The organism is Bacillus cereus group sp. N6, assembly GCF_016483705.1.
GTDB lineage: Bacteria > Bacillota > Bacilli > Bacillales > Bacillaceae_G > Bacillus_A > Bacillus_A wiedmannii.
The window spans coordinates 1-230,686 of record NZ_JAEHBI010000005.1; the positions used below are offsets into that span (position 1 = coordinate 1).

The following is a 230,686-nucleotide window of genomic DNA, read 5'->3' on the forward strand; positions in this document are numbered from 1 at the left end:
CTTTTTATCAGTGTTGACACATAAAAAGAGGTTCAGACACAAAAACAGGCTGTGGAGAAGACTTTCTCCACAGCCTGTAAAGAAATAAAAAAACAGCTGCTATGTAGCTGTTTTTTTATTTCTTATGCAGACTCTTCGTTTGTAACCGTATTCAAATTTGTTTCTGGGTTCCAAACATAAAAATCACCATCAGGTACTGATACAGGCTGGAAATTTAATTTATCCCAAAAACCAGCTGAATGGATACGTGCGATCGTTTTAATTGGGAACTGTAGCCCCTTCGCATAATTTACAAGCATTTCTCCGAATCCTTGTTTTTGGAAAGTTGGTAACACTTCAAGTTTATAGAGTTCTAGGTAAGTACCTGTAATTTCGAATGGTTCTCCGCCGTTCCTTTTCATATATAGACTCATACGTGCAATTAGTGATCCGCCATAATAAATACCGTAAAATGGAGATTCACTATCGTTTTCAATAATGTTTGCCTGTAATTCTTCTAACATGGATAGTTCTTGAGCTCCGCAACCTTTAAATTTTTTAAATTCGTCTAATGTTTTATAATTGATGAGCAAGCGCTCAACTTTTGGGAATCCCATAACATCACATCCTTTTTTTGTCTCGTTGAATGCAGAAAAGTAAAAATATTTACAATAATATTATAACTCATTTTTTTATTTTTATGAAGAAGATAGTATATTTCTTTTATTATTTTTTTGAGGATTTGCTAAACTAAGAGTAGAAACATATTAATAGGTAGTATATACATATTGAAAGTAGAGGTTGCATTTGTTTGTTAAAGAGTAATGAAATTGTAAACTATGTTCATGGAATTGAGAAAGGTAAAGTGAAACTGTAATCAGTGGGATTTGTTCACCTTTAGTTAATTATGATTCCGCACCAATCAGGCGTTTGCGGGATAAAAAGGGGGAGGGAAAAGGGACTTGTGTAACGTATTTATATGAGTTCCTTGTGTGAAAATGAAAATCGGAGTTGTGGGACCAGGAGCTATCGGTCTGTTATATGCATTTTATTTACAAAAAAGTAATCAAGATGTTACGTTGTTTACAAGGACAGCTAAACAGGCTGAGGAATTGAATAGAACGGGTGTAACTTGTATGAGGGAGGAAAAACGTGAAACCGTATTCCCACCTGCTTTACCAATAGAAAGTATGCTAGACCAGAAGCTAGACTATATATTTATTGCTGTTAAGCAATATCATATAACTGACATACTACCTTTTGTGCGAGGGGAATCCTCATTAATCTTTTTGCAAAACGGAATGTCGCACCTTCATGCTATGCAGCAAATAAGGAATGAAAATATTGCGGTTGGGATTGTAGAGCATGGTGCAAAAAAAGAAGAAAGACATATCGTTTATCATACGGGGATAGGTGTAACGAAGTTTGGAATCGTGCACGGCCAGTCTATACATTTTGAAAAAATATTTAATTGCTTTCCATTTCCTCATTTTCCGATTCAAATAGAAGATGATTGGAAGGATGTCATGCACAAAAAATTAGTAGTTAATGTATGTATCAATCCATTGACAGCATTATTACAAGTCCAGAACGGAGAGTTGATTACGAACCCGTTTTTTTATCGATTGATGGAGCAAGTTTTTCAGGAAGTCGTTTTTCTTGTTAAAGAAGAAAAAGAAATGGTATGGAAAATGGTACGTCACGTATGTGAAAGAACGTCTCGTAATACATCATCTATGCTGGCAGATGTAAGGGCAAATAGACAAACGGAAATCGGTGCGATTGTTGGATATGTATTAGAAGAAGCTAAGAAACAGCAACGATCTGTTCCGACACTGCAATTTTTGTTCGATGCAATAAAAGGATTAGAAGTAAAAGAATAAGTGTAATTCTTTGCTTTTACGTGCAACATTGACTACAATGTGGATTGGTGAGAGAACAGGATACGAAAGGAAGAATTATATGGAGATAAAAGAAATCTCTGTTCCGCAACAAGGTGTTGTAGCGGACTATATGAACGGTAAAAAAGAGATACAGTCGTGTTTTGACTATATGTTAACAGAAGATGCTTTTAAACAGCGTGTACATGATTTGCGTGAGAGGGAGTTTTTCCGCCAAGGTTTAGTAGCGCATTTATTAGAATATAATACAAAATTACAAGCGGGAGAAGCTACGATTCAAAATGTAAAAGCGCTTGGAGATGAAAATACATATGTTGTTATAGCTGGACAACAAGCTGGGTTATTAACTGGACCACTTTATACAATTCATAAAATTATTTCAGTTTTACAGCTTGCGAGGGAAAAGGAAGAAAGTTTAGGTGTTAAAGTCGTTCCTGTTTTCTGGATTGCTGGTGAAGACCATGATATGGATGAAATTAATCATACTTTTGTAACGAAGAATAAAAAAATAAAAAAGACTATTTTTCATGACCGTAATCCGAAAGTGGCGAGTGCTTCAGAGTCCGAGCTTTCTTTGGAAGACTGTAGAAAGTGGATTGAAGAAATTTTCAAAACATACCCTGAAACGAATTTTACAAAGGATGTACTGCAATTTATTGATGATTCTTTGGGGAAATCGAATACGTATGTAGATTTCTTTGCCCATCTTATTATGAAAATGTTCGTTAATTCTGGTTTAATTCTTGTTGATTCGCATCATCCTGAATTAAGAAAATTAGAAGTGCCGTTTTTTAAGCAAATTATAGGTAAGTATAAAGAAGTGCAAGAGGGGCTTCATAACCAACAGGAAATAATTAAAGAATTAGGATATAAACCGATTATTGAAACAAAGTATAATGCAGTACATATATTCATGGAAATTGATAATGAGCGAGTATTACTTGAAGACGATCAAGGGAAGTTTGTAGGGAAGGATGGAGCGTATTCCTTTGCATATGAGGAATTGATGGAAGAGATGGAAAGAAGTCCGGAACGCTTTAGTAATAATGTTGTAACGCGCCCTCTTATGCAAGAGTATCTATTTCCTACGCTCGCGTTTATTGGAGGACCAGGGGAATTAGCTTACTGGAGTGAATTGCAACAAGTTTTCCATACGATTGGTTTCCAAATGCCGCCTGTCGTTCCGCGTATTACAATCACTTATGTAGAGAGGGATATAGCGACAGATTTATACGATTTGCAATTGCAAGACAGTGATCCGTTTTTAAATAACGTAGATAAGTTGCGTGAAAACTGGTTATCTAATCAAATAGAGGAACCGATAGATGATCGATTTGTAGAGGCGAAAAAAGAAATAATTGATATCCATACGTCATTACAACAGTTTGTGAAGAAAATAGATCCTGGATTAAGTGCGTTTGCAGGGGAAAATGAATTCAAAATTAATGAACAAATTGAACTGTTGGAAAGAATGTTGAAAAGAAATGTTGAGAAAAAACATGAAGTACAGCTAAATAAATTCCGTCGCATACAATTTGCACTTCGTCCATTAGGGGCGCCGCAAGAGCGTGTGTGGAATGTATGTTACTATTTAAATCAGTTTGGTTTGGATTTCGTTGATCGTGTAATGGAAAAACCATTTTCTTGGGACGGAAAACATCATGTTATAAAACTATAGAATCTTGCTCTTAGGAGCAGGATTTTATTTTTGTCTTGTTGAATTTACTGTGAAGTGAAATTTTTCTGAATTATCAATTTTAAAAAAGTGAATATCGTAATTATGCAGGATACTTAAATATATGACAAAATAGCACAAAATGTAAACGTATTATCATCTTTTTCGACAGTTTTTTATTTAAATTCCCGCAAAAGATGATAAAATTTAGTATATAATAAAAGAAAATAGCGATTTGTATAGTATGCTGCCTTTGTAGGCAAGTTAAATGAGTCGTTCTTTCATAGTATTTCGTTCTCTAATCGTGAAATATGCGTTTGGAGGAGGAGATGCATTCAACATAATTAATTGGAAAAAGAGTAGGTGCAACAATGTTTAAACACGTAACAGTGCTTTTGAAGGAAACAGTAGACGGCTTAGATATAAAGCCAGGTGGTACATATGTAGATTGTACACTGGGGGGAGGAGGACATAGTTCTTATTTATTATCCCAATTAACTGAAGGTGGAAGATTAATCGCGTTTGATCAAGATGAGATAGCGATTCAAAATGCGAAAGAAAGATTCTCTTCATACGGTGAGCAGTTCATAACAGTAAAAAGTAATTTCCGTTATTTATCTGAAAAACTACAGGAATTAGGTATAACAGAAGTAGATGGTATTTTATTTGATTTAGGTGTTTCATCCCCACAATTAGATACACCAGAGCGTGGCTTTAGTTATCATCATGATGCACCGTTAGATATGCGGATGGATCAAGATGCCCCATTAACAGCATATGATGTTGTAAATAGCTGGTCATATGAGCAACTTGTAAGAATTTTCTTCCAGTATGGTGAAGAGAAATTTTCAAAACAAATAGTAAGGAAAATTGAAGCGTATCGTGAGAATAAAGCTATTGAAACGACAGGAGAATTAGTAGAACTAATTAAAGAGGGTATTCCAGCTCCTGCTCGTAGAACGGGTGGACACCCTGCGAAGCGAGTGTTCCAAGCAATCCGTATTGCGGTAAATGATGAATTGAAAGTATTTGAAGAAGCGTTGGAATCTGCAATTGAGATGGTCAAGCCGGGCGGAAGAGTTAGTGTTATAACATTCCATTCTTTAGAAGACCGTATTTGTAAAACGACGTTTAAACGAAATAGCACAACGCCACAATTGCCACCAGGATTACCGATTATTCCTGATGAATTTAAGCCAAAATTAAAGCTTATTACGAGAAAACCGATTTTACCTTCTGATATAGAGTTAGAAGAAAATAATCGAGCGCGTTCTGCGAAATTGAGAATCGCTGAAAAACGATAAAAAGGGGAGAGAGGTATGAGTAACTTAGCTGTAAAGTACAAACAACAAGCGCAAGAAGAGATACAGATTCAAACGCCCCCACAGCAGATGGTTCAGCCAAAAGCTAAAGCGAAGATTACAAGAATCGAAAAACTGTTGTATGTAGCATTTATTGGCTTTTTATTGTATGCCTGTGTAGCGTTTATTGGAAATAAAGCAGGCCTTTATCAAGTTAATGTAGAAGCAGCGACGATAGAACAAAAAATTGTACAGAAGCAAAAAGAAAATCAAGAGTTACAGGCTGAAGTAGAGAAGTTAAGTCGCTATGAACGAATCGCTGAAGTTGCAAAAAAACACGGGCTAGAAATTAATGCGAATAATGTGAAGGGCCTCAAATAAGGCAATAGGTGTGAAGGGAAAATGAAGAGAAATATGACTAAATTTCATACCAATAAGGGAGCAGGGTATTTTATGATTTTATTCCTCCTGCTCTTTTTGCTATTATTAGCCCGATTTTTTTACATACAAGCAACAGGAACAGTGCATAATCAAGATTTGGATAAACTCGCTCAGCAAAAACATAGTAAAGCAGGAGTTCTCGAAGCAAATCGAGGAACGATTTATGACCAAAATGGTCATGTATTAGCGCAAGATGCAAACTCTTATAAACTTGTAGCGGAATTAAAAGGTGCGAAGCCGGTTGAGAATAAAGAGGACACTGCAAAGAAAATTGCAGGAGTACTTGGAAAAGGCGAAGAGGATATTTTAGCTGCGTTAAATAAAGATAAAAGTCAAGTGGAATTCGGGAAATTAGGTAAGGGCTTGACGAAAGAACAGAAAGATCAAATAGAAGCATTAAAATTGCCAGGTATATCTTTTATTACTGAAAATGCCAGAGTATATCCAAACGGTGATTTCGCATCTTATGTCGTAGGTCATGCGAGACCTGATGATAAGGGGATTGCTATAGGACAATTTGGTTTAGAAAAGAGTTTGGATAAGTATTTAGGAGCTTCTAACGGAGAAGTAGCTTATACAGGCGATCGTAGAGGCGTATCTCTTGACGGCGGAAAAGTGAATGTAAAGGCACCTAAAAATGGAGATAATGTATATTTAACGCTTGACCAGCGTATTCAAAGTTTTTTAGAAGACGCAATGAAAGAAGCGAGTAAACATTATGAACCAGAAAGCTTAATAGGGATTGTTGCGGATCCAAAAACAGGGAAAATATTAGGAATGTCTACTAAACCTAGTTATGATCCGAACCGAGAGGATATTAAATATTTTTATAATGACGCAATTGCAAATGCATTTGAACCTGGATCAACAATGAAAATTTTCACGCTAGCAGCAGCTATTAATGAAGGTGTGTACAAAGGACAAGATTATTATCAGTCTGGTACATATCAAGTCGGAAACCGAAAAATAAAAGATCATAACGGTGGCGCTGGATGGGGATCTATCACATTTGATGAAGGGGTAGAGCGCTCTTCCAACGTAGCGTTTGCAATTTTAGGGGATCAAAAACTTGGACCAGAACGATTCCGAAAATATATTCATAGTTTTGGATTAGATGAAAAAACGAAGATTGATTTACCTGGTGAAGGTTCAAATACAATTATATTCGATCAGCAAATACAGCAAGTAACAACAGCTTTTGGACAAGGTTCTACTGTAACACCAATTCAGCTTGTGCAAGCTGCAACTGCTATTGCAAATGACGGAAAAATGATGAAGCCTTATACAGTTGATAAAATTGTAAATCCAATAACAGGGGAAGTAAAATTAGAACATAAGCCAGAAGAAGTGGGAAAACCTGTTACAAAAGAAACAGCAGCGCAAGTAAGACAGTTATTAGAACGTGTTGTTACATCGCCGAAAGGAACAGGAACCGCTTATAAAGTCGATGGTTATTCAGTTGGTGGTAAAACAGGAACAGCCCAAATTCCGGATGGAAAAGGTGGCTATATGACAGGGAGAGAGAATTATATATTCTCGTTCTTAGGTATGGCACCTATGGATGATCCGCAACTTGTTGTATATGTAGCTGTTAAACAACCGAAATTGAAAGATGATGAGAGTGGCGCACAACCTTTAGCTGATATTTTTAAATATGTAACGAAGAATAGTTTAGAGTATTTAAAGATTAAGCCTAATGAAGTGAAAGATCCGAAGAAATATGTGAAAGAGCAGCAAACTGCTGTTCCAGATGTAACCGGAAAAACGATGGAAGAAGCGAAAAAAGCTATTGATAAAGCAAAACTTCGTCCAATCGTATTAGGTGAAGGGAAAGTACAGCAGCAAGTACCGAAAGCGACTGAACAAACATTGAAGGGTGACCGAGTCTTCTTAGTGGGAGATAAACCTACAATGCCAAATATACAAGGCTGGGCGCTTCGTGATGTTATGAATTTAGCAAAAACATTAAAGCTTAACCTAAAACCTACTGGTACCGGATACGTAACCGAACAAAGTGTGGCAGAAGGAACATTGTTACAACCTGGTACAGAGTTAGGTGTAACGCTTGTACCGCCACTTGAACCACAACAAGAAGCAGAAGAACAGTAATGGTAAAAGAGAAGAAGTTCTAATTAAATAAGTACAAGCATATATTGGAACAAGCTAGGCGTAAGGGAGGTTTGTTCCAATATGCGTGTATCAAATGTAACGGTTAGAAAACGACTTATTTTTATACTCATATCAGGTATACTTATTTTCACTATCATCGATATTCGTCTTGGATATGTGCAATTTTTTCTTGGCAATATGTTAACGGATCGTGCGAAGGATTCATGGAGTCGAAATATTACTTTTGAACCTGAACGTGGGAAAATTTTAGACCGGAATGGTGTGGAACTTGCTACGAATAAAAGTGCCCCAACTGTCTTTGTTGTACCGAGGCAAATTGAAAAACCAGCAGAGACTGCAGAGAAGTTAGCTGCAGTATTAGGTGTGGAAAAAGATGAGATTTATAAGAGAATTACAAAAAAAGAATCAATTGTAAGGTTAGATAAAGGCGGAAGGAAAATATCACATGATAAAGCGAAAGAGGTACGAGGATTAAGTTTGAAAGGTGTTTATATCGCAGAGGACTCTATCCGGTACTATCCATTTGGCAACTTTTTATCACACGTATTAGGGTTTGCAGGTAGTGATAACCAAGGTCTTATGGGACTGGAAAAATATTATGATAAAGAGCTAAATGGTGATGAAGGTCATGTGCGTTTTTTTGCAGATGCAAAAGGACAAAGGATGCCTAATGTTGGCGATGATTTCAAAAAACCAGAAGCTGGTTTGAATTTAGGTTTAACAATTGATGCACGTATTAATAGAATTATGGAAAGAGAAATGAATATTGCAGAGTCGACATATAATCCAGATGGTATGATTGCGATTGCAATGAATCCGAAAAATGGTGAAATTTTAGGTATGTCGAGTCGGCCGAGTTTTGATCCAGCAGATTTTCAAAGTGTTTCTCCAGAAGTGTATAATAGAAATTTACCAGTATGGAGTACGTATGAGCCTGGTTCAACATTTAAGATCATTACGTTAGCAGCAGCCTTGAATGAAAATTTAGTAGACTTAGAGAAAGATACGTTTTATGATGATGGAGCAGCTGAAGTGGGTGGAGCTAGATTGAAATGCTGGAAAGCGGGAGGCCATGGTAGCCAAACGTTTTTAGAAGTAGTTCAAAACTCATGTAACCCAGGATTTATTGAACTTGGTGATCGTCTTGGTAAAGACCGATTGTTTAAATACATTCGTAATTTTGGCTTTGGACAGAAAACCGGAATTGATTTGCAAGGTGAAGGTAGTGGGATTTTATTTAATTTAGATAAAGTCGGTCCAGTCGAGCAAGCAACTACTTCATTTGGTCAAGGAGTTTCTGTAACACCAATTCAACAAGTAGCAGCAGTAGCAGCGGCTGTAAATGGTGGGACATTGTATCAACCGTATATAGCTAAGGAATTTATTGATCCGAAAAATAATCAAGTTGTAAGTAAAAAGACACCTGTGGAAAAAAGAAAAGTTATTTCCAAGGAAACTTCAGAAAAAGTTCGGTATGCATTAGAGAATGTTGTAGCAAAGGGATCTGGTAAAGGTGCTTTCATTGATGGGTATCGTGTAGGTGGAAAAACAGGTACGGCTCAAAAGGTGAAAGATGGTAAATATTTAGAGAATAATTATATAGTATCTTTTATCGGTTTTGCTCCAGCGGATGATCCGGAAATTGTTGTCTATGTTGCTGTTGATAATCCGAAAGGTGTAACGCAATTTGGTGGAGTAGTAGCAGCTCCAATTGTTGGGAATATTCTTCGGGATGCACTTCCTGTTATGGGAGTGAAACCGAGAAAAGAACAAGTTGAGAGAGAATATAAATGGGGCGATACACCAACTGTGGAAGTTCCGAATTTAATTGGTATGAAAAAGAAAGACTTACAGACTCAACTCGTCGATTTGAAGCTTGATATAAGTGGAGACGGAGAGAAAGTAATTAAACAATCCCCAGAAGCAGGAGCTAAAGTGAAAGAAGGCTCAAAAATTAGAATTTACTTCGGGAATTAAAGGTAACCTAGTACGTTTTATGGTACAATTGGTGGAAGTGAGTTCTTTATAGAAGAGTTACTTAATTTGAGGCTGTAAGAGCCCCAATTATAAATAAGTCTATTTATTAGACACAGTAGCACTTACCTCCTATTTTACATATTTAGGAGGTAACGTGTTGCTTATTAAAAAAGAGATAAATACACAATGTAGAGAGGGTTTAGTGAAATGAAGTTGCATACACTTTTATCATGTTTGCATGATTTTCCAGTTGTTCCAAAAGAAAATCCAGAAATCACATCTATAGAAGCTGATTCACGTAAAGTGAAAGAGGGAAGCTTATTTGTATGTATGAAAGGATATACGGTTGATAGCCATGATTTTGCTAAGCAAGCAGCGGCACAAGGAGCGGCTGCTATTGTTGCGGAAAGACCAATTGATGTTGACGTTCCAGTTGTACTTGTGAAAAACACTTTTCGTTCGTTAGCGGTTTTAGCTGATTATTTTTATGGTCAACCAACACACAAGTTACATTTAATCGGAATTACAGGTACAAATGGAAAGACAACAACATCGCATATTATGGATGAGATTATGCGCGCACATGGTCATAAAACGGGGCTAATTGGAACGATTAATATGAAAATCGGTGATGAAACATTTGAGGTGAAAAATACAACACCAGATGCACTAACACTTCAACAGACATTTTTAAAAATGGTTGAGCACGGTGTAGATAGTACAGTAATGGAAGTTTCGTCACATGCTTTAGATCTTGGTCGTGTACACGGATGTGATTACGATGTAGCAGTGTTTACAAATTTAACACAAGATCATTTAGACTATCATAAAACGATGGAAGAATATAAACATGCAAAAGGGTTGCTATTTGCACAACTTGGCAATAGTTATAACCATGGTCGTGAAAAGTACGCGGTACTGAATAACGATGATGCTGTAACTGCGGAATATATGAGAAGTACTGCGGCAACTGTTGTAACGTATGGAATTGATACAACAAGTGATATTATGGCCAAAGATATCGTTATGACGAGTGCTGGAACTACATTTACGCTTGTAACACCGTATGAAAGTGTAAATGTTACGATGAAATTGATTGGGAAATTTAATGTATATAACGTACTAGCGGCAACAGCGGCAGGACTTGTTTCTGGTGTAAGTTTAGAAACGGTTATTGATGTAATAAAGCAACTAGCTGGAGTTCCAGGACGTTTTGAAGTAGTTGATGGTGGACAAAATTATACAGTTATTGTTGATTATGCACATACACCAGATAGCTTAGAGAATGTATTAAAAACAGCAAAACAGTTTGCAAAAGGCGATGTATATTGCATCGTCGGTTGTGGTGGAGATAGAGATCGAACAAAGAGACCAATCATGGCAAGTGTTGCAACAAAATATGCAACTCATGCAATTTACACTTCAGATAATCCAAGAAGTGAAGAGCCAGGGGCTATTTTAGATGATATGGTGCAGGGTGCAAATGGGAATAATTATGAAGTAATTATTGATAGAAAAGAAGCGATATACCATGCAATTGCTAACGCGAAAGCTGAAGATATCATCATTATTGCTGGTAAGGGTCATGAAACGTATCAAATTATTGGTAAAGACGTTCATCATTTTGACGATCGTGAAGTCGCTAAAGAAGCAATTACAGAGCGTTTAAACAACGAAGAGTAACAACGTGAGAGGAGGACTACATGTGCTTGAGCAAGGTTTATTAGTAACGGCTGGGGTAGCATTCTTAATTTCTGTTGCCCTTTCGCCATTGTTTATTCCATTTTTAAGGAAATTAAAGTTCGGACAGAGTATTCGTGATGAGGGACCAAAGTCACATCAAAAAAAATCAGGGACACCTACAATGGGTGGTATTGTCATATATGTATCTATGATGGTAACTTCACTTATTATGGCGATTAAGTTTAATCATTTAGGTGCAGAGGTTTCGTTATTATTATTAGTGACATTTGGCTACGGATTAATTGGATTTTTAGATGACTACATAAAGGTAGTTAAGAAGAGAAATCTTGGTTTAACATCAAAACAAAAATTAGTAGGTCAGCTTGTTATTGCTATTGCGTTCTTTTTAATTGGAAAAGGGCAAGCGTTCCACACATACATCATGATTCCGGGAACAGATGTTAAGTTTGAACTAGGTTGGGCGTATTTTGTACTTGTATTATTTATGCTTATTGGTGGATCAAATGCAGTTAACTTAACTGACGGTTTAGATGGTTTATTATCAGGAACAGCTGCTATTGCATTTGGAGCTTTTAGTATTATTGCAGTAGCGCAAGAGCAATTTGGAGTAGCGATATTCTGTATGGCAGTTGTAGGAGCTGTACTTGGATTTTTAGTATTCAATGCAAATCCAGCGAAAGTGTTTATGGGAGATACAGGTTCCTTAGCTTTAGGTGGAGCCATTGCAGCTGTAGCGATTTTATTAAAACAAGAATTACTACTTGTAATCATTGGTGGAGTATTCGTAATGGAAACTTTATCTGTTATTATTCAGGTCATTTCTTTTAAAACAACAGGAAAACGTGTCTTTAAAATGAGTCCATTACACCATCATTATGAATTATGTGGTTGGTCAGAGTGGCGTGTTGTTGTGACATTTTGGTCTGTAGGATTTTTATTAGCTGTGTTAGGAATTTATATCGGGGTGTGGATGTAATTGAAAACTGTAACTGAATTTCAAAATAAAAATATTCTTGTATTAGGCATTGCAAAAAGTGGTTATGCAGCAGCTACGTTGTTACAAAAATTAGGGGCAAATGTTATTGTAAATGACGGAAAGCCTTTAGCAGATAATGTACTTGCTGCAGAATTACAAGCAAAAGGAATGGACGTTGTATGTGGTGGTCATCCTTTAGAATTGTTAGAGAGAAATATTTCTCTTGTAGTAAAAAATCCAGGAATCCCGTATTCTAATCCAATATTAGTTGCTGCGAAAGAAAAGCAAATTCCAATTGTTACGGAAGTTGAATTAGCATATCGTATTTCAGAAGCGCCATTTGTTGGGATTACGGGGTCTAACGGTAAAACGACGACGACAATGCTTGCATTTGAAATGCTAAAAGAAGGACAAAAGCATCCTATAATTGCAGGGAACATAGGAACTGTAGCGTGTGAAGTAGCACAGGGTGCAAAAGAAAATGAAGTTGTAGTTACAGAGCTTTCATCGTTCCAACTGATGGGAGTAGAATTGTTCCAACCTAAAATTGCTGCGTTTTTAAATTTATTTGAGGCCCACTTAGATTATCACGGGACGAAGAAGGAATATGGTTTAGCAAAAGCAAATATTTTTAAAAACCAAACAGAAAATGATTATAGTGTAATAAATGCAGATGATGCAGATGTGATGGCTTTATCTGCTTATAGTAAAGGGCAAAAAGTACTATTCTCGACAAAGAAAGAAATTGAAGATGGTGCGTGTATAAAAGAGAATGCTCTTTGTTTTAAAGGTGAAAAAGTTGTTGAAGTAGGCGATATCGTTTTACCTGGTCAACATAATTTAGAAAATATTTTAGCAGCGATGAGTATCGCAAAATTATTGGGTGTTTCTAATGAAGCGATTACGGTGGTATTAAAACGTTTTACAGGTGTAAAACATCGTTTAGAATATGTAACAACTATTAACAATCGTAAGGTTTATAATGACTCAAAAGCAACGAATATGTTAGCGACTGAGAAAGCTTTATCTGCGTTTACACAACCGATTGTGTTATTAGCAGGTGGGCTTGATCGTGGAAATGAATTCGATGATTTAATTCCATATTTCAAAAATGTAAAAGCAATTGTAACATTTGGACAAACAGCTCCAAAACTAGTAAGAGCTGCAGAAAAAGCGGGATTAGATACAATTGAAAGTGTCGATACTTTAGATGAAGCGGTAGTGAAAGCTTATGCTCATTCTACAGATGGCGATGTAATTCTTCTTTCTCCAGCATGTGCAAGCTGGGATCAATTTAAAACATTTGAAGAAAGAGGAGACATTTTTATACAAGCTGTGCATAAACTTATATAAAGTAAATCAAAACATCAGTAGGCTAACACCTACTGATGTTTTGTTACATAGGGCAAAAGTTTCTGCCTAAAGAGGTGGTGTTTATGGGTAATGAAGAAAACGCCTGATTTTATTCTCATCATCGTTACACTTGCGTTGTTAACAATCGGAATGGTTATGGTGTATAGTGCGAGTGCGGTTTGGGCCTCTTATAAAATGGGGGACTCATTCTTTTTTGCAAAAAGGCAATTGCTATTTGCAAGTATTGGTGTAGTGGCTATGTTTTTAATTATGAAAATTGATTATTGGGTGTGGCGTACGTATTCAAAAGTAATTTTGCTAGTTTGCTTCATTCTTCTTATTCTTGTTCTTATTCCTGGGGTAGGACTTGTTCGAGGAGGAGCGCGAAGTTGGATTGGAATCGGGGCATTTTCCATTCAACCGTCAGAATTTATGAAGTTTGCGATGATTATTTTCTTAGCAAAATTTTTAGCGGAACGACAAAAATTAATTACCTCTTTTAAACGTGGTTTACTACCAGCTCTTAGTTTTGTATTTCTTGCTTTTGGGATGATTATGTTACAGCCAGATCTTGGCACAGGAACTGTAATGGTTGGGACATGTATTATTATGATATTTATCTCGGGAGCAAGGGTATTTCACTTTGCAATGTTTGGTTTGCTTGGTGTAGCAGGATTTGTAGGGCTAATTGCATCAGCGCCGTATCGAATGAAACGTATTACATCATATTTAGATCCGTGGTCAGATCCGCTTGGAAGTGGATTTCAAATTATTCAATCGTTACTCGCAATTGGACCTGGTGGATTATTCGGGCTTGGACTTGGACAAAGTAGACAAAAGTTTCTTTATTTACCTGAACCGCAAACAGACTTTATATTTGCAATCTTATCCGAGGAATTAGGTTTTATTGGTGGTTCATTTGTGTTATTATTATTTAGTCTATTATTATGGCGTGGGATTCGTATAGCTTTAGGAGCGCCAGATTTATATGGTACGTTTTTAGCAGTAGGTATTGTGGCGATGATTGCGATTCAAGTAATGATTAATGTTGGTGTTGTAACAGGATTGATGCCTGTAACAGGTATTACTTTGCCGTTTTTAAGTTATGGTGGATCAAGTTTGACATTAATGTTAATGGCAGTAGGTGTATTATTAAATATAAGTCGCCATTCTCGCTACTAAACCCTGTTTTATAAGACAGGGTTTTTCGTATGTGCGCGAAGAAACATGATGTATATAGAAATAAATACAACTGAAATAAGAAAAGAGAAGCGGAGGAGTTAGTAGTGCGTGTATTAGTAAGTGGTGGGGGCACTGGAGGTCATATTTATCCGGCTCTTGCTCTAATAAGAGAAATAAAAAAATTAAATCCGGAAGCAAGGTTTTTATATATTGGTACGGAGAGTGGATTAGAGAGCACAATCGTTCCAAAAGCAGGCATACCGTTTCAATCTATTGTTATAAGTGGATTTAAGCGTAAAATATCGTTAGATAACGTGAAAACGGTGATGCGTTTCCTAAAGGGTGTACAAGATAGTAAACGATATATTCGTCGTTTTAATCCTGATATTGTGATTGGAACGGGTGGATATGTATGTGGACCAGTTGTATATGCTGCAGCAAAATTAGGTATTCCAACCATTGTACATGAACAAAATAGTGTACCTGGTGTAACGAATAAATTTTTAAGCCGCTATGTTGATAAAGTTGCGGTTTGTTTTGAAGCGGCTGCAGAACATTTTCCACAGTCAAAAGTGGTGATGACAGGGAATCCAAGAGCATCAGAAGTAATGGATCAGAATGGAATGAAAGGAAAACGTTCAGTAGGTTTATCTCTTCCTAAAAAATCGGTACTTATTTTTGGTGGAAGTCGTGGGGCTAGACCGATTAACGATGCTTTCGTAGAGGCAATTGAACAGTTTGGAAATAAAAGTTACGAAATATTGTATGTAACAGGTGAAGTTCATTATGACAAAGTGATGGAAGCAGTGAAGCAAAAAGGGAATCCGAATAATGTTATTATTAAACCTTTCATTCATAATATGCCAGAGGTACTTACTGGTGTAGATCTTGTTGTTTCAAGAGCGGGGGCAACAACACTTGCAGAATTAACCGCGTTAGGTAAGCCAAGTGTGTTAATACCGAGTCCTTACGTAACAAATAACCATCAGGAAAAGAATGCACGTTCCGTTGTCGATAAAGGAGCAGCAAAAATGTTGCTTGAAAAAGATTTAACAGCAGAAACGCTTATTCGTGATATTGATGAGATTTTATTGGATGCACAAACATTACAAAATATGAAGCTGGCTGCGGGGCAATTAGGTATTCCAGATGCAGCAAATAAGCTGTATGAAGTAATGAATAAGCTTGTAAAAAAATAACGTTAGGTGAACGCCCTGCATACTACTGTAATAAGGATACTTAGTATGGGGGAGATTGTTTATGGAGCAATTAGTAAATGAGCTTATAGAAGCAAATGTTGGTCGCGTGTTAGTGAATGAAGCGTTAGCGTGTTATACCACTATGAAAATAGGTGGACCAGCTGATATTTTAATTGTGCCAAAGCATGTTGCCAGTATTGAAAAAACGTTGCAGTTAGTAAAAAAATATAAAACAAAGTGGACTGTAATTGGTCGAGGTTCGAACCTTCTTGTATCTGATCTAGGTATAGAAGGTGTCGTTATTCGTTTAGGAGAAGGATTAGACCACTTAGAAGTCGAAAAACATAGAGTAAGAGTTGGTGGTGGGTATCCCCTTATTAAATTATCAACTTTACTTAGTCGTCAAGGGTTATCCGGCCTGGAATTTGCCAGTGGTATTCCAGGAAGTGTTGGTGGTGCAGTGTATATGAATGCAGGAGCACATAAATCGGATATATCAAACATATTATCAAAAGCTCTTATTTTGTTTGAAAACGGAACAATTGATTGGTTAACACATGAAGAAATGGAGTTTTCCTATCGTACTTCTGTATTGCAAACGAAACGTCCTGGTATTGTTTTGGAAGCTGAGTTTCAATTGCAGGTAGGGGAGCGTGAGGGAATCGTAAGCGTCATGCAAAAGAATAAAGACTACCGTCGTGAAACACAGCCGTGGAATCATCCTTGTGCAGGAAGCATATTTCGGAATCCAATCCCATACTTTGCAGGAGACTTAATAGAAAAGGCGGGGCTTCGTGGTTATCAAATAGGCGGAGCTCAAATTTCTGAAATGCATGGGAATTTTATTATTAACACTGGGGGAGCCAGTGCGCAAGATGTCTTATCTTTAATTGCATTAATAAAACAAACAATCGAGGATAAATTTGGCGTAGAAATGCATACAGAAGTAGAAATCATTGGAAGATAACGGTTATTCGTTCCGCTCATTATCATTTATGTTATAATAAGAAGATAAGAACGGCATGAGGAACATGCCGTTTTTTATGTTACGTAGGGGGATCGTACATGAAAAATAGTAAAGTGATTAAACTACAGGATCGTGTACCAAAGTTAAAAAATCAACAGAAGAAAAACAAGAAAAATGTTAATCATCGGTTGATTTTATACATATCAATTTTATTTTTATTAGTGCTCTTTTTAATTTATTTTCGGTCTCCGCTAAGCAATATCAAAAAGATAAGTGTGTTTGGAAATCATTATATGACAGATGAACAAGTGATGAAGGAATCAGGTGTGACGTATGATACAAGTTATTTCCGAGTGACAGCACATAAAGCAGAAGAAAACCTAACGAAACGAAAAGAAATTAAAGCAGTAAATGTAAAAAAACGTTTTCCAAATAAAATTGATGTTCATATTGAAGAATATTTAACGATTGGTTATATAAACAAAGATGGGAAATTACAACCGTTACTAGAGAACGGGAAAACACTTGATGTACTTCCGAACGGAAAACTTCCTGTTGCAGCACCAATTTTTGAACCTTTTAAAGAGGAAAAAATGAAGGAGTTAATTGCTGAGCTTGAAAAATTAACACCAACTATTTTAAGGTCTATTTCTGAAATTCGTTATTCACCGACGAATGCGAATGAAGATCATCTTACTTTATATATGAACGAAGGGTACGAAGTGAGCACTACGATTCAAAATTTCGCAAAGCGTATGGAAGCTTATCCGCTTATCTTAAAAACAATTGAGCCGGGTAAAAAGGTATTAATTGATTTAGAAGTAGGGGCATATACGAAAGAATTAGGAGCGGAAGAAAAAAAGAATAGAACGATAGTTTTTACTACGTTCCTGTAGAAAAAACGAAACGAACGTTCTATTGAATGCATCTGAATTTACAAGAATGGTTCATTTGATGAAAAAGATGTAAAAATTCTTAGATTCATACTAGGATTGGTACAAGTTTCACTTTTCTATGAGTACATCTTAGTGTAGACTTATACTTGGCGGTAATCTTTACACTTGAAATAGAATTATTTCAAGATAAGCAGTTATTCACAGTTTACTGCGATATTCTTAAATGAATGTTAAATAAAAATAAGAAAAATATAGGGTTAAAAAAGGGAAACGTATAAAGACGTTGAATATTTTTCTTATAAATAGTAAAGTTGCGATTGTTGTTCCATATATTGAGTTGTATGGTATAAATAAAGAAGGAGGTGCCAAAGAATGAACAGCAATGAAATATATGTTAGTCTTGACATCGGTACATCCAATGTTAAAGTCATCATTGGTGAAATGGTTAATGACAGCTTAAACATTATTGGTGTTGGAAATGTAAAATCAAATGGTTTAAAGAAGGGATCGATAGTTGATATAGACGAGACTGTTCGATCAATTAAAAAAGCAATTGAACAAGCTGAGCGCATGGTGGGAATCCACATTGAGCAAGTTGTAGTAGGTGTCAATGCAAACCAGGTACAGCTACTTCCTTGTCACGGAGTAGTCGCTGTTTCAAATGAAGATCGTGAAATCGGGAATGAAGATGTCTTACGCGTTCTAGATGCAGCACAAGTTGTGTCAATTGCTCCAGAGCGTGAGTTTATTGATGTGGTACCTCGACAGTTCATCGTAGACGGTCTTGACGAGATTAACGATCCACGCGGGATGATCGGTGTAAGATTAGAAATGGAAGGTACACTTATAACAGGCTCGAGAACTTTACTACATAACCTACTTCGTTGTGTAGAAAAAGCAGGTCTTGAAATAGTTGATATTTGTCTTCAACCTTTAGCGGCTGCAACAGTTGCTATATCTTCAGATGAAAAAAATAGAGGAGTAGCCCTTGTTGATATGGGGGGAGGATCTACAACTTTATCTATTTTTAAAGATGGAGAGTTACAAGCGACGAGCGTATTACCGTTAGGTGGAGACCATATAACGAAGGATATTGCGATTGGGTTGAAAACTTCAACAGACAATGCAGATCAAATAAAATTGAAATATGGACATGCTTTTTATGATACAGCATCTGAAGAAGAGATGTTTACGGTTCCTATTATGGGAAGCGATCAAACAGAACAATATTCTCAGTTGGAATTATCGGATATAATAGAGGCTCGTGTAGAGGAAATTTTAATGTTTGTTCAAGATGAAGTGCGTAAGTTAGGAGTAAAGCAAGTAGCTTCTGGCTATGTACTAACTGGTGGAATTGCTTCTATGCCGGGTGTTCTTGATCTTGCATATGATATTTTACATGAAAATGTTCGTATAGCGACTCCTGATTATATTGGTGTGCGTGAGCCCCAATATACAAGTGGAGTAGGATTAATTAAACATTCTTATCAAAAAGCTAAATTACGTGGAAAAAATGTGCAGGAAAAGCAAGAACATTTTGAACCAGTACCAGCACCAGCACCAACGCCGGTACAACAGCAACCTGCGAAACAAAAAACTCGTAATCAAAACAATAATAATCAAAATGATGAACGTATGATGTCAAAAGTAAAACGTGTATTCCGTTATTTATGGGATTAAAATTGGACACGAAAAATGAGGTTCTAGGGGGATTTCGACATGTTAGAGTTTGATACTACTCAAGATCAATTAGCGAATATAAAAGTTATCGGTGTCGGCGGTGGCGGAAACAATGCTGTAAACCGTATGATTGAACACGGTGTACAAGGTGTAGACTTTATCGCTGTGAATACTGATGCACAAGCATTAAATCTATCAAAAGCTGAAACAAAAATGCAAATTGGTGGAAAATTAACACGTGGACTTGGTGCAGGTGCAAACCCTGAAGTAGGGAAAAAAGCTGCAGAAGAAAGTAAAGAACAGATCCAAGAAGCACTTCGTGGTGCGGATATGGTCTTCGTAACTGCTGGTATGGGCGGCGGAACTGGAACTGGTGCAGCTCCAGTTGTTGCTCAAGTTGCAAAAGAATTAGGTGCATTAACAGTTGGTGTTGTGACACGTCCATTTACATTTGAAGGACGTAAACGTGCAACGCAAGCAGCATCTGGTATTGCGGCATTTAAAGAAAATGTAGATACACTTATTGTAATTCCAAACGATCGCTTATTAGAGATTGTTGATAAAAATACGCCGATGTTAGAAGCATTCCGTGAAGCAGATAACGTATTACGTCAAGGTGTTCAAGGTATTTCTGATTTAATTGCAACACCAGGTTTAATTAACTTAGACTTCGCAGACGTAAAGACAATTATGTCTAATAGAGGTTCTGCTTTAATGGGTATTGGTTCTGGTAATGGAGAAAATCGTGCTGCTGAAGCTGCGAAAAAAGCGATTTCTAGTCCATTATTAGAAACATCTATTGATGGAGCTCAAGGTGTTATCATGAACATTACGGGTGGAGCTAACTTAAGCTTATATGAAGTACAAGAAGCGGCAGACATTGTAGCTTCAGCTTCAGATCCAGAAGTAAATATGATCTTCGGTTCTGTTATTAATGAAGGATTAAAAGATGATATCGTTGTAACTGTAATTGCAACTGGTTTTGATGATAGTGCTTCGACGCAGCCACCAAAACCAATTATCCGTCCGACTGCGAATCACACGCAACAACAGCAAGTAGCTCAACCTTCAAAACAACGTGAAGTTAAGCGTGAAATGAAACGTGAAGAGCCGGTTGTGCATGAGCGTCATACAGATTCAGATGACATCGATATTCCAGCATTCTTACGTAACCGTCGTAGACGATAAAAGAAAAGGAGCTTTTATGCTCCTTTTTTGTTTTATACAGGGAAAAGATCTGCTAAGCAGGTCTTTTTTTATTTTATATATTTCGATTTAGCCCGCTATTTGCTGGGCAGCCTGATTGGTGCGGGGTGATTAAAGTTTCACTTAATATATAAGTAAAAAGATATAGTATTCTATGAAACATATACTTTTATTTTTTACCGACAGATTTTGTCTAGAAAGCACAAAATAACAAAAAAACACCTCCGCAAATTGACACACTTTCCTATTGGATATGCATTATACTAGTCTCAACTTAAAAAAAGAGGTGAATTGTTTGGTTGTTTACGCCGACGTTGTTTGGTTGTTAAACGCCTGCATTGATTTTCTTTTACTTTTATTAACAGCAACCGTGTTAAAAAAGAAGATCAAAAGATGGAGGCTTGTGTTAGGGGCATTTATAGGTTCAACCATTGTTATTTTTGCCTTTACTCCTTTTGCTTCTATGATGACACATCCAATTATGAAACTACTGTACTCGTTACTTATTGTGTATACAGCATTTGGGTTTACAACGTTTAGAAACTATGCACAAACTGTTTTTACTTTTTACTTTGTAACCTTTATGGTTGGCGGAGGGTTAATTGGGACTCATTTCTTTTTGCAAACGAATGAAATGGTAAATGGATTGGTTCAATCTCAATCAATTTCTTACGGTGATCCAATTAGCTGGCTGTTTGTTGTTTTTGGTTTTCCAGTAATTTATTATTTTTCTAAAAAGCGTATTGAAAGCGTAGAGGTTACAAAAATACACTATGACCAAATTGTGAAATTGAAAATTCAATTAGCTGAAGAGGAACTAGAACTCGCAGGTTTAATTGATAGTGGGAACCAACTTTACGACCCGTTAACAAAAACACCCGTTATGATTATGCATATTTCATCATTAGAGCATTGCTTGCCAGCTTGGTTAACAGAACAAATTTATTCCAAAACAGAGATTCCTCAAATACCAGAAAATGATTCTGGCTGGGCGACAAAATTACGCTTAATTCCTTTCAGAGCAGTAGGAGTAGAGAATCAATTTTTATGGGCAATTAAGCCAGACAGTGTGCAAATTTATCATGAAGGTAGTTCTATTGTAGTCAGCAAAGTATTGATTGGATTAAATACACAACAGTTGTCAACCAATGGAGAGTATCAATGTATTGTGCATCCGAAAATGTTAATTTCGCAAAAAATGGTAATTGCTTAATAATGGGAGGCGGGATAATATGATGAAATTAAAATTTTATTTAGTATACCTTTGGTATAAAGTATTGTTGAAATTAGGAATTAAGACCGATGAAATTTATTATATCGGTGGAAGTGAAGCGTTGCCACCACCGTTAACGAAAGAAGAAGAGGAAGTTCTTTTGAATAAATTGCCAAAAGGAGATCAGGCAGCAAGATCGTTACTGATTGAACGCAACTTACGGTTAGTTGTATATATAGCAAGAAAGTTTGAAAATACAGGGATAAATATTGAAGATTTGATTAGTATAGGAACAATCGGCCTTATTAAAGCAGTGAATACATTTAATCCGGAAAAGAAAATAAAATTAGCGACATATGCCTCACGTTGTATAGAAAATGAAATTTTAATGCATTTGCGTCGGAATAATAAAAATCGTTCAGAAGTTTCTTTTGACGAACCGCTTAACATCGATTGGGATGGGAATGAACTTTTGTTATCAGATGTATTAGGTACAGATGATGATATTATTACAAAAGATTTAGAAGCTACTGTAGATCGTCATCTTCTAATGAAAGCATTGCATCAATTAAATGATCGTGAAAAACAAATTATGGAACTTCGGTTTGGGCTTGCTGGAGAAGAGGAAAAGACGCAAAAAGATGTGGCGGATATGCTTGGGATTTCACAGTCATACATTTCGCGTTTAGAAAAAAGAATCATAAAAAGATTACGAAAAGAATTTAATAAAATGGTGTAAAGAATAAGACCAGCCGTTATCTAGGCTGGTCTTATTCTCTTTCGTTGTATGAGAAGAGACAACGAAAATGAAAAATGAAGAGAAAACCGCATGCATAAAATCCCCTTCAAAGGAAATACTTTACACTGTACAGCAACTCCCGATAGGAGGGAACACTTTGACGAGAAACAAAGTAGAAATTTGCGGTGTTGATACAGCTAAACTTCCCGTACTAAAAAATGATGAAATGCGTAAATTATTTCGTGAAATGCAAAGTGGAGAGATAAGCGCAAGAGAGAAATTAGTGAATGGAAACTTACGTCTTGTACTGAGCGTCATCCAAAGATTTAATAACAGAGGAGAATATGTTGACGATTTATTTCAAGTTGGTTGCATCGGACTTATGAAATCCATTGATAACTTTGATTTAGGCCAAAATGTAAAATTTTCAACGTATGCTGTGCCGATGATTATTGGGGAAATACGCAGATATTTGCGTGATAATAATCCGATTCGCGTATCTCGATCATTACGAGATATTGCGTATAAAGCGTTACAAGTAAGAGAGAAATTGATTGCAGAAAATTCAAAAGAACCAACAGCAATGGATATTGCAAAAGTGCTTGAAGTGACTCATGAAGAAATTGTTTTTGCATTAGATGCGATTCAAGATCCAGTTTCATTATTTGAACCGATTTATAACGATGGGGGAGATCCTATCTTTGTTATGGATCAGTTAAGTGATGAAAAACAAAAGGACGAGCAGTGGGTTGAAGAGTTAGCACTGAAAGAAGGGATGAAGCGTTTAAATGATCGTGAGAAAATGATTATTCGAAAACGTTTCTTTCAAGGAAAGACACAAATGGAAGTTGCAGAAGAAATTGGGATTTCTCAAGCACAAGTGTCACGTTTAGAGAAATCAGCTATTAAACAAATGAATAAGACGATTCAAGGATAAGGTTTCACCATTTATGGTGAAACCTTTTTATATGTAATATAGTTTGTCTTCGCTCATAGTAGGGAAGCTGTGTTCATATAATGAAAATAATATGGGATTAGTAGAGGGTGCTTCCTGTTAATTTGAGAAACAGTGTTTTTTCAATTCGTCATATATAAGGGAGAGGATGAAAATGATAAGAATTTCGGAGTTGCAGATGAAAGAGATAATAAATGTTTCAGATGGAAAAAGGCTTGGGAATATTGGAGATATTGAAATTGATATGAACACAGGGAAGATCGGGTCTATTATTATTTCCAAACAGGCACGTATGTTAGGGATCTTTGGGAAGGATGTAGAAATTGTAATTCCTTGGGCGGAAATTATGAAAATTGGGGAAGATGTCATACTTGTTAGAGTAAATCCTGTTAATTCTGTAACAGAATCAATACAAACACCGACAATTTCATAAAGAATATTACAAATTCCTCTTTTTTTTCTGTTGGCATTATGAAAAAATAAAAGTATGGTAAAATAGACAGGAAGTACCATGCTTTTTTATGTTATTTTAATTAAAAGGAGTCACTTTATGAGACAACCATTTAAATATGTGGACGGTATACTGTATTTACAAGCGTGGAAAGAACTTGGAAACATTACTGCTGGATTTACGACAAAAGATGGTGGGGTAAGTACGGGCTCCTTTCATGCGATGAATTTAGGATTACATGTGAATGATATCGTGGAGAACGTTCATGAAAACAGACGCATTTTAGCAAATAAGTTACAAAAACCATTAGAAAACTGGATTTGCTCTGAACAGGTTCATGATCATCATGTTGAAAAAGTAGGACAACAGGAAAAAGGAAGTGGCGTCTATTCATATGAAGACGGCATTTCAAAAACAGATGGCATTTATACGACTAATAATGATGTTCTTCTAACATCATGTTACGCGGATTGTGTTCCACTCTATTTTTATGCACCATCACATGGTATGATAGGACTTGCGCATGCTGGATGGAAAGGGACTGTAAAAGAGATTGCAAAGGAAATGATTCAAAAATGGAATGCAGAAGGGATTTCAAGTGATGAAATTCATGTTGCAATTGGACCAGCAATTGGATCTTGTTGTTACGTTGTTGATGATCGAGTGTTAACAGCAGCAGAGCAAGTAGTAAACGGCTCTGTCCCTTATAAAAAAATTTCTGATGGGCAGTACGCAATTAATTTAAAAGAAATTAATCGTATATTATGTGTACAATCAGGCATAAAAGAAGAGAATATTGTAATGTCATCTCTTTGTACAAGCTGTGAAGAACAACTATTTTTCTCTCATCGTCGTGATCAAGGTAAGACAGGAAGAATGTTGAGTTTCATAGGTTTTAAGGAGGAAGAAAGCAAGTGACAGTACAAAAAAATTTAACAACTGTAAATGAAGCAATTAAACAATCTTGCGTACGAGCGGGACGTTCGTTGCAAGATATTAAACTCGTTGCGGTTACAAAAACGGTAGGAATTGAAAAAACAAACGAAGTAATTGAAGCTGGAATTATCGATTTAGGTGAAAATAGAAATGAAAGTTTCTTACAGAAGTACGAACATTTCGGTTCAAAAGTGAATTGGCATTTTATTGGATCATTACAAACGAGAAAAGTAAAAGAAATCATTAATGAAATTGATTATTTACATTCGTTAGATCGTCTTTCACTTGCAAAAGAAATTCAAAAACGTGCTGATAAGAAAGTGAAATGTTTTATTCAAGTGAAAACATCATCTGAAGAATCAAAGCAAGGATTGGCAATAGAAGAAACGATTTCTTTTATTCAAAGTTTGCAAGAATTGGATAAGATTGAAGTGGTGGGACTAATGACAATGGCTCCGTTTACAGAAGAAGAGGAAGAAATCAGACGCTGTTTTAAGGAGTTGTGTATGCTACAAGTAGAGGTGCAGGAGCTAGAATTATTACATGCGCCATGTAAAGAATTATCAATGGGAATGTCTAATGATTACACGATTGCAATTGAAGAAGGTGCTACATATATTCGTTTGGGGACGATTTTAGTAGGAAAAGCGTAAAAGGAAGGAGAATCTTATTATGAGTTGGTCAAAAGTAAAATACTTCTTTTTTGATACACCGGAAGAAAAAGAAGCAGCTCAATATAGTTATGAAAAGGAGCAAACAGACATGAAGAAGCAGCAAGATCCGCCAGAACAACAAGATGTTGCGTTTCCAAAAGCGCAACCGAAACAAAATGTTGTGAGCATTGAAACGGCAAAGCAATCTTCAAAAGTTGTTTTATTAGAACCACGCACATATTCGGAAGCACAGGGGATTTCGGACCATTTAAAAGGTAGACGAGCTGTTGTGATTAATTTACAACGAATGTCTACTGATCAAGCTGTACGTATCGTTGACTTTTTAAGTGGTACTGTATACGCTATAGGCGGGGACATTCAAAAAATAGGACCGAAAACATTTATGTGTACCCCTGAAAATGTAGATATTGTTGGTGCAATTTCAGAGTTATTCGGTGAAGAAGAAGACACAAATATAAAGAGGTGGTAATACGCCATGGTAACAGTTTTAAACGTTTTAATTACTGCTATCGAGATCTACTCGTTGGCACTTATTATTTACATTCTTCTATCATGGTTCCCTGGTGCAAAGGAATCAACTTTTGGAGAAATTCTTGCGCGTATTTGTGAACCGTATTTAGAACCATTCCGCAGATTTATTCCGCCGCTTGGTATGATTGATATCTCTCCACTCGTTGCGATTTTCACGTTAAAGTTTGCTAAGAATGGTTTAATAAGTATATTCAACTATTTCTTATAGTAAGAGGTTAAATACATGAGCATCTATGAACATTTCAGACCCGATGAAGAGGTCTTTGTGGATAAGGTGTTAGAGTGGAAGCGAGCAGCGGAGTACCATCAAGTGAAGTTAACAGACTTCCTTGATCCAAGACAACAACAAATTGTCACTATGGTAATAGGACAAGGGGATGTTGCTGTACAGTTTGATGGTGCAACGCCTCATGCAGAGCGTAAGAGAGCACTCATTTATCCGGACTATCTAGTAGTGAATGAAGAGGAATTTCAAGTAGAAGTATTGGAAATTGACTATCCTTCCAAGTTTTATACGCTAGAACATAGGCAAATATTAGGTACATTTATGTCTCTTGGTTTAACGAGAGAAAAATGTGGTGATATTTTGCTTCAAGAAGATCGTGCCCAAATTGTAGTCGCGAAAGAAGTTGTATCTTATATTGAGATGAACTTACAATCTATAGGGAAAGTGAAAGTCTCCTTATCACCAGTGCAAGGAGAAAAAATCCTACAAATGCAAGAAACGTGGGGAGAGAAATTTGGAACGGTTTCTTCACTTCGTTTAGATGTTATGTTAGCTGAAATGTTACATATATCCAGACAAAAAGTACAACCTTTCATAAAAAATGGTTTAGTAAAAGTTAATTGGAAAACAGTGGAGCAAACTTCTTATGAATGTTATCCAGGAGATGTTTTTTCAGTGAGAGGATATGGACGAAGTAAATTGTTTTCTGTAGAAGGTAGAACAAAGCGCGACAAATGGAGAATTTTGTATGGTATACTAAAATGATTGGTTTTTTAGAAGGAAATCCTCCTATTTTGTCGAAGAAAAGATATAATTGAAATAGGAAATTTAGATAACTACTTGGAGGTGGCGTTGTGCCGTTAACACCATTAGATATTCATAACAAAGAATTTGGTCGCGGATTCCGTGGCTATGATGAAGATCAAGTAAATGAGTTTCTTGATCAAATTATCAAAGATTATGAATTAGTCATTCGTGAGAAAAAAGCTTTAGAAGAAAAAGTTGCGCAATTAGAAGGGAAGTTAGATCATTTCTCTAATATTGAAGATACGTTAAACAAATCTATCATCGTTGCACAAGAAGCAGCGGAAGAAGTAAAACGTAATGCGCAAAAAGAAGCAAAATTAATCGTACGTGAAGCTGAAAAGAATGCAGACCGTATTATTAACGAAGCGTTAGTAAAATCAAGAAAAGTTGCCTTTGATATCGAAGAGCTAAAGAAACAAGCGAAAGTATTCCGCACTCGTTTCCGTATGTTATTAGAAACACAGCTTGAAATGTTAAACAACGATGATTGGGATAAACTAATTGAGTTAGAAGACGAAGTAGATGAACTGTTGAAAAAAGAAGAAACAGTGTAAGCTTGACGTTTTTCTCATTATTACATATAATTTTAAACAACATATTTATTAAGAAAAACGAAGATAGGGATAAGTACCTTTTTCATACCTTATATAGCGAACTGAGGATGGTGTAAGCTCAGGATAAGGAGATAATGGGAATATCACCCTGGAGTTCCGCGCTGAACAAATAGAGTAAGCGTAGGCGTATATTCGCGTTAAGAATATAAAGAGGATTGTATACATACGTATAGGGTCTACTAGGGTGGTACCGCGGGAGACTTTCTCGTCCCTTTTTGGGATGAGAAGGTCTCTTTTTTATTCCGTTTTTTAAGTGTTTCTTTTATACATGTAAGGAGGAATTGAGCATGGAGTACAAAAATACATTACTAATGCCAAAAACAGAGTTCCCAATGCGTGGGAATTTACCAAAACGTGAGCCTGCAATGCAAGAACAGTGGGCTGAAATGAATATTTATGAAAAGGTACAAGAACATACGAAAGGTCGTCCTTTATTTGTACTGCATGATGGACCTCCATATGCGAATGGTGACATTCATATGGGACATGCATTAAATAAAGTGTTAAAAGACTTTATTGTTCGTTATAAATCAATGACTGGTTACTGCGCACCATATGTACCGGGTTGGGATACACACGGTTTACCAATTGAGCAAGCTTTAACAAATAAAGGTGTAAAGCGTAAAGAAATGACAGTTGCTGAGTTCCGTAAGTTATGTGCAGAGTATGCATATGAACAAGTAGAACGTCAACGTGAACAATTTAAGCGTTTAGGTGTACGTGCAGATTGGGATAACCCATATATTACTTTAGAGCCGGCTTATGAAGCGCAACAAATTAAAGTGTTCGGTGATATGGCGAAAAAAGGTTATATCTATAAAGGGCAGAAACCAGTTTACTGGTCTCCAACGAGTGAATCAGCTTTAGCAGAAGCTGAAATTGAATACCAAGATAAAAAATCAGCATCTATTTACGTAGCATTCCCTGTAAAAGACGGAAAGAACGTATTAGAAGGTGATGAGAAATTCATTATCTGGACAACAACACCTTGGACGTTACCTGCAAACTTAGGTATTTCTGTTCACCCAGAACTTGAATACGCTATTGTAAAAGTAAATGATGAAAAATATATTATTGCTTCTGAACTATTTGAGACAGTTGCAAAAACGTTAGAGTGGGAAAATGCTGAAGTTGTGAAAACGGTAAAAGGTAGCGAACTTGAGTATACAGTTGCAAAACATCCATTCTACGATCGTGATTCATTAGTTATGCTAGGAGATCACGTAACAACAGATGCAGGTACAGGTTGTGTTCATACAGCACCAGGACACGGGGAAGATGACTTCGTTGTTGGTAAAAAGTATGGATTAGAAGTACTTTGCCCAGTTGATGATAAAGGTGTATTAACAAATGAAGCACCTGGATTTGAAGGCTTATTCTATGATAAAGCTAACAAGCCAATTACAGAAAAATTAGAAGAAGTAGGCGCGTTACTGAAGCTAACATTCATTACGCATTCATACCCACATGATTGGAGAACGAAAAAACCAATTATTTTCCGTGCGACAGCACAGTGGTTTGCATCTATTGAAGCGTTCCGTAAAGAATTATTAGAAGCTGTTGCGGAAACAAAATGGGTACCAGCATGGGGAGAAACTCGTCTTCATAATATGGTTCGTGACCGTGGTGACTGGTGTATTTCTCGTCAGCGTGCATGGGGTGTGCCAATCCCTGTATTCTATGCAGAGAATGGTGATCCAATTATTACAGATGAAACAATTAACCATGTAGCAGATTTATTCCGTGAGCACGGTTCTAACGTATGGTTTGAGCGTGAAGCGAAAGATCTATTACCAGAAGGATTTACACATACAGGTAGCCCAAATGGTGAATTCCGTAAAGAAACAGACATCATGGATGTATGGTTCGATTCAGGTTCTTCTCACCAAGCAGTATTAGAAGAGCGCGAAGACTTACAACGTCCAGCTGATTTATATTTAGAAGGATCTGACCAGTATCGTGGTTGGTTTAACTCTTCATTATCAACAGCAGTTGCTGTAACAGGTAAAGCTCCATATAAAGGCGTACTAAGCCATGGTTTCGTATTAGATGGTGAAGGACGTAAAATGAGTAAGTCGATTGGAAACATCGTCGTACCGAAGAAAATTATGGATCAATTAGGTGGAGATATTTTACGCTTATGGGTATCTTCTGTTGACTATCAATCTGACGTACGTATTTCAGATGATATTTTAAAACAAGTAGCAGAAGTGTATCGTAAAATCCGTAACACATTCCGTTTCTTATTAGGAAACTTAGATGACTTTAAGCCAAGTGAAAATACAGTAGCTGTAGCTGAACTTCGTGAAGTAGATCGTTACATGTTAGTGAAATTAAATGACTTAATTACAAAAGTAAAAGAAGCATATGAAACATACGACTTCGCTGCTGTGTATCATGCAATTCATAACTTCTGTACAATTGATTTAAGTTCATTCTACTTAGACTTTGCAAAAGACATTTTATACATTGAAGGTGCAAACCATGAAGATCGTCGTGCAATTCAAACTGTATTATATGATGTTCTTGTTGCATTGACGAAACTTGTAACACCAATCTTACCGCATACAGCTGATGAAGTATGGCCATACATTCCGGGTGTAACAGAAGAAAGTGTACAATTAACTAATATGCCAGAAGCTGTACAATTAGATGGTGCGGAAGCATTAAAAACAAAATGGGATGCATTTATGACGCTGCGTGATGACGTATTAAAAGCGTTAGAAGTAGCTCGTAATGAGAAAGTAATCGGTAAGTCATTAAATGCAAGTATTACGCTATATCCGACTGTAGAAATGAAAACTATGTTAGAGTCTATTAGCGAAGACTTAAAGCAATTATTTATCGTTTCTGAGTATAAACTTGGTGGTATGATGGAAGAAGCGCCAGCAGATGCGCCGAAGTATGAGCATACAGCGGTTGTTGTTGCTCAAGCAACTGGTGAAACATGTGAACGTTGTTGGGTAGTTTCAGAAACAATTGGTAAAGACGCTGAACATGAAACATTATGTGAGCGTTGTGCAACAGTTGTTAAAGAAAACTATGTAAAATAATAAAAAACTGACTGTGCGTAAGTACAGTCAGTTTTTTTGTTGATGATATATTAAAATAACTTTCACTCTCTTTCCTATGAAGGAAAAATGTGTGTGAGGTAAGCATAGAAATTTCGGACACACTAATCGTACATTGCAGCTGGGAGGAATGTACACGTGAATGAAATGTATATGGAAATCAAAGAAGAATTGCAATTGATGCGAAAAGAGTTACAAGAGAGGCTAGCTAAAGAGGTCATGCACAAATATGATACAGAGTTTAGCGAAGAGCTTGGATATGAAATTAAGGAAGAGATAAAGAAAAAACTCCTATTACATGATATAAAAGAGGACTTAAAAGATGTAGAACGTGCATTATTTAAAATGGAAATAGATATGTATGGTATTTGTGAAGAAACGGGGAGAGCAATTTCGGTAAAACAAATGAAGACGATGCCGACTGCCCGTACCATTCATGAATTTTTCTATGAAAAAGTAAATGTATGAATGCGCACAACGATATTATATTACCTTTTTTTAATTTATTTTATTCTTCTATAAAGGTTCATTGTGAAAAGGTTGCAGCTATGCTAAAATTTTGAGGTACACTGTCTTTGTGGGGGAAATGAAAATGATATATTATGTAATAGCGTTATTTGTCATTGCCATCGATCAAATATCGAAATGGCTAATTGTAAAGAACATGGAATTGGGTACGAGCATTCCGATTATCGATAATGTATTATACATAACATCACATCGAAATAGAGGAGCTGCCTGGGGGATTTTAGAAAATAAAATGTGGTTTTTCTACATTATTACAGTCGTTTTTGTAGTATTTATCGTAATTTATATGAAAAAATATGCGAAAACAGACAAACTTCTAGGGATTTCATTAGGTCTAATATTAGGCGGAGCAATTGGTAATTTCATTGATCGTGTATTTAGACAAGAAGTAGTGGATTTCATTCACGTGTATATTTTCTCGTACAACTATCCAGTATTCAATATAGCTGATTCAGCATTATGTATTGGTGTTGTATTAATTATTATTCAAACATTATTAGAAGGCAAGAAAACGAAGGAGTAATTGAATGAGTGAAGTAGTACAAGTAACAGTTGCAGAAGAACAAAAAAGTGAGCGAATTGATAAATTCGTTGCAGAAATAAACAGTGAATGGTCACGTTCACAAGTACAACAATGGATTAAAGATGATGTCGTTACAGTTAATGGAAAATCGGTAAAAGTGAATTATAAAGTTAAAGAAAACGATGAAATTACAGTAACGATTCCTGATCCAGAAGAGTTAGATATCCAAGCAGAAGATATGGGCTTAGAAATTTATTATGAAGATGCAGATGTACTCGTTGTAAATAAGCCACGTGGTATGGTTGTACATCCAGCTCCAGGGCATACAAGCGGTACGCTTGTAAACGGACTTATGCACCATTGTACAGACCTGTCAGGTATTAACGGTGTAATGCGTCCTGGTATTGTGCATCGTATTGATAAAGATACATCTGGACTATTAATGGTTGCTAAAAATGATGTGGCGCATGAGTCACTTGTAAATCAACTTGTAGCAAAAACAGTAACAAGACGTTACAAAGCGATTGTACACGGTGTGATTCCGCATGATAAAGGAACGATCGATGCGCCAATTGGTCGCGATAAAAAAGAACGTCAAAGCATGACAGTTGATGAAAATGGTAAGAATGCTGTTACACACTTCCAGGTGTTAGAACGCTTTAAAGATTTTACACTTGTAGAATGTCGCTTAGAAACGGGACGTACGCACCAAATTCGTGTTCATATGAAATATATTGGCTATCCACTTGCAGGAGATCCGAAGTATGGTCCGAAGAAAACATTAGACATGAATGGACAAGCACTTCACGCAGGTATTTTAGGGTTTGACCATCCTCGTACTGGTGAATATATTCAGTTTGAGGCACCGATTCCAGAAGTGTTTGAAGACGCATTAAATATTTTACGGAAATAGTATTGACAAATCATAAGAAAACTGAGATACTGACAACAGTTAAATAATGATCCTTTAACACAGCCCCGTGAGGTTGAGAAGGTAACGGTTTGAAATACATAGGGTATGCGTACCCTTTTTTCAAAAGTCCTCTCGCACACGCTGAGAGGACTTTTTTTATACCATTACTCTCACGCAAGAAAAAAGCTTGGAGGTGTAGAGCATGCAAGAGAAAGCTGTCGTTTTAGATGACCAAATGATTCGCCGCGCTTTAACACGAATTAGTCATGAAATCGTGGAACGAAATAAAGGTGTCGATAATTGTGTTCTTGTCGGAATTAAAACTCGTGGAATTTTTATTGCACAACGTTTGGCAGAACGAATTGGTCAAATTGAAGGAAAAGAAATGGAAGTTGGAGAGCTAGATATTACGTTATATCGTGATGATCTAACACTACAATCGAAAAATGAAGAACCACTTGTAAAAGGTTCTGATATCCCTGTAGATATTACGAAGAAAAAAGTTATCCTTGTGGATGATGTATTATATACAGGAAGAACAGTTCGAGCAGCAATGGATGCTCTTATGGATTTAGGTAGACCATCACAAATCCAACTGGCGGTTCTTGTTGATAGAGGTCATCGTGAACTACCAATTCGCGCTGATTATGTAGGAAAGAACATTCCAACATCAAGTGAAGAGCGTATCGAAGTTGATTTGCAAGAGACAGATCAACAAGATCGAGTAAGCATATACGATAAGTAAAGCCCTTTTAAATGTAGTCCTGTGAGGCTGCCAAAGGGTCTTGGCTTTCATATGTCAAATTTGGCATACGAAAGTGTAGGACTCTTTGTGCACAGGCACAAAGAGTTTTTTTATTGCAAAGATTTAAACTGAAGGAGGATGTAACAATGGAACAAAAGCCAGTGTTAGACGTTAATGAAGTACCGAAACCGGGAAAATGGTTATTTTTAAGTATACAACATTTGTTCGCGATGTTTGGATCAACAGTGCTTGTTCCGTTTTTAACAGGATTGAATCCGTCAGTAGCATTAATATCAAGTGGATTAGGAACGCTAGCGTTTCTTCTTATAACGAAAGGTCAAGTACCTGCCTATCTAGGATCATCATTCGCCTTTATCGCACCGATTATAACAGCGAAAACAGCAGGTGGACCTGGAGCAGCAATGCTTGGTGGTTTGTTTGCAGGACTTGTGTACATCTTAATCTCACTCGGAATTAAGAAGTCAGGATCAGAGTGGATTATGAAATTACTTCCGCCAATCGTAGTTGGTCCAGTCGTAATGGTAATCGGTCTAGCTTTAGCACATACAGCAGTTAACATGGCGATGAACGGTGCGGATGGCAAATATAGCTTTACACACTTTTCAGTAGCATTAGTAACATTAGCAATTACAATTATCTGCTCTATATTCGGAAGAGGATTTTTCAGTATCATACCAGTGTTACTGGGCATTATCGGCGGATATATCTTTGCTTACTTCCAAGGGCTAGTAAACTTAAAGCCGGTAGCTGAGGCAAAATGGTTTGTTGTACCAGATTTCACAGTACCATTTGTAACATATACTCCGGAGTTTTCGTGGAAGATTGTACTCTTGATGGTACCAGTAGCATTAGTAACAATTTCAGAACATATCGGACATCAAATTGTACTAGGAAATGTTATTAAAAGAGATTTAATTGAAAAACCAGGTTTACATCGCTCAATCTTCGGTGATGGAATAGCAACATTGATTGCATCACTAATAGGTGGACCACCGAATACAACGTATGGTGAAAACATCGGTGTGTTAGCAATTACGAGAGCATACAGTGTATACTTATTCATCGGCTCAGCAGTGTTTGCAATCATGTTCGGATTTATCGGTAAGATTTCTGCACTGATTCATTCGATCCCAACACCAGTTATGGGTGGTGTATCAATCTTACTATTCGGTGTAATTGCATCAAGCGGATTACGCATGATGGTAGATGATAAAACAGACCTAAGTGACAAACGAAACTTAATGATTGCATCAGTAATACTAGTAATCGGTATTGGTGGAGCGGTACTCCACGTAGGAGAATCGTTCCAAGTAGAAGGAATGGCACTAGCAGCAATTGTAGGTGTACTATTAAATCTACTACTACCAGAAACGAAACAAATAAAACAATCTAAGCAGATTGCTTCATAATAATAACCTTTTAATTCAGTCCTGTGAGACCGGAAAGGGTGGCTTCTTCCTTGCACCCTAGTCTCAAATGACTAGGGTATTTTTATACAAAAGTTGTTATAAAAATACAAAAGTGGTAACATAAAAATCAGAAAGATGAGGGATGACGATGAGCCATTTGTTAACGATGAGTGAATTATCGGAAGTAGAAATTTCAGAAATCCTAAAAGACGCAGAAGATTTCGCGAATGGAAAAGAGAGCAAAACGACAGAGCAAACTTTTGTTGCGAACTTGTTCTTTGAGAATAGTACGAGAACGAGATTTAGCTTTGAAGTTGCTGAGAAGAGATTAGGACTTGAAGTTTTAAACTTTTCAGCGGATGCATCAAGCGTACAAAAAGGAGAAACTTTATACGATACGATAAGAACACTGGAATCAATCGGAACAAAAGCGGTGATCGTCCGCCATGAGCAAGATCGCTACTTCGATGAACTAAAAGAACAGGTTAATATCCCAATCTTAAACGCTGGAGATGGATGTGGAAACCATCCAACGCAGTGCCTACTCGATCTTCTTACAATTAAACAAGAGTTTGGAAGATTTGAAGGATTAAAGATTGCGATAGTAGGAGATATTCGTCATAGCCGAGTAGCACGTTCTAATGCAGAAGCATTAACGAAACTGGGTGCAACAATTTACTTTGCAAGTCCAGAAGAGTGGAAAGATGAAGACAGCATGTTTGGAACATACAAAACATTAGATAAACTTGTTCCAGAAGTGGATGTAATGATGTTACTTCGTGTACAACATGAGCGTCATGATCATTATGAAACAGACATTATGAAAGAGTATCATGAGAAACACGGATTAACAGTGGAAAGAGAAAAGCGTATGAAAGAAGGAAGCATTATTATGCATCCAGCTCCTGTAAACCGTGATGTTGAAATTGCAAGTGAACTTGTTGAGTGTGAGCGTTCACGCATATTTAAACAAATGGAAAATGGAGTTTACGTAAGAATGGCTGTACTAAAACGCGCCTTACCAAATGTATTAGGAGGAATGAAACATGAATTACTTGTTTAAAAATGGTCGTTATATGAATGAAGAAGGAAAAATCGTAGCAACAGATCTTCTCGTACAAGACGGTAAAATCGCTAAGGTAGCAGAAAATATTACGGCAGATAATGCTGAAGTAATCGATGTGAACGGAAAGTTAATCGCACCTGGATTAGTAGATGTACACGTACACCTTCGTGAACCAGGTGGTGAACATAAAGAAACAATTGAAACAGGTACACTAGCAGCGGCAAAAGGTGGATTCACTACAATTTGTGCAATGCCAAATACACGCCCAGTACCAGATTGCAGAGAACATATGGAAGACTTGCAAAATCGTATTAAAGAAAAAGCGCATGTCAACGTACTACCATACGGAGCAATTACAGTACGCCAAGCTGGTTCTGAGATGACAGATTTCGAAACATTAAAAGAACTTGGAGCATTTGCTTTCACTGATGACGGTGTAGGCGTACAAGATGCTAGCATGATGTTAGCTGCTATGAAGCGTGCAGCGAAATTAAATATGGCAGTAGTTGCGCATTGTGAAGAGAATACTCTTATTAATAAAGCTTGTGTACATGAAGGGAAGTTTTCTGAGAAACACGGATTAAACGGTATCCCATCAGTATGTGAATCTGTACATATTGCAAGGGATATACTGCTTGCTGAAGCGGCAGATTGTCACTATCACGTATGTCACGTAAGTACGAAAGGTTCTGTACGCGTAATTCGAGATGCGAAACGCGCTGGAATTAAAGTAACAGCAGAAGTAACACCTCATCACTTAGTGTTATGTGAAGATGATATCCCATCAGCTGATCCTAACTTTAAAATGAACCCGCCGCTTCGTGGAAAAGAAGATCACGCAGCACTAATTGAAGGTTTATTAGATGGAACAATTGATATGATCGCAACTGATCATGCACCGCATACAGCGGAAGAGAAAGCGCAAGGAATTGAAAGAGCACCATTCGGAATTACTGGTTTTGAAACAGCATTCCCACTTCTATACACAAACCTTGTGAAAAAAGGAATTATTACATTAGAGCAGTTAATTCAATTCTTAACAGAAAAACCAGCTGATACATTCGGCTTAGAAGCAGGTCGCCTGAAAGAAGGTAGAACAGCTGATATTACAATCATTGATTTAGAACAAGAAGAAGAGATTGACCCAACAACATTCTTATCAAAAGGAAAAAATACACCATTCGCAGGTTGGAAATGCCAAGGATGGCCGGTAATGACAATCGTTGGTGGTAAGATCGCATGGCAAAAGGAGAGTGCATTAGTATGAAAAGACAACTTATCTTAGAAGATGGAACAGTATTAATTGGAAAAGGTTTCGGAGGAGAAATCGAAAAGTCAGGTGAGGTTGTATTTACAACAGGAATGACTGGATATCAAGAAACATTATCTGATCCATCATATTGCGGTCAAATCGTAACATTCACGTACCCATTAATCGGAAACTACGGCATCAACCGTGACGATTTTGAATCAATTCACCCATCTGTAAATGGTTTAATCGTAAACGAAATTTGTGATCATCCATCAAACTTCCGTAATGAAATTTCGTTAAATGATTACTTAAAAGAAAGAAATATCCCAGGGTTAGCAGGAATTGATACAAGAAAATTAACGAGAAAAATTCGTCAATACGGTACATTACGTGGACGTCTATGTAACATGGATGCAGATGTAGAATACATCGTGAGCCAATTAAAAGCGACAGTATTTACAGATCACGTGAAACGCGTATCAACGAAAGATCCATACCCAAGCCCAGGCCGTGGACACCGAGTTGTACTTGTAGACTTCGGAATGAAACATGGTATTTTACGAGAATTAAATAAACGTGACTGTGATGTAATTGTAGTACCTTACAATACAACAGCAGAAGAAATTTTACGTCTTAGCCCAGATGGAATTATGTTAAGTAACGGACCTGGAGATCCAAAAGATGTACCAGAAGCAATTGAAATGTTAAAAGACATTATCGGTAAAGTTCCTTTATTCGGAATTTGCTTAGGACATCAACTATTCGCTCTAGCATCTGGTGCGAATACAAGTAAGTTAAAATTCGGTCACCGTGGTTTAAACCATCCGGTAAAACATCTTGCAACTGGAAAAGTAGCAATTACATCTCAAAATCATGGTTACGCAGTAGAAGAAGAATCAGTTAAAAATACAGAACTTGAAATTACACATGTTGCTTTAAATGATGGAACAGTAGAAGGTCTTCGTCATACGAAGTTCCCAGCATTTACAGTGCAATACCATCCAGAAGCTTCTGCAGGACCAGAAGATGCAAACGATTTGTTCGAAGATTTCTTAGCAATGATTGAAAACTTCAAGAAAGAAGGGGAAGAGTTATGCCAAAACGCCTAGACATTAACACAATTTTAGTAATCGGATCAGGACCAATTGTAATTGGGCAAGCAGCAGAGTTTGACTACTCTGGTACACAAGCTTGTCAATCTCTTAGAGAAGAAGGTTACAAAGTAATCCTTGTTAACTCTAACCCAGCAACAATTATGACAGATACTGCAACGGCAGATAAAGTATATATAGAACCATTAACACTAGAATTCGTAAGCCGTATCATTCGTAAAGAACGTCCAGATGCAATCTTACCGACATTAGGTGGTCAAACAGGCCTGAATATGGCTGTTGAACTTGCGAAATCAGGCATACTTGAAGAGTGCGGAGTTGAAATTTTAGGAACAAAATTATCAGCAATCGAGCAAGCGGAGGATCGTGATTTATTCCGTACCTTAATGCAGGAATTAAATGAACCAATTCCATCTAGTACCATTATTCATACACTAGAAGAAGCACATGAATTTGTAAAAGAAATTGGATATCCAGTTATTGTTCGCCCAGCATTTACAATGGGGGGAACAGGTGGCGGAATCTGTAGTAATGAAGAAGAACTAATTGAAATCGTATCAGGTGGATTAAAACATAGTCCGGTAACACAATGTTTATTAGAAAAGAGCATTGCTGGTTGTAAGGAAATTGAATATGAAGTAATGCGTGATTCAAATGATAACGCGATTGTAGTATGTAACATGGAAAATATCGATCCAGTTGGGGTTCACACAGGTGATTCTATCGTTGTAGCACCGAGCCAAACATTAAGTGACCGTGAATATCAAATGTTACGAAACACTTCATTACGAATTATTCGTGCATTAGGAATTGAAGGTGGATGTAACGTTCAGCTTGCACTTGATCCACATAGCTTCCAATATTATGTAATCGAAGTAAACCCGCGTGTAAGTCGTTCATCTGCACTAGCATCTAAAGCAACTGGATATCCAATTGCGAAGCTAGCGGCAAAAATTGCAGTCGGTTTAACATTAGATGAAATTATAAATCCAGTAACACAAAAAACATATGCTTGTTTCGAACCAGCATTAGACTATGTTGTTTCAAAAATTCCACGCTGGCCATTTGATAAGTTTGAATCAGCAAACAGAACACTGGGTACACAAATGAAGGCAACTGGTGAAGTTATGTCAATCGGACGTAACTTAGAGCAATCATTATTAAAAGCGATTCGTTCTTTAGAACTTGGTGTTTATCACTTAGAGTTAGAGCATTTAAAAGAGCTTGATAAAGAGACAATGAAAAAACGCATTATAAAAGCTGATGATGAGCGACTGTTTATTGTAGCAGAAGCAATTCGTCAAGGTGTAACGAAAGAAGAAATCAACAATTGGTGTGAAATGGACTTCTTCTTCTTACAAAAAGTTGAAAATATCGTAAACATGGAACGCGAAGTAAAAGCAAATGTAGGAAATATGGAAGTATTACAATCAGCGAAAGAAATGGGCTTCAGTGACCATTACATCGCCAATGCTTGGAACAAAACAGAGCGTGAAATTTACGATATGCGTAAAGAAAGCAACATAACTCCTGTTTATAAAATGGTAGATACTTGTGCGGCAGAGTTTGAATCTGCAACACCATACTACTACAGCACATATGGTGACGAGAATGAATCAGTTAGAACAGATCGTAAGAGTGTAGTAGTTCTAGGATCTGGTCCAATCCGTATCGGTCAAGGTGTTGAGTTTGACTATGCAACAGTTCACTCTGTATGGGCAATTAAAGAAGCGGGATATGAGGCAATCATTGTTAATAACAATCCAGAAACAGTTTCAACAGACTTCAGTATTTCTGACAAATTATACTTTGAACCATTAACAATCGAAGATGTAATGCACATTATCGATTTAGAAAAACCAGAAGGTGTTATCGTCCAATTCGGTGGACAAACGGCAATTAACTTAGCTGCTAAATTAGAGGCTCACGGTGTGAAAATCTTAGGAACATCACTTGAAGATTTAGACCGTGCAGAAGATCGTGATAAGTTTGAAGCAGCTCTAACACAACTTGGTATTCCGCAACCAGTTGGTAAAACAGCAACGACTGTAGAGCAAGCGGTAGCAATCGCTGACAAAATTGGTTACCCAGTATTAGTAAGACCATCTTACGTACTAGGTGGACGCGCGATGGAAATCGTATATCGTCAAGAAGAACTGCTGCACTACATGAAAAATGCGGTTAAAGTTCACGCAGATCACCCAGTATTAATCGATCGTTACATGGTTGGTAAAGAAATTGAAGTAGATGCAATTTCAGACGGTAAGAATGTATTCATTCCAGGTATTATGGAACATATTGAACGCGCTGGAGTTCACTCTGGTGACTCAATCGGAGTATATCCACCGCAAAGCTTATCTGCAAAACTGAAAGAACAAATTATTGAACATACAATTGCACTTGGAAAAGGTTTAAACATTGTTGGATTACTAAACATTCAGTTTGTAGTATTCAAAGATGAAGTGTATGTAATTGAAGTAAATCCACGTGCGAGTCGTACAGTACCATTCTTAAGTAAAATTACAGGCGTACCGATGGCGAATGTTGCAACGAAAGTTATTTTAGGTCAAGATCTTGTAGAACAAGGATATGGAACTGGTTATCACCCAGAAGAGAAAGAAGTGTATGTAAAAGCACCGGTATTCTCATTTGCGAAGCTACGTTCAGTTGATACAACATTAGGACCTGAAATGAAATCAACAGGGGAAGTAATGGGTAAAGACTTAACACTTGAAAAAGCATTATACAAAGGGTTAGTTGCTTCAGGAATTAACATCCCAACGCACGGATCAGTAATCATCACTGTAGCGGATAAAGATAAAGAAGAAGCAATGGAAATTGCAAAACGTTTCCACGAAATCGGTTATAACTTATTAGCAACAGCTGGAACAGCACAATCGTTAGCAGAGCAAAACATTCCAGTGCAAGTTGTAAATAAAATTGATTCTGAAGAATACAACTTACTTGATATTATCCGTCAAGGAAAAGCACAGTTTGTAATCAATACATTAACAAAAGGCAAACAACCAGCGCGTGATGGTTTCCGCATTCGCCGTGAATCAGTAGAAAATGGTGTGGCTTGCTTAACATCACTTGATACAACGAGAGCAATCTTACGAGTACTAGAATCTATGACATTCTCAGCTCATTCAATGAAAGAAATTACGCAAACGAAGCGTCACGAGGTGGTACATGCATGATGCAAAAGCAAAATATGATCGTCGTTAACCAAAAAGAAATCGCAAAAAACATTTACGAATTAGTGCTTCAAGGGGATCTAGTGCAGCAAATGAACGATCCAGGGCAGTTTGTACACATTAAGGTAGCAGAGGGCATTACGCCCCTTCTGCGCCGTCCAATTAGTATTTGTAATGTCGATCAAGACAAGAACGAATTTACAATGCTATATCGTGCGGAAGGACAAGGAACAAAAACATTAGCGAAAAGAAAACAAGGCGAACTTGTAGATGTGTTAGGACCACTTGGACATGGTTTTCCTGTAGAAGAAGCGGAAGCTGGACAAACGGCTCTATTAGTTGGAGGGGGAATTGGTGTACCACCACTATATGAATTGTCACAGCGTCTTGTAGCAAAGGGAGTACGCGTTATTCACATCTTAGGTTTCCAAACGAAAGATGTTGTCTTCTATGAAGAGAAATTCGCAGAGCTTGGTGATACGTATGTTGCAACAGTTGATGGTACGCATGGTACAGAAGGCTTTGTAACAGATGTAATTGATAGCTATGGAATTGACTTTGACATTCTATACTCATGTGGACCTTTAGCGATGCTTCGTGCATTAGAAGGACGCTATAAAGAGAGAAAAGCCTACATTTCATTAGAAGAGCGTATGGGCTGTGGCATTGGAGCATGTTTCGCATGTGTATGTCATTTACAAGCAGATCCGAGTGGACATTCTTACAAGAAGGTGTGTAGCGACGGACCAGTATTTCCAATCGGGGAGGTTGTACTATGAACAGATTGCAAGTTGAATTACCAGGGTTATCATTAAAAAATCCAATCATCCCAGCATCTGGTTGCTTCGGATTTGGTCGTGAGTATGCACAGTTCTATGATTTAAGTGTACTTGGATCAATTATGATTAAAGCGACAACAGAACAGCCTCGTTACGGAAACCCAACGCCTCGTGTTGCGGAAACACCAGGCGGAATGCTAAATGCAATCGGGCTTCAAAATCCTGGATTAGAAAAGGTAATGAATTCTGAATTACCTTTTCTCGAGCAATTTGATCTTCCGATTATTGCGAATGTTGCTGGCTCACAAGCTGAGGATTATGTAGCAGTTGCGAAAGAAATTTCAAAGGCACCTAATGTTCATGCGCTAGAATTAAATATTTCTTGTCCAAACGTAAAAACGGGTGGTATCGCTTTTGGTACGAATCCTGAAATTGCTGCTGATTTAACGAAGCGAGTAAAAGAGGTTTCTGAAGTACCGGTATATGTGAAATTGTCACCGAACGTGGCAAACATTGTGGAGATTGCAAAAGCAATTGAAAATGCGGGTGCGGACGGTTTAACGATGATTAATACATTGCTTGGTATGCGTCTAGATTTAAAAACAGCTAAACCAATTTTAGCAAACCGTACAGGCGGATTATCAGGTCCTGCGATTAAGCCAGTAGCAATTCGTATGGTACATGAAGTAAGCCAAGCGGTTAACATTCCGATTATCGGAATGGGTGGTATTGAAACTGCGGAAGATGTAATTGAATTCTTCTATGCTGGCGCAAGCGCGGTTGCAGTTGGAACAGCGAACTTTATCGATCCGTTCGTATGTCCGACAATTATTGAAGAATTACCAGCATTACTAGATGAATTAGGATTTGATCACATTTCGGAATGTCAAGGAAGGAGCTGGAAGCAAACATGTCACAGTCGTTAATCGTTGCACTAGATTTTCCAGGGAAACAAGATGTAGAACAATTCTTACACCACTTTGAAGGGGAAGAGTTATTTGTCAAAGTGGGTATGGAGTTATTTTACAAAGAAGGCCCTGCGATTATTACGTACTTAAAAGAAAAAGGGCATAAGATCTTCCTAGATTTAAAACTTCATGATATTCCGAATACAGTAAAAAGCGCTATGCGTAGCCTAGCTAGTCTAGATGTTGATATGGTAAATGTTCATGCTGCTGGGGGAAGCAGTATGATGAAAGCTGCGATTGAGGGATTAGAGGAAGGTAAGCAAGAAGGAAAAGAGAGACCGATTTGTATTGCAGTTACACAACTAACAAGCACTTCGGAAGCTATGATGAAAAAAGAGATTGGCATTGAGAAAACGTTAGAAGAAGCGGTTGCTCATTATGCAAAACTAACGAAAGAAAGTGGACTTGATGGTGTTGTTTGTTCAACACTTGAAGTTCCGAAATTACGTGAAGTATGCGGAAATGAATTTGTAACAGTAACACCGGGGATTCGTCTTGCAAGCGATGATGTAAATGACCAGGTGCGCGTAGCAACACCGAAACGTGCGAGGGAACTTGACTCAAGCTACATCGTAGTTGGACGTAGTATTACAAAAGCGGAAAATCCGCTTGAAGCGTATAAAATAGTAAAACAACAGTGGGAAGGTGTAACAGTATGAAAAAAGAAATCGCATCGCATTTATTAGAAATTGGAGCAGTATTTTTACAACCGAATGATCCATTCACTTGGTCTTCAGGTATGAAATCACCAATTTATTGTGATAATCGTTTAACTTTATCTTATCCAAAAGTACGTCAAGCGATTGCAGCTGGATTAGAAGAGTTAATTAAAGAGCACTTCCCAACTGTAGAAGTTATTGCAGGAACAGCAACTGCTGGTATTGCGCACGCTGCATGGGTAAGCGATCGTATGGATTTACCAATGTGCTACGTACGTAGTAAAGCAAAAGGTCACGGTAAAGGGAACCAAATTGAAGGAAAAGCTGAAAAAGGTCAAAAAGTAGTAGTAGTAGAAGACTTAATTTCAACTGGCGGTAGTGCAATTACATGTGTAGAAGCACTTCGCGAAGCTGGATGTGAAGTATTAGGAATCGTATCAATCTTCACATACGAGCTAGAAGCAGGAAAAGAAAAACTAGAAGCAGCTAACGTAGCATCATACTCTTTAAGCGACTACAGTGCATTAACTGAAGTAGCAGCAGAAAAAGGTATGATCGGACAAGCTGAAACGAAAAAATTACAAGAGTGGCGTAAAAATCCAGCAAACGAAGCTTGGATCACAGCGTAACACGAAAAAGACGACCGCGGGGGAACGCGGTCGTCTTTTTTATATCATTGCTAAAATTTTATGTGAAGTTCCATCGACATCAAAGAAAATCATATGACAATATCCTTGTTAATAATTATTTAGCATTTTCCGCAACTTCATATCCTCTTACAAACAATAGCGTCATATAAGAAACAATAAATGAGAAAATGCTATACATGCCAACCCAAAAGAAAAATTTTGGAGTGAAGGCGATAACACCTATTATTAAAAAACTAGCAAACGTTACAATCGGCATTACGTAATACGTTTTCGTCTTGCGCGTTCCAATAACAGAAACGATAAAGATAAGTAATGGACAAATTAATAAGACGAAAATCAATTCATTCATAGTTATGTCCCCTTTTCTAATGGAAGTAATCTGTTTCTCGTAAACGTTTTGGAATAAATACTCTCTTAATATAATTTCGCTAACAAATACATAACTCCTTTTGAAAGCCAGTAATTCATGATGAATTTTACAATAAAAAAACATAAGCAAGAGAACACTTGCTTATGTTATAGGATAAACATCGCAACGATTGTGGTGACAATTAAGCCAATCACAACCGGTAAAAAATTTCGTCTTGCAAGTTCAAATGGATCCACTTTACAAATGGCAGCGGCAGGAATAAGCGCCCAAGGAATTAAAGTCCCGCCTCCGGTCCAGATTGCAGCAATTTGCCCGAGTGCTGTTAATGTAGCTGTTCCATGCCCAAGTGCTGTTCCGAAAAGATTGGCAATTGAACCAGCAAGTGATATACCAGAAAAGCCAGATCCATCTAATCCAGTTATGATGCCAACGATAGTTAATGTTCCCGCCGATACATATTGGTTTAAAGGAACAGTTTGAGATAAGGCGATCCCTAAGTCGTTAATGATTCCATGTGAACCTTTCGGTAAATAGTCTCCGATAATTTTTACAAAACCGCTATCTCCTAAATAAAAGAGTGCAGCAATTGGAATAACTGGGCCGAAAATTTTAAATCCAAATTGGAGCCCTTCTATAAAATAATCGGTCGTTTTATTCAGTCCATTTCCTTTGTAAGCGATGAGGGAAATAATGATAATCATAATAACAGTCGTCCCGCCGATAAGTGCAGTTGCGTCGCTTCCTTGTAGTTTAAATTGAATCATGCAAAGGATATCGATGGCATATACGATCGGAATACAAATAGCGAGCCATTTTTTTGTCCGAGGAGATAATGAAGTGAGCGTTTTAGAAGACTCAGTTGATGGGATAGATTCTTGTATAGATAAGCCTGTATGGAATTCTTTTCGTAAGAAGAAAAATGCGACGGAAGTTGTCACAATACCCATAACGATAACGAGGGGAACACTGGCAGAAACAACGCTAGAAACAGGAAGACCAGCAGCATCCGCTGTTAATTTCGGTGCACCTTGAATAACGAAGTCACCAGATAAGGCGATGCCGTGTCCGAACAAGTTCATAGCAATGGCAACTCCAATTGGCGGAAGGCCGACGCGTACAGCGACGGGTAATAAAATAGCTCCCATTAAAGCGACAGCTGGAGAAGGCCAAAAGAAGAAAGAAATTGTCATCATTAAAAGGCCGATAATCCAGTAGGCGAGGGTAGGGGTACGAATCATCTTTGTAAATGGTGAAATCATCGTATCATTTATGCCAGTATGAACGAGTAGATTGCTCATTGATACGATAATGGAGATGATTAATATAGTTGGTAATAGTTCAGTAATAGCGTAAATGAAACTTTGAAAAATACCGCTAACGGCAAGAGGGATAGAACTTGTAGCAGTTAATGCTAATAAAAAGATAAAAACGATACAAATAATCGTCGTATCTTTCCGGAGAATAAAAAAAGTAATAATAGTGAGTAAACAAAGAATATAGAGAGCATGCAACAGCGTTAATTCAACTCCCATAACATTCACATCCTTTAGGCATTCGTGTAGTTTATTGTATGAAAGCAGTAAAAGTATGTGAGTATAGGAAAAAGAAAAAAGTGAAATTTCATGTACTGTAATGGTAAGAAGTAGAAATGGAGGTTACAATACAATTAATCCTAAAAATGGAATTTAAGGAGGGTTTATGCGCAAAAAAATTGGGTTTTGGGGATTCATCCTTTCTTGTAGTCTATTAATCATTTTGAATCTGTTTACAAGTAATGAATGGATCAGTATTATACCTGTTTTCGGGTTTGTATTTATACTTTTATATAACTGGGATGATATGAAACAATATAGTAAGAAAAGTATCGGATGTATGATAGGCATTATTGTTATTTGTTCATTTGTCGCAGGGATTATTTTAATAGAGGGGCAGAAGCAAATGGAGAAAATGTCTATTTTTCAAGAATGGATGTCTTCTGCAAAAGGTCTTTATCTTGTAATTGTCGTTGTTGTTTTTCTAAGAATTGTTATAAGCGTAGTAAGTTACATATTAAAGGAGAAGTAGAATGGGGGAGTACGAATGAGGGAGAAAATAGGTTATTATGGTGTGCTCGTTTGTTTACTATTATCAGTTTTTCAGGGCAATTTCTTAAAGGTGAATGGGTACCAATTATATTATGTATAGGAGTATTGATATTTGCTCCTATGTATCGCTGGGATGAATGGAAAGCATATAGCCGAAAAAAGAAAATTGTTTTCAGCATCGAGTTTGTCATTATAATTAGCACGATTCCTTTTTTGTTATTGAAAGGAAATGCGATAATAGATGGAATTGTAATGTTTCAAGGGTGGTTATTTATTGCGAAATTGCTATATTTAATATGTATTTTAATGTCGATAGCGGTAGTCGCTAAAAAAGTAAACGAAAAGTTATTCGTTAATGAATAAAAGAAAGTGCCACCTTATCTGGTGGCACTTTCTTACTTTACTGAATGTGTTTTTTGCATCTTTTTAATTAAACGAATTTGTCCGCGATGATTGATTTCATCTTCAAAAACGTGAAACCATTTAAAGTAGTTGTTTGCTGGTTTGTCATACCAAAAGTCTGTCGTTTTAAATAGCCATTCATCAGGTAACGCTTGAAAAGTCTCGATCGTTTTGAAACGTACTTTTTGTAATGTGTTTATGTAAAATTCTATAGAGTTTCCTTTTATTTTCTCGCGTCCAAGAGATCCTAACTCAATAGCAGGTAACCAACGTTCTAATTCAGCTTCCGTTGGTTCACGGTCTTCAAAAGTATGAATCTGGTAGTAACATTCAATAGCGGCCATATGGTACAAAAGCATACCAATTGAGTTTGCTTCCTCATCATATAAATAATCAAGTTCTTCAATTGTTAAACCTTCCACTGCTTGCATTGTTGTATAGCGAGCGTAATTCATCATGGAAACAAGTTTGGAAAATTCAGCTTGCAAACCATCTATTTTATCAATTACAAAATTCAATTTAAATTCCCCCTCTTTAAACGATGACTCCAGAGAAAGAATTCTATGTGCAGAGAAAAACTCCTTTTAAAAGGTTATGATTTTAACAAGGTATGACAATTAGTTCCCGATTTGATTTTGTAATAACTTCATATCCGTCTTTTGTAATGACAATATCATCTTCAATTCTACAACCGCCCCAGTTTGGTATGTAAATACCAGGTTCAACTGTAACAACCATACCTTCTTCTAAAGTAGCCTTACTTTCTTGAGATAGGCGAAGAGGTTCATGTATTTCTAACCCAAGCCCATGACCGGTAGAGTGTCCAAAATATTGACCATATCCATGTTCTGTAATGTAATCTCTCGTTATATCATCGATACTTTTCGCAGTTTCTCCAGGCTTAATTGCTTCAGTCCCACGTTTTAAAGCTTCTAGGACAACACTGTATATTTTTTTGAATTCTTCTGACGGTTCCCCGATTGCTACAGTGCGAGTTATATCGGAACAATATCCATCGTAAAGTGCACCGAAATCTAATGTAACAACGTCGCCTCGTTCGATTATTTTATTTGATGCAACTCCATGAGGAAGTGAAGAACGAACGCCAGAAGCTACAATGATTTGGAATGAAGAGGATGTAGCTCCTTTTTTTCTCATGAAAAATTCTAACTCATCTCGTACATCATTTTCACTTATTCCTGGTTTTAGAAACGTAAGGATGTGGTGAAATGCTTCGTCAGCAATATTAGCTGCGATTTTCATTGTTTCTATTTCAGGCATGTCTTTAATAATACGAATATTTTCGATGATTTCGCACACTTGAACCATTTCTACATGTACGTATTTTTGTAAGTTTTTATATTGTTGCAATGTCATGTTGTTCTCTTCAATTCCGAGTTTTTGAATGTTTAATTTTGATACTTGATTTGCAATTTCTTTTTCTAAATTTCCTTTATGCATAATAATTTCAGCATCTTTTATTTGTGATTTTGCTTGATCTACATAGCGAAAATCAGTTATAAAAACAGCTTTATCCGCAGAGATTAAGACGACGCCAGCGCTACCTGTAAAGCCTGTTGCATATTGGCGATTTTCTTTTTTTGTAATAAGCAATCCGTCAATTTCATAATTTTGTAGTTGATTTTGGATTTTATTAATTTTTAAAGTCATGTTAATTCCCCCTATTCACAGTATTGAATAAAGCAAATAGCGTGCCAAAAAATATTGTTAGAGAAAAGATAACAGAAATTGCATATCTTTTAGGTAGGGAATTTATCCCGCTTTAATGGGCAGTAAGACCCACACCTCAAAATTCAGCGAAAGCAAAGGAGTTAGGTGGGGGATGAAGAAAACCCCCACTGATTAAAGTTTCACTTTATCCCGCTATTTATGGGTGGTGGGCTGCTCGTGAAATACAGATTATTTCAATTATCAGTGGGAGAATGAGAAAAATATCGATCACAATTTCAGTTTCTTTACACGGTGTCAAAAAATTTATACAAATTCGAAAGAGCGCTGTCAATTTTTTTGACAATATGGAAGAAAAGGATAAGAGGTTTTTAGTATATATTTTGAAAGTATGTCCTTTGTTTCGTTCTGATATAAAATTTAATATATAAATAAACAACTGTTATTGATATAATAGGTAATTGTTGGATTTCTCTCGGAAATAGGGAAACGTAACGAATATGAAGGAATAAGGATTGTGAGTACATGAAGAAATTAAGTAAAGTAATATCATTTTGCTTGGCTGCTAGTATGCTAGTTGTAACAGGTTGTGAAAAAGGTGAAAACAAAGTTCAAGTAAATGAAACGATTGAACAGCTTGATGAAGCGCCAGAAGTGAAAGAAAAAGAAGCGAAAAAGATTGTAAGAAAGAGTGTAGATGCAATAGCAAATGCATTTAGTGAGATGGAAAAAGAAAATGGATGGAGCCGAAATAATCCTGGAGATTTAGCTACAGCTAAAAAAGGCGTTGAGGGGCTAGTTTCAGATAAGTTTGTGGAGAAGGAGCTTCCAGGATTGCTTGATACATTTAATAGATCAAGGGAAACAGATATGTTACCATTTCCGATTCATATTGAGCCGGACGTGAGGACAACTTATTCACAGAAAAATGATGTCTTAAAGATTGAGACGCTTACTCTTGCAAATGATATGGGTAATGAAGCGGAGATGTGGGAATTTGTCTTAGTGTATACCGATGGAAAATGGTTAATGGATAGATGGTCATCAAATACGTCAGTAGATTTAAAGTTAACTAAAGAAGAAGCTAAAGAACTTCTTAGAGTACAAGGTTTCAAGAATGTCTCTTTCGTTAGAGAAGAGAATAGTGGAAATAAAAAATATATTTTTAAAGAAAGTAACGGAGTAGTTGCTGTCGACGCAAAAAACTCGGTTATTACTCACAATGTAGATGATGAAGAGCAAGAAAAGGTAACGAAAAAAGATTTTGTTCAAGAGCAAGAAACAGTTAAGGGGAATGATTCTAGTACGTCTACTAGTTCAAAAAAAGAAACTTCGTCAGCGGTGGGGAAAACTAAGGTTTTAAATGAGTTAGCAGCTCTAGAAAACCAAGAAAAACATACAAATGTTATGTCAACAAATGACATAGTAAATGAAATAGAAGGAAATTATCAACTGTGGGATAATAAACTAAATGAAATTTACAGCACATTAAAAAATACGATGTCAGCTGATGCGTTTCAGTCGTTGAAAAAGAAACAAGTTGCATGGGTTAAAGAAAAGGAAAGTAAGGTTAAAGCAATTGCTACGGATGAAAATAATGGAACGATGAAATATATTGAAGCAGCAGATGAAAAATACAAGATGACAAAAGAAAGATGTTATGAATTAGTGAATGGGTATATGAACTAGTGTGAACGAATGTAAAAAATGCGTTGCTTATAAGCAACGCATTTTTTATTTACGCTTTTAATTTCATTACAGTATCAGCATCAGGTGTTACATATACGGTTTGCTGATTGTCGTACGTAACAAAACCAAGTTTTGCACCACTCGGTTTTTTGACATGGCGTATTTTGGTGAAATCTACAGGAACAGAACTAGAATCTTTTGCTTTACTGAAATAGGCAGCGATTTTAGCAGCTTCTAACACGGTTTCTTCGGTAGGTTCAAGAGAACGAATGACAACATGAGACCCAGGGATATCTTTCGTATGTAACCAAATTTCATCACGACGGGCAAACTTCGTTGTTAAATAATCATTTTGCTTGTTGTTTTTACCGACGAAAATTTCTGTTCCGTCACTAGCTAAATATTTGTCTAATACCGGTTTAGTTGGTTTCTTCTTAGCATTTTTTGCTTTACGATTGCGCATATAACCTTCTTCAGCTAATTCCTCGCGAATTTCTTCAATATCTTTTGAAGAAGCAGCTTCCATTTGTTGAAGTAAGCTATCAAAATAAATAATTTCTTCATTTGTTTTTTCGATTTGTTCTTCTACAACAACAACTGAATTTTTCGCTTTTTGGTACTTTTGGAAATAGCGTTGCGCATTGTCAGATGGTGTTTTTAAAGGATCTAATGTAATTTTTACAGTTCCGCCATTTTCGTCGTAATAGTTAACGACTTCAATATCTTTATCACCTTTTTTCAAAGCGTACATATTGGCTGTAAGTAGTTCTCCGAATAGTTGATATTTATCTGCTTTTCCGGCATCTTGTAATGTTTTTTCTAGTTTAATGAGTTTCTTCTCATTTTTATTTTTTTCGTTTTGCATAAAGCGCTCTAAATCATAAGCTTGTTGTTTTACACGGTCGCGCTCTGCTTTTCCGAAAAAGAAACGGTCTAGCAATTCACTAACAGATGAGAATGTCTTGTCTTCTCCTTGCAAGTGTGCAAGAGGGAAAAGATAAAAGAATTCTTTCCCATTTGAAGTAGTCATTGTTGGTGAATATGTATGAGTTAGTAATGGTTTTTGTATGGAGAAAAATGCGTCCGCTAATGCTTTTTCATTTACCATACCTGCTTTTTTCACTACTTCTTTTGCGAATAACGGCGAAATTCCCGTGAAGGTGCCGACAAGCTGTTTATCCATATTTCCAGATAGAAAGTCTAGCGGTCTAATAAATTCATCATTTGTTTCAATCTGGAGTGGGTTAATTTTATGTTGTGCTGGTGGTGCAATGTACTCCGCTCCAGCATATACAGTCCGATGTCTGTTTACCGCTAAAGAAACGTGTTTTAAGCTATCTAAAATATTGTTTGTTTTTGTGTCTACTAAAATGATGTTACTATGTCGTCCCATTATTTCAATTACTAATGTTTTTAGCGATTCGTCACCAATTTCATTTCTGCTACGAACGGTAATTTGAATAATGCGCTCTAAATCAATTTGTTCAATTTTTTCAATGAACCCACCTTCTAAATGCTTACGAAGAAGCATACAAAACATTGGCGGAAGTGCAGGTGAATCGTAATTTTGATTTGTTAAGTGTAAACGTGCATATGTCGGATGAGCGGAAAGAATTAGTTTTTGATTTTTTCCGTTTGCTCGAATATGTAATAAAATCTCGTATTTTGAAGGTTGATATATTTTGGAAATTCTTCCTGTGTAAAGAGAATTTGCAATTTCATGTGTAATTGCTCTTGTAAATAATCCATCGAATGCCATAAATGAACACTCCTTTCTAACTAAAAGTTAATTATAGCATTTTTTTGGACGAGGCTGAATAAGCTTTCAATAGAGTATGTCTGGAATCAGGAGGTCGATAGCGGGATGAACTGGTATGGAATGCGCGCACACGAAGTGGAAGAAAGAACGAATACGAATGTGAAGGTTGGGCTTACAGAGAAGGAAGCAGAAGGGCGAATAAAAAAATTTGGTACAAATGAATTAGATGAAGCCAAAAGGCCTTCTGCACTGATGGTATTTTTGGCGCAGTTTAAAGATTTTATGGTACTTGTTTTATTTGGTGCAACAATAGTTTCAGCTTTTTTAGGTGAATACATTGATGCTATTGCGATTGTTGCGATTGTTATTATCAATGGTATTCTTGGCTTTTTTCAAGAAAGAAAGGCTGAAAAGTCACTGGAAGCTTTAAAAGAGCTAGCCGCCCCGCAAGTTACTGTAATGCGGAATGGAAATTGGGTAAAAGCACCGTCTAAAGCACTTGTTTTAGGTGATATCATTAAATTTTCTAGTGGTGATCGTATTGGGGCGGATGTACGTCTTGTTGAGGCATCAAGTTTATATATCGAAGAATCAGCTTTGACAGGAGAGTCAGTACCGGTGCAGAAGAAGGTAGAAGCTCTGCAGGGGCAAGATGTTTCAATTGGTGATCAAAAAAATATGGCTTTTATGGGTACGATGATTACACGAGGAGCTGGAACAGGGGTCGTTGTAGCAACTGGTATGAATACAGCGATGGGCCAAATTGCAAATATGTTACAAAATGCAGAGCAAATGGAAACACCACTGCAAAGAAGATTAGAGCAACTCGGGAAAATATTAATTATTGTGGCTCTTATTTTGACAGCGCTTGTCGTATTAGCCGGTGTGTATCAAGGGAATGAAGTGTATCATATGTTTTTAGCAGGCGTGTCGCTAGCTGTTGCTGCTATTCCTGAAGGATTACCAGCAATTGTTACAGTAGCTTTATCGCTTGGTGTACAGCGTATGATTAAAAAGAGAGCAATTGTAAGGAAGTTACCAGCGGTAGAAACGTTAGGATGCGCTTCTGTTATATGCTCTGATAAAACAGGAACAATGACGCAAAACAAAATGATGGTAACACATATGTGGTCAGGTGGGGAATTATGGAAAGTTACGGGTCAAGGATATGAACCTAATGGCTCTTTTTTGAAAGGTGAAAAAGAATGCGATCCAGCTAAAACAAAAGCACTGTATCAACTACTAACATTTGGTTCACTTTGTAATAACGCAAATATTATTCAAAAGAAAAAGGCATATGTATTAGATGGAGATCCAACTGAGGGAGCACTTGTAGCTGCAGCAATGAAAGCGGGGATAACACGTGAGGCACTGAAAGGGAAATTTGAAATTATTCGTGAATTTCCATTCGATTCAACTCGAAAAATGATGAGTGTTATTGTGCGAGATAGAGAGGGGAAAAAGTTTCTTGTTACGAAGGGAGCACCAGATGTCCTCCTGCAAATGAGTCAAACGATTTTATGGGGGGATAAGCAACAACCGTTAAGTGAGTTGTATAGAAAAGAAGTACAGGCGGCTATTCATAGTTTAGGTAGTCAAGCGCTCCGAACAATTGCAGTTGCATTTAAGCCATTAAAAGTAACAGATTCTATTGAACATGAAAGAGACGTTGAAAAAGATTTTATGTTGGTCGGGATACAGGGAATGATTGATCCGCCAAGACCAGAGGTAGAACAGGCTGTAAAAGAGTGCAGAGAAGCTGGTATTCGAACAGTGATGATTACAGGAGATCATAAAGTGACAGCAATGGCAATTGCGGAACAATTAGGGGTTTTACCACCTGGTGGACGTGTTGTTGAAGGAGTAGAACTCGCGAATATGGATGTAGAGGAACTAGAAAGTGTTGTAGAAGATACGTATGTATTTGCTCGAGTATCACCTGAACATAAATTGAAGATTGTTAAGGCGTTGCAAAATAAAGGGCATATAGTAGCGATGACAGGTGATGGAGTAAACGATGCTCCGGCTATAAAAACAGCGGATATTGGGATAGCGATGGGAATTACAGGGACAGATGTTGCGAAAGAAGCTTCTTCTCTTGTTTTGCTAGATGATAATTTTGCTACGATTAAATCAGCAATTAAAGAAGGTAGAAATATATACGAGAATATACGTAAGTTTATTCGTTATTTATTAGCATCGAACGTAGGAGAAATTTTAGTCATGTTATTTGCAATGTTACTTGCATTACCGCTGCCGATGGTTCCCATTCAAATTTTATGGGTGAACTTAGTGACTGACGGATTACCGGCGATGGCATTAGGATTGGATAAGGCGGAAGGAGACGTTATGAAGAGAACGCCGCGTCATCCGAAAGAAGGGGTATTTGCTAGAGGGCTTGCCTGGAAAATTATAAGCCGTGGCTTTCTAATTGGAGCAGTGACGTTAGTGGCGTTTATTATTGCATATAATCAACATCCAAATGAACTGAAATATGCACAAACTGTGGCGTTTGCGACGTTGGTACTTGCACAACTTATTCATGTATTTGATTGCCGGAGTGAACATTCTATCTTCCACCGTAATCCGTTTGGGAACGTGTATTTAGTAGGAGCGGTTATTATTTCTTTACTGTTAATGTTAGTGGTTATATATTACCCACCGCTACAACCGATCTTTAGTACAATGCCAATACAAGCGAGAGATTGGTTGTTAATTGGAGGTTTGTCATCAATTCCGACCTTCTTGTTAGTAGGTTCTTTATTAACAGGGAAAAAGGGGAAGAAGGAAAAGCCAGTATTATATAAGAAGGGATTAAACTTGAAATAGTCAATGATATGAAAATGTGATATAATTTACAGAAGGTAGTAGAGCCTTGTCTCTATTACCTTTTTCATTGAGTTATTTCATGGCTTGGATGTGATAAAAATGATTTGTAGTATGACAGGATTTGGAAGATCGAAAGTAGAAAATGATACTTTTCAAATTACAGTAGAAATGAAATCGGTGAACCACCGTTTCCTAGAGATGAGTATTCGACTTCCGAAGCAAATGATGATATTTGAAGAAAAAATTCGTAAAATAATTGCAGAACAAGTTCGGCGTGGACGCATTGAAGTGTCTATTAGTATAACGGGTGAAGGGCTTGTTGAAAGAAAATTAAGTGTGAATTGGTCGCTTCTTGAGCAGTACCAATCGATTATGGAAGATATAAAAGGAAAATTTCAATTACAAGATTCTATTACACTTCAGCAATTAATGGAAATGCCAGAAGTAACAGCGATTGAAGAAGTAGAAAATGTAAATGAACAATTTGAGAACGGTTTATATGAGGCTGTTCGCCAAGCTGCTCATATGTTAAAAACGATGAGAGATGGCGAAGGAGAACGATTACATAAAGATATAGCGTATCGTTTACAAGAGATTCACAATTGTGTAAATGCAATTATTCCGCATGTACCGATTGTTACACAAAAATATCGTGAACGATTAGAAAATCGCTTAAAAGAATTACATAATCAAGATCTAGATGAACAAAGATTGTTAACAGAAGTCGCAATCTTTGCAGAGCGTTGTGATATTCACGAAGAGTTAGTTCGTTTGCAAAGTCATTTAGAGCAATTTCGTGAAACACTGCAGATTGAAGAGCCTGTTGGAAGGAAAATGGATTTCATCGTGCAAGAGATGCATAGAGAAATTAATACGATTGGTTCTAAGGCAAATGACTTAACAATTTCAAAATATGTTGTAGAAATGAAAAATAACCTTGAAAAAATTCGTGAACAAGTACAAAATATTGAGTAGCTTTCAAAAAATATATAAAGTTATACGTGGTGGAGAAATCGGATAGACTTACTAGGAGGCGCAAACTATGGCCATGCGGTTTTTAAATATTGGATACGGAAATATTGTATCTGCTCATCGAATTATTGCTATTGTAAGTCCGGAGTCAGCTCCTATTAAACGAACAGTACAGGAAGCACGCGAACATAATGCTTTGCTTGATGCTACGTATGGGAGAAAAACAAGGGCGGTTATTGTTATGGATGATGGGCATGTGGTATTAAGTCCAATTCAGCCAGAGACGATTGCACATCGTTTGAATAATAAAGAAGATTTAAGTGAGGAAGGGTAGGTTTTACATATTTATGAGAAGTAGAAGAGGATTGCTCATCGTTCTTTCAGGACCTTCTGGGGTTGGTAAAGGAACGGTTCGAAAAGAGCTGTTTAGTCATGAGGATACACGTTTTCAGTACTCCATTTCAGTAACGACACGTAAGCCACGTGAAGGTGAAGTAGATGGTGTGGATTATTTCTTTAAAGAGAGAGAAGAATTTGAGGAAATGATTCGTAATGAAAAATTACTTGAGTGGGCTGAGTTTGTAGGTAATTATTACGGAACACCGATTGACTATGTTGAAAAAACATTACAAGAAGGAAAAGATGTATTCTTAGAAATTGAAGTGCAAGGAGCAATTCAAGTTAAGAAAGCTTTCCCAGAAGGTGTATTTATTTTCTTAGCACCTCCAAGTTTATCTGAACTAAAGAACCGTATTGTCGGCCGTGGTACAGAAACTGAAGATGTTATTGAAAATCGTTTAACGGTAGCGAAAGAAGAAATCGAAATGATGGACGCTTACGACTATGTTGTAGAAAACGATCAAGTTGAATTAGCTTGTGAAAGAATTAAAGCAATTGTGGTTGGTGAACATTGCCGCCGCGAAAGAGTAGCAAAATATTATAAAGAAATGACGGAGGGTCTATAATTATGTTAAATCCATCAATTGATTCATTATTAACAAAAATCGATTCTAAATATACACTTGTAACAGTAGCTGCAAAACGTGCGCGTGAAATGCAACTTGCTGATAACTGTGTTATCGAGCAACCTGTTTCTCATAAATGTGTAGGTAAATCATTAGAAGAAATCGATGCAGAAGTATTAAAATATGTACCAAGCGAAGGCAAAATCATCGATTAAGACATTCTTTTCGACAAATTAAAACATAGACTTTATAATTTTCTATGTAACGGTAACAACCTATTTACAAGTAGGTTGTTATTTTTTTACGATAGGGAAGAAATATTGGTACTGATGAGCTGGGAATTCTGTTTCAGTATTATAAGTTTGAAAAAGAAAGAGGACGAGCCATATGCTAAAAGGGAAAAAGATACTTCTATGTGTAACAGGAGGCATTGCGGTCTTTAAAGCGGCTGCGTTAACTAGTAAATTGACACAAGCTGGTGCTATTGTAAAAGTAATGATGAGTGGGTCGGCAATGAAGTTTGTTACGCCTCTTACATTTCAAGCACTTTCTCGCCATGATGTATATACAGATACATTCGATGAGAAAGACTCGGCTGTTATTGCACATATCGATTTAGCAGATTGGGCAGATGTAGTACTTGTTGCACCTGCTACTGCCAATTGTATTGGGAAGTTAGCTGGTGGTATTGCAGACGATATGATTACAACTACTTTGTTAGCTACTACAGCCCCAGTGTGGATTGCACCTGCTATGAATGTGCATATGTATGAAAACAAAATTGTACAAAAAAATATGATGACGTTGAAAACGTTAGGATATACATTTATTGAGCCTGGAGAAGGTTTTTTAGCGTGTGGTTATGTTGCGAAGGGAAGACTAGAAGAACCGGAAGCAATTATTGCACGGTTAGAAGAGGCTTTTTCCGAACAAAAACCGTTGCAAGGAAAAAAAATATTAATAACTGCTGGCCCAACTCGTGAAAAGATTGATCCAGTGCGTTTTATGACCAATTTTTCTTCTGGGAAAATGGGATATGCAATTGCGGAAGTGGCAGCGAACTTAGGTGCTGATGTCATACTTGTTTCGGGACCGACAGCATTAAACCCACCATTACATGTAAATACGGTACAAGTGGAATCTGCACAAGATATGTTAGAAGTAGTTCTGCAACAGTATCAAAACGTAGATGTTGTCATTAAAACAGCAGCAGTTGCAGATTATCGCCCGAAATATGTTCATGATAATAAAATGAAAAAGAAAAATGGAGATGCTGTAATCGAACTCGAGAGAACAGTAGATATTTTAAAAACGTTAGGTGAGATGAAGGATCAACAGTTACTTATCGGTTTTGCGGCTGAAACGACAAAGGTAGAAGAATACGCAACAAAAAAATTACGTGAGAAAAATGCGAATATGATTGTTGCGAACGATGTAAAGGCACAAGGAGCTGGATTTGGTACAGATACAAACATTGTAACAATGTATAGAAAAGATGGAGAAGTCATCGAGTTACCACTTTTAACGAAGAAAGAGGTTGCTCGTGAAATATTAAAGCAAATTGAAATGATGTTAGAAGATGATCGTCTATGAAATTTGCAAGTGTAATTGTTGATGTACCTGCACGTCAGACAGATCGACCATTTGATTATATTATCCCTAAAAAGTGGGAAGATATTGTCCAGACAGGCATGCGTGTAGTAGTTCCATTTGGCCCAAGGAAATTGCAAGGCTTTATTATTGGGATCAAAGATTCGGCTGAAGTAGAAAGTAAGAAGCTAAAGACAATCCATGAAATATTAGATGTAACACCAGTTTTAAACGAGGAATTATTAAAGCTTGGATATTGGCTTACAAGCGAAACGTTATGTTATATGATTTCAGCCTTTCAAGTCATGCTTCCAACGGCGATAAAAGCTACGTATAAAAAGCGTCTACAACTTCGTAAACAAGAAGTAGTAGCACCTGAACTACTGTTTTTATTTCAGGACAAAGAAGCGATAGATTGGGAAGCTATTGAGACGCAGCCGCATCTATACCGCACGATTCAACAAGAAATTAAAAATGGCACGATTGAAGTTGTTTATCAGGTAAAAGATAAAGTGCAAAAGAAGAAACAAAGAGTCGTTCAACCGGAGTTGTCAGAAGATAAATTGGAATTAGCAGCATTTGAACTGAAAAGTAAAAAACAACAAGATGTACTCTATTATTTTGTGGAAAATTATAAAAGTGTGCCGTTGAAAGTGATAACAGAAGAGTTGCAAATAACAGACGCTCCGATTAAAGCACTTGTTAAAAAGGGGCTAATTTCAGAAAAGTATGTGGAAGTGTACCGAAATCCGTATGACGATGATGATTTTGAACAAACGAAACCATTCCCACTTACGGAGGAACAAAAGCAAGTTATTGCACCGATTTTATCATCAATTACAAATGAAACTTACAATCCATTTTTACTATATGGTGTTACAGGAAGCGGAAAAACAGAAGTATATTTACAATCTATAGCAGCGGTGCTCGCGAAAGGGAAAGAAGCTATTGTACTTGTTCCTGAAATTGCACTAACGCCTCAAATGGTAGATCGTTTTAAAGGCAGATTTGGCTCGCAAGTTGCGGTTCTTCATAGTGCGCTGTCTGTTGGAGAAAAATATGATGAATGGCGTAAGATTTTAAGAAAAGAAGTGAAAGTTGTAGTTGGTGCACGTTCAGCTGTATTTGCTCCTTTTGAAAATTTAGGGATTATTATTATTGATGAGGAGCATGAATCGAGCTATAAGCAAGAAGATAATCCGAGGTATCATGCAAGGGATGTAGCTGTCTGGAGGGGGCAATATCATAAATGTCCTATCGTTCTTGGTAGTGCAACACCGACACTTGAATCGTTTGCAAGAGCGAAAAAAGGTGTGTATGAATTACTAACGATGGAAAAACGTATGAATAAACAAGCGTTACCAACAGTAGAGATTGTTGATATGCGTGAGGAACTTCGTGACGGGAATCGTTCCATGTTTTCGAAGGCATTGCATGAAAAAATAGCAGATCGATTAGAAAAGAAAGAACAGATGGTGCTCTTTTTAAATAGAAGAGGTCATTCTACATTTGTTATGTGCCGTGATTGTGGGTATGTTGTACAATGTCCGCATTGTGATATCTCGCTGACATATCATAAAATGAACCATCGTTTAAAATGTCATTACTGCAGTCACGAAGAGAATATGCCGACTGCGTGTCCTGCTTGTCAAAGTACATATATTCGTTTCTTTGGTACAGGTACACAAAAGGTAGAAGAAGAAATTACAAAACTATTTCCAGAGGCACGAGTTATTCGAATGGATGTAGATACGACAAGTCGCAAAGGAATGCATGAAAAATTATTAAAGGCGTTCGGGGAAGAAAAAGCAGATATACTACTTGGAACACAAATGATTGCGAAAGGATTAGATTTTCCTAAAGTAACGCTTGTCGGGGTTTTAACTGCAGATACGATGCTTCACTTGCCTGATTTTCGAGCGAGTGAAAAGACGTATCAGTTATTGACGCAAGTAAGTGGAAGAGCAGGCAGACATGAATTGCCAGGGGAAGTTATAATTCAAACGTATACGCCAGAACATTATAGTATAGAGTTAGCAAAGAACCAACAATATGATGTGTTTTTTGACCAAGAAATGCAAATGAGACGAACAAGACAATATCCACCTTATTACTATGTTGTACTTGTAACAGTATCTCATCCAGAATTATTAAAGGCAGTGCAAGTGACGGAAAAAATTGTCGGTCATTTACGGGCGCACTGCACAGAGCAAACGATGGTGTTAGGACCGGTTGCTTCAGCAATTCCAAGGATAAAAGATAGATATCGTTATCAATGCATGATAAAATACAAACGGGAACCAAACTTAAAGAACGTGCTCAAAATGGTAAATGAACATTATCAGGCAGAAATGCAAAAAGAGCTACAAATCTCAATTGATTTTAATCCAACAATGTTAATGTAGCGGAGGGAAATATGGCAGTTTTAGAAATAGTAAAGCATCCAAATGAAGTGTTAGAAACACCATGCGAAAGAGTAATTAACTTTGATAAAAAGTTAGTGAAATTGTTGAAAGATATGAATGAAACAATGTTAATTGCGGACGGAGTCGGTTTAGCTGCGCCTCAAGTAGGTGTAAGCTTGCAAGTTGCGGTAGTTGATATCGGTGATGATACGGGGAAAATCGAGTTAATCAATCCATCGATACTAGAAAAACGTGGTGAACAAGTAGGTCCCGAAGGCTGTCTAAGCTTCCCGGGACTTTATGGTGAAGTGGAACGTGCGGATTATATTAAAGTACGTGCTCAAAATCGCCGAGGTAAAGTATTTTTACTAGAAGCAGAAGGATTTTTAGCACGTGCAATTCAACATGAAATCGATCATTTACACGGTGTGTTATTTACATCGAAAGTGACAAGATATTATGAGGAAAACGAATTAGAATAGGTATTAAAAGGAGCGGTTTTTGAATGATAAAAGTAGTATTTATGGGAACACCGGACTTTTCAGTGCCGGTGCTTCGTCGTCTTATCGAAGATGGCTATGATGTAATAGGTGTTGTGACGCAGCCTGATCGTCCGGTAGGTAGAAAAAAAGTATTAACACCTACGCCTGTTAAAGTTGAAGCAGAAAAACATGGTATTCCGGTGTTACAACCGTTAAGAATTCGTGAAAAAGACGAATATGAACAAGTCTTGGCATTAGAGCCTGATTTAATTGTAACAGCTGCTTTCGGTCAGATTGTACCAAATGAAATTTTAGAAGCACCGAAGTATGGATGTATTAACGTCCACGCGTCTTTACTACCTGAACTTCGTGGTGGTGCACCAATCCATTATGCAATTATGGAAGGTAAAGAAAAAACGGGTATTACAATTATGTATATGGTAGAGAAATTGGATGCTGGTGATATCTTAACACAAGTAGAAGTCGAGATTGAAGAGCGTGAAACGACAGGCTCTTTATTCGATAAGTTAAGTGAAGCAGGGGCACACCTTCTATCTAAAACAGTACCTTTATTAATTCAAGGTAAGTTAGAACCAATTAAACAAAACGAAGAAGAAGTAACGTTTGCATATAATATAAAACGTGAGCAAGAGAAAATTGATTGGACAAAAACAGGTGAAGAAGTATACAATCACATTCGCGGATTGAATCCATGGCCAGTCGCTTATACGACTTTGGCAGGACAAGTTATTAAAGTATGGTGGGGAGAGAAGGTCTCTATTACAGAGAAAGCTGAACCAGGTACAATAGTAGCTCTTGAAGAAGATGGATTTGTTGTTGCAACAGGGAATGAGACAGGTGTTAAAATCACTGAATTGCAACCTTCTGGTAAAAAACGTATGAGTTGTTCGCAATTTTTACGTGGCACAAAACCTGAAATTGGAACGAAGTTAGGAGAAAATGCATGAGACAAAATGTTCGTGAGTTAGCTCTTGATGGCTTAATTCAAGTAGAAAAAAGTGGTGCATACAGTAACTTACTTTTAAATAATCTAATTGAAAAAAATGCAATTGATAGAAAAGATATTGGTTTGTTAACTGAAATTGTATATGGAACGATTCAACGTCGTGACACATTAGATTATTATTTACAGCCTTTTTTAAAAAAGAAGGTTGAGGCGTGGGTAAGAGTATTACTTCGCTTATCTTTATATCAAATGATTTATTTAGACCGAGTGCCAGAAAGAGCGGCTATTCATGAAGCAGTTGAAATTGCAAAGCGTCGCGGGCATAAAGGGATTGCTGGTATGGTAAACGGGGTATTACGTTCGATTCAGAGAGAAGGGGTACCTTCTGTAGATGAAATCAAGGATCCAATAGAACGTTTGGCAATTGCAACAAGTCATCCAATGTGGCTTGTGCAAGACTGGGCTTCTGAATATGGTTTAGAGACAGCAGAGAAAATGTGTGAAGTGAACATGTTACCCCCGGTACCAACAGCGCGTGTAAATGTTGATAAAATAACAGTAGAAGAAGCAATAGAGTTGTTGGCTGGTGAAGGTATAGAAGCGAAGCGCGGCGATTTATCAGAGGATGCAATTCAAATTGAAAGAGGGAATGTAGCGCATACAGATGCGTTCAAAAAAGGTTTTCTTTCTATTCAAGATGAAAGTTCTATGCTTGTAGCACGCGCTTTAGAACCGAATGAGGGAGATGAAGTTCTTGATAGTTGTGCTGCTCCGGGCGGAAAGACAACGCACATTGCAGAGCGATTAAAAGGAACAGGTCAAGTTATGTCTCTTGATTTACATGCACACAAAGTACGTTTAATTAAACAACAAGCGGAGAGACTTGGTCTAGAAAATGTCGAAACAAAAGCACTAGATGCTAGAAAAGTGCAAGAACACTTTGCGAATGAAACATTTGATAAAATATTAGTAGATGCACCATGTTCTGGATTTGGTGTGATTAGACGTAAACCTGATATTAAGTTAGGTAAAAATAAAGGCGATAGTGAAAGATTATCGACGATTCAACTTGCAATACTAGAAAAAATAGCACCGTTATTAAAACAAGGTGGTCGCCTTGTTTATAGTACGTGCACAATAGAAAAAATAGAAAATGAACAAGTAATAAAGCAATTTTTACAAGAGCATCCTGAATTTGAATGGGATACTACGATAAAAGATCGCATGCCAGAAAAGTTAAATCCGTATATTGATGAAGGTCAAGTGCGAATTTTACCGCATTATTTTGCAACAGATGGCTTTTATATTGCTTGTTTAAGGAAGAAGGTGTAGCATCGTGGAAACGACTGTGAGAAAACAAAAGAAAAATCTAGAAACGAAGAAACCATCAATTTATTCTTTACAACTTCATGAAATGCAAGATTGGTTAAAGGAACAAGGAGAACCTAAATTCCGTGCAGGACAAATCTTTGATTGGCTATATAAAAAACGTGTAAAAAATTATGACGACATGTCGAATCTTTCTAAAGGATTACGCGATAAATTGTCGAATTCCTTTGATATTACTACTTTAAATACATTAGTAAAACAAACATCTTCTGATGGAACAATTAAATTTTTATTCCAATTATATGATGGTTATTCTATTGAAACAGTGTTAATGCGACACGAATATGGAAATTCTATTTGTGTAACAACACAGGTTGGATGCCGTATTGGTTGTACGTTCTGTGCATCTACACTTGGTGGGTTAAAACGAAACTTAGAGGCTGGAGAGATTGTAGCGCAAGTAGTAGAAGTGCAACGTGCACTTGATGAAACAGAAGAACGTGTAAGTTCGCTTGTTGTTATGGGAATTGGAGAGCCGTTTGATAATTACGACAACTTAATGTCATTCTTACGCATTGTAAACCATGAAAAAGGAATTCATATTGGTGCAAGACATATGACAGTTTCAACAAGTGGAATTGTTCCAAAAATTTATAAGTTCGCTGAAGAAGATATGCAAATTAATTTTGCGATTTCATTGCATTCTGCAAATACAGAGTTACGTTCAAAATTAATGCCGATTAACCGTGCTTATAAGCTACCAGACTTAATGGAAGCTGTTAAATACTATGTAAATAGAACAGGGCGTCGTATTACGTTTGAATATGGCTTATTTGGAGGAGAAAATGACCAAGTTGAGCAAGCTGAAGAACTTGCTGCGCTTTTAAAAGGTGTAAAATGTCATGTAAACTTAATTCCGGTAAACTACGTACCTGAACGTGATTATGTACGTACGCCACGTGAACAAATTTTCTTATTTGAAAAAACGTTAAAAGATCGTGGAGTGAATGTAACAATTCGCCGTGAACAAGGTCATGATATTGATGCAGCCTGCGGTCAGTTACGTGCGAAGGAGCGTAAAGAAGAGACGAGGTGACGAGATGAAAGCCGTGTTTCTATCAGATAAAGGAAAAGTTCGTCAACATAATGAAGATAGTGCGGGAGTTTTTCACAATTTAGATGGAAATATTTTAGCGGTAGTAGCAGATGGAATGGGAGGTCATCGAGCTGGTGATGTAGCTAGCTCGATGACCATTCAATTATTTCATGATTATTGGAAGCAAACGCATAATATGAATGAACCAAAAAAAGTAGAAGAGTGGTTACATACGAGTGTTGGGATTATTAATGAGCGTATATATGAGTACTCTAAGCAACATGTAGAATGTAATGGTATGGGAACAACACTTATAATAGCGATTTGTACGCCAAACTTTGTGACAATAGGTCATATAGGAGATAGTCGTTGTTATATGGTATCAGAGGGAGAAATCTCGCTTGTAACGGAAGATCACTCACTTGTAAATGAACTTGTAAGACATGGTGAAATTTCAAAAGAAGACGCAGAATATCACCCGAAAAAGAATGTTTTGTTAAGGGCATTAGGAACAGAAGAAAAAGTCGGATTAGATGTTAAAACATTGGTGCTTGAGGAAGATGATCAGTTACTTCTTTGCTCGGATGGGTTATCTAACAAAGTTTCTATTGCTGATATGCAACAAATTTTACAGTTAAATGAACAGCTTGAAACTAAGGGACAACGTCTCATTCAATTGGCGAATGATCGTGGCGGGGAAGATAATATCACCCTTGTTCTTATTGATTATGCGGGTTCGACAAACGAAAGTAGGTGAAGTGCAACGTGCTGATTGGAAAACGCTTAAATGACCGTTATAAGCTGCTGAAAATGATTGGTGGTGGTGGAATGGCCAATGTGTATTTAGCTCATGATGATATACTTGGCCGAGATGTAGCGGTAAAAATATTAAGACTCGACTATTCAAATAATGAAGAGTTTATTAAACGTTTCCATCGAGAAGCGCAGTCTGTTACAACGTTGTCGCATCCAAATATTGTGAATATGTATGATGTCGGAGAAGAAGATGGTATATATTATCTTGTAATGGAGTATGTACCAGGACAAACATTGAAGCAATACATAATTGAGCGAGGGATGTTACCTATAGGAGAAGCTCTTGATATTATGGAGCAGTTAACATCCGCCATGGCACATGCCCATCATTTTGAAATTGTGCACCGTGATATTAAACCGCACAATATTTTAATTCGAGCTGATGGAGTAATAAAAGTAACAGATTTTGGAATTGCGACAGCTACAAGTGCAACAACAATTACACATACAAATTCGGTACTCGGTTCGGTGCATTACTTATCACCAGAACAAGCACGCGGCGGGATAGCAAATAAACAATCAGATATTTATTCCCTAGGAATCGTTATGTTTGAGTTGTTAACAGGAAGACAACCGTTTTCTGGCGAATCTGCTGTTGCTATAGCTTTAAAACATTTACAAAGTGAAATTCCGTCTCCAAAGAGATGGAATGAAAATATTCCGCAAAGTGTTGAAAATATTATATTAAAGGCAACTGCGAAAGATCCGTTTCACCGATATCAATCTGCCAATGCGATGAAACGAGATATTGAAACTGCGCTATATCCAGAGAGGATAAATGAGCAGCCATTTTACATACCGGAAGATATGGAAGCGACAAAAGCGATTCCGATTATTCAACAAGAACAATTATTCGAAAATGTAACTGATGAAACAATTGTTTTAAAAGGAAGTAAAGTGGATGAACAGAAAAGAAAAGAAGAAACGGAATTATATAAGAAGAAAAAACGAAGTAATAAATGGATTAAAGTTTTAATTACTACATTTTTACTTTTAGCAATTGGAATAACGTTAGCGCTTACTGTTATTCCGGGATTCTTTATTCCAAAAGATGTAAAAGTCCCTGATGTGGCTGGTATGAAGTATACGACAGCAGTAAATACATTAGTTGAAAAGGGTTTTGAGGTTACGGAACCTAATATTGTATATACAGATGATGTTGAAACCGGTGATGTGATAAAAACAGACCCTGTGGCAGGTAGAGTCGTGAAAGAAAACTCTAAAATTACTATCTATCAATCAGGTGGAAAAAAGAAAAGTAAGATGAGTGATCTCACAGGAAAAGATTTTGAGAGTATAAGGAATGAATTAGAAGAAAAATATAAGCAAGTTACAATAAATTATATTGAAAATGATAGGCCAAAAGGTGAAATCGTAGAGCAAATTCCGACGCCTGATCAAATGGTAGTAGAGGCGGAACAAGAACTGAAAATTTGGGTAAGTAAAGGTCCTTATCAAATTAGACCAGGTGATTTTTCAGGATGGACTGAAAATAGCGTAAATGGTTATTTGAATGAGAGAAAACTAACTCCAGATATAAAACGAGAGTATTCCGATACTGTTGATAAAGGACTTGTAATTTCGCAATCTCCAAAACCAGGAACGCCGTTAAAAGAAGGAGATAAAGTGACGATTATCATCTCAGAGGGGCCTAAGCCGAAAGTAACGAAAACAGTGAAAGTGGATAATATTTCTATTCCGTATGAGTCTTCTATAATTGGTGAGAAAAAACCGCAAACAATAGAAATTTATAAAGAAGATATGCAACAAAAAATGGATAGACCAATTGAAACTAGAACAATTTCAGAGTCGGCAACTATTTCTTTAGAATTTGTAATTCAAGAAGGTACAAAAGGACACTATAAAATTGTACGAGATGGTGTAACAATTATCGACAAAGAAGTACCATACCCAACTCAATAATAATGACTTCCATTTTCTTTCTAGAGGGGATGGAATGTATTACTCTTGCCTGTTATGCTGTCTACATATAGTGGACTGTATAACAGGCAAAAATATATGATTCAAAAAGCTATAAAAGTGATACTGTTATAAATAATATTTTAAATTTGATGGTAGATTAAATATATTAACTTGTATATATGACGGGTTTTGAAATAAGTATTTAAAGAATTTTAAACCATTTAATATTAATGACAGCTTCACTTTATACAAAATAAAGGAGAATTATATGCCAGAAGGAAAAATTGTAAAAGCTCTAAGTGGATTTTATTATGTGCAGCATGAAGAAGGGATTACACAATGCCGTGGGCGTGGTGTGTTCAGAAAAAATAAAATTACGCCACTGGTAGGAGACCAAGTTGTCTTTCAAGCAGATAATCCAACTGAAGGATATGTGCTTGAAGTATTTGATCGGAAAAATGAACTTGTTAGGCCTCCTATTGCTAATGTTGATCAAGCGATTCTCGTTTTCTCTGCAGTAGAACCAGATTTTAATCCGGGACTATTAGATCGATTTTTAGTGCTGATTGAATATCATAACATTAAGCCGATTATTTGCATTAGTAAGATGGATTTAGTGGATGAAAAAATGAGAGAGACTGTTGAATCTTATGCAAATGACTATCGTGAGATGGGATATGATGTATTATTTACTTCTATAAATACATCGGAAAGTATTGATATTTTAAAACCATTCTTAGAAGGGTGTATTTCTGTCGTTGCAGGGCAATCTGGTGTTGGGAAATCTTCTATGCTTAACGTTTTACGTCCAGAGTTAGAACTGAAAACGAATGATATTTCCTCGCATTTAGGACGCGGGAAACATACGACAAGACACGTGGAATTAATTGCGGTTGGAAGCGGACTAGTTGCAGATACACCTGGTTTTAGTTCACTGGATTTCATAGATATAGAAGTAGAAGATCTTACATATTGTTTTCCAGAGTTGAAAGAAGCGAGCCAATACTGTAAATTTAGAGGGTGTACACATCTTTCTGAACCGAAATGTGCTGTGAAGACAGCAGTTGAAGAAGGGAAGATTACAGAATATCGTTATAAAAATTACAAACAATTCGTAGAAGAAATTAGAGAGAGAAAGCCGAGGTATTAGTTATGATTAAAATTGCACCATCGATCTTATCAGCAGATTTTTCAAAATTAGGGGAAGAGATTAAAGATGTAGAAAAAGGTGGAGCGGATTACATTCACGTCGATGTAATGGATGGACATTTCGTACCAAATATTACGATTGGACCATTAATTGTAGAAGCTATCCGTCCAATTACATCTTTACCATTAGATGTACATTTAATGATTGAAAATCCTGATAACTATATCCCGACTTTCGCAAAAGCGGGAGCAGATATTATTACTGTTCATGTAGAGGCGTGCCCTCATTTGCATCGTACAATTCAGCTAATTAAGTCTCATGGCATTAAAGCGGGAGTTGTATTAAATCCGCATACGCCAGTTTCGACGATTGAGCATGTATTAGAAGATATCGATATGGTATTGCTTATGACAGTAAACCCTGGATTTGGTGGACAGAAATTTATCCATTCTGTATTACCGAAAATTAAACAAGTGGCAGAAATGGTTAAAGAGCGCAATCTAGAAGTAGAAATTGAAGTTGATGGTGGTGTAAACACTGAAACAGCACGACTTTGTGTTGAAGCAGGAGCAAATGTACTTGTAGCTGGATCAGCAGTATACAATCAAAAAGACCGTGGTGAAGCAATTCGTGTCATTCGTGGATAATGAATGAACGAGTCTTTATCCTAGTGAAACTGCTAGTGTAGTAAGTTTTCACTATTTATAAAGGATAGAGAAAAAATATGTAAAAAGGCAATCTACCGAATGGCAGATTGCCTTTTTACAATAGAAGGGGAAGGAAACATGATTATTCATATTTTAGCGGGGGGACCTGCGGAATATTGTGCAGATTTTTCTCGATATGAAAATGAGAAAGTAGTGTGGGCGGCAGTTGATAGAGGAGTATATCGTCTATTAAAAGGAGGGATTACTCCAGCTGTTGCATTTGGAGATTACGATTCAGTTACTGAAGAGGAATTAGTATGGATGGGCCAGCAAACAAATGACTTACATATTGTTCCTCGTGAAAAAGATCAAACAGATTTAGAAATTGCGATTAACTGGGCGTTAGAACAAAATCCGACATTGATTCGTATTTTTGGTGCCACCGGTGGAAGGCTGGATCACGGTTTAGCAAATATACAGATGCTTTTAAGAGGGTTAGAAGTAGGGATAGAAATGTGTATTGTAGACAATAAAAATGAAATAAGCGTGAAAAAAGTGGGTACACATATAATTGAAGAAAATAAAAATTTCCCTTATGTATCTTTTGTGCCGGTTACTGAAATAGTAGAAGGGATTACATTACTTGGTTTTAAGTATCCTCTAACTAATAAAACAATAGAATGGGGATCAACACTTTGTATTAGTAATGAACTCGTTGAGGAAAAAGGTACTTTTTCATTTACTTCTGGCATATTAATGGTGATAAGAAGCACTGATTAAAGAAACAATTTTGCTCCTTACATCATATAGTGAACAAGTGGAGTAATGGGGATTAGGAGGGAAACCATGAGATTTTATACAATTAAGTTACCTAAATTTCTTGGTGGAATTGTTCGTGCCATGTTAAATACCTTCAAAAAAGATTAAAAAAAGCACCTATTACCGGTGCTTTTTCCATTGTCATAGTAAAAAAAGAGCCTAGCGGCTCTTTTTTTTATTATTAAACACGTTCGATTTTGCCAGATTTTAATGCTCTAGCAGAAACGTAAACACGTTGAACTTTTCCGTCGATGCGTACGCGAACTTTTTGAAGGTTAGCGCCCCATTTACGTTTTGTAGCGTTCATTGCGTGAGAACGAGAGTTACCAGAACGAGCTTTTCTTCCAGTGATAGCACAAACACGAGCCATTTATATTTCCCTCCCTTGATACCTTACCATACGTAATTTTTCAATGTTAGTCTTTTTTGCGATGCTAAAAACACTACTATAATTTAACACAACTAAAAAGAGAATGCAACACCGTAGAAAAAAGAAATCAAGAAAAATTACTTGACACCATATGTCGATGATGAAAAGTTGAAATCAAGAAAAATTGCTTGACATATTATAGTGGTACATGTTGTATAATAACAATGGACTATTTTGCTCATCATAAAAAATGTGATTTAAAACATAAAATATGAGAGTGAAAAGAAAGAACGATGGAATTTTCTTTAAAAAGATTATATGATAGTAACTAAAGTAGTCTAGCTCACTTTCACCATTTATGAAGGGGGAAACGAGATGTCAATTGAAATTAAAACGAAGTATGGTCAAATTGATATTAGTACAGATGTAATTGCAACAATTGCTGGAGGTGCCGCAGTAGATTGCTACGGTATCGTAGGTATGGCATCAAAAAATCAGTTAAAAGATGGTTTAACAGACATTTTACGAAAAGAAAACTTCACTAGAGGTGTTATTGTTCGTAAAGATGAAGATGAAGTACATATTGATATGTATATTATTGTGAGCTATGGTACGAAAATTTCAGAAGTAGCACATAACGTGCAGACGAAAGTGAAATATACATTAGATCAAACTGTAGGACTAGCAGTAGATTCTGTAAACATCTACGTACAAGGAGTTAAAGTAATAAACTTGTAATGTGCATTAAGGAGGAAAATCTGTGTCAATTCAAAAAATTGATGGGAAACGTTTATCACAAATGATCATGCAGGGAGCGAATAATTTAACAAATAATGTTCAGCTTGTTGATGCATTAAACGTATTTCCGGTTCCAGATGGCGATACCGGTACAAACATGAACTTATCAATGACTTCAGGCGCACGTGAAGTGAAAGCAAATCCTTCACAGCATGCTGGTAAAGTCGGCGTAAGTTTAGCCAAAGGATTATTAATGGGAGCACGTGGTAACTCTGGAGTTATTTTATCTCAGTTGTTCCGTGGTTTCTCTAAATCCATTGAACAAAAAGAAGAATTAACAACAGTTGATTTTGCTGCAGCTTTAGATGCTGGGGTAGAAGCGGCTTACAAAGCGGTTATGAAACCGATTGAAGGAACGATTTTAACGGTTGCAAGAGAAACGGGTAAATATGCAGTGACAGTTGCGAAAAAACAGCGCGACTTTGTTTTGTTTATGGAAGACGTTGTGAAAGAAGCGAATGCATCGTTAAATCGTACGCCGGATTTATTACCTGTATTAAAACAAGTTGGCGTTGTAGATAGCGGTGGTAAAGGTCTTGTTGTTGTATACGAAGGATTTTTAGCTGACTTAAAAGGAGAAACGATTTCTTCTAATGTGTCTGCCCAACCATCTATGAATGACATGGTACGCGCAGAACATCACCGTAGTGTACAAAGCCAATTGAGTACAGAAGATATTAAGTATGGATATTGTACGGAATTCATGGTGAAATTAGAGCCTGAAAAAATGAAAGAACATAATTTCTCTGAACAAAAATTCCGTAAAGATATTAGTGTGTACGGAGATTCACTACTTGTTGTATCAGATGATGAGGTTGTTAAGGTTCATATTCATGCGGAACATCCTGGAGATCCTATGAATTATGGACAACGCTATGGTAGTTTAATTAAGATTAAAGTAGAAAATATGCGTGAACAGCATACTGCTTTATTAGATGAGCCTACTATGATGCCTGAGCCAACTAGCCAGTCTAAAGAGAAACAACCGTACGGTATCGTAACTGTTGCTATGGGATCTGGTATCAAAACTTTATTTGAGAGCATTGGCGCGACGAAAGTTATCGAAGGTGGCCAAACGATGAATCCAAGTACGGAGGATATTGTGAAGGCGATTGAAGAAGCGAATGCTGAAAAAATCATTATTTTACCGAACAACGGAAATATCGTGATGGCAGCAGAACAAGCAGCGTCAGTTGTGGATCAAGAAGTGATTGTAATTCGTTCAAAAACAGTTCCTCAAGGTATGGCTGCAATGTTAGCATTTAATCCAGTTGGAACGTTAGAAGAGAACGAAGAAAACATGAAAGAAGCTTTATCTCATGTGAAAACCGGTCAAATTACGTATGCTGTACGTGATACGGAAATTGATGGTGTAGCGATTCAAAAAGATGATTTCATGTGTATTGCAGATGGAAAAATTGTATCAACAAATGCTGCAAAAGTAGGAGCTGCAAAGCAATTACTAGAAGCACTTATTGATGAAGATTCTGAAATTGTAACGATTCTACAAGGTGAAGATGCAACTGACGAAGAAGTAGCTGAGTTAGTTGCATTTGTAGAAGAGAATTTTGAAGATGCAGAAGTAGAAGTACATGCTGGAAACCAACCGGTGTATTCGTTCATCTTCTCTGTAGAATAAGAAGAAATTCGTTTTGAAAATAAATGGATTACTTACTTGCTAATGGATAAGAAGTAGTAATATGAAGTTTATTACTAGTTTTTATTCAAAAGGCTAGCATATTGAAGATAAAAAAGAGCCTTGCTGCTAATAGTGAGGCTCTTTTCTTTCGTATTGTTTATGAGGGATTTGAGTAGTTTCTCTAAGAATGCCTATGATAGAATATATAGGGTGAAAGAGAGCGATTACAGATGTCAATAGTATGAATGAATCAAAGAAAATAATGTGACGGAGCGTGAGAATCTTGAATGAAGTTGTACAAGTTCCTGTTACGGATGTAAAGGGAATCGGAGGAGAAACATCTGAATTACTACACGAGATGGGGATTTATACAGTTTCTCATCTATTAGAACATTTTCCGTACCGTTATGAAGATTATGCGATGAAAGATCTTGCTGAAGTAAAGCACGATGAACGTGTAACAGTTGAGGGAAAGGTTCATAGTGCTCCTTTACTGCAATATTATGGGAAGAAGAAGTCGCGTCTTACGGTTCGTGTCCTCGTCGGTCGTTATTTAATTACAGCTGTATGCTTTAATAGGCCGTACTATAAGCAGAAGTTAAATTTAAATGAAACAGTAACGATTACTGGTAAATGGGATCAGCACCGTCAAACTATTGCGGTATCAGAGCTTCATTTTGGACCAGTTGTACGTCAACAAGAAGTAGAGCCTGTATACTCAGTGAAAGGGAAACTTACAGTAAAACAGATGCGCCGTTTTATTGCCCAAGCGTTCAAGGAGTATGGAGAATCTATAGTTGAAGTGTTACCTGATGGATTGCTAAGTCGATATAAATTATTGCCGCGTTATGAAGCGCTTCGGGCGTTGCATTTTCCAGCAGGACAGGAAGATTTAAAACAAGCACGTCGCCGTTTTGTATATGAGGAGTTTTTCTTATTTCAGCTAAAAATGCAAACATTACGGAAAATGGAGAGGGAAAATTCGAAAGGGACGAAAAAAGAAATTCCTTCAGCAGAATTGCAAGAGTTTATTGATGCACTTCCGTTTCCATTAACTGGTGCACAGCGTCGGGTAGTAGATGAAATTATGAAAGATATGACATCTCCTTATCGGATGAATCGTCTGTTGCAAGGTGATGTAGGTTCTGGGAAAACAGTCGTTGCAGCGATTGGCCTTTATGCAGCGAAGTTAGCACATTATCAAGGTGCTTTAATGGTTCCTACAGAAATTTTAGCAGAGCAACATTATCAATCGCTTGCAGAGACGTTCTCGCACTTTGGTATGAATGTTGAATTGTTAACCAGTTCTGTTAAAGGTGTAAGGCGTCGAGAGATTTTGGCAAAATTAGAACAAGGAGAAATAGATATCCTTGTTGGAACACATGCTTTAATTCAAGATGAAGTTATCTTTCATAGGTTAGGTCTCGTTATTACTGATGAACAACATCGATTTGGTGTAGCGCAGCGACGAGTTTTAAGGGAGAAAGGTGAAAGTCCGGATGTTTTATTTATGACGGCGACGCCAATTCCGCGTACGTTAGCAATTACTGCATTTGGAGAGATGGATGTTTCTATAATCGATGAGATGCCAGCTGGTAGAAAGGTAATTGAAACATACTGGGCAAAACATGATATGTTAGATCGAGTTCTCGGTTTTGTGGAGAAGGAGATAAAAAAAGGAAGACAAGCATATGTTATTTGTCCCCTTATTGAAGAATCTGAGAAACTTGATGTACAAAATGCGATTGACTTACATAGTATGCTGACTCATCATTATCAAGGGAAATGTCAAGTCGGATTAATGCATGGCAGACTCTCATCTCAAGAAAAAGAAGAGATAATGGGACAATTTAGTGAAAATAAAGTGCAAATTCTTGTGTCGACAACAGTTGTTGAAGTAGGTGTGAACGTACCGAATGCGACTGTAATGGTTATTTATGATGCAGAGCGTTTCGGTTTATCGCAGCTCCATCAGCTCAGGGGACGTGTTGGGCGTGGTAGTGAACAATCATATTGTTTATTAATCGCGGATCCAAAATCGGAAACGGGAAAAGAGCGAATGCGTATTATGACCGAAACGAATGATGGATTTGTATTGTCAGAAAAAGATTTAGAGTTAAGAGGTCCTGGAGATTTCTTTGGAAGTAAGCAAAGTGGTTTACCAGAGTTCAAGGTTGCTGATATGGTACATGATTATCGAGCGTTAGAAACAGCTAGACAAGATGCGGCGTTACTAGTAGAATCAGAAGCGTTTTGGCATAATGATCAGTATGCTTCGCTGCGTACTTATCTTGACGGGACAGGTGTGTTCCAAGGAGAGAAGCTCGATTAAAGGGAGGCAACGAAAGTTTTTGTTGCATTCTACTTTTAATGATTATATACTACTGTTAGTACCTAGTCATAAAAATGGATGGTGCGGTATGAAAAAAAGAAGAAGTAAAAAAGAAAGACAACAATTATTACAACAAACAATAGAAACGAATCCTTTTATTACGGATGAAGATTTAGCAGAAAAATTTCAAGTGAGTATACAAACCGTACGTCTTGACCGTATGGAATTATCTATTCCTGAATTAAGAGAAAGAATTAAACATGTAGCTACAAAGCAACATGAAGAAGATGTGAAATCTTTACCGTTAGAAGAGGTTGTCGGAGAAATTATCGATATAGAATTAGATAGACATGCGATTTCTATCTTTGAAGTGAAGGTAGAACACGTATTTAAAAGAAATCAGATTGCCCGTGGGCATCATTTGTTTGCACAAGCAAACTCACTAGCTGTTGCGGTTATTGATGAAGAATTAGCTTTAACTGCAAAGTCTACCATTCGATACATTCGTCCTGTAAAATTAGGAGAGCGTGTTGTTGCAAAAGCGCGCGTTGAAGATGTAGAGAATGATAAAGGACGGACCGTTGTCAAAGTGCGTAGCTTTGTTGGAGAAGAACTTGTTTTTACAGGCACTTTTGAAATGTATCGATCTAGTAATTATAGTGAGGAAGGTAACAACTTATGAAAATCGCAATAGATGCAATGGGCGGCGATCATGCTCCAAAGGCTGTCGTATTAGGAGCAATGAAAGCTATTAAGGAATATTCTGATTTACATATTACGTTAGTAGGGAAAGAAGAGGAAATTCGTCAATACTTAACGAGTGAAGAACGAATTACTATACTTCATACAGATGAAAAAATCGAATCGACAGATGAACCAGTAAGAGCGGTTCGACGAAAAAAACAAGCCTCAATGGTACTAGCAGCGCAGCAAGTGAAAGACGGCGTAGCGGATGCTTGTATATCAGCTGGTAGTACAGGAGCTTTAATGGCGGCTGGATTATTCGTTGTAGGTCGTATGGAAGGAATTGAGCGACCAGCTTTATCCCCTACAATGCCAACGGTTGATGGAGAAGGTTTTGTTATGTTAGATGTTGGAGCGAACGTTGATGCAAAACCAATTCATTTATATCAATATGCAGTAATGGGATCTGTATACGCTGAGAAAGTAAGAGGAATTAAAAATCCTCGCGTTGGACTTTTGAACGTTGGAACAGAGGATGGCAAAGGGAACGAGCTTTCAAAACAAGTCTTTGCAATGCTTAAGGATGCCCCAATTAATTTCGTTGGGAACGTTGAATCAAGAGATTTATTGCAAGGTGTAGCAGATGTTGTTGTATGTGATGGTTTTACAGGGAATGTAGCGCTAAAATCATTAGAAGGAACAGCACTTGCGTTATTTTCTATGTTAAAAGAGCAGTTAATGAGTTCGCTTACGAGCAAATTAGCAGCAGCGGTATTAAAGCCAAAACTTATGGTATTAAAAGATAAAATGGATTATTCGGAGTATGGAGGAGCGGCATTATTTGGATTGAAAGCTCCAGTCATTAAGGCTCACGGTTCTTCCAATGACCAATCAATATTTAGTGCGATTCGTCAAACGAGAGAAATGGTAGCGAAAGAAGTTATTCCTACTATTTCAAGCGTAATGGAGAAAGAGCCACTCCAATAAGAGGAGGATTTGAAATGGGAAAACTAGCATTTCTTTTTCCGGGCCAAGGTTCACAGGCAGTTGGAATGGGTAAACAGTTAGCGGAGAATAATAAAGAGGTTGCAAATGTGTTTGCGAAAGCAGATGAGGTGTTGCAAGATTCACTTTCAGAAGTGATTTTTGAAGGGCCGCAGGAAAAGCTTACGTTAACGACAAATGCACAGCCTGCCTTATTAACAACGAGTTTTGCTATTTTGACAGCTTTGAAAGAGTATGATATTACACCAGACTTTGTTGCAGGGCATAGTTTAGGTGAATATAGCGCTCTTGTAGCAGCGGGTGCAATAACTTTTGAAGACGCTGTATATGCTGTAAGAAAACGTGGGGAATATATGGAAGAAGCTGTTCCTGGTGGAGAAGGTGCAATGGCGGCTATTTTAGGTGCTGATCCACATATGCTGAAACAAGTTACAGAAGAAGTAACAAGTGAAGGATATGCAGTGCAAATCGCTAATATGAATAGTACGAAGCAAATTGTGATTTCTGGAACAAAGCAAGGAGTTGAGATTGCTTCTCAAAGAGCGAAAGAAAATGGTGCAAAGAGAGCAATTCCGCTTAAGGTAAGTGGACCGTTCCACTCTTCGCTTATGAAGCCAGCAGCGGAGAAGTTCCAAAGTGTCTTAAAAGAAATTACAATTCAAGATACGAATATTCCTGTTATCGCAAATGTAACAGCAGACGTTATTACAAGTGGTGCACTTATTCAAGAAAAGCTAATTGAACAGCTCTATTCGCCTGTCTTATGGTACCCGTCCATTGAAAACATGGTGAATCAAGGGGTAGATACATTTATTGAGATTGGACCTGGGAAAGTACTTGCTGGGCTTATGAAGTCAATTGATTCATCAGTGAAAGCATATGCGATATACGATGAAGAGACATTAAAAGATACCATTTCAAATTTGAGAGGAGAAAACTGATGTTAAAAGGGAAAGTAGCATTAGTAACTGGCGCTTCACGTGGAATTGGTCGTGCGATTGCGATTGATTTAGCGAAACAAGGGGCAAATGTTGTAGTAAATTATGCTGGTAATGAGCAAAAGGCGAATGAAGTAGTTGATGAAATAAAGAAATTAGGTTCGGATGCAATTGCAGTAAGAGCAGATGTTGCAAATGCTGAAGACGTTACAAATATGGTGAAACAAACTGTAGATACATTTGGACAAGTTGATATTCTTGTAAATAATGCAGGTGTAACAAAAGATAATTTATTAATGCGTATGAAAGAAGAAGAATGGGATACAGTTATTAATACAAACCTAAAAGGTGTATTCTTATGTACGAAGGCAGTATCTCGATACATGATGCGCCAGCGTCATGGACGTATTATTAATATCGCTTCTGTTGTTGGGGTGACAGGTAATCCAGGACAAGCAAACTATGTTGCTGCTAAAGCGGGTGTAATTGGATTAACAAAAACATCAGCAAAAGAATTAGCGAGCCGTAATATTACTGTAAATGCAATTGCTCCAGGTTTTATTGCGACTGATATGACGGATATATTAGATGAAAATATAAAAGCCGAAATGTTAAAGTTAATTCCTGCAGCTCAGTTTGGTGAAGCGCAAGATATCGCAAATACTGTAACGTTTTTTGCTTCTGATCAAAGCAAATATATTACAGGGCAAACGTTAAATGTTGATGGCGGAATGGTAATGTAATAAAAGAATTGATTTCAACTAGTTTTTTTGGCCAATATTTAATATAATATTTGAGGGGAGGTGAATGGAATGGCAGATGTTTTAGAGCGTGTAACAAAAATCATCGTTGATCGTTTAGGTGTAGAAGAAACTGAAGTAGTACCAGCTGCGAGCTTTAAAGAAGATTTAGGCGCAGACTCCCTAGATGTAGTAGAACTTGTAATGCAATTGGAAGATGAATTCGAAATGGAAATTTCTGATGAAGATGCTGAAAAGATTGCTACTGTTGGCGATGCTGTGACTTACATAGAGAGTCATCTATAATGCTTAAGTGAAGTCCCGTTTTTTTAGCGGGGCTTCTCGGCTTATATCTGGAGGGACTTATGCCGTACCGAAAACATAGAGAAAAAAAATACGAAACAAAATATCGTGAAGCGTTTAAAGTATTTCAAGAAGAGATAGGTATTACGTTTTCAGATGAAAAATTATTGATTCAAGCATTTACGCATTCATCGTATGTGAATGAGCATCGAAAAAAACCGCATGAAGACAATGAGCGTCTCGAATTCCTTGGAGATGCAGTATTGGAACTTACTGTGTCACAGTATCTGTTTCAAAAATATCCGACAATGAGCGAAGGAGAGTTAACGAAACTACGTGCAGCTATTGTATGTGAACCATCTCTTGTTCGTTTTGCAAACGAGTTGTCATTTGGTAGCCTTGTTTTATTAGGAAAAGGTGAGGAAATGACAGGTGGACGTGAACGACCAGCTTTATTAGCGGATGTCTTTGAAGCGTTTATTGGTGCCCTTTATCTTGATCAAGGGTTAGAAACAGTATGGGGCTTCTTAAAAGAAATTGTATACCCTAAAATTAATGAAGGTGCTTTTTCTCATGTGATGGATTATAAGAGTCAATTACAAGAGTTGATTCAGCGTGATGGTAGTGGCAATATTGAGTATCAAATTTTGCAGGAAAAAGGACCGGCCCACAATCGAGAATTTGTGTCACGTGTTACGTTAAATAACGTGGCTTTAGGTCTTGGTAGTGGCAAGTCGAAAAAAGAAGCAGAGCAACAAGCTGCTGCAGAAGCATTGAAAAAATTAAAAGAACAACTATAAGGAATCCCCCTTTGAATGAGGGGGATTCCTTATGCATAGAATGAAACTTTCTTTTTGTTTGTGAATAAAGGGAAGGGAAATCCGTATAATAGCTTGTTTTTGTATAGACAACAGTTATAACAACGGAGAATAGGAGGAAGGCCTTTCGTGTTTTTAAAAAGATTAGAAATAGCAGGGTTTAAGTCTTTTGCTGAGCGTGTATCTGTTGATTTTGTCCCAGGTGTAACTTCCGTAGTAGGACCTAATGGAAGTGGGAAAAGTAATATTACTGATGCGATTCGCTGGGTACTTGGTGAACAATCTGCAAAATCATTACGTGGTGCAAAGATGGAGGATATTATTTTTGCAGGCAGTGATACGAGAAGAGCAGTTAATGTTGCTGAAGTAACAATAACTTTAAATAATGAAGATCAACGTTTACCGATTGAATATAATGAGGTGTGTGTAACGCGTCGTGTATCTCGTTCTGGTGATAGTGATTTTTATATTAATAAACAATCATGTAGATTGAAAGATATTATCGATTTATTTATGGACTCTGGTATGGGAAGAGAAGCTTTTTCGATTATTAGCCAGGGGAAAGTTGAAGAGATTTTAAGTAGTAAATCAGAAGAACGTCGTGGTGTATTTGAAGAAGCTGCGGGAGTGCTGAAATACAAACTTCGTAAAAAGAAAGCTGAAGTGAAATTAGCAGACACACAAGAAAACTTAAATCGTGTACAAGATATCATTCACGAATTAAGTAGTCAAGTAGAACCTTTAGAAAGACAAGCTTCTATTGCGAAAGATTATCTCGAGAAAAAAGAAGAATTAGAGAAAGTAGAAGCGGCGCTTATTGTACATGAAATTGAAGAATTACATGAGAAATGGGAAGCGCTTCGAAATCAGTTTGGGCATAATAAAAACGAAGAAGCTAAAATGTCAACGCATTTACAAAAAGGTGAAGAAGAGCTTGAGGAATTACGAGGACAATTACAAGCAGTAGATGAGTCTGTAGATTCCTTACAAGAAGTGCTGCTTCTTTCTAGTAAAGAGCTAGAAAAGTTAGAAGGACAGCGTGAGTTATTAAAAGAGAGAAAACAAAATGCAACGACGCATTGTGCACAACTCGAACAGTTAATTGTTGAATTAACAGAGAAAGCTACAAGTTATGATGGTGAAATTGAATCCAGTACAGAAGTGTTGATGCAATTTGTAAATCAAGTAAAAGAGTTGGAGACGAAATTGCATGATAATGAGCTACTGCTTGCAACTTTTGCTGACAATTTAGAGGAACAAATTGAGAATTTAAAAGGTGACTATATTGAACTTTTAAATCAACAAGCTAGTCATCGTAATGAGTTATCTATGATTGAAGAACAATCTAAACAACAAAACTCAAAAAATGAACGCCTCGATGAAGAAAATGCGAAATATGTAGAAATACGCATGGAAATTACAGCGAAAAAGACGAAACTTGTGGAAAGTTATGAACAAGTAAAAGAAAAAGTAGCTGGTATCCTTTCGAATATACAAAAGACAGAAGCGGCACTTGGGAAATGCAAGACGCAGTATAGTGAAAATGAAACAAAACTGTATCAAGCGTATCAATTTGTACAACAGGCACGTTCTCGAAAAGAAATGCTAGAAGAGATGCAAGAGGATTACTCTGGTTTCTATCAAGGGGTACGTGAAGTATTAAAAGCTAGAGAAGATAGGTTGCAAGGTATCGAGGGTGCTGTTGCAGAACTGCTAACGGTACCGAAAGAATATGAAATTGCAATGGAAATTGCTCTAGGTGCAGCGATGCAGCATATTGTCGTACAAAAAGAAGAACATGCTCGTAATGCAATTACGTTTTTAAAACAAAATAAACATGGGCGAGCAACGTTTTTACCACAAGCTGTTATTAAAAGTAGATCGTTATCATTTGAACAATTACGTATTGTAAATCAACACCCATCGTTTGTAGGTGTGGCGGCAGAACTTGTGCAATATAACAATAAATATGAAAATGTAGTTTCAAATTTATTAGGTACTGTTATTGTTGCGAAAGATTTACGTGGGGCGAATGAGTTGGCGAAACAATTGCAATACCGTTATCGCATTGTAACAATCGAAGGTGATGTAGTGAACCCTGGTGGTTCTATGACTGGTGGAGCGGTAAAACAGGCGAAATCTTCTTTATTAGGACGTCAACGTGAGCTAGAAGAGTGGACGAACAAGTTAACTGATATGGAAGAAAAAACGACAAAGTTAGAAAACTTTGTTAAAGCAGTAAAGCAAGAGATTCAAGAAAAAGAAGTGAAAATACGGGAACTAAGGCAAAGTGTAGAAGCAGAGCGTGTAGATGAACAGAAATTAAGAGAAGAAATTAGTCGCTTAGAATTAGAAGAACATCGTATTAATGATCGTTTATCTATTTACGATTTAGAGATTGAAGGATTCTTACAAGATCAAGTGAAAATACAAGGACGTAAAGAAGAGCTAGAAAAGATTTTAGCAACGCTTCAAGCGGAGATTACGGAATTAGATAGCAAAATTGTCGCTTTAACAAAACAAAAAAGTGAGCAGCATTCTTCGAAGGAAAAAGTGCAAAAAGAAATGACTGAGTTAAAAGTGTTGGCGGCTGAAAAGCAACAACGCTTATCTAATCAAAAAGAAAAAGTTGAACGATTGACGAAGGAAAAAGAAGAAACGGATGCAACGCTTGTCAAAACGAAAGAGGATTTAGCATTCTTAAAACAAGAAATGACATCTAATTCAAGTGGTGAAGAACAGATTACGAATATGATTGAGAAGAAAGCATATGATCGTAATCAAACTTCAGAGTTAATTCGCTCTCGTCGTGAACAACGCGTATCGTTACAAGAGAGAGTAGAACATTTAGAACGTAATCTGAAAGAAACAACAGGTAAACATAAATACATTCTTGAGATGCTGAAAAATCAAGAAGTAAAAATAAACCGACTTGATGTAGAGTTAGAAAATAGATTACAACATTTACGTGAAACATATACGATTTCATTTGAAGCAGCAAAACTGAAGTATACAATGATGATGCCTGCAGAGGATGCACGTAAAAAGGTGAAACTAATTAAATTATCCATCGAAGAGCTAGGCACAGTGAACTTAGGGGCAATTGAAGAGTATGAGCGTGTAGCAGAGCGTCATACATTCTTACTAGAGCAAAAAGATGACCTAGAAGAAGCGAAAGCGACATTGCACCAACTTATTACCGAAATGGATGAAGAAATGAAAAAACGTTTTTCTACTACGTTTGAAGGAATTCGAATGGAGTTTCAATCGGTATTCTCTGAATTATTTGGAGGCGGTAGAGCGGATTTAGTCATGACGAATCCAGAGGACTTATTAAATACTGGTATTGATATTGTAGCGCAACCGCCAGGGAAGAAACTGCAAAACTTAGGTTTACTTTCTGGTGGGGAGCGTGCTTTAACAGCAATTGCGCTGTTATTCGGTATTTTAAAAGTGCGCCCAGTCCCATTCTGTGTATTAGATGAGGTAGAGGCGGCTCTTGATGAGGCGAATGTTGCCCGTTTTGCGCAGTATTTAAAGAGATTTAGTGATGAGACACAGTTTATTGTTATTACACATAGAAAAGGTACAATGGAAGAGTCTGACGTATTGTACGGTGTAACAATGCAAGAGTCAGGGGTATCTAAACTTGTTTCGGTTCGTTTGGATGATGGAGAAGAACTAGTTGCAAGTAATTAGGAAGGATGGGACAGTATGAGTTTTTTTAAAAAATTAAAAGAAAAAATTTCAAAACAAACAGATACGGTAACAGAGAAATTTAAACATGGATTAGAAAAAACGAGAAATTCGTTTGCAGATAAAGTAAATGATTTAGTTTATCGTTATCGTAAAGTAGATGAAGATTTCTTTGAGGAATTAGAAGAAATTTTAATTGGTGCAGATGTCGGAGTTTCGACGGTAATGGAATTAATTGATCAATTGAAAGAAGAAGTGCAACGTCGTAACATCCAAGATCCAAAAGAAGTACAAGCTGTTATTTCAGAAAAGTTAGTAGGAATTTACAAAGGCGACAGTGAGTTTAGTAACGAAATTAATATGCAAGAGGATCAATTAACAGTTGTTTTATTTGTCGGTGTTAACGGCGTAGGGAAAACGACGACGATTGGTAAACTAGCACATAAATTCAAATCAGAAGGTAAGTCTGTCCTATTGGCGGCAGGAGATACATTCCGCGCAGGAGCGATTGAACAATTAGAAGTATGGGGCGATCGCGTTGGTGTAGAAGTGATTAAACAAGGGTCAGGATCTGATCCAGCGGCGGTTATGTATGACGCTGTACAAGCCGCGAAAGCACGTAAAGTAGACGTATTACTATGTGACACAGCAGGACGCTTACAAAATAAAGTAAACTTAATGAAAGAGTTAGAGAAAGTGAAGCGTGTAATTGAGCGTGAAGTACCGGGGGCTCCTCACGAAGTATTACTTGTTATTGATGCAACAACAGGACAAAACGGTTTAAGTCAAGCGAAGACATTCCGTGAAGCAACGAATGTTACTGGTATTGTTTTAACGAAGTTAGATGGAACTGCTAAAGGTGGTATTGTATTAGCGATTCGTAACGAAATGGATGTACCGGTGAAATTCGTTGGATTAGGAGAGCAAATGGATGACTTGCAGCAGTTTGATCCAGAACAATATGTGTATGGTTTATTTGCGAACTTAGTAGAAACAGAAGAAGTGTAAGTGAAAGAAGCGGTATTTTCCGCTTCTTTTTCTATAAAAATATGTGATGTTAAGAAAAAAACTTGACACTCTTTTGTACTCCATGTAAACTAATTCATGTAAAGGGAAATCACTTAACAAAGGATGATCCAACATGCTCGAGAAAACAACGAGAATGAACTATTTATTTGATTTTTATCAATCGTTGTTAACGCAAAAACAAAGAAGTTATATGTCGCTTTATTATCTAGATGATTTATCTCTTGGTGAAATTGCGGAAGAATTTGATGTAAGTCGCCAAGCCGTGTATGATAACATTAAACGGACTGAAGCGATGCTTGAAGAATATGAAGATAAATTAGTATTACTTCAAAAGTTTCAAGAGCGACAGCGACTTGTTGCAAAGCTAAAACAGCTAATCAGCGAAGAAGAGCATGTGAATGAAGAAATGAAACAAGTTGTTGAAGCTATCGAAAAATTAGATTAGGAGGGCGGCAATATGGCATTTGAAGGATTAGCCGACCGACTTCAACAGACAATGCAAAAAATCCGCGGCAAAGGAAAAGTTTCTGAAGCCGATGTGAAAGAAATGATGAGAGAAGTTCGTCTAGCTCTTTTAGAAGCGGACGTTAACTTTAAAGTAGTAAAAGATTTTGTAAAGCGTGTGTCTGAACGTGCTGTCGGACAAGATGTAATGACAAGTTTGACACCTGGACAACAAGTAATTAAAGTCGTACAGGAAGAACTTACAGAACTTATGGGCGGAGAGCAAAGCAAAATTGCTGTTGCTAATAGGCCACCGACTGTTATAATGATGGTTGGTCTGCAAGGTGCGGGTAAAACAACGACGACAGGTAAGCTTGCGAATTTGCTTCGTAAAAAGCATAATCGTAAACCAATGCTTGTTGCAGCGGATATTTACCGTCCAGCAGCGATTAAACAGCTTGAAACATTAGGGAAGCAATTGGACATGCCTGTATTCTCTTTAGGAGATCAAGTAAGTCCTGTTGAAATTGCGAAACAAGCGATTGCAAAAGCAAAAGAAGATCATCATGATTATGTTTTAATTGATACAGCAGGTCGCCTGCATATTGATGAAGAACTAATGGATGAATTAGCGAAAGTGAAAGAAGTTGCGAAACCGGATGAAATTTTCCTTGTTGTCGATGCGATGACGGGACAAGACGCGGTAAATGTTGCACAAAGTTTCCATGAACAGTTAGGTTTAACAGGTGTTGTATTAACGAAATTAGATGGTGATACGCGCGGTGGTGCGGCATTATCTATTAAGGCGGTAACAAATACACCGATTAAATTTGCTGGTATGGGTGAAAAACTAGATGCGATTGAAGCGTTCCATCCAGAGCGTATGGCATCCCGTATTTTAGGGATGGGAGACGTCTTAACATTAATTGAAAAAGCGCAAGCTACAGTTGATGAAGAGAAAGCAAAAGAACTTGAGCAAAAAATGCGTACGCTTTCGTTTACGCTTGACGATTTCCTAGAACAACTTGGACAAGTGCGTCAACTTGGACCGCTTGATGAATTGTTAGGAATGCTTCCTGGTGCAAATAAAATTAAAGGGCTGAAAAATGCGCAAGTTGATGAAAAACAAATTGGGCATATTGAGGCAATTATTCGTTCTATGACTAAATTAGAGCGAGAACAACCGGAAATAATCAATGCTAGTCGCAAAAAGCGCATTGCCAAAGGTAGCGGTACAACGGTACAAGAAATCAATCGTTTAATCAAGCAATTTGATGATATGAAAAAGATGATGAAAACGATGACGGGAATGCAAAAAGGTAAGAAAAAAGGACTAGGTGGATTGAAGTTTCCATTCATGTAAGGAAAAAAGATGGCTCTGTTAAGAAAAAATACTTTACAAAGTAATAGTCTTTTTGCTAATATAATTATCTGTGTGAAATAAATTCGGAGGTGCTTTATAAATGGCAGTTAAAATTCGTTTAAAACGTATGGGAGCTAAAAAAACTCCTTTCTATCGTGTAGTTGTTGCAGATTCTCGTTCTCCTCGTGACGGACGTTTCATTGAGGAAATCGGTACTTACAATCCGGTTGCTCAACCAGCTGAAGTTAAGATCAACGAAGAAGCAGCATTAAAATGGTTAGGAAATGGTGCTAAACCATCTGATACAGTTCGTAACTTATTCTCTAACCAAGGTATCATGGAGAAATTCCACTTATCTAAACAAGGTAAGTAATTGAGGCAATGACTATGAAGAAGTTAGTCGAGACGATTGTCAAGCCTCTTGTCGATCATCCTGAAGATGTAAAAGTTACACAGGAACTTTACAACGGAGAGATAAAGTATCGATTAACTGTACATCCTGAGGATGTTGGAAAAGTCATTGGAAAGCAAGGGAAAGTTGCGAAAGCAATTCGAATGCTCTTGTATTCAGTGGGACATCATAATGATGAAAAAGTAACACTGGAAATTCAATAAACGTAAAAAGGGCGAGGAGTTATTTCCTCTCCCTTTTTTAACATTTAAAGAGAAGTTGCATGTTCCATATGTGAAATGGAGATGCTTAATTTATATAGAAACCAGGGGTGACATACTATTTATGACAAAATGGTTTAACGTAGGGAAAATTGTAAATACTCATGGCGTAAGAGGAGAAATACGTGTTATTTCTCGTACTGATTTTCCAGAAGAGCGATATAAAGTAGGAAACACGTTATACATAAGTAATGAGAAAAGTACAGACTACCTTCCAGTGAAAGTAACTTCTCATCGTCAACATAAGACATTTGATCTATTAACATTTGAAGGATACAACAATGTAGATGAAGCAGAGAAGTTTAAAGGTTCTTTAATAAAAGTACCAGAAGAGCAGTTAGGTGAACTAGCTGAAGGCGAATACTACTACCATGAAATTATTGGTTGCAGTGTTGTAACGGAAGAAGGAGAAGCGTTAGGAACAATAAAAGAAATTTTATCTCCTGGTGCAAATGATGTTTGGGTAATTAAACGTCCAAAAGGTCAAGATCTATTAATTCCTTATATTGATGATGTTGTACTTCAAGTTAACATTGAGAATAAATTAGTAACCATTCATGTAATGGAAGGGCTATTATAATGAAAATTGACATTTTAACATTGTTTCCAGATATGTTTACGGGTGTGTTTGGATCTTCAATTTTAAAGAAAGCGCAAGAAAAAGAAGCGGTAGAGCTTCGTGTTGTCAATTTCCGCGATTATACAACGAGTAAGCATAATAGCGTAGATGATTATCCGTATGGTGGTGGCGCTGGGATGGTATTAACCCCCCAGCCTATCTTTGATGCAGTGGAAGAGTTAACGAAGGAAACAGACCGTAAACCGAGAGTTGTCCTAATGTGTCCACAAGGAGAGCGTTTTACGCAGAAGAAGGCAGAAGAACTTGCTGAAGAAGAGCATGTTATTTTTGTGTGTGGTCATTATGAAGGGTACGATGAACGAATTCGTGAGCATCTCGTAACGGATGAAATTTCTATCGGTGACTACGTATTAACCGGCGGAGAGTTAGCCTCTATGGTTATTACGGATAGTGTCGTGCGTCTCCTCCCGGGAGTGCTAGGAAATCATGCTTCACAAGTCGAGGATTCGTTTAGTACAGGTTTATTAGAACATCCTCATTATACACGTCCAGCTGATTTTCGTGGTATGAAGGTACCGGATGTACTAATGTCAGGAAATCATAAAAATATTGATGAATGGCGACACAAAGAATCACTACGTCGTACGTACACGCGTAGACCGGATTTACTGGAAGAACGAAAATTATCTAAGCAAGAAGCGAAATGGCTAGAACAAATTAAAGAAGACAAGTAAGGGCTTGATATATTTTCTATTGCAACAGTCCTAGCAATATGCTATTATAACACTTGTGCTACTGAAATCAGTGGCCGTATTAACGATGTTCCGCTGTAATTTATTAAGACTTTATAAGAGCATCTGTTTAAAGGAGAGAATTTAATATGCAACAATTAATCGCAGAAATTACTCAAGGCCAATTAAAAACTGACCTTCCTTCATTCCGTCCTGGAGACACTTTACGTGTACACGTAAAAGTAGTTGAGGGAACTCGTGAAAGAATTCAGCTTTTCGAAGGTGTTGTAATTAAACGTCGTGGTGGCGGAATCAGTGAAACATTCACAGTTCGTAAGATTTCTTACGGTGTAGGTGTTGAGCGTACATTCCCAGTTCACACGCCAAGAATCGCGAAACTTGAAGTACTTCGTCGTGGTAAAGTACGTCGTGCTAAGTTATACTACTTACGTAACCTTCGCGGTAAAAAAGCACGTATTAAAGAAATTCGATAAGACATGTATGGGAGCTTGTAAATACACAAGCTCCCTTTTTCCAATCTATATAAAATTTTGATATAATACGAGCAGCTTACATAATCGTGGAGGGGAAATGCATGAAAAAAGAAAAGAGTTCACTTTGGGAATGGATCAAAGCAATTTTGATTGCTGTTGTATTAGCGGGTGTTATTAGACAGTTTTTCTTTGCTCCAATTCTCGTAGATGGAGTATCGATGGCGTCTACTTTACATGATCGCGATCGAATGATTGTCAATAAAATTGGTTATCACATAGGAGATCCGAAACGATTTGATATTATCGTATTCCGAGCAACGGAAGATAAAGATTATATTAAGCGCATTATCGGCCTGCCAGGCGATGAAATAGAGTATCGTAATGATAAACTATATGTTAACGGAAAGGCTTATGAGGAGCCGTATTTAGACAAGCAAAAAAAACAAATTGCTGACGGACCGCTTACATATGATTTTACTCTTGAAGAAATGACAGGGAAGAAAACTGTTCCAGAAGGTCAATTATTTGTTTTAGGCGATAATCGTCGTTTTAGTAAAGATAGCCGTTCGATTGGTACAATTGCAATGGACCAAGTGATTGGAAAAGCAAATATACTATATTGGCCGTTAAAAGATGCTCGTATTGTGAAATAAAAGAAAAAGAAGGTGGCAACATGGTAATTCAATGGTTCCCGGGACATATGGCAAAGGCTAGACGCCAAGTAACAGAAAAATTAAAGTTAATTGATGTTGTAATTGAGCTTGTAGATGCTCGATTACCTTTATCTTCTCGAAATCCAATGATCGATGAGATTATTACACATAAGCCGAGGCTTGTTGTTTTAAATAAAGCGGATATGGCGGATGATCGTTTAACAAAGCAGTGGATTGCATATTTTAAAGAAAAAGGCCAAATGGCAATTTCAATTAACGCACAAGCTGGACAAGGTATGAAGGAAATTGCAGCGGCTTGTAAAGTGTTGGTGAAAGAAAAATTTGATAAAATGGTTGCAAAAGGTATTAGACCGAGAGCAATTCGTGCATTAATTGTAGGTATACCGAATGTTGGTAAATCTACGTTAATTAATAAGTTGGCGAAGAAAAATATTGCTAAAACAGGAGATCGTCCTGGTGTAACAACAGCTCAACAATGGATTAAAGTTGGGAAGGAAATGGAACTGTTAGATACACCGGGTATTTTATGGCCTAAATTTGAAGATCAATTAGTGGGTCTTCGTTTAGCGACAACAGGCGCAATTAAAGATTCAATTTTAAATTTACAAGATGTTGCTGTTTACGCTTTACGTTTTATGGAAAAACATTATCCAGAACGTTTGAAAGATCGATATAATTTAAATGAAATTCCAGAAGATATTGTGGAGTTATTCGATGCAATTGGAAAAAATAGAGGCTGTTTAATGGGCGGCGGAATGATTGATTATGATAAAACATCTGAGCTTATACTTCGTGAGCTTCGTGGTGGGAAACTTGGGAAAATGACGTTTGAAACACCAGAAGAGTTTGCGGAGCAAGTAGAAGGTGTTGAAAAAGTAGAAGAAGTATAAGACGTGCGTTTGTACGTCTTTTCTTTTTTGTATATAAAAGGAGTGTGCGTGAATGCAAAAAGTGACTATTCAAGAAGCGGAACATTTACTGCAAAAAATTATGAGTGAAGAGGACGACCGCTTTCAAATATTAATGAAAGATGAGCGAAAAGGGGTACAAAAGCTCATTTTGAAGTGGCATAAACAAAAAGAGTTAGCGCAGAAAGAAAAAGAAAAGTTTTTCGAAATGTCCAAGTATGAGATTGCATTACGTGAAAAAGGGCTCACATTTATTGCAGGTATAGATGAAGTAGGGCGTGGGCCGCTAGCTGGGCCTGTCGTGACGGCAGCTGTTGTCCTTCCGGAAGATTTTTATATTCCAGGGTTAAATGACTCGAAAAAGCTGAGTGAGGCGAAGCGAGAGCGTTTTTATGATGAAATTAAAGCACAAGCAATTGCAATTGGAGTTGGAATTGTATCACCACAAGTTATTGATGAGATAAATATTTATCAAGCGACGAAACAAGCGATGTTAGATGCTGTTGCGAATTTATCTTGTGCACCAGAACATTTATTAATTGATGCGATGAAACTTCCTACACCAATTCCGCAAACATCCATTATTAAAGGTGATGCGAAAAGTATTTCTATTTCAGCTGCATCCATTATTGCGAAAGTAACGAGAGATCGTATGATGAAAGAGCTTGGAGAAAAGTATCCTGCATATGGATTTGAACAACATATGGGATATGGCACAAAACAACATTTAGAAGCGATTGAAGCGCATGGAGTATTAGAAGAACATCGCAAATCGTTTGCACCAATTAAAGATACGATTCATAAATAAGCTGCGAATATGCAGCTTATTTTTTATTTTGGTATATGAACATTATTATTTTTAAAAAAGAATAAAGCGATTTCAGTTTTCTGACACTTTATTGTAGACAGCGTGCCAATCATCTTATACAATGGCAATGTAATGTTTTTTAAACATTTAAAAACTTTTCGAGTAAAACAGGAAAACAGGGGAGGATGGGACCATGAATATCCATGAGTACCAAGGTAAGGCAGTCCTTAAAAGCTATGGGGTTAGCGTTCCGAACGGGAAGGTTGCATTTACAGTAGAAGAAGCTGTAGAAGCAGCGAAAGAATTAGGAACGGATGTATGTGTAGTAAAAGCACAAATTCACGCTGGTGGACGCGGCAAAGCTGGCGGAGTAAAAGTTGCAAAAAATTTAGATGAAGTTCGTACATATGCAGAGAGCATTTTAGGAACTACACTTGTGACACATCAAACAGGTCCTGAAGGTAAGGAAGTAAAACGCTTACTTATCGAAGAAGGTTGCGATATTAAAAAAGAATATTATGTTGGTCTAGTTTTAGATCGTGCAACTTCTCAAGTTGTTTTAATGGCATCTGAAGAAGGTGGAACAGAAATTGAAGAAGTAGCAGAGCAAACACCTGAAAAGATCTTTAAAGAATATATTGATCCAGCAGTAGGCTTACAAGGCTTCCAAGCGCGCCGAATCGCGTTTAACATCAATATTCCAAAAGAGCTTGTAGGACAAGCTGTGAAGTTTATGATGGGCTTATACCGTGCGTTTATCGAAAAAGATTGCTCTATCGCGGAGATCAATCCACTTGTTACAACAGGTGACGGTAAAGTTATGGCATTAGATGCGAAATTAAACTTTGATTCTAATGCTTTATATCGCAATAAAGACATTTTAGAACTTCGTGATCTTGATGAAGAAGATTCAAAAGAAATTGAAGCTTCTAAATATGACCTAAACTACATTCCTTTAGATGGAAATATCGGTTGTATGGTTAATGGTGCAGGTTTAGCGATGGCTACAATGGATATCATTAAACATTACCATGGCGATCCAGCTAACTTCTTAGATGTTGGTGGCGGTGCAACAGCTGAAAAAGTTACAGAAGCATTCAAAATTATCCTTTCTGACAAAAATGTAAAAGGTATCTTCGTTAACATTTTTGGTGGCATTATGAAGTGTGATGTTATCGCAGAAGGTGTTATTGAAGCGACGAAACAAGTAGGTCTTGAATTGCCTTTAGTTGTACGTCTTGAAGGTACAAACGTAGAGTTAGGTAAGAAAATTTTAAATGAGTCTGGCTTAAATATTGTTGCAGCAGAATCTATGGCAGACGGTGCACAAAAAATTGTTTCACTAGTGGGCTAATAGAAAGCGGGGGAGAAAAATGAGCGTATTAGTTAATAAAGATACAAAAGTTATTGTTCAAGGTATTACAGGTTCTCAAGGTTTATTCCACACAAAACAAATGATTGAATACGGTACGAAAATTGTCGGTGGTGTAACGCCAGGTAAAGGTGGCACTGATATTGAAGGTGTACCAGTATTTGATACTGTAGAAGATGCAGTGAAAGCAACAGGCGCAAACGCTTCAGTTGTATACGTTCCACCCGCTTTTGCGGCTGATGCAATTATGGAAGCAGTTGATGCAGAAATCGATTTAGTAGTATGTATTACTGAAGGTATTCCTGTATTAGATATGGTAAATGTAAAGAGATATATGGCAGGTAAACATACACGTTTACTTGGACCAAACTGTCCTGGTGTTATTACGCCTGATGAATGTAAAATTGGTATTATGCCAGGGTACATTCATAAAAAAGGCCATGTAGGTATCGTATCTCGCTCTGGTACATTAACGTATGAGGCTGTACATCAGTTAACACAAGAAGGTATTGGCCAATCTACTGCTGTAGGTATCGGCGGGGACCCAGTTAACGGTACGGACTTTATAGATGCGTTAAAAGCATTTAATGAAGATGAAGAAACACATGCTGTAATTATGATTGGTGAAATTGGTGGTACAGCGGAAGAAGAGGCGGCTGAATGGGTGAAAGCTAATATGACAAAACCTGTTGTAGGCTTCATTGGTGGCCAAACAGCGCCTGCTGGCAAACGTATGGGCCATGCTGGTGCAATCATTTCTGGTGGTAAAGGAACTGCTGCAGAAAAGATTAAAACGATGGAAGCTTGTGGTATTAAAGTAGCGGAAACTCCAGCGGTTATGGGCGAAACGCTAATCTCTGTCTTAAAAGAAAAAGGGCTATTTGAGACTTGTAAAAACTACTAATCTGTTGAAAGACACCTTCTTGCTTGAAGGTGTCTTTTTACGCAATTCTTGTTTACATAATAAAAATTATGGGTAAGGAGAATTAAGATGAAAAGAGAACGATTATTACATCTTCATTATTTTTTAGCAGATCATTGGAAGGCGATGGAAAGACTACTATATGTCGATCCTGAATTGAAGGGAATATACACTTTTAATACGAAACAAATGGAATACTACACTGGAATATCCTCGAAAAAATCTTCAGAATTAGTAAATTTTCTTCAAAGTTCAAATCTCTCGCAATATATATCTTATTTAGAGAAAAATCGAATTTTTTATATGAGTATATGGGATGAAGATTATCCACAATTATTACGTGAAATACAAGATCCCCCATTTGTATTATATGGAAAAGGAGAGAAGTATTTTCTCAATAAATCGAATAAATTGGCGGTTATTGGAACGAGAGAACCGACTTTATATGGACATGAGAGTTTAAAATTTATTTTACACCCATTATTAGAAAGGGAATGGCTTATTGTCAGTGGGTTTGCAAGAGGGATAGATACAATGTCTCATGAAATTACAGTAAGACGGCATTGCCCGACTATTGCAATACTAGGACATGGATTATCGTATATGTATCCAAAAGAGAATAGACATTTATATGAAACGTGGAATGAATATATATTGTTATTAACAGAGTATCCGCCGCACTATGCACCGAAAAAATGGTATTTTCCAAAAAGGAACCGGATTATTAGTGGTATAAGTAAGGGTGTTTTAGTTGTAGAAGCGAAATCAAGAAGTGGAACACTTATTACTGCGGACCTTGCTTTAGAGCAAAATAGAGAGGTATTTGCACTTCCTGGACCTATATTTATAGATAGTGCATCAGGAACGAATCATCTGATTCAACAAGGAGCAAAACTAGTAAGAAATGCAGAAGATATCTTGGAAGAAGTTTTAAATTAACTTTATATTTTTATGTTTTTATTAAACAATTATTGACAAATGGTAGATAGGCACTGTATGGTATATTCATTCTTGATTGACAAAAACAAGAGAAATCAATAAGATTGATGAAGACTTGAATCCACCTCTTAAGGAGGCACTAGCATGTCAGATTACCTCGTAATCGTGGAGTCGCCTTCTAAGGCGAAGACCATTGAGAAATATTTAGGGAAAAAATACAAAGTTGTCGCGTCTATGGGACACGTTCGCGATTTACCTAAAAGCCAAATGGGGATAGAAGTAAAGAACAACTTCACCCCGAAGTATATTACCATTCGTGGTAAAGGTCCCGTCTTAAAAGATTTAAAATCAGCGGCCAAAAAAGCAAAGAAAGTCTATCTCGCGGCCGATCCAGACCGCGAAGGGGAAGCGATTGCTTGGCATTTAGCCAATACGTTAAATGTGGACGTTGAATCAGATTGCCGAGTTGTGTTTAATGAGATTACAAAAGATGCAATAAAAGAATCATTTAAACATCCTCGTGCGATTAATATGGATTTAGTAGATGCACAGCAAGCAAGGCGTATACTAGATCGTCTTGTTGGTTACAATATTAGTCCTTTATTATGGAAGAAAGTAAAAAAAGGATTAAGTGCAGGACGCGTACAATCTGTAGCAGTTCGTTTAATTATCGAACGTGAAAAAGAAATTCAAATCTTTGAGCCTGAAGAATTCTGGACAATTAAGACAGAATTTGTGAAAGGGAAAGACACATTTGAAGCAAGTTTTTACGGTGTAGATGGTGAAAAAGTTCAATTAACGAATGAAACGCAAGTGAATGAAATAATTGAACAGATGAAAGATAATGCGTTTTCAGTTGAAAATGTAACGCGAAAAGAGCGAAAACGTAATCCTGCATTACCGTTTACAACATCTTCCTTGCAACAAGAGGCAGCTCGTAAGTTAAACATGCGAGCAAAGAAAACAATGATGCTCGCGCAGCAATTGTATGAAGGGATAGATCTTGGAAAGCAAGGGACTGTAGGTCTTATTACGTATATGAGAACTGACTCAACACGTATCTCAGAAACAGCTCAAACAGAGGCGCGTACTTACATTACCGAGGCGTTTGGTGCGGAATACATAGGGACAGAAAAGAAGAAAGAAACGAAAAAGTCGAACGCGCAAGATGCGCATGAGGCAATTCGTCCTACTTCGGTAATGAGAAGGCCAGAGGAACTAAAGAGTTTCTTAAGTCGTGATCAACTTCGGTTGTATAAACTGATTTGGGAGCGATTTGTTGCAAGTCAAATGGCGTCTGCTATAATGGATACTGTGACAGCTAGACTCATTAATAACAATGTTCAGTTCCGTGCAAGTGGATCGGTTGTAAAGTTTCCAGGATTTATGAAAGTGTATGTAGAGTCGAAAGATGACGGGGCTGAAGAAAAGGATAAAATGTTGCCACCTTTAGAAGTAGGGGAAACGGTATTTTCGAAGGATTTAGAACCGAAGCAACACTTTACACAACCTCCGCCGCGCTATACAGAGGCTCGTCTAGTAAGAACACTTGAAGAGCTTGGAATTGGAAGACCGTCGACTTACGTACCGACACTTGAAACGATTCAAAAACGTGGATACGTAGGTTTGGATAATAAACGCTTCGTTCCAACTGAACTTGGTGAAATAGTAATTGAACTTATTTTAGAGTTTTTCCCAGAAATTATTAACATTGAATTTACTGCTAACATGGAGCAAAGTCTTGATGAAGTAGAAGAAGGAAATGCGAATTGGGTAAAAATTGTTGATGATTTCTACGTAGGCTTTGAACCGCGTTTAGAAAAAGCAGAAAAAGAAATGCGTGAAGTGGAAATTAAAGATGAACCAGCTGGGGAAGACTGTGAATTGTGTGATCACCCAATGGTCTTTAAAATGGGTAAATACGGGAAATTTATGGCTTGTTCGAATTTCCCAGATTGTCGTAATACAAAACCGATTGTGAAAGAAATCGGTGTTACTTGTCCGAAGTGTGATAAAGGTCAAATTATTGAACGCCGTAGTAATAAAAAGAAACGTCTTTTCTATGGATGCGGTACGTATCCAGAGTGTGACTTTGTATCTTGGGATAAACCAATTGGTCGTAAATGTCCGAAGTGCGAAGGCATGCTTGTAGAGAAGAAGTTGAAAAAAGGCGTGCAAGTACAATGTATTTCGTGTGATTATGAAGAAGAACAACAAATGTGAGCGTAACTGCTCACATTTTTTTCGGGAAGAAAAGGAAAGGTGATAAATATGACAACACAAGTAGTAAACGTCATTGGCGCAGGTCTTGCAGGAAGTGAAGCAGCTTACCAAATTGCAAAACGTGGTGTCCAAGTGAAATTATATGAAATGAGACCAGTAAGGCAAACGCCAGCTCATCACACAGATAAATTTGCAGAGTTAGTATGCAGTAACTCGCTTCGCGCAAACACATTAACAAACGCTGTTGGTGTTATTAAAGAAGAAATGCGTTTAATGGACTCTGTTATTATTCGTGCAGCTGATGAGTGCTCTGTACCAGCAGGAGGAGCTTTAGCTGTAGATCGTCATGAATTTGCGGCAAAGGTAACAGAGTATGTGAAAAACCATCCGAACGTAACTGTGATGAATGAAGAAATTACTGAAATTCCAGAAGGGCCTACTGTTATCGCGACAGGTCCACTTACGTCTCCTGATCTTGCTGCACAATTAAAAGAATTAACAGGTGAAGATTATTTTTATTTCTATGATGCTGCAGCACCGATTGTTGAGAAAGATAGCATTGATATGAATAAAGTATATTTAAAGTCTCGTTACGATAAAGGGGAAGCTGCATATTTAAACTGCCCAATGACGGAAGAGGAATTTGACCGTTTTTACGAGGCATTAATTGCTGCTGAAACAGTACCTTTAAAAGAATTTGAAAAAGAAATTTTCTTTGAAGGTTGTATGCCGGTAGAAGTTATGGCAAGTAGAGGAAGACAGACGCTAGTATTTGGACCGATGAAACCTGTTGGATTAGAAGATCCGAAAACAGGAAAAACGCCATATGCTGTTGTTCAGTTACGTCAAGATGATGCAGCAGGAACGTTATACAATATCGTAGGTTTCCAAACGCATTTAAAGTGGGGACCACAAAAAGAAGTGTTACAGTTGATTCCAGGACTGGAAAATGCAGAGATTGTACGTTATGGTGTAATGCATCGTAATACGTTTATTAATTCACCTAACTTGCTTCGTCCAACATATCAATATAAACAACGTGATGATTTATTCTTCGCTGGCCAAATGACTGGAGTAGAGGGATATGTTGAATCGGCGGCATCAGGATTACTAGCGGGTATTAACGCTGCTCGACTTGTGAAAGGTGAAGAGCCGGTTGTATTACCGCCTGTAACTGCAATGGGAAGTATGGCGAATTATATTACTGCGACAAACGCGAAAAACTTCCAGCCAATGAATGCAAACTTCGGTTTGTTTGCACCGTTAGAGAAGAAAATTAAGAGGAAAGCAGAACGAAATGAAGCATATGCAACACGCGCTTTAGAAACAATTCAAAATTTTGTAAATATTTAGTTAAATTTCTTGCAAAGGCTACTAAGTTGTGATACGATTTAGTAGCCTTTATTGAGGTGAATTGTGTGAATGTGAAGAAATTGTTACAATTATTCGTTGGATATTTACAAATTGAAAGAAATTATTCAAAATATACAATTGCAAGTTATCAAAATGATTTAGAACATTTTGTGCAATTTATGGAGCGAGAAGGCATATCCTCTTTTTTAGATGTTACATACGCGGATGTTCGTTTGTACTTAACGACGTTGCACGATGAAAAGTTAGCCCGTAAATCTGTCGCAAGAAAAGTATCAAGCTTACGAAGTTTATATCGTTTTTTGATGCGTGAAGGTTATCGGAAAGATAATCCGTTTGCACTTGCGTCACTCCCCAAAAAAGAATTGTCAATCCCAAAGTTTTTATATGCTGAAGAATTAGAGGAATTATTTGAAGTTGCTGATACGGAAACACCGCTAGGTCAAAGGAATCAAGCTTTATTAGAGTTGATGTATGCGACTGGAATCCGTGTGAGTGAATGTGTCAATTTACAACTTACCGATATTGACTTCGCGGTGGGAACAATTTTAGTAATGGGAAAAGGAAAAAAACAAAGGTATATTCCGTTCGGAAGCTATGCGCAAGATGCTTTAATTACTTATATAGAGAACGGGAGAAAACAGTTGGCTCACAAAACTGAAGAACACTCTCATATGGTATTTTTAAATGCGAAAGGCACGCCGCTAACAAGTCGAGGGGTACGCTATGTATTAAACGAACTCATTAAGAAGGCTTCACTGACAATGCGGATAAGTCCCCATATGTTAAGGCATACATTTGCTACACATATGTTAGATGAAGGGGCAGATTTACGTACTGTACAGGAGCTACTCGGTCATGAGAATTTGTCGACGACACAAATTTATACGCATGTCTCTAAAGAAAGATTGCGTTCGGTCTACATGAAGCATCACCCGCGGGCATAAATTGCTTTTAAAGCTATAAAAACATATAAAGGAGTTTTTTCTATGGGAAATTTCCACGCTACAACGATATTTGCAGTTCATCATAATGGAGAATGTGCAATGGCTGGAGATGGTCAGGTGACAATGGGAAATGCAGTTGTAATGAAACATACAGCTCGTAAAGTCCGTAAACTTTTCCAAGGGAAAGTTTTAGCTGGCTTTGCAGGTTCCGTTGCTGACGCATTTACTCTTTTTGAAATGTTTGAAGGGAAATTAGAAGAGTACAATGGGAACTTGCAGCGTGCTGCAGTTGAGATGGCAAAACAATGGCGTGGCGACAAAATGTTACGTCAGCTAGAAGCGATGCTCATTGTCATGGATAAAACAACTATGCTTCTTGTTTCAGGTACAGGAGAAGTGATTGAACCAGATGATGGGATTTTAGCGATTGGATCTGGTGGGAATTATGCGCTTTCTGCAGGTCGTGCTTTAAAGCAATATGCAAGTGAACATTTAACAGCGAAGCAAATTGCGAAAGCGAGTTTAGACATTGCTGGCGATATTTGTGTTTATACAAACCACAATATAATTGTGGAAGAATTGTAGAATCGTAAGGGAGGCATTTTATATGCATTTACATTTTACTCCGCGTCAAATTGTGGAAAAATTAGATCAATACATTATCGGTCAAAAAGATGCGAAGAAAGCGGTTGCTGTAGCTTTAAGAAATCGATATCGTCGAAGTAAATTAGCTGAAAATCTACGTGATGAAATTGCGCCTAAAAATATTTTAATGATTGGACCGACAGGTGTTGGTAAAACAGAGGTAGCACGACGAATGGCGAAACTCGTTGGAGCACCTTTTATTAAGGTTGAAGCTACCAAATTTACAGAAGTTGGATATGTAGGTAGAGATGTAGAATCGATGGTACGTGACCTTGTGGAAACGTCAGTTCGTATCGTGAAAGAAGAAATGGTAATTAAAGTACAAGACAAAGCAGAAGAACAAGCGAACCAACGTCTTGTTGAAATTTTAGTGCCGAGTCCGGAGAAACAATCTGGATTTAAAAACCCATTAGAAATGCTATTTGGCGGTGCTCAAAATTCGAATCAAACATCTGATGCACAGGAAGATGGTGAAATCGAAAAGAAACGTCAAGATGTGGAAAGAAAGCTTGCTGCAGGACTTCTTGAAGATGAAATTGTATCGATTGAAGTGACTGAGCAACAGTCTTCCATGTTCGATATGTTACAAGGAACTGGTATGGAACAAATGGGAATGAATTTCCAGGATGCATTAGGAAGTTTTATGCCGAAAAAAACAAAAAAACGTAAACTTTCTGTGAAAGAAGCAAGAAAACTCTTGACAAATGAGGAAGCACAGCGCTTAATTGATATGGATGAAGTTACACAAGAGGCTGTTTATCGTGCTGAACAGCTCGGGATTATTTTTATCGATGAAATTGACAAAATTGCTGGTAAGCAGTCGAATAGCGTAGATGTATCACGTGAAGGTGTGCAACGTGACATTTTACCAATTGTAGAAGGATCGAATGTTGCGACAAAATACGGATCAGTAAAAACGGATTATATTTTATTCGTTGCAGCTGGAGCGTTTCATATGTCTAAACCGTCGGATTTAATTCCGGAACTGCAAGGGAGATTTCCGATTCGAGTAGAATTAACAAAATTATCGACAGATGATTTTGTTAAAATATTAATCGAGCCTGACAATGCGTTAATTAAACAATATATGGCTTTATTAGCGACTGAAGGTATAGAAATTGAATTTTCAGACGAAGCTATTCGTAAGATTGCTGAGATTGCTTATCAAGTTAATCAGGATACAGATAATATTGGAGCAAGAAGACTTCATACGATTATGGAGAAACTCCTTGAAGATTTATCGTTTGAAGCATCTGAAATTACGTTAGAGAAAATAACGATAACACCTCAATACGTTGAGGAGAAATTAGCAACGATTGCTAAAAATAAAGATGTGAGCCAGTTTATTTTGTAATAGTGTCATCAGGTGACTCGCCCTAGTTTCCAAGTGATGAAAAAATATGTAAGTAACATGTAGGAGGAACTTTTGAAATGGAATTATTAGCAAAAACAAGAAAATTAAATGCGTTATTACAGAGCGCAGCAGGAAAGCCTGTAAACTTTAGAGAAATGTCTGACACAATGTGTGAAGTAATTGAAGCGAACGTATTCGTAGTAAGTCGTCGTGGTAAATTACTAGGTTATGCAATTCACCAACAAATTGAGAATGAGCGTATGAAACAAATGCTTGCAGAGCGTCAATTCCCGGAAGAGTACACGCAAAGCTTATTCAACATTACAGAAACGTCTTCAAACTTAGATGTAAACAGTGCTTACACAGCATTCCCAGTAGAAAATAGAGAATTATTCGGTCAAGGTTTAACTACAATCGTACCAATCGTTGGTGGTGGTGAGCGTCTAGGCACATTAGTGTTAGCTCGTCTTGGTCAAGAGTTCTTAGACGATGATTTAATCCTTGCTGAATACAGTTCAACTGTAGTAGGTATGGAAATCTTACGTGAAAAAGCAGAAGAAATCGAAGAGGAAGCACGTAGTAAAGCTGTTGTTCAAATGGCGATTAGCTCATTATCTTACAGTGAGTTAGAAGCAATCGAGCATATCTTCGAAGAATTAAATGGAACAGAAGGTTTACTTGTTGCAAGTAAAATTGCTGATCGCGTAGGAATTACTCGCTCTGTAATCGTAAATGCACTACGTAAATTAGAAAGTGCTGGTGTTATTGAGTCTCGCTCTTTAGGTATGAAAGGAACATACATTAAAGTGCTAAACGACAAGTTTCTACAGGAACTTGCTAAATTAAAAACAAACTAATTTATAAAACTCTCCTCGTTTTTTGAGGAGAGTTTTTTGTGTGTAAAAGATTAATGGTGTCTGTAAAAAGCGTCATAATCGTGTTCTTTGGAAAAGCTATGAGTTGAATTTCACTTTTTTGCTTAAAAGAAATGCAGGTTGGTAATACTAGAATTCGAGTGTGAACAAAGAAAGTTTTACATTGTTCGCATTTTCGACTTGATTGTAATATTTCAGTATGATATAGTAAGCAGTGGTGTCAGTACAAAGTACACACGTTTGCTGATTTAAGTGTTGGTGCTACGTTTGTAGTTTCGCTTAGAGATGAAGTAAACGGAGGATATCAAAAACCATTTAGGAGGAACTATATTATGTCAGTAATTTCTATGAAGCAATTGCTTGAAGCTGGTGTTCATTTCGGACATCAAACTCGTCGTTGGAACCCAAAAATGAAGCGTTACATTTTCACAGAGCGTAACGGTATCTACATCATCGACTTACAAAAAACTGTGAAAAAAGTTGAGGAAGCTTACAGAACGATGCGCGACATCGCTGCTGAAGGTGGAGACATTTTATTCGTAGGTACTAAAAAACAAGCACAAGAAGCTATTAAAGAAGAAGCAACTCGTGCTGGTATGTACTTCGTTAACCAACGTTGGTTAGGTGGAACTTTAACAAACTTCCAAACAATCCAAAAGCGTATCAAGCGTCTTAAAGACATCGAAAGAATGCAAGAAGATGGTACTTTCGAAGTACTTCCTAAGAAAGAAGTTGTTCAACTTAAAAAAGAGTTAGAGCGTCTTGAGAAATTCTTAGGCGGTATTAAAGATATGAAAGGTCTTCCAAGTGCATTATTCATAGTAGACCCTCGTAAAGAGCGTATTGCAGTTGCTGAAGCACGCAAATTACACATTCCAATCATCGGTATCGTTGATACAAACTGTGATCCAGACGAAATCGATCACGTTATCCCAGCAAACGATGATGCAATTCGTGCTGTAAAACTTCTTACATCTAAAATGGCAGACGCGATCCTTGAAGCAAAACAAGGTGAAGAAACTGTTACTGCGTAACAAATTTGGAAAGGTGATAAGGGGTTCGGCCTTTTATCACCTTTTTTAAGGTATAAACACCTTTATAAAAGGTATAAATACATATTTTAGGAGGATGAAAAATATGGCAATCACTGCACAAATGGTAAAAGAACTTCGTGAAAAAACAGGCGCAGGTATGATGGACTGCAAAAAAGCTTTAACTGAGACTAATGGCGACATGGAGAAAGCAATTGACTTCTTACGTGAAAAAGGTATTGCAAAAGCTGCTAAAAAAGCAGACCGCATCGCTGCTGAAGGCTTAACTTTCATCGAAACAAACGGTAACGAAGGTTTAATCTTAGAATTAAACTCTGAAACTGATTTCGTTGCGAAAAACGAAGGTTTCCAAGCATTAATTAAAGAATTAGCTGCACACTTATTAACTAACAAACCAGCTAACATTGAAGAAGCTATGGCTCAAACAATCGAAGGCGGCAAAACAGTAGAAGAGCACATCAACGAAGCAATCGCTAAAATTGGTGAAAAACTTACACTTCGTCGTTTCGAAATCGTATCAAAAACTGATGCTGATGCATTCGGCGCTTACCTACACATGGGTGGACGTATTGGTGTATTAACAGTTCTTGAAGGTTCTACTGACGAAGCTGCTGCTAAAGATGTAGCAATGCACATCGCAGCAGTTAACCCTAAATACATCGACCGCGATGCTGTAACAGCTGAAGAAGTTGAGCATGAGCGTCAAGTATTGACACAACAAGCTTTAAACGAAGGCAAGCCTGAAAAAATCGTTGCAAAAATGGTTGAAGGCCGTCTAGGCAAATTCTTCGAAGAAATTTGCTTACTTGACCAAGCATTCGTTAAAAACCCTGATATGAAAGTTCGCCAGTTCGTTGAGTCTAAAGGCGGAACATTAAAAGGATTCGTTCGCTACGCTGTTGGTGAAGGTATCGAAAAACGCGAAGACAACTTTGCTGAAGAAGTAATGAACCAAGTAAAAGGTAGCAACTAATAAAGATTAGGGAACACATTGTGTTCCCTTTTTTAAAATAAAGATGTAAGCAATTGGAGGTTCATTATGAGTAAACCGAAATATAATCGTGTCGTATTAAAGCTAAGCGGAGAAGCGTTAGCTGGCGAACAAGGATTTGGAATTAACCCGTCTGTTATTAAATCAGTTGCGGAACAAGTGAAAGAAATTGCAGAACTTGATGTAGAGGTTGCTGTTGTTGTTGGTGGCGGAAACATTTGGCGTGGAAAAATCGGAAGTGAAATGGGAATGGATCGTGCTGGAGCAGATTACATGGGTATGTTAGCAACAGTTATGAACTCATTAGCTCTTCAAGATAGCCTAGAGAACATTGGAATTCAAACTCGTGTTCAAACTTCAATCGAAATGCGTCAAGTAGCAGAGCCTTACATTCGTCGTAAAGCAATTCGTCATCTAGAGAAAAAACGTGTTGTGATCTTTGCAGCAGGTACAGGTAACCCATATTTCTCTACAGATACAACGGCAGCACTACGTGCAGCGGAAATCGAAGCAGACGTTATCTTAATGGCGAAAAACAATGTAGATGGCGTATATAATGCAGATCCATCTCTTGACCCAACAGCTACGAAATACGAAACACTTACTTACTTAGATGTATTAAAAGAAGGTTTAGGTGTAATGGATTCAACAGCTTCTTCTTTATGTATGGACAATGATATTCCATTAATTGTATTCTCGGTTATGGAAAAAGGTAACATTAAACGTGCCGTTTTAGGCGAAAATATCGGAACAGTTGTAAGGGGGAAATAAATATGGGACAACAAGTATTGAAGTCTTCAAATGAAAAAATGGAAAAAGCAGTTGCTGCTTACTCTCGTGAATTGGCAACAGTTCGCGCAGGTCGTGCAAGCTCGTCTGTATTAGATAAGGTACAAGTTGATTACTATGGTGCACCAACACCTGTTGTGCAATTAGCGAACATTACAGTTCCAGAAGCACGTTTACTTGTAATTCAACCTTATGATAAAACTTCTATCGGTGATATTGAAAAAGCAATCTTAAAAGCAGATTTAGGCTTAAATCCTTCTAATGATGGAACTGTAATTCGTATTGCATTCCCTGCATTAACAGAAGAGCGTCGTCGCGATCTTGTAAAAGTTGTGAAAAAATATGCTGAAGAAGCAAAAGTTGCTGTTCGTAACGTACGTCGTGACAGTAACGATGATCTTAAGAAGCTTGAAAAAGCTGGCGATATTACAGAAGATGATTTAAGAGGATATACTGAAGATATCCAAAAAGAAACAGATAAATATATTGCAAAAGTTGACGAAATCGCAAAAAACAAAGAAAAAGAAATCATGGAAGTGTAATAGCGATACCTTCGCAAATATGACCCTCTTCTTAAGGGGGTCTTTTTACACTTTTAGGCATACGTCTGCTTGCTGGAGGGTATGAATGATGTTTAAAAACTTTCCTTTTTTTAAAAGTAAAAAGGTCGCATCGTTTGATCATCTCGTTGAAAAAGTGAAAAAAGGATACATCCCAGAACATATTGCCATCATTATGGATGGTAATGGAAGATGGGCAAAGAGGAGAGCGATGCCTCGTATTGCGGGACATCATGAAGGCATGCAAGTTGTAAAGAAAATCACAAAATTTGCAAGCAAACTTAATGTGAAAGTGTTAACTCTTTATGCTTTTTCAACTGAGAACTGGAAAAGACCGAAAAAGGAAGTTGACTATTTAATGAGGCTTCCAGAAGAATTTCTAGGTACATTTTTACCAGAATTGATTGAAGAGAACGTACAAGTCCGAGTGATAGGACAACAAGATCGTCTTCCTACGCATACACGCAGAGCGATGGAAAAGGCCATGGAAGATACGAAAGAGAATACGGGATTAATTCTTAATTTCGCGTTAAACTATGGAAGTCGAGATGAGATCGTTTCTGCTGTGCAACATATGGTGAAAGATAGTGAGGAAGGAAAAATTCGTGTTGAAGATGTAAGTGAAGAAATGCTTTCTTCCTACTTAATGACGAGTTCTTTACCTGATCCAGAGTTGTTAATTCGTACGAGCGGAGAGCTACGTATTAGTAATTTCATGTTATGGCAAATTGCATATTCGGAGTTTTGGTTTACAGATGTGTATTGGCCAGATTTTACCGAGGAACATTTGCTAAATGCGATTACAGACTTTCAACATAGAGGGCGCAGATTCGGAGGCGTGTAGAAAGAGAGGGTTTGGTAGTGAAACAGAGAATTATTACTGGAGTGGTTGCTGCCGCGCTATTCATTCCCATCGTAATTTACGGTGGCGTGCCTTTTACGGTTTTAGTGTATGCACTTGCTTCTATAGGTTTATATGAATTAATTCGTATGAATAAGCTTACGCTTATTTCAATACCAACAGTTTTAGCTGCAGTATTATTATGGGTTATTTTAATTCCAAGCAGTGCATCAGAACTGTTTACTTGGATTGGATTAGGTAAATTAGAAATCACATTTGTGATTGTTTTATTACTTTTATCATATACAGTCCTTTCTAAGAATACATTTACTTTTGACCATGCTTCCTTTTTACTAATGGCAACAACATATGTTGCAATGGGATTCTTATATTTGAATGAAACGAGAATTTTAGGAATTAAATATGTGTTTTGCGCATTATTTGTTATATGGGCTACCGATTCAGGCGCATATTTCGTAGGGAAAGCATTAGGAAAAAGAAAATTATGGCCAGAAATTAGTCCGAATAAAACGATTGAAGGTTCATTAGGCGGCATCGTTTGTGGGATTGTTGTGGCACTTGTTTACAATATGTTCTTCCCAGTTGAGGCTAATGTAGGGATTTTAATTGTGTTGACAATTATCATTTCTATTTTTGGACAAATTGGTGATTTAGTACAATCTGCATTTAAACGTCATTATGGCGTAAAAGATTCAGGTACAATTTTACCTGGACATGGTGGTATATTAGATCGAACAGATAGTTGGTTATTTGTTTTACCAATTCTCTACTTCTTATTACAATACAATTAATAAATGAACGAGGGGTTGGAGTCATGAAAAACATTAGTTTATTAGGTGCAAGCGGATCAATTGGTACACAAACTTTAGATGTATTACGCTCGCACCCAGACCAATTCCGTCTCGTTGCTTTTTCTGTAGGGAAAAATATTGACTACGCAGTAAAGGTAATTCAAGAATTTTCTCCGCAAATTGTCTCTGTGCAAAGAGAGGAAGATGTTTTAAAATTACAAGCTGTCTCTGGTAATACAAAAATTGTATATGGTAGTGAAGGGCTTTTAGAAGTAGCATTACATCCAGATGCAGAGATTGTAGTAAATGCTGTTGTAGGTAGCGTAGGGTTGTTACCAACACTTCGTGCAATTGAGGCGAAAAAAACAATCGGAATTGCAAACAAAGAAACGTTAGTAACCGCAGGGCATCTTGTAATGGAAGCGGCACGAAAACATAATGTTTCGTTACTTCCAGTAGACAGTGAACATTCAGCTATTTTTCAATGCTTGAATGGTGAAAATGAAAAAAGAATTTCTCGACTAATTATTACGGCTTCTGGTGGAAGTTTCCGTGATAAAACGAGAGATGAATTGCATCATGTGACCGTAGAAGATGCGCTTCGACATCCAAACTGGTCAATGGGTTCGAAAATTACAATTGATTCTGCTACAATGATGAATAAGGGGCTAGAAGTAATTGAAGCACATTGGCTTTTTGGTATCCCTTATGAGCAAATCGATGTTGTTTTACATAAAGAAAGTATTATTCATTCTATGGTTGAATTTGAAGATCGTAGTGTGATGGCACAGCTTGGCTCACCTGATATGCGAGTACCAATTCAATACGCACTTACATATCCTGATCGATTACCTCTTTCAGACACAAAGCAGTTAAATTTATGGGAAATGGGAACATTGCATTTTGAGAAAATGAACCAAGAACGTTTCCGTTGTTTGCGTTTTGCGTATGAAGCTGGAAAAACAGGTGGAAGTATGCCAGCTGTAATGAATGCAGCGAATGAAGTAGCTGTTGAAGCGTTTTTACAAAAGAGAATTGGTTTCTTAACAGTGGAAGACCTCATTGAAAAAGCAATGAACCATCACAATGTCATTGCACGTCCGAGCTTAGAGGAAATTCTGGAAATTGATGCAACCACAAGACGGTTTGTGATGGAACAAATTTAGCAAAGGTGGTATGGAATTGAATACAGCGATTGCCTTTATATTAATTTTCGGTGCACTCGTATTTTTCCATGAGCTAGGGCATCTATATTTCGCAAAAAGAGCAGGTATTTTATGCCGTGAGTTTGCGATTGGTTTTGGTCCGAAAATATTCTCATTTGAAAAGAATGAAACGGTGTATACGATTCGATTACTGCCCCTTGGTGGCTATGTAAGAATGGCTGGCGAGGATGCAGACACAGTTGAGTTAAAGCCTGGAAAAAAGGTTGGCCTTGTATTAAATGAAAAAGACGAAGTTGCGAAATTAGTTTTTGATGGATATGAAAAGTATCCAAATGTTCGTGTCATTGAAGTCGAACAAGCTGATTTAGAGCATAATTTAACAATTTCGGGCTATGAAGAGTACGAGGAAGAGCTTCAAACATTCCGAGTGAATGAAAAGGCTCGTATTATTACTGCTGGTGAAGAAATACAAATTGCTCCGTATAATAGGCAATTCGGCTCCAAGAAATTGGGTCAACGTGCCTTAACAATCTTTGCAGGTCCTGCAATGAACTTCATTTTAGCATTTGTTATTTTTGTGATTCTTGGATTTGTACAAGGTGTTCCTGTTGACAAGCCAATGGTCGGAAAAGTAATGGAGAATAGTGCAGCCGAGCAAGCCGGATTAAAAGAAAATGATACAATTCAAGCAATCGATGGGAAAAACACAAGTACATGGAAAGATGTTGTTACCATTGTACGTGAAAACCCAAATAAAGAAATTACGTTACAAGTAAAGCGTGATAATGAACAGTTTAATGTAAAAGTAACGCCAACACTCGATAAAGAAGGAAAAGACGAAGTAGGTAGAATTGGTGTTTACTCTCCAGTAGAGAAAACAGTAATGGGTTCTATTAAATCAGGATTTGAACAAACATACCAATGGACAAAACTAATTTTTGATTCACTTGTGAAATTAGTAACTGGTCAATTCTCTATTAATGAGTTGTCAGGTCCAGTAGGAATTTATAATCTAACAGATCAAGTCGTAGATTATGGATTTACGCGTGTATTAAGTTTAGCAGCAGTTTTAAGTATTAACCTTGGTTTATTTAATTTACTACCAGTCCCTGCTTTAGACGGTGGACGTTTGTTCTTCTTCTTAATTGAAGCGTTACGAGGGAAACCAATTGACCGCCAAAAAGAAGGAATGGTTCACTTTATTGGTTTTGCATTATTAATGTTACTTATGTTAGTTGTAACTTGGAATGACATTCGTAAGTTTTTCTTGTAAAATAAAGTGAAACTTATAATGAAATAGAGCTCGTAGAATAAAATCCCTCACCTAACTCGAGGTGAGGGGTTTTACTGCGTGTAAGAGTAAAATGAAGAGGTGCGAATAAATGAAACAAAGTATGGTATTCAGTCCTACATTACGTGAAGTTCCAGCTGATGCGGAGATTAAGAGTCATCAGTTATTACTTCGTGCAGGTTTTATGCGTCAAAATGCTTCTGGTATTTATAGTTTTCTACCATTTGGATTAAAAGTACTACACAAAGTAGAACGTATCGTTCGAGAAGAAATGGAGCGCGCAGGAGCTGTAGAATTATTAATGCCAGCGATGCAAGCTGCAGAATTATGGCAAGAATCAGGCCGTTGGTATTCTTACGGATCTGAATTAATGCGTATGAAAGATCGTAACGCTCGTGAATTCGCATTAGGAGCGACACATGAAGAAGTAATTACGGATCTTGTACGTGATGAAGTGAAATCATATAAAAAATTACCGTTAACATTGTACCAAATTCAAACGAAATTCCGTGATGAACAAAGACCTCGTTTCGGTTTATTACGTGGAAGAGAGTTTCTAATGAAAGATGCATACTCTTTCCATGCTACACAAGAGAGTTTAGATGAAGTATACGATCGCTTATACAAAGCATACTCTAACATTTTTGCTCGTTGTGGCTTGAATTTCCGTGCAGTTATTGCTGACTCTGGAGCAATGGGCGGAAAAGATACGCATGAATTTATGGTATTATCTGAAGTTGGTGAAGATACAATTGCATACTCTGATACATCTAATTATGCAGCAAACATCGAAATGGCTCCTGTGGTAGCTACGTATACGAAGAGTGATGAAGCAGAAAAGGCACTTGAAAAAGTAGCAACACCAGATCAAAAAGCAATTGAAGAAGTATCTGCATTCTTAAACATTGAAGCTGACAAGTGCATTAAGTCTATGGTATTTAAAGTAGATGAGAAATTAGTAGTTGTACTTGTTCGTGGTGATCATGAAGTAAACGATGTAAAAGTGAAAAATGTATACGGCGCTTCAGTTGTTGAGCTTGCTTCTCATGAAGAAGTGAAAGAGTTATTAAACTGTGAAGTTGGTTCTTTAGGACCGATTGGTGTAACAGGTGATATCGAAATTATCGCAGACCATGCTGTAGCATCAATTGTTAACGGATGTTCAGGAGCGAACGAAGAAGGGTTCCATTATGTAAATGTAAATCCAGAACGTGACTTTAAAGTAAGTCAATATACAGATTTACGCTTTATTCAAGAAGGAGACCAGTCTCCAGATGGAAATGGAACAATTCTTTTCGCACGCGGAATTGAAGTTGGCCATGTATTCAAATTAGGAACTCGTTATAGTGAAGCAATGAACGCAACATTCCTAGATGAAAACGGAAAAACACAACCACTTATTATGGGTTGTTACGGTATCGGTGTATCTCGTACAGTGGCAGCAATCGCAGAGCAGTTTAATGATGAGAACGGTTTAGTTTGGCCAAAAGCTGTTGCACCGTTCCATGTGCATGTAATTCCAGTAAATATGAAATCTGATGCGCAACGTGAAATGGGTGAAAACATCTACAACTCATTACAAGAGCAAGGGTACGAAGTATTACTAGATGATCGTGCAGAACGTGCAGGTGTTAAATTTGCAGATGCAGATTTATTCGGCCTTCCAGTTCGCGTGACAGTTGGTAAAAAAGCAGACGAAGGTATTGTAGAAGTGAAAGTACGTGCTACAGGCGAGTCTGAAGAAGTGAAAGTAGAAGAACTTCAAACATATATTGCAAATATTTTAAAATAAGAAGAGGTACCTCGTAATGAGGTACCTTCTCTTTCTTTGTAAACGTATTTTGTAAAAGAAGAAGGGAGAAATCTTTCTTTGTAGTACGTTTCAATTTATAATAGCAAATGGAAGGAGAGTGCTTATGTCTTTAACAAATGAACAACAAGAGCGATTTCAAATTTTGCTCCAGCAGTTGCAAATACCAGACGACCTTATAAATCAATATTTACAAGGTGGTGGCATTGAAAGGCTCGTTATTGATAAAACGAATAAAAGTTGGCATTTTGATTTACAAGTGCCACGAATTTTGCCTACAGAATTATATGAATTGCTAGAAACAAAGCTTAAGCAATCATTTTCTCATATTGCAAGAACAACATTTGCATTAGAAACAGAGAATAAACAATTTACAGAAGAAGAAGTGAGGGCGTATTGGCCACTTTGTACGGAACGAATTACATTTTCACCTATGTTTGCTTACTTAAAAAAGCAGCTTCCGCAGGTGAATGGAGTGAAGTTGCTAATAAATGTGAATAATGAGCTGGAATCTACTGCTTTAAAGAAAAACGTTGCGAAACCAGTAGGGGATCAATACGAAACTTTTGGATTCCCGCGTTTTCAGTTAGACACACATATACAGCAAAATACAGAAGAAATGCAAAAGTTTCGTGAGCAAACGCAGCAAGAAGATCGTGAACGTGTTATACAAGCTATGGAAGAAATGGCAAAGAAGCAAGCTGAAGAAAGTAGCGTTGTGCATGAAGGACCGGTTGTACTCGGATATCTTATTAAGCCGGATGAAGAGATTACACCGATGCGAGAAATTCAAGATGAAGAAAGAAGAAAAACAGTTCAAGGGTATGTCTTCCATGTAGAAACGAAAGAGCTACGTAGTGGCCGTACGTTATTAACTTTAAAAATAACAGACTATACGGATTCAATTATGATCAAAATGTTCTCGCGTGACAAAGAAGATATTCCAATGCTGCAATCCTTGAAAAAAGGAATGTGGGTGAAAGCGCGTGGTTCTGTTCAAAATGATACATTCGTTCGAGATTTAGTAATGATTGCAAATGATATAAATGAAATAACAGGACCGTCTCGTAAAGATAAAGCGCCAGAAGGTGAAAAACGTGTAGAGCTGCATCTTCACACACCGATGAGCCAAATGGACGCTGTTACTCCTGTTTCTAGACTTGTTGCCCAAGCAGGTAAATGGGGACATGAGGCAATCGCTGTTACAGACCATGCTGTTGCGCAGTCTTTCCCAGAGGCATATTCTGCGGGTAAAAAGGCTGGGGTTAAAGTTATATATGGTGTAGAGGCGAATTTAGTTAATGATGGTGTACCGATTGCATATAACGAAGCGCATCGTTTACTTGCAGAGGAAACTTATGTTGTTTTCGACGTTGAGACGACAGGTTTATCAGCTGTATATGATACTGTTATCGAGTTAGCGGCTGTAAAAGTAAAAGGTGGCGAAATTATTGACCGCTTTGAATCTTTCGCAAATCCACATCAACCATTATCTGCGACGATTATTGAATTAACAGGTATTACAGATGATATGTTAACGGATGCACCAGAAGTGGACGAAGTGTTTAAAAAGTTTGAAGAATGGATGGGCGACCATACACTTGTTGCTCATAACGCAAGTTTTGATATGGGCTTTATTAACGTAGGTTTTAAAAAGGCTGGACTAGAAAAAACGAATAATCCTGTTATTGATACGTTAGAACTTGCAAGATTCTTATTCCCGGAAATGAAAAACCATCGATTAAATACGATGTGTAAAAAGCTTGATATTGAATTAACGCAACATCACCGTGCGATTTATGATACAGAAGCAACAGGGTACTTACTTGTGAAAATGTTAAAAGATGTGATTGAAAAGGGATTTGAATATCACGATCAATTAAATGATAGCATGGGGCAAGGGGATGCGTATAAGCGTGGACGTCCAAGTCATATGACGTTACTTGCGACATCAGATGTAGGGTTGAAAAATTTATATAAACTTGTTTCCTATTCTCACCTAAATTACTTTTACCGTGTACCACGAGTACCAAGGTCACTATTAAAAAAATATCGTGAAGGAATTTTAGTAGGAACGGCTTGTGATAAAGGTGAAGTGTTTGAGGCGATGATGCAAAAAGCTCCTGAAGAGGTAGAAGAAATTGCGCAGTTCTATGATTACATTGAAGTAATGCCTCCAGAGGTGTTACGTCATTTAGTAGAGCGTGAACTTGTTCGAGATGAGGGACAATTAAAAACAATTATTTCTAACTTAGTAAAACTAGGTGAGACGTTAGATAAACCAGTTGTTGCTACAGGAAACGTGCATTATATAGATCCAGAGGATGCAATGTATCGCAAGATTTTAGTCAGTTCGCAGGGCGGAGCCAATCCGTTAAACCGACATTCATTACCACCTGTACATTTCCGTACAACGGATGAAATGTTAGAGTGTTTTTCATTCTTAGGTGAAGACGTAGCGAAAGAAATTGTTGTAACGAATACACAAAAGATTGCATCATTAATTGGTGATGTTCATCCAGTGAAAGATGATCTATATACACCGAAAATTGAAGGTGCAGATGATGAGACGCGTGATATGAGTTATAAAATGGCGCGTAGCATTTATGGTGAAGAGTTACCTGAAATTGTAGAAGCACGTTTAGAAAAAGAATTAAAAAGTATTATTGGGCATGGATTTGCCGTAATTTATTTAATTTCACATAAGCTTGTGAAAAAATCGTTAGTAGACGGATATTTAGTAGGTTCGCGTGGATCGGTAGGTTCATCATTCGTTGCAACGATGATGGAAATTACAGAAGTAAACCCATTACCACCACACTATGTATGTCCGAAGTGTAAGCAATCAGAATTCTTTAATGATGGTTCTGTAGGTTCTGGTTTTGACTTGCCGGATAAAGAATGTCCTGCATGTAATGTTCCATACGTGAAAGATGGACATGATATTCCGTTCGAAACGTTCCTTGGATTTAAAGGAGATAAGGTACCCGATATCGATCTGAACTTCTCCGGGGAATACCAACCACGTGCCCATAACTATACGAAAGTACTGTTCGGTGAAGATTATGTATACCGTGCGGGTACAATAGGTACAGTTGCGGAAAAAACGGCTTATGGATATGTAAAAGGTTATGCAAATGATCATAATTTAACGATTCGAAATGCAGAGATTGACCGCTTAGTAGCAGGATGTACAGGCGTAAAACGTACAACCGGACAGCATCCAGGTGGTATTATCGTTGTGCCAGATTACATGGATATCTTTGATTTCTCACCAATTCAGTTTCCGGCAGATTCAATAGGGGCTGAGTGGAGAACGACACACTTTGATTTCCACTCCATTCATGATAATTTATTGAAACTTGATATACTAGGACACGATGATCCTACTGTTATTCGTATGTTACAAGATTTAAGTGGTATTGATCCGAAAACAATCCCAACAGACGATCCGGAAGTAATGAAAATTTTCTCAGGCCCGGAATCGTTAGGGGTAACGGAAGAACAAATTAACTGTAAAACAGGTACACTTGGTATACCAGAGTTTGGTACGAAATTCGTAAGGCAGATGTTAGAAGAGACGAAACCTACGACATTCTCTGAGTTAGTCCAAATCTCTGGACTATCACATGGTACAGACGTATGGCTTGGTAATGCAAACGAGTTAATTTATAACGGTACATGTACGCTGAGTGAAGTTATCGGTTGTCGTGATGACATCATGGTATATTTAATCTATCAAGGTTTAGACCCATCATTAGCCTTCAAAATCATGGAGTCAGTTCGTAAAGGTAAAGGTGTACCGGAAGAATGGGAAGATGACATGAAAAGTAATAATGTACCAGGTTGGTATATTGATTCATGTAAGAAAATAAAGTACATGTTCCCTAAAGCCCATGCGGCTGCTTACGTACTTATGGCTGTACGTATTGCATACTTTAAAGTACATTTCGCGCTTCTATTCTATGCGGCATACTTTACAGTTCGTGCAGATGACTTTGATGTAGAGGCGATGGCGAAAGGTTCAGCATCTATACGTGTAAGAATTGATGAAATTGCGCAAAAAGGTTTGGATGCAGCGCCGAAAGAGAAAAGTTTATTAACAGTACTAGAAATGACACTTGAAATGTGTGAGCGTGGATACTCATTCCAAAAGGTTGATTTATACCGTTCACATGCAACAGAATTTATTATTGATGGGGATACTTTAATTCCTCCATTTAATGCAGTGCCTGGACTTGGTACAAATGCAGCTTTAAGTATTGTAGAAGCACGCAAAAATGGAGATTTCTTATCAAAAGAAGATTTACAGCAGCGCAGTAAGGTTTCGAAAACAATTATTGAGTATTTAGATAGTCAAGGTTGCTTAGGCGATCTACCTGATCAAAACCAGTTATCACTGTTCTAATAGGTAGGAAAATTCTTTGCAAATCAACATTTGCTATGGTATACTATTAACCGAGATAACCATGTCATGTATATTGTGTAAAAAAAAGAGTGGGGAAACCCACTCTTTCGTGTTACTATCTACGTTTTATTGATGTGGAGAGGTAAGAAATTTCTGTCGTATATACATATTTTGTTACAAGTTTTACTTCTTAAATTTGGTAATACTAAGACAGATATTCCCTGCTTAACGGCAGGGGCTTTTGTTAGCTAACGAGAAAGAATAAGATGGACCGTTTTTATGGACGGGGTCTTTTCTTGTAAATGGTACATGGCGGCAGGAAGGAGGCTGTTTATGGATAAGAAAGTCACAGAAGTTGTAGAAGCATTTGCGCAGCCAATCGTTGAAGAGTTAAATCTTGAACTTGTAGATGTAGAGTATGTGCAAGAAGGACAAGACTGGTTCTTACGCGTATTCGTCGATTCTGAAAAGGGAGTCGACATTGAAGAATGCGGTGCGGTAAGTGAACGTTTAAGCGAAGCTTTAGATAAAGAGGATCCAATTCCTCATCTTTACTTTTTGGATGTATCATCTCCTGGAGCGGAACGCCCATTAAAGAAAGAGAAAGACTTCCAGCAAGCGGTAGGAAAACAAGTGGCAATTAAAACATATGAGCCGATTGATGGTGAAAAAATGTTTGAAGGAAAGCTACTTTCCTACGATGGTACTACAATTACATTATTATTAACAATTAAAACACGTAAAAAAGAAATCCAAATTTCAATGGATAAAGTTGCAAATGCGCGACTTGCTGTTACGTTTTAGTTAGAAGGGGGATCTTCATGAGCACTGAGTTGTTAGATGCCTTGCTCGTATTAGAGTCAGAAAAAGGAATTAGCAAAGATATTATTATTGATGCGATTGAAGCAGCGTTAATCTCTGCTTATAAACGCAATTTTAACCAAGCACAAAACGTTCGTGTGAGCTTTAACCCAGAAGTGGGAACAATTCAAGTTTTAGCACGTAAAGACGTTGTTGATAATGTGTTTGATCCACGTCTTGAAATTTCTGTTGAAGAAGCAAGACAAATTAATCCAAACTATCAAGATGGTGACGTACTAGAGATTGAAGTAACACCAAAAGATTTCGGTCGTATTGCAGCACAAACTGCAAAACAGGTTGTAACACAACGAGTGCGCGAAGCAGAGCGTGGTGTTATTTACTCTGAGTTTAGTGACCGTGAAGAAGATATCATGGTGGGTATCGTACAACGTCAAGATGCTCGTTTCATCTATGTAAGCTTAGGGAAAGTAGAAGCTTTATTACCTGTAAGTGAGCAAATGCCAAACGAACAGTACAAACCACATGATCGTATTCGCGTATTCATTACGAAAGTAGAAAAAACAACGAAAGGACCACAAATTTACGTATCACGTACACATCCTGGTCTTTTAAAACGTTTATTCGAAATGGAAGTTCCTGAAATTTATGATGGAACTGTTGAAATTCGTTCTGTAGCACGCGAAGCAGGCGATCGCTCTAAAATTTCTGTACATGCAGAGAACATTGATGTTGATCCAGTAGGTTCTTGTGTAGGACCGAAAGGACAACGTGTACAACGCATTGTAGACGAACTAAAAGGCGAAAAGATTGACATCGTTCGCTGGTCAAATGATCCAGTAGAATATGTTGCAAATGCTTTAAGCCCATCACAAGTTGTTAAAGTGCTTGTAGATGAAGAAGAAAAAGCAACAACAGTTGTTGTTCCAGACCACCAACTGTCATTAGCTATTGGTAAGCGTGGACAAAATGCACGTCTTGCAGCTAAATTAACAGGTTGGAAAATTGATATTAAGAGTGAGTCTGATGCGAAACAACTTGGTATTGTAACAGAAGAAGATAGCGTAATCGCATTCGGATTCGATTCAGTTGAAGACGAAATCGAATAGAGGTGATGAGTATGAGCAATCGAAAAGTTCCGTTACGAAAATGTGTTGCAACGCAAGAAATGAAATCAAAACGAGAGCTCGTTCGCATTGTTCGTTCCAAAGAGGGAGAAGTGTCCATTGATTTAACTGGAAAGAAATCAGGACGAGGTGCTTATTTATCAAAAGATAAAGAAAGTATTCTTCAAGCCCAAAAGAAAAATGTTTTGGAACATCATCTAAAAGCGAAAATCGACGGTTCTCTATACGAAGAGCTTCTTGAGCTTGTTGAGAAGGAGTCGAAATAAGTGTCCGATTGGAAATCGTTTTTAGGACTAGCAAACCGGGCTCGGAAAATTATTTCGGGTGAAGAACTTGTTTTAAAAGAAGTACGAAGTGGCAAAGCAAAACTTGTATTGCTATCTGAAGATGCGTCAGCAAATACTACAAAACGCATCACGGATAAAGCGACGTATTACAACGTACCAATGAGAAAGGTCGAAAATCGACAACAATTAGGGCATGCGATTGGGAGAGACGAGCGAGTCGTTGTAGCTGTGTTAGATGAGGGCTTTGCGAAAAAGCTGCGTAGCATGCTCGATACAAATTACCGGGGGTGAAGGTATGAGTAAAATTCGAGTGCATGAATATGCAAAACAACATAATATCTCAAGTAAAGATCTTATGACAAAACTAAAAGAAATGAATATCGAGGTTTCGAATCATATGACAATGTTAGAAGATGAAGTAGTAAATAAATTAGATAATGCGTATCAAACTGAAAAACCTTCTGTTGCAGATGAGTTTGAAGTAGAAGAAAAAGTTGTTCGTAGTAAAAAGAACAGCAATAAGAAAAAGAAAAAAGGCAAAGGAAATGAAGACAAACGTCAAGATAACTTTGCTGGAAGACAACAAACACAAACTGTAGAAACACCAGATAAAGTTACTTTCTCTGGAAGTCTTACAGTAGGTGAGCTTGCTAAAAAATTAAGCAAAGAGCCATCTGAAATTATTAAGAAGCTCTTTATGCTTGGGATTATGGCAACAATTAACCAAGACTTAGATAAAGATACAATTGAGTTAATTGCTACTGATTATGGTATTGAAGTAGAAGAAGAAGTAGTTGTAAGTGAAACTGAATTTGAAACATTCATCGATGAGCAAGATGATGAAGAGAACTTAAAAGAGCGTCCAGCTGTAGTTACAATTATGGGGCACGTTGACCATGGTAAAACAACTTTACTTGACTCTATCCGTAATTCAAAAGTAACTGCAGGCGAAGCAGGTGGAATTACTCAGCATATTGGTGCATACCAAGTTGAAGTAAATGACAAGAAGATTACATTCTTAGATACGCCTGGTCACGCGGCATTTACAACGATGCGTGCTCGTGGTGCGCAAGTAACGGATATTACAATCCTTGTTGTTGCAGCTGATGACGGTGTTATGCCACAAACAGTTGAAGCAATTAGCCATGCGAAAGCAGCTGGAGTACCAATTATTGTAGCTGTGAATAAAATGGATAAACCAGCGGCAAATCCTGATCGTGTAATGCAAGAATTAACAGAATATGAATTAGTTCCAGAAGCTTGGGGCGGAGATACAATTTTCGTACCAATTTCTGCAATTCAAGGTGAAGGAATTGACAACTTATTAGAAATGATTCTTCTTGTAAGTGAAGTAGAAGAATATAAAGCAAATCCAAACCGCTATGCAACTGGTACTGTAATCGAAGCACAGCTTGATAAAGGTAAAGGAACTATCGCGACATTACTTGTTCAAAACGGTACACTTCGAGTTGGAGATCCAATCGTTGTTGGTACTTCATTCGGACGTGTTCGTGCAATGGTAAGTGATATTGGTCGTCGTGTAAAAGTTGCTGGTCCATCAACTCCTGTTGAAATTACAGGTTTAAACGAAGTACCACAAGCGGGAGATCGTTTCATGGCATTCGCTGATGAGAAGAAAGCTCGTCAAATCGGTGAATCACGTGCACAAGAAGCGTTACTTGCTCAGCGTGGTGAAAAATCTAAATTAAGCCTTGAAGATTTATTCCAACAAATCCAAGAAGGCGATGTAAAAGAAATTAACTTAATTGTGAAAGCAGACGTACAAGGTTCTGTAGAAGCAATGGCAGCGTCACTTCGTAAAATTGATGTTGAAGGTGTTAAAGTTAAAATTATCCATACAGGCGTAGGTGCGATTACAGAATCTGATGTTATTTTAGCTTCTGCATCTAATGCAATTGTAATTGGATTTAACGTACGCCCTGATGTGAATGCGAAGCGTACAGCTGAATTAGAGAATGTTGATGTTCGTTTACACCGTATTATCTATAAAGTAATCGAAGAAATCGAATCAGCAATGCAAGGTATGCTGGATCCAGAATTCGAAGAAAAAGTAATCGGTCAAGCGGAAGTACGCCAAACATTCAAAGTAACAAAAGTTGGAACAATCGCAGGTTGTTACGTAATTGACGGTAAAATTACACGTGATAGTGGCGTGCGTATTATCCGTGATGGCGTAGTAATTTTCGAAGGACAACTTGATACGTTAAAACGTTTCAAAGATGACGTAAAAGAAGTTGCACAAAACTATGAGTGTGGTATTACAATTGAGAGATATAATGATCTTAAAGAAGGGGACATCATTGAAGCGTACATTATGGAAGAAGTGAAGCGATGATTATCGCTTCACTCTCATTCGAGTGTATGATTTACGATGTGCATTCTTTAAAAGAGAAACGAGCAATTTTGCAACGGGTGCTAACTCGTGTGAAGCAGCGTTATAATGTAGCTGTTTCAGAAGTAGGGCATCAAGATGTATGGCAACGTACAGAAATTGCAATTGTTTCTGTATCCTCTAATCGTGTTATTTGTGAAAAAGAAATGAATCGTGTACTCGAGTACATCGATTCATTTCCTGAAATTGAACGTACAATAACACAATTGGAATGGTATTGAATGAGGTGAAGAGTTATGAAATTACGTGCAAACCGTGTAGGCGAGCAAATGAAAAAAGAATTAGGCGACATCATCAGTCGTAAAATTAAAGATCCACGTGTTGGATTTGTTACAGTAACAGATGTACAAGTGAGTGGAGATTTACAAATTGCTACAGTATATATTTCTGTTTTAGGTGATGAGGAACAGAAAGAAAGTACATTAAAAGGTTTAGCGAAGGCAAAAGGTTTCATTCGTTCAGAAATTGGCCAGCGTATTCGTCTTCGTAAAACACCGGAAATTTCCTTTGAGTTTGATGAGTCTATCGGATATGGTCATCGAATTGATACACTTTTACATCAAATTAATAAAGACGGTAAACGTGAAGAATAATGGATAGACATTTGTCTATCCATTTTTTCAATGCAAAATTAATTTTGGATAATTAATATGAAAGAATTATGATGAGGTGAACATAAATGGAAGGTGTAGTATTATTACATAAGCCAAAAGGCATGACATCACATGATTGTGTATTTAAATTAAGAAAGATATTGCGTGAGAAACGAATTGGTCATACAGGAACATTAGATCCAGATGTAACAGGAGTATTACCTATTTGTGTAGGACGAGCAACGAAGATTGCACAATTTTTAACAAGTGAGACGAAAACATATGAAGGTGAAGTAACACTTGGATTTTCAACGACAACTGAAGATGCTTCTGGTGAAGTTGTTGAAAGGAAAAATGTAGATCGTGTTATTACTCGTAAGGAAGTAGAAGGGGCTCTTGCTGCATTAACAGGTACGATTGAACAAATGCCTCCGATGTTTTCAGCTGTAAAAGTTAACGGAAAAAAATTATATGAATATGCAAGAGCAGGACAAGAAGTTGAACGTCCAGTTCGTACAATTACAATTCATGAATTTGTATTACTAGATGACCGTGAAGTGTTTGAGGGAGAAAATATTTCATTCCGTTTCCGTGTAACGTGTAGTAAAGGGACATATGTAAGAACGTTAGCAGTAATGATTGGTGAAAAACTTGGTTTCCCATCACATATGTCTCACCTTGTAAGAACAGCTTCTGGTGAGTTTTTATTAGAAGATTGCATATCATTTGAAGAAATTGAAGAAAACGTGCAAAATGGAACAGTAGAGTCTATCTTCATTTCAATTGATGAAGCATTAAGTAAGTTTCCGAAAATGGTTGTAGATGAAAAGCAAGCAGAGAAAATAAAGAATGGTATGTTCTTAAAAAATGAATTGCAAATAACGGCGCCATTTATAACAGTGTTTGATACAAATAATCGTTGCCTTGCAATTTATGAGCACCATCCAAAACACCCTGGTATGCTAAAGCCGATGAAAGTACTTGTGAATAATCAAGAACTAAAGCTATAATGAATTATTGGAAGGATTATTACAGAAAAAGGTGAATTCAAGCGTGAAACTTATTCATTTAACTCATCCACATGAACAAAATAAATTAGAATTACCACCTACTGTAATGGCATTAGGATTTTTTGATGGCATTCATTTAGGACATCAATGTGTGATTCGAACTGCGAAACAAATAGCTGATGAACGAGGATATAAAAGTGCAGTTATGACATTTTATCCGCACCCATCTGTTGTTTTAGGAAAAAAGGAAGCGCATGCGGAGTATATTACACCAATGTGTGATAAAGAAAAAATAGTCGAAAACTTAGGGATCGATATATTATATGTTATTAAATTTGATGAATCGTTTGCAGGCTTATTGCCACAACAATTTGTAGATGATTATATTATTGGTTTGAATGTAAAGCATGTAGTAGCAGGGTTTGATTATTCATATGGACGTTTAGGAAAAGGAAAGATGGAGACTTTACCATTTCATGCAAGAGGGGAGTTTACACAGACTGTGATTGAAAAAGTTGAATTTCAAGAAGAGAAAGTAAGTTCTACAGCATTACGAAAGTTAATTCGAAATGGCGAAATGGAACAAATTCCATCTATTTTAGGTAGAGCATATACAGTAGGGGGAACAGTTGTACACGGTGATAAGCGTGGACGTCAAATTGGTTTTCCCACAGCTAATATAGGTTTAAGTGATGAGTATCTATTACCACCTGTAGGTGTTTATGCAGTGAGATTAAAAGTTCACGATGAATGGTACGATGGTGTATGTAATATTGGATATAAACCAACTTTTAAAGAAGATGAGCGTCAATTATCTATTGAAGTGCACTTATTTGAATTTAACAAAGACATATATGATCAAAATGTTACAGTAGAGTGGCATATGCGTATAAGAGAAGAAAAGAAATTCAATGGCATCGATGAGTTAGTTGAACAAATTGCAAAAGATAAGAAAATAGCACAAGAATATTTTGCGAACGAAAAGAATATACTTGCTTTTTCAAATGAAAAGTAGTATTCTATGTTATGTACTTTATGACAACCATTGCTTGGCATTGCGACTCACCGACGCTTGCTAGGTAATTGGGGGTTTAATTAATAGGAGGTGAAATAGGATGGCTTTAACACAAGAGCGTAAAAATGAAATCATTGCACAATTTAGAACTCATGAGACTGATACTGGTTCTCCAGAGGTTCAAATTGCTGTCCTAACGGAGCAAATTAACACTCTAAACGAGCACTTACGTACTCACAAGAAAGATCATCATTCACGTCGTGGTCTATTAAAGATGGTTGGTAAACGTCGTAACTTACTAACTTACCTTCGTAATAGCGATATCACACGTTACCGTGAATTAATCACAAAGCTTGGCTTACGTCGATAGTCAAAGAAGCGGGAATATTCCCGCTTTTTTGTTAGGTAAAAATATATCTTCTACCCTTTATAGCTTACTTCATTTTCGGTAATACTAGAGGTAGAATATTGTGATATACTATCCATTTACATAGAAGAATTGAATACTTTAAATTGAGAGGGGTACTTAAATGAGTCAAGAAAAGCAAGTCTTCTCGATAGATTTAGCTGGTCGCCAGCTAACAGTTGAAACAAGTCAGCTTGCGAAGCAAGCGAACGGAGCAGTATTAGTAAGATATGGCGATACAGCGGTTCTATCTACAGCAACTGCATCAAAAGAACCAAAAAATGTAGATTTCTTCCCACTTACAGTAAATTATGAAGAGCGTTTATATGCAGTCGGAAAAATTCCTGGCGGTTTCATTAAACGTGAAGGTCGTCCGAGTGAAAAAGCAATTTTGGCAAGTCGTTTAATCGACCGTCCAATTCGTCCGCTTTTCGCAGATGGTTTCCGTAACGAAGTACAAGTTGTCAGCATAGTAATGAGTGTTGATCAAGATTGTTCTTCTGAAATGGCAGCTATGCTAGGTTCTTCATTAGCGTTATCGATTTCAGATATTCCATTTGAAGGCCCAATCGCGGGTGCAACAGTTGGTCGTATTAACGGCGAATTCGTTATTAATCCAACAGTAGAACAGCAAGAACAAAGTGATATTCACCTTGTTGTAGCTGGTACGAAAGATGCAATTAACATGGTTGAAGCAGGAGCAGATCAAGTGCCTGAAGAAACAATGTTAGAAGCAATTATGTTTGGACATGACGAAATTAAACGTCTAATTGCATTCCAAGAAGAGATTGTACAAGCTGTAGGTAAAGAGAAATCAGAAGTGAAACTTTATGAAGTTGACGCTGATCTTAATCAAGCTGTACGTGAAATGTCTGAGAAGGATATGCATTCTGCAATTCAAGTACATGAAAAACATGCACGTGAAGATGCAATTAACGAAGTGAAAAAGCGTGTAATTGAGCATTACGAAGCGCAGGAAGCTGACGCTGATACATTAGGACAAGTAAGTGAGATTTTATATAAAATTGTAAAAGAAGAAGTACGTCGTCTTATTACAGTTGAAAAAATCCGCCCAGATGGCCGTAAAGGTGACGAAATCCGTCCATTAGCATCAGAGGTTGGTATTTTATCTCGTACACACGGTTCTGGTTTATTCACACGTGGACAAACACAAGCATTAAGTATTTGTACATTAGGTGCATTAGGCGATGTACAAATTTTAGATGGTCTTGGTGTAGAAGAATCAAAACGTTTTATGCACCATTACAATTTCCCATCATTTAGTGTTGGTGAAACAAGACCGATGCGTGGACCAGGTCGTCGTGAAATTGGTCACGGTGCACTAGGAGAACGTGCTCTTGAGCCTGTAATTCCATCTGAAAAAGATTTCCCATATACAGTACGTCTTGTATCTGAAGTTTTAGAATCAAATGGTTCTACTTCACAAGCAAGTATTTGTGGTAGCACTTTAGCAATGATGGATGCTGGTGTTCCGCTTAAAGCTCCAGTTGCAGGTATTGCAATGGGTCTAGTTAAAACTGGTGAGCATTACACAATTTTATCTGATATTCAAGGTATGGAAGATCATTTAGGTGATATGGACTTTAAAGTAGCAGGTACAGCAAAAGGTGTAACTGCACTGCAAATGGACATTAAAATAGATGGTCTATCTCGTGAAATTTTAGAAGAGGCATTACAACAAGCGAAAGTTGGTCGTGTGCACATTCTAAATCATATGTTATCTGTTATTGCAGAGCCACGTACTGAATTATCAGCTTATGCTCCAAAGATTATTACAATGACAATTAACCCAGATAAAATCCGTGACGTTATTGGGCCGAGCGGTAAACAAATCAATAAAATTATTGAAGAAACTGGCGTTAAAATTGACATCGAGCAAGATGGTACAGTATTCATTTCTTCAATAAATCAAGAAATGAATGACAAAGCTAAGAAAATTATCGAAGATATCGTTCGCGAAGTACAAGTAGGTGAAATCTACGAAGGAAAAGTGAAACGTGTTGAGAAATTCGGTGCTTTCGTTGAATTATTCAGCGGTAAAGACGGATTAGTTCACATTTCTGAACTTGCACTTGAGCGTGTAGGTAAAGTAGAAGACGTTGTGAAAATCGGTGATGTAATTACAGTTAAAGTTATCGAGATTGACAAGCAAGGTCGCGTGAATCTATCTAGAAAAGTATTGCTAAAAGAAGAGCAAGAAAAAGAAGCTGCTAAAGAAGAAAACAAACAAGAGCAGCAATAAGTAAAAGCCAGTTAAACTGGCTTTTTTTGTTATATAAAAAATATGATTTACATATATTTTTATGTCAGTATAGGTATAGTTTTCATTATAACGCTCAAATTAACAAAGATAAGAAGAAAAAAGGTTTTTATATAGTTAATGGGAGGGTTTATATGAAAGCTCGTGTATTGGCATACATATGTATATTCTTTTTATATGTCAGTGTAGGCTCTTATTCCGTTTTTGCACAGGATAACTTATATGAAGAAATTCAAAAACATGCAAAACAATATGAGATTGCACCTCAAAATGCGATGATTGATAAGATATGGAAATCAACACCAGGATATAATGGAAGACAAGTTGATATCGAAGCATCCTATAATAATATGAAGAAACTAAAGAAATTTGATCAAAGAAATCTTGAATTCAAGGAAGTATCACCGAGTGTCCACTTAGAAGATTTATCACCAGCCCCAATTTATAGGGGACATCCAAATAAAAAGATGGTGGGATTAACAATAAATGTGGCGTGGGGAAACGAGTATTTGCCTCGTATATTAGAAATATTGAAAAAACATGATGTGAAAGCGACTTTCTTTTTAGAAGGACGTTGGGTGAAGGAAAATTTGCGATTTGCCAAAATGATTGTTGATGCAAATCAAGAAGTCGGAAATCATTCTTACACACACCCTAATATGAAAACGCTATCTTCTGATGAAATCCGAGATCAGTTACAAAAAACAAATCGAATGATCGAAGCAGCTACGAATCAAAAGGTAAGATGGTTTGCTCCGCCGAGTGGAAGTTTTCGGGATGAAGTCGTGAAAATTGCAGATGATTTCCAAATGGGAACGATTATGTGGACTGTAGATACAATTGATTGGAAGCGGCCTGAGCCAGAGGTACTATTGCAGAGAGTGATGAGAAAAATACATCCAGGTGCTATCGTATTAATGCATCCAACGTCATCTACAGCAGAAGCATTAGATACAATGATTACAAAATTGAAGGAACAAGGATATAAAGTAGGGAATATAACAGAATTACTGGATGAAAAACGTGTGGATTAAATACATTTGCATGACATTCATCCTTAAACTTGTTATCATTAAATAATAGCACTTATTTAGAGAAACTGGCAGTAGGAGGAAAGTTTTTGATTAAAAAATATACTTGTAAAAATGGTGTAAGAATTGTTATGGAGAATATACCAACTGTAAGATCGGTTGCGATTGGTATTTGGATCCATGCGGGATCAAGAAATGAAAATGAAAAAAATAACGGGGTTTCCCACTTTTTAGAGCATATGTTCTTTAAAGGAACAGAAACACGTAGTGCACGCGAAATTGCAGAATCATTTGATAGCATTGGTGGGCAAGTGAATGCTTTTACTTCAAAAGAATACACTTGTTATTATGCAAAAGTGCTAGATGAGCATGCTAAATATGCTTTAGATGTATTAGCAGATATGTTCTTTAATTCAACATTTGATGAGGAAGAACTGAAAAAAGAGAAGAATGTCGTATGTGAAGAAATTAAAATGTACGAAGATGCTCCAGATGATATTGTGCATGATATGTTAACGAAAGCAACATATGAAACGCATCCGCTTGGATATCCTATTTTAGGAACAGAAGAAACGCTTGATACGTTTACAGGTGATACGCTACGCCAATATATCAAGGATCATTACACACCTGAAAATGTCGTTGTTTCAGTTGCAGGAAATATTGATGAAGCCTTTTTACAAACAGTAGAGCAATATTTCGGTAGTTATGAAGGAACAACAAATCGTGAACAAGTACATAGCCCAATTTTCCATTTTAATAAGGTAGCACGTAAAAAGGAAACAGAACAAGCTCATTTATGTTTAGGATATAAAGGCTTACAAATGGGACACGAAGATATTTATAACTTAATTGTATTAAATAACGTTTTAGGCGGTAGTATGAGTAGCCGTTTATTCCAAGAAGTACGTGAGCAACGCGGGTTAGCCTATTCAGTATTTTCTTACCATTCTTCTTATGAAGATACAGGTATGTTAACGCTGTATGGTGGAACAGGTAGCCAACAATTAGATACACTGTATGAAACAATGCAAGAAACATTAGAAACATTGAAAAATACAGGTATTACAGAAAAAGAGCTTATTAATAGTAAAGAGCAATTAAAAGGAAACTTAATGTTAAGTTTAGAAAGTACGAATAGCCGTATGAGCCGTAATGGTAAAAATGAATTGCTACTTCGTAAGCATCGTTCACTTGATGAGATTATTGAAAGTGTAAACACAGTAACAAAAGAAAATGTTGATGAGTTAATTCGTAACATGTTTACAGATGAATTCTCTGCAGCATTAATTAGTCCAGATGGAAAACTTCCAAAAGGAATAAAACTATAATTGCTTTATATGAAGTATGTAAAAATAACCGTATCTCTTTTAAATGAGATACGGTTATTTTTTTTGGATATACAGAATAGGTACTAATTATAGATAACTTAAATTCATAATTCGGTAGGGGGAGAGTGTATGCGATTAAGTGAATTAAGTGGCAAAGAGATTGTAAATTTAGAAAGAGCAGAAAAAATGGGAGTTTTAGGTTATGTTGATTTAGAGATTGATGAGAAGGATGGCCAAATACAGGCTCTTATCATACCGGCTGGGAAATGGGGAGGTTTTAAAAAGGAACCACAAGAAGTAAGAGTCACGTGGAGCCAAATTAAGAAAGTAGGGCACGATATGATCCTTTGTGATATTACGGATCATTCAAATTCGAAGTGAAAGGTGGCCATTTTGGTCATCTTTTTTTGTTCATTCTCCTCTGAGTAAAAGCTCACATGAATCGAGCGTTTACCGGAAATCAATTTCCCGTATAATGTCCTCTCATATGTCGAATGTTGAGATGGAAGTCTAACTGCATACAAATAGCGGGATAAATCATACGTGCTTTTGTTTTTCAATCACCTAAAACTCGTACATTACATATGATGTGGAGGAAAAAGAAAAAGTAGGCACTTTTCTTATAAATGACAGAAAAAGAAGGTGAATTAGGGAATGTTGACTGAGATGCATATTGCTGTCATAGGAGGAGATGCAAGACAGCTAGAAGTAATTCGCAAGCTAGTTGAATTGGATGCGAAACTTTCATTGATAGGGTTTGATCAGTTAGATCATGGCTTCACAGGGGCAGCAAAAGAAAGTATACAAAATTTAGATTTCACTTCTGTAGATGCAATTATTTTGCCAGTTGCAGGTACAAATGCCAAGGGAGAAGTAGATACTATTTTTTCAAACGAAAAAGTTTCTATAACGAAAGAACAAATTGAAAATACACCAGAACACTTTACTATATATTCAGGTATTGGTACGCCTTACTTGGAAAATCTCGTATCTACTACAAACCGCAAACTTGTTAAATTATTTGATCGTGATGATGTGGCAATCTACAATTCTATACCAACTGTAGAAGGTACATTAATGATGGTAATTCAACATACCGACTATACAATTCATGGTTCCAATGTAATGGTTTTAGGATTTGGTAGAACAGGGATGAGTGTTGCCAGAGCATTTCAATCATTAGGAGCCCATGTCAAAGTTGGAGCAAGACGATCGGAACATATTGCACGTATTACAGAAATGATGTTTTCTCCTTTTCATATGCAAAATATTGAGAAAGAAGTAGGAAATATCGATATTGTCATTAATACAATTCCGCATCTCGTCGTGACAGCGAATGTTATTTCGAAAATGCCGGCTCATACGTTAGTAATTGATTTAGCTTCTAAACCAGGCGGTACCGACTTTAGATATGCGGAAAAAAGAGGAGTCAAAGCGCTGTTAGCACCTGGATTACCAGGTATTGTTGCTCCAAAAACAGCAGGACAAATTTTAGCGAACGTTCTTTCTCAGTTACTAGCAGAAGACGTAATAGCAAGAAAGGAGAATGGGGAATGAATTTAAAAGGGAAAAGAATAGGGTTTGGTTTTACTGGTTCACATTGTACGTACGAAGAAGTAATGCCTCATTTAGAAAAATTAATTGCTGAGGGAGCAGAAGTACGCCCCGTTGTTTCTTACACTGTTCAATCAACAAACACGAGATTTGGAGAAGGAGCAGAGTGGATTAAAAAGATTGAAGAAGTAACAGGATTTAAAGCAATTAATTCAATCGTTGGCGCAGAACCACTAGGACCTAAAATTCCACTAGATTGTATGGTAATTGCACCACTAACAGGAAATTCTATGAGTAAATTTGCAAATGCAATGACAGACTCTCCAGTACTAATGGCAGCGAAAGCGACGTTAAGAAACGGCAAGCCTGTCGTATTGGCTGTTTCGACGAATGATGCTTTAGGGCTGAATGGAGTAAATCTCATGCGCCTAATGGCAACAAAAAACATCTACTTCGTCCCATTCGGTCAAGATGCACCAGAGAAAAAACCAAACTCAATGGTAGCTCGCATGGAGCTGCTGGAAGATACAGTATTAGAAGCGCTGCAAGGGAAGCAATTGCAGCCGGTTGTCGTAGAAAAATTCAGATATATGAATTAAAAAACGAAAAAAAACGGACAATTTTTGATGAAACCATCATTCTTACTGTAGAATATGATAAAATTAACGTTATTAAGATTAGAAGGGGTATTGTATACTCCTTCTAATTCTAAGTTATAGAAGGATTGGTATCTAGAAAGGGGCATAGTGATGGAAAAGCAAAAAACTTTTCATGTCGCTGTAGTTGGAGCAACCGGCGCAGTTGGTGAACAAATGTTAAATACTTTAGAGAAACGAGAATTTCCAATCGGGAAGTTAACGTTACTTTCATCTAAACGATCTGCAGGTAAGAAACTTGTATTTAAAGGCGAAGAATTTACAGTTCAAGAGGCAACTCCTGAAAGTTTTGAAGGAGTAGATATCGCACTATTTAGTGCTGGTGGATCTGTATCAAAACAATTAGCGCCAGAAGCAGCAAAGCGCGGTGCGATTGTTGTTGATAATACAAGTGCATTCCGTATGACAGAAAACGTGCCACTTGTTGTACCTGAAGTAAATGAAAACGACTTAAAAGAACATAATGGTATTATTGCAAATCCAAACTGTTCTACAATTCAAATGGTAGTAGCTCTTGAGCCAGTTCGTCAGCAATATGGTTTAAAACGAGTAATCGTTTCCACATATCAAGCTGTATCAGGTGCTGGTGCGGCAGCGATTGAAGAACTTCATGAACAATCACAAGCAATCTTAAATGGTGAAGAAGTGAAGGCGAATGTTTTACCTGTATCAGGTGATAAGAAACATTTCCAAATTGCTTTCAACGCGATTCCACAGATTGATAAATTCCAAGATAATGGATTTACGTTTGAAGAAATGAAAATGATTAATGAAACGAAAAAAATTATGCATATGCCTGAATTAGAAGTAGCGGCAACATGTGTACGTTTACCAGTTGTATCAGGTCACTCTGAGTCTGTTTACATCGAAGTAGAAAAAGAAGGTGTAACAGTAGAAGAATTCAAGAGCTTACTTGCAAATGCGGAAGGTATCGTTCTGCAAGATAATCCAGAAGAGCAGTTATATCCAATGCCAGCTACTGCAGTAGGTAAAAACGAAGTATTCGTTGGAAGAATCCGTAAAGATTTAAATAACGATAAAGGATTCCATCTTTGGGTCGTATCTGATAACTTATTAAAAGGCGCTGCATGGAATTCTGTTCAAATTGCAGAGCGCTTAGTAAAATTACAATTAGTGTAAACGGCTAAGAGAAGGTGCAAAATATGAAAATTATTGTTCAAAAATTTGGTGGCACATCCGTACGTGATGAAAATGGACGTAAGCATGCGCTTCATCATATAAAAAAATCGCTAGATGCGGGTTATAAAGTAGTTACTGTCGTATCTGCTATGGGCCGTAAAGGTGAACCATATGCAACTGATACTTTGTTAAGTCTTGTAAATCAAGAGGAATCTCGCATTTCTAATCGTGAGCAAGATTTATTATTATCATGCGGAGAATTAATCTCAGCAATCGTCTTCTCTAACATGTTAAATGAGAACGGTATAAAAGCAGCGGCATTAAATGGTGCACAAGCTGGTTTTGTAACAAATGATGATTTTACAAATGCTAAGATTATTGAAATGAACTGCGATCGTATACATGAAGAGCTAGAAAATCTAGATGTAATCGTCGTTACAGGATTCCAAGGACAAACGAAAAAAGGTGATACGACAACACTTGGACGCGGAGGTAGCGATACTTCAGCTTCTGCATTAGGTGTTGCGCTTCATGCTGAATTTATTGATATCTTTACAGATGTAGAAGGTGTTATGACTGCGGATCCTCGCATTGTAAAAGATGCACGTCATCTTCAAACGGTAACATACAATGAAATTTGTAACATGGCATATCAAGGTGCAAAAGTCGTTCATCCACGTGCAGTTGAAATTGCGATGCATGCCAAAGTACCACTTCGTGTACGTTCTACGTATTCTGATAGTGAAGGTACGCTGATTTCAGCATCGGACGGTGCGACAAAAGGCCGTGATGTAGAAGAACGTCCTGTTACAGGTATCGCTCATGTATCAAATGTGACGCAAATTAAAGTGCTTGCAAAAGAAACAGCATATGATTTGCAACAGCATGTGTTTAAAGAAATGGCGAATGAAGGAATCAGTGTCGATTTAATTAACATTTCACCTACTGGGGTAGCTTATACGGTGAGTGATAGTGTATCAAGTCGTGCAGTTGAATTATTAAAAAACCTTGGATATGAGCCAATTGTGACAGAGCATTGTGCAAAAGTATCTATTGTAGGAGCTGGAATGGCAGGATACCCAGGGGTTACTGCGAAAATCGTTACAGCTTTAGCGGAAAAAGGTATTCAAATTCTGCAATCGGCAGATAGCCATACGACAATTTGGGTTCTTGTAAAAGAAACTGATTTAGTGGAGGCTGTAAATGCATTACATAGTGCGTTTGAGCTTTCAAAAGAAAAGCAACTGGAACAATAAGGAGTGAGACCATGATAGATTTTGGGACAATTGCAACCGCGATGGTAACTCCGTTTGATAAAAACGGAAATATCGATTTTGCGAAGACAACGAAATTGGCAAATTATTTAATAGATAACGGTACAACAGCAATCGTGGTAGGAGGAACGACAGGAGAATCTCCTACATTAACTTCAGAAGAAAAAGTAGCGTTATATCGCCATGTCGTATCTGTTGTCGATAAAAGGGTGCCCGTAATCGCTGGAACAGGTAGTAATAATACGCATGCTTCTATTGACTTAACTAAAAAGGCAACAGAGGTTGGTGTTGATGCAGTAATGCTAGTAGCACCGTATTATAACAAACCGAGTCAAGAAGGAATGTATCAGCACTTTAAAGCAATTGCTGAAAGCACGCCGCTTCCGGTTATGCTATATAACGTTCCAGGACGATCTATTGTACAAATCTCCGTTGATACAGTTGTTCGTTTATCAGAAATAGAAAACATTGTTGCGATTAAAGATGCAGGCGGCGATGTGTTAACAATGACAGAAATCATTGAAAAAACAGCGGACGACTTTGCAGTATACAGCGGTGATGATGGTTTAACGTTACCAGCTATGGCAGTTGGAGCGAAAGGTATCGTTTCTGTAGCATCTCATGTGATTGGAAATGAAATGCAAGAAATGATTGCAGCATTCCAAGCAGGAGAATTTAAAAAGGCGCAAAAATTACATCAATTACTTGTAAGAGTAACGGATTCATTATTTATGGCGCCAAGCCCAACGCCAGTAAAAACAGCGTTACAAATGGTTGGGTTAGATGTAGGTTCTGTACGTTTACCACTTCTTCCATTAACAGAAGAAGAAAGAGTAACGTTACAATCTGTTATGCAATCTATCCCTCGTTAATAAAAAAATGACCTAGTGTAGAACTAGGTCATTTTTTTATGGTATGAAAATCTTTGCCGCTCTTTTTTACCTACCATATTACTCCATGTGTTTGATCGTTTTTTCATTATGTATTGCAACATGTACAAGAAAATAATTGTACCCCTTTAAATGAATCAAAAAAACACAGTTATTATAGAATAAACATTTGTATAAACGTAATAAACTATCGATTCTGTTTTTCAGAGGAATTGTCTCAAATGTGACGTGATTCATAAAAAAGCTTCATTTTATAAGTGTTTTTGTTCGATTTTAGAAAAATAAGTCTTGAAAATCCATATAATGAAATAAATTTAGCGTATTTATGGCTATTTCTTCAAAATAATATGGAGTATAAAATCGGAGTAAATATAAAGGAAATACGTTCGATACTTTTGTTGTAATTCCGTTCTTTTACTTTCTCTTTCGCACGATTTAACTTGTGTTCTATTTCTTGTATCAGGTATAATATGGCTAAGTAGCTTAGTACGGGTATGCTTAGCAAAATTGGTAAAAATTATAATTTGATTACATTTTCATATCATATCGAATAAGATATTTGATTTATATAATGAAAGAGAGGTGAAACCTGGTTTAAAAAATAAACAAGGACATGATATCGCATAACGGTAAGGACATTCGTCTTGGACGGTGAATATATGGTGGTTGTAGAGTTTCCCCTGGTGTCTCTGCAATTTTAGTGAAATCAGTGTTTGAAAGATTTTTAAACCAGGCAACAACATGAAGAGAAAAGAGAATGCGTCTGTTAAAGTATTTGCTCTTGGTGGAGTAGGTGAAATCGGGAAAAACATGTACTGTGTTGAAATTGATTCTGAAATCTTTATTGTAGATGCAGGATTAATGTTCCCAGGAGATGAAATGTTTGGAATTGATATCGTTATTCCTGATATTACATATTTAGTGGAAAACCAAGAGCGAGTAAAAGGTTTATTTATTACTCACGGTCATGAAGATCATATTGGTGGAATTGTTTACGTACTTCGTAAATTATCAATTCCAGTGTATGCAACGAAATTAACAGTAGGACTTATACAAGAAAAACTTGGCGAAGCGGGTATGTTAGGCCGTGTAGACTTAAAAACAATCGATTCAAATTCAACAGTAGAGTTTAATACTACAACGGTGTCATTCTTTGGAACGACACATAGTATTCCAGATTCTGTTGGTGTTTGTTTCCATACATCAAAAGGTGCTATCGTATACACGGGAGACTTTAAATTCGATCAAACTCCAATTGGAAATAGTGGAGCAGACCTTGGAAAAATGGCACAAATCGGAAATGAAGGCGTACTGTGCTTATTATCTGATAGTACAAATGCTGAGCGTCCAGGCTATACAGGTTCTGAAAAAGAAGTTGGTGTAGAAATTTCTAAAGTGTTCTACGGCGCAGAAGGACGTATTATCGTTGCTTCATTTGCATCGAATGTACATCGTATTCAACAAGTATTTGATGCAGCTGCTGAAACAGGACGAAAAGTAGCGGTTGTAGGACGTAGTATGGTGAAAGTGGTAGATATCGCAAGACGTCTTGGTTATTTAGATGTTCCAGAAGGTATGGTTATTTCACTACAAGAAGTAGACAATTTCCCAGAGAAAAAGGTAGCTATTTTAACGACAGGTAGCCAAGGTGAACCGATGGCAGCCCTTTCTAGAATGGCGAAGCAAGCTCATAAACAAATTTCAATTCGTAAAGGCGATACGGTTATTATTGCGGCTTCTCCAATTCCGGGTAATGAAATATCTGTATCGAAAATTATTGACTTGTTATTTAGAGCTGGAGCTGATGTTATTTATTACGGTGAAAGAAAAGTTCACGTTTCAGGTCACGGTAGCCAAGAAGAATTAAAGTTAATGTTAAATTTAATGAAACCGAAATATTTTGTACCCGTACATGGTGAGTTCCGTATGCAAAAAGCACATGCATATTTAGCTGAAGATGTAGGTATTGCAAGAGAGAATATCTTTATCGTAGAAAAAGGTGATGTGATTGCTTTTGGTGACGATGACGCAAACTTAGTTGGCAAAGTACAAGCTGGTAATGTGTTAATTGATGGATTAGGTGTAGGTGACGTTGGTAATATCGTTCTTCGAGATAGAAAAATGTTATCTCAAGATGGAATATTAGTAGTTGTTGTAACACTTGGTAAAGATGAAAAGAAAATTATCTCTGGTCCAGAAATCATTTCACGTGGTTTTGTGTATGTTCGTGAATCAGAAGCGTTAATTGACCGCTCTACAGAGATTGTACGTATGATTGTTGAGCAATCGATTAAAGAGTATTCAATTGAATGGTCTATGTTAAAACAAAATATTCGTGAATTATTAGGGCAGTTCTTGTACGAAGAGACAAAGAGAAAACCTATGATTTTACCGATTATTATGGAAGTATAAAAAAGATCACCTTTACGGGTGATCTTTTTTTCTTTTTAAACTCTATCGAATGAAATTTATAACTTAAGAAATAATAGTTATATACGAGTGAAAGGGGATGCGATATGACAGAACGTGATCGTTATACAAATGAAGGGAAAGAGGCTGAGCCGAAAGAAACTGGGAAAGAAGCTTCGATAGTGGAAAAAATTCAACAGCTAGGGCAAACGAATGTACCACAAATGAATGAATCAAGTATTCATTGTTTAACAATCATCGGGCAGGTGGAAGGTCATGTTCAGTTGCCGCCGCAAAATAAAACAACAAAATATGAGCATATTATTCCGCAAATTGTTGCGATAGAACAAAATCCGAAAATTGAAGGTTTGCTTTTAATATTAAACACGGTCGGAGGTGACGTTGAAGCAGGGTTAGCAATTTCTGAGATGGTAGCTTCGCTTTCAAAGCCAACGGTATCACTTGTTCTGGGCGGAGGGCATTCTATCGGTGTACCAATCGCCGTCTCTACGGATTATTCATTTATTGCGGAAACTGCGACGATGACAATTCATCCCATTCGTCTAACAGGTCTTGTTATAGGTGTGCCGCAAACATTTGAGTATTTAGATAAAATGCAAGAAAGAGTCATTCGATTTGTGACGAAGCATTCGAAAGTAACCGAAGATCGTTTTAAAGAACTTATGTTTGCGAAAGGGAATTTGACGCGAGATATTGGGACGAATGTAATTGGTGGCGATGCAGTGAAATATGGTCTTATAGATGATGTCGGTGGTATTGGGAATGCGATTCGAAAACTGAATGAATTAATAGATGCTCGCATGGATAATAGTGCAGAAGGGACAATGTTACAATGATTTTATACACAATTATGCCAGAGCAACTTGTATATCCAGCTGATTATTCGCAATGTGAAAGCCAAAAAGTTGTAAATATAAACGGTGTTGAATTAATGGTTTCTGAAGAAGAACATGGGTGTTATTCTATTGTACGTGTGTTAAGTACGGATCCGCTACACTACTTAGAGTTTGAGCCCGGCCAGAAAATAACCTTTTAGCAAAAAGAAGGATTTTGTTTAGAAGCTATGGTATAATATAAAAAACAAGACGGTTGAGCAGCCATGAGAGGGCTGCTTTCTTCTGTTTATTTAACAATTTACAAGAAGTGTAAAAATAGAAGATATAAGACCTGAAAAAATAGAGAAAACAGACATATAAGTAGTGCTTTTTATGGAAGCCCTACTTACATGTAGAACACGAGGTGAAGAAATGGCAAAACAAAAGCAAAGAGGGACGAAGGCAAAAGCAAGACGCACGATAAAGCCAACTTTGTATTATGAAATCGTCGGTTTAACTCTTTTTGCACTTTCAATCATTACGATTTTACAGCTAGGTGTTGTAGGGAAATCGTTTGTGTTATTTTTTCGCTTCTTCTTTGGTGAGTGGTACATAATTGGTGTGTTAGGTGTAATAGCTTTATCGGTTTCGTTTGTTATCAAACGTGGATGGCCGAACCTTTTAAATAAACGGTTAATTGGTTTTTATTTAATAGTATTGGCGATATTAATGTTTAGTCATATTACATTATTTAACCTTCTTACGAAAGATGGAGCAGTGCAAAATACTTCTGTTATTGTGAGTACGAAAGATAACTTCTTTCTTGAAATGAAAAAGGGGCCGGATAGCGTTCATTTAGGCGGTGGTATGTTTGGTGCGCTTATGTTCGCGACGTGTTACTTCTTATTTGACGAAGTAGGAGCTTATATCATTGGCATTATTTTAGTGATTCTCGGCATACTTTGTATAACAAATAAGCATATTGGGGAAGTGCTTGCCCCAGTAGGAAGAATCCTTAGAAGTCAATTTGAAGTAATGCAAGGGGATTATAAAGATTGGAGATCCAAAAGGACGGCTGAACAAACAGAAAAGAAAAAAACAACGAGAAGCACAAGGAGCAAACGTGCTGCAGAACAAGAAGAGATTATTGAGCCGATGGAAGAAATCTCAATTGATCCCCCAATTATTTCGAATTTCACTGAGAATTATCCTGTAAATGAAGAAGAGAATAAACGAATTAGCGAAGAACAGGAAGCAGAGTTAATAAATTCACCGTCTATTGAAGAGGCTCCGCCTGTTGAAGAATCTAAGAAAAAGCGTGGAGAAAAGATTGTAGAATCTTTAGAGGCGGAAACAAGTGCCCCACCAATGCAATTTTCAAATGTAGAAAATAAAGATTACAAGCTTCCTGCACTGGATATATTGAAATTTCCTAAGAATAAGCAAGTTACAAATGAAAATGCAGAAATTTATGAGAATGCTCGTAAATTAGAACGTACATTCCAAAGTTTTGGAGTGAAAGCGAAAGTAACAAAAGTACATAGAGGTCCTGCAGTTACAAAATATGAAGTGTATCCTGATATGGGAGTAAAGGTAAGCAAAATCGTTAGTTTGAGTGATGATTTAGCACTTGCTTTAGCTGCGAAAGACATTCGTATTGAAGCACCTATTCCCGGGAAATCAGCTGTAGGGATTGAAGTTCCGAACTCAGAAGTATCTATGGTAACGCTTAGAGAAGTTCTTGATTCTAAGGCTAATAATCATCCGGAAGAGAAGTTGTTAATTGGTCTTGGACGAGATATTACAGGTGAAGCTGTATTAGCCCGTTTAAATAAAATGCCCCATTTACTAGTAGCTGGTGCGACAGGTAGCGGGAAAAGTGTATGTATTAATGGTATTATTGTTAGTATTTTAATGCGTGCAAAACCACATGAAGTAAAATTAATGATGATTGATCCGAAAATGGTAGAGTTAAATGTATATAACGGTGTTCCGCATTTATTAACACCAGTTGTAACTGATCCGAAAAAAGCATCACAAGCTTTGAAAAAAGTCGTGAGTGAAATGGAACGACGTTATGAATTATTTGCTCATAGTGGCACGCGTAACATTGAAGGATATAATGATCATATTAAAGAACATAATAGTCAATCAGAAGCGAAACAACCGGAATTACCTTATATTGTAGTAATAGTGGACGAGTTAGCCGATTTAATGATGGTTGCTTCATCAGATGTAGAGGATGCGATTATGCGTTTAGCACAAATGGCTCGTGCGGCTGGTATTCATTTAATTATTGCGACGCAGCGTCCATCGGTTGATGTTATTACGGGAGTTATTAAAGCGAATATTCCATCACGTATTGCATTCGCGGTATCTTCTCAAACGGACTCTCGTACAATTCTTGACGGTGGTGGTGCAGAGAAACTGCTAGGTCGTGGAGATATGCTGTTTATACCAATTGGTGCATCGAAGCCTGTACGTGTACAAGGTGCATTTTTATCCGATGATGAAGTTGAGAGAGTTGTAGAGTATGTTATTGGTCAGCAAAAAGCGCAATATCAAGAAGATATGATTCCACAAGATGTTCCTGATACGAAGCAGGAAGTAGAAGATGAATTATATGATGAAGCAGTTCAGCTTGTAGTGGAAATGCAAACAGCATCTGTTTCTATGTTGCAACGTAGGTTTAGAGTAGGTTATACGCGAGCTGCCCGTTTAATTGATGCAATGGAAATGAATGGTGTAGTAGGTCCGTATGAAGGTAGTAAACCACGAGAAGTACTCATTAATGATGTACAAGAAAAAAGTTCATAAAAAAAGCCTAATTGTTTTTACAATTAGGCTTTTTTATATGCTATTTTTGTCATATACTATATTCAGCGATAAAGAAAGGGCTTACATCTAAAGTGATTCTTTAGAATACGAATACTTTGATTATGTTTTTAATGAATGTTCGATATTTAATGTAGAAAAATGTTAAATTTTGTTGACACGTATGGGAGCAAGTGGTAAGATTACTTCGAAAAGAATCACTGCCTCATATAATCTTGGAGATAAGGTCCATAAGTTTCTACCCGGCAACCATGAATTGCTGGACTATGAGGGGAAAAGTGTGTAACAAAGGATGTAAGAGATCTTTGTGCCGAACTTTTTCTCGAAATGAGGAATGTTTATGGTGCGAAGTTTTTTTTATGCAGTAAAGAGTGAAAATTTCATCTTGAAAAATTATTAATATTTATTCGACAATTAAGCTTATTTTTAGTATTTAGCAATTTTTATTATGTTGTAAGTTGAAAAAAGAGAAAAGAAGTCTTACATCAGAGGTCGAATAATTGAAATGCGGGGGAGTCTTATGTCAGTAAAATCCGATAGTCGTCACCTATATTTACGGGTGATTGATCACATCAAAGAAAAAATTAAAGATGGAGCTTACAAAGAAAGACAGAAGTTACCATCAGAGTTTGATTTAGCGAAAGAACTTGGTGTAAGTAGGGCGACTTTAAGGGAAGCACTGCGTATTTTAGAAGAAGAAAATGTTGTCATTCGTAGACATGGTGTAGGAACATTTGTAAATGCAAAGCCGTTATTTTCTTCTGGGATTGAACAACTTTCTAGTATTACAGATATGATTTCTAGTGTGGGGAAAACACCAGGAACTATCTTTTTATCATCATCTACAACAAGTTTAACAGAAGAAGAAAAAGAGAAGTTTAATAGTGAAGACGGTTTTAATGCCGTAATGATTGAGCGTGTGCGTACAGCAGATGGGGAACCTGTTGTATATTGTATCGATAAACTTGCAAAAGAAATCTTGCCAGATTTATCGGGATACAACGAAGAATCGTTACTTACAGTGATACATAACAATACGCACAAACGTATCACATACGCAGTTGCTCACATTGAGCCAATTGGCTATCATCCGAAAATCTCACCGATTTTAGAATGTGAACCGGAAACGGCACTGCTAGTTTTAAAACAAATGCACTATGATCAAAATGATGAGCCAATCTTATATTCTATCAATTACTTTAGAGCTGATAAGTTTAGCTTCCACGTATTAAGAAAACGTATGTAGGTAAGTTCCATTTTAGGGAGGTGACAGCAAGAAGTTAGGGACAGCAGCGTAAGAATAAAGAGATATATATAATTTTAGGAGGGGTTTCTAGTATGAAGAAAAAAACAGGTCTTTTATTATCATTAACATTAGCAGCAAGCGCGATTTTAGGTGCATGTGGTAACTCAGATAAGGCGAGTAGCGACAAAAAAGAGTTCAAAGTTGGTATGGTTACAGATGTTGGGGGCGTTGATGATAAATCATTTAACCAATCAGCTTGGGAAGGTTTAACGAAATTTGGTAAAGACAACGATTTAAAGAAAAATGAAGGATATCGTTATCTTCAATCAAGTAAAGATGCAGACTATATTCCAAACTTAACAAAATTTGCGAAAGATCATTATAACACAACATTCGGAATTGGATTTTTAATGCAAGACTCGATTGAAAAGGTTGCAAAACAATATCCGAAAGAGCAATTTGCAATTGTAGATAGTGTTGTGAAAGAGCCGAATGTAACAAGTATTACATTTAAAGACCATGAAGGTTCATTCCTAGTTGGTGCTGTAGCAGCAATGACGACGAAATCAAATAAAGTTGGATTTGTTGGCGGCGTGAAGAGTCCATTAATTACAAAGTTTGAATCAGGTTTCAAAGCTGGTGCAAAAGCAGTAAATCCAAATATCGAAATTGTAGCGCAATATGCAGATGCATTTGACAAACCAGAAAAAGGATCTGTATTAGCTTCAGCAATGTACGGTGGTGGAGTTGACGTAATTTATCATGCTTCAGGTGCAACTGGTAACGGTGTATTCACAGAAGCGAAAAACCGTAAGAAAAAAGGTGAAAACGTTTGGGTAATCGGTGTTGACCGTGACCAAAATCAAGAAGGTATGCCTGAAAACGTAACTTTAACTTCTATGGTAAAACGTGTTGATATTGCAGTAGCAAAAGTAGCACAAGAAGCGAAAGATGGTAAATTAAAAGGCGGTAAAGTAGAAGAGTTTGGATTAAAAGATGACGGTGTTGGTATTGCGAAAACTACTGACAATGTGAAAAAAGTAAATCCAGAAATCTTAACAAAAGTAGAAGAGTTTGAGAAGAAAATCACTGACGGTGAAATTAAAGTACCTGCAACTGACGAAGAATATAAAACATATGAAGCTTCTCTAAAGAAATAATAATAGAGAAATAGCAAAGGTTAGTTCTTAGAACTAACCTTTGTATATATAAAAATACCTTTAATAGACTGCAATTGGGGAGTGTTCCCTGCTAGAAGGAGGAACAAAATGGAATACGTAATTGAGATGAACAATATTACAAAAGTATTCCCAGGCATTGTAGCGAATGATGATATTACGCTGCAAGTAAAACAGGGAGAGATACACGCTTTACTTGGAGAAAATGGTGCAGGGAAATCAACATTGATGAATGTACTGTTCGGTTTGTATCAACCAGAACAGGGAGAAATTAAGATTAAAGGAAAACCTGTAAAAATTACAAATCCGAATATAGCAAATGACCTTGGTATTGGGATGGTCCATCAGCATTTTATGCTTGTTCATAATTTTACAGTTACAGAGAATATTATTCTTGGAAATGAGCCGAAGAAAAAAGGAAGGATTGCTGTTGAAGAGGCTGCGAAAGAAATTAAACAATTATCTGAACAGTACGGTTTAGCAGTTGATCCAAATGCAAAGATTGAAGATATTTCGGTTGGGATGCAGCAAAGGGTTGAAATATTAAAAACGCTTTATCGTGGTGCGGAGATTTTAATATTCGATGAACCAACTGCGGTGTTAACTCCTCAAGAAATTCACGAGTTGATTCAAATTATGAAAAAGCTTGTGCAAGAAGGAAAATCTATCGTTCTTATTACACATAAATTGAAAGAAATTATGGAAGTTTGCGATCGTTGCACAATTATTCGTAAAGGTAAAGGAATTGGTACAGTTGACGTTGCGGAAATGAATGAACATAAACTTGCAGAATTAATGGTCGGACGTCAAGTGAATTTTAAAACAGAAAAAATAGAGGCTAAACCGAAAGAAGAGGTTCTATCTGTTTCGAATATTGTCGTTCATGATGCACGCCAATTACCTGCTGTAAAAGGCCTTGACTTAACTGTTCGTGCAGGAGAAATCGTTGGTATTGCAGGGATTGATGGAAATGGACAAAGTGAATTGATAGAGGCAATTACTGGTTTACGAAAAGTTGAGTCAGGTTCTATTGCAATTAAAGGAAAAGAAATAACAAATTGGCCTGTTCGAAGAATTACAGAGGAAGGAATTGGTCATATTCCAGAAGATCGTCATAAACACGGTCTTGTGCTTGATTTTTCTGTTAGAGATAATATAGTTTTGCAAACGTACTATAAAAATCCATTCTCAAAGAAAGGGATTTTAAACTTTAGTCAAATCACACAAAAAGCAAAAGCGCTTATTGAGCAGTTTGATGTGCGTACACCAGGTGAACACACGTTAAGTCGTGCACTATCTGGTGGAAACCAGCAGAAGGCAATTATCGCACGTGAAGTGGATCGTAATCCAGATTTATTGATTGCAGCACAGCCAACACGTGGTTTAGATGTAGGTGCGATTGAATTTATTCATAAAAAATTAATCGAGCAGAGAGATAAAGGGAAAGCAGTATTGCTTCTATCGCTAGAACTGGATGAAATATTAAATGTAAGTGATCGAGTTGCTGTTATATATGAAGGGAAAATTGTAGCAATTGTTGATGCGAAAGAAACAAATGAACAACAGCTTGGTTTGTTGATGGCTGGCGGAACGGAGAAAGAGAAGGTGAATACAAATGGCTAAAAAATTTTTAACGGAGCGAACAATTAATATTTTAGTTCCTGTATTATCCGTTATTTTTGGTTTACTTGTTGGTGCCATTGTAATGTTATTTAGTGGATATGATCCAATTGTTGGGTATGCAGCGCTTTGGGAAGGAATGGTTGGAAACCCACAAGCAATTGGTGAAACATTACGTACGATGATTCCGCTTGTATTAGCAGGACTTTCTGTAGCATTTGCATTCCGTACAGGCCTTTTTAACATCGGAGTAGAAGGGCAGTTATTAGTCGGGTGGCTTGCTGCTGTTTGGTTTGGATATGCAGTATCATTACCGGCAATTTTACATATTCCGTTGTCAATTTTAGTAGCGGCAATAGCTGGTGGGCTATGGGGATTTATCCCGGGATATTTGAAAGGGAAATTTAAAGTAAATGAAGTAATCGTAACGATTATGATGAATTATATTGCACTTTACGTGACGTATGATTTAATTAAGCGCTTCTTACATGAGGCGAATGAGAAGTCATATGATATAAAATCTAGTGCTTCTTTATCTTCTGAATGGTTATCCTCTTTAACAGATGGTTCTCGTTTGCACTGGGGGATTGTCGTAGCGATATTAGTAGCAATTATTATGTGGTTCTTATTGGACAGAACGACATTGGGATACGAATTGAAATCTGTTGGATTTAATCAACATGCTTCTCAGTATGCGGGGATGAAAGTTTCTCGAAATGTTGTACTATCTATGACGATTGCGGGTGCATTTGCAGGGATTGGTGGTGCGATGGAAGGGCTTGGTACATTCCAAAACATGACAGCGATGTCTTCGTTTACTGGTATCGGATTTGATGGGATTGCGGTAGCTCTACTTGGGGGGAATAATCCGTTTGGTATATTATTAGCGGCTTTACTGTTCGGTGGTTTGAAAAGTGCAGCCCCTCAAATGAATTTTGAAGCAGATGTACCTTCTGAGTTAATTAACGTTATTATTGCATGTATTATTTTCTTTGTAGCGTGCAGTTATGTTTTACGCTGGGCACTTACACGCATGAGCAAGGAGGGGAAATAAATGAGCTTTTTAGATATTTTAGCCATTCTTGTGACGGGTACGTTATATACGGCAGCGCCACTTATTTTTACGGCGTTAGGTGGAGTGTTTAGTGAACGTTCTGGAGTTGTAAATATAGCGTTAGAAGGTTTAATGTTATTTGGTGCATTTACTGGTATCGTTACAACGTTATTAATGGGTGATACGTGGGGAGCGATGACTCCTTGGATAGCTCTATTATTTGCAGCGATTGGTAGTGGGTTATTTGCACTTCTTCATGCAGTAGCATCCATTACATTCCGTGCGGATCAAGTAGTGAGCGGGGTAGCGATTAATTTCTTAGCTCTTGGTTTAACGGTATTTGCGATTAAGAAAATCTTTGGCAAAGGACAAACTGATTTCATTCAATACCGTATTGAAAAAATCGATGTTCCGGGTCTTTCGGATATTCCGGTAATCGGAAAAATCTTTTTCTCAAATGTACCGTTAACATCGTATATTGCTATTATTTTAGCGTTTGTCGTTTGGTATGTCATTTATAAAACGCCGTTCGGTCTTCGTCTTCGTGCTGTTGGTGAACATCCAATGGCAGCAGATACGATGGGGATTAATGTATATAAAATGCGTTATATTGCAGTTGCTATATCTGGAATGTTTGCAGGGGTTGGTGGAGCGGTCTTCGCTATGTCGATTTCTGGTAACTTCTCAGGTGCTACAATTACGGGACAAGGTTTCTTAGCGCTAGCAGCTATGATTTTCGGTAAATGGAATCCATTAGGTGCTCTTGGAGCGGCTCTGTTCTTCGGATTTGCTCAATCACTAGGAATAACAGGTGGTACCATCCCGGTACTGAAAGAAATTCCAAGTGTATTCTTAACGATATTACCGTATGTATTCACAATATTAGCACTTGTTGGTTTTGTAGGTCGTTCTGAAGCTCCGAAAGCGTTAGGAACGCCGTATGAAAAAGGAAAACGATAAGTATAAAAAAGCTCGCACATTAGTGCGGGCTTTTTTACATAGAATATATGTAATACGGAATTTTACTATGTTCCTTACATATGAAAGTTTTTAGAAAGAGCCTCATGTAAGTATAGTGAGGAAGAAAAGTTGATTTTTCATTTCTAAAAACTGTATATTGAAGAGGAATATTCCTATATACGTAAAGGAGGGCTATAAATGAAACTAATGGAACAACAGTTACATGAGTTAGGTGGTTTGCGAGTACATATTATTCCGACTGATAAATATAAAACAAATACTTTTGTATTTCGTTTTAAAGCACCTTTAAATGAGGAGACGGTGACAGAGCGTGCCCTATTGCCATACGTATTGCAAAGTGCGACAGAAAAGCTTCCTTCTGTAATTCGTCTTCGTCAATATTTAGAAGAATTATACGGATCTTCTTTGGCAGTAGATGTAAGTAAAAAAGGAGAAGACCATATTATCTCTATTTATGTAGACATTGCAAATGAAGTATATTTACATGATGCACCACCGCTATTTGAAAAAGCGCTTTCTATGTTATCGGATATCGTTTTACATCCAGCAACAGAGGGGAATGGTTTTTTACCTTCTATCGTAGAAAGTGAAAAGAGAGCGCTCTTGCAACGAATTGAAGCTACGTACGATGATAAAATGCGCTATGCAAACGAGCGTTTAATTGAAGAAATGTGCAAAGTAGAACCGTATCGTTTAAGTGCACATGGGAAAAAAGAAATTGTTTCTTCTATTACAAATGAAAGTTTGTATCAATATTATCAAAAAGTGTTAGCAGAAGATGAAATGGATCTATACATTATTGGTGATATTTCAGAAAACGCAGTGGATCTTGTAAGTAAGTATTTTTCTATTTCAGCGCGTCCTGCGAGAGAAAGAAATGTACTTCTTCATAAGAGAAATAATGAAGAAAAAGAAGTTGTTGAAAAACAAGAATTAAAACAAAGTAAATTACACATTGGTTATCGTACGTTTATTACGTATAAAGACGAAGATTATTTTGCGCTACAATTGTTCAATGGATTGTTTGGAGGATTTTCTCATTCGAAGCTATTCGTTAACGTTCGTGAAAAAAATAGTTTAGCGTACTATGCGGCATCCCGCTTTGAAAGTCATAAAGGCTTATTGTTTGTCATGTCAGGGATCGAAGCGAAAAATTATGAAAAAGCTGTTGAGATTATTAAAGAACAAATGTTAGCGATGCAAAATGGTGATTTTTCTGAAGAAGAGATGCATCAAACGAAAAGTGTTATTCAAAATCAAATATTAGAGGCGATTGATACACCACGCGGATTTGTGGAGATGCTGTATCATGGTATTATTTCAGATCGTACGCGTCCGGTTGAAGAATGGCTTACAGGCATTGAAAGTGTGACGAAAGAAGAGATTGTGAAAGTTGCTAAAAATATTGAACTAGATACAATTTACTTTTTACAAGGAACGGAGGGAGAATAAATGGAGAAAATTGTTTATGAGCAATTAAAAGAGACACTCTATTATGAAAAACTTCCTAATGGATTAGATGTATATATTTTACCAAAGCAAGGATTTAATAAAACATTTGCAACGTTTACGACAAAATATGGTTCTATGGATAATACATTCGTACCACTAGGTAAAGAAGAAATGGTTCGTGTGCCTGATGGAATTGCTCATTTTCTTGAACATAAATTATTTGAAAAAGAAGATCACGATGCTTTCCAATTGTTTAGTAAACAAGGAGCATCAGCAAATGCTTTCACATCTTTCACAAGAACAGCTTACCTGTTTTCATGTACATCAAATGTAGAACAAAATTTAAATACATTGTTAAACTTCGTACAAGAGCCTTACTTCTCTGAAAAAACAGTTGAAAAAGAGAAGGGGATTATTGGGCAAGAAATTCAAATGTATCAAGATAATCCAGATTGGCGCTTATACTTTGGATTAATTGATAGCTTGTTTGTAAAGCACCCAATTAAAATTGATATTGCAGGGACAATCGAGTCTATTAGTAAAATTACGAAAGACTTATTATATGAATGTTATGAAACATTTTATCATCCGAGCAATATGTTATTGTTCGTTGTGGGGGCAATTGATCCAGAGAAAACAATGGATTTAGTACGTGAAAATCAAGCGAAAAAAGATTATAAAAACCAGCCAGAAATTGTACGTTCATTTGAAGAAGAACCAGATGAGGTAAATGAAAAGAAGAAAATTATTTCCATGCCTGTACAAACACCTAAATGTTTAGTTGGTATTAAAGCGACAAATTTAAAAGAAAAAGGGAAAGCCCTTTTAAAACAAGAAATTGCGCTTACGTTACTTTTAGATTATTTATTTGGGAAAAGCTCCGTTCATTACGAATCTTTATATAATGAAGGTCTTATTGATGATTCGTTCTCGTATGATTATACGGAAGAGAATAACTTCGGTTTTGCAATGGTTGGCGGCGATACGAAGCAACCTGATGAGCTGGAAGAGCGTTTGAAAAGCATTTTACTAAATACAAATTATGATCAATTAGATGAGGTGGCATTAGAACGAGTAAAGAAAAAGAAAATAGGTGGCTTTTTACGCTCGTTGAATTCGCCGGAATATATTGCAAATCAATTTACACGATATGCGTTTAATGAATCTAGTCTGTTTGAGGCATTGACTGTATTAGAAAGTTTAACTGTTCAAGATTTACAAGAAGTAGCCAAATTATTATTATCAGAAGAGAAAATGAGTGTTTGTCAAGTTTTACCGAAAAAATAAAAGATTTCATAATAATACCCTCATCTTATCATTGATAAATTGTAAGATGAGGGTATTATTTATAAGAGAAAGATTTTGTTGAGATAAGAGAGGAATTGTATGAAAAAGTATGCATTAGTAACTGGAGGAAGCGGAGGGATTGGCTCTGCTATTTCAAAACAATTAATTCAAGATGGATATACAGTATATGTTCATTATAATAACGGTGAAGAGAAAGTGAACGAATTGCAGAAAGAATGGGGTGAAGTGATTCCTGTTCAAGCGAATTTAGCTTCTACTGATGGGGCAGAGCAGTTGTGGGAACAAATTGAACATCCTCTTGATGCTATCGTATATGCAGCTGGGAAGAGTATCTTTGGACTCGTAACAGATGTAACGAACGATGAATTGAATTATATGGTAGAACTTCAAGTGAAGAGTATCTATAAATTATTATCAAGGGCGCTGCCATCTATGATTCAGCGGAGAAGTGGTAATATTGTACTTGTTTCTTCTATATGGGGCCAAATCGGCGCATCATGTGAAGTGCTTTACTCGATGGTAAAAGGTGCACAGAATTCATATGTGAAAGCTTTAGCGAAAGAAGTTTCATTAAGTGGATTAAGGGTTAACGCGGTGGCGCCAGGTGCAATTGAAACGGAAATGTTACAAGTATTTTCAGAAGAGGATAAGAATGAAATTGCTGAAGAGATCCCGTTAGGCAGGTTGGGGCTACCAGAAGAGGTAGCGAAAACAGTGTCATTCCTCGTATCACCAGGAGCATCTTACATAACTGGACAAATTATCGGAGTAAATGGTGGTTGGCATTGCTAAAAATTTCTTACATAAAAAATGAAAAACTGTACAAATTAAGCATGATTCTATTACTAAGTAGTGAGGTGCTTACACATGTCAGTTTTAGATAATTTTGATCAATGGAAGAGCTTTTTAGGAGAACGTTTAGAACAGGCATCAGGAAAAGGTCTTGATGGTGGTGCTGTATCAGATATGGCATTTCGTGTTGGAGATTATTTAGCAAATGAAGTAGAAGCGCGCAACGATCAAGAGAAATTATTGTCTGAGCTTTGGAAAGTTGCTGATGAACAAGAGCAACATACAATCGCAAACTTAATGGTGAAGTTTGTACAGCATAAGTAAAAAATAGAGAGGAGATTCTCCTCTCTATTTTTTTTGTATAATAATTGAACGGGATAGATTATACATTTAGCTTCCCTATTAAGGTGAAATCATATAATATAGTACGTAGGTGTAAAGTAAGCAAGGGGAGTGATCTTGGATGATTGAATGGTATTTTGAATATGAAATACATAAAAACCGACCTGGCTTGCTTGGTGACGTTTCTTCGTTAATCGGTATGCTCGGCATTAATATTGTCACAATTAATGGTGTAGATAATGCACGACGTGGATTACTCCTTATGTGTGATAATCAAGAGCAAATCTCTAGACTTGAATCAATTTTAAATACGATGGATAACATAACGGTAACGAAATATCGTCCGCCAAAGCTAAGAGATAAGCTAGCGGTTAGACATGGTAGGTACATACAACGAGATGCAGATGATAAGAAGACATTTCGATTTGTACGTGATGAATTAGGGTTACTTGTAGACTTTATGGCTGAAATAATGAAAAAAGAAGGTCATAAACTAATCGGGATACGAGGAATGCCTCGTGTCGGAAAAACAGAATCCATTGTTGCCGCAAGTGTTTGTGCAAATAAAAGATGGTTATTTGTATCATCTACTCTTATTAAGCAAACTGTTCGTAGTCAATTGATTGAAGATGAGTATAGCGACGACAATATTTTTATCTTAGATGGAATCGTGTCAACAAAGCGTGCTAACGAAAGGCATTGGCAGCTTGTTCGTGAAATTATGAGATTACCTGCAACGAAAGTTGTGGAACATCCTGACGTATTTGTGAGTCAGTCAGAATACACATTGGATGATTTTGATTATATTATCGAGTTGCGTAACGATTATGATGAAGAAATTCAATATAATTTAGTAGATGAAATTGAGCAAGGTACGCAAAATAATTTCTCTATGTTTGACTTTTAAAGAAATATTGAGGTGTTAGTAGTGACAGAATTAGGACAAAAGCTGAAAGAAGCAAGAGGAACGAAGGGCTTGTCTATGGATCAGCTGCATGAGATTACAAAAATTCAAAAACGCCATTTAGTAGCGATTGAGGAAGGCAATTATGATGTATTGCCCGGAGCTTTTTATGCGCGTGCATTCATTAAACAATACGCAGATGCGGTTGGGTTAAATGGAGAGGAACTGCTTGTAGAATATCAGAGTACGATACCACAATCTGAAAAACGCGACGTTCCACAAGTATCAACAGGACAGAAAACACAAGAAACAATGCAAAAATCTTCATCATGGCCAATTGCAGATCATATGCCGAAAGTTTTAGTTGCGCTATTAGTAATTGCATTTGGAGTGGTAATTTGGTTTGTTTTCCAAGCGTTAACTGGAAAAGGTGATGAGAAAGTTCCGAATGCTCAAAGTGAGAAAATTGAAGTTAAAAAAGCAGAAAACTCTCCGTTAGATACGAAGAAAGATGAAGTGAAAGCGGAAGAGCCGAAAAAAGAGGAACCAAAGAAAGAAGAGCCAAAGAAAGAGGAACAACCAGCACAACCAACGGGACAAGAAGAAGTAAAAGTAGTTGGTACAACTGGTAAAGTATCTACTTTGGAAATTCATAACAATAAAACATTAGAACTGGAAATATCGGGTAAAGGTGCGAGTTATGTAGATGTTAAAGATGATGCGGGGAATGTGATTCTAAACGCTACAGTACAAGAGGGCCAAATAGAAAAACGTGATGTATCAACATTAAAAGAAGTGCGACTTAATATTGGGAATGCAACGAATGTTGAAGTTAAACTGAATGGCCAAGTGGTCGCTTATCCATTGGATCCAGAAAAAGAACTTCACCAAAGATTGGTGATAAAAAACCAAGGGATAGGGCAACCTGCACAATAATAGTCATCGCCTCGATGACTTTTTTCAATGAACAAATGTTTTTGATATGATGGAGGAATAGCTGTGAATTTACCAAATAAAATTACAATATCTAGAATCTTCTTAATTCCAATTTTTATGGTAATTATGTTAGCACCCTTTGATTGGGGTTCATACACAATTGGTGATGTTGATTTACCAATTCAACATTTAGTAGGGGCACTTATCTTTATTATTGCTTCGGCTACAGATTGGATTGATGGACATTACGCAAGAAAGTATAATCTTGTAACGAATTTAGGGAAGTTTCTTGACCCGTTAGCTGATAAATTACTTGTTTCAGCAGCGCTTATTACATTAGTTGAGATGCAATACGTACCTGCTTGGATCGTTATTGTAATTATCAGCCGTGAGTTTGCAGTAACTGGTTTACGCCTTGTACTTGCTGGAACAGGAGAAGTAGTGGCAGCAAATCAGTTAGGGAAAATTAAGACGTGGACACAAATTATTGCAATTGCGGCGTATTTATTACACGATGTACCTTTAAATTTAATCCATATCCCAGTTGCTGATATTTTCATATGGATTGCATTAATCTTTACTGTTATTTCAGGGTGGGATTATTTCTGGAAAAATAGAGCTGCTTTTGTAAACTCAAAATAGAAGTTTATGGGGGAATTGGGATGAATGCTGAAATTATTGCGGTTGGAACTGAATTATTACTTGGACAAATTGCAAATACAAATGCCCAGTTTTTATCTGAAAAGTTAGCTTCAATCGGAATTAATGTGTACTACCATACTGTAGTTGGAGATAATAACAAGCGATTACAGCAGGCGATTGAAGTTGCGGAAGAACGTGCTGACATACTTATTTTCACAGGTGGATTAGGCCCGACAAAAGATGATTTGACGAAAGAAACGATATCTTCTAGGTTGGGTGAAGAGCTTGTATATGATGAAAAGGCATTAGCATCGATAAGCGAGTACTTTAAGCGTACAGGTCGCGAGTTCACAGAGAATAATAAAAAGCAAGCGCTCGTTTTGAATGGAGCAACTGTATTTGCGAATGATCACGGCATGGCACCTGGTATGGGGCTAAATAAGAACAGGAAAGTTTATATTTTATTACCAGGACCACCGAAAGAGATGAAGCCGATGTATATAAGTTATGTAGAGCCTTTTTTACGTAACTTTACAACAGGAGAAAACATTTATTCTCGTGTGCTTCGCTTTTTCGGGATTGGGGAATCTCAATTAGAAGTGAAAGTTCAAGATTTAATTGATGGACAAACGAACCCGACAATCGCCCCCCTTGCGAATGATGGAGAAGTGACACTACGTTTAACTGCCAAACATCAAAATGCTGATGAAGCTGCGAAACGCATTCAGCATATGGAAGATTTGATTTTAGAAAGAGTAGGAAAATTTTTCTACGGGTATGATCAAGAGTTTCTGCATGATAAGGCGATAGAGTTATTGAAGAAAAAAGGATTAACTTTAGCGTGTGCAGAAAGTTTAACCGGTGGTCTCTTTGGCAATCAAGTAACAGAAAGTGCTGGTGTGTCTTCAGTATTTAAAGGCGGTATCATATGTTATCATAATGATGTGAAGCAACATGTTTTACATGTACCTGCGGAAGTGTTGTCTACTGATGGTGCAGTTAGTAAAGAATGTGCTCGTTATCTTGCTGAAAATGTTAAGGGCTTATTAAAAGCGGATATCGGAATTAGTTTCACTGGGGTAGCAGGACCGGATGCTTCAGAACATAAAGAGCCGGGAACAGTATTCGTTGGATTGGCGATTAAGGATGAACCAACTGTAGTCTTTCCTCTTATTTTAAGTGGAAGTCGTCAACAAATTAGGGAACGTTCGGTGAAATATGGATTTTATCATTTATATAAAAAGCTAGAAGAGATATAAGTTTCTTCTAGCTTTTTTTATGGTTAAACTCATTTTTATTTAATGGAAAATAAAAAAATCGAATAAATGTTCGATTTTGTTGGCAAATTGAATTGAAAATAGGTATAATAAGATTAGCAATTGAGTTAAGGAGGAATTTTGAATGAGTGATCGTCAAGCGGCGTTAGATATGGCGTTAAAACAAATAGAGAAGCAATTCGGTAAAGGTTCAATTATGAAATTAGGAGAACAAGCGGAGCGTAGAATTTCTACAATTTCAAGTGGTTCTTTAGCACTTGATGTGGCATTAGGGGTAGGCGGATACCCACGTGGCCGTATTATCGAAATTTATGGACCAGAAAGTTCAGGTAAAACAACAGTTTCATTACACGCAATCGCGGAAGTACAGCGTCAAGGTGGACAAGCAGCGTTTATTGATGCGGAGCATGCAATGGATCCTGTATATGCACAAAAATTAGGCGTTAACATAGATGAATTACTATTATCACAACCTGATACAGGGGAGCAAGGACTAGAAATCGCAGAAGCACTTGTACGAAGTGGCGCAGTTGATATTATCGTAATTGACTCTGTAGCAGCTCTTGTACCGAAAGCTGAGATTGAAGGAGACATGGGTGACTCACACGTAGGTCTACAAGCTCGTTTAATGTCTCAAGCACTTCGTAAGCTGTCAGGTGCAATCAATAAATCAAAAACAATCGCAATCTTTATTAACCAAATTCGTGAAAAAGTTGGGGTTATGTTCGGGAACCCAGAAACAACTCCAGGTGGTCGTGCGTTGAAATTCTATTCAACAGTTCGTCTTGAAGTGCGTCGTGCGGAGCAATTAAAGCAAGGTAACGACATCGTTGGTAATAAAACAAAAGTAAAAGTAGTTAAAAATAAAGTGGCACCACCATTCCGTGTTGCTGAAGTTGATATTATGTACGGAGAAGGTATTTCAAGAGAAGGTGAAATCTTAGATATGGCTTCTGAACTTGATATCGTTCAAAAGAGTGGTGCTTGGTACTCTTATAATGAAGAGCGTTTAGGGCAAGGTCGTGAAAATTCGAAGCAATTCTTAAAAGAGAATACGGATTTAAGAGAGGAAATTGCCTTCTTTGTTCGTGACCATCACGGAATTGGTGAAGACTCTGGTGCTGAAGAAACGGAAGATTCAAATCTTCAAGATTAAAAAATAAAAGACACGGTTCCGTGTCTTTTATTTTTAATTATTATGAAAGCGTTGTATATCGTTGGAGATAAAATATTTAATCTGCCTAAAAGGCTATGTATAAAGAGGGATATATGCATGTTTTGTATGCATAAACTGGAATTCACTAAGGTTTTCCAGGATAATATGCTGTCTTCTTTTTAAATTCATATATGAATTAGAGCTGAAGGTAAAGAAAGTAAAAGTAGACAACGCTTGACAATGAAAATTGCGATAGATACAATGAGAATGTATATTTTTTCTTATATACGAAACACTCTTCTCAAGAAGAGAAGTAATATTCGGAGTAAGACTTAAATCTTGCCGAAATAATAATATGACATTTTAATTGTGAAATGAAGAAAGTCCCTTAAAAAAGCGGGACGACGGTCTTTGCTGTATGTTGGTATTCAATGTACATGCCGACAGTCTTTTTTCATTCATAGCAAGGGGAGGTGAAATCATGAGTAGTACAGTTTGGATACTCATCTCCATTTTGCTTGCAACAGTCGGTGCAGTTGTTGGCTTTTTTGTTCGAAAGTCTATTGCTGAAGCGAAGATTAATGGTGCAGCTAACGAAGCGAAACGTATTCTAGACGAAGCGAATCGTGAGGCTGAAGCACTTAAGAAAGAAGCGCTTTTAGAAGCAAAGGATGAAATTCATACACTTCGTACAGAAGCTGAATTAGAAATTCGTGACCGTAGAAGCGAATTACAAAAACAAGAAAATCGTTTAATGCAAAAAGAAGAGAACCTTGATCGTAAAGACGAAACGCTCGATAAACGCGAGCGACAGTTAGAAAAGAAAGAGGAATCTCTTGTAGCGAGACAACAACAGATTGAAGAGTTGGAAAGCAAAGTGGGAGAGTTAGTTCAAAAGCAACAAACAGAATTAGAGCGCATTTCCAATCTGACACGCGAACAAGCGAAAGCAATTATTCTTGGTAAAGTAGAAAGTGAAGTTTCTCATGAAATTGCCGTAATGGTAAAAGAAAGTGAAGTTCGTGCGAAAGAAGAAGCGGATAAGAAAGCAAAAGAGATTTTATCTCTTGCAATGCAAAGATGTGCAGCTGATCATGTTGCTGAAACAACCGTTTCGGTTGTAAATCTTCCAAATGACGAAATGAAGGGACGTATTATCGGACGTGAAGGTCGAAATATTCGTACGTTAGAAACGTTAACAGGTATTGACCTAATTATCGATGATACACCAGAAGCGGTTATCCTTTCTGGATTCGACCCAATTCGTCGTGAAACAGCTCGTATCGCTCTTGATAAACTAGTACAGGACGGACGTATTCACCCAGCGCGTATTGAAGAGATGGTCGAAAAATCAAGACGTGAAGTGGACGAGTATATTCGCGAAGTCGGAGAGCAAACAACGTTTGAAGTGGGTGTTCACGGATTACATCCAGATTTAATTAAGATTTTAGGTCGTTTAAAATACCGTACAAGTTACGGACAAAACGTCTTAAAACACTCTATGGAAGTTGCATATTTAACTGGACTTATGGCAGCGGAGCTTGGTGAGGATGAAAAACTAGCAAGACGTGCTGGTCTATTACATGATATCGGTAAAGCAATTGATCATGAAGTAGAAGGTAGCCACGTTGAAATTGGTGTCGAACTCGCAACGAAGTATAAAGAGCATCCTGTAGTTATAAACAGTATTGCATCTCACCATGGGGACACAGAACCAACTTCTATCATTGCAGTTTTAGTTGCAGCAGCAGATGCATTATCAGCTGCAAGACCTGGAGCTCGTAGTGAAACACTTGAGAACTATATTCGTCGTCTTGAAAAGTTGGAAGAGATTTCAGAGTCTTATGAAGGCGTAGAAAAATCATTCGCAATTCAAGCAGGACGAGAAGTTCGTATTCTGGTAAAACCAGATACAATTGATGATTTAGAAGCTCATCGTTTAGCTCGTGATATTCGAAAACGTATTGAGAATGAACTGGATTACCCAGGACATATTAAAGTAACTGTTATTCGTGAAACACGTGCAGTGGAATACGCAAAATAAAGTGGTGAAACACCACTTTATTTTTTTGTGTTGGAATTGGTTAAAATAAAGGGAATTAGTATACAAGTGAAACAAACTTATAATAAATATATTGTAAGGAAATCACTTGAAGCTATAGTAATAAAAAATGTAGTACATAGGAAGGGTAAGACATATGAGAATATTATTTGTTGGGGATGTAGTAGGATCTCCTGGTAGAGGTATGATTCAACAATACGTACCGGCATTAAAGAAGAAATATACACCTACAGTAACCATTATTAATGGAGAAAATGCAGCAGGTGGACGTGGAATTACGGAAAAAATATATCGAAACTTTTTAGAATGCGGGGCACAAGCGGTTACACTTGGAAACCACGCTTGGGATAACCGTGAAGTATTTGAATTTATTGATGACGCAAAATATCTTGCAAGACCAGCTAACTTCCCAGAAGGAACTCCAGGAAAAGGACTTATCTTTGTGAACTGCAATGGAACAGAAGTGGCAGTTATTAACTTACAAGGACGTACATTCCTTCCTCCAATTGATTGTCCATTCCGTAAAGTGGATGAATTAATTAACATTGCAAAAAAACGTACGAATATTATCTTTATTGATTTTCATGCGGAAACTACGAGTGAAAAACAAGCGTTAGGTTGGTATGTAGATGGTCGTGCTACAGCAGTAGTGGGTACACATACACATGTTCCTACAGCAGATAATCGTATTTTACCAAGCGGAACTGCATATATCACAGATGTTGGTATGACAGGTCCTTACGATGGGATTTTAGGTATGGATCGAGAAGCGGTATTGAAGAAGTTTTTAACAAACTTACCAGTACGATTTGAAGTGACAAGTGGTAGAACACAATTAAGTGCAGTGCTAGTTGATGTGGATCCTAATACAGGAAAAGCTAAGAAAATCCAGCGTATCTTAATTAATGATGATCAGCCATTTTTTGAGTAATTTCTGGGTAAGATTTAGAAAAGTTATTATTTTTTAATTTTTTAGAAAAATTACAGAAATTTAGCAGGAATACGCGTCATTCCTCGTGAATATAAGTTAAAGTGAAATAATTGCTAATACTTTTTATAGAAACGAGGAGGAAACGCGGAATGGAAATATTAAAAGTTAAAGCAACGTCGGTCCCTAATTCTGTAGCTGGTGCACTTGCAGGTGTTATTCGCGAACGCGGAACAGCAGAAATTCAAGCCATTGGTGCAGGTGCATTGAACCAAGCGGTAAAGGCAGTAGCAATTGCAAGAGGATTTGTAGCGCCTAGTGGTTTGGACCTGATTTGTATCCCAGCGTTTACGGATATTATGATTGATGGGGAAGAACGTACAGCAATAAAATTAATTGTAGAACCTCGTTAAGTTTAAACAACCTGTTTGCAGTATGCAAACAGGTTGTTTTTATAATGGAGGAATGAAAATGAAAATTTTTGATGCTCATTGTGATGTGCTTCTTCAGTTATGGAGTGCACAAGGGAAAAAGGATTTTAAACATGATCCGCAATTACATATTACATTTGAACAGTTAAAGAGAAGAAAAGGAAGTATACAATGTTTTGCTATATATGTGCCAGAAACAGTGCTATATGAAAAACGATTTGAAGCGGCATTACAAATGGTAGATATTTTTTATAATGAAATTTTATCATTACCGGGTGTAAAGTTTATTCAGACAAAAGATGATATTAACATGTTAAAACAGGACGAGATTGGAGCGATATTAACACTAGAAGGATGCGAAGCAATTGGAAAAGATGCAATGAAATTACGGTTGTTGTATCGCCTAGGAGTACGTTCTTTTGGACTAACATGGAATTATGCCAATCTATTAGCTGATGGTGCGCTAGAGACACGTGGGGCGGGTTTAACGACTTTCGGTAAAGAAGTTGTACAAGAACTTAATATGTTACATGTATGGACTGATGTGTCTCATCTGAATGAAAGAAGTTTTTGGGATGTTGTAGAAAGTGCAAAAAATCCTATTGCTTCCCACTCAAACTGTATGAAACTTTGTCAGCATCCACGTAATTTAAACGATGAACAACTTAAAGCTCTTATAAAGCGAAATGGCATGATAGGTGTCACTTTCGTACCGCAGTTTCTAACAAATGAAAAACAAGCGAATATAACAGATATAGTAAGACATATCGAATATATTTGTTCATTAGGTGGAGAGAAGAATATAGGGTTTGGTTCGGATTTTGATGGGATATTAGAAACAGTTGTAAATGTATCAGCGTATCGAGATTATGAAAATGTAATGAATGAGCTTTGTAAACACTATGCTGCATCTACTGTAGAGCGATTTTTATATGATAATTTTGTTGAACATATAAGCTTTTAAGATTTTTGTTTTAAAAATCCAGAAAAATTAGAATTAATTCATTTGATATTATTGCTTTTTTTAAGACCTAATACTAGAATGAAAAACAAAATAGCTTTATACTAAAGATTCAGGGAAATCAGAAGAGGCATAATTTGCGTCCGTTGTAGTTTATTTGTATAAAAAATGCTAAACTATTACTGTAAAAAAATACACTACAATGAATGCAGCCAAAAGGGGTGTAGGAGATGATTAGTCAACTTTCATGGAAAGTTGGAGGCCAACAAGGTGAAGGAATTGAAAGTACAGGAGAAATCTTCTGTATTGCATTAAACCGATTAGGATATTACCTATACGGTTACCGCCACTTCTCATCACGTATTAAAGGCGGCCATACAAATAATAAAATTCGCGTAAGTACAACAGAAGTACGCGCGATCTCAGATGATTTAGATATTTTAATTGCTTTTGATCAAGAAACAATTGATTTTAACTTCCACGAACTACGTCCAGGTGGAATTGTAGTTGCGGATGCGAAATTTAATCCAACAATACCTGATAATACAGATGTAAATCTATATGTGATACCGTTTACAGATATTGCTTCAGAATTAGGCACATCATTAATGAAAAACATGGTTGCTGTTGGGGCATCAAGTGCGGTATTAGGATTAGATGAAACAGCTTATTTAAATGTTGTTGAAGAAATCTTTGGTCGTAAAGGAGAGCAAGTCGTTCAAAAGAATATGGACGCAATTAAGCGCGGCTCTCAATATATGAAAGAATTGCTTGGTGAGAAAGTAAACATGATGCAGCTTGAAAAAGCTGATGGTAAGAAACGCATGTTTATGATTGGAAACGATGCAATCGCATTTGGTGCGGTAGCTGGTGGTGCTCGCTTTATGTCTGCATATCCAATTACACCTGCATCTGAAATTATGGAATACTTAATTAAAAAATTGCCAAAAGTTGGTGGAACAGTAATCCAAACTGAGGATGAAATCGCAGCTTGTACAATGGCAATCGGTGCAAACTATGCTGGTGTTCGTACATTAACTGCATCTGCCGGTCCGGGTCTATCTTTAATGATGGAAGCGATTGGTTTAGCGGGTATTACAGAAACACCATTAGTAATTGTTGATACACAACGTGGTGGTCCAAGTACAGGATTACCAACGAAACAAGAGCAGTCGGATTTAATGGCGATGATTTACGGTACGCACGGTGAGATTCCAAAAATCGTAATGGCGCCAAGTACAGTTGAAGAAGCTTTCTATGATATTGTAGAAGCATTTAACCTAGCTGAAGAATATCAAGTACCTGTTATTTTCTTAACGGATTTACAGCTTTCTTTAGGAAAACAAACTGTAGAACCGCTTACGTTAGATAAAGTGGAAATTCGTCGCGGTAAGCTTGATTTAGAAGCGGAATTACCAGAACGTGAAAATAAAGCATACTTCAAGCGTTATGAAGTAACCGAAGATGGCGTTTCACCACGTGTTTTACCTGGTATGAAAAATGGTGTTCACCATGTTACAGGTGTAGAACATGATGAAACTGGTAAACCATCTGAATCAGCAATAAACCGTAAAGATCAAATGGACAAACGTTTCCGTAAAATGGAGAACTTGAAGTTTAACACCCCTGTCTATAAAAATGTTAAGCATGAAGAAGCGGACGTATTGCTTGTTGGATTTAACTCAACTCGTGGTGCGATCGAAGAAGCAATGGAGCGTTTAGAACAAGAGGGTATGAAAGTAAACCATGCTCATGTACGCTTAATTCACCCGTTCCCGACAGCTGAAATCGATCCACTTGTGAAAAATGCGAAGCGTGTTGTAGTGGTAGAAAACAACGCAACAGGTCAGCTTGCTAACATTATGAAAATGAATCTTGGTAACGGTGAGAAAATTTCTAGTCTTTTAAAATATGATGGGAACCCATTCTTGCCGAAAGAGATTTACAACGAATGCAAAAAAGGGGTTGTATTAAATGGCAACATTTAAGGACTTTCGTAACAGCGTAAAACCAAACTGGTGCCCAGGTTGCGGAGACTTCTCGGTGCAAGCTGCAATTCAACGTGCGGCAGCTAACGTTGGTTTAAATCCAGATGAACTTGCTGTTGTCTCCGGTATCGGCTGTTCAGGTCGTATTTCAGGTTATATTAATTCATATGGTGTGCATAGTATTCATGGTCGTGCCCTTCCAATTGCACAAGGTGTGAAAATGGCAAATCGTGATTTAACAGTTATCGCATCAGGTGGTGACGGTGATGGATTTGCGATTGGTATGGGACATACAATCCATTCTATTCGTCGTAACATCGACATTACGTACATCGTAATGGATAACCAAATTTACGGATTAACAAAAGGGCAAACTTCACCGCGTAGTGAAGCTGGATTTAAAACGAAAAGCACACCACAAGGTTCAATTGAACCGTCACTAAATGTTATGGAAATGGCTTTAACAGCTGGTGCGACATTTGTGGCGCAAAGCTTTTCAAGTGATTTAAAAGAATTAACACAAATTATTGAAGCTGGTATTAACCATAAAGGATTTTCATTAATTAACGTATACAGCCCATGTGTTACTTACAATAAAGTAAATACTTACGATTGGTTTAAAGAGAATTTAACAAAACTAAGTACAGTAGAGGGATATGATCCGTCTAATCGCATGATGGCTATGCAAACGTTAATGGAAAATAACGGATTAGTAACAGGTTTAATATATCAAAATACAGCGCAACCTTCATACCAAGAACTTGTAAAAGGCTATAGTGAGAAGCCTTTAGTGCAAGCTGATTTAAATATGGATCAGAAAATGTTTGATGAACTCGTAGCTGAATTTATGTAATGTAAGAAGAGGAGGTTGCCATTTGGTAACCTTTTTTTATGAGTAAAAAATATAGGGTAGTCTTATTTACTTAGAAAATTCAGAATGGTAAAATAATATATAAATCGTTGTATGAAAATGGCGAGTTCATTGCTGATGAAATGTAAGATCAGATAGAGCCTCTTTCTTGTTAAAATTGGCGCAACGCTTCATACTATGGTAATGTTTATAGGGATAAAGCAATATGCTTTTGGATAGGACAAAAAGAAGTATGAAAAGGGAATGTCTATTTGTGTGGGGAAGACTTCATTCTTATAAATGATTAGATTGATTACTCAAGTTTCAAAGGACAAGTTATCTCTCAAGCTATCTAACCATTTTTGAGGTGAGTCAAAGCGCATTAAAATGGACTATAGAGTGTGTATAGTTAAGGGTGAAAGGAGATTACCGATGAACGAGCAACAACGATTAGCAAGTCGACAAGCAAATTCCTCTACGAAAAAAGAAGAGAAAGATTATAGTAAATACTTTGAAAGTGTATACCAACCACCTTCCTTAAAAGATGCGAAAAAACGAGGGAGAGAAGAAGTTAAAATTGAACGGGATTTTGGCTTATCTGAAGAATTTCGCAATTTTGGTACAGGAAGAAAGTTCTATATTCGTACATATGGTTGTCAAATGAATGAGCATGATACGGAAGTAATGGCGGGTATTTTCACCGCACTTGGATATGAGCCAACCTTTTCAACTGAAGATGCAGATGTAGTTTTATTAAATACTTGTGCAATTCGTGAAAATGCTGAAAATAAAGTTTTCGGTGAACTAGGTCATTTAAAGTCATTAAAAAGAAGAAATCCGGACCTTTTAATTGGTGTATGTGGTTGTATGTCTCAAGAAGAATCTGTTGTAAATAAAATTATGCAAAAAAATCAGCATGTAGATATGGTGTTTGGAACGCATAATATTCATAGATTGCCGTATATTCTTAAAGATGCGATGTTCTCGAAGGAGACGGTAGTTGAAGTTTGGTCAAAAGAAGGGGATGTAATTGAAAACCTTCCGAAAGTACGCCGTGGTGATATTAAAGCTTGGGTAAATATTATGTATGGCTGTGATAAGTTCTGTACATATTGTATCGTGCCGTATACACGTGGAAAAGAGCGAAGCAGACGTCCAGAAGACATTATCCAAGAAATTCGTCATTTAGCTGCGAATGGTTATAAAGAAATTACATTACTTGGCCAGAACGTAAATGCATATGGTAAAGACTTTGAAGATTTCGAATACGGTCTTGGCGATTTAATGGACGAACTCCGTAAAGTTGATATTGCCCGTATTCGTTTTACAACGAGCCATCCACGTGATTTCGATGATCACTTAATTGAAGTGCTTGGAAAAGGTGGAAACTTAGTAGAACATATTCACTTACCAGTTCAATCTGGAAGCACAGATATGTTAAAAATTATGGCGCGCAAATATTCACGTGAGCATTATTTAGAACTTGTAAGAAAAATTAAAGAAGCAATTCCAAATGCAGTATTCACAACTGATATTATCGTTGGTTTCCCGAATGAAACAGATGAGCAATTTGAAGAAACGATGTCGTTATATCGTGAAGTAGGATTTGATACTGCCTTTACCTTTATTTATTCTCCGCGCGAAGGTACACCAGCTGCAAAAATGAAAGATAATGTACCGATGGAAGTGAAAAAAGAACGTCTTCAACGCTTAAATACACTAGTCAATACGTTGGCAATTGAAAAGAATAATCGTTACAAAGGTCAAATTGTGGAAGTGTTAGTTGATGGGGAAAGTAAAAATAATCCAGAAGTACTCGCAGGTTATACTCGTACGAATAAACTTGTAAACTTCGTCGCTTCAAAATCTTTAATTGGTCAGCTTGTGAAAGTAAAAGTAACGGAAGCAAAAACTTGGTCTCTTAACGGGGAATTAGTTGAAGAGCCGATTGAGGTGGAATAATAGATGAAAGCATATTCGAAAGATGAAATTGTTGAACAAGCGAAAGAATTAGCAAAAATGATTTCTGAAACAGAAGAAGTTGATTTCTTTAAGAAAGCAGAGGCGCAAATTCATAAAAATGAAAATGTAAAGCGCGCAATTGATGAAATTAAAGCACTGCAAAAACAAGCAGTAAACTTGCAGCATTACGGGAAATGGGAAGCTTTGAAAAAAGTAGAAGCTGACATTGATGCATTGCAAGATAAGTTGGATAGTATCCCAGTTGTGCAAGAATTTAAATCTTCACAAACATATGTAAATGACTTACTACAGCTAGTTGCAAGTACGATTTCTAACAACGTAACAGATGAAATATTAATTTCGACTAATGGCGATGTATTGAAGGGTGAAACGGGCGCAGCAGTAGAAAGTAAAAAAGGAAATTGTGGTTGTTAAAGAGATGTCGAATTGACATCTCTTTTTTTAATGGGTTAAACGTAAGTTCTTCTCGAAAAAAGAATGACACATTCCGCTATTGTCACGCATATGATTAAGTGAATAGTGATTGAGGAGGGTTACGAATGTCCGAATTTAGAGAGATTATTACAAAAGCAGTGGTTGGAAAAGGACGTAAGTATACAAAGTCAACGCATACATGTGAATCGAATAATGAGCCAACAAGTATTTTAGGGTGCTGGGTAATTAACCACTCGTACGAAGCAAGAAAGAATGGAAAGCATGTGGAAATTGAAGGTTTCTATGATGTGAACACTTGGTATTCATTTGATGGTAATACAAAGACAGAAGTTGTAACAGAACGTGTGAACTACACTGATGAAGTGAGTATTGGGTATCGTGATAAAAACTTTTCTGGTGATGATTTAGAAATTATTGCTCGTGTCATTCAGCCACCAAATTGTTTAGAAGCTCTTGTATCACCAAATGGTAATAAAATTGTTGTAACTGTAGAACGTGAATTTGTAACAGAAGTAGTTGGGGAAACGAAAATTTGTGTAAGTGTAAATCCTGAAGGTTGCGTAGAATCAGACGAGGATTTCCAAGTCGATGATGATGAGTTTGAAGAATTAGATCCGAACTTTATCGTCGATGCAGAAGAAGAGTAATAGAAAGCTAGGGAGAAGTTCTTCCTAGCTTTTTACTTTACATAAGTGATGCTTGAATGAACATGATTCCTTATGAAATGTGCTATAATGAGGAAAGACTCCTGAAATAGGAGATATGGATGTCCGTGAAGTGTGACATATATGAAAATTGATTACTATGTAAGAATTATGGAGGAAAAGTATGACTCAATATACCCCTATGATACAGCAATATTTAAAGGTTAAGGCAGACTATCAAGATGCCTTTTTATTTTTCCGATTAGGTGATTTTTATGAAATGTTCTTTGAAGATGCGGTTAAAGCAGCTCATGAACTTGAAATTACATTAACGAGCCGAGATGGTGGTAGTAGTGATCGTATACCGATGTGCGGTGTACCACATCATGCAGCTAAAAATTATATTGAACAACTTGTTGAAAAAGGATATAAAGTAGCTGTTTGTGAGCAAGTGGAAGATCCAAAAACAGCTAAAGGTGTAGTACGCCGTGAAGTCGTACAACTAATTACGCCAGGAACGATGATGGAAGGGCGTACTATTGATGAGAAAGAAAATAACTTCTTAGCAGCATTAACATATTTTGAAGATGGATCGTATGCTTTAGCTTGTAATGATTTAACGACTGGACAAAATACAGTAACGTTGTTAACAGGTTCAGTAGAAGATATTTTATTAGAAGTGTATGCAACTGGTTCAAAAGAAATTGTTGTAGATTCTACATTTTCAAAAGATGAATTAAATAAATTAACTGCAACATTAAAAATGACGATTTCGTATGAAGATGCAACAACGATTCCGGAAGGGGTAGAACATCTTGTGAAAAACGTTTCGCAAGCAAAGTTAATTAAAGCAGTTGGACGCTTATTTAACTATGTAATAAGAACGCAAAAACGTTCGTTAGACCATTTACAACCAGTGGAAATTTATTATACGAATCAATTTATGAAAATTGATGTGCATTCAAAGCGAAATTTAGAGCTGACAGAAACACTCCGAACGAAAGAAAAAACAGGATCATTATTATGGCTATTAGATAAAACGAAAACAGCTATGGGTGGTCGTATGTTAAAACAGTGGATGGAACGTCCGCTGATCCAAAAAGAAAAAGTAGAAGAGCGTTTAGAAATGGTTGAAACATTTGTAAATGATTACTTCTTACGTGAAGATTTAAAAGAAAAATTAAAAGAAGTATATGATTTAGAACGTTTAGCAGGGAAAGTTGCATTTGGTAATGTGAATGCACGGGACTTATTACAGTTAAGACGATCTTTACTTCAAGTACCGGCTATTTTAGAAGCGATTAGTCTGTTAGATAATGCTTATGCAGCAAGGTTAATTCAAGGTGCGGATCCATGTGAGAGCTTAACTGAATTACTAGGAAGAAGTATTCAAGAAAACCCACCGCTTTCTATTAAAGATGGAGATATTATTAAAGACGGTTATAATGACAAGCTTGATCAATATCGTTACGTTAGTAAAAACGGGAAAACGTGGATCGCTGAGCTTGAAAAACGAGAGCGTGATATTACAGGAGTTAAATCGTTAAAAATCGGGTACAACCGTATTTTCGGCTACTACATTGAAGTGACGAAGGCGAATCTTGCAGCGCTTCCAGAAGGCCGCTATGAGCGTAAACAAACGCTTGCTAATGCGGAACGTTTCATTACAGATGAATTGAAAGAAAAAGAAACATTAATCTTAGAAGCAGAAGAGAAAATTGTACAATTAGAATATGATTTATTTACAGCGCTTCGTGAAGAAGTAAAAGTATTTATTCCGAAATTACAACATTTAGCGAAAGTAATTAGTGAATTAGACGTACTGCAAAGTTTCGCGACAGTTAGTGAAGAAGAACAGTTTGTAAAACCGGTTTTAACAACTAAGCGCGAAATCTTTATTAAAGATGGTCGTCATCCTGTCGTTGAAAAAGTATTGAACGGGAAATTGTATGTACCGAATGATTGTATTATGCCGGAGAAGATGGATGTCTTTTTAATTACAGGACCGAACATGTCTGGTAAAAGTACGTATATGAGACAATTAGCACTTGTAACTGTTATGTCACAGATTGGTTGTTTCGTACCAGCAACAGAAGCGGTATTACCTGTATTCGATCAAATCTTTACGAGAATTGGTGCAGCGGATGATTTAATTTCGGGTCAAAGTACATTTATGGTCGAAATGTTAGAAGCGAAAAATGCAATTGCAAATGCATCAGAAAGAAGTTTAATTTTATTCGATGAAATTGGACGCGGTACATCTACGTATGATGGTATGGCACTTGCACAAGCAATCATTGAACATATTCATGACCAAATTGGTGCGAAAACGTTATTCTCTACGCATTATCATGAATTGACGGTGCTAGAAGAAAGTTTAGGACAATTGAAGAATGTACACGTTTCAGCTATTGAAGAGAACGGAAAAGTAGTATTCCTTCATAAAATTCAAGATGGAGCAGCTGATAAAAGTTACGGAATTCACGTTGCGCAACTTGCGGAGCTTCCAGATAGCTTAATCGCTCGTGCGAAAGAAGTGTTAGCGCAACTAGAAGGACAAGAAGAAATTATTATTCCAAAGCGTACAGAAGTGAAAGTACAAGAAGTGGCTCCAGAACCAGCTGTTGTAAAAGAAGAACCAGCAGAAATACAAGAGACGAAAGTAGAGACTGAGGAAGAATCGCAATTATCATTCTTTGGTGGAGAACAATCTTCGAAAAAACAAGACAAGTCAGTTCTAGATGCAAAAGAAACGGCAGTACTTACGCAAATTAAAAAAATTGATTTACTTGATATGACACCTTTAGAGGCGATGAACGAACTGTATCGCTTGCAGAAAAAGTTAAAGAAAGGATGAGTAAGTAGATGGGGAAAATTCGCAAACTCGATGATCAACTCTCTAACTTAATTGCGGCAGGGGAAGTAGTAGAGCGCCCTGCCTCAGTCGTAAAAGAACTTGTGGAAAATTCTATCGATGCGAATAGTACATCTATTGAAATCCACTTAGAAGAAGCTGGTTTATCAAAAATTCGCATCATTGATAATGGGGATGGCATTGCAGAAGAAGATTGTATCGTCGCTTTTGAACGACATGCGACGAGCAAAATTAAAGATGAAAACGATCTGTTTCGCATTAGAACACTCGGTTTCCGCGGTGAGGCATTGCCGAGTATTGCCTCAGTTAGTGAATTAGAATTAATCACTAGCACAGGTGATGCGCCTGGTACACACCTTATGATTAAAGGTGGAGACATTATAAAGCAGGAGAAAACAGCGAGCCGAAAAGGAACAGATATTACAGTACAAAACTTATTCTTTAATACACCAGCGCGTCTTAAATATATGAAAACCATTCATACAGAGCTTGGGAATATTACAGATATTGTGTATCGTATTGCAATGTCACATCCAGAAGTATCATTAAAGCTGTTTCATAATGAAAAGAAATTGCTTCATACATCAGGAAATGGTGATGTAAGACAAGTACTTGCATCGATTTATAGCATTCAAGTTGCGAAGAAGCTGGTTCCAATTGAAGCTGAATCTTTAGATTTTACAATTAAAGGCTATGTAACATTACCAGAAGTAACGAGAGCATCTCGAAATTATATGTCAACGATCGTAAATGGCCGTTACGTTCGAAATTTCGTATTAATGAAAGCCATTCAGCAAGGATACCATACGTTACTGCCAGTCGGACGATATCCAATCGGCTTCTTATCGATTGAAATGGATCCAATGCTTGTTGACGTTAACGTACATCCAGCGAAATTAGAAGTTCGTTTTAGTAAAGAACAAGAATTACTAAAGCTTATCGAAGAAACATTGCAATCGGCATTCAAAAAAATACAGCTCATTCCAGATGCAGGTGTAACAACGAAGAAAAAAGAAAAAGATGAAAGTGTGCAAGAACAGTTTCAGTTTGAGCATGCGAAGCCGAAAGAACCATCTATGCCGGACATCGTTTTACCGACTGGCATGGATGAAAAACGAGAAGAACCACTGGCTGTGAAACAGCCAGCACAACTGTGGCAACCGCCAAAGCAAGAATGGCAACCACCACAGTCGCTCGTAAGAGAAGAACAAAGTTGGCAACCATCTACTAAATCGATAATGGAAGAACCAATTCAAAAAGAGAAATCGTGGAACAGTAACGATGAAGACTTTGAATTAGAGGAATTGGAAGAAGAAGTTCAGGAAATAGAAGAGATTGAAATGAACGGTAATGACTTACCGCCACTTTATCCAATTGGACAAATGCATGGAACATATATTTTCGCTCAAAATGATAAAGGCTTATATATGATTGACCAACATGCCGCGCAGGAACGTATTAATTATGAATACTTCCGGGATAAAGTAGGAAGGGTAGCGCAAGAAGTACAAGAACTACTTGTACCATACCGTATTGACCTATCTCTTACTGAATTTTTACGTGTCGAAGAGCAACTAGAAGAACTGAAAAAAGTTGGATTATTCTTGGAGCAATTCGGCCATCAATCCTTTATCGTCCGCTCGCATCCAACGTGGTTCCCGAAAGGACAAGAAACAGAAATTATCGACGAAATGATGGAACAAGTCGTCAAACTAAAAAAAGTTGACATTAAAAAACTACGTGAAGAAGCAGCCATCATGATGAGCTGTAAAGCATCCATTAAAGCAAATCAATATTTAACGAACGATCAAATATTTGCTTTACTGGAAGAACTACGTACAACAACAAACCCATACACATGTCCGCACGGAAGACCAATTCTTGTGCATCATTCTACTTATGAGTTGGAGAAGATGTTTAAGAGGGTTATGTAGGGATACTGTTCATAGAGAAAAAATGGTTTCTTGTTATTTTAATAAAATATAGAGTGAAATAAAAAGGAGCGATAGTAACAAGTCGCTCCTTTTTAATATAATTCTTTTGCAACTATATTTTAAAAAATCATTTATAAACTAGAGATAACCTTAACCTATTTGTACTTTATATGGCTTTCTCAATTTTTTTGTAAGGAAAGAGGTTTTTAATTTACAGATTTATCAGAATTAAGTAAAGTGTAGATAAAACCATAAAACGGGGTGTTCTTTATGTGTACTAGTTTGACATTACAGACAAAAAACGGTCAGCATCTTTTTGCAAGAACGATGGACTTCACATTAGATTTGAATCAAGAAGTAATAGTCATTCCTCGACATTATCAGTGGAATAATATAACTGGTGAAATTATTAATACGAAACATGCTACGGTCGGAATGGGAATTAATCATCAAGGAAGGATCATTATGGCGGACGGAGTAAATGAAGCAGGTATGACATGTGCAACACTCTATTTTCCAGGATTCGCTACTTATAGTCAAAGCATAGATGACAACAAAACGAATTTGGCTCCATTTGATTTTGTGACTTGGAGTCTCACACAATTCAATTCTGTCAAAGAGTTAAAGAAATCTGTAGATAGACTTACCTTTTTGGATATACCATTACCGGATTTAGGACTTACGCCACCACTACATTGGATTTTAGCAGATAAATGGGGAGATTGCATTGTACTGGAGCCGACAAATGAAGGATTAAAAATGTATGACAACCCACTAGGAGTGATGACGAATAGTCCGGAGTTTAATTGGCATTTACAAAATTTAAGACAATATATTGGCCTTAAATCGCAGCCATTCGCGCCAACAGAGTGGAGCAATGTACCATTAAATGCTTTTGGTCAGGGCTCAGGTTCAATGGGACTTCCAGGGGACTTCACCCCGCCATCAAGGTTTGTGCGAGCAGCATACGGCAAACAAAACATTCAAGGTATAGATGGTGAAGAAGAGGGAGTATCGGCCCTTTTTCATATTTTATCAAATTGCGAGGTTCCTAAAGGCGGAGTAATAACAGAAGAAGGTGCATTAGATAATACCATTTATACAAGCGTAATGTGTATGGAGTCCGGAACATATTATTATCATACCTACGATTGTAGACAAATTATAGCTATTCATTTATTTCATGAAAATTTAGATACAGATGAGATTAAAGCTTATCCGTTCCAACGGAAACAAAAAATATTTTATGAAAACTAAGTAGCTTTGAAACAACTTTTAGTAAATTTTTAAATATATATAATAGAGCAATAATGGCCAATATAATTGTTGGGTGCTTCTTTAACTTTGTGATTTATCATAAATTTACTCCTTTCTTCAATTACGCCAACGAGTAAATTTATGCTGGTAGGAGCATTGGCTAAGAAATTTATTTTTAATTAAACTAGTTTTTATTTTTTCTAGAGGGGCCATTAAAGTGCTACTAGGTAAAATAAATATGGGCGTACTTTATTTATAAATAGTAAAGAACAAAAAGGGTATGGAAACTATCCATACCCTTTTTTGTTCTTCTATTATCTATGTATAAAAAAGCGCTGTATATCAGCACTTTTTAAAAGTACATGAGTTGTATAAGAAAAATTTATTTATTACCTATAACTATGCAAGGTCTAATATAGATTCTTATTCGATTAATTGTTATAAGGGCCTATAAGGTTATTTGTTTTTATTATTATTAATTTTTTCCGTATATAACACCTGTTCTTTATAGTGTTTTTTAATTGGGAAAGTATGTGTACCAGAGCCGTTTTTGAAAGTTTTATTGATGGGGTTTTTTAGCGGGATTGTTGTAGTTTCAGTAAATTCATATGGGTAGTTTATTTTAGATTTATCTTCAAACATGAAAATGCCTCCTTTTAGGATTTCCTGAATTCTTTACTATAACATGATATGCATATAGATTTTTTTTGGACTAGTTATTTATAGAGGTTAATGGAATTAAATTACGTAACTACTGAAATATTTCAAAGGAAAACAATGTGAGAAATATATGATAATGCTTCTTTTATTTATTAGGGAAGGGAATAATGCATATATATTCGTTATAAATTGTTTTTATAATATGGGTTTATATAGACTTTTCCTGATAATATAATGCGGGAGATTATAGTGTTATTAGGTTATTAGGAACATTTAATGCTGTTTCATAACTGAAAGGAAATTGAAAAAAAACTGAAACTTTTCTCATAAAAATTCAATCTAACTTGAAAAATGAAAGGAAAATGAAATTTTCCAAAAGATATTCTTTGTTAAGATAAAAAGCATACATACAAAAAGTATTGACATATCTTAAAAATGTATTTTCAAGATATAGTGGGGGAAAAGATGAGAGTAGAAAAACAATTAATAAAAAAGATGTATTATGAAACATTCCTAATGGAGAATGAAACAAAACCACCTATTGATGTACTTGGAGAAGCTTATGTAAACGAAGAAAGAAATGAGATTTCTGATGGATCTTACATTCGTTTTGCACAAGGTGAATTTTATTATCGCCATCAAGATTTTGAAGCGGCTATTTTTAAATGGGAAAAAGTTAGTAATGAATTAGCACCATGGGCACAAAAAAATATTGCCGATGCTTATTTCGAGCTTAATCAATTACCAGTTGCTGAAAATGTTTATACGTTCATTACTACTGATAATATAATATTGATGACGGAGATTAGATTACAATTACTTTCTCTTTACATAGAGCAAAATAATTTTGACTCTGCTTTCGCTGTTATTAAAGAAGCAGTTTCTTTAAATCCGGATTATCCAAATGTCACAAAAATTGCCCGTTCCTTTTATGAGGAGCAGCAAGATTTTGATAGTGCAGTAGAGCTTGCTGTGAATGAGTTAATTCGAACAGAATCTTATCCGTGGTTTGAGGTTTTAAAAGGATATATCGATAAAAGATTTACTAAACATATTTCACCAGATTATTTTTATGAAGTATTAGTTACGTTAAATAATGTAGATCAAGTACAATTTACGCAAATGGTTTCATCACTTTGGAATAGTTATAAAAACGAACAAAATTACTTATCATGGCTTAACACAATAAATGAATTTTTCTTACATATTGAAATACATTCGTCCGATATATGGGACAAAATTTCTTCTCTTTACGAAGGAACGTACTTTGAATTAATTCAAGGTCAATATATGCTTAAACAATTGCACGATATCATTCCAAACTTGTTAACAAATTGGTTAAAGGTTGTCAATCCATCTTATGCTGTATTTCCATCTGCAGCTGTATTGGCATGGGATGAGATTTTCCCTTCCGAAATAGATTCAGCAAATATAAAACATGCTGAAAACCTGTTGTTATATTCTATTAATCATGTGGATGGCTTAGAGTATAGTTTGCATCTTTTTGAATCTATTACAGAGTGGGCACAAAAACATAATATAGAAATGGGTCACCGATTTAGATGGTTAGTTGGCGAGCTCGCAGATTTAAGTACAAATCGCATTTTAGTAACGGGAACTTCAGGAAACGGAAAAACTACATTTATTAACTCTATAATAGGAGAAAATATATTAGAAAAATCAATTTCAAATGTAGTAGTTTTAAAAAATGATGCGCATACAGAAATTAACGCCATAACAGACTTAGCAATTACAACAACTGAAGATGTCTCGGATTACCATAATATGATGTCTCAGCACCATCAAACATATAGAGATAGAGCATGTGTTGAATTTAAATTACCATGCAGATTTTTAAGTGAAAATAAACTTACATTTGTAGTTACACCTGGATTTAATAGGAATAACGATACTAGAGATGAGGTATTCGAATATTTAAATTCTGTAGACGAATTACTATTCGTATTGAATGCGGATTCACCTTTTACTGACAAAGAACGTGATATTCTATTAAGCATTCAAGAACATACACCAAATTTACAAATTCATTTCTTATTAAATAAAATCGATAACATTTACAGTGATGCAGAAGTGAAAAGAGTATTACATGATACGCAAGCGAGAATAAACACATATTTCCCGCATGCGAGAATTTTCCCTTACTCTTCGTTATATACAAGTAGTCAACAATTAAATGATTTAACTGAGTTTATTCATTTTAACTTTAATCATAAAAATGTCGATGCAGAACGTACGGAAAAGCTATTGTTTTTCATTCGAAAAACAATTACATATCTATTGGATAAACGCGTTGAGAAAGAAAACAATTTAGTGGATTCTATTCATTGGAATGAAGATATGCTAGTGAAACTAAATGGTAGCATTAATAATCTTACTACTTTTGAGAAGGAAAAAATTCATTTCATTACAAAATCATATCGCACAATGAAAATGGAAATTACGAATGAACTTACTGAAAATATTCCGAAGATATTACAGAGTTGTTCAGATTTAATTAGTGAAGAAAGCGATTTTAGGCACATTGATACGGAACTAAATAAAGCGATGAATGAAAGAGTACATAAATATTTAGAACAAACTGTATTACCTAATTTTGCTCTTTCTATGAAAAATTGGATTGCGATTTCTAATAATGAGCTCCTTCAAAGTCAATCGTACTTAGAAGAACTTAGTGAAGGACTTAATTCTTTATTTGGAGAAAATCGAATACAGTTAGAATGTGATTTTAAAGTGCTTGATGACTGGCGCAGAGATACTGACAGAATGACGACTAGAATACAAATGGATGAAGTAAATATTTTACGTCGCTTTACGCCAGCACAATTTTTACTGAAAAGTGCCGGTAAATTATTTGGAGTTCTTCCTAAAAACAAAGGTATGCTATATAACAAATACAAACAGTATGTAGAAAATGAAGATTATACCGAGGTAACGGCTTCTATTATGAAGAAATTTTTCTTGCAATTTGAGTTATTTGAAAACACGCAAGAGCGGGATATTAACATATTCTTTAGGAATCCATTTAACTCCTTGAAACAAGCTGTAGAAAACACTCATTTAGAAATACAAGAAAAACAAGAGATGTTACATAAGATGAAATCACAACCTGAAGTTTATCATGATTCTATCATGCTCTTTGAATTGAGATTACGTCAATGTGAAGTAATTTTAAATATAGGTGATGATCATACCTATACAGATGTAACTTTAGAAACAAGCGTAGAATAAAAGTAAAACATATCAGATTTTTTATAAGAGAGTAAAAGGGAGCAACCTTAATGAGTTGCTCCCTTTTCATATTTAGATTATTTTTCAGTCTCTTTAATTTTAGTTTGTACTTCGCCAGTTTTAACTTTATTACTTTCTGAGAAACGTAATAAATCGCCTTCAATAATTTTGTCAGACATTCGTAATTCGTTTTGTGCACGGTTAATGAGTGCTTGTGCTTCTTTTTTTGGTAAATCTACAATTTCACCTGTTATGCGATCATAGAAAGTGTTGTTTGTGTATGCATACTTCTCTGTAATAAAGCTACCATCACGTAAAACAACAAAACCGGTATATTCATCTGAAAACATATCATGACCAAAACGGATATCGTTCGTAGTATCAATCCCAAGTAAGTTTAGAATAGTAGGTTTCATATCGATTTGTCCCGTAGGCTTTGAAATCGTTTGACCTTCTGTTTGCCCAGGCATATGAATATATAAAGGTGTACGTTGTAAATTTAAAGTATCAAATTCTGTTATTTGATCTTTGTCTAAAAACTGTGCCATTGCGCGATTGTGTTTTTCAGAAATGCCATAATGATCACCATACAACACAATAATAGAATCATCATACATTCCCTCGGCCTTTAAACGCTCAATAAATTTTTTAATTGATTCGTCTAAGTAACGTGCTGTTACGATATAACGATCAAATACGCCATTACCAGAATTGTATGGTTCAATGAATTTTGTATCTTCATCATACGTAAATGGATAATGATTCGTTAAAGTAAGGAAACGAGCGTAAAATGGTTGGTCAACAGTTTTTAATATATCTACTGATTGATCAAAGTATTCGATATCTTTTAATCCCCAATTTAAATTTGTTTCGGGCGTAATTTTGTAATCAAGTTCATTATAGTAACGATCATAACCGAGAGCAGAGTACATAATGTTACGATTCCAAAATGTTGCGTTATTCGCATGGAATACAGAAGTGAAATAACCTTGCTGACGTAAAATCTCTGGAGTCGCAGTATAATCATTGTTACCGTGCGTGAAAAATACAGCTCCTCGATTTAATGGATACAGCGACGTATCGATTAGAAATTCAGAATCGGATGTTTTTCCTTGCCCAGTTTGGTGGAAAAAGTTATCGAAGTAATAGCTTTCATTTATGAATTCATTCAAGAATGGTGTAACTTCTTGACCGTTAATTGATGCGCCTATTAAAAAGGTTTGTAGGGATTCAAGAGTGACAACAATTACGTTTTTTCCTTTTGCTGCACCAAACATGTTAGGGTTTGGCTCACTTTGGTTTGCCTTTACGTAGTTTTCAGTTTCTTGTAATTTACTACTATCAGCAAGTGCTTTTTGTGATCCTGCTTTTACTTGTAGTGTTAAATCATATACTTGATGAGTGTATAGTCCCAAATTTTTAACAAGCATGACTCGGTCGAATGATCTCGTTAATAGTTCAGGTCGTTCTTTTTCTGCAAGGTGTAGATTCGCAAAAAATACACCAAACGTTAAGAGAAAATATAACAAGCGTGCCGGATGAGTTACACGTCCTGTTTGGAAGACTAGTGCCTTCTTCTTTAACAAAATAAAGAAGAAAATAATGTCTACGAAAGCGAGTATAATTTTATAGTTCAATATTTCTATAATACTGCCGCCTAATTGGCCAAAGTTTGATGTTTGTCCAAGTACTGGTAACGTAACGAAATCACTATAAAAATCATAGAACATTACATTCCCAACAAGTACGATTGTTAATAAGAGATTAATACATAGCGCTATATAATTTCGCTTTTCACCGGTTGCAAATAATGCTAATCCGACAAAAGCTAATGATGCAGCGAGAGGGCTAATAAACAAAATAAGCTCTTGTGTAGAAGACTCAATTTTTAAATCGAAACTGAATCTTGTAATAAGATATGTTTTTAACCATACTGCTAAAGCAATTATTAAAACAAAGCTTATATTTTGCATTTGTAAATTGATTTTATTTTTCATTTTTACACCTTCTTTATACAATTTATTTAACTTGCGTTATATATTATATTTTCATAACTATTAGAGTGTAATGAACCATTTAATGGTTTCTAAAGGTAATAATATGAAGTATTCATATACGTACAATGGGGAATTTTAAAGCGCAAATCTATTTTTTGAAACAGAACAGAAAAAGTCATAGTTGTAGTAAAAAATACTTATAGACATCCTAACATATTAAACACTATGATGATGTTACAAAATATCGAACAAATGAAAGTGGAAATGAATAGAGGCTTTTAAAACTGTTGACATTCAATTTGTTAGAATTGAATGTCGATAGTTTTACCATACATAGTTATGTTAAATATGTATCTCGTAAAATCCCGATTCTTGGCGGGATAATCATTAGCAGGGGAAGGACAAGGTACATAAATAAAGTGTTATGGAAGTTAAAATATTTGATTGCTATCTTAATGAAAGAAATTAAATATGAGATAAATATTTTCCAACATACAACCCACTTGCAGCAGCTTGAGATAATGAATGAGTGACGCCTGAACAATCTCCAACTAAAAATAGTCCATGCACACTTGTTTCAAAATGGTTATTGGTTTTTATCGTAGGAGCATAGAACTTTCCGTCAATTCCATATAATAAAGTATCTTTATCGATCGGTTCCTGGATAAATTGTTCTAAACGTAATAAAAATTCTTTAAGCCCTTCAATATATAATCGAGGAATTTCTGTATTCAAATCTCCATAATCTCCTTGTAATGTAGGCTGTATACGGTTATGTTTCATGCCGTTCTCTGTTGTAGGTTGTTTATTTAGTAAGTCCTCTAAGCGCTGTATAACAATTCGATCTTGTCCTTGGTTAATGCTTTTAATAATTGAACTTGCGTATACATTTGCTTCTTTGAGAGTTGAAAAATAGCGCGGGATAAATAAAGTGAAATTTAAGTTAGGTGTGCCAGTTCCTTCCTCTCGAAAATTTTGACCGTCAGGCATAACTAAACCTTCTTCGTACTTTCTAATGATGCGTCCTTTCGGATTCATACAGTACGTAGTTGCTGTGAATTGTTCATGCTCATAAGAAAGTTTTGTCTCAAATGTATCTTTTAATATAGGACGTAATTGGTGTTCTTTCATCTCTACTCTAATACCTAAATCTACACGAGTTTGTTCCTGAGAAATATTTAGAGAAGTGCACATTTCTTTTAACCAATCCGCTCCGGAACGCCCAGTTGCAAACACTAGTTGCTTAGATTGAACTATTCCTTCATTTGTCTCTATTGTAAAATGATCTTTCTGTTTCATAATATGTTGTACATCTATATGAAATTGAATATTTATTTTCGTAAGTAAAAATTCATAGAGCTGCTGAAAAATGTCACTTGAAAGGGTAGTACCAAGATGTCTTACTTCTGTTGTTAGCATTTGTAAACCACACGTTTCTGCTCTCTTATTGAGATTTGGATTTTCTGTAGAGTATTTTGAAACAGAACTTCCTCCGAACTGACATAGAATTTCATCTACTTCAGCCATGAGTTGAATAAAGCTTTCTTTACCGACTTTTTGCTCAAGTTCTCCGCCAAATCCGTTTGTATAATTAAATTTCCCTTCAGATTTTCCTAAACCGCCAAACCCAAAATATTTATCACATGTAGTACAAGTACACACTTTTCCTTCGTCTAAAGGACAATGGCGATCTTCTAGCGCTTTACCTTTATCAAGAATTAAAACCTTTTTGTTACTTTTAGCCAGTGAATAAGCCATAAAAATGCTACTTACTCCAGCACCGATAATTGTAACGTCATACATATTTTTCCACCTGCTAACGAATAGTTTGTTTTTATTTTTCTAGTGTATAACAATTTTATGAAGTTAAGAAATAGCTTTTATTAATAAAGAGGGAGTTTTTGAACTTGATGCTTTTTTAATTTCTCGGAGTGGTGGGATAAATACAAATGTTTTTATTTGAAAGAAGAAATAGTTTTAAATAATCACTATGTCATATGATTAATAAAATCTAACATATAAAGAAACAGACCTTTCAAGTGAAGAGGTCTGTTAATGATTTCAAATGTTATTTAGCAAACAGATGGTTACCAATTACTGCTACTGTTTGACGTGTCGTAATCCATTTGTCTGTTGATGTTTTTGGATTATAGAAATAAAGCCAATCAGAATGTATGCCATTTGTGGAGATAGCTTCTTCTACTGCCATTTTTGCTTCTGGGCTTGCAGGCTGATTAATTCTTCCATCTGTAACAGGAGTAAAGGCATATCCGTATTTAATAGGTTCATAAATAACGCCTGTTATTGTATTTGGAAAACCTTTTGCGTTTACACGATTTAGTATAACTTTTGCTACAGCTACTTTACCTTTATAGGATTCGCCACCTGCTTCAGCGGTAACTAAGCGTGCCATTAAGTCTTTTTCTTTTTCTGAAATGCTTGAGTTAATTTTTAAATGTTGTCCTGTATAAAGCTTGTTTCCGGCTGTATTGTTAATTTGTTTTATAGATTGAACGGTAACATTGTAACGCTTTGCTATCGTTTCTAATGAATCTCCCTGTTGTACTTGATAAATAATTTGTCTAGAAATGTTCGCAGGTTTGGGTTTGGCATTTTGACGACCGGTGATTTCATTTGAGTTCGTGGCCCCTGGAATATTTAACTGTTCACCAATAAAGGTTTGATCGTTTCCTTTATTATTAGCCTGTTTAATGGATTGTATTGAAACCCCGTATTGTTTACTAATGCCCCAAAGTGTATCATTCTTTTTTACTGTATGAATGGTAGATGCTTCAGCTGTACTTTGATGACATACGAATGTAATTGCAGCTGCAGATATAGGGATTATATGTTTTATTTTTAATAATTTCATTGTAAATCCTCCTAGCAAAAATAAGGTGAAATTGTTAAGTAATATAGTTCAGAATGTCTATACATAATATTTTAATATAAGTATATTAGCACGTATAAAATAAATAATCATCATAAGTTTCTTATTTATGTAGTGTAGAGTCCGAATATGAAATATTGCATATGAAAATACATTGAAGTTCATATTGCTGATTACTATAATCTATTTAGTAGAAAGGGAATATGTTATATAAATAAAATCATTATAGATTAATATAATGATTACATATTATTAATAGGAGGAGTGATGTAATGAATATATTTAAAAGAATATCTGTTTCAGCTGTAATTATTTCAATATTTTTAGGAATAGGGGACACGGTCAATAGTGTAAAGGCTGATTCTATAGAACAGCAGAGTAAATTAGGGATAGAACAAGAAACAGATAAGCAAATCATTGTAAAATTCAATGCGGATTTGAAATTACCATATGAAGATGGTATTGAAAAACAGATACAAGCTCAAGCAAGTGATAAAGTACTAGAAGATCTTTTGGTCGAATATCCAGATGTAACATTCACTCGTTTATTCACATCTGTAAGTCCAGAAGAAATACAAGACCTTGAAGTGAAAGCACCCAATAATGTATCTACAAGTTTATTAAACTACTATATTCTTCAAACTCAAAATGGTGAGCAGAAAGAGGAACTAGTAGATAAGTTAAAGACATCTTCTTTAATAGAAGATGTGTATATGCAGAAGCAAGAAAAAATAACGCCACCGGAAGTGCAAATATCAAGTGTAGCTCTTAGTCCTAATAACAATCCTAGATTTAAACAACAAGGTTATCTTGAAGCAGCACCATACGGTATTAATGCGCCTTTCGCCTGGGGAGTTCAAGGCGGTAATGGAAATGGTATAACTTTTGTTGATATGGAATATGGATGGCTATTAAATCATGAGGATTTAGTACATCAAAATATTGAATTAATGTCTGGAAGAAATATAGATCAGCATGTTGGACATGGGACCTCTGTACTAGGAATTGTATCCTCCGAAGATAATGAAGTGGGGAATATTGGGATTGCGCCAAAAGCGAAAGTGATTTCTCAAATAAGAGATAACGGACAATATAATACAGCTGATGCGATATTAAGTGCTGTAAATCATTTAGAAGCTGGGGATGTTTTATTATTAGAGGCACAAGCTTCCTTTGATGGATATGGTGATAAATATTTACCTGTTGAAGTACAACCAGATATCTTTGATGCAATTCGTGCTGGTACAGATAAAGGTGTTGTAATTATAGAGGCTGGAGCAAATGGGTGGAATGATTTAGATCAATTTAAAGATAGAAATGGTAAACAAGTCTTAAATCGTAATAGTAAAGAATTTAAAGATTCAGGTGCAATTATGGTAGGAGCGGGCTCTTCATCTTTCCCTCATGAGCGTATGTGGTTTTCAAATTATGGAAGTCGGATTGATGTGTACGGGTGGGGAGAAAATGTAGATACAACTACAGCCGAGCAAAGTAGAAGTGCTGTAAATCTTTATACTACAAGCTTTAGTGGAACATCTAGTGCGTCGCCAATTATTGCTGGGGCAGCGACTTTAGTACAAAGCATTGCTAAAAAAAATTTAGGACAACCGTATAGACCAAGTGAATTAAGAACGATATTAAGTAACCATAACACTGGAACGAAATCTAAAAATCCATATGCAGATAAAATTGGTGTTTTACCAGATTTGAAGTCTATACTAGTAAACTTAGGGTATGAACAAAGAGAACTGAACGGTGGGAATGAGTTACAAGTAACAGAAAATGAACCAAATAATGAACCTAGACAGGCAAATAAAGTTAACTTTCATACACCAATGAAAGGAACACTACATAATCGTGATAAGGTAGATGTATTTACTTTCCAAATTGACTCACCAGAAAATATTAATATTTCTCTACTAAATGAACAAAACATTGGAATGACATGGGTACTTCATCATGAATCAGATTTAAACAACTATGTAGCATATGGTGAAAATGAAGGGAATGTAGTTAAAGAAACTTATAATGCAAAGCCAGGTAAATATTATTTATATGTTTATAAGTATGAGAATAAAGATGGTTCATATATATTGAATATAAAATAAACGAAAGGAACTTCAGATGAAGTTCCTTTAAATTTTTCTAATTCAGTATATGTGAATGATTTTTTAACTTTACTTCTATGCAATATTTCATATTGATGAAATGTTATTTATTTTTTACTCACCAGATTATATTATATTCAATAAGTTTGATATAAAACAGAAAAAGGAGGAATAATAATGAGCAATAAGAAGTTTATTTTGAAATTATTCATATGTAGTATGATATTTATCACATCTGTATTTGCTTTACACGATAAGCAAGTCGTTGCAGCTAGCTCTGTTATTGAACTTGAAAATTGGTCAAAATGGATGCAACCTATACCTGATAACATCCCGTTAGCACGAATTTCAATTCCAGGAACACATGATAGTGGTACGTTTAAATTACAAAATCCAATAAAGCAAGTATGGGGAATGACGCAAGAGTATGATTTTCGTTATCAAATGGATCATGGAGCTCGCATTTTTGATATAAGAGGCCGTTTAACAGATGATAATACGATAGTTCTTCATCATGGGCCATTATATCTTTATGTAACACTGCATGAATTCATAAACGAAGCGAAACAATTTTTAAAAGATAACCCAAGTGAAACAATTATTATGTCTTTAAAAAAAGAGTATGAGGATATGAAAGGGGCAGAAGGTTCATTTAGTAATACGTTTGAAAAAAATTATTTTGTTGATCCTATCTTTTTAAAAACAGAAGGAAATATAAAACTTGGAGATGCTCGAGGGAAAATTGTACTACTAAAAAGATATAGTGGTAGTAATGAATCTGGAGGATATAATAATTTTTATTGGCCAGATAATGAGACGTTTACGACAACTGTAAATCAAAATGTAAATGTAACAGTACAAGATAAATATAAAGTGAGTTATGATGTGAAAGTAAAATCTATTAAAGATACGATCAAGGAAACGATGAACAATAGTGAGGATTTAAATCATCTATATGTTAATTTTACAAGCTTGTCTTCTGGTGGTACAGCATGGAATAGCCCATATTATTATGCCTCTTATATAAATCCCGAAATTGCGGCATATATTAAACAAGAGAATCCAAAAAGAGTTGGTTGGGTGATCCAAGATTATGTTAGTGATAAGTGGTCACCGATTCTCTATCAAGAAGTTATAAGAACTAATAAGTCACTTTAATTTTCACCATAATTTCATAGAAACAATGTAACGCTATTAAAGGTCTTGTGGAATTCCCATAAGACTTTTTAGTATTGGATATTATGAGAATCAAAGTTCTTTGAATAGGTTTATATAGTTAATATAATAATTTAATGCAGTTATAAAATCGACACAAAAAAATGTCGATAAATGTCGAATGTTATTGTAATATAAAACATATAAGTATAATATACAGATGAGGTGGAATTGTTGTCTTTTATTAAAAATAGTAAAATTGGAACGAAATTAAATGTGTTAGTCATTATATCGAGTTTGGCTTGTATCATGTTATCTTCTCTAGGGTTTTTAGGGCTTCAAAAAGGTGAAAATACATCTTCTAGTATGTATGACGAAAGGCTATTACCAATTGAATGGATAGGAACTGTAGAATCAAATTTTTACCATGTTAATATGAATTTTATGGAGATTATGATATCGAAAGATGAAAAAAGAATGAAAGAACTAATAACAGAAATGGATAAGACTAGGAAAGAAAATGATGAGTTATTAAAACAATTTGAAACTAGAATTAGTTCTCATAAAGAAAAGGGCTTGTATAATGCATTTCAAAGTCAATTCAAAGATTTAAGAATACAAATGAAGAAAGCACAGGATTTGGGACTGACTAATAATGAAGAAGCTTATAGCTATTATTTAAAAGAAATTGAGCCTAATATGGGAAAAACAATTCAGTCTATCCGTGAACTTATTTTATATAATAATACCGCGGCTGAACAACTACAAAAAGAGAATATCAATAGTGTGAAAAATACAATAATAACATTTGTAATTATTTCATGTGTTGGAATCATAATAATTATTTTTATTGGTTTTATAATAAAAAATACTATAAAAAAACCAATTGTATTATTACAAAAAGATATGGAACGAGTATCTGCTGGAGATTTAACAATTCGAACTTCTTATAAATCCGAGAACGAATTAGGCCATATTGTACAATCCTTTAATAGTATGTTAGATAACTTGCAACAATTAGTCGGTCAGGTGAAGGTTACAGCAAAAGAAGTGATTATTTCAACTGAAAATATGTTACAAGAGACAAAAACGGCAGCACATATATCAAACGAGGTTGTTCGAACTACTTCTGAAATAAATAAAGAAATAGAGGGACAGGTGACTAGTATTCAAGAAAGTTCAACTGCGATGGAAGAAATTGCAACTGGAGTTCAAACAGTAGCTGAATCTTCAGCGATGGTTGCTGAAGTTGCTGTTGCAACAATAGACCAAGCAAATTCTGGTAGTGAAGTTATAAAACAATCTATTCGTCAAATGAATAGTGTGAATGAAGTTGTCGAAGAAACTTCTAAGGTCATTGATAGACTTGTTACACGTACACAACAAATTGAAGAAGTGCTAGATATTATTACTAATATTGCAGAACAAACGAATTTACTGGCCTTAAATGCTGCAATTGAGGCGGCACGCGCCGGAGAAAATGGAAAAGGATTTGCAGTAGTTGCAGCTGAAGTAAGAGGTCTGGCTGAGAAATCTAAAACGTCTGTAAATGATATAAATAATTTATTACATTTTATACATCAAGATACACAGGATACAGTTCATGTAATGAAAAAAGGTCAACAACAGGCTAGTGGTGGTAAAGAAGCAGCATATAAGGCAGAACTCGCATTTTCATCTATTATGCAAGATATTAATAGAATAACGTCCCAAATTCAAGAAGTGTCTGCTGCCACAGAAGAAATGTCTGCTGGGACAGAAGAAGTGAATGCCTCTTTATCAATAGTCTCTGAAACTGCAACACAAGTCTCGCAAGAAACGAATCGAACGGTACAATCAATTCAAGCACAAGCCACATTGATTCAAGAAATAACGACGAAATCTGATGAAATGAAAAAGAAAGTCGAAAATTTAGAAATGCTAATTTCACAATTCATTATTGAAGAATAAGTTTGTTAACATTTATCAGTAGTATAAACTTTAAGATACTCAATATAGTGCTGCGTTGCACAATTTGAAAAAGGACCTTTATAGGTTCTTTTTTTGTAAATGGTGCGAATGCTATGTTTAATTATAGTGAAAAACAGAAATTTATTATATAATAATCATTTAAATTTGTACCTACAAATTTTATATGTAATAATGAATTTGATTTATTCTAATGAAATGGAGGTATATACTATGAAGTTTCCACATGATTTTTTATTCGGAGCTGCTTCAGCTTCTTATCAAGTAGAAGGTGCATGGAATGAGGATGGAAAAGGTGTTACGAATTGGGATGAGTTTTCAAAAATTCCTGGCAAAACATACAATGGAACAAATGGTGATGTAGCGGTTGATCATTATCATCGATATAAGGAAGATGTTCGTTTAATGGCTGAGATGGGATTGGAATCGTATCGTTTTTCGATTTCTTGGGCGAGAATATTGCCGAATGGAGATGGAGAGGTAAATGAAAAAGGCATTAAATTTTATAACAATTTAATTGATGAATGTTTAAAGTACGGGATTGTACCGTTTGTCACTTTATATCATTGGGATCTACCATTACCGTTAGAAAAGGATGGTGGGTGGACGAATAAACGAACAGCAGATGCTTTTGTAAAGTATGCCGAAATTTGCTTTAAAGCATTTGGTGATAGAGTGAAACATTGGATTACTTTTAATGAAACAGTAATGTTTTGTGGATTAGGCTATTTAAAAGGTGCACATCCACCAGGGATAAAAAATGATGTTCCAAAGTATTTTCAAGCGACTCATTATGTATTTTATGCACATGCGAAAACAGTTGCGGTGTACAAGCAGCTGAAACAATATGGGGAGATTGGGATTACACATGTTTTCTTACCTGCTTATAGTGTGGATGATGAAAAAGAAAATATACTAGCAGCAAATCATGCGAATGAATATGAAACGTATTGGTATTATGATCCAGTTTTAAAAGGTGAGTATCCACCTTATGTTGTTCAACAATTAAAGGAAAAAGGGTGGACTCCTAATTGGACGGTTGAAGAATTAGAAATCATTAAACAAAATGCCGAAAAGAATGATTTTATTGGCTTGAATTATTATCAACCAATACGAGTAGAAAGATACGATATGGATATAAAGAGCGATGAGCATTCTCGAGAAAACTCAACACTTGCTCCAGGTAATCCTTCTTTTGATGGTTTTTATCGCACAGTAAAAATGGATGATAAAACATATACAAAATGGGGATGGGAAATATCTCCCGAAGGTTTCTTAGATGGATTGCATATGTTGAAAGAGCGTTACGGTGACATAAAGATGTATGTAACGGAAAATGGACTTGGTGATGAAGATCCAATCATTGAAGGAGAAGTTGTAGATGTTCCGAGAATTAAATTTATTGAAGAGCATTTAAAAGTAATAAAGCGTGCAATTGAAGAGGGAATCAATTTAAAAGGTTATTATGCATGGTCAGTGATTGATTTATTAAGTTGGTTAAATGGGTATAAAAAGCAATATGGCTTTATTTTTGTCGATCATAATGATAACTTAAAACGTAAGAAAAAACTTTCGTTTCATTGGTATAAACATGTGATCGAAACGAGAGGAGAAGAGTTATAACAGATAAAAGAGTATTTTAGGAGAAAGTGTATGAGTGCAAAGTATAAACAAATTGCAGATGTGTTAGAGCAAAACATTAGAGATGGGCTTTTTAATGAAACGAAAAAACTACCTACAGAAGAAGCTTTGATGAATCGGTTTGAAGTAAGCCGTAATACGATACGTAAAGTAATTAGTCAGCTTGTAAATAGAGGTTATATTTTTCAAGTGCAAGGTAGTGGTATGTTTTTACGTGAAACTTCTGTAACAGATTACATTAATTTAGGAAGTTTACGTGGATTAACGAAAAATCTCGTTTCGCAAAATATTGAAACGAAAGTGTTAGAGCTTGAAGTAATAGATGCGGACGAAGATATAGCAAAGCGGATGCAATGCGAAGCTGGAACTAGGATATATTTTTTGAAGCGTTTAAGAATTGTAGATGGTAAACCATTCTCTATTGAAGTAAGTTATTTCAAAAAGGATATTATTCCATATTTGAATAAAGAAATAGCATTAAGCTCTGTATACAGTTATTTCATTGAAGATTTACGATTAAATATTGGCTTTGCCGATAAATTTATTAGTTGTGAAAAAGTAAATAAAGAAAACGCGCAGCTGTTAGAATTAAATGAAGGTGATCCGGCGCTTCTTATTGAAAATACAGTATGTCTTGTAAACGGGACAATTTTCGAGTTATCTCAATCGATGTTTCATTATGAAAAGACTAAACTTTTAAATCGAATTAATTTCAAATAAAAATAGAAAATAATTTATCGTGTGAAAAGCAACTGAGTCCAAAGTGATCAGTTGCTTTTTATTTTTTAAAGTGGATGAGCAAAAAAACACAAAAGTGGTTGGTCCGTTTTTTGTAAACATCTATTATGATAAGAGAAGAAAGGTAGTATGTTATTAAAGTTTTAAAGAGGAAGTTCTTTATTAAAATAGATTGTCTTTAGAGAGGTGAAAATACAATGATTTTTGCAATTTCACTAGTGGTTATTATTGTAATTGGATCCCTGTTTGGGACCGTGTTAGTTGCACGAAATGTGGAGGAGAATTACGGCAAGTCTACAAAGAGAAATGTGAAAAACTTATCAACTATTTATATTCTTCTTCTTTTCGTACTACTTGTTGGGGTAACGTGGTATGCGGTAGTGATTTAATAGTTTTGAAAGAAAAAAGTTAATATTGTATATGATGGAGGAGTATGATTTTGATAAAAAATGAACGCCACGTTTTAATTGTTTTTCCGCATCCAGATGATGAGTCATATTGCGTGGCAGGTACAATTTTAGCTTATGCGCAGCGAAATGTTCCTCTTACTTATGTTTGCTTAACGTTAGGTGAAATGGGGAGAACGATGGGGAATCCTCCTTTTGCAACACGTGAATCATTAAATGTTATAAGAGAGACGGAACTAAAGAGGGCTACAAATATTTTAGGGATTAAAGATTTACGTATGATGGGATATCGTGATAAAACTCTTGAATTTGAAACTCCCGGAGAGTTAAGACGTGTATTACAAAAATGTGTAGAAGAAGTGAATCCTTCGTTAGTTATTTCTTTTTATCCGGGATATGCGGTTCATCCAGATCATGATGCAACAGGAGAAGCGGTAGCAGAGGCGTTAGCTAATATTCCGGAATATAAAAGGCCAACATTTTATGCGGTAGCTTTTTCGAAGAATCATGAAGCGGAAATAGGTCCTCCGCATTTTAAAAACGAAGTGAAAGAATATGTTCCCAAAAAATTAGAGGCATTGCAAGCACATGCATCACAATTTGCGACGAAAGTAACGGAACTAAAAAGAGAGTATGAAGAAGGTGTACCGGAAACAGTAGAGTGGTTAGAAAAGGAACCATTTTGGATATATTCATTCAAAGATAAGAGTAAGTGACGTTATAGCTGAAGGTGATGAATATGTATTTTGAATATAAGAATCGGAAAATTTCTTACAATATAGAAGGATCGGGCCCTGTTATATTGTTATTACACGGTCTTGGTGGGAACGCAAACAATTGGCTATATCAAAGGCAATATTTCAAAGAGAATTGGACGGTGATTTCTCTTGATTTACCGGGGCATGGGAAATCGGAAGGGCTGGAAATTCTTTTTAAAGAATATGCAAATGTATTGTATGAGTTATGCAGTTATTTAAAGTTACAAAAAGTAGTTATGTGTGGTCTTTCAAAAGGAGCTAGAGTCGGTATCGATTTTGCTATTCAATATCCAGGCTTTGTTTCTAGTTTAATTGTTGTAAATGCATTTCCCTATTTGGAGCCTGAAGATCGAAAAGAACGAATTGAAGTATATGATTTACTTAGCTTACACGATAATGGAAAAACATGGGTGGATACATTATTGAAGGCGATGGGAGTAGCAGATAATGAAGTAATTGTTAGGGGATTTTATCAATCTTTACAGTCTATTAATTCGGTGCATATTCAAAGATTATTTGCTGAATTAGTAGATTATGATCAAAGACCGTGTCTTTCAAATATTTCATGTCCTACTTTAATTATAAGAGGGGAAAATGATGATTTCGTTCCCGAGAAATATGTAAGAGAGTTTGAAAGACGTTTGAAAAATACAACTTTTATTGAGTTTAAAAATAGTGGACACTTACCTTATTTAGAACAGCCGACTAGCTTTAATATGACGGTAGAAAGATTTTTAAATCATGTAATTAATTAATACTATTATTAAAGTTAATACTGTTATTAGGGAATCAAGGATAGTTCGTTTTGAGAGGGGGCAACAAGGTGGAATGGAAACCAAATCGTGCAGATAAGACGCCTGTATATAAACAAATAGCGGATTATATGGAAAGGGGTATTTCTTCAGGTGAGTTTCCTTCTGACAGCAAGTTACCTTCTGAGCGTACGTTAGCGAAAGAATTACAGGTGAACCGGAGTACAATAGTAGCTGCGTATGAAGAATTAAAATCACTTGGAGTAGTAGAACGGCAAAAGGGAAGCGGAACAAGGGTCAATACAGATATATGGGGTGTCTCACATAAACGAATACCGAACTGGGGTAGGTACGTGGAGGATGGATCGTTCTTACCTAACGTACCACTCGTTCAACAAATTAGAACGGAAACACAAAAAGACGACTTAATTAATTTAGCGAGTGGTGAATTGTCACCAGAATTGATTCCGAGCGATAGATTCCGAACGATTTTGTCGGAGAAAACATTTATGGAAAACCTCGGTTATGACCATCCGCTTGGAAATGAAATGTTGAGAAAAACAATTGCAGCACATGTTCAGCAATATAAACAAATTGAAGCAGATTCGAATTCTATCCTTATTACATCTGGCGCACAACAGGCACTTAACCTTATCGTGCAATGCTTATTAAAACCAGGAGACGCGATTGCAATTGAAGATCCGTCGTATTGTTTTTCATTGCCGATGTTTAAATCTGCTGGCTTAAAAATATTCCATCTACCTGTTGATCAGCATGGAATGAATCCAGATGACTTAATTGATTTGCATAAAAAGCATCGTATTCGCATGGTATTTTTGAATCCAGATTATCAAAATCCAACGGGAACTGTGTTGTCATTAGCAAGGCGTAAAAAGGTTTTAGAGCTGTCTTCTGAATTTGGTATACCGATTGTAGAAGATGATCCGTATAGTTTAACTTCATTTAATGGAGAAGTGAATCCTACATTAAAGTCAATGGATCAAAACGGGAATGTTCTTTATATAAGTTCATTATCAAAAATTGTTGCATCAGGATTACGTATTGGCTGGGTAATTGGCCCTACGCGTGTAATAGAACGTTTAGCGGATGCAAAACAGCAAGTTGATTTTGGCCATAGTGTATTTACGCAGTGGGTGGCAAATCAATTTTTAGAATCAGAAGATTTTCATGCACATATTACAATGCTTCGTGAGCAATTGAAAGACAGAAGAGATGTGTTAATTAGAAAGCTTGAAGAAATATTAGGGGACCAGGTTGAATTTTTTGTTCCAGAGGGTGGAATACATTTATGGTGCAAAGTGCAAGGAACATTTGATGAATATCATTTATTAGGCGAATCTATACGAAATGGTGTAGCGTTTGTCCCGGGAAGTGTTTTAGGTACTAAAAATGAATATATTCGTTTTACTTTTGGGAGAGTAGATGTCGAACAAATTCAACTGGGAATTACGAGGTTTGCGGAAACGTTAAATGAGATCTCATAATAGTGATGCGTAATATTGAAATGAGGGAAAGAAATGAAGTACGTGGCGCTTTTACTGCAAGTAGGCGTGCTATATGTATTTAGCTTAGTTGGTACGTGGATTCAGGAAGTATTCCATTTATCAATGCCAGGAAGTTTAATTGGGATGTTAATGCTGTTTCTGCTCCTTTCTACTCGTATTTTTACCGTTATTTCTAATTCCTTCGACAACAGGGCTGATGGAATTCGGGTCTTTTCTTTTCGGTAAGGGGAGTATTATATTCCTGTTAGTAGTTGCAAGTACGGTAGTAACTTTAATTGTTTCAGGATATATAAGTCAATTATTAGTAACATCAAAAAAATAAAATCGACAAGGTGCACGATGCAAATGGTCTTAATTATTATTACTGTAGTAATGTATGTATTGGCGACAAAGTTATATAAAAAAATTCCGTTTCCATTTACGTTACCGGTGTTAACAGTTACAGCGAGTATGATTTGCTTATTTTTAATTTTTGATATTTCTCATCATGAATATAGGGAAAATGGGGGAGATATTCTTTCCGGCTTATTAAGTCCTGCAATTGTAGCGTTAGCGATACCTTTATTTAAAGAGCGAAACATACTTATGAAAAACTTTTTGTCGATACTTATCGGTGTAGCGGTAGGTATAGTGGTTTTAACGAGTATGAATGTAGTGATTGGCGGGATGTTAAATATAGATAAGGAACTCATATTAACAACACTGCCGCAATTAGCGACGATGCCTATTGCTATTTCATTAGCGGATCAAATTGGCGGTATTCCATCTATGACTTCTAGTTTTGTAGTTGTTGCAGGGATAACAGGTGCTATTATCGGACCAACAGTACTTAAGTTTTTCCGAATAACAAGTACGATTGGAAAAGGAGTGGGGATGGGCTGCGCATCACATATTATCGGTGTGAGCCGTCTCGTGAAGGAAGGCGAAAAAGAAGCGACAATCGGTTCGGTAACGATGATTGTAACTGGAATACTCATTAGTATATTCATACCGTATGGAACGAAATTTATATTTTAAAATGTAATGGAGATGAGAAAATGACAACATGGTTTATAGTTACTTTATTTATTTTTGGCGCTGTTAAAGTGCTAGTTTCTAGTATGCCAACTTCTGTTGTAGAATCAATTATTAGTAGATTTGAATTGCATCAAAAACTTGAGGAAGAGAATACCTCTATATCGATAGATGGAAAGAATATAGAGGGAGAAATGAAACGACAAGTTATTCATGAATTTAATGAAGCTTTATTTTTAGATAAACATTATTTCCCGCCGCACGGGGAAGGAACACCAATCGTTATTAACACGAAGAAAGGGAATAAAGAGATTCGTTTTTCTCTATATAGCCATGAGGAACATGTGGATGTAATCAAGCAATATAAGAAGAAAATCGTTGCCTATCGTTTACGTTCAAAAAGTCTTCAAAACCCTATATCATTAGCAATAACTGAAGATTATGCTTAAGAAGAGATCGATTATGGTCTCTTCATTTTTGTATGAAATGATATACTTTCCAAATAAAAGAAAAGAAAATCATATAGCCAAATAAAGAATATGTATGATTCCAATCCAAGCTATGAATAAAGAAACCGAATCTTTCAGCAACTTGTTCAAAAATGCTGGCAAAAATACCTATTGAAATAATAAGTAGAATTCTAGAAATTGTAGATAATGTTTTGGAAATTTGTATAAAAACAGCTGTTAAAATCGGTAGTACAAACAAAGTAAAGCCAATGTTAACTGAAAATATGGATGAGAATGGTCTAACGGGAAAGGAATAGATTTGGTTCGCAACAAAGAAAGCATCTAAGCAAGTTCCGATAATAGAAGAGAGTAAGATTGTAACTGCTAATGCTAGAAAATCATTCTTCTTCTCGAAGGAGGACGTTTTTCTTTGCAAGAATTGCCAACTCAATTTTTTCGAGTGTTTTACAGTAGTCTTCTGTAATTTGTCCATTTATATTTTCCTCCTTATCTACTAAGTAATTTACAACTTGCCAGTCCGTAAACCAATCTTCATTGTCAACTTCTTCATGCTTCATATCTCGCCATGCATAGATGAGTGCAGGACTGTATATACGATAAGCGCCACTACGCAACTGGCATTTCTTTATTCGACGCTTATAAAACTCACGGGAAAAAGATTCATTGACACTTGAAAATAAATGAGGCCAGTAATCTTTCCTTGATCCTGTATGCGGATGGTGCTGGGCCCAGCTTATTATTTGAGATAAAACATGTGTGTCTCGAAATAATAATGAATACAACCTTTTTCCAATTAAGATTCGTTCGTGTAAGGAAGTGAAATGTTTCATTGTATCACCAAATAGTAATACTTTGAGTTTCTTATCATTTTCGTAGAATGGGAAAAGAATATGATTAAATTGAAAGAAATCAAAGAGTTTAAATCCAATACTATTAAGTACAGTCTTTTTAAATTGTATATTTTGAATCACTCTTTTTTCTAAGTAGTGTTGCTCATTAATAATAGTTGCAATGGCTAATGTTTTTTTGTTACCTGTTTTCCAAAAATCGTTCCACATCGTTTCCATAAATGTAGAAACATTTAGGTGAGGGAGAAGGTGAAATAGCTTTTGTGCTCTTTTCACACTTTGTTCATAAAGCAGAAATTGAGGATATACATCTTGGAAAATAAGCCAATTCCCTCTTTCTAAAAAAGAAAAAAATGTGATTTGATCTTTCTCTGATAAAATTTTCGTATATAAATCGCCCTTTAAATCAGTCATATTCCAACCGCCGTTACGTGATACCATATGCCCAAGTAGTGCCCAATGTATTTCTGGATATTGAGTGTAAAATTGGTAGTATGCTCGTGTTCTTGTCACATTATTTTTATTTAGCTGTTCAGTTTGTATTTTTATGTTGTTGATGATGAGTTGCTCTTCTTTCGTTAATTTATACATCGAGCCAGAATGTATGAGTTTGCTTTTTTGTTTTAATTCATTTTTTACATCAAATAGGGAGAGAGGCAGTGCTTTGGAAGGTCCGTTATATGTATGATTTGAATTGCTTCGGTACATTCCGTTACCTCCATTTTTCATAAATTTAAACATGATTATTGGCTATGAATCGTTCTATTTATTTTATTACGAGTATAAGAAATAAATGAGCGGTGTTTTTTATAAGGGTTTAGTTATCATGCAAAAAGTATAAAAAATCTTACTGTTGTGAGGTGAAATAAAAAACAGAAACTATTTTTAATAGTTTCTGTTTTTTTATTTTGTCAATTAAATGTAACAAACGACAATTATGATTTAAATCAATTGAAAATAATTCAATAAATTTTATAAATACAATTTTAATTGAAATGTGTGGTAGGAGGAAAAGAAATGCTAAATAAAATAATTTTAATTACTGGTGGTACAGGTTCGTGGGGACAGGAACTTATAAAACAATTATTAGAAAAATCACCGAAAGAAATTAGAGTTTTTTCAAGAAATGAAACGGTTCAGTTTGAAATGCAGCAACAGTTTATAAATGATGATAGATTAAAATTTATTATTGGAGATATTCGTGATAAAGATCAACTAGTCTATGCATGCCAAGGTGTCCATTATGTATTCCATCTTGCAGCTTTAAAACATGTTCCAGTATGTGAGTATTATCCTTATGAAGCTATAAAAACAAATATACATGGTACACAAAATGTAATTGAAGCATCTATACAGATGCAAGTTGAGAAAGTTATATATGTTTCAACGGATAAAGCAGCCGATCCATCAAATACGTATGGGATGACAAAAGCAATTGGTGAGAAGTTAATGGTGCATGCGAATATGCAAACGAAGAAAACAAAATTCATTTGTGTTCGTGGTGGAAATGTTTTGGGGACGAGCGGAAGTGTGGTACCACTCTTTAAAAAACAAATTAAAAAATCTTTACAAGTAGGGATTACCGATGCAAATATGACTAGATTTTTCTTAACGATTGAAGATGCTGTTGGATTGTTATTTAAAGCCGTATATCAAGGTAGAGGTGGGGAAATCTTTGTTATGAAAATGCCGGCATGTAAAATAACAGATTTAGCAGAAGTGTTAATTGAAGATTCGAAAAAGGAAAACGTGAAGGTAAAAGAAGTAGGGATAAGACCGGGTGAAAAATTAAGTGAAATGCTTTTATCTGAGGTAGAGAGTAAAACAAGTATAAGTTTTGATCAAAATTATTTTGTGGTACTACCGACTATTCCTATAGAAGGACTGCAAGAATATTATGCTAGCTATCCGCTTGTGGATGTGAAGAGTTTTAGTTCTCAACAAGACTTACTTACAAAACACGAGGTGAAACAAATGTTATTAAAAGGAGGGTTTTTACGATGAAAAAAAATGCGAGTCTTTTAATAACTGGTGCAAATGGTTTCACAGGACGCCATGCTTGCCAATATTTTTTAGAGCAGGGCTTTCATGTAATTCCTATGTTTCAAAATCGTGCACATAGAGAAATAATTGGGAATGGTATTACTTGTAATTTAACTAATAAGAGCGAAGTAATGAAGGTAATGAAACAAATAAAGCCAGATTATGTATTGCATTTAGCAGGAAAGAATTCGGTCATAGAGTCTTGGACAGCTGCTCTTGAATATGTAGAGGTTAATGTAATAGGGACGTTATATTTATTAGAAGCAATTAAGCAAGAAGTACCTCACTGTAGAACATTGGTTATAGGATCTGCTTTGCAAGCAGATAGTATGAGCAATATAAAAATTTCAAATCCATATAGTTTAAGTAAAACGATGCAAGTCATTATTGCAGAGGCGTGGAGTGAATTAATGAATTCAAATATTATCATTGCAAAGCCCTCGAATTTAATTGGTCCAGGAGTATCGAATGGTATTTGTTCTATTCTTGCAAAAAAAATGATAACTATAGAGTCGAATAAAAGTGAAGCAATTATTGAAGTAAACAGTTTGAAAGATAGTAGGGATTTTCTAGATGTACGTGATGCGGTTAAAGCGTATCATGTGTTATTGCGCGATGGAATAAATGGAAAACAATATAATATTGGATCAGGGATAAAACGGTCTTTATTAGATGTAATAGAACAATACAAAGAATTAACACAGCTGAGTTTTTCCATAAAAGAAGCAGAGCATAGTGGAAGCGAATCAAATGAGAGTTTAGTAATAGAGGATATAAAAAGGTTAGGTTGGGTCCCAGAAATTCAATTCCATCAATCATTAAAAGATGTACTCGAGTATGCGAAGTGTAGTGAAATCTGCATTCAATGAAAAATGAAAAGGGTGTAAGAAATATATGAATGGCTATAAAACAATGGATAATCAAAATACGCTATTTCTTTTAATTGTTGATACGCTGGACTGGAAAGATGAGGAAGAGCATGTTTTGTGTATCTATGAGGCGATAAATAAATGTCAAGCCTATGTGGAAGGTAAAAAGGGTGATAGGAAAAATCCAGTAATAGGTACAGGAACTAGGCCTGTAATTCAAGTCTTTGCTCAGTATGAATGTAGTGAGTATGGAAATGATTTTTATGATCTTATTAAAGATTTTTTGCAAGATATAGGGTTTGAGCTAAATGTTTATATAAATAATAGTAAGTTTACTTACATTTAATAGATTAGTATAAAACAAGATTTTTAATGATAAAGGTGGATATAAATTATGAATAAAAAGATTCTCTTTACTGGGGGCGGTACAGCCGGACACGTAATGATTAATATGGTATTGATTCCTAAATTTATGGAAAAAGGATGGGGAATTGAGTATATTGGATCTCAAAATGGAATTGAAAAACTATTAGTTCAAAATGTGAAATACAATAGTATTTCAACGGGGAAGCTTAGGAGATATTGGGATTGGGAGAACTTTAAAGATCCTTTTAAAATAATAAAAGGTTGCATACAAAGTTATAAATTGATGAAACGAATAAAACCAGATGTTGTTTTTTCGGCAGGAGGATTTGTGTCCGTTCCTGTAGTAATAGGAGCGTGGATGAATAAAGTACCTGTAATAATACGTGAACCAGATAGTACGTTAGGATTAGCAAATAAAATAGCATTACCTTTTACTACAAAACTATGCACAACATTTCCTCAGACAGGAGAAAATGTAAGTAATGAGAAGAAGGTTTATGTAGGACCAATTGTAAGGGAAGAAATTGAGAGGGGCAATGTATTGCGGGGAAGAAGCTATTGTAAATTTCAGCAAGATAAACCAGTATTGTTAATTATGGGTGGGAGTCAAGGTGCTCAATGGATAAATGATATGGTAAGGGGAAGTTTGGAAAAATTACTATTAAATTTTAATATTGTTCATATGTGCGGTAAAGGGAAGGTGGATTCATCTATTGGTATGGAAGGTTATATGCAATTTGAGTATATAGGGGACGAGTTGCCGCATATACTAAATATGGCGAGTGTTGTAGTTTCTAGAGCAGGTTCTACTGCTATTTCTGAATTGCTATTTTTGAAGAAACCGATGTTGCTTATCCCGTTAACTAACAGTTCTAGTAGGGGAGATCAAGTTTTAAATGCTGAATATTTTTCTCGGCAAGGATATGCGGAAGTTATAATCCAGGACAGAATAAGTACGAATGTATTCATACATGCAGTAAATAAGTTGTATACAAATAAGGAGAGATATATTCAAAACATGAATGGATATAAGAAAACAAATGATGAGGGGATTCATCAATTAATAGATATAATAAATGAAGTGGTGAAGGAATAGAAATTTAAATAAAAAAACAAAAGGAAAGAAGATATCTTCTTTCCTTTTTACTATAGTTGTTCAAATTCATTATTACTTATCCATATTAGCAATATACTATAGGTGAATACCGATTTCTAATAGCTCAGTAAATGCATGAGTATGGATAGGTTTACTATAATAGTAACCTTGAATAAACTGACATTTATTTTTTTGAAGGAAATTCACATGTTCTTTCGTTTCTACACCTTCTGCAATGACAGACATTTCTAATGTATGTGCTAATGTGATAATCGTTTTAATAATTTCCATTCCATCTTCACACGTTTCAGACATTGTAATAAATTCTCTTGGGATTTTTAACGTATCTATTGGATATAAAGGTAAATACGCTAGTGAAGAATAACCTGTACCAAAGTCGTCGATTGAAATGTGAACTCCTAAACCCTTTAGTGTGCGGAGCTTTATCAATGTTTCTCGCTCATCCATCATTGCAATGCGCTCTGTTAATTCAAGGTCGAGAGAACTTGCCGGTAAGCCTGTAGTTGCTAATGTAGAAGAAATAGACTTTACAAAATCTTCTTGTTCAAATTCTTTAGCAGATAAGTTTACACCAATTTTTAAATGAGAATATCCGAGTGTGTGCCAACGTTTCATTTGCTCACAAGCCTGCTGCAATGTCCATTTTCCTATTGGAATAATTTGTAGTGTTTCTTCAGCAATCGGAATAAATTCATATGGAGAAATAACGCCTAATTCAGGATGATTCCACCTGATTAGAGCTTCTGCACCGATAATTTTATTAGATTCACTATCAACTTGAGGTTGATACAAAAGGAACAATTCTTCATTTTGTATTGCGTTTGGTAAATCTTTTTCTAATCGTAATCGTCTTTCAATTTTTTTAGCGATTACATCGTCATAAATAGAGACAGAGTTAAGCTCTTTTGCCTTTGCATCATACATTGCAACATTAGCGTTTTTCAAAAGTGTAGCGGTATCGATTCCGGAATGTGGATAAATAGCGATGCCGATACTAAGTGATAAAGTTAATGTATGCTCATGTATGACAAACGGTTTTTCCATGCATTCAAATAACTGGTTGCATAAATCGAATAAGGAATCTTCGTCAGTATAGTTTTCAATTAAGATTGTAAATTCATCGCCACCGATTCTTGACAGATGAGTATGTGATGGAAGACATGATTGGAATCGCTTCGCTACTTCTTCTAATATGTGATCTCCTGCCGAATGTCCAAGTGTATCGTTAATTGCTTTAAAGCGATCTAAATCTAAGTATAATAATGCGAACTCACTGTCTGTTGTTTTAGCATTTTTTATAACTCTTTTTAATTTCTTATGGAAAAAGGCACGGTTCCCAATTTTCGTTACCGTATCATGGAATGCTAAATACTTTATTTCTTCTTGTTGCTTTTTTAGTGCGGTAATATCTTTTACCATAATATAACTTCCTGAAATTTGTCCGTCTATTATAATAGGGACGATGGTAACGTATAAAAAATAAGTAAAACCATCTTTATATTTAGAACTTAGTTGTAAGTATGCCGATTCTTGTTGTTTCACCTTTTCTAATGCAGATGTTAGTTTATGTTTGTCTTCATCTAAAATAATCGAAAAACAAGTTTCACCGAGTAACTCATCTGTTGGTGCTCCAAGTAGTATACTTCCGGCTTGATTTACATTTAAGAATACGCCATGTAAATCAATTGTAAAAATAGGATCAGGGTGATATTCATATAACGATTTAAACTTTTGTTGTTTTTGAGATAGAGCCTCTGATTTATGAACTAAATCAGAAGTCCGTAAAGTCACCTTTTCTTCTAGTTGTGCATTGAATGCCTGTAAACGTTTTGTTAGGGAATTGTTTTGCATACGTACAATAGAATGACGAATGAGTACGAAAATAAAAGTAATACAATTTCCTGTAATGAGAGTTGAGGATGATGTTTGTTCTTTTAATGTAAACCCGATTAGTATTGCAACAGCAAGATAGGGAAATACAACTAAAGCCTTTTTTCCTATTATAGGGTTAACAATGAAATAATTTTTATGGCTATTACGATCTGCTGAAATAGATCCAGCTATTGCAATAAATAATATAGGTATTCTATATAAAAGACGTAATAATGTTATCGTTTCAGTTGCTAAATGGTTATTTAAGTAAAAATAAATATAGTTAAAAGTTGCAGAACTTATCAATACAAAAATAAAGATATAAATCTTCCGTTTAGAATTAAAAATTGTCGGACGGAAAAAGAGACTAACGCCTAGTAGAAGAAACAATAAATCTGCAATTGGATATAGAAATGAAAGGAAAACATCGCCTAGTGAAAGAGAGAATATATTTAAATTTGGTTGATTAAATAAATACCACTCTAATGTGAATATGGAAGTAAGTACTATACATATATCACAAATAAAGAACGTTTTTTCCCATTTATCGCATTCTTTTAAAATTTTATAACTGAAAGCGATAAGACAAAAGAGTAGAAAAAACATGTAAAATACATCAGAAATAGTAAAACGATGTATTGGAATTTCGAAGAAACTATCTTGATATGTATATACTATTTTACCTAATAAAAAACTCCCAATTGCTATCGTGATACATATCCAAAACGGATTTGAACTGACTTTTTTAGAATATATAGAATAAATTAGTGATACAAATGTAATGGCTTCAACAATAAGTGAAGCGAAGCGTACATCCGAATTTGAAAAATGAGTAGGGAACAGATAAAAAAATATAAAATAGATTGAATAGCATATTAATGTTCCGATTAATATACATAGTTGTAAATTTTTATTTAATTTCAATAAAATCACCTTCTTTAATTATGCACTATATTCGTAATATCTATACATAATAATATTACTTAAAAATTGTATCAGATTTCCTTGTAAAAATCTTGTTTATAAGGAAAGTATTGAAGAGTTTAATACTTCTTAAAATTAAAAAAACATTGCGTTTGATAGTATGTATTGCATCAAGATTTTAAATAGAAATTGTATATTTAGTCATCCTTTGAATTGTAAAGGTTTTTTAGTGATTTGCAAGCGGAGATGCAAAATTGCATATAAAATGATGAGAATCCTCTTTCTAGCTGATCTTTTGATTGTTATAGGCTATTTTAAGTAAGATTTTCATTTTTAATCTGAAAATTAACATTTGTAAAAATGTTACAAAAGGATATAAAATAAGAACGTGTATTCTTACAGAGTGGATAGTATTTTCACTAAATAGGGAGGACTTTTTATGTTATGGCGAATTAAAGATGCGGAAATATACTATGAAATTGTTGGAGAGGGTAAGCCAGTCATTATTATACATGGCTGTGCGCCGGATCATAGGTTAATGATGAAATGTATGGAATCAGTATTTCAAAAATATGAAGGTTATCAACGAATATATATTGATTTACCTGGAATGGGAAAGTCGAACGCTCCAGATTGGGTAAATAGTTCAGATCATATATTAGAAGTGTTAACTATATTTATTGAAGAAATCATTCCAAAGAAAGATTTTTTACTAGTAGGAGAGTCTTTCGGCGGATATTTAGCTAGAGGGATACTTTCAAAAATGTTTGAGAGAGTCAATGGATTATTATTAATATGTCCTGTGGTTGTTGCACTGCAAAAAGAAAGACGTTTACCGGATAAACAGATAATTGTACAAGATAAGGAGTTTTTAAATACGTTAACTTCTACCGAAAGAAAAGAATTTAGCGAGTTAGCAGTGGTAGCAAATGAATATACATATAAGCGATTTAAAGAAGAAATTAAGCCGGGGTTAGATGTTGCTAATTATGAATTTATTGAAAGATTGCAAAAAAATTATTCTCTTACTATGGAGTTTCACCGAAAGAAATATGAGAAACCCGTTCTTTTATTAGCAGGAAGACAAGATATATCGGTAGGTTATCGAGATATTATAGAAATTATTGAAGATTATCCAAGAGCAACATTAGCGGTGCTTGATATGGCGGGACATAATTTGCAAATTGAACAGCCTGAACTATTCGAGAGTTTAGTAGGAGAATGGATTACACGAACAAAACAACAAAATTTATAAAAAACGAATGAATATTTTCAAGGAGGAAGTATGAATACATATATTTATATGGTTAGGCACGGTGAATCATCAAAATTAGAAGGGAGTGAAAGAACACGTGGTTTAACTGAAAAGGGAAGTTTAGACGCTCATAGAGTAACAGACATATTAAAAACAGAGGGAATCGATACTTTCATTTCAAGTCCATATAAGAGGGCTGTGTTAACGATAGAAAAAACAGCCAATTTCTATGAAAAAGAAATATTAATATATGAAAACCTTAAAGAGTGTATGTTTTCCAGTGGGGATCAAGTTATATCAGATAAAGAGGTATATCCGCTTGTAAAGAAGATGTTCTCTGATCCGGATTTTGCACTAACAGAAGGAGAGTCATATAAGGATTGTCAGAGACGGGTAGTGAAAGTGTTAAAGGAAATATTAATGGATTTTCAAGGACAAAAAATTGTAATTGGCACACATGGGCTTGTAATGACACTCATGATGAATTATTTTGATAAGCAATACGGGTTTGAATTTCTAATACATACATCAAAGCCTGACATATATAAGCTGGAATTTAATGATGAACAATTATTGAATGTAAAAAAATTATGGATAGGAGAATGAAACTGAATATATGGAGTGTGTTTTAATTCGTACTTATAAAATATACTTTTTTTATAGAAAGCATTTTTATCAACTATTTTTAGAATCTTAAATCAATAAGTAATTATTCAATTTCTGAATAATATAAATGGAAGTTGGGTTAAGGAAACAATTTAAAATGTGACAAAACTCCAAACGTTGGATTTCTATTCAATTGGAAAAAAAGATGTAGAATTTTGTCTTACGGTCCCCGTTTACTTTTCATTTCATTACATATAGGCTTTGTGGTGTAAAGGGGAAAATCACCTTTATACAAAATTTATAAGGAGGACAATGTGATGAAAAAGATTAAAAAGTTTGCGGGAGTAGCTTTAGCAGGTACGGTTGGATTAAGTGGACTACTGTTTTTAGAACCAAGTGTAAGCGCTGCGGAAACAAAGCAGGTGAAAGAAGGAAATTTCAATGCGATTGATGTAACGATGAATCAAAGTGAATTTTATGTATTGAGTGGTAGAAGTATTGATATTCTTTCTGGAGATAAAGAAGCAATTCAGTTAAATAATTACACAATTCGTTTTAGTAAACCAGGGAAGTATGTAATTAAAGTAAATGGTTGTATTTATGACGATGTATATACTTTTATTGTAAATGAGTAGTATATATTCTGAAATTGTGAGATGAAAAAAGAAACACCCTATTTGCGGTGAGAATCGTAAATAGGGTGAATACTTTGTATTAAGTTGTAGTTTAAATATGTTCATTAACTTTCTCTTTGTTATGTAAAGTATGTAAGAGGGTTTGAAACATCTTAAATGATTGCTGAAAGATTGGACTTTGAATAAAGGTGTAAAGAAAAGTTACGATGAAAACAGGACCTCCTAGCATAAATCCAATAACTAGTACAACACATTCTACTATGATTCTAGCACGGCTAATAGATAGCCCTGTTTTGTCGGAAATAGTAAGCATGAATCCATCTCGAGGGCCAGCACCAATCCCAGCCGCAACATACATCCCTCCCCCAATACCTGTAATTGCAATCCCAGCAAATAAAATGAGTAAGTTTATCCATAAATAATCACTAGCGTTTGGAAGAATGTTTGATTGTAAGAAAAAGTCCATAATGGGACCGATAAGTAGTGCATTTAAAAATGTGCCCACATTTATATATTTTCGATCTACTAATAAAGAAATGAGAACGAGACATAATCCACATATGACACTCCACGTACCAATGGTCCATCCAAATCTTTGGTAGAGAGCCATATTTAAAACTTCCCAAGGATGTAAACCGAGAAATTTCACTTTGACTGCAAGAGCATTTCCAAGGCTAAAAAAAATTAACCCTAAGAAAAAAAGAAAATAGCGAAAGAGAGTTAGCCTCATCTTTAATACCTCCTATATTTTATAATTATGTATATTACATGTAAGATTTTTAATGTACAAATATTAAGACTTTTTAGTTGTTATTTAAAATTGCTAAAATACAAATGAAATATATATTCGCAGTCAAAAAAGTTAAAATATTTCGTTTTAAGGATTATAATAGAGAGAGAAACATAAAAGGGAGTGAATGAGTTTGAAACAAGAACTTATTGAAAGATTTACGAGATATGTAAAGATTGATACACAATCGAATGAAGAAAGTCATACAGTACCAACAACATCTGGACAAATTGAGTTTGGTAAGTTATTAGTGGAAGAGTTAAAAGAGATTGGCTTAACAGAAGTAACAATGGATGATAATGGGTATGTAATGGCAACACTTCCTGCTAATACGGATAAGGATGTTCCAGTAATCGGCTTTTTAGCACATTTAGATACGGCAACAGACTTTACAGGGAAAAACGTAAAACCACAAATTCATGAAAATTTTGATGGCAATGCAATTACGTTAAATGAAGAGCTAAATGTTGTGTTAACGCCAGAACAGTTTCCAGAATTACCATCATATAAAGGACATACGATTATTACAACGGATGGTACGACACTTCTAGGAGCAGATGATAAAGCTGGCCTGACTGAAATTATGGTTGCAATGAACTATTTAATACATAATCCGCAAATTAAACATGGGAAAATAAGAGTAGCATTTACGCCGGATGAAGAAATTGGTCGTGGGCCAGCGCATTTTGATGTAGAAGCGTTTGGTGCATCATGTGCTTATACGATGGATGGAGGTCCATTAGGTGGTTTAGAGTATGAAAGCTTTAATGCTGCAGGTGCTAAGTTAACGTTTAACGGAACGAATACACATCCTGGAACAGCGAAAAATAAAATGCGTAACGCAACTAAACTTGCTATGGAGTTTAATAGCTATTTACCGGTAGAAGAGGCACCAGAATATACAGAAGGCTATGAAGGATTCTATCATTTACTTTCATTAAATGGTGATGTTGAGCAAAGTAAAGCGTATTATATTATTCGAGATTTTGATCGTGAAAATTTTGAGGCGCGTAAACATAACGTTGAAAATATTGTGAAGCAAATGCAAGAGAAGTATGGACAAGATGCAGTCGTTTTAGAAATGAATGATCAATACTATAACATGCTTGAAAAAATTGAACCAGTGAGAGAAATTGTTGATATTGCATATGAAGCGATGAAAAGTTTAAATATCGAACCAAACATTCACCCGATTCGTGGTGGAACAGATGGATCACAATTATCGTATATGGGATTACCAACGCCGAATATTTTCACAGGTGGTGAAAACTATCACGGTAAATTTGAATATGTTTCGGTGGATACGATGGAAAAAGCTGTTCAAGTTATTGTGGAAATCGCAAGACGCTTCGAAGAACAAGCTTAAAAAAAACCAAGTAGTGCGGATGCGCTACTTGGTTTTTTAGTATAATACTCGCCACAAATAAAAAGTTGCGTAAGACTCCCAGTTGGTCCAATTTGCCGCAAAATCTTTTATTTCCTGTTTAGTCGGTTTACTTTCAGAACCTGTTATATATTTAATTGCATTGTGCAAGCCAACATCGTCAATGGGAAAAGCGGAAGGAAATCGTAAGCAGCGCATTAAAACATAGTTGGCAGTCCACGGTCCTATACCATGTATAGCAGTTAATTGTTTTTCAGCTTGTTGCACATCTTGTATTTGCAGTAAAGATTCTTTTGATAATTTTCCTTCTGTAATAAGCTTTGCAATACCTATTACATATTCGCATTTTCTAGTCGTCATTTTTAAGTTTTTGAGATCCTCTACATGTAAATTGGCAATCGTTTCAGGAGAAGGGAATATCCAATGTTTACTATCGTTCCATTCTACATAATTTCCAAAGTGTTCGACTAATCTTCTTTTTAGTGTATAAGCATATGTGAGATTAATTTGCTGACCGATAATTCCCCAGGAAAGTGCTTCAAATAAGTCTGGAATACCTAAAGTACGAAGCCCATAATATTGTTCAATTGGTCCTTGAAGGAGTACATCATGTTTAGCTAATGTATAAAAGGGAGCTAAATCAGTAGTTAAATCAAACCACTCTTTTACATAGTGAGCTACAGCTTCGCATATCGATTCTTCAGACGTATATGATTCTTCTAAAAAACGTATTTGAATATTATCATCCGAGTTCATACTAATTTCAACTAAAGGATGTACATCCTGAACAGGGATAACTTTATAAATTTTGTTATCTTCAATGTGGAACATACATTCATTGTTAGAACGTGATAGATAGCGTAAATTTTCTTGGAAACTAAATTCTGTTGGAACTGCTAAAGTTAATGTGCTAGTATATTTTGCTGTCATATGCATTCTACCGGAGACTTTTCTAATGTAAGCAACACTTTCTTCATTTCTAATCCACCTCTAAAACCGGTTAGTTTACCATTCTTTCCAATAACACGATGGCAAGGAATTGTAATGAGAAGAGGGTTGGCAGCAATAGCAGTAGCAACGGCACGCACAGCAGTAGGTTTTTGCATTCTTTCGGCAATTTCTGAATAAGAATATGTCTCCCCATAAGGAATTTCACGTACCGTATTCCAAACAGATAATTGAAAATCAGTTCCGTAAGCATCGATAGGGAATGTAAAAGTTTCTCGTTTACTTTCTAAATACTCGATAACTTCTTTCGTATATGATTGTAGGTAATCTGGATTACCTGCCAATATATGTTGTGGCAATTTCTTTCTAGCCCATATATTTAGTTCTTCAAATTTTTCATCTTGTGATCCAATGAAGCATAGTCCATTTTCAGTTGCAGCAATATGAAACCGCCAATTTTCATGTGTAAGTAGCGTCCAATATATAAATTTATTTTTGGAGGAATTCATTATTTTATCCTTCTTTCATTTCGTTCTTTTTTCGATATTCAGTAGGAGTGAATCCGGTTTTCTTTTTAAATAAAGTTGCGAAATACTCTGGGTTTTCTATCCCGACAGCAGTACTAATTTCTTTAATGGATTGATTTGTGTGTAAAAGGTGTTCTGCCGCTTTAACAATCCTAAACTGCTGTATATATTCTATTGGACTTATTCCTGTTACTTTTTTGAAAGTGCGTTGCAAATGAAATGGGCTACCATGACATATTTCAGCAAGTATGTTGAGAGTTAATAATTCGTCAAAGTGCTTTTTGATATAATCTTTAATTTGTTCTACCCACTCTTCATTAGGTAAAGTGAGCCCATTTGGTTTACAACGTTTGCAAGGGCGGAATTTTTCGCTTAATGCTTGCTCTGCATGATGAAAAATTCGTACATTGTTTCTATTCGGTATTCTTGATTTGCATGACGGTCGGCAAAAGATTCCGGTTGATTTCACAGCATAAAAGAATTTACTATCATAGGAAGAATCATTATGAATAATTGCTTGCCAATGCTCATTTGTTAACGTAATCCCTTCATTGTGCAAAGAACATCACCTCTGAAATTAGTATAACCTGAATAAAGTGCGTATGTATGTATTCACAAATGTAAGAGCAAGATTACAAAGGTGAAAATATGATTGTTTTTCTATTTTGTGATAGCATGAAATTTGAAAGTGAACATCAAGAGGAGGACTATAGGTGAAGTTAATTTCGTGGAATGTAAATGGTTTGCGAGCAGTTATCGCAAAAGGTGGATTTTTAGAATATCTTAAGGAATCAAATGCTGATATATTTTGTTTACAAGAGATTAAATTACAAGATGGGCAAATTGATTTGAATCAAGAGGGATATTATACATACTGGAATTATGCTGTGAAAAAAGGTTATTCAGGAACGGCTATTTTTTCGAAAAAAGAACCGCTATCTGTAACATACGGTTTAGGAATTGAAGAGCATGATCAAGAAGGACGAGTTATTACTTTAGAATTCGAAGATTTTTACATGATAACGTTATATACACCAAACTCAAAACGAGGATTAGAACGATTAGATTACAGAATGAAATGGGAAGATGATTTCAGGGCTTATATTAAGCAATTAGATGAAAAAAAGCCCGTTGTTTTTTGCGGTGATTTAAACGTTGCTCATAAAGAAATCGATTTAAAAAATCCAAAAAGTAATCGTAAAAACCCTGGATTCTCTGATGAGGAACGAGAGAAATTCACATGTATTTTAGAAGAAGGATTTATTGATACGTATCGTTATCTGTATCCTGATCAGGAAGGTGCATATTCGTGGTGGTCGTATCGTATGGGAGCGAGAGCAAAAAATATTGGATGGCGTTTAGATTATTTTGTTGTTTCGGAAAGAATGAAAGACAAAATAACAGAGGCGAAAATTAATAGTGAAGTGATGGGATCAGACCATTGCCCAGTTGAATTACATATAAATTTCTAAAAAAAGAAGTATCTTCCTAAGATTAGGCGGATACTTCTTTTTTATTCAGTTTGTTAAAATTTTTCAAATCTTTCTTGAAATAATTGCATATTAAATATATACTTAGTAACGATAATCATTATCAATGAAAAGTGTTATCAATAGATGAGGTGTAAAAGAATTATAGTTTAGGGGAAGTGAACGAGAATGAGTTCTGGATAGAATTATTAATCTAATGAAATATATATGTGAGACAAGTTTCATATAGTTAAATTTTATTGAGAATATAGTTTGAGAATTCGAGAGGAGTTATATAAAGATGAACAAGAAGTTATTTACTTTAGGGATGGTTACAGTTTTAAGTGTAGGACTAGCAGCATGCAATAGTACGGATAAAACTTCAGGAGAACAAAAGCAACAGACAAAAGCTACGGAAACGAAAAAAGACGAAAAAAGAAAAATTACATATTTAGGTAAAGAATATACAGTACCAGCAAAAGTAGATAAAATTGCGACAGCTAGTTTAGAGTCAATGGAAGATGCAGCGGTACTTGGTATTAAGCCAGTAGGTGCCATTACTGTTGGTGGTAAATTACCGAAGTATCTTGAGAAAGATTTAGAGGGTGCGAAATCTGTTGGCGAGAAAATGCAACCAAATTTTGAAACATTACTACAATTAAAGCCAGACGTTATTACATCAAGTACGAAATTCCCAGCAGAAACAGCTGAAAAGTTTACGAAAGTAGCTCCTACATTCCCGGTATCACACGTTTCAACAAATTGGGAAGATAACTTAAAGTTAATGGGAGAATTAACTGGTAAAAAAGATAAAGCAGAAAAAATTATTAAAGATTACAATTCAGACGCTGAAAAGGCAAAAGCAAAACTAGGAGATAAGTTAAAAGACAAAAAAGTACTTGTCATTAGACTAAGAGCAAACGAATTATTCCTATATCCAGAAGGAGTATACTTCAACCCTGTCATTTATAAAGATCTTGGATTAACTGCTCCAGAACAATTGAAAACTGTAAAAGCACAAGAGAAAATTTCATTTGAAAAACTTGCTGAACTTAATCCGGATTATATTTTCTTACAATATGAGACAACTGAAAATAAAAATCCGAAAGTGCTAGAAGAAATTGAAAGTAATCCAATTTGGCAAAGTATGAATGCTGCGAAGGAAAAGAAAGTATTTGTAAACGTTGTAGACCCAATGGCACAAGGTGGTACTGCTTGGAGTAAAACAGCATTCTTAAAAGAAGCAGTGAAAAATGTATCTAAATAATACAATAAGTAAGGTGCGTTGAATGATATGCAGAAAACAAATGCAGTACCAGTGACTATATTATGTATAGCACCCATACTCATCTTATTTACAGTTATATTTTCTATTTTGTATGGGGCGAAGAGTATTGATGCTGAAATAGTGTGGAACGCATTATTTCATTTTGATTCAAGCGATGTAAATCATAATATTATTATTACTTCACGTTTACCAAGGGTAGTTGCAGCTCTTTTAGTTGGAGCATTTCTAGCCATATCAGGAGCACTTATGCAGGGGATGACAAGAAACTATCTTGCATCCCCTTCTATTATGGGTGTGACGGCTGGGGCAGCCTTTGTTATTACACTTTGTATGATTTTTCTTCCGGGAATGTCATCAATTGGTATGGTTTTATGTTCAATGATTGGTTCTGCACTAGGAGCAGGTATCGTGTTTGGTTTTGGTTCGCTCCTTCAAAATGGTTTATCCCCTGTTAGGTTAGCGATTATAGGAACAGTTATAGGAACATTTTTAAGTAGTGTATCTGCTGCGATGGCTTCGTATTTCCAAATTTCTCAAAATGTTAGTTTTTGGTTTAATGCAAAGTTAGATCAAGTGGACCCTACTGTAATTAAAATCACGATACCTTTTGGGATAATTGGGATAGCTTTAGCTTTATTAATATCAAAATCTATTACAATTCTTTCTTTAGGAGAAGAGGTATCTATTAATCTAGGACAACGTACAAAATTAGTTAAAGCGATGGCAATTTTATCAGTTATCTTTTTAACAGGAACAGCAGTTGCTTTAGTAGGAAAAGTTGGTTTTGTAGGTTTAATTATTCCGCACATTACTCGCTTTATAATTGGGGTAGATTATAAGTGGATTTTGCCATGTGCAGGCGTTATTGGTGGAGTTTTCTTAGCGTTATGTGATGTTTTAAGTAGATTTGTAAACTATCCATTTGAAACACCTATTGGGGTCGTTACCTCCTTAATTGGAATTCCTTTCTTCCTTTATTTAATTCGTACAAGAGGAGGAGAGAGACATGCTTAAAAGTTCAAGTCAACGTTTCGGAATGACGATGGGGATTATTATATTTTTAATACTATGTGCTATTTATATTAGTTTAACGAATGGTACGTTTGATATTACAATTACAGATGTATTTAAAACACTCTTTAGAATAGATCCAGTACCAGACCATGATTTAGTTATTTTTGAGTTTCGTCTTCCTCGTATCGTAATTGCTGGGCTAGTAGGATTAGGCCTAGGTGTTGCAGGTGCTGTTATTCAAGGGATTACGAGAAATGGATTGGCAGACCCAGGTATTTTAGGAGTGAATGCTGGGGCCGGCACAGCAATCGTTATTTTTATGTTTTTCTTTCAAGGGCAATTAAAGAGCACAGACTGGATGTCTATTATGATGATGCCAATGTTTGGTTTAGTCGGCGGATTAGGTGCAGCTATCATCATTTATCTGTTTTCATGGAAAAACGGTAAGCTAGACTCCCAACGTCTTTTATTAACAGGGATTGCGATTGGGTCAGGATTTGGAGCATTTTCTATGTACTTATCACTCAAAATGAAGTCAACTGATTTCGAGATGGCTGCAGTTTGGGTGTCAGGAAGTATATATAGTGCAAACTGGAAGTATATTATTGCTATGTTGCCGTGGCTTATCATATTAATTCCGCTTATACAAAAGAAAGCTTATTTATTAGATTTATTTCAATTGGAAGAAACGAGTATTACAAGTTTAGGTGTTTCAGTAGAAAGAGAGAAATCTATTTTACTATTAAGTAGTATCGGACTTGTAAGTGCATGTGTTGCAGTTTCAGGAAGTATTGGTTTCATTGGATTAATGGCACCGCATATAGCAAAAAGGCTTGTCGGTATTCAGCATAAGCATATCATTCCTACGTGCGGAGTAATCGGAATGTTCCTTGTAATAGCTTCAGACTTTATTGCAAAAACAGTTTTCACCCCTGTAGAGTTACCTGTTGGGATCGTTATTTCTATTGTCGGTGTACCGTATTTCTTATATTTACTTTATAAGGCGAAAGCGTAAGAGGAGGAATAAAAGTGAGTATTTTAAGTGCAAAAAATTTAGAAACGAGTTATGAAAAGCTTACAGTGTTTCGCGATTTAAATGTGGAAATACAAGAAGGAAAAGTAACGACAATTATAGGGCCAAACGGGTGCGGGAAATCAACACTGTTAAAAACAATGGGAAGAATTTTAAAGCAAAAGAGCGGTAAAGTATATTTGCAAGGACAGGATTTAAATACGATTCCAACAAAAGAAATTGCGAAGCAGTTAGCTTTACTCCCGCAAACTCCAATTGCACCAGGAGAACTTAAAGTGGAAGAATTAATTTCCTATGGACGCTATCCACATCGAAATAATGTAAATAAGTTAACTTCAAAAGATAAAGAGATGATTGATTGGGCATTAGATATAACGAAAACTTCTGAATTTCGAACGAGACAAATTGCAAATTTATCAGGCGGTCAAAGACAAAAGGTATGGCTAGCGATGGCTTTAGCACAAGAGACAGAAGTGTTACTACTAGATGAACCAACTACATATCTCGATATGTCTCATCAATTAGATGTATTACAAATTGTGGAGAAGTTAAATAAAGAACATAATTGTACGGTTGTTATGGTACTACATGATATTAACCATGCAGCAAGGTTTTCAGATGAAATTATTGCGATGAAGGAAGGGGAAATCGTTACAACTGGTAGCCCAGAAGAAATCATTACAAATGAAGTGTTAAAAGAAGTATTTCATATTGATGCGCGTGTCATGATTGATCCGTATAATGGGTCTCCTGTTTGTTTTGGATACGATAGCGTTGCACTTCAAGAAGAGAAAGTAGAGATATATGTAACGAGTTAAGAAGGGGGGAATATAAGATGAATACTACTATTGAAAAACAGCAGATTATTACATCTAATACAGAACAGTGGAAACTGTATTCAAAATTAGACTGTAAGGAATATCAAATTCATATTTCAAAGCCGAGGCGGCCAGCACCAGAGTCAGGATATCCTGTTATATACGTATTAGATGGCAATGCCTTTTTTCAAACATTCCATGAAGCGGTTAAAATACAATCAGTTAGAGCGGAAAAAACAGGTGTTTCACCAGCCATTATAATAGGTATTGGTTATCCAATTGAAGAGGCATTTTCAGGAGAAGAAAGATGTTATGATTTTACGCCAAGTGTAATTTCAAAAGATGCGCCTTTAAAACCAGATGGCAAATCGTGGCCTAAAACAGGAGGAGCACATAACTTCTTTACTTTTATGGAAGAAGAACTGAAACCTCAAATTGAAAATAATTATAAGATTGATAAAGGAAAGCAAACATTATTTGGGCATTCGTTAGGTGGCTTATTTGCTTTACATATATTATTTACAAACGTAAATGCCTTTCAAAATTATTTTATTAGTAGTCCATCAATCTGGTGGAATAACCAATCTGTGCTTGAAAAAGAAGCGAATCTTATAAATGAATTAAACAGTGCCAAGTTTCAAACGGGAGTGTTCCTTACAGTTGGGTCACTAGAACGAGAGCATATGGTTGTAGGGGCAAATGAATTATCAGAGCGTCTTCTCCAAGTCAAACACGATCAGTTTCGATTTACGTTTTATGAAGCTGAAGGGGAGAATCACGCATCTGTTGTGCCGACTTCTTTAAGTAAAGGGTTAAGGTTTATTAGTTACGTATAAATTGAAATGAATATCTAATAAAATGCAAACAAAAGGCTATGGTAAATTTTCCATAGCCTTTTGTTTGTGCAAGTAGAATTGTCTTTTTTGAACGTTTTGTTTCAACTTTTCGTCTAAAGAGACAAAAAGTTGTCACAATTCGGTCACAATTAGCATAAACATAAAATAGACGAAATGAACTTATTTCCAAAAAGGCTTGATTCATTCCATTCATGATTAGAAGAGCTGAAACAGCATGGATTAAAAGTTCACTATATTCTCAAGGAGGTAGATCGTATGAAAACTATTCTTGCTATCGCTGGGCTTATTTGGGTTTTATCACATGGCATTCCAATTTATGAAGGAGAACAAATTCGCAGTGCTCTGAATAAAAATTTTAATGAATATCACGTTATTGATCGGCAAGATAATGTCGTGACAGTTCGTGTAAATGATTGTTTTCATACGGTAACCGTTGAAGGAACTTCAGTAGTGAATGATACAAAAGTATGTGATCAGCAATAATTATATATAGGAAGAAAAAAGTCTCAATTTACACGTGTGAAAATTGAGACTTTTATATTTGTGGATGAATAATAAGCGGGGATGGATAATCCCTGCTTATTATTGTTTTTTGAAAAAAAGGCAAGGGTATCATAATAATTGAGTCTGAGAAGCTAATAAGTTGTTAAGAATAAGCATAGAGCGGAAATATACTCATATGGGGTATCATACGTAGATAATTAATGCTATAATTGGTATACTCGTAAAAGCAATTGTTTTATTGGATGAAGAGAAACTTTAAGAAGGTGATAATTATGGATCATAAAGAGCATGAAGCGGTAACACATAGATCAGAAAAAGAAAAAGAGCAGATTATAAATAGATTAAAGAGAATTGAAGGACAGGTCCGCGGTATTCAAAATATGATTGAAAATGATCGTTATTGCGTGGATATTTTAGTGCAAATTTCAGCGATTAATGCAGCGATGAAAAAAGTAGGAATGGGTGTATTAAAAAACCATACAAGTCATTGTGTTTCAGGTGCTATTAAAGATGGCAATGGTGACGAAGCAATTGAAGAATTAATGACTGTATTTGAACGTTTTTCAAAAGCGTAAAAACAAGCTAGTATGTAACTGGCTTGTTTTTTGTTTACCTTCATATAAGATTTCGGGGTATTGATGTGAAAAAGTGTATGTAAAATAAACTTTTAGAAAATAATTGAAAAATCATGATATAAAACCATTGATTACCTTAGGGGGGTATGGTAAGATGTAATTGTGATTAACAAACAATGAAGAAACAAGAGGAGGATTTTAAATGGAACAGTTAACATTAAAAGTTGAAGGTATGTCTTGTGGACATTGTGTAAATTCTATTGAAAGCAGTGTGAAAGAACTAAACGGTGTTGAACAAGTGAAGGTTCAATTAGCAGAAGGAACTGTTGAAGTTACTATCGACTCGTCTGCTGTAACACTAAAAGATATCGTTGCTGTAATTGAAGATCAAGGATACGATGTTCAATAATTATTTTTAGATATGGAAATAAATCGTACTTTATAGGAAGTACGATTTATTTTGTTAATAATTATACCTTATGAGGGTATATAGAGGTGAGAGACATGAATGAACAGAAAGAGGCTAATCTTCAAATATCAGGAATGACATGTGCGGCATGTGCGAATAGAATTGAAAAAGGTCTGAAAAAAGTAGAAGGTGTTCATGATGCAAATGTAAATTTTGCACTTGAAAAAACAAAAATAATGTATGATCCCCAAAAAACAAATCCGCAACAGTTTAAGGAAAAAGTTGAATCGTTAGGATATGGAATTGTAAGTGATAAAGCTGAGTTTACTGTTTCAGGGATGACATGCGCAGCATGTGCGAATAGAGTAGAAAAGCGTTTAAATAAGTTAGAAGGTGTGAACGGAGCGACAGTAAATTTCGCTTTGGAATCAGCTACAGTAGATTTTAACCCTGATGAAATTAATGTAAATGAAATGAAGAGTGCAATTACGAAATTAGGATATAAATTGGAAGTGAAATCAGATGAGCAAGATGGATCAACTGATCATCGCTTACAAGAAATTGAGCGACAAAAGAAGAAATTTATCATTTCATTTATTTTATCATTCCCGTTACTGTGGGCAATGGTAAGTCATTTCTCATTTACATCGTTTATTTATTTACCTGATATGCTTATGAACCCTTGGGTGCAGCTAGCTCTTGCAACTCCAGTTCAGTTTATCATTGGTGGGCAGTTTTATGTTGGAGCTTATAAAGCGTTACGAAATAAAAGTGCCAATATGGATGTTCTCGTGGCACTTGGAACGTCGGCAGCGTATTTTTACAGTGTGTATTTAAGTATTAGGTCGATTGGTTCTTCGGAACATATGACAGACTTGTATTTTGAAACGAGTGCAGTACTTATTACATTAATTATTTTAGGTAAATTATTTGAAGCAAAGGCAAAGGGACGCTCGTCAGAAGCAATTAAAAAATTAATGGGATTACAGGCGAAAACCGCTACTGTTCTACGAGACGGAACAGAAATGAAAATTTTAATCGAAGAAGTAGTAGCTGGTGATATCGTTTATGTAAAACCTGGTGAAAAAATCCCGGTAGATGGAGAAATTGTAGAAGGAAAGTCAGCAATAGATGAATCGATGTTAACAGGTGAGAGTATTCCAGTTGATAAAACAATTGGGGATGTAGTAATCGGTTCTACAATGAATAAAAATGGATTTTTAAAAGTGAAAGCAACTAAGGTAGGAAGAGATACTGCATTAGCTCAAATTATTAAAGTAGTAGAAGAGGCGCAAGGGTCAAAAGCTCCTATTCAAAGAGTAGCTGATCAAATTTCAGGTATTTTCGTACCCGTTGTAGTTGTGATTGCTATTATCACATTTGCAGTGTGGATGCTATTTGTTACACCTGGTGATTTTGGCGGAGCACTTGAGAAAATGATAGCCGTACTTGTTATAGCTTGTCCATGTGCATTAGGTCTTGCGACACCTACATCTATTATGGCTGGATCAGGAAGATCAGCTGAGTATGGTATTTTATTTAAAGGTGGAGAGCATTTAGAAGCAACGCACCGATTAGATACAGTTATTCTAGATAAAACAGGTACTGTGACAAACGGAAAGCCTGTTTTAACAGATGTAATTGTAGCAGATGGATTCCATGAAGAAGAAATACTACGTTTAGTCGCTGCGGCAGAAAAAAATTCTGAACATCCACTTGCAGAAGCGATTGTAGAAGGAATTAAAGAAAAGAAAATTGATATCCCAAGTTCAGAAACGTTTGAAGCGATTCCAGGATTCGGTATCGAATCAGTTGTAGAAGGGAAACAATTATTAATTGGTACACGTCGATTAATGAAGAAATTCGATATTGATATTGAAGAAGTTTCTAAATCGATGGAAGAGCTAGAACGAGAAGGAAAAACAGCAATGCTTATTGCGATCAATAAAGAATATGCTGGTATAGTGGCCGTTGCAGATACTGTAAAAGATACTTCAAAAGCAGCTATCGCAAGACTTAAGAAAATGGGTCTAGACGTTGTTATGATTACAGGAGATAACACACAAACTGCTCAGGCAATCGCTAAGCAAGTTGGTATTGATCACGTAATTGCAGAAGTATTACCAGAAGGAAAAGCAGAAGAAGTGAAAAAACTCCAAGCACAAGGTAAGAAAGTAGCAATGGTTGGAGATGGAATAAATGATGCTCCTGCTCTTGCTACGGCGGATATCGGTATGGCAATTGGAACAGGAACGGATGTAGCGATGGAAGCGGCAGATATTACGTTAATCCGTGGGGATTTAAATAGTATTGCTGATGCAATCTTTATGAGTAAGATGACGATAAGAAATATTAAGCAAAATTTATTCTGGGCACTAGCTTATAACGGATTAGGAATCCCGATTGCGGCGTTCGGTTTCTTAGCACCTTGGGTTGCAGGAGCGGCTATGGCATTTAGTTCTGTATCCGTTGTATTAAATGCATTACGATTACAAAGAGTGAAATTAAAAAAATAAAAATCTAGAGAGTAATTGCATATGCTTTTAAACGAAAAACAATACTTTGAAATAAGTATTGTTTTTTGTTTATATAGAAAGAAAAAAGATATAATAAAGCAGAAATATTGAATACTAGATGGTAGACAAGTTAAATGATAGTTTAGTAAGGAGGTTCATATATGTTAAAAGATACGATCATTAGAATATTCCATAAGGAGGATTTAGAACAAGTATTACAGTTGTTCTATGAAACAGTTCATACAATTAATGCAAAAGATTATAACGTGTTACAGCTACAGGCATGGGCACCAGATCAACTAGATAGGGAAAGTTGGTTACAGTCTTTAGAGAAGAATATTAGTTATGTAGCGGATCATAACGGTAGGATAGTGGGATTTGGGGATTATAATGATGATCATTACGTAGATCGCTTATTTACGCATAAAGATTATCAAGGGAAAAGGATAGCCTCATACATACTAAAGAAGCTAGAAAAAGAAGCAGTGAACTTGGGGCATAGGGAGATTTATACAGAAGCAAGTATTACAGCAAAACCTTTCTTTGAAAGTAAAGGCTTTATTTGCATAAAGGAACAAAAGAAACAGCATAATGGCCAGATTTTTATTAATTATGTAATGAAAAAAATAGCCCTCTCGTAAACGAGAAGGCTATTTTTTCATTATTTTACAGCTTCTTTAAGTTCTTTACCAGCTTTGAAAGCAGGTACTTTAGAAGCTGCGATTTGCATTTCTTCACCAGTTTGTGGGTTACGGCCTGTACGAGCAGCTCTTTCGCGTACTTCGAATGTACCGAATCCGATAAGTTGTACTTTTTCACCAGCAGCTAAAGTGTTAGTGATTGATTCTACTACAGTTTGTACAACTACAGTAGCTTCTTTTTGAGAAATCTCAGCATTTTGTGCTACGTTTTTAATTAATTCTGTTTTGTTCATGTTTTTCACCTCATATGTAAATAATGCTATTTAAGTTGTTATTATAACGTATAAAACATTCGAGAACAAGTGTACGCACATATATTCGTAAAAAAAATGAAATTTGTAATATTTTTTAGAGCCACTGTATAGACTTTCAATTTAAGCGGATACAGATTTTTTCTTTAATGCAGTTTGCTCTTTATTGGAAGGGAGTTCCTTATTATAGGATATGAAATAAGGTAATGCTACAAATAACATACCTCCTACTAAGTTTCCGAAGAAAACAAAAATGAAGTTTGGAAAATATTCAATCCAAGTTAAATGACCGGCAAAAATTGCAGCTGGGATGACAAACATATTGGCTACAACGTGTTGAAATCCAATCGCAACAAAAGTCATAACTGGGAACCAAATACCGATAATCTTCCCGATAAATTCTTTACTTCCCATACTGAGCCAAACAGCTAAACAAACGAGCCAATTACATCCGATTGCAGAAATGAAGGCTTGTAGTGGTGTATCTTGTAGTTTAGCTTGCGCAATAGAAACTGTTTTCGCTAAAAAAGCTCCCTCTGTTAATCCGACGATATGACCGAAAAAATAAGCAACGAATACAGCACCTATGAAGTTGCTAAACGTAACAATAACTAAATTTCGAATGAAGTGAAATAATTCGATTTTTTTGTGAAGCCACGCCATTGAAACGGTCATCATATTGCCAGTTACTAACTCACCGCCTGCAAGAATAACGAGTATAAGACCGATAGGGAATACAGCGGCACCTAGAAAACTAGTAAATGATCCCCAAGACTTTGGCATTGTTCCAATAACATGAATATCGAGTAAATACCCTAATGCTATGAAAGCACCACCAAAAAAACCGAGAATTAGCATAGGGAGTAATGATAAATGAGCTTTTTTTCTTCCGGAATTCGCAGCAAGTTCCGTAATTTCTTCTGGTGTAAATACAGACATGAATAATCTCTCCTTAATAAAATGATAGAATGAATAGAAGGAACATTTTTAAGAATCTATGTATTATAAAAATATGTTATGACTTCTGTATAAATTTGTCAAAGTGAATGAGGATAGAATTGGATATAGCTAACATTGTTCATGTTGTCACATTAATGTAACAATAAGGCTTTAAAGTACTTCTAGAGGTGAGAACATGAATACGAATCATGTAAAAAAAGAACAAAAAAAATCAATCGTCAAGATATGTATAATCAGTTTCATAAGTATAGTAATGATTTCAATAAGTTTGTATTTCTATGCGACAGAAATAGAACGAAAACTAGTAACAGTTACGTGGAATGAAATAGAAGCTTCTACAATTCCTAAAGAGTTTAATAACAAAAAGATATTACAATTCTCAGATGTGCATTTAGGGCCAGAATTTACATTGAAACAACTAGAAAATTTGGTAGAGAAGATGAATACGTTACATCCAGATATAGTAGTTTTTACAGGGGATTTAATAGATAAGTTTGGATCGTATAAGGCAGAAAGAGAAGAAGCGCAAAGCATTTTGCAGAAAATACATGCGCCCTTAGGGAAATATGCAGTGTTTGGGAATCATGATAGGGGCGGGGGAGGTAGTTTATTTTATAAAAAGTATATGGAGGAAGCTGGTTTCTCTGTGTTAGTAAATGAAGTGCATAAAATTAATGCGGAAAATGGCAAATATATTACAATATCAGGTTTGGATGATTTTTTATTAGGGAAGCCGCAAATAGACGCGACTTTAAAACAAGTAAGGCAACAAGATTTTAATATGCTCTTAGTACATGAGCCGGATGTTGTAGACAAAGTAGCTCGTTACCCAGTTGATTTTCAAATGTCAGGACATAGTCACGGAGGACAAGTTCAAATTCCTTTTATAGGTCCATTAATTACTACAAAATTAGCTGAGAGTCATGTTGAAGGTATGTATGAATTAGAAGGGAAGAATAAGCCGTTACATTTATACGTAAATCGTGGTATTGGGACAACCCGAATGCCTGTTAGATTTTGGAGTGTACCTGAACTTTCAGTATTTGTGTTAAAGCAAAATAGCAACTAGACTATTTTAGAGTAGTAACAGGACTTTCAGAGAAAGTTCTCTTTTTTTATTGGGTAAATACAGAATGTTATGTGATTTTTATTTAAAGTGTTAAAAAGGAAAGGGGAATTTCTATGGTAGAAACATGGCATAAAGAATTGGAAAGTTTATGTAACGAAATGGTTTCGTGGCAAATTACTTTTAAGTATTGTAAATAGTTATGTAGAGATGGAAAAGAATCTTTTCATCATGTAGAAGTGAAAAAGTAATTTACATAAATAAAAAACAACAATAGGTTATGTAACCTATTGTTGTTTTTTATTATTTTTCCAAGGGAATAGCATCAAAATATGTTCTATAGTTATTAGAGAATTCAAAGTTGTTTTTTGCATCCCAATTAATAGACCAAGACATTAGGCCGCGGAATGCAGGGTAGCCACTCTGATTTGAAAGTTTATACTTTCCTCCGAAAGGAATTCCTTTAATGATATAATCTAAAGCTTTTTTCATTTCAGTTGGAGAAATATATCCGCCACTTGGAGCGGCCGCTGGTGCTGCAGGAAGTCCAATCATGACTTGATCCGAACGAAGAGCTGGGAAAATGTTAGTTGCATTACCACCTACAGGAAAACCATGTAAGAGCATATCTGCCATAGCGACTTCGTAGTCTGCAGTGCCTTGATTGTAGTTATTACCGTCCATTCCAATCCCGCTACCAGCGTTGTAGTGTTGAACGTGAATGTATGTTAGTTTGTCTTTTACTCCGTAAATAATCGGTAAATAAGCACCCCAGATGCTTCCGTATGCGCTATAACCACCTTGAACATAAGCTGTTTCAGGAGCCATGCTTAATAGAAAATCTGGACCGTAATGATCTGAGATTGTTCGAATAGCTGAGATAAGATTTACGATTTGAGGAGTAGTTGGGTTTTTAAAATTAGTGTCATTTCCGTTTAAGTAAATACCTGATTCAAGGTCAATATCTATTCCATCAAAACCGTATTTATCGATCAGAGATTGTAGGGAATTAATAAAACGTTGCTTAGCCGCATTGTCAGGAAGTAAAACGACCCCATTTTGTCCACCTATTGAAAGAACTATTTTCTTACCTTTACTTTTTAAATAAGAAATATCTGATTTAAACTCTGCATCTGTACCATACACAGGAGAAAATTCAACAGTGGAACGATCACCACCAGTTTCACCGAAAGATACATTGATTACATCCCATTTTGGTGAAACGTCCCTTAATTTAATAATACCAGTACCGTTATCGAAGTTATGCCAGTATCCAACGAGTAATTTTGATCCTAAATTGTTTGCAGCTTGTGCTTGGAAGGGAGCTAGCGGTAGCAGTAAGAAAATTACTAAAGTACAACAAATAAATTTGAACTTGTTTAACATATCAACACTCCTATACAAAAAGTTGTCTAGATGTATAATCTTGTTTATTTCATGATATCTGAAAATTTGAACTTTTGTAAGGTGACTATAATTTTCTCAACAATTGTGTATGGAAAATTATTAAACCTAATGTAATAATTTTTGGAGGAGGTCGAATTACGATTGTTAAATTCAGAATATTTTGATATATTTTAAAGTATAGGACAAGATTTTTCGCATAATACTCTTACATAAAGTGAAACTTTAATCAGTGGGGCTTTGTTCATCCCCCGCTGATTATCAGCCCTCACCAATCGGGCTTTTACGGGCAGTAGATTCCCACCTAACTTCTTTGCTTCCGCTGAATTTTGAGGTGGGGGTCTTACTGCCCGTTAATGCGGGGGAAATTTCAAAATTAAGTTTGGAAGGGGATGTACAAGAGTTGGATAAAAATCTTAAGAAAGACCTCAAAATACGCCACATTACAATGATTTCCATTGGTGGCGTAATAGGAGCTGGTTTGTTTGTTGGAAGCGGTGCGGTTGTGCATTCAGCAGGGCCAGGTTCTATCGTTTCATATGCATTAGCAGGACTTCTAGTCATTTTCGTTATGAGAATGCTAGGGGAAATGGCAGCTATTAACCCGACAAGTGGTTCATTTGCAACATATGCAAGAGAAGCAATTGGTCCATGGGCGGGTTATACAATTGGGTGGCTATATTGGTTTTTCTGGGTAATTGTTATTGCGATAGAAGCTACAGCAGGTGCTGGTATTATTCAATATTGGATTCCAGAAATCCCGCTCTGGTTATTAAGCTTAATATTAACGATTTTATTAACATTGACGAATGTTTTTTCGGTGAAATCATTTGGAGAGTTTGAATATTGGTTTTCATTTATTAAAGTAATAAGTATCGTTTTGTTCCTTTGTCTTGGACTCGCTGTTATTTTAGGATTTGTACCAGGAACGGAAGCACCTGGCACTTCGAATTTAGTAGGGCAAGGAGGATTTATGCCAAATGGTATAAGTTCGGTGCTACTTGGAATTACCGTCGTTATATTTTCATTTATGGGATCAGAGATTGTCGCAGTAGCCGCTGGAGAGTCTGCCGAACCTGTAAAAGCAGTAAAAACAGCAACAAATAGTGTAATTTGGCGTATTCTCGTATTTTTCATTGGATCGATTGCTGTAGTTGTTACACTCCTTCCGTGGAATTCAGCGAACATACTAAAAAGCCCGTTTGTGGCGGTGCTGGAACATATAGGGATACCAGCGGCAGCACAAATTATGAACTTTATCGTTTTAACAGCTGTACTTTCTTGTTTAAATTCGGGTTTATATACGAACTCAAGAATGCTTTTTTCAATGGCAGAAAGAGGAGACGCGCCAAAGGCATTTTTGAAATTGAATAGTAGTGGTGTTCCAGTTCGGGCGGTTTTATTTGGAACTTTCTTTGCTTACATTGGAGTTGTTTTTAGTTACATATCTCCAGATAAAGTATTTTTATTTTTAGTGAATGCATCTGGCGGGATTGCGTTACTCGTTTATCTCGTTATAGCAGTTTCACATTTCAAGATACGTAAAAAAATGGGGAAAGCGGAACAACAAAATTTGAAAGTCAAAATGTGGCTTTTTCCATATGTAACATATGTTACAATTACTGCGATTATAGCAGTTTTAGTTGCCATGCTCGCAATTGAATCTTTACGTTCACAAGCGCTTTTAACAATGCTTGTTACTGTTCTTATAATAATTTCTTATTTTATTTTTAATAGAAATAAAAATAGTACATTGTTGAATCCTAAAAGCAAGAATGAGGAATCTGTTCGATTCTAATTTCTTGTTTTAGAAGAGAGTTACACCCAATCATTGCTATAAAAGAATCATATATAATCATAGAAACAAGTAATTACTATTGTCATAGTGGATATAAACTTTTTTCTTGACTTTTTATATGAAGGCGAGCAAAATGGTAAAAAAGGAAGGGGGGATGACGATGGAAGAGTACGTACTAGAGCTGTATAACTTGTTATATACGACAGAATGGCAAGATATTGTTTCATTTCTAGGAATAATGTTTTGTATGAAAATTGTAATTGTATATATGGAAGAGCAAGGTATGTTCTATTCCTTCTCATCTCCGTTCGATGTGCAGCGCGAGCCGTTGCCAAACTATGCCAAGGTAAATTACGAACAGTTTCCTTTTGTGATTTTCTTTATGATTCGATTTATAACAGCAATTGTAAAGAAAAAGGAAAGTGACGATGAAGAGTGCCATTCAACTTGTAATATAGCGACTGCTTTTTAAGCTAAATACAAGGAGGAGATTTATATGTGGTTTCGATTTCTTATGATTGGTTTCTTTTCATTAACAGCAATTTCTTTAATGGGATATCAAGTGTCTGAAATTTATCAAGCATATAGCAATACGTTTTTTAACAAAAACTAATTACATTGCTATTTAAATAATAAAGCGATAAAATCCTTCTTAAGAAGTTTTATTAAGAAGGATTTTTTTCTTTGCGCTGTCTTACTGTGTCAAACTATTGTCACATTTACACTGTGAATAATATGTTAAAATAGTGAGGTTACGTATACATATTTGAAGGAAGAGGAGTGACCATTTTGGTGGATCAATCAACTAATCAGAAAAGCTATGCTCCTATTGTGATAACGCTTTCTGTAATTGTAAATGCGATTATTTTATTTTTGTTCTTTGGACCTGTTGGCTATGAAGGAGAAGTACATTTTGATGTAACAATTTTACCAATGTTAAATGCAATTTTTAATAGCTTTACGTTCGTATTCTTATTAGCAGCTTTATACTCTATTATTAAGAAGAATGTGAAAATGCACCGTGGTTTCATCTTAGCAGCATTTACAACGACGTTGCTATTTTGTGTTTCTTATTTATCGTATCATTACTTGGCGCCAGCAACACATTTTGGTGGAGAAGGATTCATTAAATATGTGTATTTCATCATTTTAATTACACATATTATCCTGGCAGCAATTATTGTACCACTTGCATTGTTTGCACTTGTATTTGGTTTTACAAATCAATTAACACGTCATCGTAAAATTGTACGTTGGACGATGCCAATTTGGTTATATGTAAGTTTATCTGGTGTTATTGTTTACTTAATGATCTCACCTTATTATCAATAAAAAATCTCAGCCTTTAGGCTGGGATTTTTTTTGTTAGGCAAATATTTTTGTGAAATGAAAAAAATATGGTATACAAAAGTATAGTTGCTTTTCATATAGAAGGGATGGTAAAGGGATATGCAAAATTTTGTATTTCGTAATCCAACGAAACTTATTTTCGGTAAAGGTCAATTGGAACAGTTAAAAACTGAAATTCCACAGTTCGGTAAAAAAGTTCTTCTCGTATACGGGGGAGGCAGCATTAAAAGAAACGGTATTTATGATAATGTAATTTCTATTTTAAAAGATATAAATGCGGAAATATTTGAATTGACAGGTGTTGAACCGAATCCTCGTGTATCAACTGTAAAGAAAGGGATTCAAATTTGTAAAGATAATGGTGTCGAATTCATATTAGCGGTTGGCGGAGGAAGTGTAATCGACTGTACGAAAGCAATTGCTGCTGGTAGCAAATATGATGGAGATGTATGGGATATTGTAACGAAAAAAGCATTTGCTAGTGAGGCGTTACCATTTGGTACGGTACTTACGCTTGCGGCAACAGGATCTGAAATGAATGCTGGTTCTGTAATTACAAACTGGGAAACGAATGAAAAATATGGCTGGGGTAGCCCAGTTACTTTCCCGCAGTTTTCGATTTTAGATCCAGTTCATACTGCGTCTGTGCCGAGGGATCAAACAATTTACGGTATGGTAGATATTATGTCACATGTATTAGAGCAATATTTCCATCATGGAACAAATACAGAATTACAAGATCGTTATTGTGAATCTGTTTTAAAAACAGTAATTGAAACTGCTCCTAAGCTTTTAAGTGATTTAGAAAATTATGAGCATAGAGAAACCATTTTATATTGCGGTACTATGGCGTTAAACGGTATTTTAGCGATGGGAGTAAAAGGAGATTGGGCGACTCATAATATTGAACATGCAGTTTCTGCGGTTCATGATATACCACACGGGGGTGGCCTTGCGATTTTATTCCCGAACTGGATGAAGCGTGTTGTAGATGAAAATGTAAGTCGTTTTAAACAGTTCGCTATTCGCGTATTCGATGTAGAAACAGATGAAAAGACTGATCGAGAAATTGCGTTAGAAGGAATTGAGGCGTTACGTCAATTTTGGACTTCAATTGAGGCACCAGTAACGTTAGCGGATTACGGTATTGGGGAAAATGAAATTGATTTAATGGCTGATAAAGCGATGGCTTATGGTGAATTTGGTAACTTTAAAAAATTAAATAAAGACGATGTTTTAAGTATATATAAAGCTTCTTTATAAGTGAATCGAAAAAAGAAACCCATTTGATATAACAATCAAATGGGTTTCTTTTTTGTTGTTTATAACTGTTTATAACTGTTTGTGACTGTTTCTGGTTATTTGTGAATGTTTATGGTTGATTTTTGTGATCGTTTTCATTATACTGTAATCAAAGAAGAGGTGAATAAAATGTTAACTCCTAAACGTCATCAAATGATATTGCAACTTGTAAAAGAGCAGAAGGTTGTTAAATTACAGCAATTAGTGGAAAGAACAGAAAGCTCTGAATCAACAATTCGTCGTGATTTAGCGCAATTGGAAAAGCAAAGGTTATTAAAAAGAGTTCATGGTGGTGCTGCTGTTTTAACAGGAAAAGGACAAGAGCCAACGATGGTTGAAAAATCATCCAAAAACATTCAAATAAAACAACAAATTGCTAACTATGCGGCTAGCATTGTTGAACAAGGTGATTGCATTTATTTAGATGCAGGAAGTACAACATTTGAAATGATTCCATTTTTAATAAATAAAGATGTTACTGTCGTTACGAATGGACTTATGCATATTGAAGCTTTAGTTGAAAATAATATTCGTGCGTATTTACTAGGCGGAATGATGAAAAGTAGGACGAAAGCTTTAATTGGTGCTATGGCACAGGAAAGCATGCAGAAGTACCGTTTTGATAAATGTTTCTTAGGAGCGAATGGTGTGCATGAACAGCTTGGTTTTACAACTCCAGATCCAGAAGAGGCACTTTTAAAACAAATGGCATTAACATTAGCAAACGAAGGATATTTCTTAATTGATGAAAGTAAGTTTTCAGAAGTTGCGTTTGCGAAAATTGCCAATGTTGAAGAAGCAAATATTATTACAAACTATTTAGAAATTGATTTAGAAAAATATAAAAGACAAACCAATGTAATTGAGGCTGATAAACAATGATCTATACAGTTACTTTAAACCCATCTATTGATTATGTAGTACAAGTTAATTCCTTCGATTTAGGAGCAGTAAATCGAGCAGAGAAAGATATGAAATTTCCTGGAGGGAAAGGCATTAACGTTTCTCGTGTTCTTCATCGTTTAGGTGTTGAAAATGTAGCGCTTGGATTTACTGGTGGATTTACCGGTCGATTTATTAAAGATGTATTACAGGCGGAAGGTGTAACAACAAACTTCGTCCAAGTAGACGGTGATTCCCGAATTAATGTGAAAATAAAAGGGCAAGAAGAGACAGAATTAAATGGGCAAGGTCCTAATGTGACAAATGAACAATTTGAACAATTAATGAAACAAATTGAAAGTATGAGGCAGGGAGATTGTGTTGTACTAGCTGGAAGTGTACCGGCGTCTATCTCAACTACTTTTTATGAATCAATCGCAGCGCTCGGAGCTGAGAAAGGTATTCGCGTAGTAGTTGATGCAAGTGGAAGTGCGCTGCAGCATGTAATTAAAAATAAACCATTTTTACTAAAGCCTAATCATCATGAACTTGGTGAGTTATTCGGAGTAGAGATTTCAACAGTAGAAGATGTTTTACCGTTTGGAAGAAAATTAGTTGAACAAGGTGTAGAGCACGTTATCGTATCAATGGCTGGAGATGGGGCTTTATTATTTACGGCAGAAGGTATATATGAAGCAACTGTTCCAAAAGGTGTTGTAATTAATTCGGTTGGGGCCGGAGATTCTCTCGTTGCAGGATTTGTAGGTAAATATGAACAGACAAAAGATATTGAAAAGGCATTTCAATATGGCGTTGCAACAGGGAGTGCAACAGCATTTTCAGCTGATTTATGTGAAAAAGAAAAAGTAGAAGAATTATTGTCGCGAGTAATTGTAACTAAGCGATAGGGGGAAGTAACATATGAAAATTACAGAACTATTAAAAAGGGATACAGTTATTATGAACTTGACAGCTTCAAATAAAGAAGCTGTCATAGATGAATTAGTTGAGAAATTAGACGGAGCAAATCGTTTAAATAGTAAAGCTGAATTTAAAGAAGCTATTTTAAAGCGAGAGTCACAAAGTACGACTGGTATAGGGGAAGGGATTGCAATACCTCATGCGAAAACAAAAGCTGTTAAGCAACCAGCGATTTGTTTTGGTAGAAGTGTAAGCGGTATCAACTATGAATCGCTTGATGGGCAGCCTGCACATTTATTCTTTATGATTGCTGCGAGCGAAGGGGCGAATAATACTCATTTAGAAACGTTATCGCGCCTATCTACATTATTAATGGATGAAGGATTTCGTAAGCAATTGTTAGAAGCGAAGGATGAAGAGGAACTTCTTCGTTTATTTGATGAAAAAGAGAATGAAAAAGAAGAAGAAGACATTGAAGTTGCAAAACCAGAAGGAAATGAACCATACGTACTAGCAGTTACGGCTTGCCCAACTGGAATCGCTCACACCTATATGGCAGCGGATAGCTTGAAAGCAAAAGCAGCAGAGCTAGGAATAGCGATTAAAGTTGAAACGAATGGATCAACAGGTATAAAAAACGCTTTAACGAAAGAGGACATTGAACGAGCAACAGCTATTATCGTTGCCGCAGATAAACAAGTAGAAATGAACCGTTTTGCTGGGAAGCATGTTATTCAAGTGCCAGTCGCTGATGGGATTAGAAAAACGGAAACACTTCTTAATCGAGCTGTAAAACAAGACGCGCCAATCTTTAATGGAATAAAGGAAGATGGGAAGACAGAAAGTACAGAGAAAGAAAAAGGGTTAGGAATTTATAAGCACTTAATGAACGGTGTAAGTAATATGCTTCCATTCGTTGTGGGTGGAGGAATTTTAATTGCACTAGCATTTTGGATTGGTGGTATAAAAGCAGAAGGACCATTGGCTGAATTGTTAATGTCTATTGGTGGAGGCAAAACAGGTGCGTTTTTATTCCTCGTACCAATTTTAGCTGGATTTATTGCGAGTTCTATTGCTGATCGTCCAGGATTTATGCCTGGTGTTGTCGGTGGATTTTTAGCAGCACATGCGAATGCTGGATTTTTAGGGGGATTAATTGCTGGTTTCTTAGCTGGGTATGTTGTTTTAGGATTGAAAAGATTATTTTCAGGATTACCAGCACAGTTAGAAGGAATTAAACCTGTATTGTTATATCCGGTCTTTGGATTGTTGATTACAGGAGTTGTTATGCAAAAAGTAGTAATTCCGCCTGTAGTAGCATTGAATGAAATGTTAACAGGATGGTTAAATGGTTTGAACGGTACAAATGCTATATTACTAGGTCTTATATTAGGTGGTATGATGGCAATTGATATGGGTGGTCCAATTAATAAAGCTGCATTTACATTTGGTATTGCTGCAATAGAAGCGCAGAACTTTGGCGTACACTCTGCTGTTATGGCCGGTGGTATGGTACCACCATTAGCGATTGCATTCGCAACTACTTTCTTTAAATCAAAATTTACTGAAGCAGAGCGTAAATCTGGTTTAACAAATTATATTATGGGAGCATCGTTTATTACAGAAGGTGCGATTCCATTTGCAGCTGCAGATCCGATTCGAGTAATAGTAAGTTGTGTTGTTGGTTCAAGTATTGCGGGTGCATTATCTATGTTATTCCAAATTACATTACCAGCACCGCATGGTGGATTGTTTGTTATCGCATTAGTAAATAAACCGGTGCTATATATTTTCTCGATATTCATAGGGACAGTTATTTCAGCTCTTATGATGGGGATTTGGAAAAAGAAAGTTAAATAACACATGAAAAAGGAGTAGCTTTTATTAGCTGCTCTTTTTTATTACAAAAAAGGAGTTAATAATTGGAGAATGATGCATTTTGGTAAAAGATGTAATGAAATATGGTTTTTTTGTAACAAAAAAGTAATACTGTAATTTTTTTTGGAAAAAAATTCTGGGCTAGTATGTGGAAAATATATGAAAACTATTGGGGATTCTATTAGAAATGGAATTCATTAATATGGAAATTTATGTTACAACTCATTAATCGTGTATTACGAATGGTTTGTAATTGTGTGATTTCTAAAAATCCTAAAAATCTGTTGCTATAATGAAAATACGAAAACAAAGCAAATGGAGGCTATTCATGAAAAAATTATTAGGTATAGCAACGGCGGCAGTTTTTGGTCTTGGGATTTTTGCAGGTTCTGCGAAAGCAGAAACGATTGTAACAACAGACGTATTAAATGTTAGAGAAAACCCAACTGTAGAGTCAAAGCTTGTAGGTAAAATGTTAAGTGGAAATAAATTAGATGTTATAAATACAGAAAACGGATGGGCAAAAATTAAATTAAATGGTAAAGAAGCGTTTGTAAGTGCTGAATTTACAAAAAGTACATATTATGTAACGCCGGGCGTGTTAAATGTTCGTGCTGGAGCGAATACTGACTCTGAAATTCTTGGTAAACTGAATAAAGATGATGTAATTGAAACGACAAATCAAGTTCAAAATGAATGGTTACAATTTGACTATAATGGAAAAACGGGATATGTTCACATGCCATTTTTAACAGGGACGGCACCTGTAATTGAAAAGAAAGAAGTTGTAACGCAAGAAGAGGCGCCAGTAAGAGTAAATACGCCAGTTAAAAATAATAAAGTAGTTAAGAGCAAAGAGTCTGTTAAAAATGTAGAATCAAGTAAACCTGTAGCAAAACAGCAGTCAACTACGAAACAAGTTACGAAATCTACTGAAACAAGTGCACCTGCTGGTGGACGTGAAATAACAGTAGAAGCGACAGCGTATACAGCGCATCCAAGTGAGAATGGTACGTATGGTGGTCGTGTATTAACTGCAATGGGGCA

208 protein-coding genes, 3 pseudogenes, 1 riboswitch and 1 other annotated feature (1 of these 213 cut by a window edge) are annotated in these 230,686 nt (G+C 36.1%); of the genes and pseudogenes, 190 read left to right on the plus strand and 21 right to left on the minus strand.

Annotated features, from left to right (window positions below; translation table 11 throughout):
• Nucleotides 1-122: 122 nt before the first annotated feature.
• Entirely contained in the window at nt 123-596 is a 474-nt protein-coding gene (locus JDS99_RS05960) for an N-acetyltransferase (RefSeq protein WP_000506704.1), read from the minus strand.
• A gap of 375 nt (nt 597-971) precedes the next feature.
• On the opposite strand from JDS99_RS05960, the gene panE reads away from it, so the two are divergent.
• From panE to pyrE, 39 genes are all read left to right on the plus strand, one after another.
• Nucleotides 972-1,862: a 2-dehydropantoate 2-reductase gene (gene panE, locus JDS99_RS05965; protein ID WP_088064312.1), complete on the plus strand. Its 891-nt coding sequence runs from the start codon at nt 972-974 to the stop codon at nt 1,860-1,862.
• A gap of 79 nt (nt 1,863-1,941) precedes the next feature.
• Nucleotides 1,942-3,558: a bacillithiol biosynthesis cysteine-adding enzyme BshC gene (gene bshC, locus JDS99_RS05970; protein ID WP_199694777.1), complete on the plus strand. Its 1,617-nt coding sequence runs from the start codon at nt 1,942-1,944 to the stop codon at nt 3,556-3,558.
• 368 nt (nt 3,559-3,926) lie between these two features.
• Complete coding sequence (gene rsmH / locus JDS99_RS05975; RefSeq protein WP_000472512.1) at nt 3,927-4,859, plus strand: 16S rRNA (cytosine(1402)-N(4))-methyltransferase RsmH; 933 nt, start codon at nt 3,927-3,929, stop codon at nt 4,857-4,859.
• 15 nt (nt 4,860-4,874) lie between these two features.
• Nucleotides 4,875-5,237 carry a cell division protein FtsL gene (gene ftsL / locus JDS99_RS05980; protein WP_000067078.1) on the plus strand — a complete coding sequence of 121 codons (363 nt, stop codon included), beginning with the start codon at nt 4,875-4,877 and terminating at the stop codon, nt 5,235-5,237.
• Nucleotides 5,238-5,258: 21 nt separating this feature from the next.
• Nucleotides 5,259-7,406 (plus strand): penicillin-binding protein, encoded by a 2,148-nt coding sequence (locus JDS99_RS05985; RefSeq protein WP_079998456.1) that lies wholly within the window; start codon nt 5,259-5,261, stop codon nt 7,404-7,406.
• An 81-nt stretch (nt 7,407-7,487) separates the two neighbouring features.
• Complete coding sequence (locus tag JDS99_RS05990; RefSeq protein ID WP_001266227.1) at nt 7,488-9,404, plus strand: stage V sporulation protein D; 1,917 nt, start codon at nt 7,488-7,490, stop codon at nt 9,402-9,404.
• A gap of 207 nt (nt 9,405-9,611) precedes the next feature.
• Entirely contained in the window at nt 9,612-11,087 is a 1,476-nt protein-coding gene (gene murE / locus JDS99_RS05995; RefSeq protein ID WP_088123309.1) for a UDP-N-acetylmuramoyl-L-alanyl-D-glutamate--2,6-diaminopimelate ligase, read from the plus strand.
• A gap of 22 nt (nt 11,088-11,109) precedes the next feature.
• Complete coding sequence (mraY, locus tag JDS99_RS06000) at nt 11,110-12,084, plus strand: phospho-N-acetylmuramoyl-pentapeptide-transferase (protein ID WP_000893058.1); 975 nt, start codon at nt 11,110-11,112, stop codon at nt 12,082-12,084.
• Nucleotides 12,085-13,437 (plus strand): UDP-N-acetylmuramoyl-L-alanine--D-glutamate ligase, encoded by a 1,353-nt coding sequence (gene murD, locus JDS99_RS06005; protein WP_088064307.1) that lies wholly within the window; start codon nt 12,085-12,087, stop codon nt 13,435-13,437.
• A gap of 90 nt (nt 13,438-13,527) precedes the next feature.
• Nucleotides 13,528-14,619 (plus strand): stage V sporulation protein E, encoded by a 1,092-nt coding sequence (gene spoVE / locus JDS99_RS06010; protein ID WP_000753516.1) that lies wholly within the window; start codon nt 13,528-13,530, stop codon nt 14,617-14,619.
• A 104-nt stretch (nt 14,620-14,723) separates the two neighbouring features.
• The gene (gene murG, locus JDS99_RS06015; RefSeq protein ID WP_001265424.1) at nt 14,724-15,818 is read left to right on the plus strand and encodes an undecaprenyldiphospho-muramoylpentapeptide beta-N-acetylglucosaminyltransferase; all 1,095 of its coding nucleotides are present in this window, start codon (nt 14,724-14,726) and stop codon (nt 15,816-15,818) included.
• 61 nt (nt 15,819-15,879) lie between these two features.
• Nucleotides 15,880-16,785 (plus strand): UDP-N-acetylmuramate dehydrogenase, encoded by a 906-nt coding sequence (gene murB, locus JDS99_RS06020; RefSeq protein WP_088064306.1) that lies wholly within the window; start codon nt 15,880-15,882, stop codon nt 16,783-16,785.
• A gap of 98 nt (nt 16,786-16,883) precedes the next feature.
• Nucleotides 16,884-17,681 carry a cell division protein DivIB gene (gene divIB / locus JDS99_RS06025; RefSeq protein ID WP_199694778.1) on the plus strand — a complete coding sequence of 266 codons (798 nt, stop codon included), beginning with the start codon at nt 16,884-16,886 and terminating at the stop codon, nt 17,679-17,681.
• Nucleotides 17,682-18,053: 372 nt separating this feature from the next.
• Complete coding sequence (ftsA, locus tag JDS99_RS06030; RefSeq protein ID WP_048546087.1) at nt 18,054-19,361, plus strand: cell division protein FtsA; 1,308 nt, start codon at nt 18,054-18,056, stop codon at nt 19,359-19,361.
• A gap of 39 nt (nt 19,362-19,400) precedes the next feature.
• A complete protein-coding gene (gene ftsZ, locus JDS99_RS06035) occupies nt 19,401-20,549 on the plus strand; it encodes a cell division protein FtsZ (RefSeq protein ID WP_098093548.1) in 1,149 nt (382 codons plus the stop codon).
• A 313-nt stretch (nt 20,550-20,862) separates the two neighbouring features.
• Nucleotides 20,863-21,780, plus strand: coding sequence for a sigma-E processing peptidase SpoIIGA (spoIIGA, locus tag JDS99_RS06040; RefSeq protein WP_000261976.1), 918 nt, complete (start codon nt 20,863-20,865; stop codon nt 21,778-21,780).
• Nucleotides 21,781-21,799: 19 nt separating this feature from the next.
• Nucleotides 21,800-22,519, plus strand: a complete 720-nt coding sequence (sigE, locus tag JDS99_RS06045) for an RNA polymerase sporulation sigma factor SigE (protein WP_000976947.1) — start codon at nt 21,800-21,802, stop codon at nt 22,517-22,519.
• Between the two features lie 157 nt (nt 22,520-22,676).
• Nucleotides 22,677-23,456, plus strand: coding sequence for an RNA polymerase sporulation sigma factor SigG (sigG, locus tag JDS99_RS06050; protein ID WP_000197753.1), 780 nt, complete (start codon nt 22,677-22,679; stop codon nt 23,454-23,456).
• A 172-nt stretch (nt 23,457-23,628) separates the two neighbouring features.
• The gene (locus tag JDS99_RS06055) at nt 23,629-23,907 is read left to right on the plus strand and encodes a YlmC/YmxH family sporulation protein (RefSeq protein WP_199694779.1); all 279 of its coding nucleotides are present in this window, start codon (nt 23,629-23,631) and stop codon (nt 23,905-23,907) included.
• Nucleotides 23,908-24,024: 117 nt separating this feature from the next.
• A complete protein-coding gene (gene pgeF, locus JDS99_RS06060; protein ID WP_046956465.1) occupies nt 24,025-24,843 on the plus strand; it encodes a peptidoglycan editing factor PgeF in 819 nt (272 codons plus the stop codon).
• On the plus strand, nt 24,840-25,514 hold the full coding sequence (locus tag JDS99_RS06065; protein ID WP_199694780.1) for a YggS family pyridoxal phosphate-dependent enzyme: 675 nt from the start codon (nt 24,840-24,842) through the stop codon (nt 25,512-25,514). Before pgeF ends, JDS99_RS06065 begins: the two co-directional genes overlap by 4 nt.
• A 19-nt stretch (nt 25,515-25,533) precedes the next feature.
• Nucleotides 25,534-26,004, plus strand: coding sequence for a cell division protein SepF (locus tag JDS99_RS06070; RefSeq protein ID WP_000119131.1), 471 nt, complete (start codon nt 25,534-25,536; stop codon nt 26,002-26,004).
• Nucleotides 26,005-26,010: 6 nt separating this feature from the next.
• The gene (locus JDS99_RS06075; protein WP_199694781.1) at nt 26,011-26,274 is read left to right on the plus strand and encodes a YggT family protein; all 264 of its coding nucleotides are present in this window, start codon (nt 26,011-26,013) and stop codon (nt 26,272-26,274) included.
• A 15-nt stretch (nt 26,275-26,289) separates the two neighbouring features.
• Nucleotides 26,290-27,057 (plus strand): YlmH family RNA-binding protein, encoded by a 768-nt coding sequence (locus JDS99_RS06080; RefSeq protein WP_199694782.1) that lies wholly within the window; start codon nt 26,290-26,292, stop codon nt 27,055-27,057.
• An 89-nt stretch (nt 27,058-27,146) separates the two neighbouring features.
• Complete coding sequence (divIVA, locus tag JDS99_RS06085) at nt 27,147-27,653, plus strand: septum site-determining protein DivIVA (RefSeq protein WP_001131609.1); 507 nt, start codon at nt 27,147-27,149, stop codon at nt 27,651-27,653.
• Nucleotides 27,654-27,704: 51 nt separating this feature from the next.
• Nucleotides 27,705-27,929, plus strand: a binding site (T-box leader).
• A gap of 71 nt (nt 27,930-28,000) precedes the next feature.
• Nucleotides 28,001-30,766 (plus strand): isoleucine--tRNA ligase, encoded by a 2,766-nt coding sequence (gene ileS2 / locus JDS99_RS06090; protein WP_000455964.1) that lies wholly within the window; start codon nt 28,001-28,003, stop codon nt 30,764-30,766.
• Between the two features lie 156 nt (nt 30,767-30,922).
• Nucleotides 30,923-31,252 carry a TraR/DksA C4-type zinc finger protein gene (locus tag JDS99_RS06095; protein WP_001004658.1) on the plus strand — a complete coding sequence of 110 codons (330 nt, stop codon included), beginning with the start codon at nt 30,923-30,925 and terminating at the stop codon, nt 31,250-31,252.
• Nucleotides 31,253-31,376: 124 nt separating this feature from the next.
• Nucleotides 31,377-31,835 (plus strand): lipoprotein signal peptidase LspA, encoded by a 459-nt coding sequence (gene lspA, locus JDS99_RS06100; protein ID WP_097906663.1) that lies wholly within the window; start codon nt 31,377-31,379, stop codon nt 31,833-31,835.
• Nucleotides 31,836-31,839: 4 nt separating this feature from the next.
• Nucleotides 31,840-32,748, plus strand: a complete 909-nt coding sequence (locus tag JDS99_RS06105; RefSeq protein ID WP_000005846.1) for an RluA family pseudouridine synthase — start codon at nt 31,840-31,842, stop codon at nt 32,746-32,748.
• Between the two features lie 202 nt (nt 32,749-32,950).
• Nucleotides 32,951-33,493: a bifunctional pyrimidine operon transcriptional regulator/uracil phosphoribosyltransferase gene (gene pyrR, locus JDS99_RS06110; protein ID WP_001156490.1), complete on the plus strand. Its 543-nt coding sequence runs from the start codon at nt 32,951-32,953 to the stop codon at nt 33,491-33,493.
• Nucleotides 33,494-33,639: 146 nt separating this feature from the next.
• Nucleotides 33,640-34,923 (plus strand): uracil permease, encoded by a 1,284-nt coding sequence (uraA, locus tag JDS99_RS06115; RefSeq protein WP_000435919.1) that lies wholly within the window; start codon nt 33,640-33,642, stop codon nt 34,921-34,923.
• Between the two features lie 148 nt (nt 34,924-35,071).
• A complete protein-coding gene (pyrB, locus tag JDS99_RS06120) occupies nt 35,072-35,986 on the plus strand; it encodes an aspartate carbamoyltransferase (protein ID WP_097906660.1) in 915 nt (304 codons plus the stop codon).
• On the plus strand, nt 35,970-37,256 hold the full coding sequence (pyrC, locus tag JDS99_RS06125; protein ID WP_199694783.1) for a dihydroorotase: 1,287 nt from the start codon (nt 35,970-35,972) through the stop codon (nt 37,254-37,256). Before pyrB ends, pyrC begins: the two co-directional genes overlap by 17 nt.
• The gene (locus tag JDS99_RS06130; RefSeq protein WP_000828668.1) at nt 37,253-38,350 is read left to right on the plus strand and encodes a carbamoyl phosphate synthase small subunit; all 1,098 of its coding nucleotides are present in this window, start codon (nt 37,253-37,255) and stop codon (nt 38,348-38,350) included. The genes pyrC and JDS99_RS06130 overlap by 4 nt, the downstream gene beginning before the upstream one ends.
• Nucleotides 38,335-41,553 (plus strand): carbamoyl-phosphate synthase large subunit, encoded by a 3,219-nt coding sequence (gene carB / locus JDS99_RS06135; protein WP_088064302.1) that lies wholly within the window; start codon nt 38,335-38,337, stop codon nt 41,551-41,553. The genes JDS99_RS06130 and carB overlap by 16 nt, the downstream gene beginning before the upstream one ends.
• A complete protein-coding gene (gene pyrK, locus JDS99_RS06140; protein ID WP_000983346.1) occupies nt 41,550-42,329 on the plus strand; it encodes a dihydroorotate oxidase B electron transfer subunit in 780 nt (259 codons plus the stop codon). Before carB ends, pyrK begins: the two co-directional genes overlap by 4 nt.
• A complete protein-coding gene (gene pyrD / locus JDS99_RS06145) occupies nt 42,326-43,255 on the plus strand; it encodes a dihydroorotate oxidase B catalytic subunit (protein ID WP_001081053.1) in 930 nt (309 codons plus the stop codon). The genes pyrK and pyrD overlap by 4 nt, the downstream gene beginning before the upstream one ends.
• On the plus strand, nt 43,240-43,956 hold the full coding sequence (gene pyrF / locus JDS99_RS06150) for an orotidine-5'-phosphate decarboxylase (protein ID WP_088064301.1): 717 nt from the start codon (nt 43,240-43,242) through the stop codon (nt 43,954-43,956). The genes pyrD and pyrF overlap by 16 nt, the downstream gene beginning before the upstream one ends.
• Nucleotides 43,953-44,585 carry an orotate phosphoribosyltransferase gene (gene pyrE, locus JDS99_RS06155; protein WP_000711449.1) on the plus strand — a complete coding sequence of 211 codons (633 nt, stop codon included), beginning with the start codon at nt 43,953-43,955 and terminating at the stop codon, nt 44,583-44,585. Before pyrF ends, pyrE begins: the two co-directional genes overlap by 4 nt.
• A 115-nt stretch (nt 44,586-44,700) precedes the next feature.
• Here pyrE and JDS99_RS06160 read toward each other — a convergent pair whose 3' ends face one another.
• Together JDS99_RS06160 and JDS99_RS06165 are read right to left on the minus strand one after the other, a co-directional pair.
• Complete coding sequence (locus JDS99_RS06160; RefSeq protein WP_001003934.1) at nt 44,701-44,955, minus strand: YbeF family protein; 255 nt, start codon at nt 44,953-44,955, stop codon at nt 44,701-44,703.
• Nucleotides 44,956-45,122: 167 nt separating this feature from the next.
• Complete coding sequence (locus tag JDS99_RS06165; RefSeq protein WP_199694784.1) at nt 45,123-46,508, minus strand: hypothetical protein; 1,386 nt, start codon at nt 46,506-46,508, stop codon at nt 45,123-45,125.
• 166 nt (nt 46,509-46,674) lie between these two features.
• Here JDS99_RS06165 and JDS99_RS06170 point away from each other — a divergent pair, with 166 nt between their 5' ends.
• A complete protein-coding gene (locus JDS99_RS06170) occupies nt 46,675-47,040 on the plus strand; it encodes a YoqO family protein (RefSeq protein WP_087985064.1) in 366 nt (121 codons plus the stop codon).
• A gap of 15 nt (nt 47,041-47,055) precedes the next feature.
• Nucleotides 47,056-47,423, plus strand: a pseudogene (locus JDS99_RS06175) (YoqO family protein).
• A 32-nt stretch (nt 47,424-47,455) separates the two neighbouring features.
• Here JDS99_RS06175 and JDS99_RS06180 read toward each other — a convergent pair.
• Nucleotides 47,456-47,980 carry a DinB family protein gene (locus JDS99_RS06180; protein WP_147787115.1) on the minus strand — a complete coding sequence of 175 codons (525 nt, stop codon included), beginning with the start codon at nt 47,978-47,980 and terminating at the stop codon, nt 47,456-47,458.
• An 82-nt stretch (nt 47,981-48,062) separates the two neighbouring features.
• Nucleotides 48,063-49,133, minus strand: coding sequence for a M24 family metallopeptidase (locus JDS99_RS06185; RefSeq protein ID WP_199694785.1), 1,071 nt, complete (start codon nt 49,131-49,133; stop codon nt 48,063-48,065).
• A gap of 543 nt (nt 49,134-49,676) precedes the next feature.
• On the opposite strand from JDS99_RS06185, the gene JDS99_RS06190 reads away from it, so the two are divergent.
• Nucleotides 49,677-50,840, plus strand: coding sequence for a lysozyme inhibitor LprI family protein (locus JDS99_RS06190; protein ID WP_088608066.1), 1,164 nt, complete (start codon nt 49,677-49,679; stop codon nt 50,838-50,840).
• A gap of 49 nt (nt 50,841-50,889) precedes the next feature.
• Here JDS99_RS06190 and JDS99_RS06195 read toward each other — a convergent pair whose 3' ends face one another.
• Nucleotides 50,890-52,599, minus strand: a complete 1,710-nt coding sequence (locus JDS99_RS06195) for an Rqc2 family fibronectin-binding protein (RefSeq protein ID WP_087985060.1) — start codon at nt 52,597-52,599, stop codon at nt 50,890-50,892.
• Nucleotides 52,600-52,704: 105 nt separating this feature from the next.
• Here JDS99_RS06195 and JDS99_RS06200 point away from each other — a divergent pair, with 105 nt between their 5' ends.
• From JDS99_RS06200 to spoVM, 17 genes are all read left to right on the plus strand, one after another.
• On the plus strand, nt 52,705-55,428 hold the full coding sequence (locus JDS99_RS06200) for a calcium-translocating P-type ATPase, SERCA-type (RefSeq protein ID WP_097889666.1): 2,724 nt from the start codon (nt 52,705-52,707) through the stop codon (nt 55,426-55,428).
• Between the two features lie 99 nt (nt 55,429-55,527).
• Nucleotides 55,528-56,403 (plus strand): YicC/YloC family endoribonuclease, encoded by an 876-nt coding sequence (locus JDS99_RS06205; protein ID WP_000563111.1) that lies wholly within the window; start codon nt 55,528-55,530, stop codon nt 56,401-56,403.
• Nucleotides 56,404-56,470: 67 nt separating this feature from the next.
• Nucleotides 56,471-56,734 (plus strand): extracellular matrix/biofilm regulator RemA, encoded by a 264-nt coding sequence (remA, locus tag JDS99_RS06210; protein WP_001251456.1) that lies wholly within the window; start codon nt 56,471-56,473, stop codon nt 56,732-56,734.
• A 13-nt stretch (nt 56,735-56,747) separates the two neighbouring features.
• Nucleotides 56,748-57,365: a guanylate kinase gene (gene gmk / locus JDS99_RS06215; protein ID WP_001257740.1), complete on the plus strand. Its 618-nt coding sequence runs from the start codon at nt 56,748-56,750 to the stop codon at nt 57,363-57,365.
• 2 nt (nt 57,366-57,367) lie between these two features.
• Entirely contained in the window at nt 57,368-57,580 is a 213-nt protein-coding gene (gene rpoZ / locus JDS99_RS06220) for a DNA-directed RNA polymerase subunit omega (RefSeq protein WP_000933965.1), read from the plus strand.
• Nucleotides 57,581-57,752: 172 nt separating this feature from the next.
• On the plus strand, nt 57,753-58,958 hold the full coding sequence (gene coaBC / locus JDS99_RS06225; protein ID WP_088064294.1) for a bifunctional phosphopantothenoylcysteine decarboxylase/phosphopantothenate--cysteine ligase CoaBC: 1,206 nt from the start codon (nt 57,753-57,755) through the stop codon (nt 58,956-58,958).
• A complete protein-coding gene (gene priA / locus JDS99_RS06230; protein WP_088064293.1) occupies nt 58,955-61,360 on the plus strand; it encodes a primosomal protein N' in 2,406 nt (801 codons plus the stop codon). The genes coaBC and priA overlap by 4 nt, the downstream gene beginning before the upstream one ends.
• Before the next feature lie 11 nt (nt 61,361-61,371).
• Complete coding sequence (gene def / locus JDS99_RS06235; RefSeq protein WP_199694786.1) at nt 61,372-61,842, plus strand: peptide deformylase; 471 nt, start codon at nt 61,372-61,374, stop codon at nt 61,840-61,842.
• Nucleotides 61,843-61,865: 23 nt separating this feature from the next.
• On the plus strand, nt 61,866-62,810 hold the full coding sequence (gene fmt / locus JDS99_RS06240; RefSeq protein ID WP_000598793.1) for a methionyl-tRNA formyltransferase: 945 nt from the start codon (nt 61,866-61,868) through the stop codon (nt 62,808-62,810).
• The gene (rsmB, locus tag JDS99_RS06245; RefSeq protein WP_001249653.1) at nt 62,807-64,141 is read left to right on the plus strand and encodes a 16S rRNA (cytosine(967)-C(5))-methyltransferase RsmB; all 1,335 of its coding nucleotides are present in this window, start codon (nt 62,807-62,809) and stop codon (nt 64,139-64,141) included. The genes fmt and rsmB overlap by 4 nt, the downstream gene beginning before the upstream one ends.
• A gap of 4 nt (nt 64,142-64,145) precedes the next feature.
• Nucleotides 64,146-65,234, plus strand: coding sequence for a dual-specificity RNA methyltransferase RlmN (rlmN, locus tag JDS99_RS06250; RefSeq protein ID WP_000450539.1), 1,089 nt, complete (start codon nt 64,146-64,148; stop codon nt 65,232-65,234).
• A 4-nt stretch (nt 65,235-65,238) separates the two neighbouring features.
• Nucleotides 65,239-65,991, plus strand: coding sequence for a Stp1/IreP family PP2C-type Ser/Thr phosphatase (locus JDS99_RS06255; RefSeq protein ID WP_000648694.1), 753 nt, complete (start codon nt 65,239-65,241; stop codon nt 65,989-65,991).
• A gap of 8 nt (nt 65,992-65,999) precedes the next feature.
• Nucleotides 66,000-67,973: a serine/threonine protein kinase PrkC gene (gene prkC, locus JDS99_RS06260; RefSeq protein ID WP_088064291.1), complete on the plus strand. Its 1,974-nt coding sequence runs from the start codon at nt 66,000-66,002 to the stop codon at nt 67,971-67,973.
• Nucleotides 67,974-68,241: 268 nt separating this feature from the next.
• On the plus strand, nt 68,242-69,123 hold the full coding sequence (gene rsgA / locus JDS99_RS06265; protein WP_001113945.1) for a ribosome small subunit-dependent GTPase A: 882 nt from the start codon (nt 68,242-68,244) through the stop codon (nt 69,121-69,123).
• Nucleotides 69,124-69,125: 2 nt separating this feature from the next.
• Entirely contained in the window at nt 69,126-69,770 is a 645-nt protein-coding gene (gene rpe, locus JDS99_RS06270; protein ID WP_000589963.1) for a ribulose-phosphate 3-epimerase, read from the plus strand.
• Nucleotides 69,771-69,869: 99 nt separating this feature from the next.
• Nucleotides 69,870-70,550 (plus strand): thiamine diphosphokinase, encoded by a 681-nt coding sequence (locus tag JDS99_RS06275; protein WP_060488423.1) that lies wholly within the window; start codon nt 69,870-69,872, stop codon nt 70,548-70,550.
• A 66-nt stretch (nt 70,551-70,616) separates the two neighbouring features.
• Nucleotides 70,617-70,697, plus strand: coding sequence for a stage V sporulation protein SpoVM (gene spoVM, locus JDS99_RS06280; RefSeq protein ID WP_001213599.1), 81 nt, complete (start codon nt 70,617-70,619; stop codon nt 70,695-70,697).
• A gap of 73 nt (nt 70,698-70,770) precedes the next feature.
• On the opposite strand, the gene rpmB is transcribed toward spoVM, so the two are convergent.
• Nucleotides 70,771-70,959, minus strand: a complete 189-nt coding sequence (gene rpmB, locus JDS99_RS06285) for a 50S ribosomal protein L28 (RefSeq protein WP_000124776.1) — start codon at nt 70,957-70,959, stop codon at nt 70,771-70,773.
• A 375-nt stretch (nt 70,960-71,334) separates the two neighbouring features.
• Between rpmB and JDS99_RS06290 the strand changes: the two genes are divergently transcribed.
• The 89 genes from JDS99_RS06290 (at nt 71,335) to JDS99_RS06730 (ending at nt 171,126) form a co-directional block, all read left to right on the plus strand.
• Nucleotides 71,335-71,697: an Asp23/Gls24 family envelope stress response protein gene (locus JDS99_RS06290; protein ID WP_000021109.1), complete on the plus strand. Its 363-nt coding sequence runs from the start codon at nt 71,335-71,337 to the stop codon at nt 71,695-71,697.
• A 22-nt stretch (nt 71,698-71,719) separates the two neighbouring features.
• Complete coding sequence (locus JDS99_RS06295) at nt 71,720-73,396, plus strand: DAK2 domain-containing protein (protein WP_199694787.1); 1,677 nt, start codon at nt 71,720-71,722, stop codon at nt 73,394-73,396.
• Nucleotides 73,397-73,679: 283 nt separating this feature from the next.
• Nucleotides 73,680-75,728, plus strand: coding sequence for an ATP-dependent DNA helicase RecG (gene recG / locus JDS99_RS06300; protein WP_001006889.1), 2,049 nt, complete (start codon nt 73,680-73,682; stop codon nt 75,726-75,728).
• An 88-nt stretch (nt 75,729-75,816) separates the two neighbouring features.
• Complete coding sequence (fapR, locus tag JDS99_RS06305) at nt 75,817-76,410, plus strand: transcription factor FapR (RefSeq protein ID WP_048546022.1); 594 nt, start codon at nt 75,817-75,819, stop codon at nt 76,408-76,410.
• Nucleotides 76,407-77,399 (plus strand): phosphate acyltransferase PlsX, encoded by a 993-nt coding sequence (plsX, locus tag JDS99_RS06310; protein WP_199694788.1) that lies wholly within the window; start codon nt 76,407-76,409, stop codon nt 77,397-77,399. Before fapR ends, plsX begins: the two co-directional genes overlap by 4 nt.
• Before the next feature lie 14 nt (nt 77,400-77,413).
• Nucleotides 77,414-78,358, plus strand: a complete 945-nt coding sequence (gene fabD, locus JDS99_RS06315; protein WP_048546019.1) for an ACP S-malonyltransferase — start codon at nt 77,414-77,416, stop codon at nt 78,356-78,358.
• Nucleotides 78,358-79,098: a 3-oxoacyl-[acyl-carrier-protein] reductase gene (gene fabG / locus JDS99_RS06320; protein WP_000911777.1), complete on the plus strand. Its 741-nt coding sequence runs from the start codon at nt 78,358-78,360 to the stop codon at nt 79,096-79,098. Before fabD ends, fabG begins: the two co-directional genes overlap by 1 nt.
• A gap of 69 nt (nt 79,099-79,167) precedes the next feature.
• Nucleotides 79,168-79,401 (plus strand): acyl carrier protein, encoded by a 234-nt coding sequence (gene acpP / locus JDS99_RS06325; RefSeq protein WP_000786062.1) that lies wholly within the window; start codon nt 79,168-79,170, stop codon nt 79,399-79,401.
• Nucleotides 79,402-79,460: 59 nt separating this feature from the next.
• Complete coding sequence (rncS, locus tag JDS99_RS06330; RefSeq protein WP_001146867.1) at nt 79,461-80,198, plus strand: ribonuclease III; 738 nt, start codon at nt 79,461-79,463, stop codon at nt 80,196-80,198.
• Between the two features lie 147 nt (nt 80,199-80,345).
• A complete protein-coding gene (gene smc / locus JDS99_RS06335) occupies nt 80,346-83,915 on the plus strand; it encodes a chromosome segregation protein SMC (protein ID WP_000478993.1) in 3,570 nt (1,189 codons plus the stop codon).
• A gap of 15 nt (nt 83,916-83,930) precedes the next feature.
• Nucleotides 83,931-84,920, plus strand: a complete 990-nt coding sequence (gene ftsY / locus JDS99_RS06340; protein ID WP_000007644.1) for a signal recognition particle-docking protein FtsY — start codon at nt 83,931-83,933, stop codon at nt 84,918-84,920.
• Between the two features lie 133 nt (nt 84,921-85,053).
• Nucleotides 85,054-85,386: a putative DNA-binding protein gene (locus JDS99_RS06345; RefSeq protein ID WP_000891061.1), complete on the plus strand. Its 333-nt coding sequence runs from the start codon at nt 85,054-85,056 to the stop codon at nt 85,384-85,386.
• A gap of 12 nt (nt 85,387-85,398) precedes the next feature.
• Nucleotides 85,399-86,748: a signal recognition particle protein gene (ffh, locus tag JDS99_RS06350; RefSeq protein ID WP_000863466.1), complete on the plus strand. Its 1,350-nt coding sequence runs from the start codon at nt 85,399-85,401 to the stop codon at nt 86,746-86,748.
• A gap of 100 nt (nt 86,749-86,848) precedes the next feature.
• Complete coding sequence (rpsP, locus tag JDS99_RS06355; protein ID WP_000268750.1) at nt 86,849-87,121, plus strand: 30S ribosomal protein S16; 273 nt, start codon at nt 86,849-86,851, stop codon at nt 87,119-87,121.
• A 14-nt stretch (nt 87,122-87,135) separates the two neighbouring features.
• Nucleotides 87,136-87,363 carry a KH domain-containing protein gene (locus JDS99_RS06360; RefSeq protein WP_000737397.1) on the plus strand — a complete coding sequence of 76 codons (228 nt, stop codon included), beginning with the start codon at nt 87,136-87,138 and terminating at the stop codon, nt 87,361-87,363.
• Nucleotides 87,364-87,484: 121 nt separating this feature from the next.
• Nucleotides 87,485-88,000, plus strand: a complete 516-nt coding sequence (gene rimM / locus JDS99_RS06365) for a ribosome maturation factor RimM (protein ID WP_000170282.1) — start codon at nt 87,485-87,487, stop codon at nt 87,998-88,000.
• Nucleotides 88,000-88,734 carry a tRNA (guanosine(37)-N1)-methyltransferase TrmD gene (gene trmD, locus JDS99_RS06370; protein WP_097889673.1) on the plus strand — a complete coding sequence of 245 codons (735 nt, stop codon included), beginning with the start codon at nt 88,000-88,002 and terminating at the stop codon, nt 88,732-88,734. Before rimM ends, trmD begins: the two co-directional genes overlap by 1 nt.
• Nucleotides 88,735-88,880: 146 nt before the next feature.
• The gene (rplS, locus tag JDS99_RS06375) at nt 88,881-89,225 is read left to right on the plus strand and encodes a 50S ribosomal protein L19 (RefSeq protein ID WP_001186518.1); all 345 of its coding nucleotides are present in this window, start codon (nt 88,881-88,883) and stop codon (nt 89,223-89,225) included.
• Nucleotides 89,226-89,326: 101 nt separating this feature from the next.
• A complete protein-coding gene (lepB, locus tag JDS99_RS06380; RefSeq protein ID WP_087981660.1) occupies nt 89,327-89,878 on the plus strand; it encodes a signal peptidase I in 552 nt (183 codons plus the stop codon).
• A 20-nt stretch (nt 89,879-89,898) separates the two neighbouring features.
• Complete coding sequence (ylqF, locus tag JDS99_RS06385) at nt 89,899-90,789, plus strand: ribosome biogenesis GTPase YlqF (RefSeq protein ID WP_048546006.1); 891 nt, start codon at nt 89,899-89,901, stop codon at nt 90,787-90,789.
• A 52-nt stretch (nt 90,790-90,841) separates the two neighbouring features.
• Entirely contained in the window at nt 90,842-91,615 is a 774-nt protein-coding gene (locus tag JDS99_RS06390; RefSeq protein ID WP_088064287.1) for a ribonuclease HII, read from the plus strand.
• A 193-nt stretch (nt 91,616-91,808) separates the two neighbouring features.
• Nucleotides 91,809-92,969 (plus strand): ADP-forming succinate--CoA ligase subunit beta, encoded by a 1,161-nt coding sequence (gene sucC, locus JDS99_RS06395; RefSeq protein ID WP_001020778.1) that lies wholly within the window; start codon nt 91,809-91,811, stop codon nt 92,967-92,969.
• A gap of 19 nt (nt 92,970-92,988) precedes the next feature.
• Complete coding sequence (gene sucD, locus JDS99_RS06400; RefSeq protein WP_000115178.1) at nt 92,989-93,891, plus strand: succinate--CoA ligase subunit alpha; 903 nt, start codon at nt 92,989-92,991, stop codon at nt 93,889-93,891.
• 87 nt (nt 93,892-93,978) lie between these two features.
• A complete protein-coding gene (gene dprA, locus JDS99_RS06405; RefSeq protein ID WP_199694789.1) occupies nt 93,979-94,848 on the plus strand; it encodes a DNA-processing protein DprA in 870 nt (289 codons plus the stop codon).
• Between the two features lie 144 nt (nt 94,849-94,992).
• Nucleotides 94,993-97,071 (plus strand): type I DNA topoisomerase, encoded by a 2,079-nt coding sequence (topA, locus tag JDS99_RS06410; RefSeq protein ID WP_001286953.1) that lies wholly within the window; start codon nt 94,993-94,995, stop codon nt 97,069-97,071.
• Between the two features lie 48 nt (nt 97,072-97,119).
• Nucleotides 97,120-98,424 carry an FADH(2)-oxidizing methylenetetrahydrofolate--tRNA-(uracil(54)-C(5))-methyltransferase TrmFO gene (gene trmFO, locus JDS99_RS06415; RefSeq protein WP_000211996.1) on the plus strand — a complete coding sequence of 435 codons (1,305 nt, stop codon included), beginning with the start codon at nt 97,120-97,122 and terminating at the stop codon, nt 98,422-98,424.
• A 65-nt stretch (nt 98,425-98,489) separates the two neighbouring features.
• Entirely contained in the window at nt 98,490-99,389 is a 900-nt protein-coding gene (gene xerC / locus JDS99_RS06420; protein WP_001101235.1) for a tyrosine recombinase XerC, read from the plus strand.
• Between the two features lie 42 nt (nt 99,390-99,431).
• On the plus strand, nt 99,432-99,974 hold the full coding sequence (hslV, locus tag JDS99_RS06425; protein WP_000526271.1) for an ATP-dependent protease proteolytic subunit HslV: 543 nt from the start codon (nt 99,432-99,434) through the stop codon (nt 99,972-99,974).
• Between the two features lie 22 nt (nt 99,975-99,996).
• Nucleotides 99,997-101,388, plus strand: coding sequence for an ATP-dependent protease ATPase subunit HslU (gene hslU, locus JDS99_RS06430; RefSeq protein WP_060488429.1), 1,392 nt, complete (start codon nt 99,997-99,999; stop codon nt 101,386-101,388).
• A 77-nt stretch (nt 101,389-101,465) separates the two neighbouring features.
• On the plus strand, nt 101,466-102,245 hold the full coding sequence (codY, locus tag JDS99_RS06435; protein ID WP_000421290.1) for a GTP-sensing pleiotropic transcriptional regulator CodY: 780 nt from the start codon (nt 101,466-101,468) through the stop codon (nt 102,243-102,245).
• A 350-nt stretch (nt 102,246-102,595) separates the two neighbouring features.
• Entirely contained in the window at nt 102,596-103,297 is a 702-nt protein-coding gene (rpsB, locus tag JDS99_RS06440) for a 30S ribosomal protein S2 (protein ID WP_048546000.1), read from the plus strand.
• Nucleotides 103,298-103,400: 103 nt separating this feature from the next.
• Nucleotides 103,401-104,288 (plus strand): translation elongation factor Ts, encoded by an 888-nt coding sequence (gene tsf / locus JDS99_RS06445; RefSeq protein WP_048545999.1) that lies wholly within the window; start codon nt 103,401-103,403, stop codon nt 104,286-104,288.
• Between the two features lie 66 nt (nt 104,289-104,354).
• On the plus strand, nt 104,355-105,077 hold the full coding sequence (pyrH, locus tag JDS99_RS06450) for a UMP kinase (RefSeq protein WP_000042666.1): 723 nt from the start codon (nt 104,355-104,357) through the stop codon (nt 105,075-105,077).
• Between the two features lie 2 nt (nt 105,078-105,079).
• Complete coding sequence (gene frr, locus JDS99_RS06455) at nt 105,080-105,637, plus strand: ribosome recycling factor (protein ID WP_000531506.1); 558 nt, start codon at nt 105,080-105,082, stop codon at nt 105,635-105,637.
• Nucleotides 105,638-105,722: 85 nt separating this feature from the next.
• Nucleotides 105,723-106,499: an isoprenyl transferase gene (gene uppS / locus JDS99_RS06460; protein WP_000971311.1), complete on the plus strand. Its 777-nt coding sequence runs from the start codon at nt 105,723-105,725 to the stop codon at nt 106,497-106,499.
• Nucleotides 106,500-106,516: 17 nt separating this feature from the next.
• Nucleotides 106,517-107,308, plus strand: coding sequence for a phosphatidate cytidylyltransferase (cdsA, locus tag JDS99_RS06465; protein ID WP_048545995.1), 792 nt, complete (start codon nt 106,517-106,519; stop codon nt 107,306-107,308).
• Nucleotides 107,309-107,331: 23 nt separating this feature from the next.
• Nucleotides 107,332-108,474: a 1-deoxy-D-xylulose-5-phosphate reductoisomerase gene (dxr, locus tag JDS99_RS06470; protein WP_000790363.1), complete on the plus strand. Its 1,143-nt coding sequence runs from the start codon at nt 107,332-107,334 to the stop codon at nt 108,472-108,474.
• 16 nt (nt 108,475-108,490) lie between these two features.
• Nucleotides 108,491-109,747: an RIP metalloprotease RseP gene (gene rseP, locus JDS99_RS06475; protein WP_001090238.1), complete on the plus strand. Its 1,257-nt coding sequence runs from the start codon at nt 108,491-108,493 to the stop codon at nt 109,745-109,747.
• Between the two features lie 109 nt (nt 109,748-109,856).
• Nucleotides 109,857-111,557 (plus strand): proline--tRNA ligase, encoded by a 1,701-nt coding sequence (locus tag JDS99_RS06480; RefSeq protein ID WP_046956487.1) that lies wholly within the window; start codon nt 109,857-109,859, stop codon nt 111,555-111,557.
• A 124-nt stretch (nt 111,558-111,681) separates the two neighbouring features.
• Entirely contained in the window at nt 111,682-115,983 is a 4,302-nt protein-coding gene (locus JDS99_RS06485) for a PolC-type DNA polymerase III (protein WP_048545990.1), read from the plus strand.
• 333 nt (nt 115,984-116,316) lie between these two features.
• The gene (gene rimP, locus JDS99_RS06490; protein ID WP_199694790.1) at nt 116,317-116,787 is read left to right on the plus strand and encodes a ribosome maturation factor RimP; all 471 of its coding nucleotides are present in this window, start codon (nt 116,317-116,319) and stop codon (nt 116,785-116,787) included.
• Nucleotides 116,788-116,804: 17 nt separating this feature from the next.
• Nucleotides 116,805-117,911, plus strand: coding sequence for a transcription termination factor NusA (gene nusA, locus JDS99_RS06495; protein WP_000102596.1), 1,107 nt, complete (start codon nt 116,805-116,807; stop codon nt 117,909-117,911).
• An 11-nt stretch (nt 117,912-117,922) separates the two neighbouring features.
• Nucleotides 117,923-118,195, plus strand: a complete 273-nt coding sequence (rnpM, locus tag JDS99_RS06500) for an RNase P modulator RnpM (protein WP_000071127.1) — start codon at nt 117,923-117,925, stop codon at nt 118,193-118,195.
• Nucleotides 118,196-118,507 (plus strand): YlxQ family RNA-binding protein, encoded by a 312-nt coding sequence (locus JDS99_RS06505; RefSeq protein ID WP_001286521.1) that lies wholly within the window; start codon nt 118,196-118,198, stop codon nt 118,505-118,507. It begins immediately after the preceding gene.
• A 4-nt stretch (nt 118,508-118,511) separates the two neighbouring features.
• A complete protein-coding gene (gene infB, locus JDS99_RS06510; protein ID WP_000036353.1) occupies nt 118,512-120,572 on the plus strand; it encodes a translation initiation factor IF-2 in 2,061 nt (686 codons plus the stop codon).
• Entirely contained in the window at nt 120,569-120,850 is a 282-nt protein-coding gene (locus JDS99_RS06515; RefSeq protein WP_000582364.1) for a DUF503 domain-containing protein, read from the plus strand. The genes infB and JDS99_RS06515 overlap by 4 nt, the downstream gene beginning before the upstream one ends.
• 15 nt (nt 120,851-120,865) lie before the next feature.
• Nucleotides 120,866-121,222 carry a 30S ribosome-binding factor RbfA gene (gene rbfA / locus JDS99_RS06520; protein ID WP_000776445.1) on the plus strand — a complete coding sequence of 119 codons (357 nt, stop codon included), beginning with the start codon at nt 120,866-120,868 and terminating at the stop codon, nt 121,220-121,222.
• A gap of 86 nt (nt 121,223-121,308) precedes the next feature.
• Entirely contained in the window at nt 121,309-122,232 is a 924-nt protein-coding gene (gene truB, locus JDS99_RS06525) for a tRNA pseudouridine(55) synthase TruB (RefSeq protein ID WP_046957399.1), read from the plus strand.
• Nucleotides 122,233-122,275: 43 nt separating this feature from the next.
• Nucleotides 122,276-123,247: a bifunctional riboflavin kinase/FAD synthetase gene (gene ribF / locus JDS99_RS06530; RefSeq protein ID WP_088123292.1), complete on the plus strand. Its 972-nt coding sequence runs from the start codon at nt 122,276-122,278 to the stop codon at nt 123,245-123,247.
• 100 nt (nt 123,248-123,347) lie between these two features.
• Entirely contained in the window at nt 123,348-123,617 is a 270-nt protein-coding gene (gene rpsO, locus JDS99_RS06535) for a 30S ribosomal protein S15 (RefSeq protein WP_001229392.1), read from the plus strand.
• Nucleotides 123,618-123,777: 160 nt separating this feature from the next.
• Entirely contained in the window at nt 123,778-125,916 is a 2,139-nt protein-coding gene (pnp, locus tag JDS99_RS06540; RefSeq protein WP_046957398.1) for a polyribonucleotide nucleotidyltransferase, read from the plus strand.
• A gap of 152 nt (nt 125,917-126,068) precedes the next feature.
• Complete coding sequence (locus JDS99_RS06545) at nt 126,069-126,968, plus strand: polysaccharide deacetylase family protein (protein WP_088064282.1); 900 nt, start codon at nt 126,069-126,071, stop codon at nt 126,966-126,968.
• 86 nt (nt 126,969-127,054) lie between these two features.
• Nucleotides 127,055-128,296 (plus strand): M16 family metallopeptidase, encoded by a 1,242-nt coding sequence (locus JDS99_RS06550; protein ID WP_000593006.1) that lies wholly within the window; start codon nt 127,055-127,057, stop codon nt 128,294-128,296.
• A gap of 129 nt (nt 128,297-128,425) precedes the next feature.
• Complete coding sequence (locus JDS99_RS06555; RefSeq protein WP_001239751.1) at nt 128,426-128,677, plus strand: YlmC/YmxH family sporulation protein; 252 nt, start codon at nt 128,426-128,428, stop codon at nt 128,675-128,677.
• 273 nt (nt 128,678-128,950) lie between these two features.
• Complete coding sequence (dpaA, locus tag JDS99_RS06560) at nt 128,951-129,853, plus strand: dipicolinic acid synthetase subunit A (protein WP_000954740.1); 903 nt, start codon at nt 128,951-128,953, stop codon at nt 129,851-129,853.
• Nucleotides 129,850-130,449, plus strand: a complete 600-nt coding sequence (gene dpaB, locus JDS99_RS06565; RefSeq protein WP_001049480.1) for a dipicolinate synthase subunit B — start codon at nt 129,850-129,852, stop codon at nt 130,447-130,449. Before dpaA ends, dpaB begins: the two co-directional genes overlap by 4 nt.
• A 150-nt stretch (nt 130,450-130,599) precedes the next feature.
• Nucleotides 130,600-131,646: an aspartate-semialdehyde dehydrogenase gene (gene asd / locus JDS99_RS06570; RefSeq protein ID WP_000414854.1), complete on the plus strand. Its 1,047-nt coding sequence runs from the start codon at nt 130,600-130,602 to the stop codon at nt 131,644-131,646.
• A gap of 23 nt (nt 131,647-131,669) precedes the next feature.
• Entirely contained in the window at nt 131,670-132,902 is a 1,233-nt protein-coding gene (dapG, locus tag JDS99_RS06575) for an aspartate kinase (RefSeq protein ID WP_000692477.1), read from the plus strand.
• Nucleotides 132,903-132,913: 11 nt separating this feature from the next.
• On the plus strand, nt 132,914-133,792 hold the full coding sequence (gene dapA, locus JDS99_RS06580; protein WP_199694791.1) for a 4-hydroxy-tetrahydrodipicolinate synthase: 879 nt from the start codon (nt 132,914-132,916) through the stop codon (nt 133,790-133,792).
• Nucleotides 133,793-134,551: 759 nt separating this feature from the next.
• Nucleotides 134,552-136,222, plus strand: coding sequence for a ribonuclease J (locus JDS99_RS06585; protein ID WP_199694792.1), 1,671 nt, complete (start codon nt 134,552-134,554; stop codon nt 136,220-136,222).
• A gap of 104 nt (nt 136,223-136,326) precedes the next feature.
• The gene (gene tepA, locus JDS99_RS06590; RefSeq protein ID WP_000139829.1) at nt 136,327-137,076 is read left to right on the plus strand and encodes a translocation-enhancing protein TepA; all 750 of its coding nucleotides are present in this window, start codon (nt 136,327-136,329) and stop codon (nt 137,074-137,076) included.
• A complete protein-coding gene (locus JDS99_RS06595) occupies nt 137,073-137,276 on the plus strand; it encodes a YlzJ-like family protein (protein ID WP_000605020.1) in 204 nt (67 codons plus the stop codon). The genes tepA and JDS99_RS06595 overlap by 4 nt, the downstream gene beginning before the upstream one ends.
• A 211-nt stretch (nt 137,277-137,487) precedes the next feature.
• The gene (locus JDS99_RS06600) at nt 137,488-139,872 is read left to right on the plus strand and encodes a DNA translocase FtsK (protein ID WP_088064281.1); all 2,385 of its coding nucleotides are present in this window, start codon (nt 137,488-137,490) and stop codon (nt 139,870-139,872) included.
• A 203-nt stretch (nt 139,873-140,075) separates the two neighbouring features.
• Nucleotides 140,076-140,177: riboswitch (purine riboswitch) on the plus strand.
• A 233-nt stretch (nt 140,178-140,410) separates the two neighbouring features.
• Nucleotides 140,411-141,136 carry a GntR family transcriptional regulator gene (locus JDS99_RS06605; protein WP_000114176.1) on the plus strand — a complete coding sequence of 242 codons (726 nt, stop codon included), beginning with the start codon at nt 140,411-140,413 and terminating at the stop codon, nt 141,134-141,136.
• A 92-nt stretch (nt 141,137-141,228) separates the two neighbouring features.
• Nucleotides 141,229-142,296, plus strand: a complete 1,068-nt coding sequence (locus JDS99_RS06610) for a BMP family lipoprotein (RefSeq protein ID WP_088064279.1) — start codon at nt 141,229-141,231, stop codon at nt 142,294-142,296.
• Nucleotides 142,297-142,404: 108 nt separating this feature from the next.
• The gene (locus JDS99_RS06615; RefSeq protein WP_088064278.1) at nt 142,405-143,937 is read left to right on the plus strand and encodes an ABC transporter ATP-binding protein; all 1,533 of its coding nucleotides are present in this window, start codon (nt 142,405-142,407) and stop codon (nt 143,935-143,937) included.
• Entirely contained in the window at nt 143,930-144,988 is a 1,059-nt protein-coding gene (locus JDS99_RS06620; protein WP_001074492.1) for an ABC transporter permease, read from the plus strand. The genes JDS99_RS06615 and JDS99_RS06620 overlap by 8 nt, the downstream gene beginning before the upstream one ends.
• Nucleotides 144,989-145,948 (plus strand): ABC transporter permease, encoded by a 960-nt coding sequence (locus JDS99_RS06625; protein WP_000008847.1) that lies wholly within the window; start codon nt 144,989-144,991, stop codon nt 145,946-145,948.
• A gap of 198 nt (nt 145,949-146,146) precedes the next feature.
• Nucleotides 146,147-147,421 (plus strand): EF-P 5-aminopentanol modification-associated protein YfmF, encoded by a 1,275-nt coding sequence (gene yfmF, locus JDS99_RS06630; protein WP_048545971.1) that lies wholly within the window; start codon nt 146,147-146,149, stop codon nt 147,419-147,421.
• Entirely contained in the window at nt 147,422-148,708 is a 1,287-nt protein-coding gene (gene yfmH, locus JDS99_RS06635; RefSeq protein ID WP_048545969.1) for an EF-P 5-aminopentanol modification-associated protein YfmH, read from the plus strand.
• A gap of 99 nt (nt 148,709-148,807) precedes the next feature.
• Entirely contained in the window at nt 148,808-149,521 is a 714-nt protein-coding gene (gene ymfI, locus JDS99_RS06640; RefSeq protein ID WP_088064276.1) for an elongation factor P 5-aminopentanone reductase, read from the plus strand.
• A 75-nt stretch (nt 149,522-149,596) separates the two neighbouring features.
• A complete protein-coding gene (locus JDS99_RS06645; protein WP_000114455.1) occupies nt 149,597-149,845 on the plus strand; it encodes a DUF3243 domain-containing protein in 249 nt (82 codons plus the stop codon).
• Nucleotides 149,846-149,984: 139 nt separating this feature from the next.
• A complete protein-coding gene (locus JDS99_RS06650) occupies nt 149,985-150,770 on the plus strand; it encodes a DUF3388 domain-containing protein (protein WP_000574107.1) in 786 nt (261 codons plus the stop codon).
• Nucleotides 150,771-150,791: 21 nt separating this feature from the next.
• Nucleotides 150,792-151,703, plus strand: coding sequence for a helix-turn-helix domain-containing protein (locus JDS99_RS06655; RefSeq protein WP_000137490.1), 912 nt, complete (start codon nt 150,792-150,794; stop codon nt 151,701-151,703).
• A 63-nt stretch (nt 151,704-151,766) separates the two neighbouring features.
• Complete coding sequence (gene pgsA / locus JDS99_RS06660; RefSeq protein WP_046956497.1) at nt 151,767-152,345, plus strand: CDP-diacylglycerol--glycerol-3-phosphate 3-phosphatidyltransferase; 579 nt, start codon at nt 151,767-151,769, stop codon at nt 152,343-152,345.
• Between the two features lie 20 nt (nt 152,346-152,365).
• A complete protein-coding gene (cinA, locus tag JDS99_RS06665) occupies nt 152,366-153,604 on the plus strand; it encodes a competence/damage-inducible protein CinA (protein WP_046956498.1) in 1,239 nt (412 codons plus the stop codon).
• Between the two features lie 142 nt (nt 153,605-153,746).
• Nucleotides 153,747-154,778 carry a recombinase RecA gene (gene recA, locus JDS99_RS06670; protein ID WP_048545964.1) on the plus strand — a complete coding sequence of 344 codons (1,032 nt, stop codon included), beginning with the start codon at nt 153,747-153,749 and terminating at the stop codon, nt 154,776-154,778.
• Between the two features lie 481 nt (nt 154,779-155,259).
• Nucleotides 155,260-156,822, plus strand: coding sequence for a ribonuclease Y (gene rny / locus JDS99_RS06675; RefSeq protein WP_048545962.1), 1,563 nt, complete (start codon nt 155,260-155,262; stop codon nt 156,820-156,822).
• A gap of 154 nt (nt 156,823-156,976) precedes the next feature.
• Nucleotides 156,977-157,771: a TIGR00282 family metallophosphoesterase gene (locus tag JDS99_RS06680; protein ID WP_001221093.1), complete on the plus strand. Its 795-nt coding sequence runs from the start codon at nt 156,977-156,979 to the stop codon at nt 157,769-157,771.
• 149 nt (nt 157,772-157,920) lie between these two features.
• Complete coding sequence (gene spoVS, locus JDS99_RS06685) at nt 157,921-158,181, plus strand: stage V sporulation protein SpoVS (RefSeq protein WP_000404341.1); 261 nt, start codon at nt 157,921-157,923, stop codon at nt 158,179-158,181.
• A gap of 58 nt (nt 158,182-158,239) precedes the next feature.
• Nucleotides 158,240-159,163 carry a dipeptidase gene (locus tag JDS99_RS06690; protein ID WP_098190029.1) on the plus strand — a complete coding sequence of 308 codons (924 nt, stop codon included), beginning with the start codon at nt 158,240-158,242 and terminating at the stop codon, nt 159,161-159,163.
• Between the two features lie 227 nt (nt 159,164-159,390).
• Entirely contained in the window at nt 159,391-161,148 is a 1,758-nt protein-coding gene (locus tag JDS99_RS06695; RefSeq protein ID WP_000625432.1) for a 2-oxoacid:acceptor oxidoreductase subunit alpha, read from the plus strand.
• Nucleotides 161,135-162,001: a 2-oxoacid:ferredoxin oxidoreductase subunit beta gene (locus tag JDS99_RS06700; RefSeq protein WP_000190162.1), complete on the plus strand. Its 867-nt coding sequence runs from the start codon at nt 161,135-161,137 to the stop codon at nt 161,999-162,001. Before JDS99_RS06695 ends, JDS99_RS06700 begins: the two co-directional genes overlap by 14 nt.
• A 429-nt stretch (nt 162,002-162,430) precedes the next feature.
• Nucleotides 162,431-163,960 carry a tRNA (N6-isopentenyl adenosine(37)-C2)-methylthiotransferase MiaB gene (gene miaB, locus JDS99_RS06705; protein ID WP_001005406.1) on the plus strand — a complete coding sequence of 510 codons (1,530 nt, stop codon included), beginning with the start codon at nt 162,431-162,433 and terminating at the stop codon, nt 163,958-163,960.
• A gap of 3 nt (nt 163,961-163,963) precedes the next feature.
• Complete coding sequence (locus JDS99_RS06710) at nt 163,964-164,395, plus strand: YlbF/YmcA family competence regulator (RefSeq protein ID WP_000649386.1); 432 nt, start codon at nt 163,964-163,966, stop codon at nt 164,393-164,395.
• A gap of 125 nt (nt 164,396-164,520) precedes the next feature.
• Nucleotides 164,521-165,063 carry an outer spore coat protein CotE gene (cotE, locus tag JDS99_RS06715; protein ID WP_001288802.1) on the plus strand — a complete coding sequence of 181 codons (543 nt, stop codon included), beginning with the start codon at nt 164,521-164,523 and terminating at the stop codon, nt 165,061-165,063.
• A 181-nt stretch (nt 165,064-165,244) separates the two neighbouring features.
• Nucleotides 165,245-167,917, plus strand: coding sequence for a DNA mismatch repair protein MutS (gene mutS, locus JDS99_RS06720; RefSeq protein WP_199694793.1), 2,673 nt, complete (start codon nt 165,245-165,247; stop codon nt 167,915-167,917).
• An 8-nt stretch (nt 167,918-167,925) separates the two neighbouring features.
• Complete coding sequence (mutL, locus tag JDS99_RS06725) at nt 167,926-169,869, plus strand: DNA mismatch repair endonuclease MutL (RefSeq protein WP_088122952.1); 1,944 nt, start codon at nt 167,926-167,928, stop codon at nt 169,867-169,869.
• A 270-nt stretch (nt 169,870-170,139) separates the two neighbouring features.
• Nucleotides 170,140-171,126 carry a choloylglycine hydrolase family protein gene (locus JDS99_RS06730; RefSeq protein ID WP_098190031.1) on the plus strand — a complete coding sequence of 329 codons (987 nt, stop codon included), beginning with the start codon at nt 170,140-170,142 and terminating at the stop codon, nt 171,124-171,126.
• A gap of 456 nt (nt 171,127-171,582) precedes the next feature.
• On the opposite strand, the gene JDS99_RS06735 is transcribed toward JDS99_RS06730, so the two are convergent.
• On the minus strand, nt 171,583-171,768 hold the full coding sequence (locus JDS99_RS06735; protein WP_000461129.1) for a hypothetical protein: 186 nt from the start codon (nt 171,766-171,768) through the stop codon (nt 171,583-171,585).
• Nucleotides 171,769-172,251: 483 nt separating this feature from the next.
• On the opposite strand from JDS99_RS06735, the gene JDS99_RS06740 reads away from it, so the two are divergent.
• The gene (locus tag JDS99_RS06740; RefSeq protein ID WP_199694794.1) at nt 172,252-175,035 is read left to right on the plus strand and encodes a dynamin family protein; all 2,784 of its coding nucleotides are present in this window, start codon (nt 172,252-172,254) and stop codon (nt 175,033-175,035) included.
• Between the two features lie 77 nt (nt 175,036-175,112).
• On the opposite strand, the gene JDS99_RS06745 is transcribed toward JDS99_RS06740, so the two are convergent.
• The 3 genes from JDS99_RS06745 to JDS99_RS06755 form a co-directional block, all read right to left on the minus strand.
• Nucleotides 175,113-177,032 carry an LTA synthase family protein gene (locus JDS99_RS06745; protein ID WP_088122949.1) on the minus strand — a complete coding sequence of 640 codons (1,920 nt, stop codon included), beginning with the start codon at nt 177,030-177,032 and terminating at the stop codon, nt 175,113-175,115.
• 465 nt (nt 177,033-177,497) lie between these two features.
• Complete coding sequence (locus JDS99_RS06750) at nt 177,498-178,835, minus strand: NAD(P)/FAD-dependent oxidoreductase (protein WP_199694795.1); 1,338 nt, start codon at nt 178,833-178,835, stop codon at nt 177,498-177,500.
• A 265-nt stretch (nt 178,836-179,100) separates the two neighbouring features.
• On the minus strand, nt 179,101-179,904 hold the full coding sequence (locus JDS99_RS06755) for a cell wall hydrolase (protein ID WP_098190034.1): 804 nt from the start codon (nt 179,902-179,904) through the stop codon (nt 179,101-179,103).
• A 290-nt stretch (nt 179,905-180,194) separates the two neighbouring features.
• Here JDS99_RS06755 and JDS99_RS06760 point away from each other — a divergent pair, with 290 nt between their 5' ends.
• The 12 genes and pseudogenes from JDS99_RS06760 (at nt 180,195) to JDS99_RS06815 (ending at nt 192,438) form a co-directional block, all read left to right on the plus strand.
• The gene (locus JDS99_RS06760) at nt 180,195-182,030 is read left to right on the plus strand and encodes a S8 family peptidase (RefSeq protein WP_199694796.1); all 1,836 of its coding nucleotides are present in this window, start codon (nt 180,195-180,197) and stop codon (nt 182,028-182,030) included.
• Nucleotides 182,031-182,207: 177 nt separating this feature from the next.
• On the plus strand, nt 182,208-183,188 hold the full coding sequence (locus JDS99_RS06765) for a phosphatidylinositol-specific phospholipase C (RefSeq protein WP_088064265.1): 981 nt from the start codon (nt 182,208-182,210) through the stop codon (nt 183,186-183,188).
• A gap of 231 nt (nt 183,189-183,419) precedes the next feature.
• On the plus strand, nt 183,420-185,135 hold the full coding sequence (locus JDS99_RS06770; RefSeq protein WP_199694797.1) for a methyl-accepting chemotaxis protein: 1,716 nt from the start codon (nt 183,420-183,422) through the stop codon (nt 185,133-185,135).
• A gap of 231 nt (nt 185,136-185,366) precedes the next feature.
• Entirely contained in the window at nt 185,367-186,776 is a 1,410-nt protein-coding gene (locus JDS99_RS06775) for a GH1 family beta-glucosidase (RefSeq protein ID WP_088064263.1), read from the plus strand.
• A gap of 30 nt (nt 186,777-186,806) precedes the next feature.
• On the plus strand, nt 186,807-187,514 hold the full coding sequence (locus tag JDS99_RS06780; protein ID WP_088122945.1) for a GntR family transcriptional regulator: 708 nt from the start codon (nt 186,807-186,809) through the stop codon (nt 187,512-187,514).
• Nucleotides 187,515-187,729: 215 nt separating this feature from the next.
• Nucleotides 187,730-187,921 carry a hypothetical protein gene (locus tag JDS99_RS06785; RefSeq protein ID WP_000575326.1) on the plus strand — a complete coding sequence of 64 codons (192 nt, stop codon included), beginning with the start codon at nt 187,730-187,732 and terminating at the stop codon, nt 187,919-187,921.
• Between the two features lie 53 nt (nt 187,922-187,974).
• Nucleotides 187,975-188,655, plus strand: coding sequence for a bacillithiol biosynthesis deacetylase BshB2 (gene bshB2 / locus JDS99_RS06790; RefSeq protein WP_088609511.1), 681 nt, complete (start codon nt 187,975-187,977; stop codon nt 188,653-188,655).
• A gap of 23 nt (nt 188,656-188,678) precedes the next feature.
• Complete coding sequence (locus tag JDS99_RS06795; protein ID WP_199694798.1) at nt 188,679-189,452, plus strand: alpha/beta fold hydrolase; 774 nt, start codon at nt 188,679-188,681, stop codon at nt 189,450-189,452.
• Between the two features lie 68 nt (nt 189,453-189,520).
• Complete coding sequence (gene pdxR, locus JDS99_RS06800) at nt 189,521-190,954, plus strand: MocR-like pyridoxine biosynthesis transcription factor PdxR (protein ID WP_048545917.1); 1,434 nt, start codon at nt 189,521-189,523, stop codon at nt 190,952-190,954.
• 144 nt (nt 190,955-191,098) lie between these two features.
• Nucleotides 191,099-191,297: pseudogene (locus JDS99_RS32670) on the plus strand (CidA/LrgA family protein).
• A gap of 23 nt (nt 191,298-191,320) precedes the next feature.
• Nucleotides 191,321-191,992, plus strand: coding sequence for an LrgB family protein (locus JDS99_RS06810; protein ID WP_060487517.1), 672 nt, complete (start codon nt 191,321-191,323; stop codon nt 191,990-191,992).
• Between the two features lie 20 nt (nt 191,993-192,012).
• The gene (locus JDS99_RS06815; RefSeq protein WP_199694799.1) at nt 192,013-192,438 is read left to right on the plus strand and encodes a YfmQ family protein; all 426 of its coding nucleotides are present in this window, start codon (nt 192,013-192,015) and stop codon (nt 192,436-192,438) included.
• A gap of 22 nt (nt 192,439-192,460) precedes the next feature.
• Here JDS99_RS06815 and JDS99_RS06820 read toward each other — a convergent pair whose 3' ends face one another.
• Together JDS99_RS06820 and JDS99_RS06825 are read right to left on the minus strand one after the other, a co-directional pair.
• The gene (locus JDS99_RS06820) at nt 192,461-192,874 is read right to left on the minus strand and encodes a CBO0543 family protein (RefSeq protein WP_137035405.1); all 414 of its coding nucleotides are present in this window, start codon (nt 192,872-192,874) and stop codon (nt 192,461-192,463) included.
• Nucleotides 192,837-194,015, minus strand: a complete 1,179-nt coding sequence (locus JDS99_RS06825; RefSeq protein ID WP_199694800.1) for a DUF2515 domain-containing protein — start codon at nt 194,013-194,015, stop codon at nt 192,837-192,839. Before JDS99_RS06825 ends, JDS99_RS06820 begins: the two co-directional genes overlap by 38 nt.
• 309 nt (nt 194,016-194,324) lie before the next feature.
• Here JDS99_RS06825 and JDS99_RS06830 point away from each other — a divergent pair, with 309 nt between their 5' ends.
• From JDS99_RS06830 to JDS99_RS06845, 4 genes are read left to right on the plus strand one after another with little or no spacing between them, the layout of a single operon-like run.
• Nucleotides 194,325-195,311 carry a UDP-N-acetylglucosamine 4,6-dehydratase family protein gene (locus JDS99_RS06830; RefSeq protein ID WP_088064259.1) on the plus strand — a complete coding sequence of 329 codons (987 nt, stop codon included), beginning with the start codon at nt 194,325-194,327 and terminating at the stop codon, nt 195,309-195,311.
• On the plus strand, nt 195,308-196,219 hold the full coding sequence (locus JDS99_RS06835; protein WP_060487513.1) for an SDR family oxidoreductase: 912 nt from the start codon (nt 195,308-195,310) through the stop codon (nt 196,217-196,219). Before JDS99_RS06830 ends, JDS99_RS06835 begins: the two co-directional genes overlap by 4 nt.
• A 25-nt stretch (nt 196,220-196,244) precedes the next feature.
• Complete coding sequence (locus tag JDS99_RS06840) at nt 196,245-196,565, plus strand: DUF6572 domain-containing protein (RefSeq protein WP_060487512.1); 321 nt, start codon at nt 196,245-196,247, stop codon at nt 196,563-196,565.
• Between the two features lie 48 nt (nt 196,566-196,613).
• Nucleotides 196,614-197,681, plus strand: coding sequence for an undecaprenyldiphospho-muramoylpentapeptide beta-N-acetylglucosaminyltransferase (locus JDS99_RS06845; protein ID WP_087985008.1), 1,068 nt, complete (start codon nt 196,614-196,616; stop codon nt 197,679-197,681).
• Nucleotides 197,682-197,777: 96 nt separating this feature from the next.
• Here JDS99_RS06845 and JDS99_RS06850 read toward each other — a convergent pair whose 3' ends face one another.
• Complete coding sequence (locus JDS99_RS06850) at nt 197,778-200,498, minus strand: sensor domain-containing phosphodiesterase (protein WP_137014260.1); 2,721 nt, start codon at nt 200,496-200,498, stop codon at nt 197,778-197,780.
• Nucleotides 200,499-200,937: 439 nt separating this feature from the next.
• Here JDS99_RS06850 and JDS99_RS06855 point away from each other — a divergent pair, with 439 nt between their 5' ends.
• The 3 genes from JDS99_RS06855 to JDS99_RS06865 all read left to right on the plus strand — a co-directional run bounded on the left by JDS99_RS06855 (nt 200,938) and on the right by JDS99_RS06865 (nt 202,994).
• A complete protein-coding gene (locus JDS99_RS06855) occupies nt 200,938-201,753 on the plus strand; it encodes an alpha/beta fold hydrolase (RefSeq protein ID WP_098190040.1) in 816 nt (271 codons plus the stop codon).
• Between the two features lie 30 nt (nt 201,754-201,783).
• The gene (locus JDS99_RS06860; RefSeq protein WP_088064256.1) at nt 201,784-202,359 is read left to right on the plus strand and encodes a histidine phosphatase family protein; all 576 of its coding nucleotides are present in this window, start codon (nt 201,784-201,786) and stop codon (nt 202,357-202,359) included.
• Nucleotides 202,360-202,676: 317 nt separating this feature from the next.
• The gene (locus JDS99_RS06865) at nt 202,677-202,994 is read left to right on the plus strand and encodes a hypothetical protein (RefSeq protein WP_060487508.1); all 318 of its coding nucleotides are present in this window, start codon (nt 202,677-202,679) and stop codon (nt 202,992-202,994) included.
• 91 nt (nt 202,995-203,085) lie between these two features.
• Here JDS99_RS06865 and JDS99_RS06870 read toward each other — a convergent pair whose 3' ends face one another.
• Entirely contained in the window at nt 203,086-203,724 is a 639-nt protein-coding gene (locus JDS99_RS06870) for a YczE/YyaS/YitT family protein (protein WP_199694801.1), read from the minus strand.
• A gap of 193 nt (nt 203,725-203,917) precedes the next feature.
• Here JDS99_RS06870 and pepT point away from each other — a divergent pair, with 193 nt between their 5' ends.
• On the plus strand, nt 203,918-205,150 hold the full coding sequence (gene pepT, locus JDS99_RS06875) for a peptidase T (protein ID WP_088064254.1): 1,233 nt from the start codon (nt 203,918-203,920) through the stop codon (nt 205,148-205,150).
• A 36-nt stretch (nt 205,151-205,186) separates the two neighbouring features.
• On the opposite strand, the gene JDS99_RS06880 is transcribed toward pepT, so the two are convergent.
• The 3 genes from JDS99_RS06880 to JDS99_RS06890 are packed head-to-tail and all read right to left on the minus strand — an operon-like array spanning nt 205,187 to nt 207,202.
• Nucleotides 205,187-206,098 (minus strand): DNA-3-methyladenine glycosylase family protein, encoded by a 912-nt coding sequence (locus tag JDS99_RS06880; protein ID WP_087985002.1) that lies wholly within the window; start codon nt 206,096-206,098, stop codon nt 205,187-205,189.
• Nucleotides 206,095-206,625: a methylated-DNA--[protein]-cysteine S-methyltransferase gene (locus tag JDS99_RS06885; RefSeq protein ID WP_199694802.1), complete on the minus strand. Its 531-nt coding sequence runs from the start codon at nt 206,623-206,625 to the stop codon at nt 206,095-206,097. Before JDS99_RS06885 ends, JDS99_RS06880 begins: the two co-directional genes overlap by 4 nt.
• A gap of 4 nt (nt 206,626-206,629) precedes the next feature.
• Nucleotides 206,630-207,202 carry a bifunctional transcriptional activator/DNA repair enzyme AdaA gene (locus JDS99_RS06890; protein WP_060487504.1) on the minus strand — a complete coding sequence of 191 codons (573 nt, stop codon included), beginning with the start codon at nt 207,200-207,202 and terminating at the stop codon, nt 206,630-206,632.
• A gap of 154 nt (nt 207,203-207,356) precedes the next feature.
• On the opposite strand from JDS99_RS06890, the gene JDS99_RS06895 reads away from it, so the two are divergent.
• The 11 genes from JDS99_RS06895 to JDS99_RS06945 all read left to right on the plus strand — a co-directional run bounded on the left by JDS99_RS06895 (nt 207,357) and on the right by JDS99_RS06945 (nt 217,767).
• Nucleotides 207,357-208,115 carry an exodeoxyribonuclease III gene (locus tag JDS99_RS06895; protein ID WP_199694803.1) on the plus strand — a complete coding sequence of 253 codons (759 nt, stop codon included), beginning with the start codon at nt 207,357-207,359 and terminating at the stop codon, nt 208,113-208,115.
• A 298-nt stretch (nt 208,116-208,413) separates the two neighbouring features.
• On the plus strand, nt 208,414-209,379 hold the full coding sequence (locus JDS99_RS06900) for an iron-hydroxamate ABC transporter substrate-binding protein (protein ID WP_199694804.1): 966 nt from the start codon (nt 208,414-208,416) through the stop codon (nt 209,377-209,379).
• Nucleotides 209,380-209,406: 27 nt separating this feature from the next.
• A complete protein-coding gene (locus JDS99_RS06905) occupies nt 209,407-210,414 on the plus strand; it encodes a FecCD family ABC transporter permease (protein ID WP_199694805.1) in 1,008 nt (335 codons plus the stop codon).
• Nucleotides 210,407-211,429, plus strand: a complete 1,023-nt coding sequence (locus JDS99_RS06910; RefSeq protein WP_088609494.1) for a FecCD family ABC transporter permease — start codon at nt 210,407-210,409, stop codon at nt 211,427-211,429. The genes JDS99_RS06905 and JDS99_RS06910 overlap by 8 nt, the downstream gene beginning before the upstream one ends.
• 14 nt (nt 211,430-211,443) lie before the next feature.
• Nucleotides 211,444-212,265: an ABC transporter ATP-binding protein gene (locus JDS99_RS06915; RefSeq protein ID WP_046956533.1), complete on the plus strand. Its 822-nt coding sequence runs from the start codon at nt 211,444-211,446 to the stop codon at nt 212,263-212,265.
• Between the two features lie 17 nt (nt 212,266-212,282).
• Entirely contained in the window at nt 212,283-213,101 is an 819-nt protein-coding gene (locus JDS99_RS06920) for an alpha/beta hydrolase (protein WP_199694806.1), read from the plus strand.
• Nucleotides 213,102-213,377: 276 nt separating this feature from the next.
• Nucleotides 213,378-213,605 (plus strand): hypothetical protein, encoded by a 228-nt coding sequence (locus JDS99_RS06925; protein ID WP_000849106.1) that lies wholly within the window; start codon nt 213,378-213,380, stop codon nt 213,603-213,605.
• 293 nt (nt 213,606-213,898) lie between these two features.
• A complete protein-coding gene (locus JDS99_RS06930; protein ID WP_000349636.1) occupies nt 213,899-214,201 on the plus strand; it encodes a metal-sensing transcriptional repressor in 303 nt (100 codons plus the stop codon).
• Nucleotides 214,202-214,403: 202 nt separating this feature from the next.
• Entirely contained in the window at nt 214,404-214,610 is a 207-nt protein-coding gene (gene copZ, locus JDS99_RS06935; protein WP_002014669.1) for a copper chaperone CopZ, read from the plus strand.
• A 95-nt stretch (nt 214,611-214,705) separates the two neighbouring features.
• Nucleotides 214,706-217,126, plus strand: coding sequence for a heavy metal translocating P-type ATPase (locus JDS99_RS06940; protein ID WP_097889696.1), 2,421 nt, complete (start codon nt 214,706-214,708; stop codon nt 217,124-217,126).
• A gap of 161 nt (nt 217,127-217,287) precedes the next feature.
• Complete coding sequence (locus JDS99_RS06945; protein WP_088064246.1) at nt 217,288-217,767, plus strand: GNAT family N-acetyltransferase; 480 nt, start codon at nt 217,288-217,290, stop codon at nt 217,765-217,767.
• 20 nt (nt 217,768-217,787) lie between these two features.
• Here the strand turns inward: JDS99_RS06945 and JDS99_RS06950 are convergent, their stop codons facing one another.
• Both JDS99_RS06950 and JDS99_RS06955 read right to left on the minus strand, forming a co-directional pair.
• Nucleotides 217,788-218,060 carry an HU family DNA-binding protein gene (locus JDS99_RS06950; protein ID WP_001043904.1) on the minus strand — a complete coding sequence of 91 codons (273 nt, stop codon included), beginning with the start codon at nt 218,058-218,060 and terminating at the stop codon, nt 217,788-217,790.
• A 141-nt stretch (nt 218,061-218,201) separates the two neighbouring features.
• Nucleotides 218,202-219,017, minus strand: coding sequence for a formate/nitrite transporter family protein (locus tag JDS99_RS06955; protein ID WP_087984993.1), 816 nt, complete (start codon nt 219,015-219,017; stop codon nt 218,202-218,204).
• Nucleotides 219,018-219,213: 196 nt separating this feature from the next.
• Here JDS99_RS06955 and JDS99_RS06960 point away from each other — a divergent pair, with 196 nt between their 5' ends.
• Together JDS99_RS06960 and JDS99_RS32745 are read left to right on the plus strand one after the other, a co-directional pair.
• On the plus strand, nt 219,214-220,107 hold the full coding sequence (locus JDS99_RS06960) for a metallophosphoesterase (protein WP_088064245.1): 894 nt from the start codon (nt 219,214-219,216) through the stop codon (nt 220,105-220,107).
• 168 nt (nt 220,108-220,275) lie between these two features.
• Nucleotides 220,276-220,355: pseudogene (locus tag JDS99_RS32745) on the plus strand (N-acyl-L-amino acid amidohydrolase); the annotation flags it as partial.
• Between the two features lie 52 nt (nt 220,356-220,407).
• Here JDS99_RS32745 and JDS99_RS06965 read toward each other — a convergent pair.
• A complete protein-coding gene (locus JDS99_RS06965) occupies nt 220,408-221,490 on the minus strand; it encodes a chitinase (protein WP_088064244.1) in 1,083 nt (360 codons plus the stop codon).
• Between the two features lie 421 nt (nt 221,491-221,911).
• Here JDS99_RS06965 and gabP point away from each other — a divergent pair, with 421 nt between their 5' ends.
• The 8 genes from gabP to entD all read left to right on the plus strand — a co-directional run.
• Nucleotides 221,912-223,306: a GABA permease gene (gabP, locus tag JDS99_RS06970; protein WP_000360103.1), complete on the plus strand. Its 1,395-nt coding sequence runs from the start codon at nt 221,912-221,914 to the stop codon at nt 223,304-223,306.
• A gap of 133 nt (nt 223,307-223,439) precedes the next feature.
• Nucleotides 223,440-223,778: a hypothetical protein gene (locus JDS99_RS06975; RefSeq protein ID WP_113732328.1), complete on the plus strand. Its 339-nt coding sequence runs from the start codon at nt 223,440-223,442 to the stop codon at nt 223,776-223,778.
• Nucleotides 223,779-224,095: 317 nt separating this feature from the next.
• The gene (locus tag JDS99_RS06980) at nt 224,096-224,638 is read left to right on the plus strand and encodes a DUF420 domain-containing protein (protein WP_000228316.1); all 543 of its coding nucleotides are present in this window, start codon (nt 224,096-224,098) and stop codon (nt 224,636-224,638) included.
• Nucleotides 224,639-224,755: 117 nt separating this feature from the next.
• Nucleotides 224,756-225,919: an iron-containing alcohol dehydrogenase gene (locus tag JDS99_RS06985; RefSeq protein ID WP_046956536.1), complete on the plus strand. Its 1,164-nt coding sequence runs from the start codon at nt 224,756-224,758 to the stop codon at nt 225,917-225,919.
• 168 nt (nt 225,920-226,087) lie between these two features.
• On the plus strand, nt 226,088-226,840 hold the full coding sequence (locus JDS99_RS06990) for a DeoR/GlpR family DNA-binding transcription regulator (protein WP_345943220.1): 753 nt from the start codon (nt 226,088-226,090) through the stop codon (nt 226,838-226,840).
• Entirely contained in the window at nt 226,837-227,748 is a 912-nt protein-coding gene (pfkB, locus tag JDS99_RS06995; RefSeq protein WP_199694807.1) for a 1-phosphofructokinase, read from the plus strand. Before JDS99_RS06990 ends, pfkB begins: the two co-directional genes overlap by 4 nt.
• Before the next feature lie 13 nt (nt 227,749-227,761).
• On the plus strand, nt 227,762-229,621 hold the full coding sequence (locus tag JDS99_RS07000; protein ID WP_087984988.1) for a PTS fructose transporter subunit IIABC: 1,860 nt from the start codon (nt 227,762-227,764) through the stop codon (nt 229,619-229,621).
• Between the two features lie 346 nt (nt 229,622-229,967).
• Nucleotides 229,968-230,686, plus strand: partial view of a cell wall-binding protein EntD gene (entD, locus tag JDS99_RS07005; RefSeq protein ID WP_088064240.1) — the 5' portion only. 214 nt of this gene lie beyond the right edge of the window; the window shows 719 of its 933 coding nt (coding positions 1-719); the start codon lies at nt 229,968-229,970; its stop codon lies beyond the right edge, outside the window.

Bases quoted from the DNA above. Each gene is read 5' to 3' on its own strand.
- JDS99_RS05960 (WP_000506704.1), bottom strand. From the start codon at position 596: ATGGGATTCCCAAAAGTTGAGCGCTTGCTCATCAATTATAAAACATTA.
- bshC (WP_199694777.1), top strand. From the start codon at position 1,942: ATGGAGATAAAAGAAATCTCTGTTCCGCAACAAGGTGTTGTAGCGGAC.
- rsmH (WP_000472512.1), top strand. From the start codon at position 3,927: ATGTTTAAACACGTAACAGTGCTTTTGAAGGAAACAGTAGACGGCTTA.
- ftsL (WP_000067078.1), top strand. From the start codon at position 4,875: ATGAGTAACTTAGCTGTAAAGTACAAACAACAAGCGCAAGAAGAGATA.
- JDS99_RS05985 (WP_079998456.1), top strand. From the start codon at position 5,259: ATGAAGAGAAATATGACTAAATTTCATACCAATAAGGGAGCAGGGTAT.
- JDS99_RS05990 (WP_001266227.1), top strand. From the start codon at position 7,488: ATGCGTGTATCAAATGTAACGGTTAGAAAACGACTTATTTTTATACTC.
- murE (WP_088123309.1), top strand. From the start codon at position 9,612: ATGAAGTTGCATACACTTTTATCATGTTTGCATGATTTTCCAGTTGTT.
- spoVE (WP_000753516.1), top strand. From the start codon at position 13,528: ATGAAGAAAACGCCTGATTTTATTCTCATCATCGTTACACTTGCGTTG.
- murB (WP_088064306.1), top strand. From the start codon at position 15,880: ATGGAGCAATTAGTAAATGAGCTTATAGAAGCAAATGTTGGTCGCGTG.
- divIB (WP_199694778.1), top strand. From the start codon at position 16,884: ATGAAAAATAGTAAAGTGATTAAACTACAGGATCGTGTACCAAAGTTA.
- ftsA (WP_048546087.1), top strand. From the start codon at position 18,054: ATGAACAGCAATGAAATATATGTTAGTCTTGACATCGGTACATCCAAT.
- ftsZ (WP_098093548.1), top strand. From the start codon at position 19,401: ATGTTAGAGTTTGATACTACTCAAGATCAATTAGCGAATATAAAAGTT.
- sigE (WP_000976947.1), top strand. From the start codon at position 21,800: ATGATGAAATTAAAATTTTATTTAGTATACCTTTGGTATAAAGTATTG.
- JDS99_RS06055 (WP_199694779.1), top strand. From the start codon at position 23,629: ATGATAAGAATTTCGGAGTTGCAGATGAAAGAGATAATAAATGTTTCA.
- pgeF (WP_046956465.1), top strand. From the start codon at position 24,025: ATGAGACAACCATTTAAATATGTGGACGGTATACTGTATTTACAAGCG.
- JDS99_RS06070 (WP_000119131.1), top strand. From the start codon at position 25,534: ATGAGTTGGTCAAAAGTAAAATACTTCTTTTTTGATACACCGGAAGAA.
- JDS99_RS06075 (WP_199694781.1), top strand. From the start codon at position 26,011: ATGGTAACAGTTTTAAACGTTTTAATTACTGCTATCGAGATCTACTCG.
- JDS99_RS06080 (WP_199694782.1), top strand. From the start codon at position 26,290: ATGAGCATCTATGAACATTTCAGACCCGATGAAGAGGTCTTTGTGGAT.
- ileS2 (WP_000455964.1), top strand. From the start codon at position 28,001: ATGGAGTACAAAAATACATTACTAATGCCAAAAACAGAGTTCCCAATG.
- lspA (WP_097906663.1), top strand. From the start codon at position 31,377: ATGATATATTATGTAATAGCGTTATTTGTCATTGCCATCGATCAAATA.
- JDS99_RS06105 (WP_000005846.1), top strand. From the start codon at position 31,840: ATGAGTGAAGTAGTACAAGTAACAGTTGCAGAAGAACAAAAAAGTGAG.
- pyrR (WP_001156490.1), top strand. From the start codon at position 32,951: ATGCAAGAGAAAGCTGTCGTTTTAGATGACCAAATGATTCGCCGCGCT.
- uraA (WP_000435919.1), top strand. From the start codon at position 33,640: ATGGAACAAAAGCCAGTGTTAGACGTTAATGAAGTACCGAAACCGGGA.
- pyrB (WP_097906660.1), top strand. From the start codon at position 35,072: ATGAGCCATTTGTTAACGATGAGTGAATTATCGGAAGTAGAAATTTCA.
- pyrC (WP_199694783.1), top strand. From the start codon at position 35,970: ATGAATTACTTGTTTAAAAATGGTCGTTATATGAATGAAGAAGGAAAA.
- JDS99_RS06130 (WP_000828668.1), top strand. From the start codon at position 37,253: ATGAAAAGACAACTTATCTTAGAAGATGGAACAGTATTAATTGGAAAA.
- carB (WP_088064302.1), top strand. From the start codon at position 38,335: ATGCCAAAACGCCTAGACATTAACACAATTTTAGTAATCGGATCAGGA.
- pyrK (WP_000983346.1), top strand. From the start codon at position 41,550: ATGATGCAAAAGCAAAATATGATCGTCGTTAACCAAAAAGAAATCGCA.
- pyrD (WP_001081053.1), top strand. From the start codon at position 42,326: ATGAACAGATTGCAAGTTGAATTACCAGGGTTATCATTAAAAAATCCA.
- pyrF (WP_088064301.1), top strand. From the start codon at position 43,240: ATGTCACAGTCGTTAATCGTTGCACTAGATTTTCCAGGGAAACAAGAT.
- pyrE (WP_000711449.1), top strand. From the start codon at position 43,953: ATGAAAAAAGAAATCGCATCGCATTTATTAGAAATTGGAGCAGTATTT.
- JDS99_RS06160 (WP_001003934.1), bottom strand. From the start codon at position 44,955: ATGAATGAATTGATTTTCGTCTTATTAATTTGTCCATTACTTATCTTT.
- JDS99_RS06165 (WP_199694784.1), bottom strand. From the start codon at position 46,508: ATGGGAGTTGAATTAACGCTGTTGCATGCTCTCTATATTCTTTGTTTA.
- JDS99_RS06170 (WP_087985064.1), top strand. From the start codon at position 46,675: ATGCGCAAAAAAATTGGGTTTTGGGGATTCATCCTTTCTTGTAGTCTA.
- JDS99_RS06185 (WP_199694785.1), bottom strand. From the start codon at position 49,133: ATGACTTTAAAAATTAATAAAATCCAAAATCAACTACAAAATTATGAA.
- JDS99_RS06190 (WP_088608066.1), top strand. From the start codon at position 49,677: ATGAAGAAATTAAGTAAAGTAATATCATTTTGCTTGGCTGCTAGTATG.
- JDS99_RS06195 (WP_087985060.1), bottom strand. From the start codon at position 52,599: ATGGCATTCGATGGATTATTTACAAGAGCAATTACACATGAAATTGCA.
- JDS99_RS06200 (WP_097889666.1), top strand. From the start codon at position 52,705: ATGAACTGGTATGGAATGCGCGCACACGAAGTGGAAGAAAGAACGAAT.
- JDS99_RS06205 (WP_000563111.1), top strand. From the start codon at position 55,528: ATGATTTGTAGTATGACAGGATTTGGAAGATCGAAAGTAGAAAATGAT.
- remA (WP_001251456.1), top strand. From the start codon at position 56,471: ATGGCCATGCGGTTTTTAAATATTGGATACGGAAATATTGTATCTGCT.
- gmk (WP_001257740.1), top strand. From the start codon at position 56,748: ATGAGAAGTAGAAGAGGATTGCTCATCGTTCTTTCAGGACCTTCTGGG.
- rpoZ (WP_000933965.1), top strand. From the start codon at position 57,368: ATGTTAAATCCATCAATTGATTCATTATTAACAAAAATCGATTCTAAA.
- coaBC (WP_088064294.1), top strand. From the start codon at position 57,753: ATGCTAAAAGGGAAAAAGATACTTCTATGTGTAACAGGAGGCATTGCG.
- priA (WP_088064293.1), top strand. From the start codon at position 58,955: ATGAAATTTGCAAGTGTAATTGTTGATGTACCTGCACGTCAGACAGAT.
- def (WP_199694786.1), top strand. From the start codon at position 61,372: ATGGCAGTTTTAGAAATAGTAAAGCATCCAAATGAAGTGTTAGAAACA.
- fmt (WP_000598793.1), top strand. From the start codon at position 61,866: ATGATAAAAGTAGTATTTATGGGAACACCGGACTTTTCAGTGCCGGTG.
- rsmB (WP_001249653.1), top strand. From the start codon at position 62,807: ATGAGACAAAATGTTCGTGAGTTAGCTCTTGATGGCTTAATTCAAGTA.
- JDS99_RS06255 (WP_000648694.1), top strand. From the start codon at position 65,239: ATGAAAGCCGTGTTTCTATCAGATAAAGGAAAAGTTCGTCAACATAAT.
- rsgA (WP_001113945.1), top strand. From the start codon at position 68,242: ATGCCAGAAGGAAAAATTGTAAAAGCTCTAAGTGGATTTTATTATGTG.
- rpe (WP_000589963.1), top strand. From the start codon at position 69,126: ATGATTAAAATTGCACCATCGATCTTATCAGCAGATTTTTCAAAATTA.
- JDS99_RS06275 (WP_060488423.1), top strand. From the start codon at position 69,870: ATGGCAGATTGCCTTTTTACAATAGAAGGGGAAGGAAACATGATTATT.
- spoVM (WP_001213599.1), top strand. From the start codon at position 70,617: ATGAGATTTTATACAATTAAGTTACCTAAATTTCTTGGTGGAATTGTT.
- rpmB (WP_000124776.1), bottom strand. From the start codon at position 70,959: ATGGCTCGTGTTTGTGCTATCACTGGAAGAAAAGCTCGTTCTGGTAAC.
- JDS99_RS06290 (WP_000021109.1), top strand. From the start codon at position 71,335: ATGTCAATTGAAATTAAAACGAAGTATGGTCAAATTGATATTAGTACA.
- fapR (WP_048546022.1), top strand. From the start codon at position 75,817: ATGAAAAAAAGAAGAAGTAAAAAAGAAAGACAACAATTATTACAACAA.
- plsX (WP_199694788.1), top strand. From the start codon at position 76,407: ATGAAAATCGCAATAGATGCAATGGGCGGCGATCATGCTCCAAAGGCT.
- fabD (WP_048546019.1), top strand. From the start codon at position 77,414: ATGGGAAAACTAGCATTTCTTTTTCCGGGCCAAGGTTCACAGGCAGTT.
- fabG (WP_000911777.1), top strand. From the start codon at position 78,358: ATGTTAAAAGGGAAAGTAGCATTAGTAACTGGCGCTTCACGTGGAATT.
- acpP (WP_000786062.1), top strand. From the start codon at position 79,168: ATGGCAGATGTTTTAGAGCGTGTAACAAAAATCATCGTTGATCGTTTA.
- rncS (WP_001146867.1), top strand. From the start codon at position 79,461: ATGCCGTACCGAAAACATAGAGAAAAAAAATACGAAACAAAATATCGT.
- ftsY (WP_000007644.1), top strand. From the start codon at position 83,931: ATGAGTTTTTTTAAAAAATTAAAAGAAAAAATTTCAAAACAAACAGAT.
- JDS99_RS06345 (WP_000891061.1), top strand. From the start codon at position 85,054: ATGCTCGAGAAAACAACGAGAATGAACTATTTATTTGATTTTTATCAA.
- ffh (WP_000863466.1), top strand. From the start codon at position 85,399: ATGGCATTTGAAGGATTAGCCGACCGACTTCAACAGACAATGCAAAAA.
- rpsP (WP_000268750.1), top strand. From the start codon at position 86,849: ATGGCAGTTAAAATTCGTTTAAAACGTATGGGAGCTAAAAAAACTCCT.
- JDS99_RS06360 (WP_000737397.1), top strand. From the start codon at position 87,136: ATGAAGAAGTTAGTCGAGACGATTGTCAAGCCTCTTGTCGATCATCCT.
- rimM (WP_000170282.1), top strand. From the start codon at position 87,485: ATGACAAAATGGTTTAACGTAGGGAAAATTGTAAATACTCATGGCGTA.
- trmD (WP_097889673.1), top strand. From the start codon at position 88,000: ATGAAAATTGACATTTTAACATTGTTTCCAGATATGTTTACGGGTGTG.
- rplS (WP_001186518.1), top strand. From the start codon at position 88,881: ATGCAACAATTAATCGCAGAAATTACTCAAGGCCAATTAAAAACTGAC.
- lepB (WP_087981660.1), top strand. From the start codon at position 89,327: ATGAAAAAAGAAAAGAGTTCACTTTGGGAATGGATCAAAGCAATTTTG.
- ylqF (WP_048546006.1), top strand. From the start codon at position 89,899: ATGGTAATTCAATGGTTCCCGGGACATATGGCAAAGGCTAGACGCCAA.
- JDS99_RS06390 (WP_088064287.1), top strand. From the start codon at position 90,842: ATGCAAAAAGTGACTATTCAAGAAGCGGAACATTTACTGCAAAAAATT.
- sucC (WP_001020778.1), top strand. From the start codon at position 91,809: ATGAATATCCATGAGTACCAAGGTAAGGCAGTCCTTAAAAGCTATGGG.
- sucD (WP_000115178.1), top strand. From the start codon at position 92,989: ATGAGCGTATTAGTTAATAAAGATACAAAAGTTATTGTTCAAGGTATT.
- dprA (WP_199694789.1), top strand. From the start codon at position 93,979: ATGAAAAGAGAACGATTATTACATCTTCATTATTTTTTAGCAGATCAT.
- topA (WP_001286953.1), top strand. From the start codon at position 94,993: ATGTCAGATTACCTCGTAATCGTGGAGTCGCCTTCTAAGGCGAAGACC.
- trmFO (WP_000211996.1), top strand. From the start codon at position 97,120: ATGACAACACAAGTAGTAAACGTCATTGGCGCAGGTCTTGCAGGAAGT.
- hslV (WP_000526271.1), top strand. From the start codon at position 99,432: ATGGGAAATTTCCACGCTACAACGATATTTGCAGTTCATCATAATGGA.
- hslU (WP_060488429.1), top strand. From the start codon at position 99,997: ATGCATTTACATTTTACTCCGCGTCAAATTGTGGAAAAATTAGATCAA.
- codY (WP_000421290.1), top strand. From the start codon at position 101,466: ATGGAATTATTAGCAAAAACAAGAAAATTAAATGCGTTATTACAGAGC.
- rpsB (WP_048546000.1), top strand. From the start codon at position 102,596: ATGTCAGTAATTTCTATGAAGCAATTGCTTGAAGCTGGTGTTCATTTC.
- tsf (WP_048545999.1), top strand. From the start codon at position 103,401: ATGGCAATCACTGCACAAATGGTAAAAGAACTTCGTGAAAAAACAGGC.
- pyrH (WP_000042666.1), top strand. From the start codon at position 104,355: ATGAGTAAACCGAAATATAATCGTGTCGTATTAAAGCTAAGCGGAGAA.
- frr (WP_000531506.1), top strand. From the start codon at position 105,080: ATGGGACAACAAGTATTGAAGTCTTCAAATGAAAAAATGGAAAAAGCA.
- uppS (WP_000971311.1), top strand. From the start codon at position 105,723: ATGATGTTTAAAAACTTTCCTTTTTTTAAAAGTAAAAAGGTCGCATCG.
- dxr (WP_000790363.1), top strand. From the start codon at position 107,332: ATGAAAAACATTAGTTTATTAGGTGCAAGCGGATCAATTGGTACACAA.
- JDS99_RS06480 (WP_046956487.1), top strand. From the start codon at position 109,857: ATGAAACAAAGTATGGTATTCAGTCCTACATTACGTGAAGTTCCAGCT.
- JDS99_RS06485 (WP_048545990.1), top strand. From the start codon at position 111,682: ATGTCTTTAACAAATGAACAACAAGAGCGATTTCAAATTTTGCTCCAG.
- rimP (WP_199694790.1), top strand. From the start codon at position 116,317: ATGGATAAGAAAGTCACAGAAGTTGTAGAAGCATTTGCGCAGCCAATC.
- nusA (WP_000102596.1), top strand. From the start codon at position 116,805: ATGAGCACTGAGTTGTTAGATGCCTTGCTCGTATTAGAGTCAGAAAAA.
- rnpM (WP_000071127.1), top strand. From the start codon at position 117,923: ATGAGCAATCGAAAAGTTCCGTTACGAAAATGTGTTGCAACGCAAGAA.
- infB (WP_000036353.1), top strand. From the start codon at position 118,512: ATGAGTAAAATTCGAGTGCATGAATATGCAAAACAACATAATATCTCA.
- JDS99_RS06515 (WP_000582364.1), top strand. From the start codon at position 120,569: ATGATTATCGCTTCACTCTCATTCGAGTGTATGATTTACGATGTGCAT.
- rbfA (WP_000776445.1), top strand. From the start codon at position 120,866: ATGAAATTACGTGCAAACCGTGTAGGCGAGCAAATGAAAAAAGAATTA.
- truB (WP_046957399.1), top strand. From the start codon at position 121,309: ATGGAAGGTGTAGTATTATTACATAAGCCAAAAGGCATGACATCACAT.
- rpsO (WP_001229392.1), top strand. From the start codon at position 123,348: ATGGCTTTAACACAAGAGCGTAAAAATGAAATCATTGCACAATTTAGA.
- pnp (WP_046957398.1), top strand. From the start codon at position 123,778: ATGAGTCAAGAAAAGCAAGTCTTCTCGATAGATTTAGCTGGTCGCCAG.
- JDS99_RS06545 (WP_088064282.1), top strand. From the start codon at position 126,069: ATGAAAGCTCGTGTATTGGCATACATATGTATATTCTTTTTATATGTC.
- JDS99_RS06555 (WP_001239751.1), top strand. From the start codon at position 128,426: ATGCGATTAAGTGAATTAAGTGGCAAAGAGATTGTAAATTTAGAAAGA.
- dpaA (WP_000954740.1), top strand. From the start codon at position 128,951: ATGTTGACTGAGATGCATATTGCTGTCATAGGAGGAGATGCAAGACAG.
- dpaB (WP_001049480.1), top strand. From the start codon at position 129,850: ATGAATTTAAAAGGGAAAAGAATAGGGTTTGGTTTTACTGGTTCACAT.
- asd (WP_000414854.1), top strand. From the start codon at position 130,600: ATGGAAAAGCAAAAAACTTTTCATGTCGCTGTAGTTGGAGCAACCGGC.
- dapG (WP_000692477.1), top strand. From the start codon at position 131,670: ATGAAAATTATTGTTCAAAAATTTGGTGGCACATCCGTACGTGATGAA.
- dapA (WP_199694791.1), top strand. From the start codon at position 132,914: ATGATAGATTTTGGGACAATTGCAACCGCGATGGTAACTCCGTTTGAT.
- JDS99_RS06585 (WP_199694792.1), top strand. From the start codon at position 134,552: ATGAAGAGAAAAGAGAATGCGTCTGTTAAAGTATTTGCTCTTGGTGGA.
- tepA (WP_000139829.1), top strand. From the start codon at position 136,327: ATGACAGAACGTGATCGTTATACAAATGAAGGGAAAGAGGCTGAGCCG.
- JDS99_RS06595 (WP_000605020.1), top strand. From the start codon at position 137,073: ATGATTTTATACACAATTATGCCAGAGCAACTTGTATATCCAGCTGAT.
- JDS99_RS06600 (WP_088064281.1), top strand. From the start codon at position 137,488: ATGGCAAAACAAAAGCAAAGAGGGACGAAGGCAAAAGCAAGACGCACG.
- JDS99_RS06605 (WP_000114176.1), top strand. From the start codon at position 140,411: ATGTCAGTAAAATCCGATAGTCGTCACCTATATTTACGGGTGATTGAT.
- JDS99_RS06610 (WP_088064279.1), top strand. From the start codon at position 141,229: ATGAAGAAAAAAACAGGTCTTTTATTATCATTAACATTAGCAGCAAGC.
- JDS99_RS06615 (WP_088064278.1), top strand. From the start codon at position 142,405: ATGGAATACGTAATTGAGATGAACAATATTACAAAAGTATTCCCAGGC.
- JDS99_RS06620 (WP_001074492.1), top strand. From the start codon at position 143,930: ATGGCTAAAAAATTTTTAACGGAGCGAACAATTAATATTTTAGTTCCT.
- JDS99_RS06625 (WP_000008847.1), top strand. From the start codon at position 144,989: ATGAGCTTTTTAGATATTTTAGCCATTCTTGTGACGGGTACGTTATAT.
- yfmF (WP_048545971.1), top strand. From the start codon at position 146,147: ATGAAACTAATGGAACAACAGTTACATGAGTTAGGTGGTTTGCGAGTA.
- yfmH (WP_048545969.1), top strand. From the start codon at position 147,422: ATGGAGAAAATTGTTTATGAGCAATTAAAAGAGACACTCTATTATGAA.
- ymfI (WP_088064276.1), top strand. From the start codon at position 148,808: ATGAAAAAGTATGCATTAGTAACTGGAGGAAGCGGAGGGATTGGCTCT.
- JDS99_RS06645 (WP_000114455.1), top strand. From the start codon at position 149,597: ATGTCAGTTTTAGATAATTTTGATCAATGGAAGAGCTTTTTAGGAGAA.
- JDS99_RS06650 (WP_000574107.1), top strand. From the start codon at position 149,985: ATGATTGAATGGTATTTTGAATATGAAATACATAAAAACCGACCTGGC.
- cinA (WP_046956498.1), top strand. From the start codon at position 152,366: ATGAATGCTGAAATTATTGCGGTTGGAACTGAATTATTACTTGGACAA.
- recA (WP_048545964.1), top strand. From the start codon at position 153,747: ATGAGTGATCGTCAAGCGGCGTTAGATATGGCGTTAAAACAAATAGAG.
- rny (WP_048545962.1), top strand. From the start codon at position 155,260: ATGAGTAGTACAGTTTGGATACTCATCTCCATTTTGCTTGCAACAGTC.
- JDS99_RS06680 (WP_001221093.1), top strand. From the start codon at position 156,977: ATGAGAATATTATTTGTTGGGGATGTAGTAGGATCTCCTGGTAGAGGT.
- spoVS (WP_000404341.1), top strand. From the start codon at position 157,921: ATGGAAATATTAAAAGTTAAAGCAACGTCGGTCCCTAATTCTGTAGCT.
- JDS99_RS06690 (WP_098190029.1), top strand. From the start codon at position 158,240: ATGAAAATTTTTGATGCTCATTGTGATGTGCTTCTTCAGTTATGGAGT.
- JDS99_RS06695 (WP_000625432.1), top strand. From the start codon at position 159,391: ATGATTAGTCAACTTTCATGGAAAGTTGGAGGCCAACAAGGTGAAGGA.
- JDS99_RS06700 (WP_000190162.1), top strand. From the start codon at position 161,135: ATGGCAACATTTAAGGACTTTCGTAACAGCGTAAAACCAAACTGGTGC.
- miaB (WP_001005406.1), top strand. From the start codon at position 162,431: ATGAACGAGCAACAACGATTAGCAAGTCGACAAGCAAATTCCTCTACG.
- JDS99_RS06710 (WP_000649386.1), top strand. From the start codon at position 163,964: ATGAAAGCATATTCGAAAGATGAAATTGTTGAACAAGCGAAAGAATTA.
- cotE (WP_001288802.1), top strand. From the start codon at position 164,521: ATGTCCGAATTTAGAGAGATTATTACAAAAGCAGTGGTTGGAAAAGGA.
- mutS (WP_199694793.1), top strand. From the start codon at position 165,245: ATGACTCAATATACCCCTATGATACAGCAATATTTAAAGGTTAAGGCA.
- mutL (WP_088122952.1), top strand. From the start codon at position 167,926: ATGGGGAAAATTCGCAAACTCGATGATCAACTCTCTAACTTAATTGCG.
- JDS99_RS06730 (WP_098190031.1), top strand. From the start codon at position 170,140: ATGTGTACTAGTTTGACATTACAGACAAAAAACGGTCAGCATCTTTTT.
- JDS99_RS06735 (WP_000461129.1), bottom strand. From the start codon at position 171,768: ATGTTTGAAGATAAATCTAAAATAAACTACCCATATGAATTTACTGAA.
- JDS99_RS06740 (WP_199694794.1), top strand. From the start codon at position 172,252: ATGAGAGTAGAAAAACAATTAATAAAAAAGATGTATTATGAAACATTC.
- JDS99_RS06745 (WP_088122949.1), bottom strand. From the start codon at position 177,032: ATGAAAAATAAAATCAATTTACAAATGCAAAATATAAGCTTTGTTTTA.
- JDS99_RS06750 (WP_199694795.1), bottom strand. From the start codon at position 178,835: ATGTATGACGTTACAATTATCGGTGCTGGAGTAAGTAGCATTTTTATG.
- JDS99_RS06755 (WP_098190034.1), bottom strand. From the start codon at position 179,904: ATGAAATTATTAAAAATAAAACATATAATCCCTATATCTGCAGCTGCA.
- JDS99_RS06760 (WP_199694796.1), top strand. From the start codon at position 180,195: ATGAATATATTTAAAAGAATATCTGTTTCAGCTGTAATTATTTCAATA.
- JDS99_RS06765 (WP_088064265.1), top strand. From the start codon at position 182,208: ATGAGCAATAAGAAGTTTATTTTGAAATTATTCATATGTAGTATGATA.
- JDS99_RS06775 (WP_088064263.1), top strand. From the start codon at position 185,367: ATGAAGTTTCCACATGATTTTTTATTCGGAGCTGCTTCAGCTTCTTAT.
- JDS99_RS06780 (WP_088122945.1), top strand. From the start codon at position 186,807: ATGAGTGCAAAGTATAAACAAATTGCAGATGTGTTAGAGCAAAACATT.
- JDS99_RS06785 (WP_000575326.1), top strand. From the start codon at position 187,730: ATGATTTTTGCAATTTCACTAGTGGTTATTATTGTAATTGGATCCCTG.
- JDS99_RS06795 (WP_199694798.1), top strand. From the start codon at position 188,679: ATGTATTTTGAATATAAGAATCGGAAAATTTCTTACAATATAGAAGGA.
- JDS99_RS06810 (WP_060487517.1), top strand. From the start codon at position 191,321: ATGGTCTTAATTATTATTACTGTAGTAATGTATGTATTGGCGACAAAG.
- JDS99_RS06815 (WP_199694799.1), top strand. From the start codon at position 192,013: ATGACAACATGGTTTATAGTTACTTTATTTATTTTTGGCGCTGTTAAA.
- JDS99_RS06825 (WP_199694800.1), bottom strand. From the start codon at position 194,015: ATGTACCGAAGCAATTCAAATCATACATATAACGGACCTTCCAAAGCA.
- JDS99_RS06830 (WP_088064259.1), top strand. From the start codon at position 194,325: ATGCTAAATAAAATAATTTTAATTACTGGTGGTACAGGTTCGTGGGGA.
- JDS99_RS06835 (WP_060487513.1), top strand. From the start codon at position 195,308: ATGAAAAAAAATGCGAGTCTTTTAATAACTGGTGCAAATGGTTTCACA.
- JDS99_RS06840 (WP_060487512.1), top strand. From the start codon at position 196,245: ATGAATGGCTATAAAACAATGGATAATCAAAATACGCTATTTCTTTTA.
- JDS99_RS06845 (WP_087985008.1), top strand. From the start codon at position 196,614: ATGAATAAAAAGATTCTCTTTACTGGGGGCGGTACAGCCGGACACGTA.
- JDS99_RS06855 (WP_098190040.1), top strand. From the start codon at position 200,938: ATGTTATGGCGAATTAAAGATGCGGAAATATACTATGAAATTGTTGGA.
- JDS99_RS06860 (WP_088064256.1), top strand. From the start codon at position 201,784: ATGAATACATATATTTATATGGTTAGGCACGGTGAATCATCAAAATTA.
- JDS99_RS06865 (WP_060487508.1), top strand. From the start codon at position 202,677: ATGAAAAAGATTAAAAAGTTTGCGGGAGTAGCTTTAGCAGGTACGGTT.
- JDS99_RS06870 (WP_199694801.1), bottom strand. From the start codon at position 203,724: ATGAGGCTAACTCTCTTTCGCTATTTTCTTTTTTTCTTAGGGTTAATT.
- JDS99_RS06880 (WP_087985002.1), bottom strand. From the start codon at position 206,098: ATGACAGCAAAATATACTAGCACATTAACTTTAGCAGTTCCAACAGAA.
- JDS99_RS06885 (WP_199694802.1), bottom strand. From the start codon at position 206,625: ATGAATTCCTCCAAAAATAAATTTATATATTGGACGCTACTTACACAT.
- JDS99_RS06900 (WP_199694804.1), top strand. From the start codon at position 208,414: ATGAACAAGAAGTTATTTACTTTAGGGATGGTTACAGTTTTAAGTGTA.
- JDS99_RS06905 (WP_199694805.1), top strand. From the start codon at position 209,407: ATGCAGAAAACAAATGCAGTACCAGTGACTATATTATGTATAGCACCC.
- JDS99_RS06910 (WP_088609494.1), top strand. From the start codon at position 210,407: ATGCTTAAAAGTTCAAGTCAACGTTTCGGAATGACGATGGGGATTATT.
- JDS99_RS06920 (WP_199694806.1), top strand. From the start codon at position 212,283: ATGAATACTACTATTGAAAAACAGCAGATTATTACATCTAATACAGAA.
- JDS99_RS06925 (WP_000849106.1), top strand. From the start codon at position 213,378: ATGAAAACTATTCTTGCTATCGCTGGGCTTATTTGGGTTTTATCACAT.
- JDS99_RS06930 (WP_000349636.1), top strand. From the start codon at position 213,899: ATGGATCATAAAGAGCATGAAGCGGTAACACATAGATCAGAAAAAGAA.
- copZ (WP_002014669.1), top strand. From the start codon at position 214,404: ATGGAACAGTTAACATTAAAAGTTGAAGGTATGTCTTGTGGACATTGT.
- JDS99_RS06940 (WP_097889696.1), top strand. From the start codon at position 214,706: ATGAATGAACAGAAAGAGGCTAATCTTCAAATATCAGGAATGACATGT.
- JDS99_RS06945 (WP_088064246.1), top strand. From the start codon at position 217,288: ATGTTAAAAGATACGATCATTAGAATATTCCATAAGGAGGATTTAGAA.
- JDS99_RS06950 (WP_001043904.1), bottom strand. From the start codon at position 218,060: ATGAACAAAACAGAATTAATTAAAAACGTAGCACAAAATGCTGAGATT.
- JDS99_RS06955 (WP_087984993.1), bottom strand. From the start codon at position 219,017: ATGTCTGTATTTACACCAGAAGAAATTACGGAACTTGCTGCGAATTCC.
- JDS99_RS06960 (WP_088064245.1), top strand. From the start codon at position 219,214: ATGAATACGAATCATGTAAAAAAAGAACAAAAAAAATCAATCGTCAAG.
- JDS99_RS06965 (WP_088064244.1), bottom strand. From the start codon at position 221,490: ATGTTAAACAAGTTCAAATTTATTTGTTGTACTTTAGTAATTTTCTTA.
- JDS99_RS06975 (WP_113732328.1), top strand. From the start codon at position 223,440: ATGGTAAAAAAGGAAGGGGGGATGACGATGGAAGAGTACGTACTAGAG.
- JDS99_RS06985 (WP_046956536.1), top strand. From the start codon at position 224,756: ATGCAAAATTTTGTATTTCGTAATCCAACGAAACTTATTTTCGGTAAA.
- JDS99_RS06990 (WP_345943220.1), top strand. From the start codon at position 226,088: ATGTTAACTCCTAAACGTCATCAAATGATATTGCAACTTGTAAAAGAG.
- pfkB (WP_199694807.1), top strand. From the start codon at position 226,837: ATGATCTATACAGTTACTTTAAACCCATCTATTGATTATGTAGTACAA.
- JDS99_RS07000 (WP_087984988.1), top strand. From the start codon at position 227,762: ATGAAAATTACAGAACTATTAAAAAGGGATACAGTTATTATGAACTTG.